Source organism: Escherichia sp. 94.0001 (assembly GCF_013369155.2).
GTDB lineage: Bacteria > Pseudomonadota > Gammaproteobacteria > Enterobacterales > Enterobacteriaceae > Escherichia > Escherichia coli_F.
On the sequence record NZ_JABWMS020000004.1, the window covers coordinates 1 to 202330 of the forward strand.

The following is a 202330-nucleotide window of genomic DNA, read 5'->3' on the forward strand; positions in this document are numbered from 1 at the left end:
CCCCCTCCATCAGGCAGTTTCCCAGACATTACTCACCCGTCCGCCACTCGTCAGCAAATCAGCAAGCTGATTCCTGTTACCGTTCGACTTGCATGTGTTAGGCCTGCCGCCAGCGTTCAATCTGAGCCATGATCAAACTCTTCAATTTAAAAGTTTGATGCTCAAAGAATTAAACTTCGTAATGAATTACGTGTTCACTCTTGAGACTTGGTATTCATTTTTCGTCTTGCGACGTTAAGAATCCGTATCTTCGAGTGCCCACACAGATTGTCTGATAAATTGTTAAAGAGCAGTTGCGACGCGGCTTTCAGCTCACTGTCGCGAGGTGGCGTATATTACGCTTTCCTCTTTCAGAGTCAACCCTGAATTTCAGGATTTTTCTCTTCAACCGAACCGGCTGTTTGTGTGAAGTGATTCACATCCGCCGTGTCGATGGAGGCGCATTATAGGGAGTCGTTTCAGGAAGACAAGCGGAAAAATGCATTTTTATTTCAACCGCTCATCTTTTAATCATTACACCGGTTTTTGCTGCTTTTTTATCGCTTGCGGCAGGTCTGCCAGGCTATTTAACACCCAATCCGCCGCGTTTTCTGCTTCAGGCGTAATAGGTTTTCCCGTACGCACCAGCACTTTTGTTCCCACGTTCGCCGCAGCCGCAGCCTGCATATCTTCTAATTTATCGCCCACCATATAAGAAGCAGCCATATCAATATGTAAATAATCGCGTGCTGACAAAAGCATCCCCGGATGTGGTTTGCGGCAATCGCAGACCTGGCGAAACTCTTCAACACTACCCTGCGGATGATGCGGGCAATAATAGATACCATCCAGATCGACATCGCGGTCCGCCAGCGACCAGTCCATCCACTCGGTCAGCGTTTCAAACTGTGCTTCAGTAAATTTACCGCGAGCAATGCCAGACTGGTTGGTTACTACCACCAACGCAAAGCCCATTTTTTTTAGCTCGCGCATGGCGTCAATAACACCGTCGATAAATTCAAAATTGTCGATCTCATGGACATAACCGTGATCGACATTAATGGTGCCATCACGGTCAAGAAAAATTGCGGGTACGCTCTTCGCCACCTTTTATAGCTCCTTAATAAGGCATGTGACGCTAGTATCGCATGTTTCGACCTGCAAGAAAGTGCTCTTCGCATAAACCTGATTGATTTAGACGTCTGGATGCCTTAACATCCATTTCATTGACGGCTTTGACCGTTTCAGGCATTCGAAATGCCACGACTAACTTAATGACGATAATAAATAATCAATGATAAAACTTTCGAATATCACCAAAGTGTTCCACCAGGGCACCCGCACCATCCAGGCGTTGAACAACGTCAGCCTGCATGTGCCAGCTGGACAAATTTATGGCGTTATCGGTGCCTCAGGCGCGGGTAAAAGTACGCTTATCCGTTGTGTAAACCTGCTGGAGCGCCCAACCGAGGGTAGCGTGCTGGTCGATGGTCAGGAACTGACCACGCTGTCAGAATCCGAGTTGACCAAAGCTCGCCGCCAGATTGGTATGATTTTCCAGCATTTTAACCTGCTCTCTTCGCGCACTGTTTTTGGCAACGTGGCACTGCCGCTGGAGCTGGACAACACGCCGAAAGACGAGATTAAACGTCGCGTGACAGAATTACTGTCATTGGTTGGTCTTGGCGATAAGCATGATAGTTACCCGTCTAACCTTTCCGGTGGGCAGAAACAACGTGTGGCGATTGCCCGTGCGTTAGCCAGCAATCCCAAAGTATTGCTGTGTGATGAGGCCACCAGCGCGCTGGACCCGGCAACAACACGTTCTATTCTCGAACTGCTGAAAGACATCAATCGTCGTCTGGGTTTGACGATTCTGTTGATCACCCACGAAATGGACGTTGTGAAGCGCATTTGTGATTGCGTGGCGGTGATCAGTAATGGCGAGTTGATCGAGCAGGACACGGTAAGTGAAGTGTTCTCGCATCCGAAAACGCCGCTAGCGCAGAAGTTTATTCAGTCGACCCTGCATCTGGATATCCCGGAAGATTATCAGGAACGTCTGCAAGCGGAACCATTCGCTGACTGCGTGCCGATGCTGCGTCTGGAGTTTACCGGTCAATCGGTCGATGCCCCGCTGCTTTCTGAAACCGCGCGTCGTTTCAACGTCAACAACAACATTATTAGCGCGCAGATGGATTACGCCGGTGGCGTTAAGTTCGGCATCATGCTGACTGAAATGCACGGCACACAACAAGATACGCAAGCCGCCATTGCCTGGCTGCAGGAACACCATGTAAAAGTAGAGGTACTGGGTTATGTCTGAGCCGATGATGTGGCTGCTGGTTCGTGGCGTATGGGAAACGCTGGCAATGACCTTCGTATCCGGTTTTTTTGGCTTTGTGATTGGTCTGCCGGTTGGCGTTCTGCTTTATGTCACGCGTCCGGGGCAAATTATTGCTAACGCGAAGCTGTATCGTACCGTTTCTGCGATTGTGAACATTTTCCGATCCATCCCGTTCATTATCTTGCTGGTATGGATGATTCCGTTTACTCGCGTTATTGTCGGTACATCGATTGGTTTGCAAGCAGCGATTGTTCCGCTGACAGTTGGTGCAGCACCGTTTATTGCCCGTATGGTCGAGAACGCTCTGCTGGAGATCCCAACCGGGTTAATTGAAGCTTCCCGCGCAATGGGTGCTACGCCGATGCAGATCGTGCGCAAAGTGCTGTTACCGGAGGCGTTGCCAGGTCTGGTGAATGCGGCAACTATCACCCTGATTACCCTGGTTGGTTATTCCGCAATGGGTGGCGCAGTCGGTGCCGGTGGTTTAGGTCAGATTGGCTATCAGTATGGCTACATCGGCTACAACGCGACGGTGATGAATACGGTACTGGTATTGCTGGTCATTCTGGTTTATTTAATTCAGTTCGCAGGCGACCGCATCGTCCGGGCTGTCACTCGCAAGTAACGTTCAACACAACATAAATAATTGAAGAAGGAATAAGGTATGGCGTTCAAATTCAAAACCTTTGCGGCAGTGGGAGCCCTGATTGGATCACTGGCACTGGTAGGCTGCGGTCAGGATGAAAAAGATCCAAACCACATTAAAGTCGGCGTGATTGTTGGTGCCGAACAGCAGGTTGCAGAAGTCGCGCAGAAAGTCGCGAAAGACAAATATGGCCTGGACGTTGAGCTGGTCACCTTCAACGACTATGTTCTGCCAAACGAAGCATTGAGCAAAGGCGATATCGACGCCAACGCCTTCCAGCATAAACCGTACCTTGATCAGCAACTGAAAGATCGTGGCTACAAACTGGTCGCAGTAGGCAACACGTTTGTGTATCCGATTGCCGGTTACTCCAAGAAAATCAAATCGCTGGATGAACTGCAAGATGGTTCGCAGGTTGCCGTGCCAAACGACCCGACTAACCTTGGTCGTTCACTGCTGCTGCTGCAAAAAGTGGGCTTGATCAAACTGAAAGATGGCGTTGGCCTGTTGCCAACAGTTCTTGATGTTGTTGAGAACCCAAAAAACCTGAAAATTGTTGAGCTGGAAGCACCGCAGCTGCCGCGCTCTCTGGACGATGCGCAAATCGCTCTGGCGGTTATCAACACCACCTATGCCAGCCAGATTGGCCTGACTCCGGCGAAAGACGGTATCTTTGTCGAAGATAAAGAGTCTCCGTACGTAAACCTGATCGTGACCCGTGAAGATAACAAAGACGCTGAGAACGTGAAGAAATTCGTCCAGGCTTATCAGTCTGACGAAGTTTACGAAGCAGCAAACAAAGTGTTTAACGGTGGCGCTGTTAAAGGCTGGTAATTTTTAGGCTGTTTCCACAATTTGTAATATCATTCAGGACGGGCGCTTGCCCGTCTTGTCATTTTTACAAGCTCCTGATTCAATATTGACGTTTTGATCATACATTGAGGAAATACTATGCGTGCTTTACCGATCTGTTTAGTAGCACTCATGCTAAGCGGCTGTTCCATGTTAAGCAGATCCCCTGTCGAACCCGTTCAAAGCACTGCACCCCAGCCGAAAGCGGAGCCTGCAAAACCGAAAGCGCCGCGCGCCACGCCGGTCCGAATTTATACCAATGCAGAAGAATTAGTCGGCAAACCGTTCCGCGATCTCGGTGAAGTCAGTGGCGATTCTTGCCAGGCCTCCAATCAGGACTCTCCGCCGAGCATTCCAACCGCACGTAAGCGGATGCAAATCAACGCCTCGAAAATGAAGGCCAATGCGGTATTACTGCATAGCTGCGAAGTCACCAGCGGTACGCCAGGCTGCTATCGTCAGGCTGTATGTATCGGTTCTGCGCTTAACATTACGGCGAAATGAGCAGTTTCCAGTTCGAGCAAATAGGCGTTATTCGCTCGCCCTATAAAGAAAAATTCGCCGTTCCGCGCCAGCCAGGTCTGGTAAAAAGCGCCAACGGTGAACTGCATCTCATTGCTCCCTACAACCAGGCCGACGCCGTTCGCGGCCTGGAAGCGTTTAGCCATTTATGGATCCTTTTTGTCTTTCATCAAACAATGGAAGGCGGCTGGCGTCCGACTGTGCGTCCACCGCGCCTCGGCGGTAACGCCAGAATGGGTGTTTTCGCCACACGCTCTACTTTCCGTCCTAATCCGATTGGTATGTCGCTGGTAGAACTGAAAGAGGTTGTTTGCCATAAAGATAGCGTGATTCTGAAGCTTGGCAGTCTGGATCTGGTCGATGGGACGCCAGTGGTGGATATCAAACCGTATCTCCCCTTTGCCGAATCGCTTCCCGATGCCAGCGCCAGCTATGCGCAAAGTGCACCAGCGGCAGAGATGGCGGTGAGTTTTACCACAGAGGTCGAAAAGCAACTTTTGACACTGGAGAAGCGTTATCCGCAGTTAACGCTGTTTATCCGCGAAGTACTGGCGCAGGACCCGCGCCCAGCCTATCGTAAAGGTGAGGAAACGGGCAAAACCTATGCCGTCTGGCTGCATGATTTTAACGTTCGCTGGCGCGTTACCGACACAGGTTTTGAAGTCTTTGCGCTGGAACCGCGTTAAATTCACGCCCTTCTCTTTTGACATTTCTTTTGCACTGGTAAACTAAATCACTTTTTTTGTCCCAGGCTCGCCTTGAGCCTGTTCTACCTTCCAACTGGAACCGTAACAACATGCGTACTAGCCAATACCTGCTCTCCACTCTCAAGGAGACACCTGCCGACGCCGAGGTGATCAGCCATCAGCTGATGTTACGCGCCGGGATGATCCGCAAGCTGGCCTCCGGGTTATACACCTGGCTGCCGACCGGCGTGCGCGTTCTGAAAAAAGTCGAAAACATCGTGCGTGAAGAGATGAACAACGCCGGTGCGATCGAGGTGTTAATGCCGGTGGTTCAGCCATCTGAACTGTGGCAAGAGAGTGGTCGTTGGGAACAGTATGGCCCGGAATTGCTGCGTATTGCTGACCGTGGTGACCGTCCGTTCGTACTCGGCCCAACTCATGAAGAAGTGATTACAGACCTGATTCGTAACGAGCTGAGCTCTTACAAACAGCTGCCGCTGAACTTCTATCAGATCCAGACCAAGTTCCGTGATGAAGTGCGCCCGCGTTTCGGCGTCATGCGTTCCCGCGAATTCCTGATGAAAGATGCTTACTCTTTCCATACCTCTCAGGAATCCCTGCAGGAAACCTACGATGCAATGTATGCGGCCTACAGCAAAATCTTCAGCCGCATGGGGCTGGATTTCCGCGCCGTACAGGCCGATACCGGTTCTATCGGCGGCAGCGCCTCTCACGAATTCCAGGTGCTGGCGCAGAGCGGTGAAGACGATGTGGTCTTCTCCGACACCTCTGACTATGCAGCGAACATTGAGCTGGCAGAAGCTATCGCGCCGAAAGAACCGCGCGCTGCTGCTACCCAGGAAATGACGCTGGTTGATACGCCGAACGCGAAAACCATCGCTGAACTGGTAGAACAATTCAATCTGCCGATTGAAAAAACGGTTAAGACTCTGCTGGTTAAAGCCGTTGAAGGCAGTAGCTTCCCGCTGGTTGCGCTGCTGGTTCGCGGTGACCACGAGCTGAACGAAGTTAAAGCTGAGAAACTGCCGCAGGTTGCAAGCCCGCTGACTTTCGCGACTGAAGAAGAAATTCGTGCCGTGGTTAAAGCCGGTCCGGGTTCACTGGGGCCGGTAAACATGCCGATTCCGGTAGTAATTGACCGTACTGTTGCGGCGATGAGTGATTTTGCTGCTGGTGCTAACATCGATGGCAAACACTACTTCGGTATCAACTGGGATCGCGATGTCGCAACCCCGGAAGTTGCGGATATCCGTAACGTAGTGGCTGGCGATCCAAGCCCGGATGGACAGGGTACGCTGCTGATCAAACGTGGTATCGAAGTCGGTCACATCTTCCAGCTGGGTACTAAGTACTCCGAAGCACTTAAAGCCTCCGTTCAGGGTGAAGATGGCCGTAATCAGATCCTGACTATGGGTTGCTACGGTATCGGCGTAACGCGCGTAGTAGCTGCGGCAATTGAGCAGAACTACGACGAACGCGGCATCGTATGGCCTGACGCTATCGCACCTTTCCAGGTGGCGATTCTGCCGATGAACATGCACAAATCCTTCCGCGTACAGGAGTTGGCTGAGAAACTGTATAGCGAACTGCGCGCACAGGGTATCGAAGTGCTGCTGGATGACCGCAAAGAACGTCCGGGCGTGATGTTTGCTGATATGGAACTGATCGGTATTCCGCACACTATCGTGTTGGGCGACCGTAACCTCGACAACGACGATATCGAATACAAATACCGTCGTAACGGTGAGAAACAGTTAATTAAGACCGGTGACATCGTCGATTATCTGGTGAAACAGATTAAAGGCTGATGCCAGAAAGGGTCCTGAATTTCAGGGCCCTTTTTTACATGGATTGTATAAAATGGATAAACAAAAGGCGCACTGCTGCCTGCTTCTCTCCTGCTTTCTTTCACTTTCGGCCTGTACCGTTGACATCAGCCAGCCAGACTCATCAGCCACAGCGGTAGATGCCGAGGCAAAAACATGGGCAGTCAAATTCCAGCATCAAAGCTCTTTCACCGAACAATCAATAAAAGAAATAACAGAACCTGATCTCAAACCCGGCGATTTACTGTTCTCCTCAAGCCTTGGGGTAACCTCATTTGGTATCCGCGTCTTCAGCACTTCCTCTGTGAGCCACGTTGCAATCTTTTTGGGAGATAATAACGTTGCAGAAGCGACAGGAGATGGCGTCCAGATTGTTTCCCTTAAAAAAGCGATGAAGCATAGTGATAAGCTTTTCGTCTTACGAGTCCCGGACCTTACCCCGCAACAAGCCACAGAAATTACCGCGTTTGCCAATAAAATCAAAGATAGCGATTATAACTATCGCGGCATTGTCGAATTTATTCCATTTATGGTGACTCGCCAGATGTGCTCACTGAATCCGTTCTCCGAGGATTTTCGCCAACAGTGCGTCAGCGGCCTGGCGAAAGCGCAGTTAAGCAGTGTGAGCGAAGGAGACAAACAGTCGTGGTTTTGTTCGGAATTTGTCACTGATGCATTTGCCAAAGCCGGACATCCGCTTACGCTGGCACAGTCTGGCTGGATTAGCCCTGCCGATCTGATGCATATGCGTACTGGCGATGTCTCTGCGTTTAAGCCAGAAACGCAGTTAGAGTATGTCGGGCACTTGAAGCCAGGGATTTATATTAAAGCGAGTCGCTTTGTTGGTCTGACTCGGTGATAAAAGCCGGAGAATGCTCCGGCATTCAATTACTGCCCCAAACTACTGCAATCCTGGTTTGGGTAAAATTTACCTGCCGTATCGGGCGCTAATACTTTGGTTGGCGCACCGTTATCCGGATTAGTCTCAAGCGTAAAGTGACCTTCTACTGACAGTAACACCGGTTTTTCACTGTTACCGCGCGCAGCCAGGTAGCTACGCTCCAGCTCTGCATTATTCGCTACCATGAAACGTTTTCCGGTCGCACAATCAGTAAAGGTTGCCGCATCAGCCATATAAAAATACATGCCGCGTAGAGTCATCGGCGTCACTGGCAGGCTGGACTTTGCCGGTTCCAGTGTATAGTTGAACTGCGATTCGATCGGATTGCCTTCACGATCGAGCATCTCCAACGCATCTCCTTTCGCCCGATAATATGACTTTTCACCTTTACTGTCGGTTAATACCAGTTTGTCAGCGGTTCGCGCCCATGTACCGTAGGAGGCGAAAGAGGAAGGCTCTTCACGCGCGCCCAGATAACGTTCATTCATCACCCATGTTCCGTCTTTTTCGAGGAACAGTGAGGTTTCGATACCTTCGCAATCAGCACACGGCAGTACGCCGCGCCAGCTTTGTGGCATCGGCTTCAGTTCAGCGGCCTGCGCCGGAGAAAGCGTATCGACTTCGGCTCGATTATTACATCCCATCAGAGTAAAGAGGCTGATTACAGCCATCGCTGTCACTATCGCTTTTTTCACCATCCATTCCTTCTTTTTATTCCCGACCGCCGCGCACTTTGCCGCGCAACGCCTTCACGCTTGATTTTTGTGCTTTCGATACCAGCCTGCGCTCTTTTGATGCGCGGGTAGGTCGTGTCGGTCGTCGGGCTTTTTGTTCTGTTGTTAATTCTTTAATCACTGCCACCAGCCGAGCCAGCGCCGCTTCGCGGTTCAGTTCCTGGCTGCGATATTCCTGTGCCTTGATGACAATTACTCCATCACTGCTGATCAAATGATGGCTGGCGGCTAGCAGACGCTCTTTGTAATACTCTGGCAGGCTGGACGCTCGAATGTCAAAACGCAGATGAATAGCCGTTGAGGTCTTATTAACATGCTGTCCGCCCGCGCCCTGTGCACGAATAGCAGTGATCTCAAACTCGCCATCGGGGATAGCAACATGTCGGGAAATCACAATCATGAAGGTTGTTGCCAGACGGTTAAGTTCACTTCCAGATTATTCTTGTCATCCGATAACCAGATCACGCCATCCTGAATCGTTGCCTGCAGCGTCATGGTACGATCGGCAAAGGCGCTCACTTTTGCCAGTTGCTCGTCGTCCAGATACCAGACGGAAAGATTGGCAAACTGCGCACATTTACTCTGATTTTGCTGCCACCAGATTTGCGCCGCCCGACTATTATAGGCAAACAGCGCCACTTCTGCGGCCTGGGTGCAGGCTTTCTTAATCCGCCGCTCATCCGGCAATCCCAGTTCAATCCACAAATCAATGCCCAGATGATCATTACGCAGCCACGCTTCCGGCTCATCATCGGCACACAAACCTCGGGTAAATTGCAGACGTTCATCAGCATATTTCAGCCACGCCAGCAGGCGCAGCATCATGCGCTCCTGGGTTTCTGAAGGGTGGCGCGCCAGCGTCAGAGAGGCATCGAGAAACTGGTTGCGGTCGAGATCGGCCACATTAACCGTCGCTTTATAAATTGTCGCTTTAAGCGCCATAAGAAAACTCCTTTCGAATCAGGAGGCCATTGTAACGGAATACGTGCAGTTGCGACGCTGATATTGCAGAAATGAGTGTGGTATAGTCACCTTGCGAAACAGAGTTTATCTTCGTAGGCTTAGACTTGCATCCACGGTTAAGTCAGAGTGCTGACAGGAGGGCATGTGGAAAAATATTGTGAGTTAATACGCAAGCGGTACGCGGAAATCGCCAGCGGAGACTTAGGATACGTTCCGGACGCGCTGGGCTGCGTTTTGAAAGTGCTGAATGAAATGGCTGCCGACGATGCCCTTTCTGAGGCTGTCAGGGAAAAAGCAGCATACGCTGCGGCAAACTTACTGGTGAGCGATTATGTCAATGAATGATACGTATCAACCAATCAATTGTGATGATTACGATAATCTTGAGCTCGCCTGCCAGCATCATTTAATGCTGACACTTGAGCTGAAAGATGGCGAAAAATTGCAGGCGAAGGCCAGCGATTTAGTCTCCCGCAAAAATGTGGAATATCTGGTCGTCGAAGCTGCTGGCGAAACCCGCGAGCTACGTCTGGATAAAATTACCAGCTTTAGCCACCCGGAAATCGGTACGGTGGTGGTGAGCGAGTCCTGATTGACTTTCGCCGGATGCGACGTTTGATGCGTCTTATCCGGCTTTCACTTAACTAAGCGTTTCGCCGCCAGACAAAACTTACGCCATTCTCACCTTCAGCCACACCTTCTTGCGTCACAAATACCTCTGCCGCTGCAATCAGCGTTTCGCCATAAAACAGCAGTGGCGTGGTGTCACGCAACCACGGCGGTACGCCCAGTTCCTGCCAGATTTTCTTTAACTTACGCCCACCATTGCGCCCGACAATATGCAGCAATCCTGGCGCTTTGAAACGCACGCTGACCGCTTCGTCTGCACGCGGAGGGCGAATATCGCCTCCCGCAGTAAGTTGTACACTTCCCAGCGCCGCCGGTAATTCCAGCGGTTGTAGCCACGTCTGCCACGGCACAATGGTTTCGCTTTGCCCAGTGACGGATTTAATCCACCACAGTTGCGACTGATAGCGGCGGATTTCAAACGCACCCAAACGTAAACAGGGGGAAGCATCTTCTCGCGCCAGCGCCACTTCCTGCCAGATCCTCACCAACGCGTCGCGGGAAGGCATCGGTGCATTCTGCCCTGCCAGCCAGCGGCGGATAATCGCCGCGCGACGGGCATCACTCATCGCCAGCATTGGCGCAATCTGCAGCGTCCCCTGCGGCGTTTGACAGTGTGCTAAATCATCTGCCAGCAGTTCATCCAGCAGGCTCTCTTGCTCAGCACAAAGTGCAGCGCTGCGGGCCGTTGCTTCGGCAAAATGCGGCCAACGCTGCTGCAATAACGGCACTACGCGCAGGCGCAGGAAGTTACGATCGTATGAGTCGTCCTGATTACTTTCGTCTTCAATCCAACGTAAACCATGCGCCAACGCCCACTGCTCCAGTTCTCCCCGTGTGCGGGCGAGCAACGGGCGGATCAGCCGCGTTCCGGCAAACTCCGAGACTTCCGCCATAGCCGAAAGCCCTGCAGGGCCGCTACCACGTTTTAACGCCAGCAGAAACGTTTCACATTGATCGTCGAGATGTTGCGCTGTAACCAGCACTTCACCAGGTAACAGGGTACGAGCAAATGCCTGATAACGTGCCTGCCGCGCCTGAGCCTCAATACCTAGCCCCTCTTGCGCAAGTTGCACACGCTCAACCACCAGCGGCACCTGCCACTGCTGGCAGATATTTTCACAATGTTTCACCCAAGCATCAGCGTTGGCACTTAAACCGTGATGCACATGAATAGCGCGCAGGGTGACGCCCGGATTTTCCGTCCGCCACTGCACCAACTGATGCAGCAGAACGGTGGAGTCAAGCCCGCCGCTAAAGGCCACCAGAATCTGGCGTGAGATGAGAAGTTGTCTATTGAGCGTGAGTGTCATGATGGTGCGATTTTACAGTAGCAATGCCCGGCACGTTACCGGGCAAATGTGGCGATGACAAGCCTTACTGCTCATACAGTTCCAGCGGCAGCCCGTCAGGATCGTTAAAGAACGTGAAGCGTTTTTGCGTATACGGGTCGACACGTATGGCTTCACATTTCACGTTATGGCTTTCAAGATGCGCCACTGCCGCATCGATATCATCAACGCTAAAAGCCAGATGACGCAGGCCGCAAGCTTCCGGTCGGCTGGGGCGCTCCGGCGGGAACGGAAATGAGAAAAGCTCAATCACATATTGCCCATTAAGCGCCAAATCCCCTTTCCACGAATCGCGCGCTTCGCGATAGACTTCGCTTTGCAGCGTGAAACCGAGAATATCGCAGTAGAAAGCTTTGCTCACCGCATAATCCGTCGCAATAATCGCAATATGATGAACTTGTTTTAAACCCAGCATAACGTCTCCTTTATTTGTTAACAGCACGTTACTCGCCCGGAAGCCGCTCTGGCAAGTTATCCCGCCATTTTTAGGACTCGTACGCGGTAAACGCCATCTTCGTCCTGTTTCGCGCCGTGAATATCCGTTTCAAAGCCGGGGTAGCGCTGGCCCACTGAACAGAGCATCAGCAGAAAATCGAGTACCGTGCGGCTCTCCTCGGTCAGCATTTCTCCAGGCATCAGTAGCGGTACGCCAGGCGGATAAGGCAGGATCATATTTGCCGATACCCTACCGACCAGTTGTTCCAGCGCAATGGTTTCTACTTCGCCTTTAACCTGTCGTTGCCATGCCTGATGTGGCGTCATGATCATCTCCGGCAAAGTATCAAATGCCCGCAACATCAAACCGGGAAGATCGTGTTTACGAATCAGCTTATGGATGCCTTGCGCCAGATCCTGAATACGCATATTGCGATAAAAATCGGGATCTTCTGCATAGAGATCGGGCAGCATATTTTTGATCCGCAGGTTGAGATCGTAAGAGCGCTTAAATTCCGTCAACCCACGCAATAATCCCATTGCTTTGGTTTTATCGATACCAATACTAAAGAGAAACAGCAGGTTATAAGGGCCGGTTTTCTCTACTACGATCCCACGTTCGTCGAGGAATTTTGCCACCAGCGCCGCCGGGATCCCCTCATCGCTCATATTGCCCTGCTCGTCCATCCCCGGTGTCAAAATAGTGACTTTAACCGGATCGAGAAACATATGATCGGCATCCGCATCGTTAAAGCCGTGCCACTGTTCGCCAGGCGCAACGGGCCAGCATTCGGCTTCATCCACCTGCGGCGGTTGCCAGATATCGAAAAACCAGCTGTCAGACTCTTCCCGCAGCCGCTGGACCTCTTTGCGAAAATGCAGCGCTCGTTCTACTGAACGGTTAATCAGCCGTTTGCCCGGATTACCACGCAGCATCGCCGCCGCTGTCTCAACCGAAGCAACAATGGGATAACTGGGCGAAGTGGTGGTATGCATCATAAAGGCTTCATTAAACGCCTCTTCGTCGTACTCACCTTTAATGTGGATCAGTGATGCCTGCGACAACGCCGCCAGCATTTTGTGGGTCGATTGCGTTTCGAAGAAAACTTTTCCTGCCACCCGATCGCCACTCATACCACTTTTGCCCTGATAGATCGGATGAAAATGAGTATACGGGACCCAGGCGGAATCGAAGTGGATCGAGGGGACATCCAGCGTCTGTTTGATCCAGTCGGTGTTGTAGAGCAAGCCATCATAGGTTGAGTTGGTGATCACCGCATGAACCGGCCATTGTGCCTGCGTGGTAGCAGCGACTTTCTCTTCGATACTGTCGCGGGTAAATTCTCGTCGCGGGATCCCACCCAGAATCCCCAACGCATTACGCGTCGGTTTCAGCCAGACCGGCACTACATCGTTCATCATCAACAGATGCGCCAGTGATTTATGGCAGTTGCGGTCAATTAACAGCGTACTGCCGGATGGCGCGGCGTACATACCCACAATTTTGTTCGACGTCGATGTTCCGTTGGTGACGATATAACTCTGTTCCGCGCCGAAAGTCCGTGCGATGTACTCTTCCGCTTCCAGATGTGGCCCGGTGTGGTCGAGCAACGAACCTAGCTCGGTTACCGAAATAGAGACGTCCGCCTTGAGGGTATTCCCGCCGAAAAAATCATAAAACAGACAGCCTACCGGGCTTTTCTGATACGCGGTGCCACCCATATGCCCCGGCGTACAAAAGGTGTACTTCCGCTCTTTGACATAAGTAAACAAGGCTTTAGTGAATGGCGGGGTAATGTTATCGAGATATTCGTTGGTGTACTGACGCATACGAATGGCGATATCTTCTGCCTGCCCCAGCGCATATTCAAAGAACCAGAGCGCCATCCGCATATCCTGCACGCTGACATCCATCGTCGAGTGAGTATTGATGAAGGCATAAAGCGGGAGATATTCATTAAGTTGATTGATATCGCTACATAAATCGAGACTGTATTCATCCCAGTCAAAAATCACGCCGCATATTCGTGGGTTGTGTTCGATAAATTTCAGCAAATCAACGCTGTTTTGTGGCCAGATAATCTGAAAACCTTGCGCCACCAGCGCCGACTCCAGTTCTTTGATGGGCTCATCTTTATAAAAGACGCCATGCGGTCCCATAATGGCAATGATATTCATGTGTTCCTCCTGGAAAATCCTTCCTTAATCATAGCCTGCTCAAACCGTGGCGATAAAAAAGGGCCACCGAAGTGACCCTTTTCAGAACATTTGCTGATTACGCGTAGCCGTAGCTCATCAGACGCTGATAACGACGATTTTTTAAATCTTCAGTGCTTAACACGTCGAGATCGGCCAGATCCGCCAGCAGTTGCGCTTTCAGAGACGCCGCCATCGCTTCCGGGTTACGGTGAGCGCCGCCCAGCGGTTCCGGGATGATGGAGTCAATCAGTTTCAGTTCTTTCAAACGCGGAGCGATGATCCCCATCGCTTCAGCCGCCAGCGGTGCTTTGTCGGCGCTCTTCCACAGAATGGACGCGCAACCTTCCGGCGAAATAACGGAATAGGTGCTGTATTGCAGCATATTCACTTTATCGCCCACGCCAATCGCCAGTGCGCCGCCAGAACCACCTTCACCGATAACGGTGCAGATAGTCGGTACGCTAAGGCGAGACATTTCACGCAGGTTGCGTGCAATGGCTTCAGACTGACCGCGTTCTTCTGCGCCCACGCCAGGATAAGCCCCCGGGGTGTCGATAAAGGTGATGATGGGCATCTTAAAGCGTTCAGCCATTTGCATCAGACGCAGTGCTTTGCGGTAACCTTCTGGCGCTGGCATACCAAAGTTACGGCGAATTTTTTCTTTGGTTTCACGACCTTTTTGATGACCAATGATCATCACCGGACGACCATCGAGACGGGCGATACCCCCGACGATAGCTTTATCGTCTGCATACGCGCGGTCGCCAGCCAGTTCGTCAAATTCATCAAAGGCCAGGCGAACGTAATCCAGGGTATAAGGACGCTGTGGATGGCGTGCCAGTTGCGCAATCTGCCATGCACCGAGATCGGCGAAGATTTTACGCGTCAGTTCTACGCTTTTTTCACGCAGACGATGCACTTCTTCATCGATATTAATATCCAGTTTCTCATCCTGGCGGCTAACCGCAGTCAGAGAATCGATTTTCGCTTCCAGCTCTGCAATCGGCTGTTCAAAATCAAGGAAATTCAGACTCATAGTATTCCTGTATTAGTCAAACTCCAGTTCCACCTGCTCCGAACCAATGAGGCCACGGAGATCGTTTAATAAACGATCGCTCGGAGAGACACGCCACGTCGCGCCAAAACGCAACCGCGCGCGTGCATCCGCCCTCTGATAGTAGAGATGTACTGGAATTGTCCCAGAGCGGTGGGGTTCCAGAGACTGACGGAGTCGGTTTAAAAGCTGGTCATCAATTTGCCTGTCCGTCAGCGAGATAGCAAGCCCGCGAGCATATTTTTCCCGGGCTTCGTCAATATCCATCACTTCGCGAGCGGTCATTTTAAGCCCACCGCTGAAGTCATCAAAGCTGACCTGTCCGCTGACGATAAGTATGCGGTCTTTTTCCAGCAATTGCTGGTATTTATCCAGGGCGTCAGTAAACAACATCACTTCCAGCCGCCCGGAACGGTCATCCAGCGTGCAGATACCGATACGATTGCCGCGCTTGGTGACCATAACCCGCGCAGCAACAACGAGCCCCGCAGCCGTGGTGACTTTACCACGTTCTGTCGGGTGCATGTCTTTCAGCCTTACGCCTCCGACATAACGCTCAATCTCTTTTAAATACTGGTTGATAGGGTGTCCCGTCAGGTACAGACCTAACGTTTCACGTTCCCCATCTAACACCACCTGCTCCGGCCACGGTTGGCAACTGGCGTAGGATTGTTCAATTTGTTCCGGCTCTTCTGCCAGCACGCCGAACATATCAGCCTGACCGATGGCTTCTGCTTTCGCGTGTTGATCAGCCGCCTTTAACGCATCGCCCAGCGAGTTCATCAGCGCCGCGCGGTGTGGCCCAAGACGGTCAAACGCCCCGGACATGATCAGTTTTTCCAGCACTCGCCGGTTTAACTTTTTGGTGTCTGTACGGGCGCAGAGATCAAACAGTTCACGGAAATAGCCGCCTTTATTACGGGCTTCGATGATCGCCTCAATCGGACCTTCACCTACCCCTTTGATCGCGCCAATACCATACACGATTTCGCCGTCGTCGTTGACGTGGAAATGGTAAAGACCGGAGTTTATATCTGGTGGCAGGATTTTCAGCCCCATCCGCCAGCACTCATCCACCAGGCCCACCACCTTCTCGGTGTTGTCCATATCGGCGGTCATTACTGCCGCCATAAACTCCGCCGGATAGTGCGCTTTCAGCCATAACGTTTGATATGACACCAAAGCATAGGCCGCGGAGTGCGATTTGTTAAACCCGTACCCAGCGAATTTCTCCACCAGGTCGAAGATTTTCATCGCCAGTTCGGCGTTGATCCCGTTCTTTTCTGCGCCTTCAGCAAATACAGAACGCTGCTTGGCCATCTCTTCCGGCTTTTTCTTACCCATCGCACGACGCAGCATATCCGCGCCACCGAGGGTATAACCAGAAAGCACCTGGGCAATCTGCATGACCTGTTCCTGATACAGGATGATGCCGTAGGTTGGCTCCAGTACCGGTTTCAGGCTTTCATGCTGCCACTGCACATCCGGATAGGAGATCTCTTCGCGACCATGTTTACGGTCGATAAAGTTATCCACCATCCCTGATTGCAACGGGCCGGGGCGGAACAGTGCCACCAGTGCGATCATATCTTCGAAGCAGTCAGGTTGCAGACGCTTGATCAGGTCCTTCATGCCGCGCGATTCAAGCTGGAACACCGCCGTGGTTTCCGAGCGTTGCAGCATGTCGAAACTTTTCTTGTCATCCAGCGGGATGGCGGCGATATCCAGCGGCGGCTCGCCATTCTTCGCCCGCCGCTTGTTGATCATCTCCAGCGCCCAGTTGATGATGGTGAGCGTACGCAAACCAAGGAAGTCGAACTTCACCAGTCCGGCGTATTCAACGTCGCTTTTATCAAACTGGGTGACCGGATGTTTGCCCTCTTCATCGCAATAAAGCGGCGCAAAATCGGTAATTTTAGTCGGCGCGATAACCACCCCACCGGCGTGCTTACCAGCGTTACGGGTGACCCCTTCCAGTTTGCGCGCCATGTCGATCAGCGCCTTAACTTCTTCGTCCGCTTCGTAGATTTCCGGCAGTTGCGGCTCGGCTTCAAACGCTTTCGCCAGCGTCATCCCCGGATCTGGCGGGATCAGTTTCGAGATACGATCGACAAAGCCGTACGGATGCCCCAGCACGCGGCCTACGTCGCGGATCACCGCTTTTGCCGCCATTGTACCGAAGGTGATGATCTGCGATACCGCATCACGGCCGTACATATCTGCCACGTGTTCGATAACCTGGTCGCGTTTTTCCATACAGAAGTCAACGTCGAAGTCAGGCATGGAGACACGTTCCGGGTTAAGGAAACGTTCGAACAGCAGGTCAAATTCCAACGGATCGAGGTCGGTGATTTTTAACGCGTAAGCCACCAGTGACCCTGCACCAGAACCACGGCCTGGCCCTACCGGTACGCCGTTATCTTTCGACCACTGGATAAATTCCATAACGATGAGGAAGTAACCCGGGAAGCCCATCTGGTTGATAACCTGAAGTTCAGTATCCAGACGCTCGTCATACTCCGGGCGACGCTTAAGACGTTCTTCCTCGTCAGGGAATAAAAATGCCAGACGCTCTTCCAGGCCTTCTTTTGCACGCTTGACCAGATAATCTTCGGTGCTCATGTCCCCGGTCGGGAACTGCGGCAGGAAGTATTCACCCAGACGCACAGTCACGTTACAGCGTTTGGCGATCTCAACAGTGTTGGCAAGGGCTTCGGGGATGTCGGCAAACAGCTCGCACATCTCCTCTTCGCTGCGCATATATTGCTGCGGCGAATAATTACGCGGGCGTTTGGGATCGTCGAGAGTAAAGCCGTCATGGATCGCGACGCGGATTTCGTGCGCGTCAAAGTCGCTGCTGTCGATAAAGCGCACGTCATTGGTCGCCACGACGGGCAAACCGCGCGCTTCCGCCAGTTCCACTGCCGCGTGCAGATAACTTTCTTCGTCCGGCCTGCCGGTTCGGATCAGTTCGAGAAAATAGCGATCCGGGAAGTGCTCTTCATAAAACGCAACGCACTCATCTACCAGCGCGCTGTTACCACGCAAAAGACTGCGCCCGACGTCGCCCATGCGCCCGCCGGAAAGGAGGATCAGCCCTTCGTTTAATTCGATAAGCCAGTCGCGATCGATGATAGGCCCAGCGGCACCGTACCCGCGCTGATACGCTTTTGAGATCAGCAACGTCAGATTCTGATAGCCGATATTGTTCGCCGCCAGCACCGTCAGGTGGGTTAACTCATCACCCAGCAGGTCGCACTGGACATTAAAATCTGCCCCGACGATGGGCTTAATCCCTGCGCCATGTCCCGCTCCGTAGAACTTCACCAGACCGCAAAGGTTGGTGAAATCGGTGATCGCCAGTGCTGGCATACCCAACGCCGCCGCCTTTTTTACCAGCGGCGCGGTTTTGGCCAGGCCATCGATCATCGAGTAGTCGCTATGCACCCGCAGGTGTACGAAACGTGGTTCAGACATCTTCAGATTCCGGTTTACTTAATCTCGACACAAGAATCAGGACGCAAGTCCCAGTGCGCGTTTGACAGGCCCAAAGCTACGACGATGATATTCAGTCGCGCCATATTCAGCCAGTTTTTCCAGATGAAAAGCAGTTGGATACCCTTTGTGCTGGGCAAAACCATATTGCGGGAAAACAATATCCAGCGCCGCCATTTCAGCGTCGCGCGTGACTTTCGCCAGGATAGACGCGGCACTGATTTCCGGTACGCGGCTATCGCCTTTCACCACTGCCATCGCAGGCATCGGTAATTTTGGGCAGCGGTTACCATCAATCAACACATATTCTGGCGCAATATGCAGCCCCGCGACGGCGCGCTGCATCGCCAGCATGGTCGCGTGTAAAATATTCAGCTCGTCGATTTCGTGGGGTTCCGCGCGGCCCAGACTCCAGCTCAACGCTTTCTCTTTGATCTCTTCGCAGAGCGCCAGACGGCGTTTTTCGCTCAGCTTTTTGGAATCATTCAGCCCGGCAATCGGGCGCGCCGGGTCAAGGATCACCGCAGCGGTGACGACCGCGCCAACTAACGGCCCGCGTCCGACTTCATCCACACCCGCAACCAGATGCGTGTGCGGATAAACAAATTCGATCATTGTGCTAACTCCAGAACGGCTTGTGCCGCCTGCTCATCGGCATTGCAGCGGATCTGCTGATGCAGTTCACGGAAGGTATCGTGCATCGCGTGACTGGTTTTCCCATTCGCCAACAGCGGTAACAGCGCCGCAGCCAGTTTTTGCGGCTCACACTCTTCCTGCAATAACTCTTTGACTAACTCTCTGCCCGCCAGCAAATTTGGCAGCGAGACATACTCGGTTTTCACCAGCCGCTTCGCCAGCCAGAAGGTAAAAGGCTTCATGCGATATCCCACCACCATCGGGCATTTCGCCAGCATGCACTCCAGGGCTGCCGTACCCGACGCCAGTAGCGCCGCATCACTGGCGACCATCGCCTCACGGCCCATTCCATCCAGCAGATGAACAGCAAGGTCCGGTGCGACTTCAGCTTTAATACGCTCAAACTGCTCGCGGCGTTTGGCATTCACCAGCGGCACCACGATCTCGAGATCGGGATATGTCTGACGCAAAAGCTGGGCCGTTTTCAGGAAATCGGCACTCAGCATCTCCACTTCCGCACCACGACTTCCCGGCAGCAACGCAAGACAGTGAGCATCGTGAGGGATCCCCAGCACATCACGGGCGGCATTTTTATCTGGATCTAACGGCATGGCATCAGCCATGGTGTGACCGATAAAACGGCACGGCACGTTGTATTTGTCATAAAACGCTTTTTCGAAAGGCAGAAATGCGAGCACCAGATCGGTGGCTCTGCCTATTTTGAAAACGCGTTTCTGTCGCCACGCCCAGACGGACGGACTGACGTAATGAATGGTTTTGATACCCTGCTTTTTAAGATTACCTTCGAGGGTAATATTGAAGTCAGGTGCATCAATGCCGACAAAAACATCTGGCTTCAGTTCGCCAAAACGCTTTGTCAGATCGGCACGAATATGCAGTAAGCGACGCAGACGACCGAGCACTTCAACAATGCCCATCACCGCCAACTCTTCCATTTCGTACCAGGCTTCGCAGCCTTCGGCCTGCATTCGTGGCCCGGCAACGCCAACAAAGCGAGCGTTGGGCACACGTTCTTTCAGAGCACGGATTAAACCGGCCCCCAGGATATCGCCGGAGGTTTCTCCGGCGACCAGGGCAATCGTTAATGGACGCTGTTCAGTCATTAACGAATCAGACCGCGCGTTGAGCGTGCAAAGAAATCGGTAAACGCTTTTACTTCCGGATATGTTTCCGCCAGTTCAGCAATTTCCGGTTTCACTTCATCGAGCGTTTTACCGCTGCGATAAATCAGCTTATACGCATTGCGGATAGCGGTAATCGCCTCACGGCTGAATCCGCGGCGCTTCAGCCCTTCGATGTTGACACCGAACGGCGTTGCGTGGTTACCCTGCGCAATGACATAAGGAGGGACGTCCTGCGCCACACCGGAACAGCCGCCAACCATCACGTGCGCACCAATGATGCAGAACTGATGGACTGCGGTCATGCCGCCGATGATCGCGAAGTCGTCTACCGATACATGACCCGCCAGCGTTGCGTTGTTGGCGAGGATGCAGCGGTTACCTACCGTACAATCGTGCGCAATGTGCGCGTTGATCATCAGTAAGTTGTCGCTGCCCACCTTCGTCAATCCACCGCCCTGGACTGTGCCACGATGAATGGTGACGCTTTCGCGAATGCGGTTACGATCGCCGATTTCCACACGGGTCGGTTCGCCAGCATATTTAAGATCCTGGTTGACTTCGCCGATGGAGGCGAACTGATAAATCTCATTGTCGCGGCCAATTTTAGTATGACCATTCACGACAACGTGAGATTTCAGTACGGTACCCTCACCAATTTCGACATGGGGTCCAACGATACAAAAAGGACCAATGTGAGCATTGGCGGCAATCGATGCGCCCTCTTCCACAATGGCGGTTGGATGCACAAAGGCGGATTTATCAATCACGTATCAGGCCTCCCGGCTACGAGCACACATCATCGTTGCTTCGCAAACTACTTTACCGTCGACCAGAGCAACCCCTTTAAAACGGGTCAGGCCGCGGCGCGTTTTTTCGAAAGTGACTTCCATGATCATTTGATCGCCTGGCACGACCGGGCGCTTGAAGCGCGCTTCGTCAATACCAGCGAAGTAGTACAGCTCGCCCGGTTCCAGTTTTCCTACGCTCTTAAACGCCAGAATACCTGTTGCCTGTGCCATTGCTTCCAGAATAAGCACACCCGGGAAAATCGGTTTTCCAGGAAAATGGCCCTGGAAGAATGGCTCATTGACAGAGACATTTTTTACTGCGCGCAGAAAACGACCTTCTTCAAAATCCAGCACGCGATCCACCAGTAAGAACGGGAAACGGTGCGGCAGAAGTTCTAAAATCTCTTCAATCTGCAGAGTATGAGTGTTAGTAGTCAAGATACTCTTCCTGTCAAAATATAAGAAACGACAATAATAACACGGCCTGCCGCAATCGTAAGAATGAGACAGGCCGTAAAGTTTGGCGAACAAAAGATGGAACGTTAGTCTTGTTGATTAACCTTGCGCTCAAGCGATTTCAAACGCTTGCTCATGTCATCAATGTTCATCACCAGTGCAGCGGTTTTGCGCCAGACTTTGTTGGGTTGCAGCGGAATGCCTGAGGAATAGACGCCTGGTTCAGTGATGGGACGCATCACCATACCCATGCCCGTAACCGTCACTTTGTCGCATATTTCCATATGCCCGTTGATTACGCTGGCTCCGCCGATCATGCAGTAACGACCAATTTTCAGGCTTCCCGCCATAATGACGCCACCGGCAACCGCCGTATTGTCGCCAATCACGACGTTATGTGCAATCTGGCACTGGTTATCAATGATCACACCATTGCCAATAACAGTGTCATCCAGCGCGCCGCGATCGATGGTAGTACATGCGCCGATCTCCACGCGATCGCCAATAATTACGCGACCAATCTGCGGGATCTTCACCCAGTTACCCCGATCGTTGGCATAACCAAAGCCGTCTGCGCCTACCACTGTTCCGGACTGGATCAGGCAATTCTGACCGATCTGGATCTCATGGTAAATGGTTACGTTCGCCCAGAGACGCGAACCTGCACCTATTTTGCTGTTTTTACCTACGAAGCAACCGGCACCGATAATCACGTTATCGCCCAGTTCAACGCCGGACTCAATCACCGCGTTAGCGCCAATCGATACGTTGTTACCCAGCTTCGCCGTCGCGTCGATCACCGCACTGGGTGCAATGTTCTGCGCGGGCTGCGGCGTGGTATCTAAAATTTGCGCCATGCGCGCGTAAGTCAGGTAGGGGTTCTTCACTACCAGCGCGGCACTTTTCGCGAAAGGAAGATCGTCCTGGGTCATGACAACCGCGGACGCCTGGCACAAGCCTAAATGCTCACGGTATTTTGGGTTAACCATGAACGTAATGTGACCTGTTTGTGCAGATTGCATGGACGCAACGCCGGTGATGACGATATCGCCATCACCGTGTAGTTCTGCATCCAACTGCTGCGCTAAATCAGCCAGTCGAATTGAAGGCATTACTTATTTAACCTGTTTCAGTACGTCAGCAGTGATGTCTTTTACATCGCTGCTGTTGTAAGCAACGGCGTTTGCATCAACAACCAGATCGATATCCTGGCTGTTGGCAACGGATTTCACAGCAGTCTGGATACGAGTAACCAGTTTGCCGCGTTCTTCGTTGGAACGACGAGCGCGATCCTGCTCAAAAGCCTGCGCTTTCTGAGCAAAAGTCTGGCGCTGAGCCATCACGTCTTTTTCCAGTTTGGTACGATCGCTGCCCGCTTTCATGGACTGCAGCTTTTTCATTTTAGCCTGCAGATCGGTTTCCATACGCTGCAGTTCGCTGGCACGGCCTTTGAACTCATTTTCCAGCGTGTTAGAAACACCGGTTTTCTGCGCTACCTGCTGGAACAGGCTGCCCATATTGACGATTGCAATTTTGTCAGCCGCCTGAGCAGAAGTTGCCAGTGCTAAACCGAGACCTGCAGCTAATAACCACTTTTTCACAATAAACTCCTTACCATCCCATTTGCACCGGAGGGTGCAGTTCTTTGCGTGGCCCGGCGATCTTATATTGATCGCCTAAAGTCATCGCTACACTACCACTACATTCCTTTGTGGAGAACACTTACCAGGTTTTACCGATGTTAAACTGGAACTGTTCTGCCTTGTCTCCATCGTACTTTTTGAACGGCTGGGCGTAGGAGAACACCAACGGCCCCAATGGGGACATCCATTGTAATGCGATACCCGCAGACATACGGATATTGCTTGGATCACTATAGTCCGGATATCCAGAATATTGGCTGGAATCCCAGTTTGTATCCCAAACGGTACCCATATCCCAGAAGAAGGAAGTACGAACCGAGTTAGCATACTTGTCGCTAATGAACGGCGTCGGGGTGATGAACTCGAGGCTGGCAACCGCCATAGCGTTACCGCCTACAGCATCATCCGATTTACACAGGTCTTTCGCGCCGTCCTGAGTCGCACATTCGTAATCATAGTCCGGATCATAATTACTAGCCTGATGCGGGAAGTAAACTGCTTTCGGACCAATGGTATTGGACTGGAAGCCACGCACGGTGCTGGAACCACCGGCATAGAAGTTCTCGTAGAACGGCATCTCTTTGCCGCCTAAACCATCACCATAACCCCAGCGGGTACGACCCAGAACAACCCATTTGTGATCGTCATCGATCGGCACATAAGTCGCCGTGTCTAACGTCACTTTGTAGTATTCATTATCCGATCCCGGAATGGTCACTTTACCGGTCAGGTTGACACGTGAACCATCTGTCGGGAAGTAACCACGGTCAAGCTTGTTATAGGTCCAACCATAGTTGAACGTGAAGTCGTCCGTTTTGAAGCTGTTATCCTGATCAGAGGTACTCGGATGTTCACCCATAGAGTACAGATAACGCCACATCGCAACCTGAGGCTGCATGTTGGACAGGGAGTTATGTACATAACCCAGACCTGCACGCAGCGAGTTATATTCGTTAATCGGGAAGCCCAACGTCACGTCTGTACCATAACTCTTGTTGGTATAGTCGGACAGGTCGGCGTCATCTGCCTGGAAGTCATTATAGAAGAGACGACCACCGAGGCTTACGCCATCTACGGTGAAGTACGGGTTGGTTACCGACAGTTCAGCATAGGTCTGGTAATCGTTTTTGGTCCCGTTGATACCAACAGCATAACCCGTACCTAACCAGTTATCCTGTTGCACACCAGCCTGGAAGCTCACGCCACTTTCAGTACCGTAACCAATCCCGAAGTTGAAGCTACCGGTGTTACGTTCTTTCACCTTGTAGACTACATCAACCTGGTCCGGGCTACCCGGAACACGTTGGGTATCGGTATCAACAGTTTCAAAGAAGCCCAGACGATTCAGACGCTCCTTACCCTGATCGACCAGATCGCTCCCCAGCCATGCACCTTCCATCTGACGCATTTCGCGACGCAGGACGGCATCTTTCGAGGTATCGTTACCTTCAAAACGGATCTTACGCACGTAGAAACGGTTACCCGCATCAACGTTCACGCGTAATTTAACGGTTTTGTCGGCATCGTTAATTTCAGGCATCGACTGTACGCGCGGATAGGCATAACCATAGCGACCAAGAAGCTTTTTAATGTCATCTTCCATTTTGGTCACTTTGGTGCCGTTATACAGCTCGCCCGGCTCGATCTTAGTCAGCTGCTCAATTTCAGCGGAGTGCCCGGCAAGGTTGCCGCTCACTTCAACGCCAGAAAGCTTGTATTGATCGCCTTCGGTGATGTTCACCGTGACGTAAATACCTTTTTTATCTGGCGTCAGACTGACCTGGGTAGAGTCAATGTTGAAACGAGCATAACCGCGATCCAGATAGTAGCTGCGCAGGGTTTCAAGGTCGCCTGCCAGTTTCTGTTTCTGGTATTTACGATCGCCTACTACGTTCCACCACGGCACTTCGTCACGCAATTGGAAATGAGAGATCAGTTCGTCGGTGGTGAAAGCATGGTTACCAACAATGTTAATTTGCTGGATTTCAGCTGACACACCTTCCTGGAACACCAGCTTGAGGTCAACACGGTTGCGCGGCAGCGGGGTCACGACAGCTTTAACGCTGGCGCTATATTTACCGACGCTGTAGTAGAAGTCTTCCAGACCTTTCTCGATATCGGCAATGGTGGTGCGATCGAGGGATTCGCCCACACGCACGCCAGAAGCCTCGAGGTTTTGCTTCAGCATGTCATCTTTCACCGATTTGTTACCGGAGAAAGTAATGCTGGCAATGGTCGGACGTTCTTTTACCTGAACCAGAAGGGTATCACCATCACGAAGGACGCGAACATCCTCAAAGTTGCCGGTAGCAAACAGAGCGCGAATGGTATTACTGATATCTTCATCATTAACCGTGTCGCCTGTGCGCACCGGCATACTGAGGAGGGCCGCACCAACGGCGACACGCTGAAGGCCTTCGAAATGAATATCTTTCACTACGAATCCTTCAGCACCGTATACGGTGGCGCTGCTAAACAGCAGCGACGCTATGAGCAACTTTTTCATCGCCATCGTTATTATGCGTTCTTCCTAACTAACTCTCATAACCGAGAGAAATCATTGAAAAGTGCAAGCCCCATTAACAGCACCAGCAGAATCGAGCCAATGCGATAACAAAAGTCTTGAACCCGCTCGGATACCGGTCCGCCCTTGATCTTTTCGATCGCAAGGAACAGCAGATGCCCCCCATCAAGTACGGGCAACGGAAACAGGTTAATTATTCCTAAGTTCACGCTAATGAGCGCAAGAAACGGCAGGTAATAAACAACCCCGAGTTCCGCTGTCATCCCAGCCCCCTTGGCGATAGAGATCGGCCCACTGAGGTTGTTCAGTTTCACATCACCGGTGATCAATTTTCCCAGCATACTGACCGTCAGCTTCATCAGCTGCCACGTTTTGTCCGTGGCTTCGACGATAGCGTTGAACGGCCCATACTGGCGTACAACTTTATACTCATCTGGCAAAGGAATGACTTTCGGCTCAATACCGACAAAACCAATCGCTTTACCCTTACCCGGTTTACTCTCCGGGATTAATGTCAAAGACAAGGGACTCCCCTGTCTTTCGATTTCTAACGCTAAGGATTTACCCGGGTTATCCCGGACAAGCATCACAAAGGTCACCCACTGCGTTAAGGGCTGACCATTGACTTTAACGATCCTGTCGCCTGCTTGCAAACCTGCCTTGCTTGCGGCCGAGTTTGGCTGCACATTTTCCAGTACAGGTTCAATTTGCGGGCCACGAGGACGAATCCCCAGCGAAGATACCGGATCTTCTTTATCAGGCTCAAACGCCCAGTGACGTAAATCGAGCTTTACATCCCGTCGTTGGTCGCTGCCAAATGGCGCTACCGTAATGGTGGTGCTTTCATCGCCAATTTTATCGACCAACTGCAAACGCACGGCATCCCAATCAGGCGTTTCGATACCATCTACGGCTTTTAGTTCCGTACCTGGTGCAATTTGTGCTTCCGCAGCTATCGAATTGGCTGCTATTTCGCCAACCACCGGACGTACGCCAGGTACACCAATAATAAAAACCAGCCAGTAGGCAAAGATAGCAAAAATGAAGTTTGCAACCGGACCTGCGGCAATAATCGCCGCACGTTGGCCGACAGATTTATTATTGAAGGCATGGTGGCGGAGTTCCGGAACAACCGGTTCTGCGCGCTCATCCAGCATTTTGACATAACCGCCCAACGGGATCAGGGCGATGACATATTCGGTGCCTAGCTTATCAGTTCGGCGCCAGAGCGCCTTGCCAAAACCTATTGAGAAACGCTCAACGCGAACACCACAACGCCGGGCAACCCAGAAATGACCAAATTCATGCACGGTGATAAGTACACCCAGTGCAACGATGAACGAAGCCAAATCCCAGAGAAAACTCAGCATATTACCTTCCGTTAAAGCGTCCTGAATACCAGTAACAACAAGCAAGCAAAGACCGGTACCGCAGCCGTCAGACTATCAATACGATCTAAAATACCACCGTGTCCTGGAATTAAATGACCGCTGTCCTTAATTCCTGCTTCACGCTTAAACATACTCTCGGTCAGATCGCCGAGCACTGAGGCTAACGCTGCGACAATAGAGCAAATGAGTAAGGTGACGGGAGCGACGTCGAGATTCGCCCACATGCCATAACCCCATGAGATTACTGCTGCAGTCGCGAGTCCACCGATAAAGCCTTGCCAGGTTTTACCCGGAGAAACCTTCGGTGCCAGCTTATGTTTACCAAACAATTTGCCAAACATATATGCGCCAGAGTCAGCGCCCCATACCAGGATCATGACATAGAGCAGCCATATTGCGCCACTGTAATGATTCTCGTCGTAGTGCCAGGCCCGTAACGCCAGCATGCCCCAGAAGAAGGGAACAATAGTTAGCACGCCAAAAATAATGCGCAATGTTTTAGAGTTACGCCAGATTGCTGCAGAACCTGGGTAAAACAGCACCAGCAATAGCGCGACAATCCACCAACCCAGCGAAGCCCAAAGTGAGATTTCAACCAGCGGTTGATGAATATTTCGGTGATATTCCGGCAACAGAAAAAGCATCAGCGCCAACAATAACCCACATAACACCGCCAACCATACTCGCTGCGAGCGAGTGGTAAAACCGCTAAGCTGTCCCCATTCCCACGCTGCCAGCATGCAGACCACCAGCGTTACAATGGCGAACCCCACCGGCGGCAACAGAAACAACGCCGCGATGACGACGGGTATTAACACAAAAGCAGATATCAGGCGATACTTCAGCAAAAGCGACCCCCATCAGGCTGTTTCATCACCGGGCTCGGTGCCGCCGAAACGACGCTCTCGATTAGCAAAGGCATTTAACGCCCCTTCAAAGTCTTGTTCATCGAAATCGGGCCAGAGAACATCTGTAAAGTAAAGTTCGGCATAGGCAATTTGCCAAAGCAAAAAGTTACTAATGCGATGCTCCCCCCCAGTCCTAATTACTAAATCTACAGGGGCCAGTTCATGCATACAGACATGCTGGTTTAGCATCTCTTCATCTATCTGATCTGGTTGCAGGTTTCCTTGCTGCACCTTTTCAGCCAGTTGCCTGACTCCCTGGACTATATCCCAACGTCCACCGTAGTTCGCCGCAATATTCAGCGTTAGACCGGTATTTCCGGCTGTTAGCGCTTCCGATTTACGAATACGTTCTTGCAAACGCGAGTTAAAGCGACTGGTATCGCCAATAATACGCAGACGTACGTTATGTCGGTGCAGGCTTTTTACTTCGCTATCGAGCGCCCAAACAAACAGTTCCATTAACGCACTGACTTCCTGCGCTGGTCGGTTCCAGTTTTCACTACTAAAGGCATACAGCGTTAACGCCTCAATACCGTTGTTGGCCGCAAAAGAGACAGCCCGGCGGACGGATTTTGCCCCGGCTTTATGCCCAAAGGCACGAATCTTCCCTTGCTTTTTTGCCCAGCGACCATTGCCGTCCATAATGATCGCAACATGACGACAGCCATGTACTGGCAATTTTTCGCTAAGTGGTTGAGTAGCAGACAACATCACGCGTTTCTTATTCCCTGACAGGGTTTACGGTACTCAGGAATACTGAAGCCTATACAAAAAAAAGCCGTGTAAAACCACGGCATACCTGACCTTATAAAGCCAACTACTTATGGTCAGATGGCGCAGACTATATCACTGAAGCCCTACGCTAACAAATAGCACGACTCTCTGTAGCCGGATTATCCTCAGCTTGCGAGACGCGTCACCTCTTTTCTGGCGACTTCACGCGCGTTCGTATCAACAGATAACACATCGTCCACGCATTGTGGTTCGCGCATATCCATTTTTTCCAGTACGGATAAATTCAACGCGGCGATATCCGTAAAGCGGATTTGTTGCGCAAGAAAGGCTGCAACGGTGATTTCGTTTGCGGCATTCAATGCTGTCGTCGCTGCCTGGCCTTGTTCGAACGCGTCCATTGCCAGTTTAAGGCATGGATAGCGATCATAATCCGGTGCGGCAAATGTCAACGCACTGAGTTTGCAAAAATCGAGCGGCTTCACGCCAGAGTTCACGCGATTCGGCCATGCCATGGTGTGGGCAATTGGCGTACGCATATCCGGTTCCCCCAGCTGCGCCAGAACACTGCCGTCCTGATAGCGCACCATTGAGTGAATCACTGACTGCGGATGAATCAGCACTTCCATCTGGCTGGCACTGGCGTTAAACAACCAACGCGCTTCAATGTATTCCAGACCTTTGTTCATCATGGTAGCCGAATCGACAGAAATTTTACGCCCCATCGACCAGTTCGGATGACGGCAGGCTTGATCCGGCGTCATTGTTGCCAAATCGCGCAATGGCGTCTCACGGAAAGGGCCACCAGACCCGGTAAGCAAAATGGACACCACGCCATTTTGCTCAAGGTCAGCGTATCCCAGATTATGCTGGATAGGTTGCGGTAAACTCTGAAAAATGGCGTTATGTTCGCTATCGACCGGTAACAATTGCGCTTTGCTCTGCTTTACGGCGTCCATAAACAGACGTCCGCAAGTGACCAGTGATTCTTTATTGGCCAGCAAAATGGTTTTACCCGCGCGGATCGCAGCAAGCGTAGGTAACAGGCCAGCTGCGCCAACAATGGCTGCCATCACCTGATCAACATCCTCAAGCGCTGCCATATCGCAAGCGGCTTGTTGCCCACTTAAGACTTCGGTGCGGCTACCCTGTTGCTGTAGCATCGTTTTAAGAAGTTTCGCACTCGCTTCATCGTCCATTACAGCATAGCGGGGAGAGAATTCCAGGCACTGTTCTACCATGCGAGTGACATTTTTGCCTGCCACCAGCGCAACTACGCGGAAGTGTTCGGGATTATGGCGCACCACGTCCAGCGTGCTGCAACCAATCGAGCCGGTCGAGCCCAGAATGGTGAGTTGCTTCATGAAACATCCAGAGTTGAGACAGAATAAAAAGCAAAACGCCGCCAGCCGATCCGCAAGGATCTACTGAGCGGCGTTTTTGTCGTTCAAGAAATCAGAACTGCATCAGTTCTGCTTCTTTGTCTGCCAGCGCCGCTTCAATTTTCTTGATTGCAGCATCAGTCAGTTTCTGTACATCGTCCTGAGAACGGCGATCGTCGTCTTCGCTGATCTCTTTATCTTTCAACAGTGCTTTCACTTTGTCGTTCGCGTCACGACGCACGTTACGTACTGCAACACGCGCTTGTTCTGCTTCACCACGAACAATTTTGGTCAGATCTTTACGACGTTCTTCCGTCAGCGGCGGCAGCGGAACACGGATGTCGCTACCCGCAGAGTTCGGGTTCAGGCCAAGATCGGACGCCATAATCGCTTTTTCAACGGCCGGAGACATTGAACGATCAAACACGTTGATTTTCAGAGTACGGGAATCTTCTACCGTTACGCTTGCCAGCTGACGCAGCGGCGTCGGCGTGCCGTAATATTCCACGACAATGCCATCCAGCAGGCTGGGAGAAGCACGACCCGTGCGTATTTTGCTGATTTGGGTTTTGAACGCTTCTACGCATTTGTCCATGCGTACTTCAGCATCTTTTCTGATATCGCTAATCACGTTACGAATCCTTGAAAACTTGTCTCAGTCAGACCAGACAGTCACACACAGTGGAAGTGTGCTAAGTATAGCCCTGATTAAACATATTACGGGTAATCGTCTGGATTATTAGGCTATTTTATTTGCCATTTTGGCCCCGGGCAGTGCTCGCCATCCTCACGTACTTGTGTACGCTCCGGTTGCTGCGCGCTGGCCGTGACCAAACTGCCTGCAACAATAACGCCTTATAACCAGACTTACGCCCCCGCGATACTTACGCGGAATCTTACCCTTATTTATCCATCACGGGAATTATTCCGTGATTAAAGTCCCTTCTTTTTCACCCATTACCACACGGCGCAGCGCACCCGGTTTGTTCATGTTGAAAACACGAATCGGTAATTTATGGTCACGAGCCAGCGTGAAGGCCGCCAGGTCCATGACTTTCAGCTCTTTTTCCAGCACTTCGCTGTAAGTCAGTTGCTCGTACATGGTTGCGGTTGGATCTTTCGCCGGATCAGCGGTAAACACGCCGTCAACTTTGGTTGCTTTCAGCACCACATCAGCTTCAATTTCGATACCACGCAGGCAAGCTGCTGAGTCGGTGGTAAAGAACGGGTTACCTGTACCGGCGGAGAGGATCACCACACGGTTGTTGCGCAACAGGCTGATAGCTTCTGCCCAGCTGTAGCTGTCGCACACGCCATTCAATGGAATAGCGGACATCAGACGAGCGTTCACATAGGCGCGGTGCAGTGCATCACGCATTGCCAGGCCGTTCATTACGGTCGCCAGCATCCCCATGTGGTCGCCCACAACGCGGTTCATACCCGCTTTCGCCAGACCAGCGCCACGGAACAGGTTACCCCCACCAATCACCACACCAACCTGAATACCCAGTTCAACCAGTTCTTTGATTTCCTGAGCCATGCGATCCAGTATGCTTGCATCAATACCGAAGCCTTCCGTGCCCTGCAGAGCTTCGCCACTCAACTTAAGCAGAATGCGTTTATAGACGGGTTTTGCATTGGTAGCCATGTTTCTTTCCTGAGACTGTCAACGATTGAAATGAATTAATACCGGCGACATTGTACGTCGCTTTTCAGCGCAGCCCCATAAGGGTTAGCTGAATTTACAAGATGGGCGCAAAAAGAAGCCGCCCTCAGGCGGCTCCTTTTCGATAATTAAGACTGCTTGGACATCGCAGCAACTTCTGCTGCAAAGTCAGTCTCAACTTTCTCGATGCCTTCACCTACTTCGAAGCGGATGAAGCCAGTCACTTCAGCGTTATGCTCTTTCAGCAGCTGACCAACAGTTTTGCTTGGTTCCATAACGAACGGCTGACCGGTCAGAGAAACTTCGCCGGTGAATTTCTTCATGCGGCCTTCAACCATTTTCTCTGCGATTTCTTTCGGCTTACCAGACTGCATCGCGATATCCAGCTGAACCTGGTATTCTTTCTCTACCACTTCAGCGGAAACGTCTTCCGGTTTGATGAATTCTGGTTTGCTTGCAGCAACGTGCATAGCGATGTGTTTAACCAGCTCTTCGTCAGCGCCTTTAGCAGCAACCAGAACGCCGATACGCGCACCGTGCTGATAAGAACCCAGAACGTCGCCTTCCAGCGCAGCAACGCGGCGAATGTTGATGTTTTCACCGATTTTCGCTACCAGCGCAACACGTTCTTCTTCGAACTGTGCTTTCAGAACTTCAACGTCAGTGATTTTGCCAGCAACAGCTGCGTCCAGAACTTTGTCTGCGAACGCCTGGAAACCAGCGTCTTTTGCAACGAAGTCAGTCTGGCAGTTAACTTCCAGAATGATGCCGTAGTTGCCGTCGATTTTGGTTTTGATCACGCCGTCAGCAGCAACGTTGCCTGCTTTTTTCGCTGCTTTAATAGCACCGGACTTACGCATGTTTTCGATTGCCAGCTCGATGTCGCCGTTAGCTTCAGTCAGTGCTTTTTTGCAATCCATCATGCCTGCGCCAGTACGCTCACGCAGCTCTTTTACCAGGGATGCGGTAATTTCAGCCATTCTAAAATCCTCGGAGATGTGATCTGCCCGGCATTAAACCGCACAGATATAAAAGTGAAAAAGGGGGCCATATGCAGGCCCCCTAACCAAACGTGTACTACCTGGTCTATAAGGGCTCTCCCCCTTCATATTTCGCGCCGCAGATGCGTTGTCTTCGCTCGCTCATCCCGGTCACTTACTGATGTAAGCTCCCGGGAATTCTCGAGCTTGCCGCCTTTCTGCAACTCGAACTATTTTGGGGGAGTTATCAAGCCTTATTACTCAGCTTCTACGAAGCTTTCTTCCGCCTGGGAAGCCAGATCCTGAGAACGGCCTTCACGTACGGTTGCAGCAACAGCGCCCAGGTACAGGGTCACAGCACGGATTGCGTCGTCGTTACCCGGGATAACGAAGTCAACACCGTCCGGATCAGAGTTGGTATCAACGATAGCAAATACCGGAATACCCAGGTTGTTTGCTTCTTTGATAGCAATGTGTTCGTGGTCAGCATCGATTACAAACAGAGCGTCCGGCAGACCGCCCATGTCTTTGATACCGCCCAGGCTGTTTTCCAGTTTCTCCAGCTCACGAGTGCGCATCAGCGCTTCTTTCTTGGTCAGCTTGTCGAAAGTACCGTCCTGAGACTGAGTTTCCAGGTCTTTCAGACGTTTGATGGACTGACGAACGGTTTTCCAGTTAGTCAGCATACCGCCCAGCCAGCGATGGTTCACGAAGAACTGGTCGCAGCTCAGAGCAGCGTCTTTCACCGCTTCGCTTGCAGCGCGTTTAGTACCAACGAAAAGGATTTTACCTTTGCGAGAAGCAATCTTGTTCAGTTCAGCCAGAGCTTCGTTGAACATCGGTACAGTTTTCTCAAGGTTGATGATGTGAACTTTGTTACGCGCACCGAAGATGAACGGCTTCATTTTCGGGTTCCAGTAACGGGTCTGGTGACCGAAGTGAACACCAGCCTTGAGCATGTCGCGCATGGAAACAGTTGCCATGATTAAAACCTCTATATAAAAGTTGGGGTTATGCCTCCACGTATCCCATATTACCGACCCCAAAGGGCACCCCGGAATATGTGCCGATACGTGTGTGTTGTTACACAAAGTGAGATTGTCGCTTCCGTCCAGTCTGTGTATACGAAATGGATCGGAAGTCCGGCGCGCTTTATACCACAAATACGTCGTGGACACCAATAATTGTTGGCGCTGTGTACAGCATCAGACGATGAATTTTCTATTATAGAAAACGTTCAGTGGCACGTTTGGCGAAATTCAGAATGATTCTCAATTTGCCCGGGTGTGATACCATTGACGACACTTACATATATATTGTCGGTATCACCGACGCTGATGGACAGAATTAATGGCTATCTCAATCAAGACCCCTGAAGATATCGAAAAAATGCGCGTCGCTGGCCGACTGGCTGCCGAAGTGCTGGAAATGATCGAACCGTATGTTAAACCGGGCGTCAGCACCGGCGAGCTGGATCGCATCTGTAATGATTACATTGTTAATGAACAACACGCGGTTTCTGCCTGCCTCGGCTATCACGGCTATCCGAAATCCGTGTGTATCTCTATTAATGAAGTGGTATGCCACGGTATCCCGGACGACGCCAAGCTGCTGAAAGATGGCGATATCGTTAACATCGACGTCACTGTAATCAAAGATGGTTTCCACGGCGATACCTCAAAAATGTTTATCGTCGGTAAGCCAACCATCATGGGCGAACGTCTGTGCCGCGTAACGCAAGAGAGCCTTTACCTGGCGCTGCGCATGGTAAAACCGGGCATTAATCTGCGCGAAATCGGTGCGGCGATTCAGAAATTTGTCGAAGCAGAAGGCTTCTCCGTCGTTCGTGAATATTGCGGACACGGTATTGGTCGCGGCTTCCACGAAGAACCGCAGGTGCTGCACTATGACTCCCGTGAAACCAACGTCGTGCTGAAACCGGGGATGACCTTCACCATCGAGCCAATGGTCAACGCGGGCAAAAAAGAGATCCGCACCATGAAAGATGGCTGGACGGTAAAAACCAAAGATCGCAGCTTGTCTGCACAATATGAGCATACTATTGTGGTGACCGATAACGGCTGCGAAATTCTGACGCTACGCAAGGATGACACCATCCCGGCGATAATCTCGCACGAAGAATAAGATGAAGCCGGCGAATGCCGGCTTTTTTAATACGATAATTTAATCTTATGGGTGGCGCACAATGAATACCCTTCCAGAACAGTATGCAAACACCGCTCTCCCCACCCTGCCCGGTCAACCGCAAAATCCATGCGCCTGGCCCCGTGATGAATTAACCGTTTGTGGGATAAAAGCCCATATTGATACTTTCCAGCGTTGGCTGGGTGATGCCTTTGACAATGGGATCTCTGCAGAACAGTTGATTGAGGCGCGTACCGAGTTTATCGACCAGCTCCTGCAACGGTTATGGATTGAAGCGGGATTCAGCCAGATTGCCGACCTGGCATTGGTCGCCGTCGGTGGCTACGGTCGTGGCGAGCTGCATCCACTTTCTGACGTCGATTTACTGATTTTAAGCCGTAAAAAGCTCCCGGACGATCAGGCGCAAAAAGTGGGCGAGCTGTTAACGCTGCTCTGGGATGTAAAGCTGGAAGTGGGTCATAGCGTGCGCACGCTTGAAGAGTGCATGCTGGAAGGGTTATCGGATTTAACCGTCGCCACCAATTTAATCGAATCCCGCTTATTAATTGGCGATGTTGCGCTGTTCCTCGAACTGCAAAAACATATTTTTAGCGAAGGATTCTGGCCTTCCGACAAGTTCTACGCGGCGAAAGTTGAAGAACAGAACCAGCGCCATCAGCGTTACCACGGCACCAGCTACAACCTTGAACCAGACATCAAAAGTAGCCCCGGCGGCTTGCGCGATATCCACACTCTGCAATGGGTGGCCCGCCGTCATTTTGGCGCAACATCGCTGGATGAAATGGTAGGGTTTGGCTTCTTAACCTCTGCGGAGCGAGCGGAATTAAACGAATGCCTGCATATATTGTGGCGTATTCGCTTTGCCCTGCATCTGGTCGTCAGCCGTTACGATAATCGCCTGCTGTTTGATCGCCAGCTTAGCGTCGCCCAGCGTCTGAATTACAGTGGCGAAGGTAACGAACCCGTCGAGCGGATGATGAAGGATTACTTCCGCGTTACGCGCCGCGTCAGCGAACTCAACCAGATGCTGCTGCAACTGTTCGATGAAGCCATCCTCGCCCTGCCCGCCGACGAAAAACCACGTCCAATCGACGATGAGTTTCAGCTACGCGGTACGCTAATCGACCTGCGCGATGAAACACTGTTTATGCGCCAGCCGGAAGCCATCTTGCGTATGTTCTACACCATGGTGCGCAACAGTGCGATCACCGGCATTTACTCCACCACACTACGCCAGTTACGCCACGCCCGTCGCCACCAGCAACAACCTCTGTGTAATATTCCGGAAGCGCGAAAACTGTTTTTGAGCATTCTGCGTCACCCCGGAGCGGTGCGGCGCGGGCTATTGCCAATGCATCGCCATAGCGTGCTCGGCGCGTATATGCCGCAATGGTCGCATATCGTCGGGCAGATGCAGTTTGACCTGTTCCACGCCTACACGGTGGATGAACATACTATCCGCGTGATGTTGAAACTGGAGAGTTTTGCCAGTGAAGAAACGCGACAGCGCCATCCGTTGTGTGTGGACGTCTGGCCGCGCCTGCCGTCAACTGAGCTGATTTTCATCGCCGCGCTGTTTCACGATATCGCCAAAGGACGCGGCGGCGACCACTCCATTCTCGGTGCTCAGGATGTAGTGCATTTTGCCGAACTCCACGGGCTGAACTCACGCGAAACACAGCTGGTGGCCTGGCTGGTTCGTCAGCACTTGCTGATGTCGGTGACAGCTCAGCGCCGCGATATTCAGGACCCGGAAGTCATCAAGCAGTTTGCCGAAGAAGTGCAAACAGAAAATCGTCTGCGTTATCTGGTATGCCTGACAGTGGCAGACATTTGCGCCACCAACGAAACACTGTGGAATAGCTGGAAGCAAAGTCTGTTGCGCGAACTCTATTTTGCCACCGAAAAGCAGCTACGACGCGGAATGCAAAACACGCCGGATATGCGCGAACGGGTTCGCCATCACCAACTCCAGGCGCTGGCACTACTGCGCATGGATAACATCGACGAAGAGGCGCTGCACCAAATTTGGTCACGCTGTCGCGCTAACTATTTTGTCCGTCATAGCCCAAATCAACTGGCCTGGCACGCACGCCATTTATTACAGCATGATTTAAGCAAACCGCTGGTACTGCTTAGCCCGCAGGCTACGCGTGGAGGCACCGAGATTTTTATCTGGAGCCCGGACCGCCCCTATCTGTTTGCCGCCGTCTGTGCCGAATTAGACCGCCGCAATTTAAGTGTCCACGACGCACAAATTTTCACCACTCGTGACGGTATGGCGATGGATACCTTTATAGTGCTGGAACCCGATGGCAGCCCGCTGTCCGCCGATCGTCATGAGGTTATTCGGTTTGGTCTGGAGCAAGTACTGACACAAAGTAGCTGGCAGCCACCGCAGCCGCGTCGCCAGCCTGCCAAATTGCGCCATTTTACTGTTGAAACCGAAGTGACGTTTTTGCCGACCCATACCGACCGCAAATCGTTCCTCGAACTGATCGCCCTCGACCAACCTGGACTGCTGGCAAGAGTCGGGAAAATTTTTGCCGATTTGGGAATTTCGCTTCATGGTGCCCGAATTACAACCATTGGCGAGCGAGTAGAAGATTTATTCATAATTGCCACCGCTGACCGGCGTGCGCTTAATAACGAGTTGCAGCAGGAAGTGCATCAGCGGTTGACAGAGGCCCTCAATCCAAACGATAAAGGGTGATGTGTTTACTGATATGAAAAGAGTTTAACAATGCAGCAGTTACAGAACATTATTGAAACCGCTTTTGAACGCCGTGCCGAGATCACGCCAGCCAATGCAGACACCGTTACCCGCGAAGCGGTAAATCAGGTGATCGCCCTGCTGGATTCCGGCGCACTGCGTGTAGCGGAAAAAATTGACGGTCAGTGGGTGACGCATCAGTGGTTGAAAAAAGCGGTGCTGCTCTCTTTCCGTATTAATGATAATCAGGTGATCGAAGGGGCAGAAAGCCGCTACTTCGATAAAGTACCGATGAAATTCGCCGACTACGACGAAGCGCGTTTTCAGAAAGAAGGCTTCCGCGTTGTACCACCAGCGGCAGTACGTCAAGGTGCGTTTATCGCCCGTAACACTGTGCTGATGCCGTCTTACGTCAACATCGGTGCATATGTTGATGAAGGCACCATGGTTGATACCTGGGCGACCGTCGGTTCCTGTGCGCAGATTGGTAAAAATGTCCACCTTTCCGGTGGCGTGGGTATCGGCGGCGTGCTGGAGCCGCTGCAGGCTAATCCGACCATCATTGAAGATAACTGCTTCATCGGCGCACGCTCTGAAGTGGTTGAAGGGGTGATTGTCGAAGAAGGTTCCGTCATCTCTATGGGCGTATACATTGGTCAGAGCACCCGTATTTACGACCGTGAAACCGGCGAAATCCACTACGGTCGCGTTCCGGCTGGTTCGGTGGTTGTGTCAGGTAATCTGCCGTCGAAAGATGGCAAATACAGCCTCTACTGTGCGGTTATCGTTAAGAAAGTTGACGCGAAAACTCGCGGCAAAGTCGGCATTAACGAACTGCTACGCACCATCGACTAAAAGTCAGTACACGGGCAGCATGAAGCTGCCCGTTTTTTTACAGGGATGAATGATGATCACACGCAGGCGTTTTTTACAGGCTGCCGCCGCGACGTTAACGGTGAGTTCAGGTTTCGGTTATATGCATTACCTGGAACCCGGCTGGCTTGAATTAAGCCATCACCGCTTCGCCTTTTTTGAAGAAAAAGCCGCACCATTCAAAATTCTGTTTCTGGCCGATCTCCATTACTCTCGTTTTGTTCCTTTAAGCCTGATTTCTGACGCTATTGCCCTTGGCGTAGCGCAAAAACCTGATTTGATTTTGCTGGGTGGCGATTATGTTTTATTTGATATGCCGCTGAATTTTTCGGCGTTCAGTGACGTACTCTCTCCCCTTGCCAAATGTGCACCGACATTTGCCTGTTTTGGCAATCACGATCACCCCGTGGGTACAGAGAAAAATCGCTTAATTGGCGAGGCGTTAAAATCGGCGGGGATCACTGTGTTGTTTAACCAGGCAACGGTAATCGCCACATCAAAACGGCAATTTGAACTGGTTGGCACTGGTGATTTATGGGCCGGACAATGCAAACCACCTCCCGCCAGCGAAGCAAATCTGCCTCGTCTGGTGCTGGCACATAATCCCGACAGCAAAGAAGTCATACGTGATGAACCCTGGGATCTGATGCTGTGCGGCCATACTCACGGCGGGCAACTGCGCGTACCGTTGGTTGGTGAACCTTTTGCCCCTGTCGAAGATAAACGTTACGTCGCCGGATTAAATGCCTTTGGCGAACGACACATCTACACAACCCGTGGCGTGGGCAGTTTGTATGGTTTGCGTCTGAACTGCCGCCCGGAAGTAACGATGCTGGAACTGGTGTAGAACGTGAATTTTATCGCCAGAATAAAGCAGGTAATTTTTTGATTTTTACGCCATGATAGAAGTCTGGAAGAAAAAGGCTTTCTGCGATCACAGTCGAGCCGGGCGGGCCAGGCCAAATGCTAAAATAAGCACAATTTACTGACTCATTTTGAGGTAACGCTATGTACGACAATCTGAAAAGTCTGGGTATTACCAATCCTGAAGAAATTGATCGTTACAGCCTCCGGCAGGAAGCCAACAACGATATTCTGAAAATCTATTTCCAGAAAGACAAAGGCGAGTTTTTCGCCAAGAGCGTGAAGTTTAAATATCCGCGTCAGCGTAAAACGGTCGTCGCTGATGGTGTGGGTCAAGGTTATAAAGAAGTCCAGGAAATCAGCCCGAATCTACGGTATATCATTGATGAGCTTGATCAAATCTGCCAGCGTGACCGCAGCGAAGTTGATCTTAAGCGTAAGATCCTCGACGACTTACGTCACCTGGAGTCAGTAGTAACCAATAAGATCAGCGAGATTGAAGCCGATCTGGAAAAACTGACGCGTAAATAATGTCATTCTGTGGGCCGGGTAAAGTCTCACCCGGCTGTAATTTTGTAATCGACCTACCGCTCTTCATCCAGTTGTAACGCCACATACAGCAGCAACCTGTCATCAAAATTGCCCAAATCAAGCCCGGTCAGTTCCGATATACGATTAAGCCGATACTCAAGAGTATTACGATGGATAAACAGCGCCTTTGACGTTGCCAGCGGTTGCACATTGTGACGAAACCACGCCGCCAACGTTCGCCGCAGTAAACCATTATTGTCCATCGCTTTGAGCCGCGCCAGCGGTCGCGCCAGTTCGTTGGCCTGCCAGTCGCCACGCAAACTGTCGAGCAACACAGGCAACATCAAATCCTGATAAAAATAGCAGCGACTTTCGGGCATCCGCTGTTTACCCACCACCATCGTCGTTTTCGCCGTACGATAAGAGCGGGCAATACTGCCTGGTCCGGTAAAATAGTTACCCAGCGAAACGCGAAAACGTAGCTGACCATACTCTTTCATGCGGGCAATCAGTTGTTCAACTCGCTTACGATGATCTTCTGCATCCCAGCGCCCAAACGAATTCAACGCCGGTTTCAACACCACCATTTCGGTCAGTGAAACAATCGCCACCAGATTATTACGCTCGGGCGTAGTCAGCGCGTTTTGCAGTTGCTGTAACTCCGCCATTGCGCTATCCACGCCAAGTTGACCGCTATCGACCTCAACAATAGCCACCACTCGCGGTTGATTGAGATCGATCCCCAACCGTTGCGCCCATTCAGTGAGTGCGGGAGTATTCTCCTCCGCCTGAATCAGGTTCATCACCAACTCTTCCCGCAAACGGCTATCCTGCGCCAACAGATGCATCAACCGCGACTGTTCCAGCATCATTTCAGCCGTCATGCAGACCAGTTCGCCATATTTACGCAGATTCTCTGGTTCACCAGTCAGGCCGATTACGCCGACAATTTCACCTTCCAGCCGTAATGGAAGATTAATCCCCTGCCGCACACCGTGCAGATGACGTGCCACCGCGTCATCGATATCAACTACTCGTCCCTGTGAAAGTACCAGCAATGCACCTTCGTGCAATTCACCAATACGCTCACGATCGCCGCTGCCGATAATACGCCCGCGGGCATCCATTACGTTAATATTGGTATCAATGATGCGCATGGTGCGCGCCACGATATCCTGCGCCATTTTGGTATCAAGATGCCAGCCAGCCATAAGTCCTCCGTTATGCACGGCTTAGCATAAGGAAGTACGTAACGTACGGCATTGTGCAAATGCCCAAAGGATGAGGAAGATGTATGGAGTTGTGGTGAAGTTCACAGATTGTAAGGAGAACCCCTTCCCGTTTTCAGGAAGGGGTTGAGGAAGATTACTGCATTAACAGATAGATGGTGCTGTCGCCGCGCTGAATATTCAGTGCCAGCACAGACGGTTTGCTGTCGAGAACTTTACGCAGTTCAGCGATGTTTTTCACTGCCTGCTGGTTCGCACCAATAATCACATCACCTTTCTTCAGGCCGATCTGCGCAGCCGGAGTGCCCGTTTTCACGTTGTTCACCACCACGCCCTGATCTTTGCCTTTGTTGCTCATCTCAGCGCCTTCAATGCCGTTGAAGATGGTGCTGGAATCAACCTGATTCTGGCTGCTCTGCTGCAGTTCCAGGTTCACGTTAACCTGCTTCCCGTCGCGCAGTAAGCCCAGGGTCAGTTTGCTGCCTACCGGCATAGTGCCCACCTGAGCACGCAGTGCGGCAAAGCTGCTGATTGGCTTACCGTTCAGTGAGGTGATCACATCACCCGCTTTAATGCCCGCTTTCGCGGCGGAAGAGTTCGGCAGAACCTGGCTTACGAAAGCACCGCGCTGGGCGTCAACTTTCATCGCTTTCGCCAGATCGGAGTTCAGCTCAGTCCCCATAATACCCAGCTCACCGCGTTTCACCTGGCCGTATTCCACCATCTGCGAGGTCAGGTTTTTCACCATGTTACTCGGGATAGCAAAACCGATACCGATGTTGCCGCCGTCCGGTGCGAGGATCGCGGTGTTGATACCGATCAGTTCGCCGTTCAGGTTAACCAGCGCACCACCGGAGTTACCACGGTTGATCGCAGCATCGGTCTGGATGAAGTTTTCATAGTTTTCGGCATTCAGACCGCTACGCCCCAGCGCAGAGACAATCCCGGAAGTTACCGTCTCGCCCAGACCAAACGGGTTACCAATTGCTACGGTGTAATCACCCACGCGCAGTGCATCAGAATCCGCCATCTTAATTGCGGTCAGATTTTTCGGGTTCTGGATCTGGATCAGCGCGATATCAGAGCGCGGATCTTTGCCAACCATCTTCGCGTCGAACTTACGACCATCGCTCAGCTGGACTTTAATCACCGTCGCGTTATCAACAACGTGGTTGTTGGTGACGACATAGCCTTTATCGGCATCAATGATGACGCCGGAACCCAGCGCCATGAATTTCTGTTGCTGGCCGCCGCCATTACCGCCCTGGCCCCCCTGGCAGAACGGAGAGCTCTGGAACGGAGAACCTTCCTGGCAGAACGGAGAATCATCACCGAAGAACTGCTGGAAATTACGCGGCATACGCGGCGTATTAACGGTTGTGCTACCTTCTACGTTAATGCTGACCACTGAAGGCATCACCTTTTCGAGCATCGGTGCAAGGCTTGGCATCTGCTGGGCTGTCGTTGCTGAAGAAGTCTCAGCCGCCGTTGCAGAGAGCGGAGATAACGCCAAACCTAAACTCAGAGCCAGTGCACTCAGTGCTAATGTGGTTTTTTTCATGTATTTCAGTCTCGATTAACAGATAACGCAAAATTGCTGTGTTCTTCAGATTCGTTTTATAGCGCGAAGTTCCGAACTAAAGTTTCTGCAAAAGGTAAAAATTTATTGTTCGTCTTTACAAAAGCCTGGTTATTGTTCTACGGCCATCAGACGTCGGTATTCATCCCAGGCATAGAGGTCGGTCATACCGCTGATATAATCCTGCAGCAGGCGGCAACGGTAATAATATTCCCATAGCGGAAACTCAGGAGAATCTGACGGTAATTTACTGACAGCCTCGACATAGGCCAGCCGATGGCGCGTCGAGAGTTTGTGGAATAAGCGCGATTCAATAGGGAAACGTTTCACCCGTTCTTTTTCTACCAGTTCAGTAAAGTCTGATAACGACAGGCTTAATAAAGGGCGATAAATCTCTAATAATCCGCTAATGACCCGATAGCCCTGCAATTCAAGCTGCTCGACATCTGGATGGCTAAACACATGTTTTACAGCGACATTTTTATATAGCTTTAGAAGATCGCTGCATTCGCTGGCATCTTCCAATAATGCATGATTAAACGTTCCGGCGAAAATCGCAGGCAGATTATCAATAAATCGTTGTGCCGCGTAGGGTACCAGTTTATTTAGGGTGTTTACCCGTAAATACATAAAAAACTGATCTTCCGTACTGCGGCTTAAACTATTTGAGCGTGATTTTTCCCAGGCATTTTCAACCACCAGCGAAAAGAGCGAACCTTTCTCATGCTGGCCCCACGCTTCGTGCAAATGATGATAAAGCTGCTCAACGCTGAATATTCTTTTCTCTACCGCATCTTCAAGATCTGCCACACAATAGGAGATGTCGTCGGCAGCTTCCATAATCCACGTTAATGGAAAACGACTGTAAAGCGCCAAATTAAGTTCTTTACGCAACCGGGCAATATAGGCTTCTTCAGAAAGATAATAACCCGGCTTTTTCATTAAATAGTGATGTGTCTCAGGCGTTTCACCACGCCACCACGCCGGACGGGTATATTTTAAAATACCGCCAACCTGTGCCCAGGTGAGATTCATCCGCATCAATGTATGCACCAGACGAATGCCTTGTGCATTCCCCTCAAAATGACATAAGTCCTGACGTATTTTGCGCCGCAGCTCGTTAAGCGGTTCTTCCCCGTCCCGTAAACGTAGTGCTGCCACGCTGCAGCGATCGTCAGTCAGAGGCTGGCTTTCGGCATCTTCCGGGTGCAAACGCTGGCGAAACCAGTCATTTATCGCCGCTTCGCCAAAATGACCAAACGGCGGATTGCCGATATCGTGCATCAGGCATGACATCTCAACAATGCTTTCAAAAGGGCCGGTCAGTTCATCCAGGCCGTATGCTTCCAGCAATTTAAGCTCTTTCAGACGGCTTAAAATTTCTTTGGCGATGTAGCGCCCCACCTGCTGGACTTCCATCGAGTGGGTAAGACGCGTGCGCACGGCGGCATTGCGCTCCAGTGGAAAAACCTGGGTCTTTTGTTGCAGACGACGAATTGCCGGAGAGTTGATGATACGCCCGCGATCGCTCTCGAAGATTCGCAGGATCTCATGTTCGGTTTTAACGCCCTGCGGTGAACGGTAACGACGATGCCAGTTTATTTTTTTTCGGAAATCAATCTGTGCCATGTCCTCTCCCGCGTGAGAAATACGCTTCCCCGTAAGCGCATGGTAAACTATGCCTTCAAATCGGGCTTATCGCGAGTAAATCTATGAAAATCGGCATCATTGGTGCAATGGAAGAAGAAGTTACGCTGCTGCGTGACAAAATCGAAAACCGTCAAACTATCAGTCTGGGCGGTTGCGAAATCTATACCGGCCAACTGAATGGAACCGAGGTTGCGCTTCTGAAATCGGGCATCGGTAAAGTCGCTGCGGCGCTGGGTGCCACTCTGCTGTTGGAACACTGCAAGCCAGATGTGATTATTAACACCGGTTCTGCCGGTGGCCTGGCGCCAACGCTGAAAGTGGGCGATATCGTTGTCTCGGACGAAGCACGTTATCACGACGCGGATGTCACGGCATTTGGTTACGAATACGGTCAGTTACCTGGCTGCCCGGCTGGCTTCAAAGCTGACGATAAACTGATCGCTGCCGCTGAGGCCTGCATTGCCGAACTGAATCTTAACGCTGTACGTGGCCTGATTGTCAGCGGCGACGCTTTCATCAACGGTTCTGTTGGCCTGGCGAAAATCCGCCACAACTTCCCGCAGGCCATTGCTGTAGAGATGGAAGCGACGGCAATCGCTCATGTCTGCCACAATTTTAACGTCCCGTTTGTCGTAGTACGCGCCATCTCCGACGTGGCCGATCAACAGTCTCATCTTAGCTTCGATGAGTTCCTGGCTGTTGCTGCTAAACAGTCCAGCCTGATGGTTGAGTCACTGGTGCAGAAACTGGCACATGGCTAAGTCACTGTTCAGGGCGCTGGTCGCCCTGTCTTTTCTCGCCCCTCTGTGGCTCAACGCTGCACCGCGCGTCATCACGCTTTCACCCGCCAACACTGAACTTGCTTTTGCCGCCGGGATCACGCCGGTTGGGGTCAGCAGTTATTCCGACTACCCTCCACAAGCGCAAAAGATTGAGCAGGTTTCAACCTGGCAGGGGATGAATCTCGAACGCATTGTGGCCCTTAAACCCGATCTGGTGATTGCCTGGCGTGGAGGTAATGCCGAGCGGCAGGTTGACCAGTTAGCTTCGCTGGGAATAAAAGTGATGTGGGTCGATGCGACAAGCATTGAACAAATTGCCAATGCGTTACGTCAACTGGCCCCCTGGAGCCCACAACCGGACAAGGCTGAACAAGCCGCGCAATCCCTGCTGGACCAGTACGCACAATTGAAAGCGCAATATGCTGATAAACCTAAAAAACGTGTTTTTCTGCAATTCGGCATTAATCCGCCATTTACCAGTGGAAAAGAGTCGATTCAAAACCAGGTACTCGAAGTTTGTGGCGGAGAAAACATCTTTAAAGACAGCCGGGTTCCCTGGCCGCAAGTTAGCCGCGAACAGGTGTTAGCACGCGCGCCACAGGCGATTGTCATTACCGGCGGACCGGACCAAATTCCTAAAATCAAACAATACTGGGGCGAACAGCTCAAAATTCCCGTTATTCCTCTCACGAGTGACTGGTTTGAACGTGCAAGCCCACGTATTATCCTCGCTGCACAACAGCTCTGTAATGCGCTTTCACAGGTAGATTAGCGCCTGATCTTTTCAGGTGCTCAGTGGGGATAGAACAATGCTCGTCTATTGGCTGGATATAGTCGGCACAGCGGTATTTGCCATCTCCGGCGTTTTGTTAGCCGGAAAATTGCGTATGGACCCTTTTGGTGTCCTGGTATTAGGCGTGGTTACCGCAGTAGGCGGCGGGACAATTCGCGACATGGCGCTGGATCACGGCCCGGTCTTTTGGGTGAAAGATCCCACCGATCTGGTTGTTGCAATGGTGACCAGCATGCTGACGATCGTGCTGGTGCGCCAGCCAAGACGCTTACCGAAATGGATGTTGCCGGTGCTGGATGCCGTTGGTCTGGCAGTGTTTGTCGGCATTGGCGTGAATAAAGCCTTTAATGCGGAAGCCGGTCCGTTAATCGCGGTTTGTATGGGCGTCATTACTGGCGTTGGCGGCGGGATCATTCGTGATGTACTGGCCCGCGAAATCCCCATGATTTTACGTACAGAAATCTACGCAACTGCCTGTATTATCGGCGGTATTGTCCACGCTACGGCTTATTACACATTTTCCGTACCACTGGAAACAGCCAGTATGATGGGCATGGTCGTGACGCTATTGATTCGGCTGGCGGCTATTCGTTGGCATCTTAAGCTACCGACGTTTGCGCTGGATGAGAATGGGCGTTGAAGAGAGAAGATGTGCCGGATAGTTTATCCGGCACACGAATAAGAGATTAGATGCTGAAGGAAGAACCGCAACCGCAGGTGCTTTTCGCGTTCGGGTTGGTCACGATGAAACGAGAACCTTCCAGACCTTCGGTATAGTCAACGGAACCGCCGACCAGATATTGCAGGCTCATCGGGTCAACCACCAGGCCAACGCCCTGTTTTTCGATGGTCATATCGCCTTCGTTCACCTGATCATCAAAGGTGAAACCATACTGGAAGCCGCTGCAACCGCCACCGGTGATATACACGCGTAATTTCAGATTCGGGTTATCTTCGTCAGCGATCAGGCTTTTAACTTTGTTGGCTGCTGCGTCGGTAAACTCCAGCGGCAGTGCTACGTCATCACTCATATTTTGCTCCAAACGACATCGGCAATTGGGCAAATTCTAACCCAATAATAATCGCCATTATCTAATACCCTGGTATTTCGTTCAAGTATTCTCGCTGGCTGATGCGGCCTTGCTTCGCGCCAGTTGCTCAGCTTCCTGTTTCGCCAGCGTGCGTGCAAGAATCGCCGAGTATAGCGGTTTCCCGCCGGTAAATTGCGCTAATAGTGTTGCGCCAAGACCGGTAATAATCATTGGCAAAATGAGCTGGTAGTTATCGGTCATCTCCAGAACCAGGATGATACCCGTTAACGGCGCGCGAATAGATGCCGCCAGTAACGCCCCCATTCCGGCAATAGCAAACGTCCCCGCCTCAAGGTGATATTGCGGAAACAGCTCAACGGCAACCATTCCGAAAGCGGTTCCCAGCACAGTACCCAGCGCCAGCATAGGGGCAAAAATACCGCCCGGCGCGCCGGAAGAGAAACAGAGTAAGGTGGTAATGACTCGCGCGACGAAGATAAACACCAGCATTCCCATGCTGAAGTTCCCCGCCGTGGCGATAGGAATCAGGTTAAAACCGCCGCCCGAAGTTGCTGGTGCCACAAACCCCAGCAATCCACACAGACCGCCAATCGCACCGCCCATCAGTACCCATTTGGTAATATTGCCGCCGTGCACACGATGCAGTAAATCCTGCATCCCCAACACCCATTTATTAAAAATGGGGCCGAAAATGCCAAAAATAATACCGAGGATCAGATAAAGCCATAGCGTATTAAGCGGCGCGTCAGAAAGTTTACCGACGTCAATCAGCGCAACTTCATGATTAAAAATCCGGTACATAATCGTCGACATAATGACGCCAATAAATACCGCTTTAATCGAAATTAACGTATAGCGAAACTGCGGACGCATCTCTTCGATAATAAACAAAATACCCGCCAGCGGCGCATTAAAGGCCGCAGCCAGACCCGCTGCTGCACCGGTTGCCAGCAGCGTATGGCGCGCTTCATCACCTTTCAGGCGGAATATATCAAGCACCATCCGACCGATATTACCGCCGATCTGCACGGTTGGCCCTTCACGCCCCAACACCATGCCGCCGCCGAGTGTCCCAAGCCCGCCAAAGAATTTCACAGGCAACACACGCCACCAGCGAACGGGACGTTGATCTTCCAACGCCCCTTCAATTTCCGGGATCCCCGAGCCACCGGCTTCCGGCGCGTATTTGCGCACCAAAAAGTAGCCGAACATCGCCAGCACTGCCGAACAGAGAAAAGCGACGGTTAACAGTAGCGGATAATTATCGGCCGTATGGACCAGCGCCCCCATACGTTGGTTCTGCAACCAGGCGACGCCTTTGTCAAAAGCAACCGCTGCCAGCCCGACAAGCGTGCCGACGACTGCCGCCATAAACAAAATGGCTAACGGGGTTTTATCGCGCTCAAGAAGTTGGCGAATCAGTTGTCTGCGTCGCAGGCGCGCGGCCTGCGGTGTTTCTAAAGAGGGAGTATCAGTTTTCATCCAATGATCACTTATTGGTCATACAAATAAGATGACGGCATTTTACTCGCACGTTCCATGAAAATCCTTTGCAAAGCGTAATGTTTCAAATGCACAAAACTTTTATACTCTAAGAAATCAGGATTGTACCAGTACAAGCAACCTGACGTTTGACGAGTATTTAACTTGTTATGAATAACATAGAATAGCAGCCATTCACTTTTTCTACGAATCAGGAACCCTCCATGAGTAAGTCTGAAAATCTATACAGCGCAGCGCGCGAGCTGATCCCTGGCGGTGTGAACTCCCCTGTTCGCGCCTTTACTGGCGTGGGCGGCACTCCACTGTTTATCGAAAAAGCGGACGGTGCTTATCTGTACGATGTTGATGGCAAAGCCTATATCGATTATGTCGGTTCCTGGGGGCCGATGGTGCTGGGCCATAACCATCCGGCGATCCGCAATGCCGTGATTGAAGCCGCCGAGCGTGGTTTAAGCTTTGGTGCACCGACCGAAATGGAAGTGAAAATGGCGCAACTGGTGACCGAACTGGTCCCGACCATGGATATGGTGCGCATGGTGAACTCCGGCACTGAAGCGACAATGAGTGCCATCCGCCTGGCCCGCGGTTTTACCGGTCGCGACAAAATCATTAAATTTGAAGGTTGTTACCACGGTCACGCTGACTGCCTGCTGGTGAAAGCCGGTTCTGGCGCACTCACGTTAGGCCAGCCAAACTCGCCGGGCGTTCCGGCAGATTTCGCCAAACATACATTAACCTGCACTTATAACGATCTGGCCTCGGTACGCGCCGCGTTTGAGCAATACCCGCAAGAGATTGCCTGTATTATCGTCGAGCCGGTAGCAGGCAACATGAACTGTGTTCCGCCGCTGCCAGAGTTCCTGCCGGGTCTGCGCGCACTGTGCGACGAATTTGGCTCATTGCTGATCATCGATGAAGTGATGACCGGTTTCCGCGTGGCGCTGGCTGGCGCGCAGGATTATTACGACGTGGTGCCAGACCTCACCTGCCTGGGCAAAATCATCGGCGGTGGAATGCCGGTAGGCGCATTCGGTGGTCGTCGTGATGTGATGGATGCGCTGGCCCCAACCGGTCCGGTCTACCAGGCGGGTACGCTTTCCGGTAACCCGATTGCGATGGCAGCCGGTTTCGCCTGTCTGAATGAAGTCGCGCAGCCGGGCGTTCACGAGACGCTGGATGAGCTGACAACACGTCTGGCAGAAGGTCTGCGGGAAGCGGCAGAAGAAGCCGGAATTCCGCTGGTGGTAAACCACGTTGGCGGCATGTTCGGTATTTTCTTTACCGACGCCGGGTCCGTGACGTGCTATCAGGATGTGATGGCCTGTGACGTGGAACGCTTTAAGCGTTTCTTCCATATGATGCTGGACGAAGGTGTTTACCTGGCACCGTCAGCGTTTGAAGCGGGCTTTATGTCTGTGGCGCACAGCATGGAAGATATCAATAACACCATCGATGCTGCACGTCGGGTGTTTGCGAAGTTGTGATCCAGCATGGTTTGTCGGATGCGGCGTAAACGCCTTATCCGACCTACAGATCAGGACCGTTTGTAGGCCCGATAAGACGCCACAGCGTCGCATCGGGCATCCGTTGCCGCGTAAAAGCTTTATCCATCCAGGAGTTAAGGGCCGTTATATGGAAAAATTAACGGCTCTGCTTTCTCAACAAATAGATAAAATACGGCGCGCCGATAAAGGTCGACAGCAGCCCCGCTGGGATCTGGAATGGAAACAGCACCATCCGCCCACACCAGTCAGCGAACACCAGCAGTAAACCACCCACCAGCGCCGAAATTACGATGTGTGGCATCGTCCGTCGAAAGCCCATCATCCGCGCAATATGCGGTGCCATTAAACCAACAAAACTCAACGGTCCAATGGTCATTGTCGCGGTCGCCGTCAGGCAAGCCGCTAACAGCAGCAGCGCAATTCGCGTCGGCGTCAGCGCCATTCCCACTGCTCGTGCGGTATCACCGCCCAGCGGTAAAATGGTCAGCCAGCGGCGGCACAGCGGGGTAATCGCCAGCAAAATTACCATCACAATTCCCGTGCGCCAGACCTGCGCCTCGGTCGCGTTGTAGGTCGAACCGGAAATCCACGTCAGCACTTGCGCCATTCGCGGGTCACCACTTGCCTGCAACATCATCAAAAGCATGGTGAACGCGGTACTTAAGGCCATCCCCGCCAGTAACATGCGGTGTGGGGAAAATCCACCGCGTCCGGCAGCAATCATAATGATCAACAGCGTCACCGCCGCGCCGAGACTGCCCGCGGGTAACAGCCAGCCAAAGGCATTACCCGGCACCAAAAACAGCATCAACACCACACCAAACGCCGCGCCGGAACTAATCCCCAGCACTTCCGGGCTTGCCATCGGGTTTCCGGTCAGCCGCTGAATAATACAGCCCGCCACCGCCAGCATGACGCCCGCAAACAGCGCCGCCATAATTCGCGGCCAGCGCCAGGGCATCAAATCCTCGAGCAGCGCCCCGCTCGCCCACGTCCAGCCGTGCGCATCACGACCAAACGACAGCGCCACCACCACAGCCATCAACAGCAGCACGCCGCCCGCGAGGGCAAACGCCAGCACATGTTGGCGTTCAGCAGCGACACGATCGTTCACCTTCATATCCGGCGCGCTAATGCTGCGTAAACGCGGCAGCAGCCACAGCAGCAGCGGCGCACCGATGAGCGCAGTGACCGAACCGGTAGAAACTTCCATCCACACGCGAGTCAGCCAGAGGATGATTTGATCGGAAAGCCAGAGGATCAGCGCACCAATCAGTGACGCCAGCAGCAGTCTTGGCAGCAGACGCCGCGCCCCCAGCATTTTTGCCAGCAGCGGCGCGAACAACCCGATAAAGCCGATAATCCCCACCGCGTTCACCAACAGAGCACTGATGACTATCGCCAGCGACAGCGCCGCCAGACGCGCGAGCGATAAAGCCAGTCCGAGATTACGCGCCACGCCATCATCAAGCCCCATCAGGGTTAATGGACGAAGTAGCAGTAACGTCAACATCACGCCGCCCAGCAGCTGTGGCCATAAACGCTCAACGCCGCCCCAGTCGGTTTGCGTCAGCGTTCCGGTACTCCACAGGAACATGCTTTGCAGCTGGTCGTGATGGAAGATAACCAGTAACTGATTGATTGCCCCGCAATAAAGGCTCACCACAAGCCCCGCGAGGATCAGCGTTACCGGAGAAAGCCGTTTCCCCCACGCGACGCCAAAGACAATTAAGCCAACCACACAAGCCCCTGCCAATGCAGCAAACTGGCTCGCCATAGCACCAGGGATCGCCCAGAGCGTGGTGACGGTAATCCCCAGTTGCGCGCCTGTTGCAACGCCCAGCGTGGTCGGCTCCGCCAGCGGGTTACGTAACACTTGCTGAAACAGCACGCCCACCAGTCCCAGACCCGCGCCCACCAGCAGCGAAATCGCCAGACGCGGCATCAAGCTGTAGTGAAAAATCATCTGCTCGATGACATCGATATCCGGCGACCAGGTGGCCTGCACCCACTGGCTACGCGGCAGCGCCTGCGAGAAGTTCATCCAGGTTAGCATCGCTGCGGCAATCACCAGCAGCGCCAACAATAACGCCGAGAAAAGCGCAATACGTTTACTCACGCTTTACCTCCAATGGCGTTATCCAGAATACGCACAAAGTGCATTGCCGAGAGCGTCGCACCATAAAACCAGACTGCAGGTACGCGCTGAAAGCGTCCGGCGCGGACAAACGGCATAGCCTGCCACAGCGGCGTCGCCATTAGGGTGTCCATGTCTTTGCTGTTGTCGTGATCAAAACAGAGCACATCAACGTCTTTATACGCTGCCAGACGATCGATACTGACGGCGGTACTGCCCCAGAAGTTGGTTTCCCCTTGCCAGGCATTTGGGATGCCGTACTCATCAAGAATTTCCTGGAACAAGCTGTTTGGACCGAACACCAGCATATGACGCGGATCGATAAGTGTCGTCAGTAATAACGGACGCGCACCACGCTTCACAAAGCGGGGTTTCATGCTGCGGATAAAGTCTTCATAGTGCGCTAAATGCGTTTCTGCTGCGCTTTGCAGGTTAAGTAAATCTGCCATTTCCGTCAGCGATTTACGCGCCATCGCCAGCGGCTGTTTGCCGTCGCTGAAGTTAAATCCGCGCCCCGGCGCAATACGTGCCAGCATTTCTGGCGAAGGGCCATACCCTGCCGACCAGACCATAAACGACGGCTTCATTTCGGTCAGCAGTTCAAGGTTAGGTTCTGTCCGCAAACCGACGTCAATCACCGATTCAGGTAATGGCGGTTCGCTGACCCACAGGCGATAGTTGATGGTATCCGCCACGCCGTAAGGCACGATGCCGAGCGCCAGCAGTAATTCCACCGGCAACCACTCCAGCGCCACAATACGCTTTGGATCAATAGCCGCCGCGCGGGCGGTATTCATTTGCCATAACAACGGAGAAAGCGCCATCGCTGTTAACAGTCGACGGCGCGTAATTAGAGGTAAGCCACTCATCAATAAACAAAACTCACAGGTGCAGCACCCGCCGGATGCGGCAAAATACCCATCGGGATGCCATAAATCATTTCGAGGGTTTCGCCGCGCATAATTTCCGCAGGCGTTCCCTGAGCAATCATTTCACCGCCGCGCAGGGCGACCAGATAATCACAGTAACGCGCAGCCATATTGATATCGTGCAGCACGGCAATGACCGTCAGGCCACGCTCCTGACTTAAACGATGCACCAGCGCCAGCACATCAACCTGGTGGGCGATATCCAGCGCCGAGGTCGGTTCGTCGAGCAACAGACAACGGCTATCCTGCGCCACCAGCATGGCGATCCACGCCCGTTGACGTTCGCCGCCAGAGAGGCTATCGACCAGCCGATGCGCCAGTGGTTTTAAGCCAACCAGCGAGATAGCCTCTTCGACCTTTTCGCGATCTGCCGCGCCAAAGCGCCCCAGCGCGCCATGCCACGGGTAACGACCAATCGCCACCAGTTCACGCACCGTCATCCCTTCTGCCGGAGGAAGCTGCTGCGGCAAATAAGCCACTTTGCGAGCAAACGCTTTGCTGCTCCAGCTTTCCAGCGGCTGGGCATCAAGAAGAATCTCCCCTTCTGACGGTGGCTGATGGCGGCCCAACATTTTTAACAGCGTGGATTTACCAGAGCCGTTGTGACCAATCAGACCGGTCACTTTCCCGGCAGGAAAGGTTAACGACAGCGGATGCAAAAGCGTGCGCCCGGGCACACGAAAGGAGATATTACGCAGTGCAAAAGTGGTATCGGAATGATTCGTGTATTCCTGCATAACAGCCAACTTGTGAAACGGGCACGGAAATCCGTGCCCCAAAAGAGAAATTAGAAACGGAAGGTTGCGGTTGCAACGACCTGACGTTCTGCGCCCCAGAAGCAGCCATAGGTATTAAAGCAGCTGGCAACGTATTCACGATCGAACAGGTTGTTGACATGCAGCGCCACGTTGGAGCCAGCCATGCCGACCCGCGCCAGATCATAACGCACTAACGCATCCACGACCGTATAACTTCCCACTTTAAAGGAGTTAGCCGGATCACCATAGCTGGAGCCAGTATAACGACCACCAGTACCCAGCGTCAGGCCAGAAAGCGGACCATCAAAGAAGGTGTAGTCAGCCCACAGCGAAGCCATATGTTTTGGCACCTGCGCAGGCGTATTGCCTTTGTAGGTAGTATCGGTGGTGTATTCTGCATCGGTGTAAGTATAAGAACCAACTACGTTAACACTCGCCGACAGCGCCGCTTTCGCTTCGATTTCTACGCCACGCGCGCGGATTTCACCACCTTCAACCGAGAAGAAGGAACCCTCAGGGTCCGCCATCAGGTTGTTGGTTTTAGTGAGATTATACACAGCACCAGTAACCACAATTGGGCGATCTTCCGGTACATATTTCACGCCGACCTCATACTGCTTACCTTTAGACGGCGCAAAAATATTACCATCCTTCCCAACTTGTGAAGAAGGTTCAAACGATTCGCTATAGCTGAAGTAAGGTGTTACACCATTATCAAACAGGTAGTTAACACCACCACGCCAGGTAAACTGTTTGTCATCACGTTTATCGGTCGTCCCTTCAACGCGGTTATGAGACTCTTGATCCGCCCAGTCATAACGACCGCCCAGGGTGACCAGCACTTTATCCCACTGCGCCTGATCCTGAACATAAACACCCGTTTGTTTCTGCTTATTCAGAATGCGGTAAGGGCCGGAGTTTGCCGGATCTTTCGCATTGAAGTCGAAATCGGTATTCACCGGATTGTACAGATCGAGCAGCGGTACGGAGTCGTCGTAACCAAACCAGGCGTTGATGTCATTACGCATACGCATAAAGTCGACACCGGTCAGCAGAGTGTGGTCGATATCGCCAGTGGCAAACTTGCTCTGCAACTGGGTATCAACGGAGAAGTTTTGCAGCTTCTCATCATCAACGACGTATTTACGTGCCAGGTAGTGACCTTTATCGGCTGGCGCTAAAGCGGCACACTGTTTGCTGTAAGCATTCGCCGGATCGGAGCAGACGCCGTAACCATAAACGCTGTTTTGCGAGGTTTTGTTTTCAGCAAAGCGCAGGTTCTGACGCACCGTAAAGGTGTCATTAAACTCGTGGTCGAAGCTATAGCCCACCATCTTCTCATTACGAGAATAGGTGTTGTTCTTCGCTCCTTCGTTAAAGTCCGTCGGCAGACGTTTACCGTTTGGCAGCGGCTCAACGGTCCCCTCTTTCGGCAGCCAGCCGTAATAACCGGTTTCCGGTTCATTCTGGAAGTAAGAGAGGAAAGTGAAATTGGTTTTATCGTCCGGACGCCAGGTAAACGCTGGCGCAATGGCATAACGCTGCTCTTCCGCGCCCTTTTGCTGGGCATTGGCAGAGCGCGCCAGTCCGGTCAGACGATAAGAGTAAACGCCGTCATCATCCAGCGCATCGCTAAAGTCGAAACCGGTCTGGAACAGGCTGTCTGTGCCCGCTTTAAATTGGATTTCTTTCAGCGGTTCGGTGGTTGGGCGCTTGCTGACCATATTTAACAGGCCGCCAGGGCTACTTTTACCGTAAAGAACAGAAACAGGGCCACGCATAATTTCAGCGCGTTCCAGCATATACGGGTCAATAACTGCATCGTTATAGAAGTTGCCTTGCAACTTCAGACCATTCAGATAGTTATTCTGGCTTTGGCCTTCTGCTGCAAAACCACGAATAATCAAATGATCATAAGTGTTTGATGCACCACGCGTACCGACCGAAACGCCTGGCGTATAGCTAAGCGCTTCTTTTACTGACTTAGGCTGATGCAGCGCCATTTCTTCGGCAGTGACAACAGAAATTGACTGCGGCACTTTTTGAATCGGTGTATCGGTTTTGGTGCCGGTAGCGGACTGTCGCGCCGCAATAGTTGCAGCCGGCCCCCATGCGCTTTCTTGCGGCGCTGGTGCAGCGGTAACGGTGATAGTGTCTTCTTTCGGTTCAACCGCTGCCTGTGCATAAACAGACATGCCGCTAACCGCTGTGGCTACTACAACTGCGATTTTACGCAGTGAGTGTTTTGGCTGAGCAGTTTTGGAACGCGCCATTGGTATATCTCTGATGTAAAGTGAATGATAACGTAAACGAGAATGATTATTATAAAGATAAGATAATATTCGAAACGCTGGCGGGTTCGCAAGCGGTACGCAATCTGAGCGTTCCTGAAGGGTTAATAAACAACCAGATGAAAAAAAAGGGTTAATACTTTAGGTGGGATGTTATTTTACCGGATGGCGACTCGCCATCCGGTATGTCACGCTTAGACGTTAATTACTACCAAACATATCCTTGATCCAACCTGCTACGCCGTCACTGTCTTTCTGCTCTTGCTGAGCAGGTTGCTGTTGCGGTTGTTGCTGCGGCTGAGAAGACTGATCAAACGGATTGCCTGACGGTTGCTGCTGAATCTCACTCTGCTGGCACAGCGATTGCGGATCGCTGGTCCAGACCGGCAAGACACGCATGCCACCGCTGCAAACAAAGTTGCCGTCGTAGTCCACGCCCATATCTGCAATATCTTCTGGTGGAACAAGATTCAGCGGTGTTGGTGTCTGGTTAGCCAGATAACGCTGATAAATCGACATTGCCCCACTGGCACCATACAGTTTGGTCGGCTGGTTGTTATCACGGCCTACCCAGGTGATGGTCACCGTGCTGCCGTCAATGCCCGCAAACCAGGTATCCACGTTGTTGTTGGTAGTCCCGGTTTTGCCCGCCAGATGCAGGTTCGGGTATTTCGCCCCAAGCTGACGACCCGTACCGCGTTGTACCACCTGCTGCATGGTCCATAGTGTCAGATACGCCGCCTGCGCCGGAACCGCGCGTTCCGCCTGCGGGAAGCTCTGATACAACACCTTGCCATCTTCCGCGATTACCGAACGCAGCGCAGAAAGCGGTGCTCGGTTACCACCGCTGGCGATGGTCTGGAACGCCTGCGCCACTTCAATTGGCGTTAAGTTCAACGCCCCCAGCAGCATTGCCGGAACCGGATGCAGCTGATCTTTCGGTACGCCCAGTTTAATCCAGGTATCCGTAACCGCAGGCAGCCCCAGCGCCATCCCCAGATTTACCGTCGGCACGTTCATCGAACGAGTCAACGCATCCACCAGCATCACTCTGCCACTTTCGCTATAACGACGATCATCGTTCTGCGGTGACCAGACCTGGCCATTCGGCTGACGCAGCGCGATTGGCGCATCGGCAATCCACGTGTTCAGGCGATAGATTTTCGGCTGGCTTAAGGCCGTCAGATAAGTCGCTGGTTTTGCAAGGGAACCAATCGAACGACGCGCCTGCATCGCACGGTTGTAACCTGCAAACTGCGGCTCAGAACCACCAACCATCGCACGAACTTCACCACTAAAGCGGTCGACGACCACAATTGCCGTTTCCAGATCGCTTAACTTACGCTGTTTCTTCAGTGCCGGAATGCCTTCCACGGCGGCTTTTTCCGCCGCGTCCTGAGCCACCGAGTCAAAGGTAGTGAAGATCTTCACGCCGGAGAGATCTTTTACCTTATCGCCTAATTTCGCCTGCAGCTCCTGACGCACCAGTTGCATAAAGGCTGGCTGTGGAGAGATTACCCCACCACGCGGCTGAACCCCCAGCGGACGTGCACTCAACATGTCATAGAGCTCTTGATCAATAATCTGCTGTTGTTGCAGCAGACGCAGCACCAGGTTACGTCGCTCCAGCGCCAGTTTCGGGTTACGCCACGGGTTGTAGATGGACGCTCCTTTCACCATACCAACCAACAGCGCCTGCTGGTCGAGGCTCAATTCTTCTACCGGGCGACCAAAGTAATACAAGCTCGCCAGCGGGAAACCGCGGATTTCGTTGTCGCCGCTCTGACCGAGATACACCTCGTTCATATACAGCTCAAGAATGCGGTCTTTGCTGTAACGCGCATCCATGATCAGCGCCATGTAGGCTTCGTTCGCTTTACGCCAGTAAGAACGTTCGCTGGAGAGGAACAGGTTTTTCACCAACTGTTGCGTCAGTGTACTCGCTCCCTGCACCGTGCGTCCGGCGGTCAGGTTTGCCAGCACCGCACGTCCTATGGAGTAGAGACTGATCCCATCATGCTCGTAGAAATGACGGTCTTCAGTCGCCAACAACGTATCCACCAGCAAATCCGGGAAACCACTGCGCGGCACAAACAGACGTTGCTCGCCGTTTGGTGAGGAGATCATGGTGATCAGACGCGGATCAAGACGGAAGAAACCAAACTGACGGTTGTTCTCCATATTGACGATGGTCGCCAGATGATCACCATCAAAAGTCAGACGCGCACGCACCTGTCCTTCTTTACTGTCCGGGAAATCAAACGGACGGCGGATCATTTCAATGCTGTTGGCCTGCACGGTAAATTCGCCAGGGCGCGTCATTTTCGACACCTGACGATACTGGGTCGCCTCCAGCAGCTTCACCATCTCGTTTTTGCTGATGGTCATATCTGGCTCAAGGTTGACCATTCGGCCATAAACAGCCGCAGGCAATTGCCAGACTTTGCCATCAATACGGCTACGAATTTTTTGATCGAGATAAACGCCGTAAATGGCGATCAGCACGGCAAAAACGATAGCCAGTTTTAGCAGCAGCCATAGCCAGCCGCGTTTGCCACGAGGCTTACGCCCTTTGCCTTTGCCCTTACCTTTGCGCGGCATCGGTTCTTCATCCTCATAGTCATCATAATCGTCGTAACCATCGTCATCTTCGTAACGACGACGGCTTACCTTTTGTTTGACCGGACGCGTCGGTTTCCCTTTGCGTCCAATTGGCTCGCGGTCATTCCCGGCCATGCTTTTTCTCCGCAATATTCAGGCGCAAAAGCCCGATTTTCTGTTCTTCTGTAACAAGACAGAAGAAGATATCTCTCAAATTTACTTTGGTCTTCATGAATACTTTTTCGTCCGTCGCGTCGGTGCGGTATTTGCCGGATCATCCGGCCAGACGTGTTTGGGATAACGCCCTTTCATCTCTTTTTGCACATCGCGATACGCTCCTTTCCAGAAGGCGCTCAAATCTCGTGTGATTTGCAGCGGCCTTTGGGCAGGGGAAAGCAACTCCAGCACCAGCGGCACACGCCCCTGGGCGATCGTCGGATTGGTGGCCTCGCCAAACATCTCCTGCATTCTCACCGCCAGCGCGGGCGGGTTATCTTCATGGTAACGAATGGCGATCCGGCTTCCCGTCGGCACAGTGTAATGCGCAGGCAATTCACTATCCAGACGTTGCTGCATCCCCCAATCAAGTAATCCGCGTAGCGCCTGATAAATATCGAGTGATTTCAGGCCGCGTAGCGAATGTACGCCTGCCATATGCGGCAGTAGCCACGTTTCCAGCGTCGCCAACAAACTTTCATCATCAACCGCTGGCCAGTCATATTCTGGCAACCACCTGGCGGCGCATAACAAACGCAAGCGTAGCTGTTCCGCTTCCGGCGTCCAGTTAAGCACGCTTAAGCCTTTTTCACGAATGCCGTTAAGCATCGCCTGATGCAGCTCGTCTTCTGAAGGCTTCGCCAGCGGCTGCACTTTTACCGTCAGTTGACCAATTTGCAGCCGACGCCACGCTTTCAGCGTACCTTGCGCGTCATCCCACTCCACGGTGTCAGACTGCTGTACCAACTGCGGACAGCGTTGTACTAATTCATCGATATCGACCGGTAGCGCCAGTAAAATCCGCGCATCCGGCGAGGCGGTGCCCTGCAATAATAACGGTGCGATCAACCATTCGTGGCGGCTTAGCGCATCGTCGGCATCGAGCATTGCCCCCATGCCGTTTGCCAGTTGATAGCGCCCCTCTTGCCCACGGCGGCGAGCGATGCGATCGGCAAACGCTCCGGCAAGTAACGGTGCGATAAGCGAACTGTCTGCCTCACCGCCGCATACGTTTAAGCGCTTTAACAGTTGCTGGCTACGTTGCTGCCAGGCTGGTTGATTGCGCGAAAACGCCACGCCCAGATCGATATTGCCCATCCGTGGTGGCTCTTCGAGAATAGCGGTAATTTTTGCAGCGGTAGCAGCTTCGTCGTCGCTCCTTGCGCTCACCAGCATTGCCGCTAAACGCGGATCGTTACCCAGCGTCGCCATTTTCTGCCCTTTCGTGCTTAGCCGTTCACCGTCCATCGCCCCCAGCATCCGTAACAGGCGTTTCGCGGCCTGTAAATTCACGGCTGGCGGTTGATCCAGCCAGCTCATCTGCGTCGGATCGCTGCATCCCCATTGCAGTAATTCCATCAGCAAACCGGAGAGATCGCTTTGTAAGATTTCCGGTTCACTTTGCGCGGAGGCGCGTTCTGCTTGTTCTTTGGCGATTAAATGTAAACAGATCCCCGGCTCCAGACGTCCGGCACGCCCCGCACGCTGCGTCATAGATGCCTGACTAACGCGTTGAGTAATCAGCCGCGTAAGCCCCGTGCGCGGATCAAAGCGCGCCACACGTTCCTGAGCACAATCCACCACCAGACGAATACCTTCGATGGTTAAACTGGTTTCAGCAATATTGGTCGCCAGCACCACTTTGCGCATCCCTTGTGGTGCCGGAAGGATCGCTTTTCGCTGATCGTTCAGCGACAACGCGCCATACAGCGGGCAGAGCAACACATCACTACCGATGCGCGAAGCCAGTTGTTCCTGAACGCGCTGAATTTCTCCGACACCAGGTAAAAATAACAGTAATGAGCCGCTTTCCTGATGCAGCAATTCGGCGGTGGCAACCGCCACGGCTTCATCAAAACGCTGATGAGCGGGCAGCGGTAAATATCGGCGTTCAACCGGAAACGAGCGCCCTTCTGAGATGACGACGGGCGCTTCTGGCAGCATCTGCTGCAAGCGGTCATTGTCCAGCGTAGCCGACATAATCAGTTGTTTAAGGTCGTCACGCAGACCCTGTTGCACATCGAGTAACAGCGCCAACGCCAGATCCGCCTGCAAGCTGCGCTCATGAAACTCATCGAGGATCACCAATCCAACGCCGCTCAGTTCAGGGTCACGCTGGATCATGCGCGTCAACACGCCTTCGGTAACTACTTCCAGGCGTGTATTTGGCCCGACACAGTTTTGCGCGCGCATCCGGTAGCCTACCGTATCACCTGTTTTTTCGTTAAGCAGTTCCGCCAGTCGTTGCGCAACGTTACGCGCCGCCAGACGACGCGGCTCCAGCAGGATAATTTTTCCGTTAATGCCGGGATGCGCCAGCAGTTGCAGCGGCAGCCAGGTTGATTTCCCGGCCCCGGTCGGCGCACTTAATAACACCTGCGGTGCACCATCGAGGGCAGCAAGTAACTCAGGTAAGACGGCAGCAACGGGCAACGACGACACAAAACGCTCCAGAGGGTTAACATTCTTCGCGCCACATTGTAGCATCGCGGTAATGCATAACCGAGTACCTCACATGTCTGAACCGCAACGGCTGTTCTTTGCTATCGACTTACCTGCAGAAATCCGCGAACAGATTATCCACTGGCGCGCCGCACAGTTCCCACCAGACGCGGGACGTCCGGTCGCCGCCGATAATTTACATCTGACACTGGCATTTTTAGGCGAAGTGAGCGCAGAGAAAGAGAAGGCGCTTTCTCTTTTAGCCGGACGGATTCGTCAGCCCGGTTTCACACTCACGCTTGATGACGCCGGTCAGTGGCTGCGTTCGCGTGTGGTGTGGTTAGGGATGCGTCAGCCGCCACGCGGCTTAATCCAGTTGGCGAATATGCTTCGTTCACAAGCTGCACGCAGCGGTTGTTTTCAAAGCAATCGACCGTTTCATCCACATATCACCTTATTGCGCGACGCCAGCGAGGCGGTGACAATCCCGCCGCCAGGCTTTAACTGGTCGTATACGGTGACGGAGTTCACCCTTTACGCCTCCTCGTTTGCCCGTGGGCGCACACGCTACACGCCGCTAAAACGCTGGGCGCTAACGCAATAACAAGGATTGTCGCAATGGAATTTTCTCCCCCTCTACAGCGCGCGACGCTAATTCAACGTTACAAACGCTTTTTAGCCGATGTGATCACACCCGATGGTTGCGAATTAACGCTACACTGCCCGAATACGGGTGCGATGACCGGATGTGCAACGCCTGGCGATACCGTCTGGTATTCAACTTCAGACAACACAAAACGGAAATACCCACACACCTGGGAGTTAACCCAAAGCCAAAGCGGCGCATTTATTTGCGTCAATACACTTTGGGCTAACAGGTTGACGAAAGAGGCTATCCTTAATGAATCCATTTCAGAACTGTCAGGATATAGCTCTCTGAAAAGCGAAGTAAAATACGGCGCCGAACGCAGCCGTATTGACTTCATGTTGCAGGCGGATTCGCATCCAGACTGCTATATTGAAGTGAAATCGGTTACGTTAGCGGAGAACGAACAGGGATATTTTCCCGATGCGGTCACTGAACGAGGTCAGAAACACCTTCGGGAGTTGATGAGCGTAGCGGCTGAAGGCCAGCGTGCGGTTATCTTTTTCGCCGTGCTGCATTCAGCCATTACACGGTTTTCACCCGCGCGCCACATCGATGAGAAATACGCGCAACTATTGTCAGAAGCTCAACAGAGGGGGGTAGAAATTCTGGCTTACAAAGCAGAACTTTCTGCTGAAGGCATGGCTCTTAAAAAATCACTGCCGGTTACATTGTAGTAGAGTAAGTAACTGGTTAATTTACATTCTGGTCGCGTGCGCAAATACGCTTTTCCTCACACAGTTGTCAAGTGTTACGTTTAGATAATTGCTATCCGGAAAAGCTTCTGCTATTTATAGCGGCCTCATTTTTCCCCCGAACATGGGGATCGATAGTGCGTGTTAAGGAGAAGCAACATGCAAGAAGGGCAAAACCGTAAAACATCGTCCCTGAGTATTCTCGCCATCGCTGGGGTGGAGCCATATCAGGAGAAGCCGGGCGAAGAGTATATGAACGAAGCCCAGCTGGCGCACTTCCGTCGTATTCTGGAAGCATGGCGTAATCAACTCAGGGATGAAGTCGATCGCACCGTTACACATATGCAGGATGAAGCAGCCAACTTCCCGGATCCGGTAGACCGTGCAGCCCAGGAAGAAGAGTTCAGCCTCGAACTGCGTAACCGCGATCGCGAGCGTAAGCTGATCAAAAAGATCGAGAAAACGCTGAAAAAAGTGGAAGACGAAGATTTCGGCTACTGCGAATCTTGCGGCGTTGAAATTGGTATTCGTCGTCTGGAAGCGCGCCCGACAGCCGATCTGTGCATCGACTGCAAAACGCTGGCTGAAATTCGCGAAAAACAGATGGCTGGCTAATTACAGCCGTTCCATCACGTTTACCACAGGCGGGAAATGCTCCCGCCTTATTTTTTGTTCAACGAGATGACAGACACACACTATATTGGTCGCTTCGCCCCCTCTCCTTCTGGCGAGCTTCATTTTGGCTCTCTGATTGCCGCGCTTGGAAGCTTTCTACAGGCTCGCGCCCGGCAAGGTCGCTGGCTTGTTCGCATTGAAGATATCGATCCGCCTCGTGAAGTTCCCGGTGCCGCAGAGACCATCCTGCGCCAGCTGGAACATTACGGTCTACACTGGGACGGCGATGTTCTCTGGCAATCGCAACGTCACGACGCCTATCGCGAAGCACTCGCATGGTTACATGAGCAAGGGTTAAGTTATTACTGCACCTGCACGCGCGCACGTATTCAAAGCATTGGCGGTATTTACGACGGTCATTGCCGGGAGTTGCATCATGGGCCAGAAAACGCTGCTGTACGTATTCGCCAGCAGCATCCGGTCACCCAGTTTACTGACCAGCTGCGCGGCATTATTCATGCCGACCAAAAACTGGCGCGGGAAGATTTTATTATTCATCGTCGTGATGGTTTATTTGCCTATAACCTGGCGGTGGTGGTGGATGATCACTTCCAGGGCGTGACAGAAATTGTTCGTGGCGCGGATTTGATCGAACCCACGGTGCGCCAAATCTCGCTGTACCAGCTTTTTGGCTGGCAGGTGCCAGATTACATTCATTTGCCACTGGCACTTAATCCACAAGGCGCTAAACTTTCCAAGCAGAATCATGCGCCTGCGTTGCCAAAAGGCGATCCTCGGCCGGTGTTAATCGCGGCACTTCAATTTCTGGGCCAGCAGGCAGAAACACACTGGCAGGATTTCAGCGTTGAGCAAATTCTCCAGTCAGCCGTCACAAACTGGACGCTGACTACCATTCCTGAGTCGGCAATTGTAAATTCAACATTCTCAAATGCGTCATGCTGAGCTATGATTAGCCGCTATTTTTTTGTCCTGAATGATGTTTGACACTACCGAGGTGTACTATTTTTACCCGAGTCGCTAATTTTTGCCGCAAGGTGCTAAGCCGCGAGGAAAGCGAGGCTGAACAGGCAGTCGCCCGTCCACAGGTGACGGTGATCCCGCGTGAGCAGCATGCTATTTCCCGCAAAGATATCAGTGAAAATGCCCTGAAGGTAATGTACAGGCTCAATAAAGCGGGATACGAAGCCTGGTTGGTTGGCGGCGGCGTGCGCGACCTGTTACTTGGCAAAAAGCCGAAAGATTTTGACGTAACCACTAACGCCACGCCTGAGCAGGTGCGCAAACTGTTCCGTAACTGCCGCCTGGTAGGTCGCCGTTTCCGTCTTGCTCATGTGATGTTTGGCCCAGAGATTATCGAAGTCGCAACCTTCCGTGGACACCACGAAGGTAACGTCAGCGACCGCACGACCTCCCAACGCGGGCAAAACGGCATGTTGCTGCGCGACAACATTTTCGGCTCCATCGAAGAAGACGCCCAGCGCCGCGATTTCACTATTAATAGTCTGTATTACAGCGTGGCAGATTTTACCGTCCGTGATTACGTTGGCGGCATGAAGGATCTGAAGGACGGCGTTATCCGTCTGATTGGTAACCCGGAAACGCGCTACCGTGAAGATCCGGTACGTATGCTGCGCGCGGTTCGTTTTGCCGCCAAATTGGGCATGCGCATCAGCCCGGAAACCGCAGAACCGATCCCACGCCTGGCTACCCTGCTGAACGATATTCCTCCTGCACGCCTGTTTGAAGAATCGCTTAAACTGCTACAAGCGGGCTACGGTTACGAAACCTATAAACTGTTGTGTGAATACCATCTGTTCCAGCCGCTGTTCCCGACCATTACCCGCTACTTTACGGAAAATGGTGACAGTCCAATGGAGCGGATCATTGAGCAGGTGCTGAAGAATACTGACACGCGTATTCATAACGATATGCGCGTCAACCCGGCGTTCCTGTTTGCCGCCATGTTCTGGTATCCCCTGCTGGAAACAGCACAGAAAATCGCGCAAGAGAGCGGCCTGACTTATCACGACGCTTTCGCGCTGGCAATGAACGATGTGTTAGACGAAGCCTGCCGTTCACTGGCGATCCCGAAACGGCTAACCACTTTAACGCGTGATATCTGGCAGTTACAGTTGCGCATGTCCCGCCGTCAGGGTAAACGCGCATGGAAATTACTCGAACATCCGAAGTTCCGTGCCGCTTATGACCTGCTGGCACTGCGTGCTGAAGTAGAACGCAACGCCGAGCTACAACGTCTGGCGAAATGGTGGGGTGAGTTCCAGGTTTCCGCGCCGCCGGACCAAAAAGGGATGCTTAACGAACTGGATGAAGAACCGTCACCGCGTCGTCGTACTCGTCGCCCGCGCAGACGTGCGCCGCGCCGTGAGGGCACCGCATGACAGTGGCGTATATTGCTATCGGCAGCAATCTGGCCTCTCCGCTGGAGCAGGTCAATGCTGCCCTGAAGGCAATAGATGACATTCCTGAAAGCCGCATTCTTGCCGTTTCTTCGTTTTACCGCACCCCACCACTGGGGCCGCAAGATCAACCCGATTACTTAAACGCAGCCGTGGCGCTGGAAACCTCTCTTACAGCTGAAGAACTCCTCAACCACACACAGCGTATTGAGTTGCAGCAAGGTCGCGTCCGCAAAGCTGAACGCTGGGGACCGCGCACGCTCGATCTTGATATCATGTTGTTTGGTAATCAGGTCATAAACACTGAGCGCCTGACCGTTCCGCACTATGATATGAAGAATCGTGGATTTATGTTGTGGCCGCTGTTTGAGATCGCGCCGGAACTGGTGTTTCCTGATGGTGAAACGCTGCAAGCAAGACTCACTACTTTCCCTCCCTGCCCACAGCACTGGTAAACCACATTTCTGGAAAAGCGTATTGGGTAATGCAATGTTGTATAATATTATTTTATAGTTTCAATGAATTAATTCTCTCTCCCCCATCATAAAAATCACAAAAAAACAGCATTAAACATATAATTACGGCAAATATATTTTCATTACCTATATTAACTTTTCTCTTTATAAGAGGTTTTTAATGATAATGAACCAGTTTATTCTGGGTACTATGCCTCACTCCCGGTATTAGCACTGGATAGCGCTTAACTGGATTCTGTCAGGCTGGGACGGGGCAACAAGAGCATACAACGACCAGTCCTTAACGCGTGATTATTAATTTCTACAGCGTATCATCATATTATTTAAATCTGCCCAACCTCACCAAATACATTCATAAAATGCATAATGATAATAAATCATAAAATACATTCACCGAAGATATTTCTCTTTAAAGAGCGTGACATTTATAATAAGTATTGGTGAGAAAAATCACCCCCATTAATTTTTATAAGGATATTCCCATGTTAAAAAAAAGTGCTATTGCTGCGGCATTAGTGATGTTCACCACTTCTGCTTTCGCGCTGGATGGCGGTCAATTAGATTTCGCGGGTTTGGTGAGTGACAACACTTGCGTCTTGCACGTCAACGGTGGCGCCCAGGACGGTCAGATTACCCTGCAAACCGCCACAACCACTGAAGTTAATCAGGCCGGTGTTGTCCAACTTGCCAGCCCTGGCGCAAAACCGGAAGCCTTCTCTATTACGATCGATTGCTCGGACGATCCACAGGGCGCCTCTGCCAATCTGAGCATGGGTTCCGTGTTCTTCAGCAACAGTCAGGGCACTCTGAACAACGATCTCTCCATTAGCCAGGCGGCTACCGGGGTCGCGATTGCCATTCACTACCTTACCGATGCCACTACCTACGAACAGATGAGAGTGAACGACAGCACTGATGTTAAAAACCTGCTGTTTACCAACGGCAAAGCGGTTTACAACTTTAAAGCGTCATATGTAAAACAGGCAGCAACAGTTAACGCAACGGCAGGTTATGTCAAAACCAACGCCGCTTATACAGTGACTTACCAGTAAATATCTGCATCACCCGACAGCCCACGGGCTGTTGGGTCACTCAATAAGGATAGTGTTATGACCAGGATGTGTCAGTTTATTGTTTCCACTGCTTTCGTCGCATCGACAGCCGTTTTCAGCCTCACCGCGCAAGCAGATATTGTGCTTTCCGGTACGCGCATTATTTATAATGCCGACCAGAAAGACGTCACATTGCGCATGGAAAACAAAGGTGCCCGCCCACTATTAGTTCAGACCTGGATTGATACCGGCAGCGAAAATGCCGACCCCAGCACACTGAAAGTGCCTTTTACCGTGACGCCGCCGGTTTCCCGCGTTGATGGTAAAAAAGGCCAAACGGTTAAAATTGCCTGGAGCGCCAGCCAGACCCTTCCAGCCGATCGCGAAAGCGTTTATTGGTTCAATGCGCTGGAAGTTCCCCCCAAGATGAACGATGCCGATGCCAAGGGAAAAAACATTCTGCAATTGGCTTTCCGTACCCGTATCAAGCTGTTCTATCGCCCAACCGGCCTGGCGGGTAACCCGGCTGATGCACCAAAACAGTTAACCTGGCGTCTCCAGTCTTCAGCCGGAAAAGTGGTGTTGCAGGCAACAAACCCAACGCCTTATCACGTCTCATTCAGCAGTATTACCCTTGCCTCAGGCGGTAATAAATATACCGTGGAAAGCAGTATGGTCGAGCCCAAAAGCAGTGCGGAAATGGTGGTAAAAGGCGCTCCCCGTTCTGTGTCTGGCGCAACAGTTGAGTACTCAGCCATTAATGATTTTGGCGGTGGCATTGACGGCAAAGTCAAACTTTGATGCCCACAGACGAGATCGGCTGAGATCGTACAATGAAGATCCCCCACGATGGCAAAAGAATTCAACGATCGCCGCTCGCTTGCCTGATTGCGTGTAGCCTGCTGCCCTGCACACAAAATGTGTGGGGGGCAAACGAGACCGTTGAGTTTGATAACACGTTCCTGATGGGCGCAGGTGCCAGAGATATTGATGTCAATCGTTACAGCAAAGGTAACGCAACATTGCCGGGGCGCTATGACGTCAGCGTGTTTATTAATAACCAGGCCAGCGCCAATCTGAAAATCGAGTTTATTGAATTAGACCCTGAACACGCTGCTCAGCCCTGTATCTCCACCAACACATTATTACAACTGCATATTCGCCAGCCAGAAAAGTTAGCGGATAACGCAATTTTGCAAAAACGCGAAAATGCTGCGCAGGATTGCCTGAACGTAGAGGTTGCTATTCCGCAATCGAGCGTCGCTTACAATAGCAACGATCAGCGGCTTGATATCAGCATGCCGCAAATCTGGCTGCAGAGAACCTATGCCAACTATGTCGATCCGTCGCTGTGGGATGAAGGCATCAATGCCGCAATGCTCTCTTACACCCTTAACGGCTGGCGCAGTGAATCCCCCAATCAAACCACAGAAACCAGCTACGCCGGACTGATGGGCGGTATCAATTTATGGGGATGGCATTTTCGCTCACATGGTAACTATTCGTGGGACAAAGAAGACGGCGGCAGTTTTGAATTTCAGGATAAATATCTGCAACGCGATATCGCCGCGCTCCGCTCTCAGCTGGTAATGGGTGAAACCAATACCACAGGAGAAACCTTCGACTCGGTGCCTATTCGCGGGCTGCGACTCTATAGCGAAAGCCGCATGTTGCCCCCTACGCTGGCGTCGTATGCGCCTGTTATCCGTGGCGTGGCAAACTCTAACGCGAAAGTCACGATCACCCAAAACGGTTATAAAATTTATGAAACGACCGTGCCGCCTGGTCCATTCGCGATTGACGATCTCACGCCGGCAGGGTTCGGCGCCGATCTCGAGGTGACCATCACCGAATCGGACGGTTCAAAACGTACGTTTAGTCAGGCTTATTCATCGGTGATCCAGATGATGCGTCCCGGCGTGGGCAAATGGGATATCAGCGCCGGTGAGGTCAATAAAGCGGAACTCCAGGATAAACCTAACCTGCTGCAAGGTACCTACTATTACGGGTTGAGTAACACCTTCACCGGCTACACCGGCCTGCAAATGACCGATAACGGTTACTGGGCCGGTTTATTAGGGGTGGGCATGAATACATCGCTGGGCGCTTTCTCCTTCGATGTTACTCAGTCTCATGCCGAAATTCCTGACGATAAAACCTATAGTGGACAGAGTTACCGTGTTTCATGGAACAAATATTTCGCCCCGACCGAAACCTCACTCAACATTGCCGCCTATCGCTACTCCACTGAAAACTATCTGGGGTTGAACGACGCGTTAACGCTGATTAATTCTGCCAACCATCCTGATGAAGAAGGCTATTCGGGGATTGTCAGTTATGCGCGCATGAAAAATCAGTTCAGCGTTAGCATTAACCAAACGTTAAAAAGTGATGAACGTGACTATGGATCTTTCTATGTGAATGGCACATGGACAGATTACTGGGTAACCAACGAATCACAGAGCAGTTTTGCCTTTGGCTACAGCAATGCCTTTAACTGGGCGAGCTACAGCGTCAGCCTGCAACGCACATACGACGAAGACAATAAGAAGGATGACTCGATTTATCTGAGTGTGACCATTCCGCTTGATAAACTGCTTGGCCGCGATAGCCATCAGGGCGGGTTCAAAACCCTGAACACCAGCGTTAACAGCGACATGAAAGGGAGCTCACAATTTAACGCCAATGCCTCGGGCTACAGCCAGGATAATCGCTGGAGTTACAGCGTGAATACCACCTATAACGTGCAGAAAAACAGCGACAGCCTGAAAAGTATCAGCGGTTATACCAGCTATGAGTCGCCGTGGGGAACATTTTCAGGCTCAGCCTCCACCAGCAGCGATCGCTCACGTCAGTATGGGCTCAGCACCGATGGCGGTTTTGTACTCCACCGCCACGGTCTGACCTTCAGTAACGACAGTTTTACCGACTCTGACACGTTGGCGCTGATCAACGCCCCGGGTGCAAAAGGCGCGCGCATTAACTTTGGTAACAGCACCATCGACCGTTTTGGCTACGGCGTGACCAGTTCACTGTCACCGTACCGGGAAAATACCGTCGCGCTCGATGTTAACGATCTGGATAACGACGTGGAGCTCAAAAACACCAGTAGCGTCGCCATTCCGCGCCAGGGTTCCGTCATTTTCAGCCACTTTGACACCGATACCGGGCGCTCCGCCATTCTCAATTTACTGCGTAGCAACAATCAGCCCGTGCCGTTTGCTTCCGATATTACCGACGAAAAAGGGACCTCTATCGGGACCGTCGGTCAGGGCAGTCAGGCATTTGTACGCGGCATTGCCGACAGCGGTGAACTGACGGTCACCTGGTATGAGAAAAATAGTCGCCAGCAGTGCCGTATTCATTATCAGATACCGTCATCACCCACCATGACCGGTAAAACCATCGTACTCAACGGCGTGCCATGCACCCAGCAATAATGTTCCAGGAGAGGAAATGAGAGCTTTTTTACTACCGCCCCTGCTGCTGCTGACGTCGCTTTGTCTGCGCCCCGCACTGGCAACCGATCTTTCGGTGAACTTTACCGCGACCATCAAAGAGACGACCTGTGCCATGACGCTCAACGCATTGAATGGGGCCAATATCAGCGGTGATACCGCAACAAATAACTATTATCTGGATCTGCCTGATATGGGTGTTTCAGACATTGTGAATAAATCGTCACTGTCGGAGGCTAATTTTAAAATCCTTGCCAGCAATTGTAATAACTATATTTCCGGCCTGTCGATGACCCTCAATGGCGCAGTCAGCAGCTATACAGATTCGTTAATCGGTAATGACCAGACCGTTTCCGGACATACCAACTATGTTGGTCTTGGTATTAAACGTATGAACGCTGATGAAAATCTCCGCTTTAAACTCAACGGTAGCCAGCGAGTTACCTGGACGAATGATGAAATAAGTAATGGATTAGATCTTACAGCCATGCTTCGTCAGACCACCACCGGGAATACGATCACCACAGGCCAATTCCAGGCCAAAGTGACTTTCGTCTTTACCTACCAATAGCAGGTTTGTTTATGAATTATCACAATATAACCTTTGTCTTGCTGCTGTGCTTTGGATATATCGCCATCGGCCACGCCGCCAGTAGCTCTATGGACGTTACGGTACGTGCTAAGGTCACTGCCAGTACCTGCACGGCGGAATTACGCGATGCGCAGGATCAGCAAGCCACCACCATCGCTATTGGCGATGTCTATCTCAACGAGCTTTCCGCTAAATCGAAATACCAGAACTTCAGCCTGGTGTTTTCAAACTGCGAAGGGTTAGCAAAGGATCAGGCAAAAGTTGTGCTTTCTGCACAGACGGGCTGCGATGGCGCTTCCAGTACCGGTGGCGGATACCGTAATGCACTGACGACGGCGGACGATGATGCGGCAACCGGTGTTGCGGTTGAAGTGTGGACGACCAATCAGCCAGAAGGTCAGGGCAGCATTCAGCTTAATTGTAAAACCAAACCGACCAGTATTGTTGATTTAGCTGCGGCAACAGGCTCGAATATTGTCCAATGGCCGCTCAGTGCCCGGATTGTAGTGGCTTCCGATAACACCATCGCTGATGTACGCGCCGGGCAATTCTCCACTAATGCAGTCTTTTCTGTGACCTATGAGTAGATGATTATGAAAACAGTTATCTACATGATTGCGTTTTGGTTTTCTTACAACGTCATTGCAGCCAGTACCAATATTAATATGACTGCCAATATCATCAGCACCAGTTGCCGGGTCACGCTCGACAATAATGGAAATATTGATTTAGGCACAGTGGATTATAGCTATCTGAATAATAATACCTCTGTCGATCGCGTCTATTCTGGCGGGCACCCCTTTTATATTACCGTCAGCGACTGCGCGCAGGTAGCGGGGAAAAATCCGGCCCACCTGACCGTCAGCTTTACGCCTTTGGCAGGCACCCTTGCGCCAACCAACCTCCAGGTATTCGCCAACCAGCAGGTCAACGGTGCAAAAAATGTCGGCGTGGTTATTTTATCGACCGAGGACGCACAGCATATTTTCAATGTGCTCGACACGCGTGGTCAACCGCAAAGTATTTACCCCGTGACGCCCGAAACGATCGCTAACGCGACATACCACTTTTACGCTCGGATGCAAAAAATTGACCCTACACAAGCGGTAACCAGCGGCGTGGTAAAAGCGAGCGTATTTGTTGGGGTTTATTATGAATAATCTATATCACTCTCAAGGATGAAGAGATGAACACGCAATACTTTTCCCGGTCTAAGCAGTGGTGTCGAACACTGCTGGTTCTGTTGTCCTTCTATTCAGGCTGCCTGCACTCTGCCAACACAATAATCGTCGGCAACAAAACCTATTCAGGTTCGACGGAAAATAATTCCGGTCCACAGGGGGATGGCAGCGCAACGGCAACGTTCAGTACCGGGGCAAATCAGATAGTGATCCCAACCTCAGCGGGGCTACAAAGTAGCAACATCAGGCTCCAGCTGGGTTGGATGGATACAAACTCATCAGGAAATAGCCTGATTTACTGTGGCGCTGGCGGAATGGGAACACCATTAACCCTGGAGAGCCATTTCGTTGATGCTCTGGTGAGTGCAGATGGCCACAAGCTCTTTAAAACCAATGTGCAGGGTCTCTACTTCAGGATGCACATGTACAATGTAAGCTCATTCAAAACAACCTCCAGCAGCGATATCTATATCGGTGATACCCCCCAACAAACATTGACATTAACGCCCGAGCATTCCGTATGCGTCGCCGATCTGGGGAATTACACAGCCGTAGGCGGTCTGGTCAGTAAAATTGATATTGAGTTTTATAATGATGGCACCTTCAATCCCAATACGACAGGTAGCATCGCTTTACTGAGCAACAAGGGATATCACTATTCAGTGACAAATGCAGCGCCTGGTGGTGCATTGACCTCGCACTCTATTTATCAGACGTTCAATATGGGTAATGTGACGCTTAGCTCGCCAACCTGTACCTCAGCGGTCGTTTCGGGGAATACAGTTCAGGGAGATACCGTCAGCCTCGGTGAATATAACCCCAAAGACATCATTGATGGCGTTGACGGCATCCCTTTTGGTATAGCACTAAAGAACTGTTACCGGGTCACCAATATCGAGGTCAAAATGACTACCGGCGCCCCTGCAATGTCGGCTGCGTTATTGGGTAATTCGTTAACCGCCGAAGCCAATGCCGCCAACGGCGTAGGCGTGGAGATAAAAGGAAAATCGAACTCACATTATGCCGAGGTTGTTCTTCACCCTAATGACACCCATTCTGTTTATAAAGCCTATGTCGATACAGCTGACACGTCGAATGGCATTATTGGTTCAGGCACATCGGGAACCGCAGCAAATCAAACGCTAAATTTTGTCGCCACTCTCAAACAAGACAACAATCAACAAATCAGAGGCGGTGATTTCAAAGCGACCGCCGTTTTCTCTATCACTTACCCCTGAGCCCCGCGCCGGCAGGTTCCCCTGCCGGTTTTAACCACAAAGGGCTAACACTCATCACTGACATCCCCTACAATGCGCCAATCCTATAGATAACACTTATGACTAACAGGGGTTATGATGAAACCGACCACCATCTCCTTGCTGAACAAATACAAACAAGAAAAAAAACGCTTCGCCACTATTACCGCTTACGACTACAGCTTCGCTAAATTGTTTGCCGAAGAAGGACTTAACGTGATGTTGGTTGGCGATTCGCTGGGCATGACTGTTCAGGGGCACGACTCCACACTCCCGGTAACCGTTCAAGATATCGCCTACCACACTGCTGCCGTACGTCGTGGCGCACCAAATTGCCTGCTGCTGGCCGACCTGCCGTTTATGGCGTACTCCACCCCGGAACAGGCCTTTGAAAATGCCGCCACAGTAATGCGTGCCGGAGCCAATATGGTCAAAATTGAAGGCGGCGCATGGTTGGTTGAGACGGTACGAATGCTGACTGAACGCGCAGTGCCGGTTTGTGGTCATTTAGGTTTAACCCCACAGTCAGTGAATATATTTGGCGGCTACAAAGTACAAGGGCGTGGCGATGAAGCGAGCGATCAACTGCTCAGCGATGCGTTAGCCTTAGAAGCCGCTGGTGCACAGTTGCTGGTGCTGGAATGCGTGCCGGTTGAACTGGCGAAACGCATTACCGAAGCGCTGGCGATTCCGGTAATCGGTATTGGCGCGGGCAACGTCACCGACGGGCAAATCCTCGTGATGCACGACGCGTTCGGTATTACCGGCGGCCATATCCCTAAATTTGCAAAAAATTTCCTTGCCGAAACTGGCGACATCCGCGCAGCAGTGCGTCAGTATATAGCTGAAGTGGAGTCCGGTGTTTATCCGGGCGAAAAACACAGTTTCCATTGAGGAGTCACGTTGTGTTAATTATCGAAACCCTGCCGTTGCTGCGTCAGCAAATTCGCCGCCTGCGAATGGAAGGCAAACGCGTGGCGCTGGTGCCTACTATGGGTAACCTGCACGATGGTCATATGAAGCTGGTCGACGAAGCCAAAGCCCGCGCCGATGTGGTCGTCGTCAGTATTTTCGTTAACCCGATGCAGTTTGACCGCCCGGAAGATCTGGCTCGTTATCCACGAACCTTGCAGGAAGACTGCGAGAAGCTAAACAAACGTAAAGTGGATCTGGTTTTCGCTCCCTCGGTAAAAGAGATCTATCCGAACGGTACAGAAACCCACACCTATGTCGATGTTCCAGGCCTTTCCACCATGCTGGAAGGTGCCAGCCGTCCAGGACATTTTCGCGGCGTATCGACCATCGTCAGCAAACTGTTCAACCTGGTCCAGCCGGACATCGCCTGCTTCGGTGAAAAGGATTTTCAGCAACTGGCGCTGATCCGCAAAATGGTTGCCGACATGGGCTTTGATATTGAGATTGTCGGAGTGCCGATTATGCGCGCGAAAGACGGTCTGGCGCTCAGTTCCCGTAACGGCTATCTGACGGCGGAACAACGTAAAATTGCGCCGGGTCTGTACAAGGTCTTAAGTTCAATTGCCGACAAATTGCAGGCTGGCGAACGGGATCTCGATGAAATTATTGCTATTGCCGGGCAAGAACTGAATGAAAAAGGTTTCCGTTCCGATGATATTCAGATTCGCGATGCCGACACCTTGCTGGAAATCTCTGAAAACAGCAAACGAGCTGTGATTCTGGTAGCCGCCTGGCTTGGCGATGCTCGCCTGATCGACAACAAAATCGTCGAACTGGCGTAATACTTATACTCTAAATAATTCAAGTTGCAGGAAGGCGGCAAGCGAGTGAATCCCCAGGAGCTTACATAAGTAAGTGACTGGGGTGAGCGAACGCAGACGCAGCACATGCAACTTGAAGTATGACGAGTATAACTGGCGCTACGGCTGATGGCGCCAATTATTAATTTGCCCCACATCATGGCGATGACGTCTGTAAGCGATTATTCATATCGCAGGCAATTTAGTTAATCAGCTTATCAAGCTCAGCAAGAGGTAAATTTGCCATCTCTGCAACGTCTTCCCGAGACATTCCTTTACTCAGAAGACGCTGGGCGAATTCCTGCCTTTCCTCTTGTCTTGCCTCCTGTCTTCCCAGCTGAATCCCCTTCTCAATTCCTTTTTCAATTCCCTTCTCTTCAAACCACTGCGCCAACGTCATCATAGACTCCCCTCCCGTTTCCCTGTCTCTCACCACACCATAAAACAAATCCGCTTGTTCAGTATGACCGCGTTGCAGCATATAGTTTTGCATGGCAACTAACTGACTTCCGCTAGTGTACCCTTCGTCAATCAGCGTGACCAGTTGCTCCAGCAATAACATTAAGTCGCGCTGGCGAATATGTTTTTGCAGCAGTTCGAGAATCGCAATCCGCCGATGTTGCATGATTTCGTCATCCGGTGTGATAGTGATATCCACCAGCGGGAAAGGACTGTTATAGACGCGTCGCGCCAGCTCCGGCGAGTAAAACATATCAAACCAGCACATTGAGAGTGGATAAGGCGTGGCCTCGCCCTGATAAAACAAAATCGGCACCACCAGCGGCAGCTTATCGTGGTCAGCCTCCAGATGCCGGTGCATGGCGGCAATAGAATAACGCATCATACGAAACGCCATTTTTTTGTCCGGCTTGCTTTGGTGTTCAATCACAACATGTAGATAGCCCGTATTACCCTGCATTTGCACGGAATAGAGCACGTCAGTGCTGTGCCCTTTCAGGCTTTCTTCAATAAAACTCCCCGACTCAAGATGCAGCGTGTCGAGGTCACACAGTTCGCGTAGCTCCGCTGGCAAATGGATATCCAGAAAGTCGCGAGCCGTTTCCGCGTGCATTAAAAATTGTTTAAACACCGCATCATGCGGTGTGGTACTCGGTGCATCCATCTTCCCTGCCTTCCGTGTTGTCTTGCGTGAAGGCAGTATCCAGTCAAGGCGCGCCGTCGTCAGCCGCCTCTTTAGTGTTTACCGAGCAGCGTTCAGAGAAATTTCAATTGGTTACAGGTGTTACATGGCTCGCTTCGGCACGGCACGCAAACTGCTGATGCAAATGCCTTCAGATGAGTAGACACTAAACAAAAATCGGGCAATACTGCGTGAGAATTTCCTCAAAGCAGGCACCGCCTGCTTCGTTAACGACAGGGTAGAAAGGTAGAAGTTATGATTCGCACGATGCTGCAGGGCAAACTCCACCGCGTGAAAGTGACTCATGCGGACCTGCACTATGAAGGTTCTTGCGCCATTGACCAGGATTTTCTTGACGCAGCCGGTATTCTCGAAAACGAAGCCATTGATATCTGGAATGTCACCAACGGCAAGCGTTTCTCCACCTATGCCATCGCGGCAGAGCGCGGTTCGAGAATTATTTCTGTTAACGGTGCGGCGGCCCACTGCGCCAGCGTCGGCGATATTGTCATCATCGCCAGCTTCGTCACCATGCCGGATGAAGAAGCTCGCACCTGGCGGCCCAACGTTGCCTACTTTGAAGGCGACAATGAAATGAAACGTACCGCAAAAGCGATTCCAGTTCAGGTGGCCTGATAATCACCCCAGCGGCTGGTTACTCACCAGCCGCGACATCGTCTCCAGCGAATCCGTTCTTAAGATATAAAGCCGTTTTAGTAACAACGGATTATCCCCCGGTTTTACTTTGCCTTTCATGGTGGTCACTGCCAGATGAAATCCGGCTTCACGTGCCGCCTTCACCGCTTTGTCATTAAATCCGCCAAACGGATAAGAAAGATACAAGACATGTGGATTAAACTGCGCCAGCGCCCGACGCGATCGCGCAAAATCAAACAGAATATTGTGCTCACTACGGCTCAGTAATATGGGGCGGCGATAGCCATCTACCCGATGCAAAAAATGAGTATGTGACTGGAAATCAAATACATCACGAATTTCGTTAAGCTCAGAAATGCTCATAAATTGCAGCGATTTTGGATCCCATTTCTGCGGGTGACGTTTGATGCGCGAGGTAACAATAAATGCCGTCGCCTTCATACCATAGTGTTTCAACACAGGATACGCATAGCGGCTAACCGACTTGAGACCATCATCAAAGGTAATCACCACGGCACGTGCCGGGAGATTAATTTTATTCTGCACGTAACCTTCCAACTGTGTCATGCTCAGTGTCGCGTACCCCCTGTCGCGCAGCCAGGCCATCTGGTTATTGAAGGCACGTACCGAGGTGGTCGTCGAAGTATGGCGAAAACGGGTGTTTTCTTCGTCGCGCAGAATATGATGATAGGTTAGCACCGGCAGGCCATTGTCGGGTTGGGCATCCAGCGCGCTGATATAGGCCAGTCGATCGCCAATACGGACCTGATACCAGGTTTGGTTTAACCTGTCTTTCAGTTTATGCAAAATCGGATAACGCAAATTGTCCGCCAGTACCCCAAATGGCGCACTGCCCACACTCGGCGCGTTATAAACCGGCGTATCTTTCCAGGTTATTAAGTTCTGATTACTCAGCGGCTTGTTGAGGTCACCCAAACCGTCTTCAACTTTTTGTCGCCCCTGAACCGGCTCGAGATGACCTTTATCGATAAACCCTTTGCCAAAGCCAAAATTAAATGCGTAATAACTTGCGGCAGTGGGCTCCACGGCAATGATTTGTCCGGCCCGAATATTCCCTACCGTCACCATTTTGTCGCCAATTTGCGCCCAAACCGCGGCATTTTCGATAGTTTGCATATAACGGGCAGGTAATGCGGCACTGACGCTTGTGGTAAACAGCATCAGCAGGAGAATAACGGCTTGTTTATACATGAAAAAATAACCAGGGATGAAACAACGCTTTTATTGTAGCAAAAGCGTCATCAGGCTCGCGGGTTAATACTCATACAAATTATGTTTGAGGACGAAAGGCGGATTTTTTTGTTGTTGGTGCCAGAGACTACTAACTTCAGGCCCACCCAGTTCGACAATTCGCTCGCGAAACTCAGCGCTGGATAATGTTTCACGGTAGGCCAGCATCTGTTCAACTAACGGTAATGTTACCCCAGAAATCACTTCACAGCGGGAGTGTTTGTGGCTTAATAGCGAAGCCACGCGGTAAGGCGGCGCTCCGGCAATATCAGTTAAAAAGATCACCCCATCGCCAGAGTCTGCTTCATGCAGAGCATCGCACATCATACGGCTGAGCATATTAGAACTTAATCCGCGCCAGAAATTCACGGCCCGGCACTGAAGAAGCGCCCCGTGTTTTTTCTCCAGCGCATCCAGTATCTCTTGCGCCCGATCATCGTGACAGGTAATAACCCAACCTAGCATCGCCTTCCTCCTTAGCCGAAAATCAGTCTACCCTGACCATGGTTGATAAAGGGTGATAGCCGTCAAAACTCCTCTCCCCCGAATCCAGAAGAGAGGAAATAGCCTTAGCTACGTAGACCACGCCCACGTTGGATCAGCGACCAGCAAATCAAATAAAACGCCACAATAAAGACCCCCAGTACGCCAAAGGTAGTGACCAGCGGCACATCATTGATACCGAGGAAGCCGTAGCGGAAACCACTGATCATATAAACGATCGGGTTCAGGTGCGACAGTCCCTGCCAGAACGGCGGCAGCAAAGTCAGGGAGTAAAAGACCCCGCCCAAATACGTGAGTGGCGTTAACACAAAGGTTGGCACCAGGCTGATGTCATCGAACGTTTTGGCAAACACGCCGTTCAGCAATCCAGCAAGGGAGAATAACACCGCCGTGAGCACCAGCGTTAAAGCGACAAATACCCACGAATGCACCTGAAACGGCACAAAAAACAGTGAAATTGCCGTCACCAGAATGCCAACAAACAGTCCGCGTGCTACGCCACCACCGACATATCCGGCAATAATCACGTGAGTCGGTACGGGTGCAACCAGCAGCTCTTCAATATTACGCTGGAACTTGGCCCCAAAAAATGATGAAGCGACGTTGGCGTAGGCATTGGTGATTACCGACATCATGATCAGCCCCGGCACGATGAACTGCATATAGCTGAAGCCATGCATATCGCCGATGCGCGAACCAATCAGGTTACCGAAGATAATAAAATAAAGGGTCATGGTGATGACCGGTGGCACCAGCGTCTGCACCCAGATACGCATAAAGCGATGGATCTCTTTCGCCCAGATGCTTTTTAGTGCCACCCAGTAAAGATGCATCATGCGCGATCTCCTTGTTTTTCATTAACCAGTGAAACAAACAGCTCTTCCAGACGGTTAGCTTTGTTACGCATACTTAATACCTGAATACCCTGCTCACTTAACTGCGTGAACACGCTGTTAATCCCCTGCTCACGCAGCACTTCAACTTCCAGCGTAGCGGTATCGACCAGTCGATACTGATAGCCATCGAGCTTCGGTAATGGGCTTTTCGGCGCGAGATCGAGAATAAAAGTTTCCGATTTCAGCTTCGCCAGCAGCGCCTTCATCGAGGTATTTTCCACCAGCTCACCGTGTTGAATAATGCCGATATTGCGGCACAGCATTTCTGCTTCTTCCAGGTAGTGCGTGGTAAGAATGATGGTGGTGCCTTTATCGTTTAAATCCTTCAAAAATCCCCACATTGAGCGGCGAAGTTCGATATCCACGCCTGCGGTTGGTTCGTCAAGAATCAGCAGTTTAGGTTCATGCATTAACGCACGAGCAATCATTAAACGGCGCTTCATCCCGCCCGATAACATACGCGCACGTTCGTTACGCTTTCCCCATAAATCGAGCTGTTTAAGATACTTTTCGCTGCGGATGTACGCTTCTTTGCGCTCTACACCGTAGTACCCCGCCTGGTTCACCACAATTTGTTGCACGGTTTCAAACGGGTTGAAGTTAAATTCCTGGGGCACCAGTCCCAACTGACGTTTAGCGTTCACGACATCCTTCTCGAGATCGTAACCAAATACGCTGACCCGCCCGGAGGTTTTATTTACCAGAGAGCTGATAATACCGATAGTGGTTGATTTCCCGGCCCCGTTCGGCCCGAGAAGCGCATAAAAATCACCCGCTTCGACCTGCAAATCGATCCCACGAAGCGCCTGAACGCCGCCTGGATAGGTTTTTTTAAGCTGTTGAAGTTCCAGTGCAATGGTCATAAATTTTTACTTACCTTACGTTCTTACACTTTATCTGTGGTTTAAATCGTCCCGGAGTTGCCCTATATTAGCCAAACGTAATTATTTGGTTACAGGTCGTTAACCTCCATGAAAGACATAGATACACTCATCAGCAACAATGCACTATGGTCAAAAATGCTGGTGGAAGAGGATCCCGGGTTTTTTGAGAAACTGGCGCAAGCGCAAAAACCGCGCTTTCTATGGATTGGATGTTCCGACAGTCGCGTTCCTGCAGAACGTTTAACCGGTCTTGAGCCGGGCGAACTCTTTGTTCACCGTAATGTTGCTAACCTGGTCATTCACACCGACCTGAACTGCCTTTCCGTGGTTCAGTATGCAGTGGATGTTCTCGAAGTTGAACACATTATTATCTGTGGCCACTACGGTTGCGGCGGCGTACAGGCCGCAGTTGAAAACCCGGAACTGGGGCTTATCAACAACTGGCTGCTGCACATTCGCGATATCTGGTTCAAACATAGCTCATTGCTTGGCGAAATGCCGCAAGAGCGCCGTCTGGATACCTTGTGCGAACTGAACGTCATGGAGCAGGTATATAACCTGGGCCACTCCACCATTATGCAATCAGCGTGGAAACGCGGGCAGAAAGTCACCATTCACGGCTGGGCCTACGGCATTCACGACGGTTTGCTGCGTGATCTGGATGTTACCGCCACCAACCGCGAAACCCTTGAACAACGTTACCGTCACGGGATTTCCAATCTCAAGCTGAAACACGCCAACCACAAATAAAAACACCATGCCGGATGCAACACATCCGGCACATCCGCACTTACTCGTCCAGCAGCACTACTTTGCCGATGTACGGCAGATGGCGGTAACGCTGAGCGTAATCAATGCCGTAGCCCACCACAAACTCATCCGGGATCGAGAAACCGATAAATTCTACCGGGACATTCACTTCACGACGGGACGGTTTATCCAGCAGCGTACAAATCGCCAGCGACTTCGGTTCGCGCAGGCTTAAGATTTCACGCACTTTCGACAGTGTATTACCCGAGTCGATGATATCTTCAACAATCAGCACGTCCTTACCACGGATATCTTCATCCAGATCTTTGAGGATTTTCACATCGCGGGTGGTGGACATGCCGCTACCGTAGCTGGAGGCGGTCATAAAATCGACTTCATGAGATACCTGAACTTCACGGCACAGGTCCGCCATAAACATAAATGAGCCACGCAGCAGGCCTACCAGCACCATATCGCTGCCGCTGTCTTTGTAACGCTCAGTAATCTGACGACCCAGTTCGGCGATACGCGCTTTAATCTCCGCTTCGGGGATCATTACTTCTACAGTATGTTTCATATCTCTAACCATATGATTTAAAAACAAATCACTTCGCACGGGCAGGTTTTGGCACCGCAACAAAGCGCAAGACACGCAGTATACCAGTAAAACTATTCATTGGCGGAATCTGTTAATAAAGCTCGAATTGTGATGACGATCACACATGTTAAAACCTATAATTAATTGCTACTAAAATATTAATGAATTGAAATGGTGTCTCTTTATGGCAATTAACAATACCGGCTCGCGACGATTACTCGTCACGCTAACAGCCCTATTTGCAGCGCTTTGCGGGCTGTATCTTCTCATTGGCGGAGGCTGGTTGGTCGCGATCGGCGGCTCCTGGTACTACCCTATCGCTGGCCTTGTGATGCTCGGCGTCGCCTGGATGCTGTGGCGCAGCAAACGCGCCGCACTTTGGCTTTACGCGGCATTGCTGCTTGGCACCATGATTTGGGGCGTCTGGGAAGTGGGTTTCGATTTCTGGGCGCTGACGCCGCGTAGCGACATTCTGGTCTTCTTTGGCATCTGGCTGATCCTTCCGTTTGTCTGGCGTCGCCTGGTCATTCCTGCCAGCGGCGCAGTTGCCGCGTTGGTGGTCGCGCTGTTGATTAGCGGTGGTATCCTCACCTGGGCCGGATTTAACGATCCACAGGAAATCAACGGCACCTTAAGCGCTGATGCTACACCTGCCGAAGCTATCTCCCCCGTTGCCGATCAAGACTGGCCTGCCTATGGTCGCAATCAGGAAGGTCAACGCTTTTCACCACTGAAACAAATTAACGCTGATAACGTCCACAAGCTGAAAGAAGCCTGGGTGTTCCGTACAGGCGATGTGAAACAGCCGAACGATCCGGGCGAAATCACCAATGAAGTGACGCCGATTAAAGTAGGCGACACGCTTTACCTGTGTACCGCTCACCAGCGTTTGTTTGCGCTCGATGCCGCCAGCGGCAAAGAGAAATGGCATTACGATCCTGAGCTGAAAACCAACGAGTCTTTCCAGCATGTAACCTGCCGTGGTGTCTCTTATCATGAAGCCAAAGCAGAAACTGCTTCGCCGGAAGTGATGGCGGATTGCCCACGTCGTATCATTCTTCCGGTCAATGATGGTCGCCTGATTGCACTCAACGCCGAAAATGGCAAGCTGTGTGAAACCTTCGCTAATAAAGGCGTGCTCAACCTGCAAAGCAACATGCCGGACACCAAACCGGGTCTGTATGAGCCGACTTCACCACCGATTATCACTGATAAAACCATCGTGATGGCGGGTTCCGTCACTGATAACTTCTCAACCCGCGAAACGTCTGGCGTGATCCGTGGTTTTGATGTCAATACCGGGGAGCTGTTGTGGGCCTTTGATCCAGGCGCGAAAGATCCGAATGCGATCCCGTCTGACGAACACACCTTTACCTTTAACTCGCCAAACTCGTGGGCACCTGCGGCCTATGACGCGAAGCTGGATCTGGTGTATCTGCCGATGGGCGTTACCACGCCAGATATCTGGGGCGGTAACCGCACCCCAGAACAGGAACGTTATGCCAGCTCAATTCTGGCGCTGAATGCCACTACCGGGAAACTGGCGTGGAGCTATCAGACCGTTCACCACGACCTGTGGGATATGGATCTTCCGGCACAGCCAACGCTGGCAGATATCACCGTTAATGGTCAAAAAGTTCCGGTTATTTACGCTCCAGCGAAAACCGGCAACATTTTTGTGCTTGATCGCCGCAATGGTGAACTGGTGGTTCCGGCCCCGGAAAAACCGGTGCCGCAAGGCGCAGCGAAAGGTGATTACGTTACCCCTACTCAACCGTTTTCTGAACTGAGCTTCCGTCCGACGAAAGATTTAAGCGGTGCGGATATGTGGGGCGCCACCATGTTTGACCAACTGGTGTGCCGCGTAATGTTCCACCAGATGCGTTATGAAGGTATTTTCACCCCGCCATCTGAACAGGGTACGCTGGTCTTCCCGGGTAACCTGGGGATGTTCGAATGGGGCGGGATTTCCGTTGATCCGAATCGTGAAGTGGCAATTGCCAACCCAATGGCGCTGCCGTTTGTTTCAAAACTGATCCCTCGCGGTCCAGGCAACCCGATGGAACAGCCGAAAGATGCCAAAGGCACGGGTACGGAATCCGGCATTCAGCCACAGTACGGCGTACCATATGGCGTTACGCTCAACCCGTTCCTTTCACCGTTTGGTCTGCCGTGTAAACAGCCAGCATGGGGCTATATCTCGGCGTTGGATCTGAAAACCAACGAAGTGGTGTGGAAGAAACGCATTGGTACGCCGCAGGACAGCATGCCGTTCCCGATGCCCATTCCGGTGCCGTTCAATATGGGTATGCCGATGCTTGGCGGGCCAATCTCCACGGCGGGTAACGTGCTATTTATCGCCGCTACGGCAGATAACTACCTGCGCGCTTATAACATGAGCAACGGTGAAAAACTGTGGCAGGGCCGTTTACCGGCGGGTGGTCAGGCAACACCGATGACCTATGAAGTGAATGGCAAGCAGTATGTGGTGATCTCCGCAGGCGGTCACGGTTCATTTGGTACGAAGATGGGCGACTATATTGTGGCTTATGCGTTGCCGGATGATGTGAATTAAGATTGACTCATATTGCTGACAAAGTGCGCTTTGTTCATGCCGGATGCGGCGAAAACGCCTTATCCGGCCTACTAAAACTCGCAAATTCAATAAATTGCAGAGTTCACGTAGGCCTGATAAGCGTAGCGCATCAGGCAGTTTTGCGTTTGTCAGCAGAATAATGCCCGGAGAGATCCGGGCATATTTCCGAATACGGTCTTTTTATACCGTAAACCCTAACATCATCCCCGTATCTTCATGCTCCAGCAGATGGCAGTGCGCCATATATGCATGTTCTTTCGGTGCGTCGTGATTAAACTTCACCAGTACTTCGCTGACATTACCTTCTACCTTAACAGTATCTTTCCAGCCTGCGCGATGCGTCGCTGGCGGTTTGCCATTTTCTGACAAGATACGGAACTGCGTACCGTGGATATGGAACGGATGCAGCATCATGTCGCCCACGCCAGAGATAACCCAACGTTCGTATTGCCCTTTCGCCGCCGCAAACATCGGCTTGTTCATATCAAACGCCTGACCGTTGATTTTATTGGCATGGTGGAAATCGAACTTCCCGCCGTGGTTCATATGATTCATATTGCCGTGCCCCATATGGCCCATCATCTGGCTGTGATCCATCCCGGCCATCGCCTGATCGCCATATTTCTCCATCAGCATCTGCATACCCATCATATCGAGCATCGGGTCCATAGAGAGTTGCAGCTTGCGTACCGTCAGCCCTTCCAGCGAAGGTAATGCTGGCAGGCTACTTAACGCGTCAGGTAAGGCACCTGAAGCACTAATGGAAATCGGCTGGATCCGCATTACCGGATGCGGCTTGTCAAACGGTGCAATTGCCATTCCCATCTGGCTGACCGGTAGCGTCACCAGATCAAAGGGTTTGTTGTCGTTAACCTCCACCAGCACTTCGAAACGCTCGCCCATCAGCACCGGCAGCTCGCTCACCTTCACTGGTTCAGGTAGCAGACCACCGTCGCTGGCAATCACATACAGCGGGCGATTGTCACTGGTAGCGAAATTGAGCGAGCGGGCGTTACAGCCATTGAGCAAACGCAGGCGCAGCCAGCCGCGCGGGGCGGCGTGTTGCGGGTAGATAGCACCATTGGTCAGCAGCGTATCGCCAAACCAACCCACGGCAGCGGTCATCATATCCAGTTGATAATCAATCTGCCCGTCAGCGTTAAATTTTTTATCCTGCACGATCACCGGGACATCATCGATACCCCACTGTTTTGGCAGCATTAATTTTAGAATCTCGTCATCTTCAATCACTACCAGCCCCGCCAGCCCCATCGCCACCTGTCGCCCGGTTTTGCCATGTTGATGCGGATGGAACCAGCAGGTAGCGGCAGGTTGATCAACGTTCAACGTCACCGTACGCTTGCCACCTGGCGGAATAATTCCCTGCGGGCCGCCGTCGACTTCACCCGGTACTTCCAGCCCGTGCCAGTGCAACGTCGTTTCTTCCGTCAGTTGGTTATAGATATCAACCGTTACCGCTTTGCCGCGCTGTAATTTCACCGCCGGCCCCAGCAGATTGCCGTTATAGCCCCAGGTAGTTGCCGTTTTTCCGGCAAAGGTGGACTGGCCTGTGCCAACAGTTAACTGAATACGATTGCGGGCATCAGTCGTGAGCAAATCAGGGATCGGTAACGTTGGACGCTCCGCCGCAAATACTGCGCGGCTCCACAGCGGCAAGGCTGAAGCTACGCCCAGCGCAATGGAATATTTCAAGAAATCACGACGTTGCATAGTTATTTCCTTATTCTTAAGCAGGCGAAACAAAATCAAACGTTGAGCATAGTCCTTCCCCTTACGGGAAGGTCAAGCCGCAGACACAATTTAATCAACAATAATGGTCGTCGCCTCGCTCGCAGTGTGCTAACGTTTATCTTCTTTAAGCCCCTGGTAGAAGCAATGAAGACGTTTTTCAGAACAGTGTTATTCGGCAGCTTGATGGCCGTCTGCGCAAACAGTTACGCGCTCAGCGAGTCTGAAGCCGAAGATATGGCCGATTTAACGGCAGTTTTTGTCTTTCTGAAGAACGATTGTGGTTACCAGAACTTACCAAACGGGCAGATTCGTCGCGCACTGGTCTTTTTCGCCCAGCAAAACCAGTGGGATCTCAGCAACTACGATACCTTCGACATGAAAGCCCTCGGTGAAGACAGCTACCGCGATCTCAGCGGCATCGGCATTCCCGTCGCTAAAAAATGCAAAGCCCTGGCTCGCGATTCCTTAAGCCTGCTTGCCTACGTCAAATAATCCCTGATACCTTTTTGTAGAAATATTGACCGTGCATCCGCGGTCAATGTTAGCTATTATGTTGCGCCCTTTTTTTACGGGTGTTAACAAAGGAGGTATCAACCCATGGCCGAAAAAAAACAGTGGCATGAAACGCTACACGACCAGTTTGGGCAGTACTTTGCTGTAGATAACGTTCTGTATCATGAAAAGACCGATCACCAGGATCTGATCATTTTTGAGAACGCCGCATTTGGTCGCGTAATGGCGCTGGATGGCGTAGTACAAACCACCGAGCGCGACGAGTTTATCTATCATGAGATGATGACCCACGTTCCGCTATTAGCCCACGGTCACGCGAAACATGTGCTGATTATCGGCGGCGGCGACGGTGCCATGCTGCGTGAAGTGACCCGACATAAAAACGTTGAGTCAATCACGATGGTGGAAATCGATGCGGGTGTCGTGTCGTTCTGCCGTCAGTATCTGCCCAACCATAACGCCGGTAGCTACGACGATCCGCGCTTTAAACTGGTGATCGACGATGGCGTCAATTTCGTTAATCAAACCAGCCAGACCTTTGATGTCATTATCTCCGACTGCACCGATCCTATCGGTCCCGGCGAAAGTCTTTTCACCTCAGCATATTATGAAGGCTGCAAACGTTGCCTGAATCCTGGCGGTATTTTTGTCGCACAGAACGGCGTCTGTTTTTTACAGCAGGAAGAGGCCATTGACAGCTATCGTAAACTCAGCCATTACTTCAGCGATGTTGGCTTTTATCAGGCGGCAATCCCGACCTATTACGGCGGCATCATGACCTTTGCATGGGCGACAGATAACGACGCCTTGCGCCATCTCTCAACCGAAATTATTCAGGCGCGTTTTCTCGCTTCTGGCCTGAAATGCCGTTATTACAATCCGGCAGTCCATACGGCAGCTTTTGCCTTACCTCAGTATCTGCAAGACGCACTGGCCTCACAGCCGTCCTAAGGAGAAGATAAGAAATTGAAAAAACTGAAACTGCATGGCTTTAATAATCTGACCAAAAGTCTGAGTTTTTGTATTTACGATATCTGCTATGCCAAAACTGCCGAAGAGCGCGACGGTTATATCGCTTATATCGATGAACTCTATAATGCCAACCGCCTGACCGAAATTCTGTCAGAAACCTGTTCCATTATCGGAGCCAATATTCTTAACATCGCCCGCCAGGATTACGAACCACAGGGTGCCAGCGTCACTATTCTGGTGAGTGAAGAACCGGTCGACCCGAAACTTATCGACAAAACAGAACACCCTGGACCACTGCCAGAAACGGTCGTTGCCCATCTCGATAAAAGTCATATTTGCGTACATACCTATCCGGAAAGCCATCCTGAAGGCGGTTTATGTACCTTCCGCGCTGATATTGAAGTCTCGACCTGCGGCGTGATTTCTCCGTTGAAGGCACTGAATTACCTGATCCACCAGCTTGAATCCGATATCGTGACCATTGATTATCGCGTGCGCGGTTTTACCCGCGACATTAACGGTATGAAGCACTTTATCGACCATGAGATTAATTCGATTCAGAACTTTATGTCCGAGGATATGAAGGCGCTGTATGACATGGTGGATGTGAACGTCTATCAGGAAAATATCTTCCATACAAAAATGTTGCTTAAAGAGTTCGACCTTAAGCACTACATGTTCCACACTAAACCGGAAGATTTAACCGACAGCGAGCGCCAGGAAATTACCGCTGCGCTGTGGAAAGAAATGCGCGAGATTTATTACGGGCGCAATATGCCAGCTGTTTAACGGCTCTGGCGGAGCTCGCAGGCTCCGCCAGATTTATCTACTTCTGCTGCACAAAATCGCGATAAGCCGCCACTACCTGCAAGAAGTCCTCAACGCCGCACAGCGACAGGCTTTCCTCGTCGTAGTAGTTCATCCCCTCTTCCATTTCATCGCCAGCGAATTCCAGTTGATTGGCGCGAACCATTACCTCTTCACCGTCCATCCACAGGGTGTATTCATGCCCTGCCCGCTGCCAGGAACGTTCGCTGCCTTTGAGCGTGCGCGCGGCGTCTTCCACTTCATCAAGCAAGGCCAGGTTTTCTTTTACCTCTTCATTAAACCAGTGCCCGACCACTTCATGCCCCATGGACATGCGCACCTTTACCACTCCGGTTACATCGCGCAGAAATTCATAATCCATAGTGTGTTCCTCTGCTCCCGGCAATGCGCCGAAATCGCATTGCGCCATTGATTTAATTATCGCAGCCTTATCGGAGAAAAACAGCGGAACGGCGATGGTTTAGAAATAAAAAATGCCCGGGAATCTCATTCACCGGGCATTGTCTCGTTTATGCGCAGCGGGTGCGCTTACTTATTAAACCGCAGTCTGGAAAATCACCCCATCCGCTTTTTCGGTGTACTGAGAAAGCTGGTTGAAGTTCAGATAACGGTAAGTATCAACGGCTGTTTTATCTACCTGCGCCACGTAGGTCTGGTACTCTTCCGGCGTCGGCAGTTTGCCAATCAGCGCCGCAACAGCAGCCAGTTCCGCAGAAGCCAGGAAGACGTTCGCGCCAGTCCCCAGACGGTTCGGGAAGTTACGGGTAGAGGTGGAAACCACCGTCGCACCGTCTGCTACACGCGCCTGGTTACCCATACACAGGGAACAGCCAGGGATCTCGATACGTGCACCACTCTTACCGAAGACGCTGTAGTAGCCTTCTTCGGTCAACTGCGCGGCGTCCATACGCGTTGGCGGTGCCACCCACAGACGGGTCGGCAGCTGACCTTTATGCGCATCCAGCAGTTTACCGGCGGCACGGAAGTGACCGATGTTGGTCATGCAAGAACCGATAAACACTTCGTCGATCTTCTCGCCCTGTACCGCAGACAGCGGACGTGCGTCGTCCGGGTCGTTCGGTGCACAGAGGATTGGCTCTTTGATATCAGCCAGATCGATATCGATTACTGCTGCGTATTCTGCATCAGCATCGGCTTCCAGCAGCTCAGGATTCGCCAACCATTTTTCCATACCCTGAATACGACGTTCGAGGGTACGACGATCGCCATAACCTTCCGCGATCATCCACTTCAGCAGGACGATGTTAGAGTTCAGGTATTCAATGATCGGCTCTTTGTTCAGCTTGATGGTACAACCGGCAGCAGAACGCTCGGCGGACGCATCGGTCAGCTCAAAGGCCTGCTCAACTTTCAGATCCGGCAGACCTTCGATTTCCAGAATGCGACCAGAGAAGATGTTTTTCTTGCCTTTCTTCTCAACGGTCAGCAGACCTTGTTTGATCGCATACAGCGGAATGGCGTGTACCAGATCGCGCAGGGTGATGCCTGGCTGCATTTTGCCTTTGAAGCGAACCAGAACGGATTCCGGCATATCCAGCGGCATTACGCCTGTTGCAGCTGCAAATGCCACCAGACCAGAGCCCGCCGGGAAAGAGATACCGATCGGGAAACGGGTATGGGAGTCACCGCCAGTACCGACGGTATCCGGCAGCAGCATACGGTTCAGCCAGGAGTGGATTACGCCATCACCCGGACGCAGCGACACACCGCCACGGTTCATGATAAAGTCCGGCAGCGTGTGGTGCGTGTTCACGTCAACTGGTTTCGGATACGCCGCGGTGTGGCAGAAAGACTGCATCACCAGATCAGCCGAGAAGCCCAGGCACGCCAGGTCTTTCAGTTCATCACGGGTCATCGGGCCGGTGGTGTCCTGAGAACCGACAGAGGTCATTTTCGGTTCGCAGTACGCACCCGGACGAATGCCTTTCACGCCGCAGGCACGACCGACCATTTTCTGCGCCAGCGAGAAGCCGCGATCGCTCTCAGCGACATCTTTCGCCTGACGGAACACATCGCTGTGTGGCAGGCCGAGTGCTTCACGCGCTTTGGTGGTCAGGCCACGCCCGATAATCAGCGGAATACGACCGCCAGCACGCACTTCATCAATCAGCACGTCGGTTTTCAGTTCGAAGGTTGCCAGCAGTTCGCCGGTTTCGTGGTTACGCACTTCACCTTTGTACGGGTAAACGTCAATCACGTCGCCCATGTTCAGGTTAGAGACGTCGACTTCGATTGGCAATGCACCCGCGTCTTCCATCGTGTTAAAGAAGATTGGTGCAATTTTACCACCGAGGCACAAACCACCGCCGCGTTTGTTCGGTACATGAGGAATATCTTCACCCATAAACCACAGCACGGAGTTAGTCGCAGATTTACGCGAGGAACCGGTACCCACAACGTCACCCACATAGGCCAGCGGGAAACCTTTCTGTTGCAGAGCTTCGATTTGCTTGATCGGACCAACAACACCCGGCTGATCTGGCTCAATACCTTCACGCGCGTTTTTCAGCATCGCCAGCGCGTGCAGTGGGATATCCGGGCGCGACCACGCATCCGGTGCCGGAGAAAGGTCATCGGTGTTGGTTTCGCCAGTTACTTTGAAGACGGTAACGGTCAGTTTTTCAGCCAGCGCCGGGCGATTCAGGAACCATTCGGCATCCGCCCAGGACTGCATTACCTGCTTCGCATATTCGTTACCTGCTTTCGCTTTCTCTTCTACGTCATAGAAGTTATCGAACATCAGCAGCGTGTGAGAAAGTGCTTTGGCAGCGATCGGTGCCAGTTTGGCATCATCCAGCGCGTCGATCAGCGGATGAATATTATAACCACCCTGCATGGTGCCCAGCAGTTCGATAGCTTTTTCCGGAGTCAGCAGTGGGGATTTAGCTTCGCCTTTGGCGACAGCAGCCAGGAAGCCTGCTTTGACATAGGCGGCTTCATCGACGCCAGGGGGAACACGGTTGGTTAACAGATCTAACAGGAATTCTTCTTCGCCCGCGGGCGGGTTTTTCAGCAGCTCTACAAGTGCGGCCATTTGGTTTGCATCCAGGGGTTTGGGCGCAATCCCCTCAGCGGCACGCTCAGCTACGTGCTTACGGTATTCTTCTAGCACGACGGTTCTCCTCGCTCTCATTGTCATAGTGCGGCAGGCGATTCTCTTCACGCTCCTGTGAGACAGCAGTTTGTAGGGTAAATGCCCAGTACCGCAACGGGCAGAATAGCAGGATTTTGACGATGTGTTAATCTGTTTACAAAAAAGCAACATAAAAAAGTGGCTGAATCGTTAAGGATGGTCTAGAGATTGTTTCCCTCCGTAAAAACTTCGTTAATTCGCATGGTGATAATCACCTTTCTCAACGAATCCCAAGATTAGTCAAAATTTAAACTACCGCCTCTTTATACTCGGATTCACAGCACCTGCGGGTGGCAGTTCGCCGACCATTGCGATTTCCTTGAGATCCGAATTATGAAAATGACTTTGCCGTTTAAACCCCATGTGCTGGCGCTAATTTGCAGTGCCGGGCTTTGTGCCGCCTCTGCAGGGCTATATATAAAAAGCCGCACAGTGGAAGCGCCTGTGGAAGCGCAATCGACACAACTGGCTGCGCCTGAAATCACCGCAGTTACGCTTCCTGCAACGGTTTCCGCACCGCCCGTAACGCCCGCCGTCGTTAAAACCGCATTCAGCACTGCGCAAATAGATCAATGGGTTGCACCTGTCGCGCTGTACCCCGACTCTTTGCTTTCACAAGTGTTAATGGCATCAACCTATCCGGCAAACGTTGCGCAAGCAGTGCAATGGTCGCACGATAATCCACTTAAACAAGGCGATGCTGCTATTCAGGCGGTATCTGACCAGCCGTGGGACGCCAGCGTCAAATCACTGGTAGCTTTTCCACAGTTGATGGCGTTGATGGGCGAAAACCCGCAATGGGTGCAAAACCTGGGCGATGCTTTTCTGGCGCAGCCGCAGGACGTGATGGACTCGGTACAGCGGTTGCGGCAACTGGCGCAACAAACCGGCTCGCTGAAGTCATCAACCGAACAGAAAGTTATTACCACAACGAAGAAAGCTATACCGGTAAAACAGACAGTCACGGCTCCCGTCATACCATCCAATACCGTTACAACTGCCAACCCTGTCATTACAGAGCCTGCAACAACCGTCATTTCCATTGAGCCCGCCAATCCTGATGTGGTCTATATTCCCAACTACAACCCAACCGTGGTTTACGGGAACTGGGCCAATACTGCGTATCCGCCGGTTTATCTGCCACCACCAGCCGGAGAACCGTTTGTTGACAGCTTTGTGCGCGGATTCGGCTATAGCATGGGCGTTGCTACCACGTACGCACTATTCAGCAGCATCGACTGGGACGATGACGATCATGACCATCATCATCATGACGATGATGATTATCACCACCACGATGGCGGTCATCGTGACGGTAATGGCTGGCAACACAACGGCGACAACATCAATATCGACGTAAACAATTTCAACCGTATCACCGGTGAGCATCTTACTGATAAGAACATGGCATGGCGGCACAATCCAAACTACCGTAATGGTGTGCCCTATCATGATCAGGATATGGCAAAGCGGTTTCACCAAACCGATGTCAACGGCGGCATGAGCGCCACGCAGTTACCTACTCCAACACGCGACAGCCAGCGTCAGGCGGCAGCAAGTCAGTTTCAGCAACGAACACACGCCACACCCGTCATTACGCGAGATACACAACGTCAGGCTGCGGCACAGCGATTTAATGAAGCGGAACACTATGGGAGCTATGACGACTTCCGCGAGTTCAGCCGTCGCCAACCACTGACCCAGCAACAAAAGGACGCCGCTCGTCAGCGTTATCAGTCGGCCTCTCCTGAGCAGCGCCAGGCGTTGCGCGAGAAAATGCAAAACCGCCCAATAACACAGCAGCAAAGGGAAGCAGCGCGTCAGCGTATTCAGTCTGCAACTCCCGAACAACGCCAGGTATTTAGGGAAAAAGTACAGCAGCACCCACTGAACCAACAGCAACGTGATAACGCCCGCCAGCGTATACAATCGGCATCACCTGAACAACGTCAGGTTTTTCGGGAGAAAGTTCAGGAGAGCCGCCCACAACGTCTAAACGACAGTAACCGTACTGCCCGATTGAATAACGAGCAACGGTCAGCAGTACGCGAACGTCTCTCTGAGCACGGAGCAAGGCGACTGGAAAGGTAAATTACAGACGTAAAAAAAAGCGGCGTGGTTAGCCGCTTTTTTAATTACCGGATGTCCCGGCACTCGAAGAATTACTTCTTCTTCGCTTTCGGGTTCGGCAGGTCGGTGATGCTACCTTCGAACACTTCTGCCGCCAGGCCCACAGACTCGTGCAGAGTCGGGTGCGCGTGGATGGTCAGTGCGATGTCTTCAGCATCACAACCCATTTCGATTGCCAGACCGATTTCACCCAGCAGCTCGCCGCCGTTAGTACCGACAATCGCACCACCGATCACACGGTGAGATTCTTTGTCGAAAATCAGCTTGGTCATACCGTCTGCGCAGTCAGAAGCGATAGCACGACCAGAAGCAGCCCACGGGAAGGTGGCGGTTTCATAGCTGATGCCTTTCTCTTTCGCTTCTTTCTCAGTCAGACCCACCCATGCAACTTCTGGTTCGGTATAGGCGATAGACGGGATAACTTTCGGATCGAAGTAGTGTTTCTTACCGGCAATAACTTCAGCGGCAACGTGACCTTCGTGAACACCTTTGTGTGCCAGCATCGGCTGACCGACGATATCGCCGATAGCAAAGATGTGCGGTACGTTGGTACGCAGCTGTTTGTCAACGCGGATGAAACCACGGTCGTCAACTTCCACGCCAGCTTTGCCTGCGTCGAGGTTTTTACCGTTCGGCACACGACCAATCGCTACCAGCACGGCGTCGTAACGCTGCGGTTCAGCTGGTGCTTTTTTGCCTTCCATCGTCACATAAATGCCGTCTTCTTTCGCTTCAACGGCGGTAACTTTGGTTTCCAGCATCAGGTTGAATTTCTTGCTGATACGCTTGGTGAAGACTTTAACGATGTCTTTGTCAGCTGCCGGGATAACCTGGTCGAACATTTCAACCACATCAATCTGTGAACCCAGCGCGTGGTATACGGTCCCCATTTCCAGACCGATGATACCGCCACCCATTACCAGCAGGCGTTCTGGTACTTCTTTCAGTTCCAGCGCGTCAGTGGAGTCCCAGATACGCGGATCTTCATGCGGAATAAACGGCAGTTGAATCGGGCGAGAACCCGCTGCAATGATCGCGTTGTCGAAGTTGATCACGGTTTTGCCGTTCTCACCTTCCACTTCCAGGGTGTTCGCCCCGGTGAATTTACCCAGACCGTTGACCACTTTGACTTTGCGGCCTTTCGCCATACCAGCCAGACCACCGGTCAGCTGATTGATCACTTTCTCTTTCCAGGTACGAATCTTGTCGATATCGGTTTTCGGTTCGCCGAAGACGATACCGTGTTCAGCCAGCGCTTTGGCTTCTTCGATAACTTTGGCTACGTGCAGCAGTGCTTTAGAAGGGATACAGCCGACGTTCAGGCAAACACCGCCGAGGGTGTTGTAGCGTTCTACGATTACGGTTTCCAGACCTAAATCAGCGCAACGGAAGGCAGCGGAGTAACCTGCGGGGCCTGCCCCAAGTACCACGACCTGAGTTTTGATTTCAGTACTCATCATGACCTCTATATATTTATCTCCGGCGGGTCTGACGTTATTTTTATGACGCCCATCATCCACCGGGTCGTTCTATCCGTCGGTATTTTACAAAATTGTTAACAATTTTTAAACAACAAACGGCAACCGATTTGTCTATTCGCTAATAACCTCAATACATTCATGAGATTACCAGAAAAAAGCCGGCCGTTGGGCCGGCTCTTTTACTTACATCACCAGACGGCGAATGTCAGACAGCGTGTTGTTAATGATGGTAATGAAACGGGCACCATCAGCACCGTCGATCACGCGGTGGTCGAAGGAGAGAGAAATCGGCAGCATCAGACGCGGCACGAACTCTTTACCATTCCACACCGGTTCCATCGCGGACTTGGAAACACCGAGGATAGCCACTTCCGGCGCGTTCACAATCGGCGCGAAGTGGGTAGTACCCAGGCCGCCGATGCTGGAAATGGTGAAGCAACCGCCCTGCATTTCGCCCGCAGTCAGCTTACCGTCACGCGCTTTCTTAGAAATGGTCATCAGTTCGCGAGACAGCTCGATGATGCCTTTCTTGTTGACGTCTTTGAATACCGGAACAACCAGACCGTTCGGGGTATCCACCGCCACACCGATGTTGATGTATTTCTTCAGGGTCAGACGCTGACCGTCTTCCGACAGAGAACTGTTGAAGCGAGGCATCTGCTCAAGTGCCGCAGCAACGGCTTTCATGATGAAGACAACTGGGGTTATCTTCACATCCAGCTTACGTTTCGCTGCTTCTTCGTTCTGCTGTTTACGGAACGCTTCCAGCTCAGTGATATCGGTTTTGTCGAAGTGAGTAACATGCGGGATCATCACCCAGTTACGGCTCAGGTTCGCACCAGAGATTTTCTGGATGCGGCCCAGTTCCACCTCTTCGATTTCACCAAACTTGCTGAAGTCCACCTTCGGCCACGGCAGCATGCCAGGGATACCGCCGCCAGTTGCCGCCGGAGCCGCTTCTGCACGTTTGATCGCTTCTTTCACGTAAGCCTGAACGTCTTCGCGCAGGATCCGACCTTTACGGCCAGTACCCTTCACTTTCGCCAGGTTAACGCCGAATTCGCGTGCCAGACGGCGGATCAGCGGAGTCGCGTGAACGTAAGCGTCGTTTTCAGCAAACTCAGATTTGCCTTCTGCTTTCGCAGCCGGTGCTGCTGCCGGAGTTTCAGCTTTTGCTGCCGGAGCCGGCGCTGCCGCTTCCTGTTTCGCAGGAGCTGCCGCAGGTGCTGCGCCTTCAACTTCGAAGATCATAATCAGCGAGCCAGTTTTCACTTTGTCGCCAACGTTGACTTTCAGTTCCTTCACGACGCCTGCAAACGGAGCCGGAACTTCCATAGAAGCTTTATCGCCTTCTACGGTGATCAGTGACTGTTCAGCGGCAACTTTGTCGCCCACTTTCACCATCACTTCGGTCACTTCAACTTCGTCACCGCCGATATCCGGAACGTTAACCTCTTTCACGCCAGCCGCTGGTGCAGGGGCCGCTGCCGGAGCCGCTTCCTGTTTAGCCGCCGGAGCTGCCGCGCCTGCTTCACCCGCGACTTCGAAGACCATAATCAGCGAGCCGGTAGACACTTTGTCACCCACGTTCACTTTGATCTCTTTCACGGTGCCTGCAAACGGAGCAGGAACTTCCATAGAAGCCTTGTCGCCTTCTACGGTGATCAGCGACTGTTCAGCTTCAACTTTGTCGCCCACTTTCACCAGGATTTCGGTCACTTCGACTTCATCGCTGCCGATATCCGGAACATTTACGTCTTTTGCCGCCGCAGCCGCGGCGGGTGCTGCCGGAGCTGCTTCTTTCTTCTCTTCTGCCTGAGCAGGTGCAGCGTCAGCTGCACCGTCGGCGGAATCGAAAATCATAATCAGTGCGCCGGTCTGGGTTTTATCGCCCACAGAGACTTTGATCTCTTTAACGATACCCGCCTGCGGAGACGGTACTTCCATAGAGGCTTTGTCGCCTTCTACGGTGATCAGCGACTGTTCGGCTTCAACTTTGTCGCCCACTTTGACCAGGATCTCGGTGATTTCAACTTCATCAGCCCCGATGTCCGGTACTTTGATTTCGATAGCCATTATTCTTTTACCTCTTACGCCAGACGCGGGTTAACTTTATCTGCATCGATGTTGAATTTGGCGATTGCGTCAGCAACCACTTTCTTATCGATTTCGCCACGTTTAGCCAGTTCGCCCAGCGCCGCAACCACGACATAAGAAGCATCAACTTCGAAGTGGTGACGCAGGTTCTCACGGCTGTCGGAACGACCGAAGCCATCAGTACCCAGTACGCGGTAGTCGTCAGCCGGTACGTAAGTACGGACCTGCTCAGCGAACAGTTTCATATAGTCGGTAGATGCCACTGCCGGAGCGTCGTTCATCACCTGAGCGATATACGGAACGCGCGGAGTTTCCAGCGGGTGCAGCATGTTCCAGCGTTCACAATCCTGACCATCACGCGCCAGTTCGGTGAAGGAGGTCACGCTATAAACGTCAGAACCTACGCCGTACTCTTTCGCCAGGATCTCTGCCGCTTCACGGACGTGACGCAGGATAGAACCGGAGCCCAGCAGCTGAACTTTACCTTTGCTACCTTCAATGGTTTCGAGTTTGTAGATACCTTTACGGATACCTTCCTCAGCACCTTCCGGCATTGCCGGCATGTGGTAGTTTTCGTTCAGCGTAGTGATGTAGTAGTAAACGTTCTCTTGTTTCTCACCGTACATACGCTCCAGACCATCATGCATGATGACAGCAACTTCGTAAGCGTAAGCCGGGTCGTAAGAAATACAGTTCGGGATAGTCAGCGACTGAATGTGGCTGTGACCATCTTCGTGCTGCAGACCTTCGCCGTTCAGGGTGGTACGACCGGAAGTACCGCCGATCAGGAAGCCACGTGCCTGCTGGTCGCCAGCAGCCCAGCACAGATCGCCGATACGCTGGAAGCCGAACATCGAGTAATAGATGTAGAACGGAATCATCGGCAGATTGTTGGTGCTGTAAGAGGTCGCCGCTGCCAGCCAGGAACAACCTGCGCCCAGCTCGTTGATCCCTTCTTGCAGAATCTGACCTTTCTCGTCTTCTTTATAGTAAGCAACCTGCTCGCGGTCCTGCGGGGTGTACTGCTGACCGTTCGGGCTGTAAATACCAATCTGACGGAACAGACCTTCCATACCGAAAGTACGCGCTTCGTCGGCGATGATCGGTACCAGACGATCTTTGATCGACTTGTTCTTCAGCATCACGTTCAGGGCACGAACGAAAGCAATAGTGGTAGAGATCTCTTTGCTCTGCTCTTCCAGCAGCGCGCCGAAGTCTTGCAGGCTCGGCAGCTCCAGCTTCTCGGTGAAGTTCGGCTGGCGGCTTGGCAGATAACCGTGCAATTTCTGACGCTGAGCGTGCAGATAGGTATGCTCTTCAGAACCTTCCGGGAAGGTGATGTACGGCAGTTTTTCGATATCAGCATCAGACACCGGCACATTGAAACGGTCGCGGATATGACGCACGCCGTCCATGTTCATTTTCTTAACCTGGTGCGCGATGTTTTTACCTTCAGCTGCGTCGCCCATGCCGTAACCTTTAATGGTATGAGCAAGAATTACTGTCGCTTTGCCTTTGGTTTCCTGCGCTTTCTTGAATGCAGCGTAGATTTTCTTCGGATCGTGACCACCACGGTTCAGCGCCCAGATCTGCTCGTCAGTCCAGTCTGCAACCAGAGCTGCGGTTTCCGGATATTTACCGAAGAAGTGTTCACGAACGTATGCACCATCTTTCGATTTGAAGGTCTGGTAGTCGCCGTCAACGGTTTCGTTCATCAGCTGGATCAGTTTACCGCTGGTATCTTTACGCAGCAGCTCATCCCAACGGCTACCCCACATCACTTTGATCACGTTCCAGCCAGCACCTTCGAAGATGCCTTCCAGTTCGTTGATGATCTTGCCGTTACCGGTGACCGGGCCGTCAAGACGCTGCAGATTACAGTTGATAACGAAGACCAGGTTATCCAGTTTTTCACGGGTAGCGATGGTGATCGCACCTTTGGATTCTGGTTCGTCCATCTCGCCGTCGCCGAGGAAGGCGTAAACGGTCTGTTTAGAAGTATCTTTCAGGCCACGGTGTTCCAGATATTTCAGGAATTTAGCCTGGTAAATAGCACCAATCGGACCCAGACCCATAGATACGGTCGGGAACTGCCAGAATTCTGGCATCAGTTTCGGGTGCGGATAGGAAGAGAGGCCATTGCCGTGAACTTCCTGACGGAAGTTATCCAGCTGCTCTTGAGTCAGACGACCTTCCAGGAAAGCACGTGCGTAAACGCCCGGAGAAATGTGGCCCTGGAAGTAAACCAGGTCGCCGCCATCCTGCTCGTTGCGCGCACGGAAGAAGTGGTTAAAGCACACATCATAAATGGTTGCGGACGACTGGAAGGACGCCATGTGGCCGCCCAGTTCGAGGTCTTTTTTCGACGCACGCAGAACCGTCATGATGGCGTTCCAGCGGATAGCTGAACGAATACGGCGTTCCAGTTCCAGATTACCCGGATACTCCGGTTGTTCTTCAACGGGGATGGTGTTGATGTAGTTGCTGATACCGGTGCCTGCGGCTACGTTGACACCGCCTTTGCGGGCTTCAGCAAGCAGTTGGTCGATCAGATACTGAGCACGCTCAACACCTTCTTCACGGATGACCGATTCGATCGCCTGGAGCCAGTCGCGAGTTTCGATCGGATCCACGTCATTTGGGAAACGTTCTGACATGGGTTATTCCTTATCTATCTAATAACGTTGAGTTTTCTGGAACCTGTCCCATTGAACTCTCGCCGGAAAGCTCAATAAGACAGGTTCTACGTTTAGTTGCCGCGCTTTTATATGCGCTTGATTTACAACATCTTCTGGATAATTTTTACCAGAAAAATCACTAATTCTTTCGTTGTTCCAGACGACGCAGAGAACGCTCACGGCGGCTCTCTTCACGGCTTCTGTCGAGCAAAATTTCTTCGATAAAGGCCAGATGGCGATGCGATGCTTCGCGCGCTTCTTCCGGCTTACCGGCCATAATCGCTTCGAATATGCGAGTGCGGTGACTACTCACCAGCGGCAGCATCTCGCGACGCGAATAGAGCAATTCGAAGTTCTGACGGACATTCTGAGCCAACATCGGCTCCATACACCTTAGCAGATGAAGCAGAACTACATTGTGGGCTGCTTCGGTGACGGCAATCTGATACTGGAGGACGGCGTTTGATTCCGCGTCCAGATCGCCAGACTGCTGCGCCAGCTCTATGGCGTGGTGGAGTTCACGGATGCGTTCCTTGTCTTCATCGGTACTACGCAGCGCGGCGTAATAGGCGGCGATACCTTCCAGGGCGTGTCGTGTTTCGAGCAAGTCATACTGTGATTCAGGATGGTCGGAGAGCAGCTCCACCAGCGGATCGCTGAAACTTTGCCAGAGGCTGCTCTGAACAAAAGTGCCGCCACCCTGGCGACGAAGCAACAAGCCCTTTGCTTCGAGACGTTGAATCGCCTCACGCAAGGAGGGACGGGAGACGTCGAACTGTTTCGCCAGTTCGCGTTCCGGTGGGAGTTTTTCGCCCGGGCGGAGTGTGCCTTCGAGGATCAAAAACTCCAGTTGCTGCTCAATCACATCGGAGAGTTTTGGTTGGCGGATTTTGCTGTAGGCCATGAGTTCCTGTCTTAAGCCACTTGCCGAAGTCAATTGGTCTTACCAATTTCATGTCTGTGACGCTAAAGTAACAAAGTATTCACCTCATGTCCATACAGGTTTTGATTGAAATCATGAAACTGTGCACATTTTAACAAGTTGACATATATAACGTTTCAAAGTTGTAACTATGCACAAATGTAGACTTTACGTAGGAAAGGGATTTTTTAACGATTATTAAACTATAAAAATCCGAATTGAACCGATTCACTTACCAATTTATCGATTTTTAATTCAAAAATAATGAATTTATATTCATTTTGTATGTTGAGGGGATTTGAGGCTGACCTTTACAAACGGTTCCTTTTTAAGCAACTCATCTTCAACCATGCATAAAGCGGGTGCATTCGCTGCCGCATACCATTATTCTTTATCTGACGGAAGTCCTTTTGTAACAATTCAAACGTCTTTGATGTAAACAAATTAATACAAAAAACGGAATTGCAAACTTACACACGCATCACTGCGTAGATCAAAAAAACAATCACCGCACGAGGTTTCATGATGGAAGGTCAACAGCACGGCGAGCAGCTAAAGCGCGGCCTTAAAAACCGCCATATTCAGCTTATCGCGCTGGGTGGCGCGATAGGGACCGGGCTATTTCTGGGTAGCGCCTCCGTAATACAGTCCGCAGGGCCAGGGATTATCCTGGGTTACGCCATTGCTGGTTTTATCGCCTTTCTGATCATGCGTCAGCTAGGTGAAATGGTGGTCGAAGAACCTGTTGCTGGCTCCTTTAGCCACTTTGCTTATAAATACTGGGGTAGCTTTGCCGGTTTCGCTTCTGGCTGGAACTACTGGGTACTGTACGTTTTAGTTGCCATGGCAGAGCTGACTGCCGTGGGTAAATACATTCAGTTCTGGTATCCAGAAATCCCCACCTGGGTTTCTGCCGCCGTATTCTTTGTGGTGATCAACGCCATCAATCTGACTAACGTTAAAGTGTTTGGTGAGATGGAGTTCTGGTTTGCCATTATCAAAGTTATTGCGGTGGTAGCGATGATCATCTTCGGCGGCTGGCTGCTATTCAGCGGCAACGGCGGACCGCAGGCGAGCGTTAGCAACCTGTGGGATCAGGGTGGTTTCCTGCCGCACGGCTTTACCGGACTGGTGATGATGATGGCGATTATCATGTTCTCTTTCGGCGGTCTGGAACTGGTGGGGATCACCGCAGCAGAAGCTGATAATCCGGAGCAAAGTATCCCGAAAGCAACTAACCAGGTTATCTACCGCATCCTGATTTTCTATATTGGTTCGTTAGCCGTTCTGCTCTCGCTGATGCCATGGACCCGCGTTACTGCTGATACCAGTCCGTTTGTACTGATCTTCCACGAATTGGGCGATACCTTTGTGGCTAATGCGCTGAACATCGTGGTACTGACTGCTGCGCTCTCCGTGTACAACAGCTGCGTATATTGCAACAGCCGTATGCTGTTTGGTCTGGCACAACAGGGCAACGCGCCAAAAGCGCTGGCGTCTGTCGACAAACGCGGTGTACCGGTTAACACTATTCTGGTGTCTGCGCTGGTTACAGCATTGTGCGTGCTGATTAACTACCTTGCACCGGAATCCGCATTCGGACTGTTAATGGCACTGGTAGTATCTGCACTCGTGATCAACTGGGCGATGATCAGCCTGGCGCATATGAAATTCCGTCGCGCCAAGCAGGAACAAGGTGTGGTAACTCGCTTCCCTGCTCTGCTTTATCCGCTGGGTAACTGGATCTGCCTGCTGTTTATGGCGGCGGTACTGGTGATTATGCTGATGACCCCAGGAATGGCGATTTCGGTATACCTGATCCCGGTATGGCTGATCGTGTTAGGTATCGGCTATCTGTTTAAAGAGAAAACCGCCAAAGCCGTAAAAGCGCATTAATCTCTCTACGCCCTCACCCGTGCAGGGTGAGGGCAATAATCTTTACACCAACGCCCCGTAAATCGTCAGTAGCGCAATTACCACCACGACCACGAACGAGGTTTTCTTCGCCATGGAAACCGCTGCCTTCGGCGTCTCCACCTTGTCGACATGCGGTTCACGCGCCAGAGAGAACTGTGCCAGACGTGTTAATACCTGATATTGCGAAGTATGGAAATCACCCAGCGAAGCAAACCAGGCCGGTAACGCTTTTTCCCCATGACCGATCAAGGCATATACCACACCCGCAAGACGAACCGGCACCCAATCCAGTACATGAAGCACGGCATCAATGCCGGACTGTAAACGATGATGCGGCGTCTGGTAACGCGCCAGCCAGTATTGCCATGCACGCAAAAACGCATACCCCATCAGCGTAACGGGTCCCCAGGTTCCCCCCACAATCAGCCAGAACAACGGAGCAAGATAAAAACGAAAGTTAATCCACAGCAATGCATTTTGCAGCTCACGCAAATACTCACGTTCATCGCAGCCTGCCGGGACGCCGTGAATCATGGTGAGTTCGCCAGCCATCGTGGCACGGGCATGGCTATCATTACGTGAAGCAGCTGTCAGATAAGCATGATAATGAAGACGAACTTTACCTGCGCCAATACACAGCAAACCAATCAGCAGCCACACCAGCAGCGTGGGAACGTTGAACAATACTCCCTGCAATGCGCGTAACAGTAAAAAAGTCACGCCCATCGCAATAATGGTCATGCCTAATGTGCGCCCGAGAGAAAAATGTTTCACCCGCCGAAAGAACGCTTCAAGACGATGATCAAGCTGCCAGTGCTCGCCCAACTTAAACAGGCGCTCGAAAATTAACACCAGTAAGGTTGTAAATAGCGTCATGTTGTCTCCTTGCTGACCAGTGCACGAAACCGTGCCCAATCAAATGCAGGACCGGGATCGGTTTTCCGATCCGGCGCAATATCACAATGGCCCGTCATGTTATTAGCGATATCTGGATAGCGATCAATCAGTGCCCGCGTAACCGCCGCAAGCTGTTGATACTGCGCATCGGTATACGCCAGCGTATCGGTGCCTTCCAGCTCAATCCCAATAGAAAAATCATTGCAGCGTTCGCGCCCCTGATACTGAGAGACTCCGGCATGCCAGGCACGTTTATCGAAAGGAACATACTGGACTATTTCACCATCGCGGCGAATCAAACAGTGAGCGGAGACGCGCAAATGGGCGATCTCAGCAAAGAAAGGATGTGCCTGCGGATCAATAGTTCCAGTGAATAATGCGTCGATCCACGGACCGCCAAACTCGCCTGGCGGCAGGCTAATATTGTGCACCACCAGCAGGGTGGGTGTTTCGTCATCCGGGCGGCAATCGTAATGTGGTGAGGGAACGCGGCGCGCGCCAACCAGCCACCCCTGTTCTAACAACATGCAGGATCTCCTTATATGTGGTGCTAATACCCGGTTCAGAGTAGCATGTTTCTACCTTATGATTCGTTAGCTATCTGGAGTTTTAACATGCCGCCTCGCCGCTATAACCCTGACACCCGACGTGACGAGCTGCTGGAACGCATTAATCTCGATATCCCCGGCGCGGTGGCCCAGGCGCTGCGGGAAGATTTAGGCGGAACAGTCGATGCCAACAATGACATTACGGCAAAACTTTTACCGGAAAACTCTCGCTCTCATGCCACAGTGATCACACGCGAGAATGGCGTATTTTGCGGCAAACGCTGGGTTGAAGAGGTGTTTATTCAACTGGCAGGCGACGATGTCACCATAATCTGGCATGTGGATGACGGCGATGTCATCAACGCCAATGAACCCTTGTTCGAACTTGAAGGCCCATCCCGCGTGCTGTTAACGGGCGAACGCACTGCACTTAATTTTGTGCAAACCCTTTCAGGGGTTGCCAGTAAGGTACGCCACTATGTCGAATTACTGGAGGGCACCAACACGCAGTTGTTGGATACGCGCAAAACCTTACCCGGCCTGCGTTCAGCTCTGAAATACGCGGTACTTTGCGGCGGCGGAGCGAATCACCGCCTGGGGCTTTCTGATGCCTTCCTGATCAAAGAAAACCATATTATTGCCTCCGGCTCAGTGCGCCAGGCGGTCGAAAAAGCGTCCTGGCTGCACCCAGATGCGCCAGTAGAAGTCGAAGTAGAGAATCTGGAAGAACTTGATGAAGCCCTGAAAGCAGGTGCCGATATCATCATGCTGGATAACTTCGAAACAGAACAGATGCGCGAAGCCGTCAAACGCACCAACGGCAAGGCGCTACTGGAAGTGTCTGGCAACATCACTGACAAAACACTGCGCGAATTTGCCGAAACGGGCGTGGACTTTATCTCCGTCGGTGCGCTAACTAAACACGTACAGGCACTCGACCTTTCAATGCGTTTTCGCTGATTGCTGACAGATTTATCCGCTCCATCGCGGGCGGATAATCTCCCCTTTCCCAACTTTCTTCGTAACGCCTCGCAAATTTCTTGTCTTTCGCTGCAACGTAATAAAAAACTCCGGAAGCTGCTTTCCCGTTTCGTTTTTTGCCCCTCGCTTGTGCTGATGGCGTTTGCCAAAGTAGCGCCAACCAAATCAAGGAGCGAAACAAATGGACAAGCAACGCGGTTTTACACTTATCGAACTGATGGTGGTTATTGGCATCATTGCCATTTTAAGCGCCATTGGTATTCCCGCTTATCAAAACTACCTGCGCAAAGCCGCACTCACCGACATGCTACAAACCTTTGTGCCTTACCGTACCGCCGTAGAGTTGTGCGCGCTGGAACATGGTGGATTAGATACCTGCGACGGTGGCAGCAATGGCATTCCCTCGCCTACCACCACCCGCTATGTTTCAGCCATGAGTGTGGCAAAGGGCGTGGTGTCGCTGACCGGGCAAGAAAGTCTCAATGGGCTAAGCGTCGTCATGACACCGGGTTGGGATAACGCAAACGGCGTCACCGGCTGGACGCGCAACTGCAATATTCAAAGTGACAGCGCATTGCAGCAAGCCTGCGAAGATGTCTTTCGCTTTGATGACGCCAACTAAGGAGCGGCAATGAATATTCCACAGCTCACCGCCCTGTGTCTGCGTTATCAGGGAGTCTTGCTGGATGCCAGCGAAGAGGTGGTTCATGTTGCGGTGGTCGATGCCCCTTCGCATGAGCTACTGGACGCATTGCATTTCGCTACCACCAAACGTATTGAGATCACCTGCTGGACGCGCCAACAAATGGAAGGTCACGCCAGTCGCACCCAACAGACATTGCCCGTAGCTATTCATGAGAAGCATCAGCCCAAAGCAGAGTTGCTGACTCGAACGTTACAATCTGCGCTGGAACAACGCGCATCTGATATTCATATCGAACCAGCGGACAATGCCTACCGCATCCGCTTGCGTATCGACGGTGTATTGCATCCTTTACCGGATGTTTTACCGGATGCCGGAGTCGCATTAACCGCCAGATTAAAAGTGCTGGGCAACCTGGATATTGCGGAACATCGCCTGCCGCAGGACGGGCAATTCACTGTCGAACTGGCAGGAAACGCCGTCTCATTTCGTATTGCGACCTTACCATGCCAGGGTGGTGAAAAGGTGGTATTAAGGTTGTTACAGCAGGTGAGCCAGGCACTGGATATCAACACGCTGGGGATGCAGCCGTTACAACTGGCGGACTTTGACTACGCCTTGCAGCAACCACAGGGATTGGTGCTGGTAACTGGCCCTACTGGCAGCGGCAAAACGGTCACGCTGTATAGCGCCCTGCAAACGCTAAATACCGCTGATATTAATATTTGCAGCGTGGAAGATCCGATTGAGATCCCCATAGCAGGGCTAAACCAGACACAAATCCATCCGCGTGCCGGGCTCACCTTTCAGGGTGTTTTGCGTGCGTTGCTGCGCCAGGATCCTGACGTCATCATGATCGGAGAGATCCGCGATGGCGAAACAGCAGAGATCGCTATTAAAGCGGCGCAAACCGGTCACCTGGTGTTGTCTACCCTACACACCAATTCCACCACTGAAACGCTGGTACGTTTACAGCAAATGGGAGTCGCCCGCTGGATGCTCTCATCGGCGCTTACGCTGGTAATAGCCCAGCGTCTGGTACGCAAACTTTGCCCGCATTGTCGCCAGCAGCAAGGGGAGCCCATCCATATTCCAGACAATGTATGGCCGTCGCCGCTGCCCCGCTGGCAAGCACCCGGTTGTGTACATTGCTACCACGGTTTTTATGGTCGCACGGCCTTATTTGAAGTTCTGCCCATAACACCGTTCATACGTCAGCTTATTTCCGCTAATACCGACGTTGAATCGCTGGAAACGCACGCCCGACAGGCGGGTATGCGAACGCTTTTTGAAAACGGCTGCCTGGCCGTGGAGCAAGGCTTAACCACCTTTGAAGAGTTAATCCGCGTACTGGGAATGCCGCATGGCGAGTAAGCAACTCTGGCGCTGGCGTGGCATAACCGGCGACGGCAATGCGCAAGATGGGATGCTATGGGCAGAGAGCCGTGCTTTGCTGCTCATAGCACTACAGCAACAGATGGTTACCCCACTTAGCCTGAAGCGAATCGCCATCAATTCTGCGCAGTGGCGAGGAGATAAAAGCGCGGAAGTCATTCATCAACTGGCGACGCTACTCAAAGCCGGGTTAACGCTTTCTGAAGGGCTGGCACTGCTGGCGGAACAGCATCCCAGTAAGCAATGGCAAGCGTTGCTGCAATCGCTGGCGCACGATCTCGAACAGGGCATTGCTTTTTCCAATGCCTTATTACCCTGGTCAGAGGTATTTCCGCCGCTCTATCAGGCAATGATCCGCACGGGGGAATTGACTGGTAAATTAGATGAATGTTGCTTTGAACTTGCTCGACAGCAAAAAGCCCAACGTCAGTTAGCCGATAAAGTGAAATCAGCGTTGCGTTATCCCATCATCATTTTAGCGATGGCAATCATGGTGGTTGTGGCAATGCTGCATTTTGTGCTGCCGGAGTTTGCTGCTATTTATAAGACCTTCAACACCCCACTACCGGTACTAACGCAGGGGATCATGACGCTGGCAGACTTTAGTGGCGAATGGGGCTGGCTGCTGGTGTTGTTCGGCTTTCTGCTGGCGATAGCCAATAAGTTGCTGATGCGCCGCCTGACCTGGCTTATCGCGCGGCAGAAATGGCTGTTACGCATCCCGATTATGGGTTCACTGATGCGGGGACAAAAACTCACGCAGATCTTTACGATTCTGGCGCTGACTCAAAGTGCAGGCATTACTTTTTTACAGGGCGTAGAGAGCGTCAGAGAAACAATGCGCTGCCCGTACTGGGTGCAACTTCTGACACAAATCCAGCACGATATCAGTAACGGTCATCCCATCTGGCTGGCGCTAAAAAATGCCGGTGAGTTTAGCCCGCTCTGTTTGCAGTTAGTGAGAACAGGAGAGGCATCCGGTTCGCTGGATCTCATGTTAGACAACCTCGCCCATCATCATCGGGATAACACCATGGCGCTGGCGGATAACCTCGCAGCCTTACTGGAACCGGCGTTGCTGATCATAACGGGAGGAATTATCGGTACGCTGGTGGTGGCAATGTATTTGCCAATTTTCCATTTAGGCGATGCGATGAGTGGGATGGGATAACGCTGGCGTGTTGCTCCACGCCAGCGTTGGGAGATTACAGGTTGTTGAAGATGCGGTTTTCTTGTTCCAGCACACGGATAAATGTGGTGCGCTTGGTCAGCTCTTTCAGGCGTGAAGCCCCAACGTATGTACAAGCTGAACGCAGGCCGCCCAAAATATCACGCGCGGTATTTTCAACCGGGCCTCGCAGCGGCAGCTTAACGGTTTTACCTTCTGCTGCGCGATATTCCGCAACGCCGCCAACGTGACGTTTCATCGCAGACTCGGAGCTCATGCCGTAGAACAGCATAAATTTCTCGCCGTTCTCCTCAACGATGCGACCGCCGCTCTCTTCGTGGCCCGCCAGCATGCCGCCAAGCATGACGAAATCGGCACCGCCGCCAAAGGCTTTCGCGACATCGCCCGGCGTGGTGCAGCCACCGTCGCTGACGATCATTCCGCCCAGACCATGCGCAGCATCGGCACATTCGATCACCGCAGAAAGTTGCGGATAACCGACGCCTGTTTTGACGCGAGTTGTACAAACAGAACCGGGGCCAATGCCAACTTTAACGATATCAGCACCGGAGAGGATAAGCTCCTCACACATTTCACCTGTCACGACGTTGCCAGCACAAATGGTTTTGGTCGGCCACGCTTCACGCGCTTTCGCAACGAACTGCACGAAGTGTTCAGAATAACCATTCGCCACATCAATACAAACGAAGTTTAATGCCGGGTTCAGGTCGAGAATCTGTTTAGTTTTTTCGAAATCCGCATCTGACGTGCCGGTAGAAACCATCACATGTTTCAGCACATCAGCGGAAGAATTGTTGATAAACGCTTGCCACTCTTCGACAGAATAGTGTTTATGCACAGCAGTCAGAATATCAAAAGAAGCCAGCGCAGAGGCCATAGAAAATGTGCCTACGGTGTCCATATTTGCGGCGATAATCGGCACGCCGGACCAGCTCTGACCTGAATGTTTGAAGGTGAATTGACGTTCCAGTTCAACATCGGAACGGCTTTTAAGAGTGGAGCGTTTAGGGCGGATGAGAACGTCTTTAAAACCTAACTTCAGATCTTCTTCAATACGCATGTGCGGATTCCTGGGGTTAATGGCTATAAGGGTAAGAGCGCAACTCCAGTGACGCTATCATACGCACTAATCAATGCGGCGCAAGACTGCGAAATTGTCTTTTTTTACGCTACAATCCCATAAATTTACCTGGTAAATAGTGAGCGAACGTTTCATCAATTTCGCTTTCGTGCGCTCATTTTTAACGTTTTGATAATCATGATGAATTCCCGGGAATATAAATTATGAGGTATATAGTTGCCTTAACGGGAGGCATTGGCAGTGGCAAGAGTACCGTTGCCAATGCGTTTGCTGATCTCGGAATTAACGTCATTGATGCCGATATTATTGCGCGTCAGGTGGTTGAACCAGGTGCACCTGCGCTACATGCCATTGCTGATCACTTTGGCGCTAACATGATTGCTGCTGATGGAACATTGCAGCGCCGGGCCTTGCGCGAGCGGATTTTCGCCAACCCGGAAGAGAAAAACTGGCTTAACGCCCTGCTACATCCGCTGATTCAGCAAGAGACGCAACACCAGATCCAGCAAGCATCTTCCCCCTATGTACTTTGGGTTGTGCCATTGCTGGTAGAAAACTCATTGTATAAAAAAGCGAATCGAGTGCTGGTGGTGGATGTCAGCCCAGAAACGCAACTTAAACGCACCATGCAGCGCGATGATGTCACTCGCGAGCATGTTGAACAAATTCTTGCTGCTCAGGCAACGCGCGAAGCCCGCCTTGCCGTGGCAGATGACGTCATTGATAATAACGGCGCACCGGATGCTATCGCATCGGATGTTGCCCGCCTGCACGCACACTATTTGCAGCTTGCGTCGCAGTTTGTCTCACAGGAAAAACCGTAATGCAGACCCAGGTCCTTTTTGAACATCCACTAAATGAAAAAATGCGTACATGGCTGCGCATTGAGTTTTTGATTCAGCAACTCACCGTTAATCTACCCGTCGTTGACTACGCTGGCGCTCTGCATTTCTTCCGCAATGTCAGTGAATTACTGGATGTTTTCGAGCGCGGCGAAGTCCGTACTGAGCTGTTGAAAGAACTTGACCGCCAGCAGCGCAAACTCCAGACCTGGATTGGCGTGCCTGGCGTGGACCAGAGCCGTATTGAAGCATTAATTCAGCAGTTAAAAGCGGCGGGGAGCGTATTAATTTCCGCGCCGCGTATCGGGCAATTTCTGCGTGAAGATCGTTTGATTGCTCTGGTGCGTCAGCGACTGAGCATCCCAGGCGGCTGTTGTAGCTTTGATTTACCTACATTGCACATTTGGCTGCATCTACCCCAGGCGCAGCGCGACAGCCAGGTAGAAACCTGGATTGCCAGTCTGAACCCGCTCACCCAGGCACTTACCATGGTGCTGGATTTAATTCGCCAGTCGGCCCCCTTCCGTAAACAAACCAGCCTGAATGGTTTTTATCAGGATAACGGTGGCGATGCCGACTTGCTGCGCCTGAATCTGTCGCTCGATTCACAGCTTTATCCGCAAATTTCCGGTCATAAGAGCCGTTTTGCCATTCGTTTTATGCCGCTGGACAGTGAAAACGGACAGGTACCGGAACGTCTGGATTTCGAACTGGCCTGTTGCTAAGGAGTAAAAATGTCAGAAACTATTACGGTGAATTGCCCAACCTGCGGGAAAACGGTGGTGTGGGGTGAAATCAGCCCGTTTCGGCCATTTTGTTCCAAACGTTGTCAGCTGATCGACCTAGGAGAATGGGCTGCTGAAGAAAAACGAATCCCCAGCAGTGGCGATCTTTCCGAAAGCGATGACTGGAGCGAAGAGCAGAAGTAATTGGGTGTAAAAGGTGAGATGTTGTCGGATGCAGCGCGAACGCCTTATCCGACCTGCAAGATCTTTTATATCAATGTGTTAAAAAATTGTAGGCCTGATAAGACGCGCCAGCGTCGCATCAGGCATCCAGTGTAAATGTTGGATGCCTTAACCGATCTACAGACACTTAAGCTTCGCAATTACCGGTTCATTGGCTGGCGGAAAATCATCTGCATTGAGGCTGGCCTGTGAAATCCACTCACTGGGCTGCCCTTCTTTACCCCACGGCTCCCCTTCCCAGCTTTCGACCAGCCAGAACCACAGTGTTATATGCCTGTCCGGGAATTCATATTCCAGTTTTTCAAATAGCGAATAATGTTGTGGGGTAATCCCGACTTCTTCCTGAAGTTCACGCACCACCGCCTGTTCCGGCGTTTCGCCCATTTCAATTTTACCGCCAGGAAACTCCAGTTTATTCGCCATGTGCGCATCTGCGGCGCGACGGGTTATAAAGATTTCATTGTTCTCGTTGCGAATAATACCTACCGCAATTTGCAGCTTTTTCATTGTCTTAAACCTATAAAAAAGGCGCAGAATCCTGCGCCTTTTGTTTCAAGAGTTAGCTTTATTGCAGGCGACCATGGCACTGCTTGTATTTTTTACCAGAACCGCACGGGCAAGGATCGTTACGTCCTACTTTGCGTTCACCGGTTTGCGCCGCCAGTGCAGCTGCGGCTGCAGAGTCGTCATCCTGATGGCTAAGCTGCTGCATTTGCGCTAAACGCTCGGCTTCCATACGACGCTGTTGTTCCAGCTCCTCAACCTCTTCAGGCATACGTACCTGGACTTTGCTCAGCGTGCTGATGACTTCATATTTCAGCGACTCCAGCATCGCTGCAAACATGGAGAACGATTCACGTTTGTATTCCTGCTTCGGATCTTTCTGTGCATAGCCACGCAGGTGGATACCTTGACGCAGATAATCCATCGCCGCCAGGTGCTCTTTCCACAGGGAGTCAAGCGTTTGCAGCATGACGCCTTTCTCGAAGTGACGCATCATCTCAGCGCCAACCACTTCTTCTTTACGCTGATACACTTCGATGGACTGCGCCAGAATACGCTCACGCAGCGTCTCTTCATGCAGTTCTGGCTCTTTGTCCAGCCACTCGGCAATCGGCAAATCGAGGTCGAAATCGTTCTTCAGACGTTCCTGCAGCCCCGGAATATCCCACATTTCTTCCAGCGACTGCGGCGGAATGTAGGCATCGATGGTCGCTTTGAACACATCTTCACGAATGCTGTTGATGGTATCGCTCACATCGCTGACATCCAGCAGTTCATTACGCTGGGAATAAATAGCGCGACGCTGATCGTTAGCCACGTCATCATATTCCAGCAGTTGCTTACGAATATCGAAGTTACGGCTTTCAACTTTACGCTGAGCGTTGGCAATCGCTTTTGTCACCCACGGGTGCTCGATGGCTTCGCCTGGTTTCATACCCAGTTTACGCATCATGCCGGAAACACGGTCAGAAGCAAAAATACGCATCAGCGCATCTTCCATCGACAGGTAGAAACGGGAAGAACCGGCATCCCCCTGGCGCCCAGAACGACCGCGTAGCTGGTTATCGATACGACGAGATTCGTGACGTTCTGTACCGATGATATGCAGACCACCTGCAGCCAGTACCGCATCGTGACGCACCTGCCAGTCGGCTTTGATTTTTTCAATTTGCTCTGCGGTCGGATTTTCCAGCGCGGCAACTTCTGCCTGCCAGCTACCACCGAGCACAATATCTGTACCACGACCCGCCATGTTAGTCGCGATAGTCACCGCCGCCGGATAACCCGCTTGTGCAACAATCGCTGCTTCGTTAGCGTGGAATTTGGCGTTCAGAACGTTGTGTTTGATACCGGCTTTGGTCAGTTCGTTTGACACCAGCTCAGATTTTTCGATGGAGATAGTACCCACCAGCACCGGCTGGCCTTTCGCAGTACGTTCTTTGATATCTTCAATGATCGCCTGAATTTTTTCCGCTTCAGTCATGTAGACCAGGTCCGGCAGATCTTTACGAATCATTGGACGGTTGGTCGGAACAACGACGGTATCCAGCTTATAGATGGAGCTGAATTCGAAAGCTTCGGTATCAGCAGTACCGGTCATCCCCGCCAGTTTTTCATACAGACGGAAGTAGTTCTGGAAGGTGATCGACGCCAGCGTCTGGTTTTCGTTCTGGATCTGTACACCTTCTTTCGCTTCCACTGCCTGATGCAGGCCATCGGACCAACGACGTCCCTGCATGGTACGACCGGTGTGTTCGTCAACTATGATAACTTCACCATCTTTAACGATGTAGTCGACGTCTCGGGTAAACAGCGCATGAGCGCGCAGCGCCGCCGTTACGTGGTGCATCAGCATGATGTTGGCCGGAGAGTACAGAGACTCCCCTTCATCCATGATGCCTTCTTTCACCAGCAGTTCTTCAATCAGCACCAGACCACGTTCGGTCAGGTTCACCTGGCGAGATTTTTCGTCCACCGAGAAGTGGCCTTCGCCCTGGAAGGTTTCGGAGTCTTCTTTTTCCTGACGGATCAGGTGCGGAATAATTTTATTCACGCGTTTATACATTTCCGAGCTGTCTTCTGCCGGGCCGGAAATGATCAGCGGTGTACGCGCTTCATCGATCAGGATGGAGTCCACTTCGTCCACCAGCGCATAGTGCAGTTTACGCTGTACACGTTCTTCAGGGCTGAACGCCATGTTATCGCGCAGGTAGTCAAAGCCGTATTCGTTGTTCGTACCGTAAGTGATGTCAGCTGCGTAAGCTTCACGCTTCGCCGGTGCTGGCATACCCGGCAGGTTGATACCGACAGTCAGGCCAAGGAATTCAAACAGCGGACGGTTGTTTTCGGCGTCACGTTGCGCCAGGTAGTCGTTGACGGTAACAACGTGTACGCCCTTACCGGTTAATGCGTTCAGGTAAGCAGGCAGCGTTGCGGTCAGGGTTTTACCTTCACCGGTACGCATTTCCGCGATGCAGCGTTCGTTAAGAACCATACCGCCGAGTAACTGAACGTCGAAGTGACGCATACCAAAGACGCGCTTACTTGCCTCACGCACCACAGCGAAAGCTTCTGGGATCAGATTTTCCAGCACTTCGCCTTTTTCCAGACGTGCACGAAACTCTGCGGTTTTCCCTTTCAGTTCTTCGTCGGAGAGTTTTTCCATCTCCGGTTCCATGGCATTGATAATGTTGACGACTTTGCGCATCCGGCGCAGGGTGCGATCGTTACGACTACCGAAAACTTTAGTTAATAATTTGATTAGCATAATAAAATCTCAAACGCCCCGTGTTGCGGAGTCAATAAAATGAAATAAAAGTTTATTGTTGTTAGCTGAGGCGTTGAGGGCCAGCACGGATACCTTGCGCCTGGCTTATCCAGACGGGCGTGCTGAATTTTGCTTGTGGGGTAAAATGCGCATAATCAATGCGATAACCCTTTTCAGACGGCGTGCCTTCCTGGGTCAACAGCGCGCTGAGCGTATCCAGTAATGCAAGATGTTGCGCCTGAAGAGGCAAAGATTCTTCAGCAACGGGCAGCGTTTGCGGTGCCATTGCGAAGGAAAGATGACGGATTACCGTGCGAATGGCATGTTGATGCCAGTAATCAACGGAATAGTTCGAATTCGGGCGGCGCGTGTTCGCTTCCAGCAAGGCCAATTGACCAAAGTTAACTTTGGCTGAAGGCTCGTGGTTGCGGGTTGTCGCTTTTGCGGGCGCGTTTGGTTCGGCGGCGTTGCTGAGCGCAGGCAAACCTAAACTCGCCGCGACCATCCCTAATAAGAGATGCGGCCAGAAGTAGCGTTTACCAAACTGTCGCCAGCGCGTCAGTATTCCACTCACGTTATTGCCATCCCGATCGTATTCAAACGTATTTAGCGCACAAATCTTATCATTAAAGCCTGAAGTCCACAGCACGAATGAAGATAAGTTGTGCGTAAAAGTGCTTAAGAAAACAGCGTTCGCACCGTTTTTTATCGTTCTTATAAAATTCAAAAAAAAACGACTGGTTCACCTGGCCGGAGAGAGTGCCAGATTTGCCAGTCGAATTTTATACGACAGTATAAATGTCGTTATGCCAGTACGGCTGAAGGCGCTTTGAAGGCCAACGGCAGTTCTGCGTCGTCCTGGAAGGTCACATATTCCCAGGCTTCCTGTTTTGCAAGGACAGCCTGCAGCAGTTTGTTATTCAGTGCATGACCAGATTTATAAGCGGTAAATGCACCAATAATATTGTGACCACACATGAACAAGTCACCGATCGCATCGAGCATTTTGTGACGCACAAATTCGTCTTCAAAACGCAGGCCGTCTTCGTTCAGTACGCGATAATCGTCAACAACGATGGCACAATCGAAGCTGCCGCCCAGGCACAAACCACGGGACTGCAGATATTCGATATCACGCATGAAACCGAACGTACGCGCACGGCTGATCTGGCGCATAAACGCATCAGCGGAGAAGTTCATCGCATAGCGCTGGTTGCTGGAATCAATAGCCGGATGGTTAAAATCGATGGTGAAATCCAGCGAAAAACCATTGTACGGCTTAAATTCAGCCCACTTATCGCCATCTTCGACACGAACAGTCTCTTTGATGCGAACAAATTTCTTGGCGCAGTTCAACTCGTCGATACCGGCGTCAAGCAGCAGGTATACAAACGGAGCGGCGCTGCCGTCCATGATCGGGATTTCCGGCGCGTTAACTTCGATAACAATGTTATCGATGCCCAAGCCCGCGAGAGCAGCATTGAGGTGCTCTACGGTTGAAATCCGTACATCATGCTCGTTGACCAGACACGTACAGAGCATGGTATCACGCACAGATTTGGCATCGGCCGGGAAATCTACCGGTGGATTCAAGTCGGTGCGACGATAGATGACCCCGGTGTTGGCCGGCGCAGGTCGTAACGTCAGGGTGACTTTCTTGCCGGTATGTAAACCGACACCCGTCGCCTGAACGATACGTTTAAGTGTCCTTTGTTTGATCATCGTATTATCTCGCCAAATTACCTATCCAACCGAAGTGTACTATACATTCGGCGGGCCAGTTTAGCACAAAGAGCCTCGAAACCCAAATTCCAGTCAATTCTTAATCAGCTTGCTTACGCAGGAATGCTGGGATATCCAGATAATCCGGCTCTTTCGCAGTTTGCGGCGCATTGTCATTCACGACTTTAGCAACCGGCTTCTGCTCCTGGGTCAGCGGAGCCATCCCGTGCTGCTGGTAGCGATCCATCACTGGCTGCTGAACCTGCTTATTGGTCACCAGAGTGATTTCAGGACGTTTGTCCATGCCTATACCTGTCGCAACAACGGTTACGCGCAGCTCGTCATTCATATCCGGGTCAAGAGAAGTACCGATAACCACAGTCGCGTTGTCGGATGCAAATGCACGGATGGTGTTACCTACCGTTTCGAACTCATCCAGACGCAGGTCGAAGCCCGCCGTGATGTTAACCAGCACGCCGCGTGCACCAGACAGGTCGATATCTTCCAGCAGCGGAGAAGAGATAGCCATTTCAGCAGCTTCTTCCGCACGGTCTTCACCGCTCGCCACACCAGAACCCATCATTGCGTAGCCCATTTCAGACATTACGGTACGTACGTCTGCAAAGTCCACGTTCATCAGGCCTGGACGAGTAATCAGTTCAGCGATACCTTGCACTGCACCTTTCAGTACATCGTTCGCTGCGCCAAATGCATCCAGCAGGGAGATACCGCGGCCCAAGACTTTCAGCAGTTTGTCGTTAGGGATAGTGATCAGAGAGTCCACATGCTTGGACAGTTCTGTGATCCCCTGCTCAGCGAATGCCATACGCTTCTTGCCTTCAAAGTTGAAAGGCTTAGTCACGACAGCAACGGTCAGGATCCCCAAATCTTTTGCCACTTCAGCGACAACTGGTGCTGCACCAGTACCGGTACCACCACCCATACCCGCAGCAATAAAGACCATGTCTGCACCTTCCAGCGCCGCACGCAGTGCATCGCGATCCTCATCAGCCGCATTACGGCCAACTTCTGGATTTGCGCCAGCTCCCAGTCCTTTGGTGATACCGCTACCGATTTGAATCGTCTGTCCAACCGCTGTTTTACGCAGCGCTTGTGCATCGGTATTTACCGCGAAGAATTCAACACCTTCAATGCGCTCGCGCACCATGTGTTCAACAGCATTACCGCCGCCGCCGCCGACGCCGATGACTTTAATCACCGCGTCATTGGTAAGTTCCATTGGTTCAAACATAGTTTCTCTCCGATTTGTGCCTGTCGCCTGAGGCCGTAATTATCGTCGACCTCATAAAAATTAAAACTCTTTTCGCAGCCAACTATTGAGTCGCTTGATCCACGAGCCAACTGATGCTGTAACACGTTTTTCTACTTCAGCTTCACCGTTAAGATGTGACTCTTTCCCGTAGTGAAGCAATCCCACCGCCGTCGAATAATACGGCTCCTGAGCATAATCCGTTAAACCGGTAATGTTCAGCGGCGCGCCGATGCGCACCTGCGTATGAAACACGCGCTGAGCACAAGCTGCAAGCCCTTCAATCTGCGCGGCGCCACCGGTTAATACAATGCCTGCCGCCAGGTGATGTTTAACCCCTTGTTGGCGAAGCTTTTCCTGCAACTGCAATATCTCTTCGTTGACCAGGTTGAGCAGTTCGGTATAGCGTGGCTCGATCACCTCTGCCAGGGTCTGACGTTGCAGACTCCGCGGTGGACGACCGCCTACGCTCGGCACTTCCACGCTCTCATCTTTTCCAACGATGGAACCCAGCGCACAACCGTGGCGAACTTTAATCGCTTCGGCGTCGCTTGGCGGCGTGCCAAAGGCGTAAGCGATATCACTGGTCACGACATTGCCAGCATAAGGAATTACCTTAGTGTGGCGCAATGCCCCACCGGTATAAACGGCGATATCCATTGTACCACCACCGATATCGACGACGCAGACACCCAGTTCACGTTCATCTTCCGTCAATACCGAATAACTTGATGCCAGTCCGGCAAATATCAGTTGGTCAACTTTCAGCCCACAACGTTCAACCGCTTTGACGATGTTTTTCGCCATATCGTTGTGACATGTGATCAGGTGCACTTTTGCCTGCATCCGCACGCCCGAAAGTCCTACCGGATTCTTGATCCCTTCCTGATAGTCAATCGCATACTCTTGCGGGATCACATGCAGCACACGATGCTCATCGCGCACACGCACTGATTTCGCGGTATGGACGACGTTTTCCACATCTTCTTGCGTCACTTCTTCTTCAGAAATAGGCACCATACCAATTTCATTCTGGCAGCTGATGTGCTTACCAGAAAGCGCCAGATATACCGAAGAGATCTGACAATCTGCCATCAATTCTGCCTGGTCAATGGCGCGTTGTACGCACTTGACCACGGATTCGAGGTCGTTCACCCCGCCTTTATCCATACCACGCGACGGGCAGCTGCCCACGCCAATGATATTGACCATACCGTCGGGCAGAACTTCCCCTACTAAAGCGGCAACCTTCGCGGTACCAATCTCCAGTCCTACTACCAGTTTTCTGTCCGTCGCCTTGATCATTGTTGTTCTGCCTGTGCCTGATTTTGTTGCTGAGTAGATTCCTCTGGCGGCAAGGGCGCCCAGCCTACTGCCGCTCCAGAGTCATAACGCAAATCAACGTAGCTAATCCGTTTGCCATCGGTTTGCGCCTGCTGCTGTAAAACCGGATAAAGTTCTACAAAGCGAGCCAAACGTTTCATCGTATCGCCCCGGCCAAGATTGAGCTTAATATCGTTATTCAGCGTCAACTGCCAGGAACGCCGCGCGGTCATCGCCGCTTCCTTCAGAGTAAATCTGTCCTTTGCCAGCATCTGCCCCATTTCGCGATAGCCCTGCAACACTTCATTGGCGCTGCCTTCCGGGCCATACAGCATTGGAAGCACCTGCTTGCTGGTGCGATCTGGCGGCACGCTGAAAGTGTTTCCTTCCGCGTCTACCATATGTTGATCATTCCACCGCGCAATCGGCACATATTCAACCAGATGAATCTTCAATTCATCAGGCCACTGCTTTCTGACGCTCACCTGCTTAATCCACGGCAGGCGTTGTTCTATTTGCGTCTGGATGATGTTGACATCCTGGGTCATAAAGGTACCTGGCTCACCCAATGCCAGGATCGACTGCCGGATATCGTCATTACGCGTGTAATGGCGTTCACCGGTCAACACCAGCTTTGAGAGCGGCAGGCGTTGCGCATCTTCCATCCAGCCCAACACGACCCAGCCGCTCACCAACACTGTCGTTAAAACGGTCAGCAGGAAAAGGATCCCCGCCAGACGCGTTCCATTATTGCGGCGAGAAGAAACCTCTTCTTCGCTGTTTCGCGTGTTCAGAGCAGCCTGCGACATATTAGTCCGCCAGTTCCAGAATTCGTACTACCAACTGCGAGAAGCTCATACCTGCCTGACGTGCCGCCATCGGCACCAGGCTGTGGCTGGTCATACCCGGTGAGGTATTGGCTTCCAGCAGATAAAACTGTCCATCGCTGTCCAGCATAACGTCAATACGTCCCCATCCTTTGCAACCTAACGTCGTCCATGCTTTCAGCACTAATGCCTGCAAATTGGCCTCTTGTGACGCTTCCAGACCTGCGGGGCAGAAATACTGTGTCTCATCAGAGAGATACTTCGCCTCATAATCATAGAAGGTTCCGGACGGTTGAATACGTATTGACGGTAAAATTTCTTCACCGAGTATCGCAACCGTGAACTCCGGCCCACTTAGCCATTTTTCAATCAATACTTCTTCATCGTGCTGAAATGCCAATCTTAATGCATCTTGTAGAGCATTTTCTGCTACTACTTTTGACATTCCCACACTGGAACCTTCGCGGCTCGGCTTAACGATAACCGGCAAACCTAAGGCAGAAATTTCTGCTAACTGCTTATCGCTCAGGCCTTTTTCAAACTCTGCGCGGGTTAATGCTACCCACGGCGCTACCGGTAAACCAGCGCCTTGCCAAAGCAATTTGCTGCGTAGTTTATCCATTGAAAGCGCAGATGCCATCACTCCGCTGCCGGTATAAGGCAAGCCCATCAGCTCGAGCATACCCTGCAGCGTGCCATCTTCACCGCCGCGACCATGTAGCGCGATAAACACTTTCTGAAAGCCCATCGACTTCAGTTGCGTCACGTCGACTTCTTTCGGGTCGACAGGATACGCGTCAATACCGCCTTCACGCAGCCCGGCTAACACCGCTGCACCAGAATTCAGAGAAACTTCCCGCTCAGCGGAGGTCCCGCCCAACAGGACCGCGATTTTATCAGTCATGTTGTTCTTCCTCCGGAGTTTGCGGCTTCAGTTTGATTTCAGCTAAAGAACGAGCAATTTTTCCGATATTACCGGCCCCCTGAACGAGAATCAGGTCGTTACCGGTTAATACTGGTGCTAGCATTTCGGCTACCTGCGCTGGGTCCGGCACCAGAATGGGATCAATTTTCCCACGTCCACGAATTGTGCGACACAGCGAACGGCTGTCCGCTCCCGGAATTGGCGCTTCGCCAGCCGGATACACTTCCAGCATCAACAGGGTATCAACCTGCGTCAGCACATTGGCGAAATCATCATACAGGTCGCGCGTACGGGTAAAACGGTGCGGCTGAAACAGCATTACCAGGTTTTTATCCGGCCAGCCTGCACGCGCCGCTTTAATGGTGGCGTCCACTTCCGTCGGGTGGTGGCCGTAGTCATCGACCAGCATTGCCGTACCGCTCTTACCATTCACTGGCTCCAGCGGGAATTCACCGAGGAAATCAAAACGGCGACCAGTCCCCTGGAAGCTCTCCAGCGCACGCAAAATAGCCTCGTCGTCAATCCCTTCTTCCGTAGCAACCGCAACCGCAGCTGCGGCGTTCAGCGCGTTATGACGGCCTGGCGCATTCAGGGTGACGCGCATCGGCTCTTTGTCCTGGCGCAGCAGCGTAAAGTGCCCCTGCGGGCCAATCTGCTGATAATCTTCTACACGCACGTCGGCATCTTCGCTGAAGCCGTAAGTCGTGGTCTGACGCCCCACACGCGGTAACAATTCGCGGATCACCGGATCATCAACACACATCACCGCACGACCGTAAAACGGCAGGTTGTGCAGAAAATTAATAAAGGTCTGTTTTAAATTCTCAAAGTCGCCCTGGTAGGTATCCATGTGGTCGGCTTCGATATTGGTGACAATCGCCACCATCGGTTGCAAATGGAGGAACGATGCATCGCTCTCATCCGCTTCGGCAATCAGGTATCGACCATGCCCCAAACGCGCATGAACACCCGCCGCTTTTACCAGCCCGCCGTTAACGAAGGTTGGGTCGAGCCCCGCTTCTGCGTAGATGCTGGAAACCATCGCGGTGGTTGTCGTTTTGCCGTGCGTTCCGGCAATGGCGATGCCATGACGAAAACGCATTAACTCAGCCAGCATTTCGGCGCGACGAATCACCGGAATACGCGCTTCATGAGCTGCGACAATTTCCGGGTTATCGGCAGAAATCGCGCTGGAAACAACGACCACGCTGGCATCACGTACGTTTTCCGGGCGATGGTTGAAATAAATCGTCGCCCCAAGATTCATTAACTGCTGCGTGACCGGATTTGGCGCTAAATCGGAACCACTGATCTGATAACCTTCATTGGCCAGAACTTCGGCAATACCGCCCATACCGGCACCACCGATGCCGACAAAATGTATGTGCCGAACGCGACGCATTTCGGGCACGATGGAACGCAGTTTTGCCAATTGTTGTGTATTCATTCTTTACGCCATTAACTTCTTACATTCATACGATGCAAAAGGCATCGCTACAATTACGTCCGGGCAGCCCGGCTCACTTCATTTGCCACTCGCTCGGTGGCATCCGGAATGGATGCAGCACGGGCGCGTTCTGCCATGGTTAATAAGGTTTCTCGCGACCACCCGGCCAGGGTGTTGGCGACAGCATCCACGCTAAGCTGTGGCTGCTCGATAATTTTGGCTGCGCCCGCTTTTTCCAGCGGTAGCGCATTCCAGTATTGCTGGCGGTCTTTATGTTGAAACGGCACAAACAATGCCGGTAGCCCCGCTGCGGCAATTTCACTCACCGTTAACGCACCGGAGCGGCAAACGACGACATCCGCCCACGCATACGCCGCCGCCATATCATCAATAAATTCCGTCACTTTATGCTGCGGTTGCCCCGCTTCCGCATACGCCTGTTCAACGGATTGTTGCGAACCTTTTCCGCTCTGATGCCAGATAGTGACTGAATCACCCAGTTTCGCAGCAACCTGCGGCATTGTCTGGTTAAGAATGCGTGCGCCCTGAGAACCGCCCACTACCAACACACGAACCGGACCTTCACGACCAGCCAAACGTTGCTGCGGCAGTGGCAACGCCAACACATCGGTACGAACAGGATTACCCACCACTTCCGCATTAGGGAAAGCGCCTGGAAACGCCTGCATCACTTTGGTGGCAATCTTCGCCAGCCATTTATTGGTTAAGCCCGCAATACCGTTTTGTTCATGAAGTACAACCGGAATGCCTAACGACCACGCTGCCAGTCCACCTGGACCTGATACGTAGCCGCCCATACCGAGCACCACATCAGGTTTGAACGCTTTCATAATCGCCCGTGCCTGACGCCAGGCGTTAAAAATACGCAGAGGCGCAGCTAACAGTGCTTTTATACCTTTACCACGCAGACCAGAGATACGAATGAAATCAATTTCGATGCCATGTTTTGGCACTAAGTCCGCTTCCATACGGTCGGCAGTCCCCAGCCAGCGAACTTGCCAACCCTGAGCCATTAGATGGTGCGCAACCGCCAGTCCCGGGAACACATGTCCACCGGTTCCGCCGGCCATCACCATTAATCGCTTTCCTTGACCACTCATCGTGAACCTCGTACAAACGCCTGCGCTTTCTCCAGACGCGTTTCATAATCAATACGCAACAGCATCATGATGGCTGTCGACATAATCAGTAAGCTCGAACCACCGTAACTGATCAGCGGCAATGTCAGACCTTTGGTCGGTAACATCCCCGCCGCCGCACCTACGTTAACCAGCGCCTGGAAGCTAAACCAGATGCCAATGGAACAGGCGAGAAAACCGGAAAAACGATGGTCAATTTCTAATGCTTTACGGCCAATCGACATCGCACGAAAAGCGACGAAGAATACCATTAAAAGTGCTAGTACCACACCGACATAACCTAATTCTTCGCCGATAATGGCGAAAATAAAGTCAGTGTGCGCTTCCGGCAGATACTCCAGTTTTTGTACCGAGTTACCTAAGCCTTGCCCCCAAAGTTCGCCGCGACCAAACGCCATCAGCGATTGCGTTAACTGATAGCCGCTGCCAAAGGGATCTTCCCACGGGTTCCAGAATGCGGTAACACGGCGGATACGGTACGGTTCGGCGAGGATCAGCAACACAACCGCTGAAATCCCCATGCCGATAATGGCAATGAACTGCCACAATTTCGCTCCCGCCAGGAATAACATCGCCAGCGTAGTCACAAACAACACCACCACCGTACCAAGGTCTGGCTGTGCCAGCAGTAACACTGCCAACACCAGAATCACGCCCATCGGTTTCAGGAAGCCGCGCAGGTTATTACGCACTTCGTCGCCTTTACGCACCAGATAGTTGGCGATATAGCAAAACAACGACAGTTTTGTCAGCTCCGCAGGCTGGATACGCAGCAAGCCGAGATCGATCCAACGCGATGCCCCTTTAACAGAGCTACCCACTACCAGAACGATCATCAACAGGATGATTGAACCGAGTAGCATCGTAGCGCTGTAACGTTGCCAGAACTCCATCGGCAGACGCAGCGTAATGATCGCCAGAATGAACGCCAGGATCAGGTAGACGCCATCACGCTTAGCGAAGAAAAAGGGATCGTTAGTCAAGCGTTGTCCGATAGGCATTGATGCCGACGTCACCATGATAAAGCCAATCGCCGCGAGGCCGAAGGTCAGCCACAGTAAGGTGCGATCGTACATGATCAGGCTGTCGGTATCTTTTTCCCGCGAGCCCATCACCCAGCCCTTTAGCGCCGTGGAGATCCAGACCAGGATACTGAATCCTGGCAGGCGCGGCATTTTCAGGCGAGGGAGAGATAAACGCATCAACCTAACTCCTTCGCCAGACGGGCAAACTCATTGCCTCGTTGTTCAAAGTTCTTGAATTGATCAAGGCTGGCACAGGCCGGGGAGAGCAGAACCATATCTCCTGGTTGAACACGCGGAGCCAGCAAGCGCATCGCCTGTTCCATGGTTTCGGTTTGTTCTGCCACTTCCGGGCGTAGCGCCGCCAGCTGCGCGCCGTCCCGACCGAAACAATACAGACGTACGTTATCGCCATTCAGGTAACGCGCCAGTGGGCTAAAATCCGCCGATTTACCATCGCCGCCCAGCAACAAATGCAGAGTGCCATCTACGTGCAGGCCATTCAGCGCCGCTTCCGTACTGCCGACATTGGTCGCTTTCGAGTCGTTAATCCAGCGCACACCGTTATGTTCCAGCACCACTTCAAAGCGATGCGGCAAACCAGTGAACGTAGTTAACGCTTTCAGGCTACTGGCGCGTGGCAAACCAGCTGCGTCTGCCAGCGCCAGTGCCGCCAGCGCATTGGTGTAGTTATGCTGACCGGAAAGTTTCATCTCTTTCACGTTCAACACTTTCTCGCCTTTCACCCGCAGCCAGGTTTCACCCTGCTGATGATTCAAGTGATAGTCGCCCATATTGATACCAAAGCTAACGCAGCGTTCATCCGCACCACGAATCGGCATTGTTAAGGCATCATCAGCATTAACCACGCAAACTTTCGCATTTTCATAAATGCGCAGTTTTGCCGCACGATACTGCTGTAAACCAAATGGATAGCGATCCATATGATCTTCAGTCACGTTCAGAATGGTCGCTGCTACCGCCTGTAAGCTGGAGGTGGTTTCAAGCTGGAAGCTCGACAGCTCCAGCACGTACAGTTCGCACTCATCATCCAGCAGCATCAACGCAGGCAGGCCAATATTGCCACCCACACCAACGTTAACCCCCGCCGCTTTCGCCATTTCACCCACTAGCGTGGTGACCGTGCTTTTGCCGTTAGATCCGGTGATCGCCACAATCGGTGCTTGTGCTTCGCGGCAGAATAGCTCGATATCGCCAACGATTTCGATTCCGGCATCAGCGGCAGCGCTTAAGGATGGATGCGCCAGTGCAATACCGGGACTGGCGACAATCAGATCGGCCGCCATCAGCCATTCATCATTCAGACCGCCCGTGTGGCGTTCTACGGCTTCGGGTAATTTATCCAGGCCAGGCGGTGTCATACGCGTATCCATAACGCGCGGCGTCACACCGCGAGCGAGGAAAAAGTCCACGCAAGAAAGCCCGGTGAGGCCCAGGCCGATAATGACGACATTTTTACCCTGGTAATCAGCCATGATTAACGTACCTTCAGCGTTGCCAGACCAATCAGGACCAGCATCAGCGAAATAATCCAGAAACGTACAATGACGCGCGGTTCCGGCCAGCCTTTCAGTTCATAGTGGTGATGAATCGGTGCCATGCGGAAAATACGTTGTCCGCGCAGTTTAAAGGAGCCGACCTGCAGGATGACGGAAAGCGTTTCTACCACGAACACGCCCCCCATAATCACCAGCAGGAATTCCTGACGCAGCAGCACGGCGATAATGCCCAGCGCGCCACCTAACGCCAGCGAACCGACATCGCCCATAAAGACTTGCGCCGGATAGGTGTTAAACCACAGGAAGCCCAGCCCTGCCCCGACTATCGCGGTACAGACAATGACCAGTTCCCCGGCGTGTCGCAGATACGGTATGTGTAAATAGCTGGCAAAGTTCATGTTGCCGGTTGCCCATGCCACCAGCGCAAAACCACCGGCGACGAATACAGTCGGCATAATCGCCAGGCCATCAAGACCATCGGTCAGGTTTACCGCGTTGCCGGTGCCCACAATGACGAAGTAAGCCAGCAGAATGTAGAACAGCCCCAACTGCGGCATCACATCTTTAAAGAACGGGACCACCAGCTGCGTTGCGGGCGTGTCTTTCCCGGCAAGGTACAAAGCGAAAGCAACACCCAGCGCAATAACCGACATCCAGAAATACTTCCAGCGAGCAATCAACCCCTTGGTGTCTTTACGCACCACTTTGCGATAGTCATCAACGAAGCCAATAACACCGTAACCGACCAGCACGACCAACACGCACCAGACATACGGGTTGGACGGGTATGCCCACAGCAGCACGGAGATCACAATCGCTGTCAGGATCATAATCCCGCCCATAGTCGGCGTACCGCGCTTGCTGAAGTGTGATTCAGGACCGTCGTTACGCACCACCTGACCAAAGGAGAGTTTTTGTAAATGAGCAATCATGCGCGGGCCCATCCACAATGAGATGAACAGCGCAGTCAGCAGGCTGACGATGGCGCGAAACGTCAGATAGGAAAAGACGTTAAAGCCGGAATAATATTTGACCAAATGTTCGGCCAGCCAAACTAACATGTCCCATTCTCCTGTAAAGCGCGTACTACCTCTTCCATGGCAGCACTACGTGAACCCTTAACTAAAATCGTAATTACCTGTTGCTCAGCAATCAGTGATTTAAGACGCGCGATAAGCGCAGTTTTATCGGAAAAATGTTCGCCAACGCCGCTGGCGGTGCTGATAGCATGGCTTTGTTTACCCACACTTAACACGCGGTCAATACCCGCCGCCTTCGCCGCTTCGCCCACCTGTACATGGCAGGCCTCGCTTTCAGCGCCCAGTTCCGCCATATCGCCCACCACCAGCACACGGTAGCCCGGCATTTCAGCCAGTACCTGAACAGCGGCGGTCATGGAGCCGACGTTAGCGTTGTAGGAGTCGTCGAGCAGCAACTGATTTTCCGCCAGTTGAATGGGGAACAGACGGCCAGGAACAGCTTTCAGATTTGCCAGCCCCGCTTTAATAGCATCAAGCGTTGCGCCCACGGACATGGAGAGCGCAGCGGCTGCCAGCGCATTCGCAATATTGTGACGCCCCGGCAACGGCAGCAGAACATCGACGCTACCCGTTGGGGTTTGCAGCGTAAATTCCGTACCGTGCGAGGTCACGTGGATATTGGTGGCGGTGAAATCGCTGTTGTTAGCATTCGGTGAGAAGCGCCACACTTTGCGTGAGCCAATCACACTCTGCCAGTTCAGCCAGTCGTTGTTGTCGGCATTCATAATGGCGATACCGTTTTCCGGCAGGCCGCTAAAGATTTCACCTTTCGCTTTCGCGACACCCGCAAGCGAGCCAAAACCTTCCAGATGCGCCGCTGCCAGGTTGTTGACCAGCGCCGCTTCCGGGCGAGTCAGACTCACAGTCCAGGCAATTTCGCCCTGATGGTTCGCGCCAAGTTCAATTACTGCGTAATCGTACTCTGGCGTTAAGCGCAACAGCGTCATCGGTACACCGATGTCGTTGTTGAGATTGCCTGCCGTATAAAGCGTGTTGCCACACTGGCTTAAAATCGCTGCCGTCATCTCTTTAACGGAGGTTTTGCCGGAGGAACCGGTCAGAGCAACCACGCGCGCCGGAACTTGCTGGCGAACCCATGCAGCCAGTTCACCAAACGCCAGACGAGTATCCTTGACGATTACCTGCGGCAGATCGATATCCAGCGGACGGCTAACCAGTAGTGCCCCCGCACCGCCAGCTTTCGCCTGGTCAGCAAAATCATGGGCATCGAAACGTTCGCCTTTCAGGGCAACAAACAGGCAACCCGGCGTCAGTTTTCGCGTGTCAGTGGTTACAGCATCAAGGGTGATATCTGCCCCTTTTAGTTCACCGTTGAGAATATCGGTAAGTTGGCTAAGGGTTACGCTAATCATGCAATTACCCCCAGCAGACGCGCTACCGTGACGCGATCGGAATAGTCGAGACGCTGATTGCCAACAATCTGGTAATCTTCATGGCCTTTGCCCGCGACCAGTACCACATCGTTCTCTTTAGCCTGCATAACGGCGCAAGTCACCGCTTCAGCGCGGCCTTCCATCACTTTGGCATGTCCGGCATCTAACATTCCCGCCAGAATATCGTTGATGATGGCACGCGGCTCTTCGGTACGCGGGTTATCGTCCGTCACCACCGCCACGTCAGCAAACTCTTCAGCAATTGCTCCCATCAGTGGACGCTTACCTTTATCGCGATCGCCACCACAGCCAAAGACGCACCACAGCTTGCCCGCACAGTGCAAACGCGCCGCCTGTAAGGCTTTTTCCAGTGCATCTGGCGTATGCGCGTAATCCACCACTACCGTCGGTTTGCCTGGCGCAGTGAACACTTCCATACGTCCACAAACCGGCTGCAGGCGTGCGGCAGTTTTCAGCAGGTCAGCCAACGGATAGCCCAGCGCCAGCAGCGTCGCCAGCGCCAGCAGCAAGTTGCTGACGTTAAAAGCGCCCATCAGATGGCTTTCAATTTCGCCATCGCCCCAGCTTGAGCTAAAGCGAATAGTCGCACCGCTGTCGTGATAGTTCACTTCAGTCGCTTTCAACCAGCGTCCGTGACAGTTCGGATTGATATGATCTTCCATTGATACCGCAACCGCGTCCGGCAGTTTTGCCAGCCAGCGGCGGCCCACTTCATCGTCGGCGTTAATAATCGCCTGACCGCAATGATGCTCAGAATAAAGCAGCCATTTCGCGGCTTCGTAGTGTTCCATATCACCATGATAATCAAGGTGATCGCGGCTTAAGTTGGTAAAGACCGACGCCGCAAATTTCAATGCCGCCACACGGTGCTGTACCAGTCCGTGGGAGGAAACTTCCATTGCGCAAAAAGTCGCGCCCTGATCCACCAGTCCCGCCAGCTCATGCTGAACATCGACTGCCGAACCGGTGGTATTTTCTGTCGGGATCACTTTTCCCAGCAGGCCGTTACCAACAGTCCCCATTACCGCGCTGGTTTCGCCAAGCAGTTGGCTCCACTGCGCCAGCAGCTGGGTAGTCGTGGTTTTGCCGTTGGTGCCCGTTACGCCCACGAGACGTAAATTGTCAGAGGGTTCATGGTAAAAGCGGCCCGCCAGTGCAGATAAACGCTCATTGAGCTGGCTGAGATAGATGACTGGTACGCCGTGCATTTCACGGATTTCACCGTCGGTCGCCTCATCTTTCGCCTCTGCAATAATGGCAGCCACACCTTGCGCTATCGCCTGCGGGATATATCGACGCCCGTCCGCCTGATGACCTACTACAGCTACAAAGAGATCGCCCGCCGCAGCCACACGGCTGTCGAGTGTCATCTCTCGCAGTGCTCGCGAAGGTGCGTCTGGCACCCACGGAGCAAGAAGGTCGCGCAAATTACGATCTGCCACCTGTCCCCTCGCCTTGATTAATCACAAATTCATTTTTATCACCCGTTGTCAGCGCATCCGGCTCGATGTTCATGGTACGCAATACGCCGCCCATGATGGCACCAAAGACCGGCGCGGAAACGGCGCCGCCGTAGTATTTACCCGCCTGCGGATCGTTGATAACAACAACCAGCGCGAAGCGCGGCTGACTCGCAGGCGCAACGCCTGCGGTATAAGCAATATATTTATTGATGTAGCGACCGTCCGGCCCGACCTTTTTCGCGGTACCGGTTTTAATGGCGATACGATAGCCTTTAATCGCCGCCTTCACGCCGCCGCCGCCCGGTAGCGCCACGCTTTCCATCATATGCACTACGGTGCGAACAATGGATTCCGGGAAGACACGTTCACCGGGAACCGGGGGGTCAACTTTGGTAATCGACAGTGGGCGATAAATGCCGTAGCTGCCGATAGTTGCGTAGACTCGCGCTAACTGTAACGGTGTTACCATTAGCCCGTAGCCGAAAGAGAAGGTGGCCCTCTCTATGTCAGACCACCGTTGTTTTTGAGGATATAAGCCACTGCGTTCTCCGACCAACCCCAAATTGGTCGCTTTTCCCAGTCCAAAACGTGAGTAAGTATCTACTAACGCTGAGGACGGCATCGCTAACGCCAGTTTGGAAACACCGACGTTACTCGACTTCTGTAATACCCCGGTCAGGGTTAATTCGCTGTAGCGTGCCACGTCTTTGATTTCGTGGCCGTTAATTCGATAAGGAACGGTATTCAGTACCGAGTTTTCTCGCACCACGCCACGTTGCAACGCGGTCATCACCACCATCGGTTTGACCGTTGAGCCCGGTTCAAAGACGTCGGTAATGGTACGGTTACGCATCGCCTCTTTCGGCGTGCCACTCAGATTGTTTGGGTTGTATGACGGGCTGTTAGCCATCGCCAGCACTTCACCGGTGTTGACATCCACCAGCACGGCGCTACCAGATTCAGCTTTGTTAAAGGCCACCGCGTTGTTCAGTTCGCGATAAACCAGCGCCTGCAGGCGTTCATCAATACTCAGCGCCAGGTTGTGCGCCGCCTGGCTGTCGGTGGAAGAGATATCTTCAATTACGCGACCATAGCGGTCTTTACGCACAATGCGCTCACCCGGCTGCCCGGTAAGCCATTTATCGAAACTCTTCTCGACGCCCTCAATCCCCTGACTATCGACGTTAGTAAAGCCGATGAGGTGAGCGGTCACTTCGCCGGATGGATAATAACGGCGAGATTCTTCACGCAGATGAATCCCCGGCAGTTTCAGTTTTTTGATGTACTCTGCCATGTCAGGGTTTACCTGACGCGCCAGATAAATAAAGCGCCCTTTCGGGTTGGCGTTAATGCGGGCTGAAAGCTGATCCAGCGGAATATTGAGTGCGTTAGCCAGCGCCTTCCAGCGATCACCGACGCTGATACCGCCAGCGTCATGCACTTCTTTCGGGTCAGCCCAAATCGCTTTTACCGGCACGCTCACCGCTAACGGGCGACCAGAACGGTCAGTAATCATGCCGCGGGAGGTGGAAACTTGCTGAACGCGAAGAGAACGCATGTCGCCCTCTTTTACCAGCATATCCGGGGAGATAACTTGTAACCACGCTACGCGTCCGAGCAGAAAAGCCAGCGCCAGGAGAATACAGCCGCATAACAACGCAAAACGCCAACTGATAAAGTTGGCATGTTCTTCCTGACGTTTTGGTTTCTGCGTTTTCGCCGCTGCTTTCATGCGTCGCGTTTATCCTTATTTTTGCACTACGATATTTTCTTGTGACGGATCAACATGCTGCATTTGCAGCTTTTCCGTGGCGATCCTTTCCACCCGGCTATGGTCGCCGAGCGCATTCTCTTCAAGGATCAGGTTGCGCCATTCAATGTCTAAAGCATCTCGCTCCAGCACCAGTTGTTCGCGCTGAGCGGTCAGCAAACGGGTGTGGTGCGCCGTGGTTACCACGGTCACCGCCGTCAAAATAATGCAAATAAACAGGCAGAGTGGCAGCTTCCCAAATCGCAATAGATCGTCACCGATAACACCAGGCAATGCATGGCGCTCGTGGCTTCCCATCGATCCTTTAACTTTGCTTAGAGCTTCTGTCACTCTGCTGATCATGCGTTCGTCCTCTCTGCAATACGCAGAACTGAACTACGGGCACGAGGGTTCTCAGCCACCTCTTCTTCGCCCGGCATTAACTTGCCTAGTGCTCGCAGCTGACGGCCACCCAGTTTTTTGAGCTGCTCTTCAGTCATCGGTAACCCTGCCGGAACTTGCGGACCGCGGCTGTTTTCACGCATAAAGCGCTTCACAATGCGGTCTTCCAGCGAGTGGAAGCTGATAATTGAAAGCCGCCCACCCGGGGCCAGCACGTTGAGCGAGCTTTTTAGCGCCTGCTCTATCTCCTCCAGTTCACTGTTTACCCAAATGCGCACCGCCTGGAAGGTACGGGTCGCGGGATGTTTAAACTTATCTTTCACCGGCGTTGCGGCAGCCACGACTTCCGCCAGTTCTTTGGTGCGGGTCATCGGCTGTTCGCGGTTTCGCTCGACAATGGCGCGGGCAATGCGTTTGGCAAAACGCTCTTCACCATAGGTTTTCAATACCCAGGCGATATCGGCTTCTTCTGCGGTTTGTAGCCATTCAGCGGCTGACTGCCCACGGGTTGGGTCCATACGCATGTCCAGCGGGCCATCGCGCATAAAGGAAAAGCCGCGTTCTGCATCATCAAGTTGCGGTGAAGAGACACCAAGATCGAGGAGAATGCCGTCGATCTTGCCGATAAGATCGCGCTCGGCAACGTATTCGCCCAGCGCGGAGAAAGGTCCATGGATGATGGAGAAGCGCGGATCATCAATAGTCTTCGCAACGGCGATAGCCTGCGGGTCGCGATCGATCGCCAGCAAACGCCCCTCTTCGCCAAGCTGCGAGAGGATCAGACGTGAGTGACCACCGCGACCAAAAGTCCCATCAATGTAGATGCCATCAGGACGGATATTGAGGCCATTAACGGCTTCATCCAGCAGCACCGTAGTATGTTTATAGTTTTCCATCATTTTATAGAGACAAGTCCTGCAGTCGCTCCGATAAGTCTCCAGTAGCCAACTGCTCTGCGTCGATATCTTCCTTGACCTGTTGATGCCAGGTTGTTTCATCCCACAGCTCAAACTTGTTGAACTGTCCAACCAGCATCACTTCTTTTGTCAGACCGGCATGTTGCCGCAGTACTGGCGCGATTAACAATCGACCGGCGCCATCCATCTGACATTCGCTGGCATGACCTAACAGAAGGCGCTGCACACGGCGCTCAACCGGGTTCATGCTCGACAGACGCGATAATTTTTGCTCGATAATTTCCCATTCAGGCAGGGGGTAAAGCAGCAGGCACGGGTGATGAATGTCAATGGTGCAAACCATTTGACCGGCAGCGTTCTCAAGCAGCTGTTCCCGATAACGGGTAGGCACTGATAAGCGCCCTTTGCTGTCGAGATTGACTAACGTTGCTCCCCGGAACATGCCAGCCTCACCCCTTATTCCCACTTTGCCCCACAATTTCCCACTGAAAGGAGTTTACGGAGCGGAGGAAAAGCTTGTCAAGCCAGTCACAAGGCATACCGAGGTAAAAAACCCGATGTTTACGGCTAATATCAGCGTTGTTTATTTTACGTCCAACGTGCGAAGCAAATTAACGTTATGAATAGCTGTAAGAAAAAATCCCTCATCGTCATCACCGTTTTAAAATGACTAACTATTTTCCACAGCAAATATAAAGTGTCAGTTTGCGACGCGAGCGGCATTTTAGGACATATCTTCCCCGGTTAACAGTCCCTGTTGCGTCTGTGTGGCGCTTGATGCCAGCAGGTTTGCGCAAAAGCAAAGAAAAGTGTTTGTTAAATCGGCAATTCATCTCTGCATGTAACAAAATAATGCAAAAACGCTCTGTCAATATTGCTTAATTATTGTGAATTTCAGCAGGTGAGTTAATTAATGGGCGGGTTTAAAAGCATTTATCAATAATAGCCAGGAATAGTCTTATTTACTTTAAGGATATTGATGTCCATTCCCGTACTCGACGCGCCAATGAGAAATTCACTGGCGCGTATTTTTGTTCGCGGCTTAGTTACGGCTGAGCACGCCGCGGCGATAGAGATTACGTTTAATGCGCGTTAACCCAGGTTTTGGCTTACGCGGTTCGTCCAGGCTTGCCAGGACAATTTCCAGCACACGCTCTGCGACATCGCGGTGACGTTGAGCCACTGCCAGCACCGGGCACTGTAAGAAGTCGAGCAGTTCGTTATCGCCAAAGGTGGCAATTGCCAGGTCAGAAGGCAGTTTGCCATCGCGACGCAGCGTGACATCCATCACCCCTTGCAACAACGCAAACGACGTTGTGAACAGCGCCTGCGGCATCGGATGCGTTTCCAGCCATTTTTCGAATAACTGGGCAGCCGCCTCCCGCTCATAGCTGTTGGCATAAAGGAAATGCACTTCACGCGGATCATCTTTCCAGGCAGTACGGAAACCTTGCTCACGCAAGAAGCTCACAGAAAGCTCCGGCAGCGCGCCAAGATAAAGCACCGTCTCGGCGGGAAACTTACGTAACTCTTCCGCCAGCATTTCGGCATCATCCTGATCGGCACCAACCACGCTGGTGAAGTGTTCACGATCGAGGGCGCGGTCCAGCGCGACAATCGGGAACGGGTCGTTAGCCCAGCGTTGATAAAAAGGATGCTCTGGTGGCAACGACGTCGAAACAATAATGGCATCAACCTGACGCTGTAGAAGATGCTCAATACAACGCATTTCGTTGTCTGGCTGATCTTCTGAGCAAGCAATCAGCAGTTGATAACCCCGTTGCCGCGCCTGACGTTCAAGATAATTAGCGATGCGGGTATAGCTGGTGTTCTCCAGATCGGGGATCACAAGACCAATAGAACGTGTGCGTCCAGCACGAAGCCCAGCTGCCACGGCGTTCGGGTGGTAATTGTGCTCACGCACCACAGCCATGACTTTTTCAACGGTTTTGTCGCTCACACGGTATTGCTTCGCTTTGCCGTTAATAACATAGCTTGCAGTGGTCCGCGACACTCCCGCCAGCCGAGCGATTTCATCCAGTTTCACAATTGCCCCTTGCGTAAAATGTAAAAACCATAGCCATTGTACTGGTATGGGTTAAATTCATTAACATCTAAGCGCAGAAAATTAACTGCGGCAACTGCTTTTATTCCATGTTCCCACTGAATTCGCAAAAAAAGCCCAACGTGACATGTTGGGCTGCAAATTGCGCATTGAGATCATTCTCAACGCATTATTTTATCGCCGCGCGAAAGTCCAACTACACCAGAGCGAGCAACTTCCACAATTTTCGCCACATCGCGAATCGATGCTAAAAATGCATCAAGCTTATCGCTGGTGCCTGCCAGTTGGACGGTGTAAAGCGATGGCGTGACATCGATGATTTGCCCACGAAATATTTCCGTATTGCGCTTCACTTCGTCACGTCCGTAGCCGCTGGCCTGAATTTTCACCAGCATGATTTCCCGCTCGACGTGCGCCCCCTGCCCCAGCTCGCTCACGCGCAAGACATCGACCAGTTTGTGTAATTGCTTTTCGATCTGCTCAAGCACTTTTTCATCGCCCACGGTCTGGATGGTCATACGCGATAATGTCGGATCATCGGTGGGCGCAACGGTCAGGCTTTCAATGTTGTAGCCACGTTGGGAAAAAAGGCCAATCACGCGGGATAACGCGCCTGATTCATTTTCGAGTAAGACTGATAATATCCGGCGCATAATCAGGTTCTCTCCGTTTTGCTTAACCACATTTCATCCATTCCGCCCCCGCGAATCTGCATCGGGTAGACGTGCTCACTGCCATCGACGGTAACATCAACAAAGACCAGACGATTATTGCGCACCTGTTCCAGCGCCTCGCTAAGTTTGCTTTCCAGCTCTTGCGGATGAGAAATCTGGATCCCAACATGCCCATAGGCTTCCGCCAGACGGACGAAATCGGGTAGCGATTGCATATAAGATTGTGAATGGCGGCCGGAATAGATCATGTCCTGCCACTGCTTCACCATCCCCAGATAGCGATTATTAAGATTCACCACCAATACCGGCAACTCGTATTGCAAGGCGGTAGACAGTTCCTGAATGTTCATCTGAATACTGCCGTCACCAGTGACACAAACCACGGTTTCTTCTGGCAGCGCCATTTTGACGCCCAGTGCCGCAGGTAAACCAAACCCCATCGTGCCGAGGCCACCAGAGTTAATCCAGCGACGCGGTTTGTCGAAAGGATAATAAAGTGCGGCGAACATCTGGTGCTGCCCGACATCAGACGTCACGTAAGCGTCCCCCTTCGTCAGCCGCCAAAGAGTCTCGATAACCGCCTGCGGTTTAATCTTTTCACTGTGAGTGTCATATTTCAGGCACTGACGAGCACGCCACTGTTCAATCTGCTGCCACCAGTCGCGGATCTCATCCAGCGGTTGATGGGCGGATTCTTGCGACAGGAGTTCAAGCATTTGTTCAAGGACCTGGCGGGCATCTCCAACAATCGGGATATCAGCAGTCACGGTTTTAGAAATGGAAGTAGGATCAATATCGATATGCAGAACCGTGGCATTTGGGCAGTACTTCGCCAGATTGTTCGTCGTTCGATCATCAAAACGTACCCCGACGGCAAAAATCACATCCGCGTTATGCATCGTCATATTGGCTTCGTAGGTGCCGTGCATTCCCAGCATGCCCAGTGCCTGACGATGCGTTGCCGGAAACGCCCCCAGCCCCATTAATGAGGAAACAACGGGCAGATTCAACGCCTCCACCGTGTCTTTCAACTGCTGATGGCAGCCCGCCGTGATTGCCCCACCGCCTACATACACAACCGGTTTTTTTGCCGCCACCAGCGTTTGCAGAGCGCGCTTAATTTGCCCTTTATGTCCGGAGGTCGTGGGATTGTAAGACCGCATACTGACCGACTCCGGCCAGACGTAGGGTAATTTGTTCGCAGGATTAAGAATATCTTTCGGTAAATCAACGACCACGGGTCCAGGGCGACCACTTGCCGCCAGCCAAAAAGCCTTTTTCAGCACCTGCGGAATGTCTTCCGTTTGCTTAACCAGAAAACTGTGCTTCACCACCGGGCGGGAAATTCCCACCATGTCGCACTCCTGAAAAGCATCGTAGCCTATCAACGAAGTTGCTACCTGCCCGGAAAGAACAACCAAGGGAATGGAGTCCATATAAGCGGTGGCGATGCCGGTAATCGCATTGGTCGCCCCTAGCCCCGATGTTACCAGCACGACGCCGACTTCCCCGGTCGCGCGTGCCAGACCATCGGCCATATGCACCGCCGCCTGCTCATGACGAACTAATACATGATCGATACCACCCACGGTATGCAATGCATCGTAAATATCAAGGACCGCGCCTCCGGGATAACCGAATACTTGTTTAACGCCCTGATCGATAAGCGATCGGACGACCATCTCGGCTCCAGACAACATCTCCATGGCCTGCCTCACTGTTTAACGGAAAAATGTGTAAAACACATTAACCGCCCGATCTTGCTTAAGCAATTGGTAGCCAGAGACATAAATACGAGGTAATAAGAATAAACAGGAGGAAAGGTGAAAAGAAACGATAAAATCCTCCATTACGGAGGATTAAATTGATAATAAATCGGCTAAATCCCACAACTTACAGCAATTTCTCTATTTTTTTAATTAATCCTAAAATAGTGAACTCACACATTCAGAATAAAATTCTATATTCAATAAAAAATACAGAATAAATCAGTAATCAATATCTGACCTATTCTGCATTCAGTTAGCGCTTGCAAATTGAGACTAATTGCTCTTCCATCCACTGATGGCCTTTGTCGCGCCCGGCAGCTTCATGCCAGGAGAGATAACAGGTTCTGCTATTTTGTTTTAATGGCAGCGGTAATACCTGTAACTCTAAAGATTCAGCGAACTCTTCAGCCAGCCAACGCGGCGCAATAGCGACCAGATGCGTTTGCGACACCACGCTCAGTACACTCATCATTGCCATGCCCTGATACGCGATACTGGCTTGTTTATCTACCGTGTCATACCACGGTTGACTAAATGACGCGAAACGATCGAGCGAAACTGCCGCATGTTGTTCGTTATAAACATCATGTTTCAGTAACGGGCCTTTAATTGTTGGATGATTTTTGCTGGCTACCAGCACCATTTCATCTTTAAATAATGGCACACTGGTAAATTCAGGACGATGGAAGTCTTCATAACTAATCACAAACTCCGTTTCCTGATAACGCAGTTGATGTTCAGTGTTCTGATTTAATGAAGACTTGAACATAACATGTATATTTGGCGCAGTTTGCTCAATGTGATTATAAATCTGCGAGGTCAGAATGCTGTCTAACGGACTGCAAACACAAAGATGAAATACACGTTCACTGCTCGCGGGTTCAAAACCTGAACCTGGCAATTCATTTTGTACTAATTGCAATGCCTGACGAACTGAACCAAAAAGTTGAAATGCGCGAGCAGTCGGTTGAATGCCACGGCCATAACGAACAAAAAGCTCGTCATTAAACATCACCTTCAGGCGTGCAACCGCGTTACTGACCGCAGGTTGCGACATCCCCAGAACATGAGCGGCACGGGTGATGTTTTGCTCCTGCATCACGGCATCGAAAACGGTTAATAAGTTGAGATCGACCATGCGTAGTTGTGGCTTGCTTAACTCCGCCGTCTCTGGTTGATCTGTTTGTACCTCTGGCATACTTAACTCCACTGTCACACTTAACTCCCTTTCCCTTATTGGAATGCAGAGAAATAATCCTCGAGAATATGATTTATCATGCATATAAAATAAGAAAAAGGAAAATGAGAAAAATTAGGAAAACATAAAGATACGGGTTCTTATAAAAACAGAACCCATTGCCGAGTAAAGAGTCATTTACCGCAGCATAATAATCCATAATGTTTTTGTTGCGAAAACAATCTAATCATAACTACCGCGAATACTCAATCATCCACAAAATGGATTAAATGTGCTTTTTTAATAATTAATTTATATGTTTAATGCATTAATTCTTAACATTAATTGAACAATAATATTCACCAAATGAATATCAAAAAATTAGCAAAACATATAATTCAATACAAATCATCAAGATAGGTTTTGTAACGCGTGCATTTTATCCCCCTTTTCCTCGTTGATTAGATGCAAAAATTTATTCTGAAATATGTCAACCGATGAAAAGCGTCGGTGGTTAAGCAGAAATTAATATCGCTTGTTTTAACCACCGCAGCACAATTAGCTAATTTGACGAATGCAGAACTCACTCTGGCGGAACGTTTTTGTTGCGTCAGGGTTGACATCCGTTTTTGTATCCAGTAACTCTAAAAGCATATCGTATTCATCTGGAGCTGATTTAATGACTCACATCGTTCGCTTTATCGGTCTACTACTACTAAACGCATCTTCTTTGCGCGGTAGACGAGTGAGCGGCATTCAGCATTAAGCCAGCACGCAGTCAAACAAAAAACCCGCGCCATTGCGCGGGTTTTTTTATGCCCGAAGCGAGGCGCTCAAAAAGAGACAAGGACCCAAACCATGAGCCAGCAAGTCATTATTTTCGATACCACATTGCGCGACGGTGAACAGGCGTTACAGGCAAGCTTGAGTGTGAAAGAAAAACTGCAAATTGCGCTGGCCCTTGAGCGTATGGGTGTTGACGTGATGGAAGTCGGTTTCCCCGTCTCTTCGCCGGGCGATTTCGAATCGGTGCAGACCATCGCCCGCCAGGTCAAAAACAGCCGCGTATGTGCGTTAGCTCGCTGCGTGGAAAAGGATATCGACGTGGCAGCTGAATCTCTGAAAGTTGCCGAAGCCTTCCGTATCCATACCTTTATTGCCACTTCGCCAATGCACATCGCCACCAAGCTGCGCAGCACGCTGGACGAAGTGATCGAACGCGCTATCTATATGGTGAAACGCGCCCGTAATTACACCGATGATGTTGAATTTTCTTGCGAAGATGCCGGACGCACACCCATTGCCGATCTGGCGCGCGTGGTTGAAGCGGCGATTAATGCCGGTGCCACCACCATCAACATTCCGGACACCGTGGGCTACACCATGCCATTTGAGTTCGCCGGAATCATCAGCGGCCTGTATGAACGCGTGCCTAACATCGACAAAGCCATTATCTCCGTACATACCCACGACGATTTAGGCCTGGCAGTTGGCAACTCACTGGCGGCGGTACATGCCGGAGCGCGCCAGGTGGAAGGTGCAATGAATGGGATCGGCGAGCGAGCCGGTAACTGTTCGCTGGAAGAAGTGATCATGGCGATCAAAGTACGTAAGGATATTCTTAACGTTCATACCGCCATTAATCACCAGGAAATATGGCGCACCAGCCAGTTAGTTAGCCAGATTTGTAATATGCCGATCCCGGCAAACAAAGCCATTGTTGGCAGCGGCGCATTCGCACACTCCTCCGGTATCCACCAGGATGGCGTGCTGAAAAACCGCGAAAACTACGAAATCATGACACCAGAATCTATTGGTCTGAACCAAATCCAGCTGAATCTGACCTCTCGTTCCGGTCGTGCGGCAGTAAAACACCGCATGGATGAGATGGGGTATAAAGAAAGTGAATATAATTTAGACAATTTGTACGATGCCTTCCTGAAGCTGGCGGACAAAAAAGGTCAGGTGTTTGATTACGATCTGGAGGCGCTGGCCTTCATCGGTAAGCAGCAAGAAGAGCCGGAGCATTTCCGTCTGGATTACTTCAGCGTGCAGTCTGGTTCTAACGATATTGCCACTGCCGCCGTCAAACTGGCCTGTGGCGAGGAAGTTAAAGCGGAAGCTGCCAACGGTAATGGTCCGGTCGATGCCGTCTATCAGGCGATTAACCGCATCACTGACTATAACGTCGAACTGGTGAAATACAGCCTGACCGCCAAAGGCCACGGTAAAGATGCGCTGGGTCAGGTGGATATCGTCGCTAACTACAACGGTCGCCGCTTCCACGGCGTCGGCCTGGCCACCGATATTGTCGAGTCCTCCGCCAAAGCCATGGTGCACGTACTGAACAATATCTGGCGCGCCGCAGAAGTCGAAAAAGAGTTGCAACGCAAAGCTCAACACAACGAAAACAACAAGGAAACCGTGTGATGTCGAAGAATTACCATATTGCCGTTTTACCCGGAGATGGGATCGGGCCGGAAGTGATGACCCAGGCACTGAAAGTGCTGGATGCCGTGCGTAACCGCTTTGCGATGCGTATCACCACCAGCCATTACGATGTAGGCGGCGCAGCCATTGATAACCACGGGCAGCCGCTGCCGCCTGCGACGGTTGAAGGTTGTGAGCAAGCCGATGCCGTGCTGTTTGGCTCGGTGGGCGGCCCGAAATGGGAACATTTGCCGCCAGACCAGCAACCAGAACGCGGCGCGCTGTTGCCTTTGCGTAAGCACTTCAAATTATTCAGCAACCTGCGTCCGGCAAAACTGTATCATGGGCTGGAAGCATTCTGTCCGCTGCGTGCTGACATTGCCGCTAACGGCTTCGACATCCTGTGCGTGCGCGAACTGACCGGTGGCATCTATTTCGGTCAACCAAAAGGCCGCGAAGGTAGCGGACAATATGAAAAAGCGTTTGATACCGAGGTGTATCACCGTTTTGAGATCGAGCGCATTGCCCGTATCGCGTTTGAATCTGCCCGCAAGCGTCGTCGCAAAGTCACCTCAATCGACAAAGCCAATGTGCTGCAATCCTCTATTTTATGGCGGGAGATTGTTAACGAGATCGCCACGGAGTATCCGGATGTCGAACTGGCGCATATGTACATCGACAACGCTACCATGCAGCTGATTAAAGATCCGTCGCAGTTTGACGTACTGCTGTGCTCCAACCTGTTTGGCGACATTCTGTCTGATGAATGCGCGATGATCACAGGCTCGATGGGCATGTTGCCTTCCGCCAGCCTGAACGAGCAAGGTTTTGGTCTGTATGAACCGGCGGGCGGCTCGGCACCCGATATCGCAGGCAAAAACATCGCCAACCCGATTGCACAAATTCTGTCGCTGGCGCTGCTGCTGCGTTACAGCCTGGATGCCGATGATGCGGCTTCCGCCATTGAACGCGCCATTAACCGCGCGTTAGAAGAAGGCATTCGCACCGGGGATTTAGCCCGTGGCGCTGCCGCCGTTAGTACCGATGAAATGGGCGATATCATTGCCCGCTATGTGGCAGAAGGGGTGTAATCATGGCTAAGACGTTATACGAAAAATTATTCGACGCTCACGTAGTGTACGAAGCCGAAAACGAAACCCCGCTGTTATATATCGACCGTCATCTGGTACATGAAGTGACCTCACCGCAGGCGTTCGATGGTCTGCGCGCCCACGGTCGCCCGGTACGTCAGCCGGGGAAAACCTTCGCCACCATGGATCACAACGTCTCGACTCAGACTAAAGACATTAATGCCTGCGGTGAGATGGCGCGCATCCAGATGCAGGAACTGATCAAAAACTGCAAAGAGTTTGGCGTCGAACTGTATGACCTGAATCACCCGTATCAGGGGATTGTCCACGTAATGGGGCCGGAACAGGGCGTCACCTTACCCGGAATGACCATTGTCTGCGGCGACTCACATACCGCCACCCACGGGGCGTTTGGTGCACTGGCCTTTGGTATCGGTACATCCGAGGTCGAACACGTACTGGCAACGCAGACCCTGAAACAGGGGCGCGCGAAAACCATGAAAATTGAAGTCCAGGGCAAAGCTGCGCCGGGCATTACCGCGAAAGATATTGTGCTGGCGATTATCGGTAAAACCGGCAGCGCTGGCGGTACCGGGCATGTGGTGGAGTTTTGCGGCGAAGCAATCCGTGATTTAAGCATGGAAGGTCGTATGACCCTGTGCAACATGGCAATCGAAATGGGCGCAAAAGCCGGTCTGGTTGCGCCGGACGAAACCACCTTTAACTATGTTAAAGGCCGTCTGCATGCGCCGAAAGGTAAAGATTTCGACGACGCCGTTGCCTACTGGAAAACTCTGCAAACCGACGAAGGCGCAACTTTCGATACCGTTGTCACTCTGCAAGCAGAAGAGATCGCCCCGCAGGTAACATGGGGAACTAACCCCGGTCAGGTGATCTCCGTGAACGACAACATTCCCGATCCGGCTTCGTTTGCCGATCCGGTTGAACGCGCGTCGGCAGAAAAAGCGCTGGCCTATATGGGGCTGAAACCGGGTATTCCGCTGACCGAAGTGGCTATCGACAAAGTGTTTATCGGTTCCTGCACCAACTCGCGCATTGAAGATTTACGCGCGGCGGCTGAAATCGCCAAAGGCCGGAAAGTCGCACCAGGCGTGCAGGCACTGGTGGTTCCCGGCTCTGGCCCGGTAAAAGCCCAGGCGGAAGCGGAAGGTCTGGACAAAATCTTTATTGAAGCTGGTTTTGAATGGCGCTTGCCAGGCTGCTCAATGTGTCTGGCGATGAACAACGACCGCCTGAATCCGGGCGAGCGTTGTGCCTCCACCAGCAACCGTAACTTTGAAGGCCGCCAGGGGCGTGGCGGGCGCACGCATCTGGTCAGCCCGGCAATGGCTGCCGCTGCTGCTGTGACCGGACATTTCGCCGACATTCGCAACATTAAATAAGGAGCACACCATGGCAGAGAAATTTATCAAACATACAGGCCTGGTGGTTCCACTGGATGCCGCCAATGTCGATACCGATGCAATCATCCCGAAACAGTTTTTGCAGAAAGTGACGCGCACTGGTTTTGGCGCGCATCTGTTTAATGACTGGCGTTTTCTGGATGAAAAAGGCCAACAGCCAAACCCGGACTTCGTGCTGAACTTTCCGCAATATCAGGGCGCTTCCATTTTGCTGGCACGAGAAAACTTCGGCTGCGGTTCCTCGCGTGAGCATGCGCCGTGGGCATTGACTGATTACGGTTTTAAAGTGGTGATTGCGCCGAGTTTTGCTGACATCTTCTACGGCAATAGCTTTAACAACCAGCTGCTGCCGGTGAAATTAAGCGATGCAGAAGTGGATGAGCTGTTTGCTTTGGTGCAAGCCAATCCGGGGATTCATTTTGATGTGGACCTGGAAGCGCAAGAGGTGAAAGCGGGAGAGAAAACTTATCGCTTTACCATCGATGCCTTCCGCCGCCACTGCATGATGAACGGTCTGGACAGCATCGGCCTGACTCTGCAGCACGACGACGCAATTGCGTCTTATGAAGAGAAGCAACCGGCGTTTATGCGTTAGTTTGTACACCGTCCCGCACTCAATCGCCAAAAAGAAAAAAGCCAGCAGATAATCACTGCTGGCGTGGCGATTAACACCAATACTCAGTCACACATGATGTCCGCAAATCAGTAGTCAGAATGACTCCCCTCCCACTGCATCAGTTCTTCAAGCATAGTTAATCGTTGTGGGACGCTTAACCAACGCAACCAGCACAACTTCGCTGTCGCGGTAAAATAGTGCTGATAAAACTGATGCATGGGACACCTCCTTGCTTCATCGTTAGGAATTATTGACTTAATATAGGGAAAATAAAATTGCTGACTTTTGCGCAGGAGTTCCCCTTTTATGCCATCTGCTCGTCTGCAACAACAGTTCATCCGCCTGTGGCAATGCTGCGAGGGTAAATCGCAGGACACAACGCTCAACGAACTAGCGGAGTTATTGAGCTGCTCCCGTCGTCATATGCGCACCCTGCTCAATACCATGCAGGATCGCGGCTGGCTGACGTGGGAAGCGGAGGTCGGGCGCGGTAAACGCTCACGTTTAACATTCCTCTATACCGGGCTGGCGCTTCAGCAACAGCGAGCAGAGGACCTGCTGGAGCAGGATCGTATCGATCAACTGGTGCAACTGGTTGGCGACAAAGCGGCTGTGCGGCAAATGTTGGTTTCTCATTTGGGACGCAGCTTCCGCCAGGGGCGGCACATCCTGCGCGTTCTCTACTATCGTCCGTTGCGCAATCTGCTGCCCGGCAGTGCATTGCGCCGTTCCGAAACCCATATCGCCCGGCAAATCTTCAGTTCGCTAACGCGCATAAATGAGGAAAATGGGGAACTGGAAGCAGACATCGCCCACCACTGGCAGCAAATATCACCGCTTCACTGGCGCTTCTTTTTGCGTCCAGGAGTCCATTTTCATCATGGTCGTGAACTGGAAATGGAGGACGTGATCGCCTCTTTAAAACGGATCAATACGCTGCCACTCTATTCACATATTGCTGAAATTGTGTCGCCGACGCCCTGGACGCTGGATATCCATCTCACGCAACCAGACCGCTGGTTGCCGTTACTGTTGGGACAAGTTCCGGCGATGATCCTGCCACGAGAATGGGAAACCCTCAGTAACTTTGCCAGCCATCCCATCGGTACCGGTCCGTATGCGGTGATCCGCAACAGCACCAATCAACTGAAAATTCAGGCATTCGATGACTTCTTCGGTTATCGCGCATTAATCGACGAAGTAAATGTCTGGGTTCTGCCAGAAATTGCCGACGAGCCAGCCGGCGGTCTGATGCTAAAAGGGCCGCAGGGCGAGGAAAAAGAGATTGAAAGTCGGCTGGAAGAAGGTTGCTACTATTTACTGTTCGACAGCCGCACCCACCGTGGGGCGAATCAGCAAGTCAGGGACTGGGTAAGTTATGTGCTTTCTCCAACTAATCTGGTCTATTTCGCCGAGGAACAATACCAGCAACTGTGGTTTCCGGCTTATGGACTGCTCCCCCGCTGGCATCATGCCCGCCCGACGCATTGCGAAAAACCCGCCGGGCTGGAAAACCTCACCCTGACTTTTTATCAGGATCATATTGAGCATCGAGTGATTGCCAGGATCATGCAGCAGATTCTGGCAAGTTATCAGGTCACACTGAAAATTAAAGAGATCAGCTACGATCAGTGGCACGAAGGAGAGATCGAAAGTGACATCTGGCTTAACAGCGCCAACTTTACGCTGCCGCTGGATTTTTCGCTGTTCGCGCACTTGTGCGAGGTGCCGCTGCTCCAACACTGTATTCCGATCGACTGGCAAGCCGACGCCGCCCGCTGGCGCAATGGCGAAATGAATCTGGCGAACTGGTGCCAGCAACTGGTCGCCAGTAAAGCAATGGTGCCACTTATCCACCACTGGCTGATCATTCAGGGGCAACGCAGTATGCGCGGTCTGCGTATGAACACCCTCGGCTGGTTCGATTTTAAATCCGCGTGGTTTGCGCCACCGGATCCATGATTGCTGGTTGATAACAAAATCACTACACTAACGCCGTTCTCAACGGGGTGCCTCGCAGACGCGTGCGCTGAGAAAATACCCGTCGAACCTGATCCGGATAACGCCGGCGAAGGGATTTGAGGCTCCTTCTCAAGTCCTTTGCCACTCTTCTTTGAGGTGCAAAGTGTTAAAAAAATATCTTCCCCTGCTGTTGCTCTGTACAGCACCCGCTTTCGCTAAACCCGTTCTGACTGTTTATACCTACGATTCCTTCGCCGCCGACTGGGGGCCAGGTCCGGTGGTGAAAAAAGCCTTTGAAGCCGACTGTAATTGCGAACTGAAACTGGTGGCGCTGGAAGATGGCGTTTCGCTTCTCAACCGTCTGCGGATGGAAGGCAAAAACAGTAAAGCCGATGTGGTGCTGGGGCTGGATAACAATCTGTTAGATGCCGCCAGCAAAACCGGGCTGTTTGCTAAAAGCGGTGTGGCAGCGGATGCCGTTAACGTTCCCGGCGGCTGGAATAATGACACTTTCGTCCCGTTTGATTACGGCTATTTCGCCTTCGTCTATGACAAGAACAAACTGAAAAATCCGCCGCAAAGCCTGAAAGAATTGATTGAAAGCGATCAAAACTGGCGGGTGATTTATCAGGATCCGCGCACCAGCACGCCGGGGCTGGGTCTGCTGTTGTGGATGCAAAAAGTCTATGGCGATGACGCCCCACAAGCCTGGCAGAAACTGGCGAAGAAAACGGTCACGGTCACCAAAGGCTGGAGCGAAGCCTACGGCCTGTTTTTAAAAGGCGAAAGCGATCTGGTACTGAGTTACACCACCTCTCCGGCTTATCACATTCTCGAAGAGAAGAAAGATAACTACGCCGCGGCGAACTTTAGCGAAGGTCATTATCTGCAAGTAGAAGTTGCTGCCCGCACCGCTGCCAGCAAGCAGCCGGAACTGGCGCAAAAGTTCCTTCAGTTTATGGTTTCTCCGGCCTTCCAGAATGCGATCCCAACCGGCAACTGGATGTATCCGGTGGCAAACGTCACGCTGCCTGCCGGGTTTGAACAACTGACCAAACCAGCAACCACGCTGGAGTTCACGCCAGCCGACGTGGCGGCACAACGTCAGGCATGGATTAGCGAATGGCAACGCGCCGTCAGCCGTTAATTCCCGGCTGGTTAATTCCAGGCGTAAGCGCCGCTACGCTTGTGGTGGCGGTTGCACTGGCGGCATTTCTCGCCCTGTGGTGGAACGCGCCGCAGGGTGACTGGGTGGCAATCTGGCAGGACAGCTACCTGTGGCATGTGGTGCGCTTCTCCTTCTGGCAGGCGTTTCTCTCGGCGCTGCTCTCTGTCGTACCCGCGATATTCCTCGCCCGCGCCCTCTATCGCAGGCGCTTTCCGGGTCGGCTGACGCTGTTGCGTCTGTGCGCAATGACCTTGATCCTCCCGGTGCTGGTTGCTGTTTTCGGCATTCTTAGCGTCTATGGTCGCCAGGGCTGGCTGGCATCACTCTGCCAATCGCTCGGTCTGGAGTGGACCTTTTCGCCCTACGGCCTGCAAGGTATTTTGCTGGCGCACGTATTTTTTAATCTGCCGATGGCGAGCCGCTTATTACTCCAGGCACTGGAAAACATTCCCGGCGAACAACGTCAGCTTGCCGCCCAGCTTGGGATGCGCGGCTGGCATTTTTTCCGCTTCGTCGAATGGCCGTGGTTACGGCGTCAAATCCCGCCGGTTGCCGCGCTTATCTTTATGCTCTGTTTCGCCAGCTTCGCCACCGTGCTATCGCTGGGCGGCGGTCCGCAGGCGACCACTATCGAGCTGGCTATTTATCAGGCGCTGAGTTACGACTACGATCCTGCCCGCGCGGCGATGCTGGCGCTGATCCAGATGGTTTGTTGCCTTGGGCTGGTGCTGTTGAGTCAGCGACTAAGTAAGGCCATTGCGCCCGGCACCACGCTGCTGCAAGGCTGGCGCGACCCGGACGATCGTCTGCATAGCCGCATTTGCGACACGGTGTTAATTGTGCTGGCGCTGTTGCTGTTGCTGCCACCGTTACTGGCGGTGCTCGTCGATGGGATAAATCGCCAGTTGCCGGAAGTGCTGGCGCAGCCGGTGCTGTGGCAGGCGCTGTGGACCTCGTTGCGTATTGCGCTGGCGGCAGGCGTATTATGCGTAGTGCTGACCATGATGCTGTTATGGAGCAGTCGCGAATTGCGGGCTCGGCAAAAAATGCTGGCGGGTCAGGCGCTGGAGATGAGCGGAATGCTGATCCTCGCCATGCCGGGGATTGTGCTGGCAACGGGCTTCTTTTTACTGCTCAACAACACCATCGGCCTGCCACAATCTGCTGACGGCATCGTGATTTTCACCAATGCGTTAATGGCCATCCCTTATGCGCTGAAAGTGCTGGAAAACCCGATGCGCGATATCACTGCCCGCTATAGCATGCTATGTCAGTCGCTGGGCATTGAAGGCTGGTCACGCTTAAAAGTGCTGGAGCTGCGCGCCCTGAAACGTCCGCTGGCGCAGGCGCTGGCCTTTGCGTGTGTGCTGTCGATTGGTGATTTTGGCGTGGTGGCGTTGTTCGGTAACGATGATTTCCGTACCCTGCCGTTTTATCTCTACCAGCAAATTGGCTCCTATCGTAGCCAGGACGGCGCGGTGACCGCGTTAATTCTACTGCTGCTCTGTTTTCTGCTGTTTACCGTGATTGAAAAACTACCGGGGCGAAATGTTAAAACTGACTGATATCACCTGGCTTTATCACCATTTGCCGATGCGTTTTAGCTTAACGGTGGAACGCGGCGAGCAGGTGGCGATCCTCGGGCCAAGCGGCGCGGGTAAAAGTACCCTGCTGAATTTGATCGCCGGTTTTCTGACGCCAGCCAGCGGTTCGCTGACTATCGATGGTGTTGATCACACCACGACACCGCCATCACGCCGTCCGGTATCGATGCTGTTTCAGGAGAACAACCTGTTCAGTCACCTGACGGTCGCGCAGAACATCGGGCTGGGGCTTAATCCTGGATTGAAGCTGAACGCGGCGCAGCAGGAGAAAATGCACGCTATTGCCCGTCAGATGGGGATTGATAATTTAATGGCGCGGTTACCGGGCGAGCTTTCCGGCGGTCAGCGTCAGCGAGTGGCGTTAGCGCGTTGTCTGGTACGCGAACAGCCCATTTTATTGCTCGATGAACCGTTCTCTGCGCTCGATCCGGCGTTACGTCAGGAGATGCTGACGCTGGTGAGCACGAGCTGCCAGCAGCAAAAAATGACGCTATTGATGGTGTCGCACAGTGTAGAAGATGCGGCGCGGATCGCCACACGCTCGGTGGTGGTCGCTGACGGGCGCATCGCCTGGCAGGGTAAGACTGAAGAATTGTTGAGCGGTAAGGCGAGTGCTTCGGCAATATTGGGGATTACGGGTTAGTATGCACTGTCGGATGCGGCGTGAACGCCTTATCCGACCTACGGACAGTGCGTTTTGTAGGCCTGATAAGACGCGGCAAGCGTCGCATCAGGCAACCCGCACAGACTATCCCCTAAACCCCAACCACTTTCCGCAAAATATCGATATATACCGGCATCAACGGGTGGCGAATTAACACTACCAGCGCCACTACACCGACGGCAGAAATTAACGGTGCCAGCCACAACAAACGACCGCGCGACAAATAATGACTTAAACGGTCAGTCGCTTTACCACTGCGCCATAACCGCCAGCACAGCCAGCCGCCAACCCACAAAAACACCGCTGTTGCCAGCAGCAACCACTTAAATTCACCGCTCTGCATCCCGGCAGGAATATCGATCGCCGCACCCGCCAGAATCCCCGGCAGGAAGTAAAACGGAGGCCATAACAGGCAGCCGATAATATTTGGCGTAATAAATTTCGCCACCGGGAGATCCAACATTCCCGCCACCATTGGCACCAGCGGACGCGTCGGGCCGACAAAACGACCGACCAGAATGGTAAACATGCTGTGTTGATGCAACGCATGTTCAGTTTTATCGAGTAATGCTTTGTTCTTCTTCAGAAACGACCAGCGATGCAACGGCTTTTTAAAACGCCAGCCCAGCCAGAAGGAGATCCAGTCGCCCATCAGACAACCGACAATCCCTGCCAGCCAGGCGTGCCAGAAACTTAACTCGCCGCTGCCAATCAGCGCTCCCAGCCCCGCCATCAGCACCGTACCGGGCAGAATCAAACCGACCAGCGCCAGCGACTCCAAAAAGGCCACCAACACTACCGCCATCAATGAATACACGGTGGATTGGGTAATAAAGTGTTCCAGCAATGCTTGCATAATGTGCCTGTCAAATGGACGAAGCAGGGATTCTGCAAACCCTATGCTACTCCGTCAAGCCGTCAATTATCTGATTCGTTACCAATTATGACAACTTGACGGCTACATCATTCACTTTTTCTTCACAACCGGCACGGAACTCACTTGGGCTGGCCCCGGTGCATTTTTTAAATACCCGCGAGAAATAAAGTTGATCGTCAAAGCCAACATTGCGACCGACGGTAGCGATAGGCATCCGGGTGGTGCTCAAAAGCAGCTTCGCCTGACTAATGCGTTGGTCCTCGCGCCAGCTTAAGACACTAATCCCTAACTGTTGGCGGAACAGATGTGACAGACGCGACGGCGACAGGCAAACATGCTGTGCGACGCTGGCGATATCAAAATTGCTGTCTGCCAGGTGATCGCTGATGTACTGACAAGCCTCGCGTACCCGATTATCCATCGGTGGATGGAGCGACTCGTTAATTGCTTCCATGCGCCGAAGTAACAATTGCTCAAGCAGATTTATCGCCAGCAGCTCCGAATAGCGCCCTTCCCCTTGCCCGGCGTTAATGATTTGCCCAAACAGGTCGCTGAAATGCGGCTGGTGCGCTTCATCCGGGCGAAAGAAACCCGTATTGGCAAATATTGACGGCCAGTTAAGCCATTCATGCCAGTAGGCGCGCGGACGAAAGTAAACCCACTGGTGATACCATTCGCGAGCCTCCGGATGACGACCGTAGTGATGAATCTCTCCTGGCGGGAACAGCAAAATATCACCCGGTCGGCAGACAAATTCTCGTCCCTGATTTTTCACCACCCCCTGGCCGCGTATGGTGAGATTGAGAATATAACCCTTCATTCCCAGTGGTCGGTCGATAAAAAAATCGAGATATCCGTTGGCCTCAATCGGCGTTAAACCCGCCACCAGATGGGCGTTAAACGAGTATCCCGGCAGCAGGGGATCATTTTGCGCTTCAGCCATACTTTTCATACTCCCGCCATTCAGAGAAGAAACCAATTGTCCATATTGCATTAGACATTGCCGTCACTGCGTCTTTTACTGGCTCTTCTCGCTAATCCAACCGGTAACCCCGCTTATTAAAAGCATTCTGTAACAAAGCGGGACAAAAGCCATGACAAAAACGCGTAACAAAAGTGTCTATAATCACGGCAGAAAAGTCCACATTGATTATTTGCACGGCGTCACACTTTGCTATGCCATAGCATTTTTATCCATAAGATTAGCGGATCCTACCTGACGCTTTTTTTCGCAACTCTCTACTGTTTCTCCATACCCGTTTTTTTGGATGGAGTGAAACGATGGCGATTGCAATTGGCCTCGATTTTGGCAGTGATTCTGTGCGAGCTTTGGCGGTGGACTGCGCCACCGGTAAAGAGATCGCCACCAGCGTAGAGTGGTATCCCCGTTGGCAGAAAGGGCAATTTTGTGATGCCCCAAATAACCAGTTCCGTCATCATCCGCGTGACTACATTGAGTCAATGGAAGCGGCGCTGAAAACCGTGCTGGCAGCGCTTAGTGCCGAACAGCGCGCAACCGTGGTCGGGATTGGCGTAGACACAACCGGCTCAACGCCCGCACCGATTGATGCCGACGGTAATGTACTGGCGCTGCGCCCGGAGTTTGCCGAAAACCCGAACGCGATGTTCGTATTGTGGAAAGACCACACCGCGGTTGAAGAAGCGGAAGAGATCACCCGTTTGTGTCACGCGCCGGGCAAAGTTGACTACTCCCGCTATATTGGCGGTATTTATTCCAGCGAATGGTTCTGGGCAAAAATCCTGCATGTGACTCGCCAGGACAGCGCCGTGGCGCAATCTGCCGCATCTTGGATTGAACTTTGCGACTGGGTGCCCGCCCTGCTCAGTGGCACCACGCGCCCGCAGGATATTCGCCGCGGACGTTGCAGCGCCGGACATAAATCTCTGTGGCACGAAAGCTGGGGCGGCCTGCCGCCAGCCAGTTTCTTTGACGAACTGGACCCGATCCTCAATCGCCATTTGCCTTCCCCGCTGTTCACTGACACCTGGACTGCCGATATTCCAGTGGGCACGTTATGCCCGGAATGGGCACAGCGTCTCGGCCTGCCTGAAAGCGTGGTGATTTCCGGCGGCGCGTTTGACTGCCATATGGGCGCAGTTGGCGCAGGCGCACAGCCTAACGCTCTGGTAAAAGTTATCGGTACTTCCACCTGCGACATTCTGATTGCCGACAAACAGAGCGTTGGCGAGCGGGCAGTTAAAGGCATTTGCGGTCAGGTTGATGGCAGCGTGGTGCCTGGATTTATCGGTCTGGAAGCAGGCCAATCGGCGTTTGGTGATATCTACGCCTGGTTCGGTCGCGTACTCGGCTGGCCGCTGGAACAGCTTGCCGCCCAACATCCGGAACTGAAAGAGCAAATCAAAGCCAGCCAGAAACAACTGCTCCCGGCGCTGACCGAAGCATGGGCCAAAAATCCGTCTCTGGATCACCTGCCGGTAGTACTCGACTGGTTTAACGGCCGCCGCACGCCAAACGCGAACCAACGCCTGAAAGGCGTGATTACCGATCTGAACCTCGCCACCGATGCTCCGCTGCTGTTCGGCGGTTTAATTGCTGCCACCGCCTTTGGTGCACGCGCAATTATGGAGTGCTTCACCGATCAGGGGATCGCCGTCAATAACGTGATGGCACTGGGCGGCATCGCGCGCAAAAACCAGGTCATTATGCAGGCCTGCTGCGACGTGCTGAATCGCCCGCTGCAAATTGTTGCCTCTGACCAGTGCTGTGCGCTCGGTGCGGCGATTTTTGCTGCCGTCGCCGCGAAAGTGCACGCAGACATCCCATCAGCACAGCAAAAAATGGCCAGTGCGGTAGAGAAAACCCTGCAACCTCGCAGCGAACAGGCACAACGCTTTGAACAGCTTTATCGCCGCTATCAGCAATGGGCGATGAGCGCCGAACAACACTATCTTCCAACTTCCACCCCGGCACAGGCTGCCCAGGCCGTTCCGACTCTATAAGGACACGACAATGACGATTTTTGATAATTATGAAGTGTGGTTTGTAATTGGCAGCCAGCACCTGTATGGCCCCGAAACCCTACGTCAGGTCACCCAACATGCCGAACACGTCGTTAATGCGCTGAATACGGAAGCGAAACTGCCCTGCAAACTGGTGCTGAAAGCGCTGGGCACCACGCCGGATGAAATCACCGCTATTTGCCGTGACGCGAATTACGACGATCGTTGCGCTGGTCTGGTGGTATGGCTGCACACCTTTTCCCCGGCCAAAATGTGGATCAACGGCCTGACCATGCTCAACAAACCGTTGCTGCAATTCCACACCCAGTTCAACGCGGCGCTGCCGTGGGATAGCATCGATATGGACTTTATGAACCTGAACCAGACTGCACATGGCGGTCGCGAGTTCGGCTTCATTGGCGCGCGTATGCGTCAGCAACATGCTGTCGTTACCGGTCACTGGCAGGATAAACAGGCACATGAGCGTATCGGCTCATGGATGCGTCAGGCGGTCTCTAAACAGGATACCCGTCATCTGAAAGTTTGCCGCTTTGGCGATAACATGCGTGAAGTAGCGGTTACCGATGGCGATAAAGTTGCCGCACAAATCAAATTCGGTTTCTCCGTCAATACCTGGGCGGTTGGCGATCTGGTGCAGGTGGTGAACTCCATCAGCGATGGCGATGTTAACGCGCTGGTCGATGAGTACGAAAGCTGCTACACCATGACGCCTGCGACACAAATCCACGGCGAAAAACGGCAGAACGTGCTGGAAGCTGCGCGTATTGAGCTGGGGATGAAGCGTTTCCTGGAACAAGGTGGCTTCCATGCGTTCACCACCACCTTTGAAGATTTGCACGGTCTGAAGCAGCTTCCAGGCCTGGCCGTGCAGCGTCTGATGCAGCAGGGCTACGGCTTTGCGGGCGAAGGCGACTGGAAAACTGCCGCCCTGCTTCGCATCATGAAGGTGATGTCAACCGGTCTGCAGGGCGGCACCTCTTTTATGGAGGACTATACCTACCACTTCGAGAAAGGTAATGACCTGGTGCTCGGCTCCCACATGCTGGAAGTCTGCCCGTCGATCGCCGCAGAAGAGAAACCGATCCTCGACGTTCAGCACCTCGGTATTGGTGGTAAAGACGACCCGGCCCGCCTAATCTTCAACACCCAAACCGGTCCGGCCATTGTCGCCAGCTTGATTGATCTCGGCGATCGTTACCGTCTGCTGGTTAACTGCATCGACACGGTGAAAACGCCGCACACCCTGCCGAAACTGCCGGTGGCGAATGCGCTGTGGAAAGCGCAGCCGGATCTACCAACCGCTTCCGAAGCGTGGATCCTTGCTGGTGGCGCGCACCACACCGTCTTCAGCCATGCGTTGAACCTCAACGATATGCGCCAGTTTGCCGAGATGCACGACATTGAAATCACGGTGATTGATAACGACACCCGCCTGCCAGCGTTTAAAGACGCGCTGCGCTGGAACGAAGTGTATTACGGGTTTCGTCGCTAAGTAGCTGCATCAGGTATGTAACGCCTGATGCGACGCTGACGCGTCTTATCAGGCCTACGCGCTGTGATTTTGTAGGCCGGATAAGCAAAGCGCATCCGGCACGAAGGAGTCAACATGTTAGAAGATCTCAAACGCCAGGTCTTAGAAGCCAACCTGGCGCTGCCAAAACACAACCTGGTCACGCTCACATGGGGCAATGTCAGCGCCGTTGATCGCGAGCGCGGCGTCCTGGTGATCAAACCTTCCGGCGTCGATTACAACGTCATGACCGCTGACGATATGGTCGTGGTCAGCATCGAAACCGGTGAAGTGGTTGAAGGTACGAAAAAGCCCTCCTCCGACACGCCAACTCACCGGCTGCTCTATCAGGCATTCCCGTCCATTGGCGGCATTGTGCATACGCACTCCCGCCACGCCACCATCTGGGCGCAGGCGGGCCAGTCAATTCCGGCAACCGGCACCACCCACGCCGACTATTTCTACGGCACCATTCCCTGCACTCGCAAAATGACCGATGCAGAAATCAATGGCGAATATGAGTGGGAAACCGGTAACGTCATCGTTGAAACTTTCGAAAAACAGGGTATCGACGCAGCGCAAATGCCTGGCGTTCTGGTCCATTCTCACGGCCCGTTTGCATGGGGTAAAAACGCTGAAGACGCAGTGCATAACGCCATCGTGCTGGAAGAAGTCGCTTATATGGGGATTTTCTGCCGCCAGCTTGCTCCGCAGTTACCGGATATGCAGCAAACATTGCTGGATAAACACTATCTGCGTAAGCATGGTGCGAAGGCATATTACGGGCAGTAATGACTGTATAAAACCACAGCCAATCAAACGAAACCAGGCTATAATCAAGCCTGGTTTTTTGATGGAATTTCAGCGTGGCGCAGGCAGGTTTTATCTTAACCCGACACTGGCGGGACACCCCGCAAGGGACAGAGGTCTCTTTCTGGTTAGCGACGGACAACGGGCCGTTACAGGTTATGCTTGCACCGCAAGAGTCCGTGGCGTTTATTCCCGCCGATCAGGTTCCCCGCGCCCAGCATATTTTGCAGGGTGAACAAGGCTTTCGCCTGACGCCGCTGGCGTTAAAGGATTTTCATCGCCAGCCGGTGTATGGCCTTTACTGTCGCGCCCATCGCCAGTTAATGAATTACGAAAAGCGCCTGCGTGAAGCTGGCGTTACCGTCTACGAGGCCGATGTGCGCCCGCCAGAACGCTATCTGATGGAGCGGTTTATCACCACTCCGGTGTGGGTAGAGGGTGATGTGCGCAATGGCGCTATCGTTAATGCCCGTCTGAAACCGCATCCCGACTACCGCCCGCCGCTCAAGTGGGTTTCTATTGATATTGAAACCACCCGCCACGGTGAACTGTACTGCATCGGTCTGGAAGGCTGCGGGCAGCGCATCGTTTATATGCTGGGGCCGGAGAATGGCGATGCCTCCGCGCTTGATTTCGAACTGGAGTACGTCGCCAGTCGTCCGCAGCTGCTGGAAAAACTCAACGCCTGGTTTGCTAACCACGATCCTGATGTGATCATCGGCTGGAACGTGGTGCAGTTCGATCTGCGAATGCTGCAAAAACATGCCGAGCGCTACCGTATTCCACTGCGTCTGGGGCGCGATAACAGTGAGCTGGAGTGGCGCGAGCATGGCTTTAAAAACGGTGTGTTTTTTGCCCTGGCTAAAGGTCGGCTAATTATCGACGGTATCGAGGCGCTGAAATCTGCATTCTGGAATTTCTCTTCTTTCTCGCTGGAAACCGTCGCTCAGGAGTTATTAGGCGAAGGAAAATCTATCGATAACCCGTGGGATCGGATGGACGAAATTGACCGCCGTTTCGCCGAAGATAAACCTGCGCTGGCGACTTATAACCTGAAAGATTGCGAGCTGGTGACGCAGATCTTCCACAAAACTGAAATCATGCCGTTTCTACTCGAACGAGCGACGGTTAACGGCCTGCCGGTAGATCGGCACGGGGGGTCGGTGGCAGCGTTTGGTCATCTCTATTTTCCGCGAATGCATCGCGCTGGTTATGTCGCGCCTAATCTCGGCGAAGTGCCGCCGCACGCCAGCCCTGGCGGCTATGTGATGGATTCGCGGCCTGGGCTTTATGATTCGGTACTGGTGCTGGACTACAAAAGCCTGTACCCCTCGATCATCCGCACCTATCTGATTGATCCCGTCGGGCTGGTGGAAGGCATGGCGCAGCCTGATCCAGAGCACAGCACCGAAGGCTTTCTCGATGCCTGGTTCTCGCGGGAGAAACATTGCCTGCCGGAGATTGTGACTAACATCTGGCACGGGCGCGATGAAGCCAAACGCCAGGGCAATAAACCGTTGTCGCAGGCGCTGAAGATCATTATGAATGCCTTTTACGGCGTGCTCGGTACTACCGCCTGTCGCTTCTTCGATCCGCGCCTGGCATCGTCGATCACCATGCGTGGTCATCAGATCATGCGGCAAACCAAAGCGTTGATTGAAGCGCAGGGCTACGACGTGATCTACGGCGATACCGACTCAACGTTTGTCTGGCTGAAAGGCGCACATTCGGAAGAAGAAGCGGCGAAAATCGGTCGTGCACTGGTGCAGCACGTTAACGCCTGGTGGGCAGAAACGCTGCAAAAACAACAGCTGACCAGCGCATTAGAACTGGAGTATGAAACCCATTTCTGCCGTTTTCTGATGCCAACCATTCGCGGAGCCGATACCGGCAGTAAAAAACGTTATGCCGGGCTGATTCAGGAGGGCGATAAGCAGCGGATGGTGTTTAAAGGGCTGGAAACCGTGCGCACCGACTGGACGCCGCTGGCCCAGCAGTTTCAGCAGGAGCTTTACCTGCGTATCTTCCGCAACGAGCCATATCAGGAGTACGTTCGCGAAACCATCGACAAACTGATGGCGGGTGAACTGGATGCGCGGCTGGTTTACCGTAAACGCCTTCGCCGTCCGCTGAGCGAATATCAGCGTAATGTTCCGCCTCATGTACGCGCCGCTCGCCTTGCCGATGAAGAAAACCAAAAGCGCGGTCGCCCCTTGCAATATCAGAACCGCGGCACCATTAAGTACGTATGGACCACCAACGGCCCGGAGCCGCTGGACTACCAACGTTCACCGCTGGATTACGAACACTATCTGACCCGCCAGCTACAACCCGTGGCGGAGGGAATACTCCCTTTTATTGAGGATAATTTTGCTACACTTATGACCGGGCAACTTGGGCTATTTTGAGCAAAAAAAGAGTTCGCCAGATACCATTTTGATGCGTGACGAATGCTTTGCCATCCAGTACCATAGCGCCCTTTCCATTCCTGGACCTGAATAACACCACTACCTCATAAGCACGGTAGCGGGTGGTTATTGCCTGCAATTAAAGATATAGAGCCGAACACATATGCCTTTTACACTTGGTCAACGCTGGATCAGCGATACAGAAAGCGAATTGGGACTTGGAACCGTTGTCGCGGTGGATGCGCGAACTGTCACTTTACTTTTCCCATCTACTGGTGAAAACCGTCTGTACGCACGCAGTGATTCCCCCGTGACCCGCGTGATGTTCAACCCTGGTGATACCATTACCAGCCATGACGGCTGGCAGATGCAAGTCGAAGAAGTAAAAGAAGAAAATGGCTTGCTGACCTATATCGGTACTCGCCTGGATACTGAAGAGTCCGGCGTAGCCCTGCGTGAAGTTTTCCTTGATAGCAAACTGGTGTTCAGCAAACCGCAGGACCGTCTGTTTGCCGGGCAGATTGACCGTATGGACCGCTTTGCGCTGCGTTATCGCGCACGTAAATATTCCAGCGAACAGTTCCGTATGCCGTACAGCGGCCTGCGCGGTCAGCGTACCAGTCTGATCCCGCATCAGCTCAACATCGCTCATGATGTTGGTCGCCGCCATGCGCCGCGCGTCCTGCTGGCTGACGAAGTGGGTTTAGGGAAAACCATTGAAGCCGGGATGATCCTGCATCAGCAGTTGCTCTCTGGCGCTGCTGAACGTGTACTGATTATCGTCCCGGAAACCTTACAGCATCAGTGGCTGGTAGAAATGCTGCGCCGTTTCAACCTGCGTTTTGCCCTGTTTGATGATGAGCGTTACGCCGAAGCCCAGCACGACGCTTACAACCCGTTCGACACCGAACAGCTGGTCATTTGCTCGCTGGATTTTGCCCGTCGTAGCAAACAGCGTCTGGAACATCTCTGTGAAGCCGAATGGGACCTGCTGGTGGTCGATGAAGCGCATCACCTGGTGTGGAGCGAAGATGCGCCGAGCCGCGAATATCAGGCCATTGAACAACTGGCTGAGCACGTGCCCGGCGTTCTGCTGCTGACCGCAACCCCGGAACAACTGGGGATGGAAAGCCACTTCGCCCGTCTGCGTCTGCTGGACCCGAACCGTTTCCACGATTTCGCGCAGTTCGTTGAAGAGCAGAAAAATTATCGTCCAGTAGCAGATGCCGTTGCCATGCTGCTGGCAGGTAACAAACTCAGCAATGACGAACTGAACATGCTCGGTGAGATGATCGGCGAGCAGGATATTGAGCCGTTACTGCAGGCGGCAAACAGCGACAGCGAAGATGCCCAGAGCGCCCGTCAGGAACTGGTTTCCATGCTGATGGATCGCCACGGCACCAGCCGCGTGCTGTTCCGTAACACCCGTAACGGCGTTAAAGGCTTCCCGAAACGCGAGCTACACACTATTAAACTGCCGCTGCCGACGCAGTATCAGACGGCGATTAAAGTGTCCGGCATTATGGGCGCACGTAAAAGTGCCGAAGACCGCGCTCGCGATATGCTCTACCCGGAGCGTATTTATCAAGAATTTGAAGGCGATAACGCCACCTGGTGGAACTTCGATCCGCGCGTTGAGTGGCTGATGGGTTACCTGACCAGCCATCGCTCACAGAAAGTGCTGGTGATCTGCGCTAAAGCCGCTACCGCGCTGCAACTGGAGCAGGTACTGCGTGAGCGTGAAGGTATCCGCGCCGCGGTGTTCCACGAAGGCATGTCGATTATTGAGCGTGACCGCGCTGCGGCATGGTTTGCCGAAGAAGACACCGGCGCGCAGGTGCTGCTGTGTTCGGAAATCGGTTCTGAAGGGCGTAACTTCCAGTTCGCCAGCCACATGGTAATGTTCGATCTGCCGTTCAACCCGGATCTGCTGGAGCAGCGTATTGGTCGTCTGGATCGTATCGGTCAGGCGCACGATATTCAGATCCATGTGCCTTATCTGGAAAAAACCGCTCAGTCGGTACTGGTACGCTGGTATCACGAAGGTCTGGATGCATTCGAGCACACCTGCCCGACCGGACGCACTATCTACGATAGCGTGTATAACGATCTGATTAACTACCTGGCCTCACCGGATCAAACCGAAGGCTTTGACGATCTGATCAAAAACTGCCGCGAGCAGCACGAGGCGTTGAAGGCACAGCTGGAACAGGGTCGTGACCGCCTGCTGGAGATCCATTCCAACGGTGGCGAAAAAGCGCAGGCATTAGCTGAAAGCATTGAAGAGCAGGATGACGATACCAACCTGATCGCCTTCGCCATGAACCTGTTCGATATTATCGGTATCAATCAGGACGATCGCGGCGACAACATGATCGTGCTGACGCCGTCCGATCATATGCTGGTGCCGGACTTCCCGGGCCTGTCGGAAGATGGCATCACCATCACCTTTGATCGTGAAGTGGCGCTGGCGCGTGAAGATGCGCAGTTTATTACCTGGGAGCATCCGCTGATCCGCAACGGTCTGGATCTGATCCTCTCTGGCGATACCGGTAGCAGCACGATTTCACTGTTGAAAAACAAAGCGTTGCCGGTAGGTACGCTGTTGGTGGAACTGATTTATGTCGTTGAAGCCCAGGCTCCGAAGCAGTTGCAGCTCAACCGCTTCCTGCCGCCGACGCCGGTACGTATGCTGCTGGATAAAAATGGCAACAACCTGGCGGCGCAGGTGGAGTTTGAAACCTTTAACCGTCAGCTTAACGCGGTTAACCGCCACACTGGCAGCAAGCTGGTTAATGCCGTGCAGCAAGATGTTCACGCTATCCTTCAGCTGGGTGAAGCGCAGATCGAGAAATCTGCCCGTGCATTGATTGATGCAGCGCGTAACGAAGCCGACGAAAAACTGTCTGCCGAGCTGTCTCGTCTGGAAGCGCTGCGCGCAGTGAACCCGAACATTCGTGACGACGAACTGACCGCTATTGAGAGCAACCGTCAGCAGGTAATGGAAAGTCTGGATCAGGCAGGCTGGCGTCTGGATGCCCTGCGTTTGATCGTTGTGACGCATCAGTAACGGAGCCGAAAATGGGGATGGAAAACTACAATCCACCGCAGGAACCCTGGTTGGTTATCCTGTATCAGGATGACCATATTATGGTGGTCAACAAGCCGAGCGGTTTGTTGTCTGTGCCGGGTCGTCTGGAAGAGCACAAAGACAGCGTGATGACGCGCATTCAGCGTGATTATCCGCAGGCGGAATCGGTGCATCGTCTGGATATGGCTACCAGTGGCGTGATTGTAGTGGCGCTGACCAAAGCCGCGGAGCGGGAGTTAAAACGCCAGTTCCGCGAGCGCGAGCCGAAAAAGCAGTATGTGGCCCGCGTCTGGGGGCATCCATCCCCTGCAGAAGGTCTGGTAGATCTGCCGCTGATTTGCGACTGGCCAAACCGCCCAAAACAGAAAGTCTGTTACGAAACGGGCAAGCCTGCGCAGACGGAATATGAAGTGGTGGAGTATGCAGCGGATAACACGGCAAGAGTGGTGTTAAAACCGATTACCGGGCGTTCGCATCAGCTGCGTGTGCATATGTTGGCGCTGGGTCATCCGATTCTCGGCGATCGTTTTTATGCATCACCAGAAGCGAGAGCTATGGCACCGCGTTTGTTACTACATGCAGAGATGCTGACGATTACCCATCCGGCGTATGGCAATAGTATGACGTTTAAAGCGCCAGCGGATTTTTAACCTTTCCTGTATGTTTATACCCTCATCCTAAGGGCTGCCTCTTGTACATAAATCCCCGAGTCCGGGGATTTTTTTTTCTGCCAAACTGCTTTCAGTTGTTGCGTGTGGCTACGCTTTCCATTCGGTAATTCCCTTCCTGCTCCACAGCGAATTTTTGAACTTTTTTTCACCCGTTGATCGTCTCTAATATTTCATTTTATCGGGTTTGTTATGGTCCTTTCTGATTGTTATTCATGGGCTAATTAGCCGTCTGGTTGGCGATGCCCATCTCGGTGATCCGCGTCGTGCACGACGCCTTGCATCACCAGCCTCTTCTCTAGCTCATCATGCAGGTCTTTCTAATTGTGAAATCATCCCACGCTACTGCTAAGGTTGAAGGGGCGTTCCAGCCCCTTCAACCTTAGCTTATTCTGGATCATTCAATAATTGCGTTGGCAATAATTTTTCAGCAGTACTTTGTTTAGTAGCAACTCCTTCAGTAACAATTTTTTTGGGGGTGATTTTATTAATAATAATTACCTCAGCATATAGGCGGGTAGCACCGTCCACGGTAGCACCGTCCAGGATAGCACCGTCCAGGGTAGCACCGTCCAGGTTAGCATTCCACCCAGGTTTCATGTAAAGGTTTTCATTGCTATATTTCATTATTTTTTTACCAAAGTAACAATCCCTCATGTCAACGCCGGGAAGGTAAGCCTCTCTAAGATCAACGCCCAAGTTACCTGGGCCTTTATGCAGCTGCAACGTCTGAGTACATATCTCCTTATTTTCAATAAAAAAAGTGACACTTAACTCGATATCACCGAAGGTCTCGGCGACCCAGCGCATATTGCCCTTTGCGACCATCTCATCCGGATTTTTTACGCATGTTTTGAGTTCATTGAATAATTCCAGACTATGGATAAACTTTTCTTTCTCATTCTCGTTGACAGCCCCAGTAAAGTATTTTGAGGCGTTGATGTTGCCAGCCTTTTTATTCACGAAATTGAACAGAAGTTTATAAGCCTCAGTCTGTTTATCTGACCAGAACAGATGACGTAACGTCTCCCACAAGCGTTGAAAGATATTCATCTTCACGTCCATCTTGTCCCCGCTCACCATCTTATAAATATCGTTATTGTTCATATTTAAAAGTGTTGCCGGCATGCCTGGAACTGATACTTTCATGGTAATAGCCTCGCATTGAGTTAAAAACTCATGATGCGCGCTCTGAATAAATATACTTTCAAAAATCGCTCATTCAGATATGTGTTTTTTATTTTTAAGACGTAAAAATATAATTCCGCTCGTCGTAAAGCTCTCAACCTTAAGCAGGGTCAACGCGATAAAACCAACAGACCCCCTCCCGTAAACCGTGCATTGAGCCTGTCCACCATTCTGAGTAAACGCCTTTTCTCAAAGAAGTGACCGCCAGGGCGGCCACCTTTAATCGTGGGCAGTTACTCAGCATCATTTACAGGGTTATTTAAACCCCTTCTGCTGCTTTATCAGCTCATAGGCCTGCTGAATTTCCTGCGCTTTTTGCTTCGCCATCTCCATCATCTCAGGCGGCAAACCTTTCGCCACCAACTTATCGGGATGGTGTTCACTCATCAGCTTACGGTAGGCACGTTTGATGGTGGTCGCATCATCCGTCGGCTTCACGCCCAGCACATTACAGGCATCTTCCAGCGTCGGGCCACGCTGCGCTTGCTGCCAGTTACCACCGCCAGATTGCTGCTGATAACCGCCGCCAAACTGTGCACCGCCCTGCATCATGCGCAAAAACTGGTCAAACTGGGCGCGGGAGATCCCTAATTCTTCAGCAATGACATACAGCACCGCCCGTTCATTCGGATGCAGCGAACCATCAGCAAACGCCGCCTGAATCTGGATCTCCAGAAACATACGAATTAAGTCAAAACGACCAAAGCAGACACTGCGAAACTGGCGCATCTTTTCGCGCAGTGGGTAATTGTCTGATTTTCCAACCCGGAATGCATTTTGCGCCGCAGTACGGGAAGCGCCATGCAGATTCATTCGGTCCATCAACTGGCTGGCGATATGAATATCAGCCTCCGTGACGCGACCTTTGGATTTGGTTAAATGGCCCATCACTTCAAAAGTGGTGGCAAAAAACAGCGCCTGACGCTCACGCTGGTTGGCGAACCACGCCATTTTACGGCTACGGGCTTTATCAAACATATGGCCAATTAACAGGCCTAACACTACGCCCCAAAAGCCGCCGCCCATCAGTAAGGCCACGGCCACGCCAATGATTTTTCCCCAATACTGCATATATTCCCCAAATCGACACACGGATATCAGGGCTATCTCCCACAATATAAAGGTGCTTTTACCGTTTTCCGGCTGCGGTCAATTGTGGGACATCGCCTATAATTTGCATTATCATACCTGTCATTCAATGCCGTGCCTAACACCACTGACGCTATTCGGACAGGATTAACACTAGCGTAGAGATGACGAGTACGTTAGTCTCTGACCGTTTGTCACGCGCAACGTTACCGATGATGGAACAATAAAATCAACGTATGAAAAAACGTATCCCCACTCTCCTGGCCACCATGATTGCCACCGCCCTTTATAGTCAACAGGGACTGGCAGCCGACCTCGCCTCACAGTGCATGTTGGGCGTGCCAAGCTATGACCGTCCTCTGGTACAGGGCGATACCAATGACTTACCCGTGACTATCAATGCTGACCACGCGAAAGGGGACTACCCGGATGACGCCGTGTTTACTGGCAGCGTGGATATCATGCAGGGTAACAGCCGTCTGCAGGCCGACGAAGTGCAGCTCCATCAAAAAGAGGCACCAGGACAACCGGAGCCGGTACGTACCGTTGATGCGCTCGGTAATGTCCATTACGACGATAACCAGGTGATCCTCAAAGGGCCGAAAGGCTGGGCGAATCTGAACACCAAAGATACCAACGTCTGGGAAGGTGATTACCAGATGGTGGGTCGTCAGGGCCGCGGTAAAGCGGACCTGATGAAACAACGTGGCGAAAACCGCTATACCATTCTGGATAACGGTAGCTTTACCTCCTGTCTGCCGGGTTCTGACACCTGGAGCGTGGTAGGTAGCGAAATTATTCATGACCGCGAAGAACAAGTTGCGGAGATCTGGAACGCCCGCTTTAAGGTGGGTCCGGTACCGATCTTTTATAGCCCATATTTGCAGTTGCCGGTGGGTGACAAACGTCGCTCTGGTTTCTTGATCCCGAACGCCAAGTACACCACCACCAACTACTTTGAGTTCTACCTTCCATATTACTGGAACATCGCGCCAAATATGGATGCCACCATCACGCCGCATTATATGCATCGTCGTGGCAACATCATGTGGGAGAACGAATTCCGCTACCTCTCCCAGGCGGGCGCAGGTTTGATGGAACTGGACTATCTGCCTTCCGATAAAGTCTATGAAGATGAACACCCGAACGATGACAGTTCACGTCGTTGGTTGTTCTACTGGAACCACTCCGGGGTCATGGATCAGGTGTGGCGTTTCAACGTCGACTACACCAAGGTCAGCGATCCTAGCTACTTCAATGATTTTGATAACAAGTACGGTTCCAGTACTGACGGCTACGCAACGCAAAAATTCAGCGTTGGCTATGCGGTGCAAAACTTCAATGCCACCGTTTCAACCAAGCAGTTCCAGGTCTTCAGCGAACAGAACACCAGTAGCTACTCGGCAGAACCGCAGTTAGACGTTAACTACTACCAGAATGATGTTGGTCCATTTGATACGCGCATTTACGGCCAGGCTGTGCACTTTGTTAACACCAGAGACGACATGCCTGAAGCAACCCGTGTTCACCTGGAACCGACCATCAATTTGCCGCTCTCTAATAACTGGGGCAGCATCAATACCGAAGCGAAGTTGCTGGCAACCCATTATCAGCAAACTAATCTTGACTGGTATAACTCCAGAAACACAACCAAACTGGACGAATCCGTTAACCGCGTAATGCCGCAATTCAAAGTTGACGGCAAAATGGTCTTTGAACGCGATATGGAAATGCTGGCACCGGGTTATACCCAAACGCTGGAACCGCGCGCGCAGTATTTGTACGTGCCGTATCGCGATCAGAGCGACATCTATAACTACGACTCGTCTCTGCTGCAATCTGACTACTCAGGCCTGTTCCGGGACCGGACTTATGGCGGTCTTGACCGTATTGCCTCCGCTAACCAGGTGACGACCGGTGTCACATCTCGCATATATGATGATGCTGCCGTTGAACGTTTTAATATTTCCGTTGGTCAAATCTACTATTTCACGGAGTCTCGCACTGGCGATGACAACATAACATGGGAGAATGACGACAAAACGGGCTCGCTGGTGTGGGCAGGCGATACTTACTGGCGTATCTCCGAGCGTTGGGGATTGCGTGGCGGGATTCAGTACGATACACGTCTGGATAACGTAGCAACCAGTAACTCCAGCATTGAATACCGTCGGGATGAAGACCGTCTGGTGCAGTTGAACTACCGTTACGCCAGCCCGGAATATATTCAGGCTACGCTGCCTAAGTACTATTCCACGGCAGAGCAGTATAAGAATGGTATTTCGCAGGTAGGTGCCGTCGCCAGCTGGCCAATTGCCGATCGTTGGTCAATTGTCGGGGCCTACTACTACGACACCAATGCGAACAAGCAAGCCGACTCTATGTTAGGTGTGCAATATAGCTCCTGCTGCTATGCGATTCGCGTCGGTTACGAGCGGAAGCTGAACGGTTGGGATAACGATAAACAACATGCGGTATATGACAACGCAATCGGCTTTAACATCGAACTTCGCGGCCTGAGCTCCAACTACGGTCTGGGTACGCAAGAGATGCTGCGTTCGAACATTCTGCCGTATCAAAACACTTTGTGATTTGTTGATTTACCACGTAATCCGCAGTGCGGTTAATTGAAATGGAAAAAGTATGAAGAACTGGAAAACGCTGCTTCTCGGTATCGCCATGATCGCGAATACCAGTTTCGCTGCCCCCCAGGTAGTCGATAAAGTCGCAGCCGTCGTCAATAACGGCGTCGTGCTGGAAAGCGACGTTGATGGATTAATGCAGTCGGTAAAACTGAACGCTGCTCAGGCAAGACAGCAACTTCCTGATGACGCGACGCTGCGCCACCAAATCATGGAACGTTTGATCATGGATCAAATCATCCTGCAGATGGGGCAGAAAATGGGAGTGAAAATCTCCGATGAGCAGCTCGATCAGGCGATTGCTAACATCGCTAAACAAAACAACATGACGCTGGATCAGATGCGCAGCCGTCTGGCTTACGATGGGCTGAACTACAACACCTATCGTAACCAGATCCGCAAAGAGATGATTATCTCTGAAGTGCGTAACAACGAAGTGCGTCGTCGCATCACTATCCTGCCGCAGGAAGTCGAATCTCTGGCGCAGCAGGTGGGTAACCAAAACGATGCCAGCACTGAGCTGAACCTGAGCCACATCCTGATCCCGCTGCCGGAAAACCCGACCTCTGATCAAGTGAACGAAGCGGAAAGCCAGGCGCGTGCCATTGTCGATCAGGCGCGTAATGGCGCTGATTTCGGTAAGCTGGCGATTGCTCATTCTGCCGACCAGCAGGCGCTGAACGGCGGTCAGATGGGCTGGGGTCGTATTCAGGAGTTGCCGGGGATCTTCGCCCAGGCATTAAGCACCGCGAAGAAAGGCGACATTGTTGGCCCGATTCGTTCCGGCGTTGGCTTCCATATTCTGAAAGTTAACGACCTGCGCGGCGAAAGCAAAAACATCTCGGTGACCGAAGTTCATGCTCGCCATATTCTGCTGAAACCGTCGCCGATCATGACCGACGAACAGGCCCGCGTGAAACTGGAGCAAATTGCTGCCGATATCAAGAGTGGTAAAACGACTTTTGCCGCTGCAGCGAAAGAGTTTTCTCAGGATCCAGGCTCTGCTAACCAGGGCGGCGATCTCGGCTGGGCTACACCAGATATTTTCGATCCGGCCTTCCGTGACGCCCTGACCCGCCTGAACAAAGGTCAAATGAGTGCACCGGTTCACTCTTCATTCGGCTGGCATTTAATCGAACTGCTGGATACCCGTAATGTCGATAAAACCGACGCGGCGCAGAAAGATCGTGCGTACCGCATGCTGATGAACCGTAAGTTCTCGGAAGAAGCAGCAAGCTGGATGCAAGAACAACGTGCCAGCGCCTACGTTAAAATCCTGAGCAACTAATGGTTAAAACCCAACGTGTTGTGATCACTCCCGGCGAGCCCGCCGGGATTGGCCCGGACTTAGTTGTCCAGCTTGCACAGCGTGAGTGGCCGGTCGAACTGGTTGTTTGTGCCGATGCCACTCTCCTTACCGACCGGGCAGCGATGCTCGGTTTACCGCTCACCCTCCGCCCTTATTCCCCCAACTCCCCTGCACAACCGCAAACTGCGGGCACATTAACGCTACTTCCTGTCGCGCTACGTGAATCTGTCACTGCGGGGCAGTTAGCGGTTGAAAATGGGCATTATGTGGTGGAGACGCTGGCGCGAGCGTGTGATGGCTGTCTGAACGGTGAATTTGCTGCGCTGATCACAGGCCCCGTGCATAAAGGCGTCATTAACGACGCAGGCATTCCCTTTACCGGTCATACCGAGTTTTTCGAAGAGCGTTCGCAGGCGAAAAAAGTGGTGATGATGCTGGCGACCGAAGAACTTCGCGTGGCGCTGGCAACGACGCATTTACCGCTGCGCGATATCGCAGATGCTATCACCCCTGCACTTTTGCACGAAGTGATTGCTATTTTGCATCACGATTTGCGGACCAAATTTGGTATTGCCGAACCGCGCATTCTGGTCTGCGGGCTGAATCCGCACGCGGGCGAAGGCGGTCATATGGGTACGGAAGAGATAGACACCATTATTCCGGTGCTCGACGAGCTGCGGGCGCAGGGGATGAAACTCAACGGGCCGCTGCCTGCCGATACCCTGTTTCAGCCGAAATATCTCGATAACGCCGACGCCGTGCTGGCGATGTACCACGATCAGGGTCTTCCCGTGCTAAAATACCAGGGCTTCGGGCGCGGTGTGAACATTACGCTGGGCCTGCCCTTTATTCGCACATCAGTGGACCACGGCACCGCGCTTGAACTAGCGGGACGTGGCAAAGCCGATGTCGGCAGTTTTATTACGGCGCTTAATCTCGCCATCAAAATGATTGTTAACACCCAATGAATAATCGAGTCCACCAGGGCCACTTAGCCCGTAAACGCTTCGGGCAAAACTTTCTCAACGATCAGTTCGTGATCGACAGCATTGTTTCTGCCATTAACCCGCAGAAGGGCCAGGCGATGGTCGAAATCGGCCCCGGTCTGGCGGCATTGACCGAACCGGTCGGCGAACGTCTGGACCAGCTGACGGTCATCGAACTTGACCGCGATCTGGCGGCACGTCTGCAAACGCATCCATTCTTAGGCCCGAAACTGACGATTTATCAGCAGGATGCGATGACCTTTAACTTTGGCGAACTGGCCGAGAAAATGGGCCAGCCGCTGCGTGTTTTCGGCAACCTGCCTTATAACATCTCCACGCCGTTGATGTTCCATCTGTTTAGCTATACTGATGCCATTGCCGACATGCACTTTATGTTGCAAAAAGAGGTGGTGAATCGTCTGGTTGCAGGACCGAACAGCAAGGCGTATGGTCGATTAAGCGTCATGGCGCAATACTATTGCAACGTGATCCCGGTGCTGGAAGTACCGCCGTCAGCCTTTACACCACCACCCAAAGTGGATTCCGCCGTCGTGCGCCTGGTTCCTCATGCAACGATGCCTCACCCGGTCAAAGATGTTCGCGTGTTGAGCCGCATCACCACCGAAGCCTTTAACCAGCGTCGTAAAACCATTCGTAACAGCCTCGGCAACCTGTTTAGCGTCGAGGTGTTAACGGGAATGGGGATCGACCCGGCGATGCGAGCGGAAAATATCTCTGTCGCGCAATATTGCCAGATGGCGAACTATCTGGCGGAGAACGCGCCTTTGCAGGAGAGTTAACGATGATCAATTCGCCCCGAGTGTGTATTCAGGTTCAAAGCGTCTACATTGAGGCACAATCTTCACCTGATAATGAACGTTACGTTTTTGCTTATACCGTAACCATACGCAATCTGGGGCGAGCGCCAGTGCAGTTGTTGGGGCGTTACTGGCTGATCACCAATGGCAATGGCCGTGAAACCGAAGTCCAGGGCGAAGGAGTGGTTGGCGTTCAGCCACTTATCGCGCCTGGCGAAGAGTACCAGTACACCAGCGGTGCAATCATTGAAACCCCGCTGGGCACCATGCAGGGTCACTACGAAATGATCGATGAAAATGGCGTCCCTTTCAGCATCGACATTCCCGTATTCCGACTCGCCGTTCCCACACTCATTCATTAAAAGAATATGGCGACATACCTTATTGGCGACGTTCATGGTTGTTACGATGAACTGATCGCATTGCTGCATAAAGTAGAATTTACCCCTGGGAAAGATACCCTCTGGCTAACAGGCGATCTGGTTGCGCGCGGCCCAGGTTCGCTGGATGTTCTGCGCTATGTGAAATCCTTAGGCGACAGCGTACGTCTGGTGCTGGGCAATCACGATCTGCATCTGTTGGCGGTATTCGCCGGGATCAGCCGCAATAAACCGAAAGATCGCCTGACACCGCTGCTGGAAGCGCCGGATGCCGACGAGCTGCTTAACTGGCTGCGTCGCCAGCCTCTGCTGCAAATCGACGAAGAGAAAAAGTTGGTGATGGCCCACGCCGGGATCACGCCGCAGTGGGATCTGCAGACTGCCAAAGAGTGCGCGCGCGATGTAGAAGCGGTGCTGTCGAGCGACTCCTACCCCTTCTTCCTTGATGCCATGTACGGCGATATGCCAAATAACTGGTCACCGGAATTGCGGGGGCTGGGAAGACTGCGGTTTATCACCAACGCCTTTACCCGTATGCGTTTTTGCTTCCCGAACGGTCAACTGGATATGTACAGCAAAGAATCGCCGGAAGAAGCCCCTGCCCCACTGAAACCGTGGTTTGCGATTCCTGGCCCCGTCGCTGAAGAGTACAGCATCGCCTTTGGTCACTGGGCATCGCTGGAGGGCAAAGGTACGCCGGAAGGTATTTACGCGCTGGATACCGGCTGCTGCTGGGGGGGTACATTAACCTGCCTGCGCTGGGAAGATAAACAGTATTTTGTCCAGCCGTCGAACCGGCATAAAGATATGGGTGAGGGAGAGGCGGTCGCGTCTTAAATCCCGTCGAGCATAAAATCTAATGCTCCTTTAATCAAAGTTCGGTGCGCGCTGGCATCGCAAAATTTCGTTCCCAGCGTGTTAACTGGAACAGTTGCAGTCTCATGCGTCATGAGCACATATTCTTTGCCGTCTACCAGTAAAAGGATTGGGTTAAGCCGTTCTGGTGGGCGAATATGGCTAAATCGTTCAATAGGTGTTAATGGATTAACGATACGGCGATTAATCTCACCAATAATGTCGCTGGTAACATCGATAACAAAGGGCAACGCGGCGTTCCTGCCGCGACTGCGGTATACCGTAAATTGCATCGCTAGAAGCTCCGGTACTCATCAGAGAAACATCCGGTTTCATCAGCCAATTGATTTAACGCAGCGATAGCTTCTGCGTTCTCTTCACGCCAACGTGTTGCTGCATGTTTTTTAAGTTCAGCATTGAGCGCAACCGTAAGGGTGGCGCTCATATTTAAGCCTGCATCACGAGCGCGATTGACTAACTCACGGTCGACGGTGACGGTCACACTTTGTGTGGTACGTTTTGCAGTCATGATATCGTGCTCCTGTACAATTTATACGTCTAGTATGCACGGATATCTGCACGTATCAGTGATGCCGGAATTCTAATATACAAACTTACCGCCGTTCCAGAATCTCAAAGCAATAGCTATGAGAGTTCTGCGCATCAGCGTCGTGGAATTCGCTGAATACCGATTCCCAGTCATCCGGCTCGTAATCCGGGAAATGGGTGTCGCCTTCCACTTCTGCGTCGATATGCGTCAGATACAGTTTTTGCGCTTTCGGCAGGAACTGCTCATAAACGCGACCACCGCCAATCACCATGATTTCTGGTACGTCACCACACGCCGCGATGGCTTCATCCACCGACTTCACCCACGTTACGCGATCATCCGTACCCGGTTGACTGCTGAGGATAATATTTTTGCGTCCTGGCAGCGGACGACCGATGGATTCCCAGGTATGGCGGCCCATAATCACGGGTTTATTTAAGGTGTTGCGTTTAAACCAGGCGAGATCGGCAGGCAGGTTCCACGGCATGGCGTTTTCCATGCCGATAACGCGATCTACCGCTAACGCCGCAATCAGACTAATCATTGATTTACCCTGGATATAAAAAATTGTCGCCACTATACGTAAAGCGTAAACCGTCGTCGACTGGTGCGAGGATGATGTTGAGGAAAATTTTATATTCTGCTGGCGAGTCCACGCTCTCCCCCTGGACTCGCCGCATTACAATGAAACAAAAACAATCAGTTAGCTGTAAAGTGTGATTTACGTCACTCTTTATTAGGATGAGGGTTTCGTTTCCGGTTCATCCGCCATGCTGCCGGTATGTTTACCTTCTTCGGTGCCCTGCCAGCCATGTCGTTGAATTAATGACAGATGTTCACGGTCCTCAGTAATGATCTCACTTAACATCGCGCTGGTACGTTTATAGACCGCCGCACGGGCTTTGGTGTCGTTCTCAACCATTGCCATCTCTTCCACCATCTGAATATTAAAACGGCGAAAAACATCGGCGCGCTCCCGTGCTTCATACGGTCCCAGACCTAAACTTTCCAGCGCCAGACGCCCGGTTTTCAGCGCACCTTCAAAGGTTTCACGCTCTGGCTTTTCAACGCCTGCCTGACGCAAACGAATGTAGTGATCGACATCGCGGGCGCGGGCAATAATCTGCAGATGCGGGAAATGTTCTTTCACCATCTCCGTCAGTTGCAGGTTGGTTTGTGGATCGTCAATGGCGTTAATCAGCACTTCTGCTTTCGCCGCTCCGGCAGACTCCAGTAAATCCATCCGCGTGGCATCGCCGTAAAACACTTTCATGCCAAATTTGCGCAAGGTTTCGATATGGTCAGGATCATGATCGAGCACCACCATTTTCACCCCGCTGGAGAGCAGTAAACGTCCGGTAATCTGTCCATAACGACCGAATCCGGCAATGATTACCCGCGGCTGTTCTTCGTCGATCTCATCGGCTTCACGCGCCTCTTCAGTAGAAGATTGCTCAAGGCGATTGAGGATCACCAGCAGAATCGGCGTTGCTGCCATCGACAGCGCCACCGCCAGGGTCAGCGATTTCGCCCACTCCGGCTCCAGCACATTCGCCATCTGCGCCGCACCAAATACTACAAAGGCAAACTCACTGCCCTGTCCTAATAACACCGCAAACCAGCGACGCTGTTTATTTGGCACCTGCAACGGTCGGGCAATCAGCCACAGCATGGCGATTTTGATGATGAGGAAACCGAGCAGCAAAATGACAATGCGCAATGGGTTTTCAATCAGCGTGCCAAAGTCTATCGACATGCCAACACCGATGAAAAACAGCCCCAACAGCAAACCTTTAAATGGCTCGATATCGCTTTCCAACGCATGGCGGTATTCCGAGCTTGCCAGCAGTACGCCCGCCAGAAACGCCCCCATCGCCATCGACAAGCCGACCTCTTCCAGCAGCAAACCAAAGCCAAACACGAGGAATAACGCCACGGCACTAAACACTTCCCGCAAGCCAGAGCGGGCAACAAAACGCAGCGCCGGACGCGTGACATAGCGCCCCAGCAGTACCACCAGCACCAGTGCACCCGCCACTTTTAACGCCGAGAGAGCAAATGCGCCCATCGTCGTCGAGGCACTGCTCGCCGCCAGTAGCGGGATCATCGCTACCAGCGGGATCGCGGCGATATCCTGGAACAGCAGCACCGCAAAGGCGCTACGGCCCATTTGTGTCACCATCAGGTTGCGTTCATTCATCGCCTGCATGGCAATTGCCGTTGATGAGAGCGCCAGTGTCATGCCGATCAGTTCCGCTACCTGCCAGCGCAGACCAAGGAACATGCAGAACAGCCCCAGCAGGCCGCCGCAAACCACCATCTGTAATGCACCACCACCAAACACTGCCGCACGCAACTTCCACAGCCTTTGTGGATCAAGTTCGAGGCCGATAATAAACAGCATCAGCACCACGCCGATCTCGGCAAAGTGCAGAATAGATTCGGCATCGGTCACCAGTCGCAGCCCCCACGGGCCAATAATGCAGCCCGCGATCAGGTAGCCAAGAACCGAGCCAAGCCCAAGGCGCACCGCAATAGGTACAATCAGCGCCGCCGAACCGAGATAAATCAGCGCCTGAATCAGCGTATGGCTATCCATGATATGCCTCCTGCCATTCCAGCAGACGTTGCTTATAATGACGCGCCTGCCCTTCGAGGGTTTCGTCGTCACAAATAAAGGTGCAGTGCATAGCAAACGGTGGCAGCCAGTTCAGCCCGCAGTAGATTGCCGTCGCCTGTAGCGGCTGCGACAGCACATCAAAGCCCGGATGCGCGCCAATCTCAAAATGACTTTCCCCGCCGCCGGTCGTCACCGCCCACAGTAAATGTTTACCATGCAGTGCCGTGCCGCCGTGACCGTAAGCCCAGCCGTGCGAGAAGACTTTATCGATCCAAAGTTTAAGGAGCGGAGGAATGCTGTACCACTGCATCGGGTGCTGCCAGACGATCAGGTCGGCGCGAGACAACGCCTCCTGCTCGGCAGCAATATCGATATTGAAGTCAGGATAGAGTTGATAAAGAGAGCGAACTTCGACGCCTTCCAGCGTCCTTGCGTGTTCAAGCATCCGTTTATTCGCATGAGAATGATGCGGATACGGATGCGCATAAATTATGAGGATCATAGTTAACTCGCGTGTTTACGCCTTTGTTTTCCCACAAAGTGTAGTCACATATTCACGCAGCTAATAGTCAATAATATTGATTCAAAAAAGGCAGAAATCTGAATAAATTACCCCATTCGTTGCCTGCGAATCGTCATATTGCTGGTCTGGGCCAGCGACATCCCCCGTGTCTCTGGCGCAAACGCAATGGAAATCAACAAACCAAACAGCGAGATACCTGCTCCCATCAGCATCGTGTTACTGATGCCGTAATTATTGATAAAGATCGGCAGCGCCCAGGTTGAAACAATGGTGCCAATACGGCTTAAGGACATAATCACGCCCACAGCAGAGGCGCGGATATCCGTCGGGAAGAGTTCATTAGGATAGAGCCACTGCAAATTACCTGGCCCGCCAGAGAAAAAGGCATACACCGCAAATGCCATCACTACCAGCCAGATCCCCATATCCGGGATCAGCCCCAAAACCGCCAACGCCAGCGTCATCATGGCAAAGCTGCCAATCAACAACGGACGCCGTCCGGCAGTGTTTAGCCACAGCATCGGCGGAATACAGCCGAGCATAAAGAACAGGCTAATCACCACGTTCCCCAGCGCCGCGTTTTTGCCAACCCCCAATCCCAACAAACCAACAATTTGCGGGCCAAAGGTGTAAATGGCGAACATCGGGATCACCTGGCAGGTCCAGATGGCGGCAACAAACAGAACAAAAGGAAAATGGCGGCGATTAAACAGATCGCGAAAACGGGTTTGCTGCGGCTGCTCTTCATCGAAAGCCACCGGTTCGCCAAACAGTTTGATCATCATCTCTTCGCACTCTTTTACTCGCCCTTTGCGTAACAACCAGCGGGGAGATTCAGGCAGTTCGAATCGACCAATCAAAATCAACAAACAGGGAATCGCTGCGCTACCCAGCATCCAGCGCCAGCCGCCTTCCACATCATAAAGCCAGTAGCCGACCAGATCGGCACAGGTCGCGCCGACATACCACATAGCGGCGATAAAGCTGATTGAAAACGCCCGCTGACGGGTGCTGGAGAACTCGGTGATCATGGAAGTCGCGATGGGATAATCTGCACCGATGACAATGCCGATGAGTACCCGCATCACCAGTAGTTCGATGGGGGATGAGACAAACATCGTTGCTACCGATATCACACCAATGGCGATGATATCAATGAGGAACATTTTGCGCCGTCCGACCTTATCGGAGATATAGCCAAACAGCGATGTACCGACAAACAGCCCGGCGAGCGTTCCCGCCCCCAGCAAGCCAATCCAGTCTGCGTCCAGCTTCAGCGCAGGTGTCAGTTGCTCCAGCGCCACGCCAATCATTACCAGTACATAACCATCCAGAAACGGGCCACCGCTTCCCCACAGCAAAATGCGGCGGTGAATTGAGGAGAATTTGAGATCGTCAAAGTTTCTGGACGGTTGCATGGGTTATTCCTGTTTTTTTACAATGAGAGTCAGTACGGCGTTACGTATCAAACCAACATCAACCGTAACGAAACTCCACACCAAAGGTGCCGCGCGGGTATTCCCACTGTTCCAACGCCGACCCCAGCCCCAGAATGCGACAGGTACCGCACTCCAGACATCCGGCGTAATCGAAGCGCACACTGCCATCATCCTGCTTCTTATACAGACCTGCGGGGCACGCTTTTACCAGCAGCTCCAGCGCCTGTTTATCCGCATCGGCCTTTACAACAATGTGCGGATGCTCTTCATCGACATTGAATTTATTGACGCCCAGTTTGACGTCCACATTGACGGGAGAAGTCATAAAACGGTCACTCCTTTCATGCCATCCTTGATCAGATTGATGAAGCCCACTTTCTTGCCGTGGCGGAGTATTTTCTTGCGCATCAGTTCCGGCGCGCTGCCGTCAATGGTGAACAGGTCACGCGCCACGCCCACCGCCAGTTCCGGGTAACCGCTAAACATGCGTGGGTTATCAAGGAACGCCGGTAGTTTCTGGTACATGCGCATATCGCGCAGTGGGCCACTCTCCAGATGCTGACGATATTCCGTCAGTTTTTGCTTACTGAAATCGTCGCTTTTCATCGCTGAAAGCACGGTTTTTGCAGCAGCTTCCCCGGCGGCAATCGCCAGATCCATACCGCGAATAGTAAAACCGAGGTTCATACACATTCCGGCGGCATCACCGGCAATCAGTACGCCGTCACCGACCAGCTCCGGCAGCATGTTGATGCCTGCTTCCGGCACTACGTGAGCGGAATATTCCACCAGCTTGCCGCCTGCGATCAGCGGTGCAACGGCCGGATGTTGTTTGAAATCTTCCAGCATTTGCGGCACCGATTTTTTCGCGTCATGCAGATGATGCAGACCACAAACCAACCCCAGCGATAGAGTGTTTTCATTGGTATAAAGAAAGCCGCCGCCCATCAGGCCATCGGTGGGTGATCCCGCAAACAGGCAAGCCGCGCCCTGATTACCCTTCAACTGAAAGCGGTCTTCGATTACCGACTTCGGTAACTCGATCAGTTCCTTCACGCCAACCGCCACATCCGTCGGTTTAACACGTTTAGCCATCCCCAGCTTTTCGGCAAGGATGGAGTTCACCCCGTCAGCAAGGATCACCGTTTTCGCTTCAATCACATCGCCATCGGCTTCTACGCCGACAACTTTGCCATCGCGCTGTACGAGGTTATCGACACGAATCCCGGTAATTAACTGCGCGCCCGCCTCTTCGGCCTGCTCCATCAACCAGGCATCAAATTTACTGCGCAAAACGGAGTAAGAACGCTGGGATGGCGAGGTTCCGTCGCCATTGCAGTAGTCCATAGTCATCGCTGACTTTTCCGTCATAAACGCGAGTTTTTCATGGGTGATCAGGCGTTCTACGGGGGCGGATTCGGCGAAACCTGGAATAATGTGTTCCAGACTGTGGGCATAGAGACGCCCGCCGGTGACGTTCTTGGCACCTGCGGAATTGCCACGCTCGATAACTAACACTTGCGCACCTTCGCGGGAGAGCACCAGTGCGGCAACCGAACCGGCAAGCCCTGCACCGACGATGATGGCGTCAAAGATATCTTCGGACATAAGAGCTCCCTGTCAGCGGCAGGGCCAAAATGCAGCCCTGCCAGAGTGGATCAACGTGCTAAAGCTGCGGTCAGCGCCGGAAGGATCTTCACGGCGTCGCCAACAATGCCGTAATCCGCGTACTGGAAGATCGGCGCATTTTTATCTTTGTTGATGGCGAAAATGGTTTGCGACGCGTTAGCGCCAACCATGTGCTGGATCTGCCCGGAGATCCCCACCGCCAGGTACAGTTCAGGTTTCAGCATCAGGTTGGAGATACCGACATAGCGTTCGTGCTCCATCCATTTTTCGTTTTCCGCCACCGGACGAGAACAGGCCAACTCCGCACCTATCGCCTTGCAAAGCTGTTCTGCCAGCGCAATGTTTTCTTTGCTGCCAATGCCGCGACCGACGCTGACCACCAGACGGGCTTTGTCGAGATCGACGCTGTTGCTCTGGCGCGCCTGGGTTGCCGTGCGGGTAATCGCCACCGCCGGAGCCTGCCACGCCACGGTGTGCGTTTCGCCAGTGCGTGACGCGTCTGGCTGAGCCGCATCGAACGTGCCGCTGCTGATGGTCAGTACCGCATACGGCGTGGCAATGCGTTCTTCGCCAATTGCCAGACCGCCGTAAACCATGTGTTTCACTGTTGCTTTACTGTCCTGTACGCTGACGGTGCTGGCATCGTTAGACACCGCCGCTTTAAGGCGATAACCCAGTTTTGCCGCCAGTAATTTGCCGCGACGGGTATTCGGCAGCAGCACCAGGCCGTCTGCGCCGTGCTGGCGAATAGTGTCAGCCATGACACCGGCGTAATCTTCGATCATTCGATCGTCCGGTTTGCCGCTTAATGTCCAGACATGATTAGCGCCGAGCTGGATTGCCAGTGCGCCATCGGCATCATTGAGGACAAATGTGTTGATTTGATTAGCTAAAGCCTGCGCACCGTTCATCAGTTCCGGCAGACGAGAAGGGGTATCGCTGAATACCCAGACTTGAGAAAACGTGTTCATAGCATCCCCTGTAATTAAATGACTTTGCGAAGATTTTCAGCAAATGCGGCGATCTGTTCTTCGCCGTCGCCTTCAATCACGATGCGCTGACGCTCGCGCTGTTTCGGTGCGGCAACCCGTTGTTCAGACCAGGCTTCCACGGCGTTAAAGCCAATATCCGCCGCCGACCATACCTGGACTGGCTTTTTCGCCGCGCCGAGAATGGCTTTCATCGAAGGAATTTGTGGGGAATTGATATCAGTGGAAACAGCAACAACCGCAGGCAGCGGAATGCTTAAGGTTTCTGTTTCATCTTCCAGTTCGCGCTCAACGGTGAGGGTATCTGCCGTCAGGGAGATAATTTTGCTGACGCCGTTAACTGCCGGAATATTGAGGATTTCGCCCACCAGCAGACCAACCTGCTGGGCATAAAGGTCGGAAGAACCATCGCCACAGAGGATCAAATCAAAGCCTGCTTTCTGGGCGGCAGCAGCCAATGCGGTCGCCGTTTGTTGCGGCAGTGCCTGCTCGAACTGGTCATCAATCACCACAATCAGTTCATCCGGGCCGCGCGATAGCACATCTTTACGCCCTTTGGCGTTGGTCAGGGCTTTACCGCCCACACTTAAGGCCGTCACCTGCGCTTCTGCTGCCTGTTGCTTTAGCTGGCAAGCCGCTTCAATAGCGTTGAGATCGTATTGGCTTATTTTGGCATCGGCTTTACTGAAGTCTAACGAACCATCAGTATTATTGACCGCAATATCCTGTTCATCAGGCACGCACTTATAGCAAGTAATAATCTTCATTGCATCTCCAGAAATCATGAAGGAAACGTCGTTCATATCGGTGGTGTTAATTACAGATATCACGCCCTTTAATTTGGAAATAAAACTTTAATCACCAATATTGAAAATGTCACACGCAGATAAATCCAACTTTCAATATTGTTAAGTTCCTCACCAATATTGAAAACACGGCGTAACAAAAAGAAATTTTCAATATTGTTTTATGGATCACCAATATTGAAAGTCAGATGCTATTTTTTTACTCACATCAGAACATAACACTCTGATTAATAATCAAAATTAACACAAAAATGCCCTCTATTCACCCGAAACAAAAATGTGACAATAATCACAGAATGCAGCCTATTGAATACCCATTATGAGTTAGCCATTAACGCGTCCACGAGGTTAATAATAATTATATTAAATGTTAACAAAAATAAAACAAACGGGAACGCAAAATAAATATTCGTTTTCACAGTGGAATTAACTCATGAAAAATGAAAAGAGAAAAACGGGAATAGAACCGAAGGTTTTCTTTCCGCCTTTAATAATCGTTGGCATACTTTGTTGGCTTACAGTCAGAGACCTGGATGCAGCGAATGTCGTTATTAATGCTGTATTCAGTTACGTCACCAATGTCTGGGGATGGGCATTTGAATGGTATATGGTGGTAATGCTCTTCGGCTGGTTCTGGTTGGTATTCGGCCCGTATGCCAAAAAGCGTTTAGGTAACGAACCACCCGAGTTCAGTACCGCCAGTTGGATCTTTATGATGTTCGCCTCCTGTACGTCTGCTGCCGTACTGTTCTGGGGATCGATTGAGATCTACTACTACATCTCTACCCCACCGTTTGGCTTAGAACCGAACTCGACGAGTGCGAAAGAGCTGGGGCTGGCTTACAGCTTGTTCCACTGGGGACCGTTGCCGTGGGCCACTTACAGCTTCCTCTCCGTCGCCTTCGCTTACTTCTTCTTTGTCCGCAAAATGGAAGTGATTCGCCCCAGCTCCACCCTGGTGCCGCTGGTAGGTGAAAAACACGCCAAAGGGCTGTTTGGCACTATCGTCGACAACTTCTATCTCGTCGCCTTGATCTTCGCCATGGGCACCAGCCTGGGCCTTGCTACGCCGCTGGTGACCGAGTGTATGCAGTGGTTGTTTGGTATTCCGCATACCCTGCAACTGGACGCTATCATCATTACCTGCTGGATTATCCTCAACGCCATTTGCGTCGCCTGTGGTCTGCAAAAAGGGATACGTATCGCCAGTGACGTGCGTAGTTACCTGAGCTTCCTGATGCTGGGTTGGGTGTTCATCGTCAGCGGTGCCAGCTTCATCATGAACTACTTCACCGATTCGGTGGGAATGTTGCTGATGTATCTGCCGCGTATGTTGTTCTATACCGATCCCATCGCCAAAGGCGGCTTCCCGCAGGGTTGGACCGTATTCTACTGGGCATGGTGGGTAATTTACGCTATCCAGATGAGTATCTTCCTTGCCCGCATCTCCCGTGGTCGTACGGTGCGTGAACTGTGCTTCGGCATGGTACTGGGTCTGACCGCATCCACCTGGATCCTGTGGACTGTACTCGGTAGTAACACTCTGCTGTTGATGGATAAAAACATCATCAACATTCCGCATCTGATCGAACAGTACGGTGTCGCGCGCGCCATCATCGAAACCTGGGCTGCTCTACCGTTCAGCACCGCCACCATGTGGGGCTTCTTCATCCTCTGCTTTATCGCCACCGTTACGCTGGTTAACGCCTGCTCTTATACCCTGGCGATGTCCACTTGCCGCGAAGTACGCGATGGTGAAGAACCACCGCTGCTGGTGCGTATCGGCTGGTCAATTCTGGTTGGCATTATCGGTATTGTTCTGCTGGCGCTCGGCGGCCTGAAACCGATTCAAACCGCCATTATTGCCGGAGGATGCCCGCTGTTCTTCGTCAACATTATGGTGACGCTCTCCTTTATTAAAGACGCGAAACAGAACTGGAAAGATTAATTAACCCACAAAATATCAAGAGGTTGAAAGATGGATTTTAATTTAAATGATGAGCAGGAACTGTTTGTCGCCGGTATCCGCGAACTGATGGCCAGCGAAAACTGGGAGGCCTATTTTGCCGAGTGCGACCGTGACAGCGTCTACCCGGAACGTTTTGTCAAAGCACTGGCAGATATGGGTATCGACAGCCTGCTTATCCCGGAAGAGCACGGCGGGCTGGACGCAGGTTTTGTCACCCTCGCCGCCGTGTGGATGGAATTGGGTCGTTTGGGGGCACCAACCTACGTGCTGTACCAGTTGCCGGGTGGATTCAACACCTTCCTGCGCGAAGGCACACAAGAGCAGATCGACAAGATTATGGCGTTTCGTGGTACTGGTAAGCAGATGTGGAACTCAGCGATTACCGAACCAGGGGCTGGCTCTGACGTGGGTAGCCTGAAAACGACTTATACCCGTAGAAATGGTAAGATTTATCTTAATGGTAGTAAGTGTTTTATTACCAGCAGCGCCTACACCCCGTACATCGTGGTGATGGCGCGTGACGGGGCTTCTCCGGACAAACCTGTCTACACCGAATGGTTTGTTGATATGAGCAAACCGGGCATCAAAGTGACCAAACTAGAGAAGCTCGGTCTGCGTATGGATAGCTGCTGTGAAATCACCTTTGACGATGTGGAACTGGACGAGAAAGACATGTTCGGTCGGGAAGGTAACGGCTTTAACCGCGTCAAAGAAGAGTTCGATCATGAACGTTTCCTGGTAGCTCTCACCAACTACGGTACGGCGATGTGCGCCTTTGAAGATGCGGCGCGCTACGCCAACCAGCGCGTGCAGTTTGGCGAGGCTATTGGTCGTTTCCAGTTGATTCAGGAAAAATTCGCCCACATGGCGATCAAATTAAACTCCATGAAAAACATGCTGTATGAAGCAGCGTGGAAAGCAGACAACGGCACCACCACCTCTGGCGATGCAGCGATGTGCAAATACTTCTGCGCCAATGCGGCATTTGAAGTGGTGGATAGCGCAATGCAGGTGCTGGGCGGTGTTGGGATTGCGGGCAACCACCGCATAAGCCGCTTCTGGCGTGATCTGCGTGTAGACCGCGTCTCCGGGGGATCTGACGAAATGCAGATCCTGACGCTGGGTCGTGCGGTGCTGAAACAATACCGCTAAGTCCGTGCGCTGCCTGATGCGACGCTACCGTGTCTTATCAGGCCTACGGGAGTACGAATGTAGGCCTGATAAGGCGTTTACGTCGCATCCGGCAGTCATGCGCTACATAAATTTTTCAGGAGCTAATAATGGATCATCTACCCATGCCGAAATTCGGGCCGCTGGCCGGATTGCGCGTTGTCTTCTCCGGTATCGAAATCGCCGGGCCGTTCGCCGGGCAAATGTTCGCAGAATGGGGGGCGGAAGTTATCTGGATCGAAAACGTCGCCTGGGCCGACACCATACGCGTTCAACCGAACTACCCGCAACTCTCCCGCCGTAATTTGCACGCGCTGTCGTTAAATATTTTCAAAGATGAAGGCCGCGAAGCGTTTCTGAAATTAATGGAAACCACCGATATCTTCATCGAAGCCAGTAAAGGTCCGGCCTTTGCCCGTCGTGGCATTACCGATGAAGTCCTGTGGCAGCACAACCCGAAACTGGTTATCGCTCACCTGTCCGGTTTTGGTCAGTATGGCACCGAGGAGTACACCAATCTTCCGGCCTATAACACCATCGCCCAGGCCTTCAGTGGTTACCTGATTCAGAACGGTGATGTTGACCAGCCAATGCCTGCCTTCCCGTATACCGCCGATTACTTTTCTGGCCTGACCGCAACCACTGCGGCGCTGGCAGCACTGCATAAAGTGCGTGAAACCGGTAAAGGCGAAAGTATCGACATCGCCATGTATGAGGTGATGCTGCGTATGGGCCAGTACTTCATGATGGATTACTTCAACGGCGGCGAAATGTGCCCGCGCATGACCAAAGGTAAAGATCCCTACTATGCAGGTTGCGGTCTGTACAAATGCGCCGACGGCTACATCGTAATGGAACTGGTAGGCATTACTCAGATTGCAGAATGTTTTAAAGATATTGGCCTCGCACATCTGCTCGGTACGCCGGAAATCCCGGAAGGCACTCAGCTTATCCACCGTATCGAATGCCCTTACGGCTCACTGGTAGAAGAGAAACTCGATGCCTGGCTGGCGGCACATACCATCGCGGAAGTAAAAGAACGCTTTGCTGAACTGAATATCGCCTGCGCCAAAGTGCTGACCGTACCGGAACTGGAAAGTAATCCACAGTATGTGGCCCGTGAATCGATCACCCAGTGGCAAACAATGGATGGTCGCACCTGCAAAGGGCCGAATGTGATGCCGAAATTCAAAAATAACCCCGGTCAAATCTGGCGCGGAATGCCATCACATGGCATGGACACAGCCGCCATTTTGAAAAATATCGGCTACAGCGAAAACGACATTCAGGAGTTGGTCAGCAAAGGTCTGGCCAAAGTTGAGGACTAAACGCGTGGCGTCAGTCAGCTTGCCTGACTAGCGCCCGCCCAATAACAAACGACTAAAATGGATAGAGGTGCAATGGATATCATTGGCGGACAACATCTACGTCAAATGTGGGACGATCTGGCGGACGTTTACGGTCATAAAACGGCGCTGATTTGTGAATCCAGCGGCGGAGTCGTTAACCGGTACAGTTATCTTGAGTTAAATCAGGAAATTAACCGCACGGCAAACCTGTTTTATACGCTGGGGATTCGCAAAGGCGACAAGGTTGCTCTACATCTCGACAACTGCCCGGAATTTATCTTTTGCTGGTTCGGGCTGGTAAAAATTGGCGCAATTATGGTGCCGATTAACGCCCGCCTGTTGCGCGAAGAAAGCGCGTGGATCCTGCAAAATAGCCAGGCGTGTCTGCTGGTGACCAGTGCGCAGTTCTATCCCATATATCAACAGATTCAGCAGGAAGATGCCACGCAACTGCGGCACATTTGCCTGACAGATGTGGAGCTTCCCGCTGATGATGGCGTGAGTTCGTTTACTCAACTGAAAAATCAACAACCTGCCTCCTTGTGCTATGCACCGCCGCTATCGACCGACGATACGGCGGAAATTCTCTTTACCTCCGGTACCACTTCCCGCCCAAAAGGCGTGGTGATTACCCATTACAATCTGCGCTTCGCCGGATATTACTCCGCCTGGCAGTGCGCACTACGTGACGATGACGTCTACCTGACGGTAATGCCTGCATTTCATATCGATTGCCAGTGTACTGCGGCGATGGCGGCATTTTCTGCCGGAGCCACCTTTGTGCTGGTCGAGAAATACAGCGCCCGCGCCTTCTGGGGACAGGTACAAAAGTACCGCGCCACCGTTACCGAATGCATTCCGATGATGATCCGTACCTTGATGGTGCAGCCGCCTTCTGTGAACGATCGGCAACACCATCTGCGGGAAGTGATGTTTTATCTCAACCTGTCGGAGCAGGAAAAGGACGCATTTTGTGAACGCTTTGGCGTCCGCTTGCTGACGTCTTATGGGATGACGGAAACCATTGTTGGCATTATCGGCGATCGCCCCGGCGATAAACGACGCTGGCCGTCAATTGGCCGTGCAGGATTTTGCTACGAAGCGGAGATCCGCGACGATCACAACCGTCCGCTCCCGGCTGGTGAAATCGGTGAAATCTGCATTAAAGGCGTACCAGGGAAAACCATCTTCAAAGAATATTTTCTTAACCCGCAAGCCACTGCCAGAGTCCTGGAAGCCGATGGCTGGCTGCACACTGGCGATACCGGATACCGCGACGAAGAGGGCTTTTTTTATTTCGTCGATCGCCGCTGCAATATGATTAAACGCGGTGGCGAGAATGTCTCCTGCGTGGAGCTGGAAAATATTATCGCCGCACATCCAAAAATTCAGGATATCGTGGTTGTGGGTATTAAAGATTCGATTCGCGATGAAGCCATCAAAGCATTTGTGGTGCTGAATGAAGGTGAAACATTGAGCGAAGAGGAATTTTTCCGCTTCTGCGAACAAAATATGGCGAAATTTAAAGTGCCCTCTTATCTGGAGATCAGAAAAGATCTGCCACGTAATTGCTCGGGGAAAATAATCAGAAAGAATCTGAAATAAATGAAACGGCAGGGAACTACCCTGCCCGCTAATAATCACGCTCTAAAACAATATGCATTTTTTGCAGGGATGTTGTCGTCCCTGAAAAAGCAAAAATGGAGAAAAGGAATGAGTGAATCATTACATCTGACCCGCAATGGATCAATTCTGGAAATTACCCTTGATCGCCCAAAAGCGAATGCTATTGATGCAAAAACCAGCTTTGAAATGGGCGAAGTATTTCTAAATTTCCGTGACGATCCGCAATTACGTGTCGCCATTATTACCGGTGCCGGAGAGAAATTCTTTTCCGCAGGCTGGGATTTAAAGGCGGCAGCAGAAGGCGAAGCACCTGATGCTGACTTTGGCCCGGGTGGTTTTGCGGGATTAACCGAAATTTTCAATCTCGACAAACCGGTTATCGCAGCTGTGAACGGCTACGCCTTTGGCGGCGGCTTTGAACTGGCACTGGCGGCAGATTTTATTGTCTGTGCCGATAACGCCAGCTTCGCCCTGCCGGAAGCCAAACTGGGCATCGTTCCTGACAGCGGCGGTGTGCTGCGTCTGCCGAAGATCCTGCCGCCTGCCATCGTCAATGAAATGGTAATGACCGGCAGAAGAATGGGCGCAGAAGAGGCGCTGCGTTGGGGGGTAGTCAACCGCGTGGTTAGCCAGGCGGAGCTGATGGATAACGCCCGCGAACTGGCACAGCAACTCGTTGACAGCGCACCACTGGCGATCGCAGCGCTGAAAGAGATCTACCGCACCACCAGCGAAATGCCAGTAGAAGAAGCGTATCGCTATATTCGCAGTGGCGTGTTGAAACACTATCCATCGGTTCTGCATTCGGAAGATGCCATTGAAGGGCCACTGGCGTTTGCCGAGAAGCGCGATCCGGTGTGGAAAGGACGTTAACAACCGTGAGCTATTACGCCTTTGAAGGGTTAATTCCGGTGGTTCACCCGACGGCGTTTGTCCATCCCAGTGCAGTATTGATTGGCGATGTGATTGTGGGAGCCGGTGTCTACATCGGCCCACTCGCCTCACTGCGTGGTGACTACGGGCGGTTGATCGTGCAAGCGGGAGCCAATATTCAGGATGGCTGCATTATGCATGGCTACTGCGACACTGATACCATCGTTGGGGAAAACGGCCATATCGGGCACGGAGCAATCCTGCATGGTTGTGTGATTGGTCGCGATGCATTGGTCGGGATGAACAGCGTGATTATGGATGGCGCGGTCATTGGCGAAGAGAGCATTGTTGCCGCTATGAGCTTTGTCAAAGCGGGCTTTAGCGGCGAGAAACGCCAGTTGTTGATGGGCACGCCTGCCCGCGCTGTACGCAGTGTTAGTGACGACGAGTTACACTGGAAGCAGTTGAATACCAAAGAGTATCAGGATCTTGTCGGCCGCTGCCATGTAGCGTTACATGAAACGCAGCCGTTGAGACAAATGGAGGAAAATCGTCCCCGTTTGCAGGGGACGACGGATGTGGCGCCAAAGCGGTGACATCATCGGATGCGGCGTAAACACCTTATCCGACCTGACTGGAGAGCAACCGTAGGCCGGATAAGATGCCAGCATCGCATCCGGCAACCAGACCGCACGGTATCAACGAAATTAAATTAACGACGCATACTTTTCGACAACATCATTTGCCACTTCTGCTCGCGGTTAAGTTCCGTGAGTGGAACGGCAGGAATACGCGGTGTCTTTCTTACGCCGACTAATTTTTCCCGACTGTTATTGCGCAGGCGCGCGTAAATTTGCTCATCGATATCGACCACTTTAACCAGTCGCTGACACTGGCATCCCCGCCCTTCCAGCTTATTAGGGATCATCTTAACTTCGCAGCTTATTTCTGTGACTTCCGACAGAATATAAGTCAGGGTATTAACCGCCTTGCTGTGTTCAATATCGAAATGAATAGAGATCTCTCTTGCTATCACCCACCGATTTTCAGCCATCATCCATTCGGCGATTAACAAGTAGAGTGGTTTTTCAACATATCCTTCACACATACGAACTCCAGTTTCACAAATTAAAAGTCTGGCTATGACTCGTTTTGAAGCAATTAAACAAGGCCATATTAAAATTGTGGATATATCGATAGTATGCAACTTCACCGTCGATAAGTGTGAGCTAAATCCTGCTTATGTCATCAAAAAATATCGATTCCCCAAAAGATTTACTTAATGGGCAAAAAAAACGGTCCTCATCAGAGAACCGTATTAGTTATTCGATCAAATTAGCGGATGAAAAATATCCGCCATGACACGCTATTATTTGATCTGCGCGTGCATTTCCTGCACCGAAATTACTTTTTCAGTCGCATCGGCATTCAGCGCCATCGCGGTAGCGAAACCACCGTTCAGGGTGGTGTCATAGTGCACTTTATATTGCAGCGCACTGCGACGAATCACGCGGGAGTCTTCAATCGCACGACGGCCTGAAGTGGTGTTGATGATGTAGGTATATTCGCCATTCTTGATGCGGTCCTGAATGTGCGGACGACCTTCATGCACCTTGTTTACCAGACGCGGATTGATACCCGCTTCGCCCAGCACAATCGCCGTGCCGTGGGTCGCATCCAGCTCGAAGCCCTGTTTCAGCAGTTTTGCCGCCAGGTCTACCACGCGTTCTTTATCGCCTTCGCGCACGGAAAGCAGCGCACGACCGTGTTTCTTCATGGTGGAGTTGCTGCCCAGCTGCGCTTTGGCAAACGCTTCAGCGAAGGTGCGGCCCACGCCCATAACTTCCCCGGTGGAGCGCATTTCTGGCCCTAACAGCGGGTCAACGCCGGGGAATTTGTTGAACGGCAGCACCACTTCTTTCACCGAGTAGTACGGAGGGATAACTTCTTTGGTTACGCCCTGCTCAGCCAGCGATTTGCCAGCCATCACACGCGCCGCCACTTTTGCCAGCGGTACGCCGGTGGCTTTGGAGACGAACGGAACGGTACGCGCCGCACGCGGGTTAACTTCAATCAGGTAGACTTCGTTGTTTTTCACCGCAAACTGCACGTTCATCAGGCCGCGCACCTGCAATTCGAAAGCCAGTTTCTGCACCTGCTGGCGCATCACATCCTGAATTTCCTGACTTAAAGTGTAGGCTGGTAGAGAACATGCAGAGTCACCGGAGTGCACGCCCGCCTGCTCGATATGCTCCATGATGCCGCCAATCAGCACCATTTCACCGTCGCAGATGGCGTCCACATCCACTTCTACCGCGTCATCGAGGAAGTGGTCCAGCAATACTGGTGCATCGTTAGACACGCTCACCGCCGTCTGGAAGTAGCGACGCAGGTCAGCTTCGTCATAGACGATTTCCATCGCCCGACCGCCGAGAACGTAAGACGGACGCACCACCAGCGGGTAGCCAATCTCTTTCGCTTTCTCAACAGCCATCTCGATAGCAGTAACGGTGGCGTTCGCCGGTTGTTTCAGTTTCAGACGGTCAACCGCATGCTGGAAGCGTTCACGGTCTTCCGCACGGTCGATAGCATCCGGGCTGGTGCCGATAACCGGTACGCCAGCGGCTTCCAGTGCGCGCGCCAGTTTCAGCGGGGTCTGACCGCCGTACTGGACGATAACGCCTTTCGGCTTCTCAATACGCACGATTTCCAGTACATCTTCCAGGGTTACCGGCTCAAAGTAGAGGCGATCGGAAGTGTCGTAGTCAGTGGAGACGGTTTCCGGGTTACAGTTAACCATGATGGTTTCGTAACCGTCTTCACGTAGCGCCAGCGAGGCGTGTACACAGCAGTAGTCGAATTCAATACCCTGACCGATACGGTTCGGGCCGCCGCCGAGCACCATGATTTTTTCACGGTCGGTAGACGGATTCGCTTCGCACTCTTCTTCATAAGTGGAGTACATATACGCGGTGTCAGTGGCGAACTCTGCCGCACAGGTATCTACGCGTTTGTAGACCGGGTGCAGATCATACTGGTCGCGCAGCTTGCGGATTTCCGCTTCGCGCACGCCCGCCAGTTTAGCCAGACGCGCATCGGCAAAACCTTTGCGTTTCAGCTGGCGCAGGAAGTCAGCGTTCAGGCCGGTGATGCCCACTTCTGCGACTTTCTCTTCCAGACGCACCAGTTCTTCTATCTGCACCAGGAACCAGCGGTCAATGTTGGTCAGGTTAAAGACGCCGTCTACAGACAGGCCCGCACGGAAAGCATCGGCGATGTACCAGATACGCTCTGCGCCTGCGTCTTTCAGCTCGCGACGGATTTTGGTCAGCGCTTCCGGGTCGTCGAGACTCACTTTCGGGTCGAATCCAGTCGCACCGACTTCCAGGCCGCGCAGCGCTTTTTGCAGGGATTCCTGCTGCGTGCGACCAATCGCCATCACTTCACCAACCGATTTCATCTGAGTGGTCAGACGGTCGTTCGCCCCGGCGAATTTCTCGAAGTTGAAGCGAGGAATTTTGGTGACCACGTAGTCGATGGACGGCTCGAAGGAGGCCGGAGTACGCCCGCCGGTGATGTCGTTCATCAGCTCGTCGAGGGTGTAACCCACCGCCAGTTTCGCCGCCACTTTGGCAATCGGGAAACCGGTGGCTTTCGACGCCAGCGCCGAAGAACGCGATACACGCGGGTTCATTTCGATAACAATCAGGCGACCGTTTTTCGGGTTCACCGCAAACTGGACGTTGGAACCACCGGTTTCAACGCCGATTTCACGCAGTACCGCCATCGAGGCGTTACGCATAATTTGATATTCTTTGTCGGTCAGCGTTTGGGCTGGCGCGACAGTGATGGAGTCACCGGTATGGATGCCCATCGCATCGAAGTTTTCGATAGAGCAGACGATGATGCAGTTGTCGTTTTTATCACGCACCACTTCCATCTCGTACTCTTTCCAGCCGATCAGCGACTCATCAATCAGCAGTTCTTTGGTCGGAGAGAGATCCAGACCGCGGGCGCAAATTTCTTCAAACTCTTCGCGGTTATAAGCGATACCACCACCGCTACCACCCATGGTAAAGGATGGGCGAATAATGCACGGGAAGCCCACTTCAGCGGCAACTGCCAGCGCTTCTTCCATCGTGTGTGCGATACCAGAACGCGCGGTTTCCAGACCAATTTTCTTCATCGCTACGTCGAAACGGCGGCGGTCTTCTGCTTTATCAATCGCATCGGCGGTAGCACCAATCATGGTGACGCCGAACTCCTCCAGCACGCCTTGACGCTCCAGCTCCAGCGCACAGTTCAGCGCTGTCTGACCGCCCATCGTTGGCAGCACCGCGTCCGGACGCTCTTTTTCAATAATCTTGCGTACCACTTCCCAGTGAATCGGCTCGATGTAGGTCGCATCGGCCATTTCCGGGTCGGTCATGATGGTCGCTGGGTTGGAGTTCACCAGAATGACGCGGTAACCCTCTTCACGCAGGGCTTTACATGCTTGCGCGCCAGAGTAGTCAAACTCACACGCCTGACCGATAACAATCGGGCCCGCACCCAGAATCAGGATACTTTTTATATCTGTACGTTTTGGCATGGCTCTTTTACTCCTGATTACTTAGCGGTTTTACGGTACTGCTCAATTAACTCGATAAAGTGGTCGAACAACGGCGCTGCGTCGTGTGGACCAGGGCTGGCTTCCGGGTGCCCCTGGAAGCTGAACGCCGGTTTATCGGTGCGATGAATGCCCTGTAACGTACCGTCGAACAGGGATTTATGCGTAACACGCAGGTTTGCAGGTAATGTTGCTTCATCCACCGCAAAACCGTGGTTCTGGGCGGTGATCATCACCACGTTTTTTTCAACATCTTTAACCGGATGGTTGCCGCCGTGGTGTCCAAATTTCATTTTGATGGTCTTCGCACCGCTCGCCAGCGCCAGCAGCTGATGACCGAGGCAGATGCCGAATACCGGAATGTCGGTTTCGAGGAATTTCTGGATGGCAGTAATAGCGTAATCACACGGTGCCGGGTCGCCAGGACCGTTGGAGAGGAAGATGCCGTCTGGATTCATTTTCAGCACGTCTTCCGCAGAGGTTTGCGCCGGAACGATGGTCAGGCGACAGCCTCTGTCCACCAGCATCCGCAGGATGTTGCGCTTGGCACCGAAATCATAAGCCACGACGTGGAACGGCAACTCGTCTTCTTTCTTCGCTTCTGGCAGGCCGCCGGTCAGCGTCCAGCTCCCTTGTGTCCAGCTATAGGATTCTGCGGTGGTCACTTCTTTTGCCAGATCCATGCCGTTCAGACCTGGGAACGCGCGGGCTTTTTCTAACGCCAGCGCCGCATCCGGGTTATCGCCCGCGATAATGCAGCCATTCTGTGCGCCTTTCTCGCGCAGTAAACGCGTCAGCTTACGAGTATCGATATCGGCAATCGCCACGATGTTATGGCGCTTCAGGTAAGAAGAGAGGTCTTCGGTATTACGGAAGTTGCTGGCAATCAGCGGCAGGTCGCGAATCACCAGACCTTGTGCATGTACCTGAGAAGATTCTTCATCGGCGTCATTAGTGCCGACATTGCCAATATGGGGATAAGTAAGAGTAACGATTTGACGAGAATAGGAAGGATCAGTGAGGATTTCTTGATAACCGGTCATTGAAGTATTGAAAACGACTTCCCCAACCGCCGAACCTGTTGCCCCTATGGCCCGACCGTGAAACTGGGTTCCGTCTTCCAGAACCAATAGCGCTGACTTAATCAAAACACCCTCCAGAGAATATTCACTCACTTTATTTGCATATTAATTCACAATGATGACGTAAATCAATGCAAATCTGCTTACCGACGAATTTCTGGCAAACGGCGGCATTCTGGAGAGATGAGAGCTAAAAGTCAACTTAATGGTGGTATTTTTTATATTATTTTGTGGCTCATGCATGTTTTGCAGGCATTAAGCGACAAAAAGATCATATAACCCGTTCTGGAAAACGCTTGCGCAGCGAGAAGATTGCATGAAATAAAAATGAGCAGAAAAAAGTGGACCAGATGGTCAAAATTTACATTAAAACAACAAAAACAGAAGAGAAAACATGTTATTTTTAGCACGCTATACGATTTTATAAATAAAAAACTCAAAATAAAAGGGCTAAAAATTAAAGCCCTTTATAATCAATAAATTAAATATGTTATTTTTGCACCATCACAAATGTTTTGTGGTTACAAATTATTGAGATCAAGCACATCTCGCATATCAAAAAGACCACTTTCCTTACCACTCAACCACAAAGCCGATCTTACCGCACCGTTAGCAAATGTCATGCGGCTGGACGCCTTATGGGTGATCTCCAGACGCTCGCCGATATCGGCAAACATGGCGGTATGTTCACCAACGATGTCACCCGCACGCACGGTAGCAAAACCAATCGTTCCAGGTACGCGTTCACCGGTATGCCCTTCACGACTGTAGACCGCGCATTCTTTCAGGTTTTTATCCAGCGCGTGAGCTATCGCCTCCCCCATCGCCAGTGCGGTACCTGACGGAGCATCAACTTTATGCCTATGATGCGCTTCGATAATTTCGATATCGGTGTAATCACCCATCACTTTCGCTGCTTTCTCCAGCAGCTTAAGCATGACGTTGACGCCGACGCTAAAGTTGGCGGCAAAGACAATCGCAATATCGGCGGCCGCGTCACGAATCGCCTGTTTACCGGCTTCGTCAAACCCCGTAGTGCCAATCACCATCCCTTTGCCATGCTGGCGACAAAAAGCGAGATGGTTCAGCGTACCTTCCGGACGGGTAAAATCGATAAACACATCAAAATCATCTTTTATCGCATCAAGGCTGCTTTGCACAGTAACGCCTATTTTTCCTGCACCCGCCAGCTCACCGGCGTCGCTGCCCAGTAAAGAAGATCCTTCGCGCTCCAGCGCCGCGCCCAGCTGCACGCCTTCTAATGCCAGCGCCGCCTGAATCAACTGGCGGCCCATACGCCCCCCGGCTCCCGCGATGGCAACGCGGATGTTTGCATCATGCATAGCTATTCTCTTTTGTTAATTTGCATAGACCGTTTTCAGAGTAACCAGCGCATCGCTACGCCGCCAGCCAAAAACGCTGATAATTAGAAATTAATGATAAACAGGGAGGGATATCAGTGAAAGGCATGAGTCGATGAATGACTGCATGCCGATAACATGTGACAGGTTACGACGCCAGAGCCAGCACCTCAGCCACCCACTGCTGGAAACCTTTCACATCCAGATCCAGCGCCACCTGCACGTTTGCAGGTTTACTCAGGCAACCATCAATATCAACAACCGTAGTACCTGAGGTAAATTCACCCTGAGTTTCCACCGCCACAAAACACGGTTTGAGAGTGAACAAGTCTGGGCGCACCAGCCAGGCGATGGCGCAGAGATCATGCATACGCAAACCGCTTTGCATACTGCCGCTACGGTAGTGGCTAAACAGGGCGTGCAACATTTTCCCGGTACGATTCAACTCCGGCAAAGTAGCGAGATAGTCAGGAGTTAATATTGCCTGATTGGTGACATCCAGACCGCACATAACGATTTCGATGCCGCTACGGAAGACACAGGCTGCCGCTTCTGGATCGGCAGCGATATTAAACTCGGCGTTTGGCGTACAGTTGCCGCGTCCGGCAGAACCGCCCATGATCACCAGACGGCGAATATGCGGTTTGCATTCCGGGCATTGTGAAAGTAACAGCGCAATATTGGTTAACGGGCCGATGGCTACCAGCGTAACAGGCTCAGGCGCACGCAGCAGGGCATCACGAATCGCCAGAAATGCGGGTTTGTCCAGTGGGCTTCTGTTGTGCTCGACAAAGTCGTAGCCAGCCATTCCCGATTCACCGTGCACAGATGCTGCATTACGCGGTGCGCGTACCAGCGGCACAGCGGCTCCCTGGGCGAGCGGAATATCCGCATTCCAGAAATGCAGCAGTTGCAGGGCGTTGCGGGTAGTTTTCTCAACCGAAACATTACCCGCGACGGTGGTCATCAGTTGCAGGTCGAGTTCGGGGGCAAAAATCGCGGCGGCAATGGCGACCGCATCGTCAATACCGGGGTCTGTATCGAGGAAGATAGGTAAACGCATGTTTTCTCCATAAAAAATGCCGGTAACAGGACCGGCATTTTCGCATAACTTAGGCTGCTAATGACTTAATCGACTTCACGAATATCGACACGCAGCTCTTTCGGCACTTCGAAAACAATGTTTTCTTCACGGCCTTCCAGCGGAATGGCTTCACCACCGCCCAGCTGCTGCAAACGTGCCACCAGATTCTGCACCAGAATATCCGGAGCCGATGCGCCCGCAGTCACGCCGACGCATTTAACCTCTTTCACCCACTCTTCCTGGATATCTTTCGCATCGTCAATCAAAAACGCGCGTTTGCCCATACGCTGGGCCAGCTCCGCCAGACGGTTGGAGTTGGAGGAGTTTTTCGAACCGACCACCAGCACCACTTCCGCCTGTTCTGCCAGGGCACGTACCGCTTCCTGTCGGTTAGTAGTGGCGTAGCAGATGTCATCTTTGCGCGGACCGACAATTTTCGGGAAGCGTTTACGCAACGCATCGATCACATCAGACGTGTCATCCACCGACAGCGTAGTTTGGGTCATAAAGGAGAGTTTCTCTTCGTTTTTGACCGTCAGTTTCCACACATCGTCCGGCGATTCGACCAGATACATTCCCCCTTCCGGGTTGCTGTACTGACCCATCGTCCCTTCCACTTCCGGGTGACCGGCGTGACCGATAAGAATAGACTCTTCACCACGGCGGCTGGCACGGGCGACTTCCATATGCACTTTGGTCACCAGCGGACAGGTGGCATCAAACACCGTCAAATCACGGCTTTTCGCTTCGTTACGTACCGCCTGAGAAACACCGTGTGCGGAGAAAATCAGGATCGCGCCGTCCGGGACTTCGCTAATCTGCTCAATAAAGATAGCCCCACGCTCCCGCAGGCTATCGACCACGTAGCGGTTATGCACCACTTCGTGACGGACATATATCGGTGCGCCGTAAATGGCCAGCGCGTTTTCAACAATGCTGATAGCGCGGTCTACCCCGGCACAAAAACCACGCGGGTTGGCCAACAGGATCTGCATGTTACGCCTCCAGTGCCGGATCGATTTCCAGCACTTCAATATCAAAATGAACGGTCTGCCCGGCCAGCGGATGGTTGAAATCAACGGTAATGGAGTCGCCGTTAATTTCGCGGATCACGCCAGGCATCTCACTGCCATCCATTGCGGTAAAAAGCATGATTGCACCAATTTCTGGCTCGCCTGCATCCATAAACTCACGGCGGGAGAAGTACTGAATCAGGTCCGGTGACGGCACGCCAAACGCCGCATCTGGCTCCAGCGAGAAAGTAGTTTTATCGCCCACTTTCAGCCCCAGCAGGTGTTGCTCCAGACCTTCGGAGAGAGAAGCATCGCCCAGGCGGAACAGCGCCGGTTTACCGTTGTTGCGGGTAGACTCGGCGGTGGTGCCATCGTCGAGTTTTAGCGTGAAGTGCACCAGGACGGCGCTATTGCTCTGTACAGATTCAGACATGCAGGTTTGCTCTTATATTTTGAGGATTTTTGCCGGATGCGGCCTACGATTTCACAGCAATCTGTAGGCCGGATAAGATGCGTCAGCATCGCATCCGGCAGGGTTTATTATTGTTTTTTCGCTTTAGAAGGCAAAAAACCTTCCAGCACAATCAGTGCCGCACCGACACATATGGCAGTATCGGCAAGGTTGAAGGTGGCGAAGTGCCAGTCGCCGACGTAGAAGTCGATCATATCGACAACGAAGCCGTGCCACAGGCGGTCGAACAGGTTGCCCAGCGCGCCGCCAATAATCAGCGCGTAAGCGATATTGTTTAGCTTCTGCGTGGCCTTCGAGCGATACATCATCACTGCCAGGATCACGCTAATACCAATCGCAATACCGGCAAAGAACCAACGCTGCCAGCCGCCGCTATCGGCAAGGAAACTAAACGCCGCGCCATAGTTACGCGCATAATGCAGATTAAGCGACGGGAACAGCGGGACCGTATCCCCCAGAGCAAAATTCTGGAGGATCAGGTACTTGCTGCCCAGATCGATAATCAGCACGACTACCACCAGCCACAGCCAGCGTAGCCCTGTTGAACAGATCGATTGACTCATCAGGCAAACTTACGTTTTTCACCGTCACCGGCGACGTTGCTGACACAGCGGCCGCAGATTTCTGCGTGTTCCGCCACCTTGCCGACATCCTGGGTGTAGTGCCAGCAGCGTGGGCACTTCTCACCTTCGGCTTTACTCAACGCGACTTTCAGCCCTTTGAGTACTTCGCTCTGCTGAGCATCAGCAGGGGCGTCGTTATAGTCTGCAACGGTAGCGCCGGAGGTCAACAGGACAAATCGTAATTCATCGCCCAGCGCGGTCAGTTTCGCCGCCAGTTCCGGTTCTGCATACAAGGTTACTGCCGCTTCCAGCGAGCCACCCACTTTCTTGTCGGCACGTGCTTGCTCAATGACTTTGTTCACTTCGCCACGCACTTTCAGCAGCTCGTCCCAGAACGCATCGTTCATCGCTTCGCTGTCTGCCAGACCAAACAGGCCTTCGTACCACTCGCCAGTGAAGACGTATTTTTCACGTTCGCCCGGCAGATAGCCCCACACTTCATCAGCGGTGAAGGAGAGGATTGGTGCCATCCAGCGAACCAGCGCTTCTGCGATGTGATACAGCGCAGTCTGGCAGCTACGACGCGCCACGCTGTCCGCTTTCGCGGTGTACTGGCGGTCCTTAATGATGTCGAGGTAGAAAGAGCCCATCTCAACGGAGCAGAAGCGCATCAGACGCTGTACCACTTCGTGGAAATCGTATGCTTCGTACGCCTTGAGGATGTCTTCCTGCGCCGCTTTCGCACAACCTACGGCCCAGCGATCCAGTACCACCATCTCTTCCGGTTTCACCATATCTTTTGCCGGATCGAAACCGTTCAGGTTTGCCAGCAGGAAGCGTGCAGTGTTACGGATACGACGATAGCTGTCGGCTGCACGTTTCAGGATCTCGTCAGAAACGGCCATTTCACCGGTGTAGTCAGTTGATGCCACCCACAGACGCAGAATATCCGCGCCCAGTTTGTTCATCACATCCTGCGGCGAAACGGTGTTGCCGATGGATTTAGACATCTTGCGCCCCTGACCATCCACGGTAAAGCCGTGGGTCAGTACCTGACGATACGGCGCTTTGCCTTTCATCGCGGTGGAGATCATCAGGGAAGACATGAACCAGCCACGGTGCTGGTCAGAACCTTCCAGATACATGTCCGCTGCGTGACCAGCAAATTCCGGACGCACGTCAACAACAGAAGAGTGGGTAGATCCGGAGTCAAACCATACGTCCAGCGTATCCGGCACTTTCACGTACTGATCAGCTTCGTCGCCGAGGATCTCTTTCGCATCAAGATCCCACCATGCCTGAATGCCATCAACTTCAACGCGTTTTGCCACTTCTTCCATCAGTTCGAGGGTACGCGGATGCAGCTCTTCAGTGTCTTTGTGCACGAACAGTGACATCGGTACGCCCCAGGTGCGCTGACGGGAGATACACCAGTCAGGACGGTTAGCGACCATCGACTCGATACGCGCCTGGCCCCAGTCAGGGATCCACTGCACGCCTTTGATCTCTTTCAGTGACTGCGCACGCAGACCTTTCTGATCCATGCTGACGAACCACTGCGGCGTAGCGCGGAAGATGATCGGCGTTTTGTGACGCCAGCAGCACGGATAGCTGTGCTGCATTTTCTCAACGTGCAGCAGCGCGCCTTTTTCCTGTAGCAGCGCAACGACGATGTCGTTCGCTTTGAAGACGTTAACACCATCCAGCGTCGGGTAAGTACCCGGCAGATAAGTACCGTCCGGGCCAACGGGGTTAGCGGTTTCCAGACCATATTTCTGACCGATCACATAGTCGTCCGGACCGTGGCCTGGCGCGGTGTGAACGGCACCGGTACCGGCATCCAGCGTAACGTGATCGCCAAGAATTGCCGGAACGTCGAAGCCCATAAACGGATGGGTAAAGCGCAGCAGCTCCAGCTCCGCACCTTTTACCGTGCCGAGAATGGTGTAATCGGTCACGCCGATACGCTGCATTACGCTTTCAACCAGATCTTTCGCCAGAATCACGGCCTGACCGTCGATCTGCACCAGCGCATAGTCGAAATCCGGTGCAATGGAGATTGCGCGGTTGGCAGGCAAAGTCCACGGTGTAGTGGTCCAGATCACCAGCGAGATTGGACCGTTAACGTTGCTTACGCCAAATTTTGCTTTCAGTGCATCCTGATCGACTGCCTGGAAAGCGACGTCGATGGACGGAGAAGTTTTGTCGTAATACTCAACTTCCGCTTCTGCCAGTGCAGAACGGCAGTCAACGCACCAGTGCACCGGCTTCGCGCCTTTGTGCAGGTGACCGTTGCCGATGATTTTGCCCAGCGCGCGGATGATGTTGGCTTCAGTTTTGAAGTCCATAGTCAGGTACGGGTGCGACCAGTCGCCCAGCACGCCCAGACGGATAAAGTCTTTGCGCTGACCGTCAACCTGGGTCGCCGCGTATTCGCGGCACTTGGCGCGGAACTCGGCGGCGGTGAATTTCTCACCCGGCTTACCGTATTCTTGCTCTACTTTCAGCTCGATCGGCAGACCGTGGCAGTCCCAGCCAGGCACATACGGCGAGTCATAACCGGAAAGCCCTTTGGACTTCACGATAATGTCTTTCAGAATCTTGTTAACCGAGTGACCAATATGAATGCTGCCATTCGCATAAGGAGGGCCATCATGCAGAATGAAGGTTTTTTTGCCTTTTTTAGCCGCACGAATGATGCCGTACAGATCATCATCAGTCCAACGCGCCAGCATTCCCGGTTCGCGCTTGGCGAGATCGCCACGCATCGGGAACCCTGTTTCCGGCAAATTCAGGGTTGATTTATAGTCACTCATCAGATTCTCGGTTCCGTATTTCGGTTTGATTACATAACAGGCTTAAGCCGGTTTTGTTAGCCCAAAAAATTCGCGGGCGGTTAATTCATCACGCGCAATCTGCGCTTTCAGTTCGTCCAGCGACGCAAATCGCTGCTCATTGCGTATTTTTTTACGCAGCACTACTTGTATATGGCGACCATAAAGGTCCATTGCAACATCTAACAAATGCACTTCCAGCTGCTGGCGAATACCGGCAACCGTTGGGCGTGTTCCGATGTTTGCAACACCGGGTAACGGCTTTTCACCGAGGCCCAGCACTTCTACCGCATAAACCCCTTTCACCGGGGAAACCTGACGGCGCAGCGGTACATTCGCCGTCGGGAAACCTATAGTGCGCCCTAATTCATCACCGTGGACCACACGCCCGAGGATGGCAAACGGGTGCCCCAGTAAACTTTCTGCCAGAGCCAGATTGTCATCCGCCAGCGCCTGACGTACAGCGGTACTGCTGATGCGCACGCCACCTTCGCAAAAAGTTTGCGTACTGGTGATATCGAAGCCGTATTCCGCGCCAGCTTTCTGTAATAACAAGAAATCGCCTTCACGACCAGCGCCAAAGCGGAAATCATCACCTACGGCAAGAAATTTTACCCGCAAATGCTTCACCAGAAGGTCACTGATGAAATTTTGCGCGGTTAACGCCGCGAAACGCCTGTCGAAACGCACGCACAGCACGTAATCAACGCCGCACTCAGCAAGGTAACGCAGTTTTTCCCGCAGTCGGGTCAGCCGTGCCGGGGCTTTATCGGTAGCAAACAGTTCCAGTGGTTGAGGTTCAAAAAGCATCACCATCACCGGTAAGTTGCGCTTGCGCCCTTCTTCCTGCAAGCCCTGTAACAGCGCGCGATGACCGCGATGCACGCCGTCGAAATTACCAATAGTCAGCACACACCCTTCTTGCGGGGCCTGGCTGAGATTATGTATGCCGCGTATCAGCTTCATGTCTGGCTCAAAACAGTGAAAATCGTCCGAGTATACCTTGTACAGCGGTCAAGGTTAACCGGCGATTGAGTACCGAAATCAGAAAGAAGTGGCTTTTCATTGCCATGCCGCAAATTACGGGAAGAAACAGACCGCCTGCTGCAATTTTTATCGCGGAAAAGCTGTATTCGCACCACGCAAGCTGGTAGAATCCTGCGCCATCACTACGTAACGAGTGCCGGCACATTAACGGCGCTTATTTGCACAAATCCATTGACAAAAGAAGGCTAAAAGGGCATATTCCTCGGCCTTTGAATTGTCCATATAGAACACATTTGGGAGTTGGACCTTGGCTAATATCAAATCAGCTAAGAAGCGCGCCATTCAGTCTGAAAAGGCTCGTAAGCACAACGCAAGCCGTCGCTCTATGATGCGTACTTTCATCAAGAAAGTATACGCAGCTATCGAAGCTGGCGACAAAGCTGCTGCACAGAAAGCATTTAACGAAATGCAACCGATCGTGGACCGTCAGGCTGCTAAAGGTCTGATCCACAAAAACAAAGCTGCACGTCATAAGGCTAACCTGACTGCACAGATCAACAAACTGGCTTAATCGCCAATTTGCTGAAGCTTTGTGAAAAAGCCCGCGCAAGCGGGTTTTTTTATGCCTGCAGCTTTTGTGATGCGTGAGAAAACACACTGCCGGTTGCCAGAGAGTCAAAAGTTACAGGTTCTTGCAGACATGCCGTTACACTCTCTGAACTCTTCGTGACTTAAGAATCGTAGAGTCATCGGCTGATATATTCTGAATAAGAATATCTACTCAATCTTCAGACTCCCCCTACACAGAATGTGGAGATTGTGATACACATTGAGGTATTAAACTTAAGACCACTCTATCTTTGAATTAAATTCCTATACACTTTAACCATCCATAAATATCACTTTATTAAATCTAATAAATTATTAACCACAATCAATACAGGTTAAATACTTATTTATAATGTACTTATTAAAAACTAATGAGCGATTTTTGATAGTAATCACATATACTTTAAAATAAATTAATAAAAAAACTCATCAAATTCAAGGACTGATAATGAAAGATGGTATATATAC

At 52.2% G+C, this 202330-nt stretch carries 181 protein-coding genes, 1 rRNA gene, 1 pseudogene and 1 riboswitch; of the genes and pseudogenes, 78 read left to right on the forward strand and 105 right to left on the reverse strand.

Going from position 1 to position 202330, the window contains the following annotated elements:
- Together HEN33_RS03070 and gmhB are read right to left on the reverse strand one after the other, a co-directional pair.
- A 16S ribosomal RNA gene (locus HEN33_RS03070) occupies window positions 1-148 on the reverse strand; the annotation flags it as partial.
- A 365-nt stretch (window positions 149-513) separates the two neighbouring features.
- A complete protein-coding gene (gmhB, locus tag HEN33_RS03075) occupies window positions 514-1086 on the reverse strand; it encodes a D-glycero-beta-D-manno-heptose 1,7-bisphosphate 7-phosphatase (protein ID WP_001140176.1) in 573 nt (190 codons plus the stop codon).
- A 187-nt stretch (window positions 1087-1273) separates the two neighbouring features.
- Between gmhB and metN the strand changes: the two genes are divergently transcribed.
- The 7 genes from metN to HEN33_RS03110 all read left to right on the forward strand — a co-directional run bounded on the left by metN (window position 1274) and on the right by HEN33_RS03110 (window position 7738).
- Window positions 1274-2305 (forward strand): methionine ABC transporter ATP-binding protein MetN, encoded by a 1032-nt coding sequence (gene metN / locus HEN33_RS03080; protein WP_000593991.1) that lies wholly within the window; start codon window positions 1274-1276, stop codon window positions 2303-2305.
- Window positions 2298-2951 carry a methionine ABC transporter permease MetI gene (locus HEN33_RS03085; RefSeq protein ID WP_001294600.1) on the forward strand — a complete coding sequence of 218 codons (654 nt, stop codon included), beginning with the start codon at window positions 2298-2300 and terminating at the stop codon, window positions 2949-2951. The genes metN and HEN33_RS03085 overlap by 8 nt, the downstream gene beginning before the upstream one ends.
- A 39-nt stretch (window positions 2952-2990) precedes the next feature.
- Window positions 2991-3806 carry a methionine ABC transporter substrate-binding lipoprotein MetQ gene (metQ, locus tag HEN33_RS03090; RefSeq protein ID WP_000874226.1) on the forward strand — a complete coding sequence of 272 codons (816 nt, stop codon included), beginning with the start codon at window positions 2991-2993 and terminating at the stop codon, window positions 3804-3806.
- Between the two features lie 117 nt (window positions 3807-3923).
- The gene (gene rcsF / locus HEN33_RS03095; protein ID WP_001202329.1) at window positions 3924-4328 is read left to right on the forward strand and encodes an Rcs stress response system protein RcsF; all 405 of its coding nucleotides are present in this window, start codon (window positions 3924-3926) and stop codon (window positions 4326-4328) included.
- Window positions 4325-5032 (forward strand): tRNA (N6-threonylcarbamoyladenosine(37)-N6)-methyltransferase TrmO, encoded by a 708-nt coding sequence (gene tsaA / locus HEN33_RS03100; protein ID WP_176263081.1) that lies wholly within the window; start codon window positions 4325-4327, stop codon window positions 5030-5032. Before rcsF ends, tsaA begins: the two co-directional genes overlap by 4 nt.
- A 110-nt stretch (window positions 5033-5142) precedes the next feature.
- Window positions 5143-6861, forward strand: a complete 1719-nt coding sequence (proS, locus tag HEN33_RS03105) for a proline--tRNA ligase (RefSeq protein WP_001260696.1) — start codon at window positions 5143-5145, stop codon at window positions 6859-6861.
- A 52-nt stretch (window positions 6862-6913) separates the two neighbouring features.
- Window positions 6914-7738: a YaeF family permuted papain-like enzyme gene (locus HEN33_RS03110; RefSeq protein ID WP_176263082.1), complete on the forward strand. Its 825-nt coding sequence runs from the start codon at window positions 6914-6916 to the stop codon at window positions 7736-7738.
- Window positions 7739-7767: 29 nt separating this feature from the next.
- Here HEN33_RS03110 and nlpE read toward each other — a convergent pair whose 3' ends face one another.
- The 3 genes from nlpE to HEN33_RS03125 are packed head-to-tail and all read right to left on the reverse strand — an operon-like array spanning window position 7768 to window position 9456.
- Window positions 7768-8478, reverse strand: coding sequence for an envelope stress response activation lipoprotein NlpE (gene nlpE, locus HEN33_RS03115; protein WP_046076735.1), 711 nt, complete (start codon window positions 8476-8478; stop codon window positions 7768-7770).
- A 13-nt stretch (window positions 8479-8491) separates the two neighbouring features.
- Window positions 8492-8914: an alternative ribosome rescue aminoacyl-tRNA hydrolase ArfB gene (arfB, locus tag HEN33_RS03120; RefSeq protein ID WP_000635529.1), complete on the reverse strand. Its 423-nt coding sequence runs from the start codon at window positions 8912-8914 to the stop codon at window positions 8492-8494.
- Window positions 8911-9456, reverse strand: coding sequence for a YaeQ family protein (locus tag HEN33_RS03125; protein WP_001185283.1), 546 nt, complete (start codon window positions 9454-9456; stop codon window positions 8911-8913). Before HEN33_RS03125 ends, arfB begins: the two co-directional genes overlap by 4 nt.
- 165 nt (window positions 9457-9621) lie before the next feature.
- On the opposite strand from HEN33_RS03125, the gene HEN33_RS03130 reads away from it, so the two are divergent.
- The gene (locus tag HEN33_RS03130) at window positions 9622-9822 is read left to right on the forward strand and encodes a YaeP family protein (RefSeq protein WP_000417058.1); all 201 of its coding nucleotides are present in this window, start codon (window positions 9622-9624) and stop codon (window positions 9820-9822) included.
- Complete coding sequence (gene rof / locus HEN33_RS03135) at window positions 9809-10069, forward strand: Rho-binding antiterminator (RefSeq protein WP_000062312.1); 261 nt, start codon at window positions 9809-9811, stop codon at window positions 10067-10069. The genes HEN33_RS03130 and rof overlap by 14 nt, the downstream gene beginning before the upstream one ends.
- A 52-nt stretch (window positions 10070-10121) precedes the next feature.
- Here rof and tilS read toward each other — a convergent pair whose 3' ends face one another.
- The 20 genes from tilS to rpsB form a co-directional block, all read right to left on the reverse strand.
- Entirely contained in the window at window positions 10122-11417 is a 1296-nt protein-coding gene (tilS, locus tag HEN33_RS03140) for a tRNA lysidine(34) synthetase TilS (protein WP_000176508.1), read from the reverse strand.
- Window positions 11418-11481: 64 nt separating this feature from the next.
- A complete protein-coding gene (locus HEN33_RS03145; RefSeq protein ID WP_000901098.1) occupies window positions 11482-11871 on the reverse strand; it encodes a VOC family protein in 390 nt (129 codons plus the stop codon).
- A 56-nt stretch (window positions 11872-11927) separates the two neighbouring features.
- Window positions 11928-14069 (reverse strand): lysine decarboxylase LdcC, encoded by a 2142-nt coding sequence (gene ldcC, locus HEN33_RS03150; protein ID WP_176263083.1) that lies wholly within the window; start codon window positions 14067-14069, stop codon window positions 11928-11930.
- Between the two features lie 97 nt (window positions 14070-14166).
- A complete protein-coding gene (gene accA / locus HEN33_RS03155) occupies window positions 14167-15126 on the reverse strand; it encodes an acetyl-CoA carboxylase carboxyl transferase subunit alpha (protein ID WP_000055746.1) in 960 nt (319 codons plus the stop codon).
- 12 nt (window positions 15127-15138) lie between these two features.
- A complete protein-coding gene (gene dnaE / locus HEN33_RS03160; protein ID WP_001294736.1) occupies window positions 15139-18621 on the reverse strand; it encodes a DNA polymerase III subunit alpha in 3483 nt (1160 codons plus the stop codon).
- Between the two features lie 36 nt (window positions 18622-18657).
- A complete protein-coding gene (gene rnhB / locus HEN33_RS03165; protein WP_088541423.1) occupies window positions 18658-19254 on the reverse strand; it encodes a ribonuclease HII in 597 nt (198 codons plus the stop codon).
- Window positions 19251-20399, reverse strand: a complete 1149-nt coding sequence (gene lpxB / locus HEN33_RS03170; protein WP_032183243.1) for a lipid-A-disaccharide synthase — start codon at window positions 20397-20399, stop codon at window positions 19251-19253. Before lpxB ends, rnhB begins: the two co-directional genes overlap by 4 nt.
- Window positions 20399-21187: an acyl-ACP--UDP-N-acetylglucosamine O-acyltransferase gene (lpxA, locus tag HEN33_RS03175; protein ID WP_000565958.1), complete on the reverse strand. Its 789-nt coding sequence runs from the start codon at window positions 21185-21187 to the stop codon at window positions 20399-20401. Before lpxA ends, lpxB begins: the two co-directional genes overlap by 1 nt.
- Before the next feature lie 3 nt (window positions 21188-21190).
- Window positions 21191-21646 (reverse strand): 3-hydroxyacyl-ACP dehydratase FabZ, encoded by a 456-nt coding sequence (gene fabZ, locus HEN33_RS03180; protein ID WP_000210739.1) that lies wholly within the window; start codon window positions 21644-21646, stop codon window positions 21191-21193.
- A 104-nt stretch (window positions 21647-21750) separates the two neighbouring features.
- Complete coding sequence (gene lpxD / locus HEN33_RS03185; protein ID WP_001139282.1) at window positions 21751-22776, reverse strand: UDP-3-O-(3-hydroxymyristoyl)glucosamine N-acyltransferase; 1026 nt, start codon at window positions 22774-22776, stop codon at window positions 21751-21753.
- Between the two features lie 3 nt (window positions 22777-22779).
- The gene (gene skp / locus HEN33_RS03190) at window positions 22780-23265 is read right to left on the reverse strand and encodes a molecular chaperone Skp (protein WP_000758956.1); all 486 of its coding nucleotides are present in this window, start codon (window positions 23263-23265) and stop codon (window positions 22780-22782) included.
- 121 nt (window positions 23266-23386) lie between these two features.
- A complete protein-coding gene (gene bamA / locus HEN33_RS03195; RefSeq protein WP_001240896.1) occupies window positions 23387-25819 on the reverse strand; it encodes an outer membrane protein assembly factor BamA in 2433 nt (810 codons plus the stop codon).
- Window positions 25820-25848: 29 nt separating this feature from the next.
- Window positions 25849-27201: a sigma E protease regulator RseP gene (gene rseP / locus HEN33_RS03200; RefSeq protein ID WP_176263084.1), complete on the reverse strand. Its 1353-nt coding sequence runs from the start codon at window positions 27199-27201 to the stop codon at window positions 25849-25851.
- A gap of 11 nt (window positions 27202-27212) precedes the next feature.
- Window positions 27213-28070, reverse strand: a complete 858-nt coding sequence (cdsA, locus tag HEN33_RS03205; RefSeq protein ID WP_000922437.1) for a phosphatidate cytidylyltransferase — start codon at window positions 28068-28070, stop codon at window positions 27213-27215.
- Between the two features lie 12 nt (window positions 28071-28082).
- The gene (gene ispU / locus HEN33_RS03210) at window positions 28083-28841 is read right to left on the reverse strand and encodes a (2E,6E)-farnesyl-diphosphate-specific ditrans,polycis-undecaprenyl-diphosphate synthase (protein WP_001517776.1); all 759 of its coding nucleotides are present in this window, start codon (window positions 28839-28841) and stop codon (window positions 28083-28085) included.
- A 188-nt stretch (window positions 28842-29029) separates the two neighbouring features.
- Window positions 29030-30226 (reverse strand): 1-deoxy-D-xylulose-5-phosphate reductoisomerase, encoded by a 1197-nt coding sequence (gene ispC, locus HEN33_RS03215; RefSeq protein WP_032183242.1) that lies wholly within the window; start codon window positions 30224-30226, stop codon window positions 29030-29032.
- A gap of 91 nt (window positions 30227-30317) precedes the next feature.
- Window positions 30318-30875 (reverse strand): ribosome recycling factor, encoded by a 558-nt coding sequence (frr, locus tag HEN33_RS03220; RefSeq protein WP_000622418.1) that lies wholly within the window; start codon window positions 30873-30875, stop codon window positions 30318-30320.
- 291 nt (window positions 30876-31166) lie between these two features.
- Window positions 31167-31892, reverse strand: a complete 726-nt coding sequence (gene pyrH / locus HEN33_RS03225) for a UMP kinase (RefSeq protein ID WP_000224573.1) — start codon at window positions 31890-31892, stop codon at window positions 31167-31169.
- 146 nt (window positions 31893-32038) lie between these two features.
- Window positions 32039-32890 (reverse strand): translation elongation factor Ts, encoded by an 852-nt coding sequence (tsf, locus tag HEN33_RS03230; RefSeq protein ID WP_000818114.1) that lies wholly within the window; start codon window positions 32888-32890, stop codon window positions 32039-32041.
- 257 nt (window positions 32891-33147) lie between these two features.
- Window positions 33148-33873 carry a 30S ribosomal protein S2 gene (gene rpsB / locus HEN33_RS03235; RefSeq protein ID WP_000246882.1) on the reverse strand — a complete coding sequence of 242 codons (726 nt, stop codon included), beginning with the start codon at window positions 33871-33873 and terminating at the stop codon, window positions 33148-33150.
- Between the two features lie 367 nt (window positions 33874-34240).
- Between rpsB and map the strand changes: the two genes are divergently transcribed.
- The 5 genes from map to HEN33_RS03260 all read left to right on the forward strand — a co-directional run bounded on the left by map (window position 34241) and on the right by HEN33_RS03260 (window position 40037).
- Window positions 34241-35035 carry a type I methionyl aminopeptidase gene (gene map, locus HEN33_RS03240; RefSeq protein WP_001018200.1) on the forward strand — a complete coding sequence of 265 codons (795 nt, stop codon included), beginning with the start codon at window positions 34241-34243 and terminating at the stop codon, window positions 35033-35035.
- 61 nt (window positions 35036-35096) lie between these two features.
- Window positions 35097-37769, forward strand: a complete 2673-nt coding sequence (gene glnD / locus HEN33_RS03245) for a bifunctional uridylyltransferase/uridylyl-removing protein GlnD (RefSeq protein WP_176263085.1) — start codon at window positions 35097-35099, stop codon at window positions 37767-37769.
- 30 nt (window positions 37770-37799) lie between these two features.
- Entirely contained in the window at window positions 37800-38624 is an 825-nt protein-coding gene (dapD, locus tag HEN33_RS03250; RefSeq protein ID WP_001186650.1) for a 2,3,4,5-tetrahydropyridine-2,6-dicarboxylate N-succinyltransferase, read from the forward strand.
- Window positions 38625-38676: 52 nt separating this feature from the next.
- Complete coding sequence (gene yaeI / locus HEN33_RS03255; RefSeq protein WP_103253563.1) at window positions 38677-39489, forward strand: phosphodiesterase YaeI; 813 nt, start codon at window positions 38677-38679, stop codon at window positions 39487-39489.
- Between the two features lie 161 nt (window positions 39490-39650).
- Window positions 39651-40037 carry a DUF3461 family protein gene (locus tag HEN33_RS03260; RefSeq protein WP_000272188.1) on the forward strand — a complete coding sequence of 129 codons (387 nt, stop codon included), beginning with the start codon at window positions 39651-39653 and terminating at the stop codon, window positions 40035-40037.
- Between the two features lie 53 nt (window positions 40038-40090).
- On the opposite strand, the gene cdaR is transcribed toward HEN33_RS03260, so the two are convergent.
- The 3 genes from cdaR to dgt form a co-directional block, all read right to left on the reverse strand.
- Window positions 40091-41248 (reverse strand): DNA-binding transcriptional regulator CdaR, encoded by a 1158-nt coding sequence (gene cdaR / locus HEN33_RS03265; RefSeq protein ID WP_000929430.1) that lies wholly within the window; start codon window positions 41246-41248, stop codon window positions 40091-40093.
- A gap of 154 nt (window positions 41249-41402) precedes the next feature.
- Complete coding sequence (gene degP / locus HEN33_RS03270; protein WP_000753942.1) at window positions 41403-42827, reverse strand: serine endoprotease DegP; 1425 nt, start codon at window positions 42825-42827, stop codon at window positions 41403-41405.
- A gap of 129 nt (window positions 42828-42956) precedes the next feature.
- Window positions 42957-44474, reverse strand: a complete 1518-nt coding sequence (gene dgt / locus HEN33_RS03275) for a dGTPase (RefSeq protein ID WP_032183239.1) — start codon at window positions 44472-44474, stop codon at window positions 42957-42959.
- 83 nt (window positions 44475-44557) lie between these two features.
- Between dgt and mtnN the strand changes: the two genes are divergently transcribed.
- From mtnN to HEN33_RS03290, 3 genes are read left to right on the forward strand one after another with little or no spacing between them, the layout of a single operon-like run.
- On the forward strand, window positions 44558-45256 hold the full coding sequence (mtnN, locus tag HEN33_RS03280; protein WP_000689844.1) for a 5'-methylthioadenosine/S-adenosylhomocysteine nucleosidase: 699 nt from the start codon (window positions 44558-44560) through the stop codon (window positions 45254-45256).
- Window positions 45249-46049, forward strand: coding sequence for a vitamin B12 ABC transporter substrate-binding protein BtuF (btuF, locus tag HEN33_RS03285; protein ID WP_001306218.1), 801 nt, complete (start codon window positions 45249-45251; stop codon window positions 46047-46049). Before mtnN ends, btuF begins: the two co-directional genes overlap by 8 nt.
- Window positions 46050-46086: 37 nt before the next feature.
- Entirely contained in the window at window positions 46087-46710 is a 624-nt protein-coding gene (locus HEN33_RS03290) for a TRIC cation channel family protein (RefSeq protein ID WP_000964221.1), read from the forward strand.
- 46 nt (window positions 46711-46756) lie between these two features.
- On the opposite strand, the gene erpA is transcribed toward HEN33_RS03290, so the two are convergent.
- Genes erpA through yadX form a run of 4 tightly spaced genes read right to left on the reverse strand, consistent with a single transcriptional unit; the run spans window position 46757 to window position 48663 of the window.
- Window positions 46757-47101 (reverse strand): iron-sulfur cluster insertion protein ErpA, encoded by a 345-nt coding sequence (erpA, locus tag HEN33_RS03295; protein WP_001295564.1) that lies wholly within the window; start codon window positions 47099-47101, stop codon window positions 46757-46759.
- Window positions 47094-47159 carry a small protein YadW gene (gene yadW, locus HEN33_RS03300; protein WP_120795373.1) on the reverse strand — a complete coding sequence of 22 codons (66 nt, stop codon included), beginning with the start codon at window positions 47157-47159 and terminating at the stop codon, window positions 47094-47096. The genes erpA and yadW overlap by 8 nt, the downstream gene beginning before the upstream one ends.
- A gap of 23 nt (window positions 47160-47182) precedes the next feature.
- A complete protein-coding gene (gene clcA, locus HEN33_RS03305; RefSeq protein ID WP_000845394.1) occupies window positions 47183-48604 on the reverse strand; it encodes a H(+)/Cl(-) exchange transporter ClcA in 1422 nt (473 codons plus the stop codon).
- Between the two features lie 11 nt (window positions 48605-48615).
- Window positions 48616-48663, reverse strand: coding sequence for a protein YadX (gene yadX / locus HEN33_RS26270; RefSeq protein ID WP_211180485.1), 48 nt, complete (start codon window positions 48661-48663; stop codon window positions 48616-48618).
- 165 nt (window positions 48664-48828) lie between these two features.
- Between yadX and hemL the strand changes: the two genes are divergently transcribed.
- The gene (gene hemL, locus HEN33_RS03310) at window positions 48829-50109 is read left to right on the forward strand and encodes a glutamate-1-semialdehyde 2,1-aminomutase (RefSeq protein ID WP_176263086.1); all 1281 of its coding nucleotides are present in this window, start codon (window positions 48829-48831) and stop codon (window positions 50107-50109) included.
- Window positions 50110-50266: 157 nt separating this feature from the next.
- Here the strand turns inward: hemL and fhuB are convergent, their stop codons facing one another.
- The 6 genes from fhuB to hrpB all read right to left on the reverse strand — a co-directional run bounded on the left by fhuB (window position 50267) and on the right by hrpB (window position 61504).
- Window positions 50267-52249 (reverse strand): Fe(3+)-hydroxamate ABC transporter permease FhuB, encoded by a 1983-nt coding sequence (gene fhuB / locus HEN33_RS03315; RefSeq protein ID WP_176263087.1) that lies wholly within the window; start codon window positions 52247-52249, stop codon window positions 50267-50269.
- Complete coding sequence (gene fhuD / locus HEN33_RS03320; RefSeq protein ID WP_046081931.1) at window positions 52246-53136, reverse strand: Fe(3+)-hydroxamate ABC transporter substrate-binding protein FhuD; 891 nt, start codon at window positions 53134-53136, stop codon at window positions 52246-52248. Before fhuD ends, fhuB begins: the two co-directional genes overlap by 4 nt.
- Window positions 53136-53933 carry a Fe3+-hydroxamate ABC transporter ATP-binding protein FhuC gene (gene fhuC / locus HEN33_RS03325; protein ID WP_001158929.1) on the reverse strand — a complete coding sequence of 266 codons (798 nt, stop codon included), beginning with the start codon at window positions 53931-53933 and terminating at the stop codon, window positions 53136-53138. Before fhuC ends, fhuD begins: the two co-directional genes overlap by 1 nt.
- Before the next feature lie 50 nt (window positions 53934-53983).
- A complete protein-coding gene (gene fhuA / locus HEN33_RS03330) occupies window positions 53984-56227 on the reverse strand; it encodes a ferrichrome porin FhuA (protein WP_000124407.1) in 2244 nt (747 codons plus the stop codon).
- Between the two features lie 219 nt (window positions 56228-56446).
- Window positions 56447-58981 (reverse strand): bifunctional glycosyl transferase/transpeptidase, encoded by a 2535-nt coding sequence (mrcB, locus tag HEN33_RS03335; RefSeq protein WP_176263088.1) that lies wholly within the window; start codon window positions 58979-58981, stop codon window positions 56447-56449.
- Window positions 58982-59074: 93 nt separating this feature from the next.
- The gene (gene hrpB, locus HEN33_RS03340; RefSeq protein WP_176263089.1) at window positions 59075-61504 is read right to left on the reverse strand and encodes an ATP-dependent helicase HrpB; all 2430 of its coding nucleotides are present in this window, start codon (window positions 61502-61504) and stop codon (window positions 59075-59077) included.
- Between the two features lie 73 nt (window positions 61505-61577).
- On the opposite strand from hrpB, the gene thpR reads away from it, so the two are divergent.
- The 15 genes from thpR (at window position 61578) to panC (ending at window position 75670) form a co-directional block, all read left to right on the forward strand.
- On the forward strand, window positions 61578-62108 hold the full coding sequence (thpR, locus tag HEN33_RS03345; RefSeq protein ID WP_001294670.1) for an RNA 2',3'-cyclic phosphodiesterase: 531 nt from the start codon (window positions 61578-61580) through the stop codon (window positions 62106-62108).
- A gap of 14 nt (window positions 62109-62122) precedes the next feature.
- Complete coding sequence (sfsA, locus tag HEN33_RS03350) at window positions 62123-62827, forward strand: DNA/RNA nuclease SfsA (RefSeq protein ID WP_105268444.1); 705 nt, start codon at window positions 62123-62125, stop codon at window positions 62825-62827.
- 177 nt (window positions 62828-63004) lie between these two features.
- Window positions 63005-63460 (forward strand): RNA polymerase-binding protein DksA, encoded by a 456-nt coding sequence (gene dksA, locus HEN33_RS03355; RefSeq protein WP_001155227.1) that lies wholly within the window; start codon window positions 63005-63007, stop codon window positions 63458-63460.
- 66 nt (window positions 63461-63526) lie between these two features.
- The gene (gluQRS, locus tag HEN33_RS03360; protein WP_032183256.1) at window positions 63527-64423 is read left to right on the forward strand and encodes a tRNA glutamyl-Q(34) synthetase GluQRS; all 897 of its coding nucleotides are present in this window, start codon (window positions 63527-63529) and stop codon (window positions 64421-64423) included.
- 59 nt (window positions 64424-64482) lie between these two features.
- The gene (pcnB, locus tag HEN33_RS03365; protein ID WP_203369798.1) at window positions 64483-65880 is read left to right on the forward strand and encodes a polynucleotide adenylyltransferase PcnB; all 1398 of its coding nucleotides are present in this window, start codon (window positions 64483-64485) and stop codon (window positions 65878-65880) included.
- A complete protein-coding gene (gene folK, locus HEN33_RS03370) occupies window positions 65877-66353 on the forward strand; it encodes a 2-amino-4-hydroxy-6-hydroxymethyldihydropteridine diphosphokinase (protein WP_032302406.1) in 477 nt (158 codons plus the stop codon). The genes pcnB and folK overlap by 4 nt, the downstream gene beginning before the upstream one ends.
- A 503-nt stretch (window positions 66354-66856) precedes the next feature.
- Window positions 66857-67426, forward strand: a complete 570-nt coding sequence (locus HEN33_RS03375; protein ID WP_032302405.1) for a fimbrial protein — start codon at window positions 66857-66859, stop codon at window positions 67424-67426.
- Window positions 67427-67492: 66 nt separating this feature from the next.
- On the forward strand, window positions 67493-68227 hold the full coding sequence (locus HEN33_RS03380; RefSeq protein ID WP_105277316.1) for a fimbrial chaperone: 735 nt from the start codon (window positions 67493-67495) through the stop codon (window positions 68225-68227).
- A 32-nt stretch (window positions 68228-68259) separates the two neighbouring features.
- Complete coding sequence (locus HEN33_RS03385) at window positions 68260-70866, forward strand: outer membrane usher protein (RefSeq protein WP_176263090.1); 2607 nt, start codon at window positions 68260-68262, stop codon at window positions 70864-70866.
- 16 nt (window positions 70867-70882) lie between these two features.
- Entirely contained in the window at window positions 70883-71455 is a 573-nt protein-coding gene (locus HEN33_RS03390) for a fimbrial protein (RefSeq protein WP_105272028.1), read from the forward strand.
- An 11-nt stretch (window positions 71456-71466) separates the two neighbouring features.
- Entirely contained in the window at window positions 71467-72063 is a 597-nt protein-coding gene (locus tag HEN33_RS03395) for a fimbrial protein (RefSeq protein WP_105277298.1), read from the forward strand.
- Window positions 72064-72069: 6 nt separating this feature from the next.
- Window positions 72070-72636: a fimbrial-like protein gene (locus tag HEN33_RS03400; RefSeq protein WP_231347610.1), complete on the forward strand. Its 567-nt coding sequence runs from the start codon at window positions 72070-72072 to the stop codon at window positions 72634-72636.
- Between the two features lie 26 nt (window positions 72637-72662).
- Window positions 72663-73895 (forward strand): fimbrial protein, encoded by a 1233-nt coding sequence (locus HEN33_RS03405; protein ID WP_176263091.1) that lies wholly within the window; start codon window positions 72663-72665, stop codon window positions 73893-73895.
- A 117-nt stretch (window positions 73896-74012) separates the two neighbouring features.
- The gene (gene panB, locus HEN33_RS03410) at window positions 74013-74807 is read left to right on the forward strand and encodes a 3-methyl-2-oxobutanoate hydroxymethyltransferase (protein ID WP_176263102.1); all 795 of its coding nucleotides are present in this window, start codon (window positions 74013-74015) and stop codon (window positions 74805-74807) included.
- 11 nt (window positions 74808-74818) lie between these two features.
- A complete protein-coding gene (gene panC / locus HEN33_RS03415) occupies window positions 74819-75670 on the forward strand; it encodes a pantoate--beta-alanine ligase (RefSeq protein ID WP_000905377.1) in 852 nt (283 codons plus the stop codon).
- A 220-nt stretch (window positions 75671-75890) separates the two neighbouring features.
- Here panC and HEN33_RS03420 read toward each other — a convergent pair whose 3' ends face one another.
- Window positions 75891-76811, reverse strand: coding sequence for an Rpn family recombination-promoting nuclease/putative transposase (locus HEN33_RS03420; protein ID WP_176263092.1), 921 nt, complete (start codon window positions 76809-76811; stop codon window positions 75891-75893).
- A 273-nt stretch (window positions 76812-77084) separates the two neighbouring features.
- On the opposite strand from HEN33_RS03420, the gene panD reads away from it, so the two are divergent.
- On the forward strand, window positions 77085-77465 hold the full coding sequence (panD, locus tag HEN33_RS03425) for an aspartate 1-decarboxylase (RefSeq protein ID WP_000621515.1): 381 nt from the start codon (window positions 77085-77087) through the stop codon (window positions 77463-77465).
- A gap of 3 nt (window positions 77466-77468) precedes the next feature.
- On the opposite strand, the gene HEN33_RS03430 is transcribed toward panD, so the two are convergent.
- The 4 genes from HEN33_RS03430 to HEN33_RS03445 form a co-directional block, all read right to left on the reverse strand.
- On the reverse strand, window positions 77469-78698 hold the full coding sequence (locus HEN33_RS03430) for a polysaccharide deacetylase family protein (RefSeq protein WP_176263093.1): 1230 nt from the start codon (window positions 78696-78698) through the stop codon (window positions 77469-77471).
- 63 nt (window positions 78699-78761) lie between these two features.
- A complete protein-coding gene (locus tag HEN33_RS03435) occupies window positions 78762-79202 on the reverse strand; it encodes a PTS sugar transporter subunit IIA (RefSeq protein ID WP_000901978.1) in 441 nt (146 codons plus the stop codon).
- Between the two features lie 104 nt (window positions 79203-79306).
- Window positions 79307-80077 (reverse strand): ABC transporter permease, encoded by a 771-nt coding sequence (locus HEN33_RS03440; RefSeq protein WP_053274003.1) that lies wholly within the window; start codon window positions 80075-80077, stop codon window positions 79307-79309.
- Complete coding sequence (locus HEN33_RS03445) at window positions 80074-81000, reverse strand: ABC transporter ATP-binding protein (RefSeq protein WP_000150637.1); 927 nt, start codon at window positions 80998-81000, stop codon at window positions 80074-80076. Before HEN33_RS03445 ends, HEN33_RS03440 begins: the two co-directional genes overlap by 4 nt.
- Before the next feature lie 108 nt (window positions 81001-81108).
- Here HEN33_RS03445 and can point away from each other — a divergent pair, with 108 nt between their 5' ends.
- Complete coding sequence (gene can, locus HEN33_RS03450) at window positions 81109-81771, forward strand: carbonate dehydratase (protein ID WP_000651599.1); 663 nt, start codon at window positions 81109-81111, stop codon at window positions 81769-81771.
- A 40-nt stretch (window positions 81772-81811) separates the two neighbouring features.
- Here can and hpt read toward each other — a convergent pair whose 3' ends face one another.
- On the reverse strand, window positions 81812-82348 hold the full coding sequence (gene hpt, locus HEN33_RS03455) for a hypoxanthine phosphoribosyltransferase (protein WP_000683336.1): 537 nt from the start codon (window positions 82346-82348) through the stop codon (window positions 81812-81814).
- A 205-nt stretch (window positions 82349-82553) separates the two neighbouring features.
- Between hpt and gcd the strand changes: the two genes are divergently transcribed.
- Complete coding sequence (gcd, locus tag HEN33_RS03460) at window positions 82554-84944, forward strand: quinoprotein glucose dehydrogenase (RefSeq protein ID WP_032183223.1); 2391 nt, start codon at window positions 82554-82556, stop codon at window positions 84942-84944.
- Window positions 84945-85145: 201 nt separating this feature from the next.
- Here gcd and cueO read toward each other — a convergent pair whose 3' ends face one another.
- Window positions 85146-86696, reverse strand: a complete 1551-nt coding sequence (gene cueO, locus HEN33_RS03465) for a multicopper oxidase CueO (RefSeq protein WP_088541436.1) — start codon at window positions 86694-86696, stop codon at window positions 85146-85148.
- Window positions 86697-86861: 165 nt separating this feature from the next.
- Here cueO and HEN33_RS03470 point away from each other — a divergent pair, with 165 nt between their 5' ends.
- The 3 genes from HEN33_RS03470 (at window position 86862) to speD (ending at window position 88991) form a co-directional block, all read left to right on the forward strand.
- Complete coding sequence (locus HEN33_RS03470) at window positions 86862-87209, forward strand: YacC family pilotin-like protein (protein WP_001295568.1); 348 nt, start codon at window positions 86862-86864, stop codon at window positions 87207-87209.
- A gap of 105 nt (window positions 87210-87314) precedes the next feature.
- Window positions 87315-88181, forward strand: coding sequence for a polyamine aminopropyltransferase (speE, locus tag HEN33_RS03475; protein ID WP_088541437.1), 867 nt, complete (start codon window positions 87315-87317; stop codon window positions 88179-88181).
- Between the two features lie 15 nt (window positions 88182-88196).
- A complete protein-coding gene (gene speD, locus HEN33_RS03480) occupies window positions 88197-88991 on the forward strand; it encodes an adenosylmethionine decarboxylase (protein WP_000734290.1) in 795 nt (264 codons plus the stop codon).
- 37 nt (window positions 88992-89028) lie between these two features.
- Here speD and yacL read toward each other — a convergent pair whose 3' ends face one another.
- Both yacL and acnB read right to left on the reverse strand, forming a co-directional pair.
- Entirely contained in the window at window positions 89029-89391 is a 363-nt protein-coding gene (gene yacL / locus HEN33_RS03485; RefSeq protein ID WP_001353457.1) for a protein YacL, read from the reverse strand.
- Window positions 89392-89565: 174 nt separating this feature from the next.
- Entirely contained in the window at window positions 89566-92163 is a 2598-nt protein-coding gene (acnB, locus tag HEN33_RS03490) for a bifunctional aconitate hydratase 2/2-methylisocitrate dehydratase (RefSeq protein WP_001355211.1), read from the reverse strand.
- A gap of 354 nt (window positions 92164-92517) precedes the next feature.
- On the opposite strand from acnB, the gene HEN33_RS03495 reads away from it, so the two are divergent.
- Window positions 92518-94275: a DUF3300 domain-containing protein gene (locus HEN33_RS03495; protein WP_176263094.1), complete on the forward strand. Its 1758-nt coding sequence runs from the start codon at window positions 92518-92520 to the stop codon at window positions 94273-94275.
- Between the two features lie 71 nt (window positions 94276-94346).
- On the opposite strand, the gene lpdA is transcribed toward HEN33_RS03495, so the two are convergent.
- The 4 genes from lpdA to pdhR all read right to left on the reverse strand — a co-directional run bounded on the left by lpdA (window position 94347) and on the right by pdhR (window position 101474).
- Window positions 94347-95771 (reverse strand): dihydrolipoyl dehydrogenase, encoded by a 1425-nt coding sequence (lpdA, locus tag HEN33_RS03500; RefSeq protein ID WP_000102485.1) that lies wholly within the window; start codon window positions 95769-95771, stop codon window positions 94347-94349.
- 207 nt (window positions 95772-95978) lie between these two features.
- Window positions 95979-97871, reverse strand: coding sequence for a pyruvate dehydrogenase complex dihydrolipoyllysine-residue acetyltransferase (aceF, locus tag HEN33_RS03505; protein ID WP_176263095.1), 1893 nt, complete (start codon window positions 97869-97871; stop codon window positions 95979-95981).
- Window positions 97872-97885: 14 nt separating this feature from the next.
- Window positions 97886-100549, reverse strand: coding sequence for a pyruvate dehydrogenase (acetyl-transferring), homodimeric type (gene aceE / locus HEN33_RS03510; RefSeq protein ID WP_000003822.1), 2664 nt, complete (start codon window positions 100547-100549; stop codon window positions 97886-97888).
- Window positions 100550-100709: 160 nt separating this feature from the next.
- Window positions 100710-101474: a pyruvate dehydrogenase complex transcriptional repressor PdhR gene (gene pdhR, locus HEN33_RS03515; protein WP_000331776.1), complete on the reverse strand. Its 765-nt coding sequence runs from the start codon at window positions 101472-101474 to the stop codon at window positions 100710-100712.
- A 540-nt stretch (window positions 101475-102014) separates the two neighbouring features.
- Here pdhR and aroP point away from each other — a divergent pair.
- The gene (aroP, locus tag HEN33_RS03520) at window positions 102015-103388 is read left to right on the forward strand and encodes an aromatic amino acid transporter AroP (RefSeq protein ID WP_000969912.1); all 1374 of its coding nucleotides are present in this window, start codon (window positions 102015-102017) and stop codon (window positions 103386-103388) included.
- Window positions 103389-103430: 42 nt separating this feature from the next.
- On the opposite strand, the gene ampE is transcribed toward aroP, so the two are convergent.
- Entirely contained in the window at window positions 103431-104285 is an 855-nt protein-coding gene (gene ampE, locus HEN33_RS03525; protein ID WP_000172005.1) for a beta-lactamase regulator AmpE, read from the reverse strand.
- Entirely contained in the window at window positions 104282-104833 is a 552-nt protein-coding gene (ampD, locus tag HEN33_RS03530; RefSeq protein ID WP_000923726.1) for a 1,6-anhydro-N-acetylmuramyl-L-alanine amidase AmpD, read from the reverse strand. Before ampD ends, ampE begins: the two co-directional genes overlap by 4 nt.
- Window positions 104834-104920: 87 nt before the next feature.
- On the opposite strand from ampD, the gene nadC reads away from it, so the two are divergent.
- The 4 genes from nadC (at window position 104921) to hofC (ending at window position 109044) form a co-directional block, all read left to right on the forward strand.
- A complete protein-coding gene (gene nadC / locus HEN33_RS03535; RefSeq protein WP_176263096.1) occupies window positions 104921-105814 on the forward strand; it encodes a carboxylating nicotinate-nucleotide diphosphorylase in 894 nt (297 codons plus the stop codon).
- Between the two features lie 202 nt (window positions 105815-106016).
- A complete protein-coding gene (ppdD, locus tag HEN33_RS03540; RefSeq protein WP_000360904.1) occupies window positions 106017-106457 on the forward strand; it encodes a prepilin peptidase-dependent pilin in 441 nt (146 codons plus the stop codon).
- A gap of 9 nt (window positions 106458-106466) precedes the next feature.
- A complete protein-coding gene (gspE, locus tag HEN33_RS03545; RefSeq protein ID WP_176263097.1) occupies window positions 106467-107852 on the forward strand; it encodes a type II secretion system protein GspE in 1386 nt (461 codons plus the stop codon).
- Window positions 107842-109044 (forward strand): protein transport protein HofC, encoded by a 1203-nt coding sequence (hofC, locus tag HEN33_RS03550; RefSeq protein ID WP_176263098.1) that lies wholly within the window; start codon window positions 107842-107844, stop codon window positions 109042-109044. Before gspE ends, hofC begins: the two co-directional genes overlap by 11 nt.
- A 34-nt stretch (window positions 109045-109078) precedes the next feature.
- Here hofC and guaC read toward each other — a convergent pair whose 3' ends face one another.
- Complete coding sequence (guaC, locus tag HEN33_RS03555; RefSeq protein WP_001217337.1) at window positions 109079-110122, reverse strand: GMP reductase; 1044 nt, start codon at window positions 110120-110122, stop codon at window positions 109079-109081.
- A gap of 155 nt (window positions 110123-110277) precedes the next feature.
- A complete protein-coding gene (locus HEN33_RS03560; RefSeq protein ID WP_120795372.1) occupies window positions 110278-110322 on the reverse strand; it encodes a protein YacM in 45 nt (14 codons plus the stop codon).
- 24 nt (window positions 110323-110346) lie between these two features.
- On the opposite strand from HEN33_RS03560, the gene coaE reads away from it, so the two are divergent.
- The 3 genes from coaE to yacG are packed head-to-tail and all read left to right on the forward strand — an operon-like array spanning window position 110347 to window position 111914.
- Entirely contained in the window at window positions 110347-110967 is a 621-nt protein-coding gene (gene coaE / locus HEN33_RS03565) for a dephospho-CoA kinase (protein ID WP_001269512.1), read from the forward strand.
- Entirely contained in the window at window positions 110967-111710 is a 744-nt protein-coding gene (gene zapD, locus HEN33_RS03570; RefSeq protein WP_001194743.1) for a cell division protein ZapD, read from the forward strand. The genes coaE and zapD overlap by 1 nt, the downstream gene beginning before the upstream one ends.
- Before the next feature lie 9 nt (window positions 111711-111719).
- The gene (gene yacG, locus HEN33_RS03575; protein ID WP_000005043.1) at window positions 111720-111914 is read left to right on the forward strand and encodes a DNA gyrase inhibitor YacG; all 195 of its coding nucleotides are present in this window, start codon (window positions 111720-111722) and stop codon (window positions 111912-111914) included.
- 156 nt (window positions 111915-112070) lie between these two features.
- Here the strand turns inward: yacG and mutT are convergent, their stop codons facing one another.
- From mutT to ilvI, 23 genes are all read right to left on the reverse strand, one after another.
- A complete protein-coding gene (mutT, locus tag HEN33_RS03580; protein ID WP_088541443.1) occupies window positions 112071-112460 on the reverse strand; it encodes an 8-oxo-dGTP diphosphatase MutT in 390 nt (129 codons plus the stop codon).
- Window positions 112461-112518: 58 nt separating this feature from the next.
- A complete protein-coding gene (gene secA, locus HEN33_RS03585; protein WP_000905777.1) occupies window positions 112519-115224 on the reverse strand; it encodes a preprotein translocase subunit SecA in 2706 nt (901 codons plus the stop codon).
- 61 nt (window positions 115225-115285) lie between these two features.
- On the reverse strand, window positions 115286-115798 hold the full coding sequence (gene secM / locus HEN33_RS03590) for a secA translation cis-regulator SecM (protein WP_000014320.1): 513 nt from the start codon (window positions 115796-115798) through the stop codon (window positions 115286-115288).
- Window positions 115799-116028: 230 nt separating this feature from the next.
- The gene (gene lpxC / locus HEN33_RS03595; protein WP_000595482.1) at window positions 116029-116946 is read right to left on the reverse strand and encodes a UDP-3-O-acyl-N-acetylglucosamine deacetylase; all 918 of its coding nucleotides are present in this window, start codon (window positions 116944-116946) and stop codon (window positions 116029-116031) included.
- 100 nt (window positions 116947-117046) lie between these two features.
- A complete protein-coding gene (gene ftsZ / locus HEN33_RS03600; RefSeq protein WP_000462776.1) occupies window positions 117047-118198 on the reverse strand; it encodes a cell division protein FtsZ in 1152 nt (383 codons plus the stop codon).
- A gap of 60 nt (window positions 118199-118258) precedes the next feature.
- On the reverse strand, window positions 118259-119521 hold the full coding sequence (gene ftsA / locus HEN33_RS03605; RefSeq protein WP_000588474.1) for a cell division protein FtsA: 1263 nt from the start codon (window positions 119519-119521) through the stop codon (window positions 118259-118261).
- On the reverse strand, window positions 119518-120348 hold the full coding sequence (gene ftsQ / locus HEN33_RS03610; protein WP_000075744.1) for a cell division protein FtsQ: 831 nt from the start codon (window positions 120346-120348) through the stop codon (window positions 119518-119520). The genes ftsA and ftsQ overlap by 4 nt, the downstream gene beginning before the upstream one ends.
- 1 nt (window position 120349) lies before the next feature.
- A complete protein-coding gene (ddlB, locus tag HEN33_RS03615) occupies window positions 120350-121270 on the reverse strand; it encodes a D-alanine--D-alanine ligase (RefSeq protein ID WP_000130056.1) in 921 nt (306 codons plus the stop codon).
- Window positions 121263-122738, reverse strand: a complete 1476-nt coding sequence (gene murC / locus HEN33_RS03620; RefSeq protein WP_001096048.1) for a UDP-N-acetylmuramate--L-alanine ligase — start codon at window positions 122736-122738, stop codon at window positions 121263-121265. Before murC ends, ddlB begins: the two co-directional genes overlap by 8 nt.
- A 53-nt stretch (window positions 122739-122791) precedes the next feature.
- A complete protein-coding gene (gene murG / locus HEN33_RS03625) occupies window positions 122792-123859 on the reverse strand; it encodes an undecaprenyldiphospho-muramoylpentapeptide beta-N-acetylglucosaminyltransferase (protein WP_176263099.1) in 1068 nt (355 codons plus the stop codon).
- On the reverse strand, window positions 123856-125100 hold the full coding sequence (gene ftsW, locus HEN33_RS03630) for a cell division protein FtsW (RefSeq protein ID WP_001295532.1): 1245 nt from the start codon (window positions 125098-125100) through the stop codon (window positions 123856-123858). Before ftsW ends, murG begins: the two co-directional genes overlap by 4 nt.
- Window positions 125100-126416, reverse strand: a complete 1317-nt coding sequence (gene murD, locus HEN33_RS03635; protein ID WP_000796457.1) for a UDP-N-acetylmuramoyl-L-alanine--D-glutamate ligase — start codon at window positions 126414-126416, stop codon at window positions 125100-125102. The genes ftsW and murD overlap by 1 nt, the downstream gene beginning before the upstream one ends.
- Before the next feature lie 2 nt (window positions 126417-126418).
- Window positions 126419-127501 carry a phospho-N-acetylmuramoyl-pentapeptide-transferase gene (mraY, locus tag HEN33_RS03640; protein WP_000964131.1) on the reverse strand — a complete coding sequence of 361 codons (1083 nt, stop codon included), beginning with the start codon at window positions 127499-127501 and terminating at the stop codon, window positions 126419-126421.
- A complete protein-coding gene (gene murF / locus HEN33_RS03645) occupies window positions 127495-128853 on the reverse strand; it encodes a UDP-N-acetylmuramoyl-tripeptide--D-alanyl-D-alanine ligase (protein ID WP_176263100.1) in 1359 nt (452 codons plus the stop codon). The genes mraY and murF overlap by 7 nt, the downstream gene beginning before the upstream one ends.
- Window positions 128850-130337 (reverse strand): UDP-N-acetylmuramoyl-L-alanyl-D-glutamate--2,6-diaminopimelate ligase, encoded by a 1488-nt coding sequence (gene murE, locus HEN33_RS03650; RefSeq protein WP_000785124.1) that lies wholly within the window; start codon window positions 130335-130337, stop codon window positions 128850-128852. The genes murF and murE overlap by 4 nt, the downstream gene beginning before the upstream one ends.
- Window positions 130324-132090: a peptidoglycan glycosyltransferase FtsI gene (gene ftsI / locus HEN33_RS03655; RefSeq protein ID WP_000642212.1), complete on the reverse strand. Its 1767-nt coding sequence runs from the start codon at window positions 132088-132090 to the stop codon at window positions 130324-130326. Before ftsI ends, murE begins: the two co-directional genes overlap by 14 nt.
- Window positions 132091-132105: 15 nt before the next feature.
- Window positions 132106-132471, reverse strand: coding sequence for a cell division protein FtsL (gene ftsL, locus HEN33_RS03660; RefSeq protein ID WP_000625658.1), 366 nt, complete (start codon window positions 132469-132471; stop codon window positions 132106-132108).
- The gene (gene rsmH / locus HEN33_RS03665; protein WP_000970479.1) at window positions 132468-133409 is read right to left on the reverse strand and encodes a 16S rRNA (cytosine(1402)-N(4))-methyltransferase RsmH; all 942 of its coding nucleotides are present in this window, start codon (window positions 133407-133409) and stop codon (window positions 132468-132470) included. Before rsmH ends, ftsL begins: the two co-directional genes overlap by 4 nt.
- A 1-nt stretch (window position 133410) precedes the next feature.
- Window positions 133411-133869, reverse strand: a complete 459-nt coding sequence (gene mraZ / locus HEN33_RS03670; RefSeq protein WP_001295770.1) for a division/cell wall cluster transcriptional repressor MraZ — start codon at window positions 133867-133869, stop codon at window positions 133411-133413.
- Window positions 133870-134469: 600 nt separating this feature from the next.
- Entirely contained in the window at window positions 134470-135474 is a 1005-nt protein-coding gene (cra, locus tag HEN33_RS03675) for a catabolite repressor/activator (protein ID WP_000762400.1), read from the reverse strand.
- A gap of 81 nt (window positions 135475-135555) precedes the next feature.
- Window positions 135556-135642 (reverse strand): hypothetical protein, encoded by an 87-nt coding sequence (locus tag HEN33_RS03680; RefSeq protein ID WP_032160836.1) that lies wholly within the window; start codon window positions 135640-135642, stop codon window positions 135556-135558.
- A gap of 11 nt (window positions 135643-135653) precedes the next feature.
- Window positions 135654-136145: an acetolactate synthase small subunit gene (gene ilvN, locus HEN33_RS03685; RefSeq protein ID WP_001252744.1), complete on the reverse strand. Its 492-nt coding sequence runs from the start codon at window positions 136143-136145 to the stop codon at window positions 135654-135656.
- A 2-nt stretch (window positions 136146-136147) separates the two neighbouring features.
- Window positions 136148-137872 carry an acetolactate synthase 3 large subunit gene (gene ilvI / locus HEN33_RS03690; RefSeq protein WP_176263101.1) on the reverse strand — a complete coding sequence of 575 codons (1725 nt, stop codon included), beginning with the start codon at window positions 137870-137872 and terminating at the stop codon, window positions 136148-136150.
- A gap of 117 nt (window positions 137873-137989) precedes the next feature.
- Here ilvI and HEN33_RS26945 point away from each other — a divergent pair, with 117 nt between their 5' ends.
- Complete coding sequence (locus tag HEN33_RS26945; RefSeq protein WP_175565144.1) at window positions 137990-138034, forward strand: hypothetical protein; 45 nt, start codon at window positions 137990-137992, stop codon at window positions 138032-138034.
- A gap of 154 nt (window positions 138035-138188) precedes the next feature.
- Here HEN33_RS26945 and leuO read toward each other — a convergent pair whose 3' ends face one another.
- Entirely contained in the window at window positions 138189-139133 is a 945-nt protein-coding gene (leuO, locus tag HEN33_RS03700; protein ID WP_001361829.1) for a transcriptional regulator LeuO, read from the reverse strand.
- Window positions 139134-139791: 658 nt separating this feature from the next.
- On the opposite strand from leuO, the gene leuL reads away from it, so the two are divergent.
- The 5 genes from leuL (at window position 139792) to leuD (ending at window position 144652) form a co-directional block, all read left to right on the forward strand.
- Window positions 139792-139878, forward strand: coding sequence for a leu operon leader peptide (leuL, locus tag HEN33_RS03705; protein WP_001300467.1), 87 nt, complete (start codon window positions 139792-139794; stop codon window positions 139876-139878).
- 92 nt (window positions 139879-139970) lie between these two features.
- Window positions 139971-141542, forward strand: coding sequence for a 2-isopropylmalate synthase (gene leuA, locus HEN33_RS03710; protein WP_000082846.1), 1572 nt, complete (start codon window positions 139971-139973; stop codon window positions 141540-141542).
- Complete coding sequence (leuB, locus tag HEN33_RS03715) at window positions 141542-142633, forward strand: 3-isopropylmalate dehydrogenase (protein ID WP_176262763.1); 1092 nt, start codon at window positions 141542-141544, stop codon at window positions 142631-142633. Before leuA ends, leuB begins: the two co-directional genes overlap by 1 nt.
- Before the next feature lie 2 nt (window positions 142634-142635).
- Window positions 142636-144036 carry a 3-isopropylmalate dehydratase large subunit gene (leuC, locus tag HEN33_RS03720; protein WP_001140645.1) on the forward strand — a complete coding sequence of 467 codons (1401 nt, stop codon included), beginning with the start codon at window positions 142636-142638 and terminating at the stop codon, window positions 144034-144036.
- Window positions 144037-144046: 10 nt separating this feature from the next.
- A complete protein-coding gene (gene leuD / locus HEN33_RS03725) occupies window positions 144047-144652 on the forward strand; it encodes a 3-isopropylmalate dehydratase small subunit (protein WP_000818236.1) in 606 nt (201 codons plus the stop codon).
- Window positions 144653-144759: 107 nt separating this feature from the next.
- On the opposite strand, the gene sgrT is transcribed toward leuD, so the two are convergent.
- A complete protein-coding gene (gene sgrT / locus HEN33_RS03730; RefSeq protein ID WP_176262762.1) occupies window positions 144760-144891 on the reverse strand; it encodes a glucose uptake inhibitor SgrT in 132 nt (43 codons plus the stop codon).
- 88 nt (window positions 144892-144979) lie between these two features.
- Here sgrT and sgrR point away from each other — a divergent pair, with 88 nt between their 5' ends.
- From sgrR to thiQ, 4 genes are all read left to right on the forward strand, one after another.
- Window positions 144980-146635 (forward strand): DNA-binding transcriptional regulator SgrR, encoded by a 1656-nt coding sequence (gene sgrR, locus HEN33_RS03735; RefSeq protein WP_176262761.1) that lies wholly within the window; start codon window positions 144980-144982, stop codon window positions 146633-146635.
- A gap of 33 nt (window positions 146636-146668) precedes the next feature.
- Window positions 146669-146768: riboswitch (TPP riboswitch) on the forward strand.
- Between the two features lie 30 nt (window positions 146769-146798).
- Complete coding sequence (gene thiB, locus HEN33_RS03740; RefSeq protein WP_176262760.1) at window positions 146799-147782, forward strand: thiamine ABC transporter substrate binding subunit; 984 nt, start codon at window positions 146799-146801, stop codon at window positions 147780-147782.
- Complete coding sequence (gene thiP, locus HEN33_RS03745; RefSeq protein ID WP_105277277.1) at window positions 147758-149368, forward strand: thiamine/thiamine pyrophosphate ABC transporter permease ThiP; 1611 nt, start codon at window positions 147758-147760, stop codon at window positions 149366-149368. Before thiB ends, thiP begins: the two co-directional genes overlap by 25 nt.
- Window positions 149352-150050 carry a thiamine ABC transporter ATP-binding protein ThiQ gene (gene thiQ / locus HEN33_RS03750; protein WP_000916288.1) on the forward strand — a complete coding sequence of 233 codons (699 nt, stop codon included), beginning with the start codon at window positions 149352-149354 and terminating at the stop codon, window positions 150048-150050. The genes thiP and thiQ overlap by 17 nt, the downstream gene beginning before the upstream one ends.
- A 112-nt stretch (window positions 150051-150162) precedes the next feature.
- On the opposite strand, the gene HEN33_RS03755 is transcribed toward thiQ, so the two are convergent.
- The gene (locus HEN33_RS03755; protein WP_105271185.1) at window positions 150163-150927 is read right to left on the reverse strand and encodes a DedA family protein; all 765 of its coding nucleotides are present in this window, start codon (window positions 150925-150927) and stop codon (window positions 150163-150165) included.
- Between the two features lie 85 nt (window positions 150928-151012).
- Entirely contained in the window at window positions 151013-151891 is an 879-nt protein-coding gene (araC, locus tag HEN33_RS03760; RefSeq protein WP_001300811.1) for an arabinose operon transcriptional regulator AraC, read from the reverse strand.
- Window positions 151892-152229: 338 nt separating this feature from the next.
- Between araC and araB the strand changes: the two genes are divergently transcribed.
- The 7 genes and pseudogenes from araB to HEN33_RS03795 all read left to right on the forward strand — a co-directional run.
- Window positions 152230-153930, forward strand: a complete 1701-nt coding sequence (gene araB / locus HEN33_RS03765; protein WP_176262759.1) for a ribulokinase — start codon at window positions 152230-152232, stop codon at window positions 153928-153930.
- A 10-nt stretch (window positions 153931-153940) separates the two neighbouring features.
- A complete protein-coding gene (gene araA, locus HEN33_RS03770; RefSeq protein ID WP_176262758.1) occupies window positions 153941-155443 on the forward strand; it encodes an L-arabinose isomerase in 1503 nt (500 codons plus the stop codon).
- A 114-nt stretch (window positions 155444-155557) separates the two neighbouring features.
- Complete coding sequence (gene araD / locus HEN33_RS03775; protein ID WP_000888679.1) at window positions 155558-156253, forward strand: L-ribulose-5-phosphate 4-epimerase; 696 nt, start codon at window positions 155558-155560, stop codon at window positions 156251-156253.
- A gap of 74 nt (window positions 156254-156327) precedes the next feature.
- Complete coding sequence (gene polB / locus HEN33_RS03780) at window positions 156328-158679, forward strand: DNA polymerase II (RefSeq protein ID WP_176262757.1); 2352 nt, start codon at window positions 156328-156330, stop codon at window positions 158677-158679.
- Window positions 158680-158842: 163 nt separating this feature from the next.
- Complete coding sequence (gene rapA, locus HEN33_RS03785; protein ID WP_001117011.1) at window positions 158843-161749, forward strand: RNA polymerase-associated protein RapA; 2907 nt, start codon at window positions 158843-158845, stop codon at window positions 161747-161749.
- Between the two features lie 11 nt (window positions 161750-161760).
- Window positions 161761-162420, forward strand: coding sequence for a bifunctional tRNA pseudouridine(32) synthase/23S rRNA pseudouridine(746) synthase RluA (gene rluA / locus HEN33_RS03790; protein ID WP_000525176.1), 660 nt, complete (start codon window positions 161761-161763; stop codon window positions 162418-162420).
- A 210-nt stretch (window positions 162421-162630) separates the two neighbouring features.
- Window positions 162631-162809: pseudogene (locus tag HEN33_RS03795) on the forward strand (transposase DNA-binding-containing protein); the annotation flags it as partial.
- Between the two features lie 16 nt (window positions 162810-162825).
- On the opposite strand, the gene espY1 reads toward HEN33_RS03795, so the two are convergent.
- Complete coding sequence (gene espY1 / locus HEN33_RS03800; RefSeq protein ID WP_088541454.1) at window positions 162826-163587, reverse strand: T3SS effector EspY1; 762 nt, start codon at window positions 163585-163587, stop codon at window positions 162826-162828.
- A 294-nt stretch (window positions 163588-163881) separates the two neighbouring features.
- A complete protein-coding gene (gene djlA / locus HEN33_RS03805; RefSeq protein WP_001200573.1) occupies window positions 163882-164697 on the reverse strand; it encodes a co-chaperone DjlA in 816 nt (271 codons plus the stop codon).
- A gap of 254 nt (window positions 164698-164951) precedes the next feature.
- On the opposite strand from djlA, the gene lptD reads away from it, so the two are divergent.
- From lptD to apaH, 6 genes are read left to right on the forward strand one after another with little or no spacing between them, the layout of a single operon-like run.
- The gene (gene lptD / locus HEN33_RS03810; protein ID WP_000746151.1) at window positions 164952-167306 is read left to right on the forward strand and encodes an LPS assembly protein LptD; all 2355 of its coding nucleotides are present in this window, start codon (window positions 164952-164954) and stop codon (window positions 167304-167306) included.
- Window positions 167307-167358: 52 nt separating this feature from the next.
- Window positions 167359-168645 carry a peptidylprolyl isomerase SurA gene (gene surA / locus HEN33_RS03815; RefSeq protein WP_000800457.1) on the forward strand — a complete coding sequence of 429 codons (1287 nt, stop codon included), beginning with the start codon at window positions 167359-167361 and terminating at the stop codon, window positions 168643-168645.
- On the forward strand, window positions 168645-169634 hold the full coding sequence (pdxA, locus tag HEN33_RS03820; protein WP_000241247.1) for a 4-hydroxythreonine-4-phosphate dehydrogenase PdxA: 990 nt from the start codon (window positions 168645-168647) through the stop codon (window positions 169632-169634). The genes surA and pdxA overlap by 1 nt, the downstream gene beginning before the upstream one ends.
- Window positions 169631-170452 (forward strand): 16S rRNA (adenine(1518)-N(6)/adenine(1519)-N(6))-dimethyltransferase RsmA, encoded by an 822-nt coding sequence (rsmA, locus tag HEN33_RS03825; RefSeq protein ID WP_001065381.1) that lies wholly within the window; start codon window positions 169631-169633, stop codon window positions 170450-170452. The genes pdxA and rsmA overlap by 4 nt, the downstream gene beginning before the upstream one ends.
- 2 nt (window positions 170453-170454) lie before the next feature.
- Complete coding sequence (gene apaG, locus HEN33_RS03830) at window positions 170455-170832, forward strand: Co2+/Mg2+ efflux protein ApaG (protein WP_000610901.1); 378 nt, start codon at window positions 170455-170457, stop codon at window positions 170830-170832.
- Window positions 170833-170838: 6 nt separating this feature from the next.
- Complete coding sequence (gene apaH, locus HEN33_RS03835; protein ID WP_000257196.1) at window positions 170839-171687, forward strand: bis(5'-nucleosyl)-tetraphosphatase (symmetrical) ApaH; 849 nt, start codon at window positions 170839-170841, stop codon at window positions 171685-171687.
- On the opposite strand, the gene HEN33_RS03840 is transcribed toward apaH, so the two are convergent.
- The 10 genes from HEN33_RS03840 to HEN33_RS03885 all read right to left on the reverse strand — a co-directional run bounded on the left by HEN33_RS03840 (window position 171684) and on the right by HEN33_RS03885 (window position 180222).
- The gene (locus tag HEN33_RS03840) at window positions 171684-171998 is read right to left on the reverse strand and encodes a CcdB family protein (RefSeq protein ID WP_032302363.1); all 315 of its coding nucleotides are present in this window, start codon (window positions 171996-171998) and stop codon (window positions 171684-171686) included. The two genes, apaH and HEN33_RS03840, sit on opposite strands and share 4 nt — an antisense overlap.
- A 2-nt stretch (window positions 171999-172000) precedes the next feature.
- Entirely contained in the window at window positions 172001-172234 is a 234-nt protein-coding gene (locus tag HEN33_RS03845) for a type II toxin-antitoxin system CcdA family antitoxin (RefSeq protein WP_000125566.1), read from the reverse strand.
- An 85-nt stretch (window positions 172235-172319) separates the two neighbouring features.
- Window positions 172320-172799, reverse strand: a complete 480-nt coding sequence (gene folA / locus HEN33_RS03850; protein ID WP_000624375.1) for a type 3 dihydrofolate reductase — start codon at window positions 172797-172799, stop codon at window positions 172320-172322.
- A 192-nt stretch (window positions 172800-172991) separates the two neighbouring features.
- On the reverse strand, window positions 172992-174854 hold the full coding sequence (gene kefC / locus HEN33_RS03855) for a glutathione-regulated potassium-efflux system protein KefC (RefSeq protein WP_176262756.1): 1863 nt from the start codon (window positions 174852-174854) through the stop codon (window positions 172992-172994).
- Entirely contained in the window at window positions 174847-175377 is a 531-nt protein-coding gene (gene kefF, locus HEN33_RS03860) for a glutathione-regulated potassium-efflux system oxidoreductase KefF (protein ID WP_000600701.1), read from the reverse strand. Before kefF ends, kefC begins: the two co-directional genes overlap by 8 nt.
- A gap of 107 nt (window positions 175378-175484) precedes the next feature.
- Entirely contained in the window at window positions 175485-176816 is a 1332-nt protein-coding gene (locus HEN33_RS03865) for an MFS transporter (protein ID WP_074500872.1), read from the reverse strand.
- Window positions 176817-176874: 58 nt separating this feature from the next.
- Window positions 176875-177162, reverse strand: coding sequence for a ferredoxin-like protein FixX (gene fixX, locus HEN33_RS03870; protein WP_000203741.1), 288 nt, complete (start codon window positions 177160-177162; stop codon window positions 176875-176877).
- Window positions 177159-178445, reverse strand: coding sequence for an FAD-dependent oxidoreductase (locus tag HEN33_RS03875; RefSeq protein ID WP_176262755.1), 1287 nt, complete (start codon window positions 178443-178445; stop codon window positions 177159-177161). The genes fixX and HEN33_RS03875 overlap by 4 nt, the downstream gene beginning before the upstream one ends.
- Before the next feature lie 50 nt (window positions 178446-178495).
- Complete coding sequence (locus HEN33_RS03880; protein WP_176262754.1) at window positions 178496-179437, reverse strand: electron transfer flavoprotein subunit alpha/FixB family protein; 942 nt, start codon at window positions 179435-179437, stop codon at window positions 178496-178498.
- 14 nt (window positions 179438-179451) lie between these two features.
- Entirely contained in the window at window positions 179452-180222 is a 771-nt protein-coding gene (locus tag HEN33_RS03885; protein WP_115738977.1) for an electron transfer flavoprotein FixA, read from the reverse strand.
- A 472-nt stretch (window positions 180223-180694) separates the two neighbouring features.
- On the opposite strand from HEN33_RS03885, the gene caiT reads away from it, so the two are divergent.
- From caiT to caiE, 6 genes are all read left to right on the forward strand, one after another.
- Entirely contained in the window at window positions 180695-182209 is a 1515-nt protein-coding gene (gene caiT / locus HEN33_RS03890; protein ID WP_176262753.1) for an L-carnitine/gamma-butyrobetaine antiporter, read from the forward strand.
- Between the two features lie 30 nt (window positions 182210-182239).
- Window positions 182240-183382 carry a crotonobetainyl-CoA dehydrogenase gene (gene caiA / locus HEN33_RS03895; protein ID WP_176262752.1) on the forward strand — a complete coding sequence of 381 codons (1143 nt, stop codon included), beginning with the start codon at window positions 182240-182242 and terminating at the stop codon, window positions 183380-183382.
- Between the two features lie 128 nt (window positions 183383-183510).
- Window positions 183511-184728 carry an L-carnitine CoA-transferase gene (gene caiB, locus HEN33_RS03900; RefSeq protein ID WP_000349947.1) on the forward strand — a complete coding sequence of 406 codons (1218 nt, stop codon included), beginning with the start codon at window positions 183511-183513 and terminating at the stop codon, window positions 184726-184728.
- A 72-nt stretch (window positions 184729-184800) separates the two neighbouring features.
- Complete coding sequence (gene caiC, locus HEN33_RS03905; protein WP_105278729.1) at window positions 184801-186354, forward strand: crotonobetaine/carnitine-CoA ligase; 1554 nt, start codon at window positions 184801-184803, stop codon at window positions 186352-186354.
- 108 nt (window positions 186355-186462) lie between these two features.
- Window positions 186463-187248 (forward strand): crotonobetainyl-CoA hydratase, encoded by a 786-nt coding sequence (gene caiD, locus HEN33_RS03910; RefSeq protein WP_000004398.1) that lies wholly within the window; start codon window positions 186463-186465, stop codon window positions 187246-187248.
- A 5-nt stretch (window positions 187249-187253) separates the two neighbouring features.
- Window positions 187254-187844, forward strand: a complete 591-nt coding sequence (gene caiE / locus HEN33_RS03915) for a carnitine operon protein CaiE (protein ID WP_104918211.1) — start codon at window positions 187254-187256, stop codon at window positions 187842-187844.
- 116 nt (window positions 187845-187960) lie between these two features.
- Here the strand turns inward: caiE and caiF are convergent, their stop codons facing one another.
- The 11 genes from caiF to HEN33_RS03970 form a co-directional block, all read right to left on the reverse strand.
- Window positions 187961-188356: a carnitine metabolism transcriptional regulator CaiF gene (gene caiF, locus HEN33_RS03920; protein WP_000333125.1), complete on the reverse strand. Its 396-nt coding sequence runs from the start codon at window positions 188354-188356 to the stop codon at window positions 187961-187963.
- A 261-nt stretch (window positions 188357-188617) separates the two neighbouring features.
- Window positions 188618-191839 (reverse strand): carbamoyl-phosphate synthase large subunit, encoded by a 3222-nt coding sequence (carB, locus tag HEN33_RS03925; RefSeq protein ID WP_001126394.1) that lies wholly within the window; start codon window positions 191837-191839, stop codon window positions 188618-188620.
- 17 nt (window positions 191840-191856) lie between these two features.
- On the reverse strand, window positions 191857-193005 hold the full coding sequence (carA, locus tag HEN33_RS03930) for a glutamine-hydrolyzing carbamoyl-phosphate synthase small subunit (RefSeq protein ID WP_001353470.1): 1149 nt from the start codon (window positions 193003-193005) through the stop codon (window positions 191857-191859).
- A gap of 455 nt (window positions 193006-193460) precedes the next feature.
- Window positions 193461-194282 (reverse strand): 4-hydroxy-tetrahydrodipicolinate reductase, encoded by an 822-nt coding sequence (gene dapB / locus HEN33_RS03935; RefSeq protein WP_176262751.1) that lies wholly within the window; start codon window positions 194280-194282, stop codon window positions 193461-193463.
- Window positions 194283-194448: 166 nt separating this feature from the next.
- Complete coding sequence (gene rihC, locus HEN33_RS03940; protein ID WP_001239114.1) at window positions 194449-195363, reverse strand: ribonucleoside hydrolase RihC; 915 nt, start codon at window positions 195361-195363, stop codon at window positions 194449-194451.
- Between the two features lie 65 nt (window positions 195364-195428).
- Entirely contained in the window at window positions 195429-196379 is a 951-nt protein-coding gene (ispH, locus tag HEN33_RS03945; RefSeq protein ID WP_176262750.1) for a 4-hydroxy-3-methylbut-2-enyl diphosphate reductase, read from the reverse strand.
- A gap of 1 nt (window position 196380) precedes the next feature.
- Window positions 196381-196830: an FKBP-type peptidyl-prolyl cis-trans isomerase gene (gene fkpB / locus HEN33_RS03950; protein ID WP_000004655.1), complete on the reverse strand. Its 450-nt coding sequence runs from the start codon at window positions 196828-196830 to the stop codon at window positions 196381-196383.
- Window positions 196831-196937: 107 nt separating this feature from the next.
- Window positions 196938-197432 carry a signal peptidase II gene (lspA, locus tag HEN33_RS03955; protein ID WP_000083369.1) on the reverse strand — a complete coding sequence of 165 codons (495 nt, stop codon included), beginning with the start codon at window positions 197430-197432 and terminating at the stop codon, window positions 196938-196940.
- Window positions 197432-200248 (reverse strand): isoleucine--tRNA ligase, encoded by a 2817-nt coding sequence (gene ileS / locus HEN33_RS03960; protein WP_001286887.1) that lies wholly within the window; start codon window positions 200246-200248, stop codon window positions 197432-197434. The genes lspA and ileS overlap by 1 nt, the downstream gene beginning before the upstream one ends.
- A gap of 42 nt (window positions 200249-200290) precedes the next feature.
- On the reverse strand, window positions 200291-201232 hold the full coding sequence (gene ribF / locus HEN33_RS03965) for a bifunctional riboflavin kinase/FAD synthetase (protein WP_176262749.1): 942 nt from the start codon (window positions 201230-201232) through the stop codon (window positions 200291-200293).
- Between the two features lie 7 nt (window positions 201233-201239).
- Entirely contained in the window at window positions 201240-201458 is a 219-nt protein-coding gene (locus tag HEN33_RS03970) for a DUF2575 family protein (RefSeq protein WP_001353471.1), read from the reverse strand.
- A 102-nt stretch (window positions 201459-201560) separates the two neighbouring features.
- On the opposite strand from HEN33_RS03970, the gene rpsT reads away from it, so the two are divergent.
- Complete coding sequence (rpsT, locus tag HEN33_RS03975) at window positions 201561-201824, forward strand: 30S ribosomal protein S20 (protein WP_001274021.1); 264 nt, start codon at window positions 201561-201563, stop codon at window positions 201822-201824.
- Window positions 201825-202330 lie beyond the last annotated feature (506 nt).

Coding starts and splice junctions, on each gene's coding strand:
- caiA (WP_176262752.1), top strand. CDS start 182,240: ATGGATTTTAATTTAAATGATGAGCAGGAACTGTTTGTCGCCGGTATC.
- btuF (WP_001306218.1), top strand. CDS start 45,249: ATGGCTAAGTCACTGTTCAGGGCGCTGGTCGCCCTGTCTTTTCTCGCC.
- tsf (WP_000818114.1), bottom strand. CDS start 32,890: ATGGCTGAAATTACCGCATCCCTGGTAAAAGAGCTGCGTGAGCGTACT.
- rpsB (WP_000246882.1), bottom strand. CDS start 33,873: ATGGCAACTGTTTCCATGCGCGACATGCTCAAGGCTGGTGTTCACTTC.
- araA (WP_176262758.1), top strand. CDS start 153,941: ATGACGATTTTTGATAATTATGAAGTGTGGTTTGTAATTGGCAGCCAG.
- hpt (WP_000683336.1), bottom strand. CDS start 82,348: ATGAAACATACTGTAGAAGTAATGATCCCCGAAGCGGAGATTAAAGCG.
- HEN33_RS03385 (WP_176263090.1), top strand. CDS start 68,260: ATGAAGATCCCCCACGATGGCAAAAGAATTCAACGATCGCCGCTCGCT.
- aroP (WP_000969912.1), top strand. CDS start 102,015: ATGATGGAAGGTCAACAGCACGGCGAGCAGCTAAAGCGCGGCCTTAAA.
- aceF (WP_176263095.1), bottom strand. CDS start 97,871: ATGGCTATCGAAATCAAAGTACCGGACATCGGGGCTGATGAAGTTGAA.
- folA (WP_000624375.1), bottom strand. CDS start 172,799: ATGATTAGTCTGATTGCGGCGTTAGCGGTAGATCGCGTTATCGGCATG.
- ispC (WP_032183242.1), bottom strand. CDS start 30,226: ATGAAGCAACTCACCATTCTGGGCTCGACCGGCTCGATTGGTTGCAGC.
- lpxC (WP_000595482.1), bottom strand. CDS start 116,946: ATGATCAAACAAAGGACACTTAAACGTATCGTTCAGGCGACGGGTGTC.
- pyrH (WP_000224573.1), bottom strand. CDS start 31,892: ATGGCTACCAATGCAAAACCCGTCTATAAACGCATTCTGCTTAAGTTG.
- HEN33_RS03380 (WP_105277316.1), top strand. CDS start 67,493: ATGTGTCAGTTTATTGTTTCCACTGCTTTCGTCGCATCGACAGCCGTT.
- ftsZ (WP_000462776.1), bottom strand. CDS start 118,198: ATGTTTGAACCAATGGAACTTACCAATGACGCGGTGATTAAAGTCATC.
- mraY (WP_000964131.1), bottom strand. CDS start 127,501: ATGTTAGTTTGGCTGGCCGAACATTTGGTCAAATATTATTCCGGCTTT.
- caiB (WP_000349947.1), top strand. CDS start 183,511: ATGGATCATCTACCCATGCCGAAATTCGGGCCGCTGGCCGGATTGCGC.
- leuD (WP_000818236.1), top strand. CDS start 144,047: ATGGCAGAGAAATTTATCAAACATACAGGCCTGGTGGTTCCACTGGAT.
- guaC (WP_001217337.1), bottom strand. CDS start 110,122: ATGCGTATTGAAGAAGATCTGAAGTTAGGTTTTAAAGACGTTCTCATC.
- fkpB (WP_000004655.1), bottom strand. CDS start 196,830: ATGTCTGAATCTGTACAGAGCAATAGCGCCGTCCTGGTGCACTTCACG.
- cueO (WP_088541436.1), bottom strand. CDS start 86,696: ATGCAACGTCGTGATTTCTTGAAATATTCCATTGCGCTGGGCGTAGCT.
- HEN33_RS03110 (WP_176263082.1), top strand. CDS start 6,914: ATGGATAAACAAAAGGCGCACTGCTGCCTGCTTCTCTCCTGCTTTCTT.
- HEN33_RS03885 (WP_115738977.1), bottom strand. CDS start 180,222: ATGAAGATTATTACTTGCTATAAGTGCGTGCCTGATGAACAGGATATT.
- mtnN (WP_000689844.1), top strand. CDS start 44,558: ATGAAAATCGGCATCATTGGTGCAATGGAAGAAGAAGTTACGCTGCTG.
- erpA (WP_001295564.1), bottom strand. CDS start 47,101: ATGAGTGATGACGTAGCACTGCCGCTGGAGTTTACCGACGCAGCAGCC.
- thpR (WP_001294670.1), top strand. CDS start 61,578: ATGTCTGAACCGCAACGGCTGTTCTTTGCTATCGACTTACCTGCAGAA.
- murC (WP_001096048.1), bottom strand. CDS start 122,738: ATGAATACACAACAATTGGCAAAACTGCGTTCCATCGTGCCCGAAATG.
- HEN33_RS03435 (WP_000901978.1), bottom strand. CDS start 79,202: ATGCTAGGTTGGGTTATTACCTGTCACGATGATCGGGCGCAAGAGATA.
- fixX (WP_000203741.1), bottom strand. CDS start 177,162: ATGACTTCTCCCGTCAATGTGGACGTCAAACTGGGCGTCAATAAATTC.
- sfsA (WP_105268444.1), top strand. CDS start 62,123: ATGGAATTTTCTCCCCCTCTACAGCGCGCGACGCTAATTCAACGTTAC.
- mrcB (WP_176263088.1), bottom strand. CDS start 58,981: ATGGCCGGGAATGACCGCGAGCCAATTGGACGCAAAGGGAAACCGACG.
- panD (WP_000621515.1), top strand. CDS start 77,085: ATGATTCGCACGATGCTGCAGGGCAAACTCCACCGCGTGAAAGTGACT.
- HEN33_RS03395 (WP_105277298.1), top strand. CDS start 71,467: ATGAATTATCACAATATAACCTTTGTCTTGCTGCTGTGCTTTGGATAT.
- kefF (WP_000600701.1), bottom strand. CDS start 175,377: ATGATCCTCATAATTTATGCGCATCCGTATCCGCATCATTCTCATGCG.
- can (WP_000651599.1), top strand. CDS start 81,109: ATGAAAGACATAGATACACTCATCAGCAACAATGCACTATGGTCAAAA.
- HEN33_RS03085 (WP_001294600.1), top strand. CDS start 2,298: ATGTCTGAGCCGATGATGTGGCTGCTGGTTCGTGGCGTATGGGAAACG.
- HEN33_RS03495 (WP_176263094.1), top strand. CDS start 92,518: ATGAAAATGACTTTGCCGTTTAAACCCCATGTGCTGGCGCTAATTTGC.
- gspE (WP_176263097.1), top strand. CDS start 106,467: ATGAATATTCCACAGCTCACCGCCCTGTGTCTGCGTTATCAGGGAGTC.
- rapA (WP_001117011.1), top strand. CDS start 158,843: ATGCCTTTTACACTTGGTCAACGCTGGATCAGCGATACAGAAAGCGAA.
- nlpE (WP_046076735.1), bottom strand. CDS start 8,478: ATGGTGAAAAAAGCGATAGTGACAGCGATGGCTGTAATCAGCCTCTTT.
- sgrR (WP_176262761.1), top strand. CDS start 144,980: ATGCCATCTGCTCGTCTGCAACAACAGTTCATCCGCCTGTGGCAATGC.
- murD (WP_000796457.1), bottom strand. CDS start 126,416: ATGGCTGATTACCAGGGTAAAAATGTCGTCATTATCGGCCTGGGCCTC.
- metQ (WP_000874226.1), top strand. CDS start 2,991: ATGGCGTTCAAATTCAAAACCTTTGCGGCAGTGGGAGCCCTGATTGGA.
- fhuA (WP_000124407.1), bottom strand. CDS start 56,227: ATGGCGCGTTCCAAAACTGCTCAGCCAAAACACTCACTGCGTAAAATC.
- djlA (WP_001200573.1), bottom strand. CDS start 164,697: ATGCAGTATTGGGGAAAAATCATTGGCGTGGCCGTGGCCTTACTGATG.
- gcd (WP_032183223.1), top strand. CDS start 82,554: ATGGCAATTAACAATACCGGCTCGCGACGATTACTCGTCACGCTAACA.
- HEN33_RS03420 (WP_176263092.1), bottom strand. CDS start 76,811: ATGGATGCACCGAGTACCACACCGCATGATGCGGTGTTTAAACAATTT.
- HEN33_RS03405 (WP_176263091.1), top strand. CDS start 72,663: ATGAACACGCAATACTTTTCCCGGTCTAAGCAGTGGTGTCGAACACTG.
- map (WP_001018200.1), top strand. CDS start 34,241: ATGGCTATCTCAATCAAGACCCCTGAAGATATCGAAAAAATGCGCGTC.
- ispH (WP_176262750.1), bottom strand. CDS start 196,379: ATGCAGATCCTGTTGGCCAACCCGCGTGGTTTTTGTGCCGGGGTAGAC.
- rof (WP_000062312.1), top strand. CDS start 9,809: ATGTCAATGAATGATACGTATCAACCAATCAATTGTGATGATTACGAT.
- HEN33_RS03375 (WP_032302405.1), top strand. CDS start 66,857: ATGTTAAAAAAAAGTGCTATTGCTGCGGCATTAGTGATGTTCACCACT.
- apaG (WP_000610901.1), top strand. CDS start 170,455: ATGATCAATTCGCCCCGAGTGTGTATTCAGGTTCAAAGCGTCTACATT.
- dnaE (WP_001294736.1), bottom strand. CDS start 18,621: ATGTCTGAACCACGTTTCGTACACCTGCGGGTGCATAGCGACTACTCG.
- ftsI (WP_000642212.1), bottom strand. CDS start 132,090: ATGAAAGCAGCGGCGAAAACGCAGAAACCAAAACGTCAGGAAGAACAT.
- dapD (WP_001186650.1), top strand. CDS start 37,800: ATGCAGCAGTTACAGAACATTATTGAAACCGCTTTTGAACGCCGTGCC.
- rcsF (WP_001202329.1), top strand. CDS start 3,924: ATGCGTGCTTTACCGATCTGTTTAGTAGCACTCATGCTAAGCGGCTGT.
- yacL (WP_001353457.1), bottom strand. CDS start 89,391: ATGGATTATGAATTTCTGCGCGATGTAACCGGAGTGGTAAAGGTGCGC.
- HEN33_RS03755 (WP_105271185.1), bottom strand. CDS start 150,927: ATGCAAGCATTGCTGGAACACTTTATTACCCAATCCACCGTGTATTCA.
- ilvI (WP_176263101.1), bottom strand. CDS start 137,872: ATGGAGATGTTGTCTGGAGCCGAGATGGTCGTCCGATCGCTTATCGAT.
- ppdD (WP_000360904.1), top strand. CDS start 106,017: ATGGACAAGCAACGCGGTTTTACACTTATCGAACTGATGGTGGTTATT.
- HEN33_RS03970 (WP_001353471.1), bottom strand. CDS start 201,458: ATGTGCCGGCACTCGTTACGTAGTGATGGCGCAGGATTCTACCAGCTT.
- ilvN (WP_001252744.1), bottom strand. CDS start 136,145: ATGCGCCGGATATTATCAGTCTTACTCGAAAATGAATCAGGCGCGTTA.
- araD (WP_000888679.1), top strand. CDS start 155,558: ATGTTAGAAGATCTCAAACGCCAGGTCTTAGAAGCCAACCTGGCGCTG.
- rseP (WP_176263084.1), bottom strand. CDS start 27,201: ATGCTGAGTTTTCTCTGGGATTTGGCTTCGTTCATCGTTGCACTGGGT.
- leuA (WP_000082846.1), top strand. CDS start 139,971: ATGAGCCAGCAAGTCATTATTTTCGATACCACATTGCGCGACGGTGAA.
- ftsW (WP_001295532.1), bottom strand. CDS start 125,100: ATGCGTTTATCTCTCCCTCGCCTGAAAATGCCGCGCCTGCCAGGATTC.
- HEN33_RS03125 (WP_001185283.1), bottom strand. CDS start 9,456: ATGGCGCTTAAAGCGACAATTTATAAAGCGACGGTTAATGTGGCCGAT.
- nadC (WP_176263096.1), top strand. CDS start 104,921: ATGCCGCCTCGCCGCTATAACCCTGACACCCGACGTGACGAGCTGCTG.
- caiC (WP_105278729.1), top strand. CDS start 184,801: ATGGATATCATTGGCGGACAACATCTACGTCAAATGTGGGACGATCTG.
- yacG (WP_000005043.1), top strand. CDS start 111,720: ATGTCAGAAACTATTACGGTGAATTGCCCAACCTGCGGGAAAACGGTG.
- HEN33_RS03470 (WP_001295568.1), top strand. CDS start 86,862: ATGAAGACGTTTTTCAGAACAGTGTTATTCGGCAGCTTGATGGCCGTC.
- ftsA (WP_000588474.1), bottom strand. CDS start 119,521: ATGATCAAGGCGACGGACAGAAAACTGGTAGTAGGACTGGAGATTGGT.
- surA (WP_000800457.1), top strand. CDS start 167,359: ATGAAGAACTGGAAAACGCTGCTTCTCGGTATCGCCATGATCGCGAAT.
- metN (WP_000593991.1), top strand. CDS start 1,274: ATGATAAAACTTTCGAATATCACCAAAGTGTTCCACCAGGGCACCCGC.
- HEN33_RS03260 (WP_000272188.1), top strand. CDS start 39,651: ATGTACGACAATCTGAAAAGTCTGGGTATTACCAATCCTGAAGAAATT.
- ftsQ (WP_000075744.1), bottom strand. CDS start 120,348: ATGTCGCAGGCTGCTCTGAACACGCGAAACAGCGAAGAAGAGGTTTCT.
- cdaR (WP_000929430.1), bottom strand. CDS start 41,248: ATGGCTGGCTGGCATCTTGATACCAAAATGGCGCAGGATATCGTGGCG.
- lpxD (WP_001139282.1), bottom strand. CDS start 22,776: ATGCCTTCAATTCGACTGGCTGATTTAGCGCAGCAGTTGGATGCAGAA.
- ispU (WP_001517776.1), bottom strand. CDS start 28,841: ATGTTGTCTGCTACTCAACCACTTAGCGAAAAATTGCCAGTACATGGC.
- lpxB (WP_032183243.1), bottom strand. CDS start 20,399: ATGACTGAACAGCGTCCATTAACGATTGCCCTGGTCGCCGGAGAAACC.
- leuC (WP_001140645.1), top strand. CDS start 142,636: ATGGCTAAGACGTTATACGAAAAATTATTCGACGCTCACGTAGTGTAC.
- bamA (WP_001240896.1), bottom strand. CDS start 25,819: ATGGCGATGAAAAAGTTGCTCATAGCGTCGCTGCTGTTTAGCAGCGCC.
- lspA (WP_000083369.1), bottom strand. CDS start 197,432: ATGAGTCAATCGATCTGTTCAACAGGGCTACGCTGGCTGTGGCTGGTG.
- kefC (WP_176262756.1), bottom strand. CDS start 174,854: ATGGATAGCCATACGCTGATTCAGGCGCTGATTTATCTCGGTTCGGCG.
- proS (WP_001260696.1), top strand. CDS start 5,143: ATGCGTACTAGCCAATACCTGCTCTCCACTCTCAAGGAGACACCTGCC.
- aceE (WP_000003822.1), bottom strand. CDS start 100,549: ATGTCAGAACGTTTCCCAAATGACGTGGATCCGATCGAAACTCGCGAC.
- araB (WP_176262759.1), top strand. CDS start 152,230: ATGGCGATTGCAATTGGCCTCGATTTTGGCAGTGATTCTGTGCGAGCT.
- secA (WP_000905777.1), bottom strand. CDS start 115,224: ATGCTAATCAAATTATTAACTAAAGTTTTCGGTAGTCGTAACGATCGC.
- leuL (WP_001300467.1), top strand. CDS start 139,792: ATGACTCACATCGTTCGCTTTATCGGTCTACTACTACTAAACGCATCT.
- HEN33_RS03865 (WP_074500872.1), bottom strand. CDS start 176,816: ATGCAACCGTCCAGAAACTTTGACGATCTCAAATTCTCCTCAATTCAC.
- araC (WP_001300811.1), bottom strand. CDS start 151,891: ATGGCTGAAGCGCAAAATGATCCCCTGCTGCCGGGATACTCGTTTAAC.
- degP (WP_000753942.1), bottom strand. CDS start 42,827: ATGAAAAAAACCACATTAGCACTGAGTGCACTGGCTCTGAGTTTAGGT.
- sgrT (WP_176262762.1), bottom strand. CDS start 144,891: ATGCATCAGTTTTATCAGCACTATTTTACCGCGACAGCGAAGTTGTGC.
- ftsL (WP_000625658.1), bottom strand. CDS start 132,471: ATGATCAGCAGAGTGACAGAAGCTCTAAGCAAAGTTAAAGGATCGATG.
- murG (WP_176263099.1), bottom strand. CDS start 123,859: ATGAGTGGTCAAGGAAAGCGATTAATGGTGATGGCCGGCGGAACCGGT.
- HEN33_RS03290 (WP_000964221.1), top strand. CDS start 46,087: ATGCTCGTCTATTGGCTGGATATAGTCGGCACAGCGGTATTTGCCATC.
- pdhR (WP_000331776.1), bottom strand. CDS start 101,474: ATGGCCTACAGCAAAATCCGCCAACCAAAACTCTCCGATGTGATTGAG.
- tsaA (WP_176263081.1), top strand. CDS start 4,325: ATGAGCAGTTTCCAGTTCGAGCAAATAGGCGTTATTCGCTCGCCCTAT.
- fhuD (WP_046081931.1), bottom strand. CDS start 53,136: ATGAGTGGCTTACCTCTAATTACGCGCCGTCGACTGTTAACAGCGATG.
- dgt (WP_032183239.1), bottom strand. CDS start 44,474: ATGGCACAGATTGATTTCCGAAAAAAAATAAACTGGCATCGTCGTTAC.
- hemL (WP_176263086.1), top strand. CDS start 48,829: ATGAGTAAGTCTGAAAATCTATACAGCGCAGCGCGCGAGCTGATCCCT.
- HEN33_RS03680 (WP_032160836.1), bottom strand. CDS start 135,642: ATGCGCAATTTGCAGCCCAACATGTCACGTTGGGCTTTTTTTGCGAAT.
- clcA (WP_000845394.1), bottom strand. CDS start 48,604: ATGAAAACTGATACTCCCTCTTTAGAAACACCGCAGGCCGCGCGCCTG.
- caiD (WP_000004398.1), top strand. CDS start 186,463: ATGAGTGAATCATTACATCTGACCCGCAATGGATCAATTCTGGAAATT.
- caiT (WP_176262753.1), top strand. CDS start 180,695: ATGAAAAATGAAAAGAGAAAAACGGGAATAGAACCGAAGGTTTTCTTT.
- fhuC (WP_001158929.1), bottom strand. CDS start 53,933: ATGCAGGAATACACGAATCATTCCGATACCACTTTTGCACTGCGTAAT.
- HEN33_RS03430 (WP_176263093.1), bottom strand. CDS start 78,698: ATGTATAAACAAGCCGTTATTCTCCTGCTGATGCTGTTTACCACAAGC.
- lpdA (WP_000102485.1), bottom strand. CDS start 95,771: ATGAGTACTGAAATCAAAACTCAGGTCGTGGTACTTGGGGCAGGCCCC.
- HEN33_RS03445 (WP_000150637.1), bottom strand. CDS start 81,000: ATGACCATTGCACTGGAACTTCAACAGCTTAAAAAAACCTATCCAGGC.
- mraZ (WP_001295770.1), bottom strand. CDS start 133,869: ATGTTCCGGGGAGCAACGTTAGTCAATCTCGACAGCAAAGGGCGCTTA.
- yaeI (WP_103253563.1), top strand. CDS start 38,677: ATGATCACACGCAGGCGTTTTTTACAGGCTGCCGCCGCGACGTTAACG.
- thiP (WP_105277277.1), top strand. CDS start 147,758: ATGGCAACGCGCCGTCAGCCGTTAATTCCCGGCTGGTTAATTCCAGGC.
- murF (WP_176263100.1), bottom strand. CDS start 128,853: ATGATTAGCGTAACCCTTAGCCAACTTACCGATATTCTCAACGGTGAA.
- espY1 (WP_088541454.1), bottom strand. CDS start 163,587: ATGAAAGTATCAGTTCCAGGCATGCCGGCAACACTTTTAAATATGAAC.
- ldcC (WP_176263083.1), bottom strand. CDS start 14,069: ATGAATATCATTGCCATTATGGGACCGCATGGCGTCTTTTATAAAGAT.
- speE (WP_088541437.1), top strand. CDS start 87,315: ATGGCCGAAAAAAAACAGTGGCATGAAACGCTACACGACCAGTTTGGG.
- ampE (WP_000172005.1), bottom strand. CDS start 104,285: ATGACGCTATTTACAACCTTACTGGTGTTAATTTTCGAGCGCCTGTTT.
- HEN33_RS03845 (WP_000125566.1), bottom strand. CDS start 172,234: ATGACTGCAAAACGTACCACACAAAGTGTGACCGTCACCGTCGACCGT.
- accA (WP_000055746.1), bottom strand. CDS start 15,126: ATGAGTCTGAATTTCCTTGATTTTGAACAGCCGATTGCAGAGCTGGAA.
- caiF (WP_000333125.1), bottom strand. CDS start 188,356: ATGTGTGAAGGATATGTTGAAAAACCACTCTACTTGTTAATCGCCGAA.
- leuB (WP_176262763.1), top strand. CDS start 141,542: ATGTCGAAGAATTACCATATTGCCGTTTTACCCGGAGATGGGATCGGG.
- ddlB (WP_000130056.1), bottom strand. CDS start 121,270: ATGACTGATAAAATCGCGGTCCTGTTGGGCGGGACCTCCGCTGAGCGG.
- folK (WP_032302406.1), top strand. CDS start 65,877: ATGACAGTGGCGTATATTGCTATCGGCAGCAATCTGGCCTCTCCGCTG.
- ileS (WP_001286887.1), bottom strand. CDS start 200,248: ATGAGTGACTATAAATCAACCCTGAATTTGCCGGAAACAGGGTTCCCG.
- dapB (WP_176262751.1), bottom strand. CDS start 194,282: ATGCATGATGCAAACATCCGCGTTGCCATCGCGGGAGCCGGGGGGCGT.
- HEN33_RS03875 (WP_176262755.1), bottom strand. CDS start 178,445: ATGTCCGAAGATATCTTTGACGCCATCATCGTCGGTGCAGGGCTTGCC.
- rnhB (WP_088541423.1), bottom strand. CDS start 19,254: ATGATCGAATTTGTTTATCCGCACACGCATCTGGTTGCGGGTGTGGAT.
- HEN33_RS03880 (WP_176262754.1), bottom strand. CDS start 179,437: ATGAACACGTTTTCTCAAGTCTGGGTATTCAGCGATACCCCTTCTCGT.
- HEN33_RS03145 (WP_000901098.1), bottom strand. CDS start 11,871: ATGCTGGGTTTAAAACAAGTTCATCATATTGCGATTATTGCGACGGAT.
- thiQ (WP_000916288.1), top strand. CDS start 149,352: ATGTTAAAACTGACTGATATCACCTGGCTTTATCACCATTTGCCGATG.
- rluA (WP_000525176.1), top strand. CDS start 161,761: ATGGGGATGGAAAACTACAATCCACCGCAGGAACCCTGGTTGGTTATC.
- ribF (WP_176262749.1), bottom strand. CDS start 201,232: ATGAAGCTGATACGCGGCATACATAATCTCAGCCAGGCCCCGCAAGAA.
- lptD (WP_000746151.1), top strand. CDS start 164,952: ATGAAAAAACGTATCCCCACTCTCCTGGCCACCATGATTGCCACCGCC.
- leuO (WP_001361829.1), bottom strand. CDS start 139,133: ATGCCAGAGGTACAAACAGATCAACCAGAGACGGCGGAGTTAAGCAAG.
- apaH (WP_000257196.1), top strand. CDS start 170,839: ATGGCGACATACCTTATTGGCGACGTTCATGGTTGTTACGATGAACTG.
- HEN33_RS03840 (WP_032302363.1), bottom strand. CDS start 171,998: ATGCAATTTACGGTATACCGCAGTCGCGGCAGGAACGCCGCGTTGCCC.
- carB (WP_001126394.1), bottom strand. CDS start 191,839: ATGCCAAAACGTACAGATATAAAAAGTATCCTGATTCTGGGTGCGGGC.
- HEN33_RS03390 (WP_105272028.1), top strand. CDS start 70,883: ATGAGAGCTTTTTTACTACCGCCCCTGCTGCTGCTGACGTCGCTTTGT.
- rsmH (WP_000970479.1), bottom strand. CDS start 133,409: ATGATGGAAAACTATAAACATACTACGGTGCTGCTGGATGAAGCCGTT.
- gluQRS (WP_032183256.1), top strand. CDS start 63,527: ATGACAGACACACACTATATTGGTCGCTTCGCCCCCTCTCCTTCTGGC.
- glnD (WP_176263085.1), top strand. CDS start 35,097: ATGAATACCCTTCCAGAACAGTATGCAAACACCGCTCTCCCCACCCTG.
- arfB (WP_000635529.1), bottom strand. CDS start 8,914: ATGATTGTGATTTCCCGACATGTTGCTATCCCCGATGGCGAGTTTGAG.
- dksA (WP_001155227.1), top strand. CDS start 63,005: ATGCAAGAAGGGCAAAACCGTAAAACATCGTCCCTGAGTATTCTCGCC.
- pdxA (WP_000241247.1), top strand. CDS start 168,645: ATGGTTAAAACCCAACGTGTTGTGATCACTCCCGGCGAGCCCGCCGGG.
- rsmA (WP_001065381.1), top strand. CDS start 169,631: ATGAATAATCGAGTCCACCAGGGCCACTTAGCCCGTAAACGCTTCGGG.
- HEN33_RS03400 (WP_231347610.1), top strand. CDS start 72,070: ATGAAAACAGTTATCTACATGATTGCGTTTTGGTTTTCTTACAACGTC.
- ampD (WP_000923726.1), bottom strand. CDS start 104,833: ATGTTGTTAGAACAGGGGTGGCTGGTTGGCGCGCGCCGCGTTCCCTCA.
- zapD (WP_001194743.1), top strand. CDS start 110,967: ATGCAGACCCAGGTCCTTTTTGAACATCCACTAAATGAAAAAATGCGT.
- tilS (WP_000176508.1), bottom strand. CDS start 11,417: ATGACACTCACGCTCAATAGACAACTTCTCATCTCACGCCAGATTCTG.
- hofC (WP_176263098.1), top strand. CDS start 107,842: ATGGCGAGTAAGCAACTCTGGCGCTGGCGTGGCATAACCGGCGACGGC.
- coaE (WP_001269512.1), top strand. CDS start 110,347: ATGAGGTATATAGTTGCCTTAACGGGAGGCATTGGCAGTGGCAAGAGT.
- panB (WP_176263102.1), top strand. CDS start 74,013: ATGAAACCGACCACCATCTCCTTGCTGAACAAATACAAACAAGAAAAA.
- rihC (WP_001239114.1), bottom strand. CDS start 195,363: ATGCGTTTACCTATCTTCCTCGATACAGACCCCGGTATTGACGATGCG.
- mutT (WP_088541443.1), bottom strand. CDS start 112,460: ATGAAAAAGCTGCAAATTGCGGTAGGTATTATTCGCAACGAGAACAAT.
- HEN33_RS03440 (WP_053274003.1), bottom strand. CDS start 80,077: ATGATGCATCTTTACTGGGTGGCACTAAAAAGCATCTGGGCGAAAGAG.